Origin of the sequence: Paenibacillus sp. ISL-20 (assembly GCF_018613005.1) — a bacterium.
GTDB lineage: Bacteria > Bacillota > Bacilli > Paenibacillales > Paenibacillaceae > Paenibacillus_AQ.
Genome location: NZ_JAGGRD010000036.1, coordinates 1 through 230686, shown reverse-complemented (window position 1 = coordinate 230686; position 230686 = coordinate 1). Strand labels below are relative to the sequence as shown.

Here is a 230686-nt window from a genome sequence, read left to right as displayed (position 1 = left end):
GTATTTGCGCGCATTATCCAGCAGAATAAACAAGAGCTGCTTCAGCCTGCGGCTGTCCGTCCAGCCGAGAATCCCGCCATCGGCTTCAACCTCCACCGTGCGGTTATAGGCATCGCGAAATGCGCGCGCGGAAGACTCCGATAATGTCACCAGATCCACCTGCTCCATTTCGACCTGCCATTGATCCTGATTGCGGGCAAGCAGCAGCAGTTGCTCCGTCAGCTCCTTCATCCGGATCGCTTCCGAATGGATCGCTTCAACGGATTCCATGAATAGCTCGGGTCGGTCCAGACCTCGCCGCTTCAACAAACTGGCGTAACTCTCGATGATGGTGAGCGGTGTCTTTAACTCATGGGAAGCATTGGACACGAATTGCTCCTGCCTTGCATGATTGCTCTCCAGCAGCGTAATCATATCGTTGAATGCAGCCCCCATCTCCACCAATTCATCCTTCGACTTCTCCTTCAGCTCGATTCGCCGAAACCGCCCGCTTTGCCGGATCTCCCGCATCGTTTGGATCAAAGCCGTAATCGGCTGCACGATTAAACGCCCCAATATCCGCGTCGAGATGATGACCGGAACTAAGGCAATTGCGGTTACGGCGACCAGCACGATTCGCAGCACTTGGAGCGTCTCCATCGTAGCGGCAAGACTGCGGGCGACCTGGATATTGACCACGACCCCGTCTCTCCAGATGAGGGGCAGGGAAACCATCGTGTACCGGATATTTTCATACTCGACGACCTTTACGTGCCTCTTCGTATCGTAAGGCAGCTTGAGCTCATCCATATCCTCTCCGGAGGAAGTCACCCAAGTAGATGGATACCGTTCATTGGGTCCGAGCAATTGAATCTTCCCGTCCAGCGGCACATAGCTCCGAAGCAATTCGCCCACCGGAATCGTATCCGCAGCCTTGGCCATTTCCCTCGATATTCTGGAGTCCTCGGCTTCCGCTTGCTCCAGTTGGCTGTCCACCGTCATTTTGCTGAACACATAGTATACGGATAAGTTCATGACAATCAGAATGGCCGCCATCAGCACCGATGAATAGAGGTGGATTTTACTGCTCAGCTTCATGGGGTCTCTTTCAACACATAGCCGACGCCGCGGACGGTGTGAATGAGCTCGGATGTGCTGTCATGATCGATTTTCTTGCGGACATAACGTATATATACATCGACGACGTTGGTGTCGCCGTAATAATCGTATCCCCATACAGCAGCGAGAATCTGCTCGCGGTTCAGCACCTGCCGCTTGTTCTTCAGTAAATATACGAGCAAGTCAAATTCACGCGGCGTCAGATCGATCCTTCTGCCATCGCGAATGACTTCCCGCGTACCTTCGTTCAATTTCAAATCCGCTGCCGTAAGCCACTCTCCTGCCGCCTGCTCTTCCGGCTCCTGCTTGCCTTGGAGCCGCAGCGCAGCACGAATCCGCGCCAGCAGCTCCTCAATCTGAAACGGCTTCGTTATATAATCATTGGCTCCAAGATCAAGCCCTGATACTTTATCCTCAACGGAGCTCTTGGCTGTCAGCAGCAGTACGGCAGTGTGGGAATCATGGGCACGAATCCGCCGCAGCAGCTCAATCCCGCTCAAACCGGGGAGCATGACATCCAGCAGAATTAAATCGACGTCCTGACTGCGGTATGCCTCCAGCGCATCCAGCCCGTTATCCGCCTTGGTGACCTGATAGCCTTCACTCTCCAGCTCAATTTCAAGCAAACGGGATATTTTCGCTTCATCCTCAACAATTAGTATCTTCCCGCTCAAGCGCGTCCCTCCTACCGATCCTTTCGAAATGGCTTCTTAACCCGGAACGCGTGCAGCCCACTTGGCCGCTTGCGTAATCATTAAACGCAGCTGAGGCTGGAGAAAGGACGGCTCGTGATGGCCCGGCATCAAGAAGACCACACGTCCGATGCCATACGTATGGCACCAGGCAGCAGGCCACTGCTTGCCTTCGAATTCATAATGCAGCAGCACGGTTTTTTCCGTAAACGGACTGAATATGAACCGATAAGGCTCCTCGTCCAGCACAAAAGGCTCTACGCCTTCCGTAATATCATGATCGGTCTCCCCCGGAACGAAGTACAGCTTCTCCATGGGCGGGTGTCCGTCAAAACGAGCGCCGATCAGCTGCGCCAGCTCATAACGATTGGCCAGCGTAACGCCATTATGAATCACAAGCAAGCCGCCGCCTCCGCTTACATAGGACAGCAGACCTGCGGTCTGCCGGGGCGAAACGCGCTCGTCCCATAGGTCGCTGTAGGCGATGCAGAGCTCGTAAGGGTAGAGATTGCTTTCATGCAGCATTTTATGATTTTCCGTGCACTGCACGGTGAACATGTCGTTCAGTAGGTGTGTCATTTGTTTATCGATGCCTTGCAGCGGATGAAACTTCGGGTGGGTATAGCTGCCAAGCAGCAATGCTTTTCTTTTATCCATCGGTCGTCCTCCTATTTACTACTCAATATTTCACATGATCCTTAGGAACATGCATGAAGAAGCTGGTATGGACTGAAATCTCCCCAACTTCATTACGTTATATCATGACATTATTCTTGGTTTTGAGCAAAGTAGCGGCCAAGCGCCACCATCATGCTGCCCATTCGCTCCTCCTCGGGAACCACCATGCGTTCAATGCCTTCCTCACGAAGTCCCTGGGCCGTAACCTTGCCGACAGCCGCTGCCACGACCGGTCCACGGAACGCCTCCAGCACAGCCTCCAGCTTGCCATGGGCACGTGCATAATCCGCAAGAAAACGAAACTGAGGCGCGCTTGTAAAAGCAACCGCATGAACCTTGCCGCCCACAATTTCATCAACGAGTTGCGAAACATCCTCCTCCAGCGGCGGAATGTGCTTATAAGGCAGGATCTGCTCTACTACCGCCCCACGACTTTCCAGCCACTCCACCAGCTTCGGGGCAGACTCGCCATGCAGCTGAAGAATGACGCGCTTGCCCGACAGGTCATGCGGCGCAAGTGACCGGATCAGCCCCGACGTACTGCCGTCATCATCTCTGACGACCGGTGCCAGCCCGCGCTTTTTCAGTGCATTGGCCGTTTTGTACCCTCTTGCCGCAATCGAGGTGCTCTGCAGCGTTTCATTCAATGTATCCAAAAGGCCCATCTGTTCTGCTGTATCATAAATGGCCTCCAGGCCGATTCCCGTCGTAAATATCGCCCACGGTGCAGGCGCCTTGAGCCAAGCTTCGATCGAACGGCGCAGTACTTCATCATCCAAAAATACGGTTCCCTGAGCCGGGCGAAGCAGCGCGGTGCCGCCCATCTTTTCCACCAGCTTCGCCATGTCTGCTGCCTTGCGCGGACCAGCCAAAGCTACGATCCGATCTTTCATATGCTGTGCCATGTTATATGCCCCACTCTCATCATTTTCTAGCTTGTGCATCCGTTAGTCTTACAGCTTCTAGCAGTTGACTCCAGTATAAAGGCCCTGCTCCTAGAGATAAAGCCACTTTGGTCTTATTCTTCATAAAGCCCCCCTTTCCTGCACAAACAAAAAAGCAGCAACGGAATATAAACTCCTTTGCTGCTTCAACATGAAATATTCGGGGCATACTACACGCCCTTGAATATCTTAAATCTTAAAGCGTTTCACCATCTCCTGCAGGGCTTCAGCTAACCGGCTTAAATCCGCAGCAGAAGCGCTGACCTCTTCCATGGAAGCAAGCTGTTCCTGAGAGGCTGCCGATATCGTCTGGGTCTGGCTTGACGTTTGCTCCGACACCCCGCGGATATCTTCAACGGACTTTTTCGTGGAAGCTGTATCTTGAGCCAATTCCTTAGCCGATTTCGAAGTGGTTTTTACCTGGCCGGACACCGTATGTACTGCCTTTTTGATACGGGAGAAGGAGCGTCCGGTCAGATCCGCTGCGTCAACGCCGTCCGATACCTTCTGCCTGGCGGCTTCCGTCATCTCCATGGTTCGTTCCACTTCTGCCAGTATCCCTGTAATCAGGCCCGATATGTAATCCGCTGAGCTTTCCGACCTTTGAGCAAGCTTACGGATTTCCGCGGCTACAACCGCAAATCCTTTGCCCTGCTCCCCAGCTCTTGCAGCTTCGATTGAGGCATTCAGCGATAATAGACTTGTCTCCTTGGCAATGTCGGTAATGGCCGAGGCGATACCGCCGATCTCCTCGGTCCGCTCAGACAGCTGATGGATAACCCCATTCAGATCGTTCATCGCATGATCAATATCCTGCATGGTCGCGGCTGCGGTAATCACCGTCTGGTTCCCTTCTTGGGCCAATTCCTCCGTCTGGTTCATGGCCGCTGTAACCTTCTCCAATACATCCGCAATGTCATCAGCATGCCGGGATACTTGAAGAATACCCTTCAGAATCTCCTCCGCAGCGTTCAACTGCCGTTCACTTCCGGCGGCAACCTCCTGAATGGAAGACGTGACATGCTCGACGGCACTTGTATTTTGAAGGGCGCTTGCGGACAATTGCTCGGACGATGCGGAAACATTCTCCGTCATGGCTTTGACCCCGTGAACCATGTCCCTGAGACTATCCACCATCTGCTGAAAGTGATCAGCCAACTCTCCAATCTCGTCACGCTTGAAGCCATTCATGCGAAGCGTCAGATCCCCCTCGCTAATGACTTCCGTTGCTTGGCGCATACGGCGGATCGGTTTGATCACAGAGCTTACATTCCAAGTCACCATGATTAAGGCGGCTAGCAGCGAAACGCTCATAACCACAATCATCGTTTTGCGGATGCCATTAACAGAGTCGTCGACCTCCTTAACAAACATGGTCCCGGCAATTTTCCAGCCGGTTCGTTCATTCGTAATGTAGTTCAATTGTTTCTCGATGCCGTTATGATCAAAGTGAAAATGACCGGTTGGCTGCTCATACATCTTGGAGACCCAAGCTTCCTTAGCCAACGCGTCCGTCCCTGCGTCATAATCGGGGTGAAACAGATATTTGTGATTTTGATCCAGCACCATCGTATAGCCTTCTTTACCTACCTGCACTTCGACCAGACTCCGGATGCTATGAAGGTTGAGATCAATGCCCACAACGCCTTTGCCGTCAGGCAGCATCTGAGCTAGCGTTACTACAATCAGGGAGCCCGTGTTCGAAGTATAGGGGGCTGTAATAATCGGTTGGCCCGATGCATTCATTGCCTGCTGGAACCATTCCGTTTGTCTAGGATCATAGTCGGACGGCAGCTTTTCCCCTGATGCCTTGATAATGCCAGCCTGTGCCGTACCGATAAATACATCCACCGTCTCCGGATGAAGTCCCAAGTACTGCTTCAGTGCATTGATAGTTGAACCCGCTTTCGCTTCAAGTTCCTTGTCGATTTCCGCGGACTTCATCGCCACGCTTAAATAATTCAGGTCATCGAACTTGGATTGCAGCGTGTGATTAATGATCTTATTCGCCGTCTCGACGCTCAGCGATGCACTGCGCAGAATCTCATCCTCGACAGTTCCCTTGGCGTCACGGTAAGTGATAATACCGATGGCGCAGCTGGGCACAAGAAGCACGAGCAGAAATGTGAGAATCAGGTTTCTTCTAATACGATTAGCTCTTTTTTTCTTCATTGGTTTCTTTCCTTTCTAAACTGCAGTGAATCTCACCTGTCTTCTATAAAAAAATACTCCCTTCAACTTATCGGCATCTCTTAGACCATTCATTATGCAGTATGCATAGGTAATTATTTCCACAAAAAGAGGGGTACCCATGTTATACGGGTACCCCTCTTGGCGGCGGTCATAGACCACCTCTATATAAAGGCCCTCCATCCTGCACAGCGAAAAACAAAGATGGCTGGCTCTTATATGTTCAAACTACGTTACTTCGGCTGATTGGAAGGTATGAATGCGCTCAGGTCTACACCAATCCCGGCAGCGAGTCTTGCACCATATTCGGCGTCCGCACGGTAGAAATTGCATACGGCACGGAGCTGAATATCGGATTTGACCTGACTCAGGTCATCAACCAGATTGCGAATCAGATGATCCTTCTCCTGTTCCGTAAACGAACGGTACAGTTCTCCGGCCTGGGTGAAATCATCCGTTTTCTCGATACGCTGGCGAACGACACGCCCGGTGAGCGGTGCTTCGCTTTCACTTAGAGACGGGTCTTCCACAGGACCTGTTGTATAGCTGTTCGGCTCATAGTTTACCGGCGACGGATCTTGATTCACATTCATTAAGCCATCCCGTTGATGATTACGCACAGGAGCATATGGGCAGTTAATCGGGATCTGCAAATAATTCGCACCGAGTCGATGACGCTGCGTATCCGGGTAAGAGAATAACCGGCCTTGCAGCAGTTTATCCTCAGACGGCTCAATGCCAGGCACCAGCGCACTTGGGGAGAAGGCGGCCTGCTCAACTTCGGCAAAGAAGTTCTGCGGATTGCGATTCAAAGTCATGGTGCCGACCGTTACGAACGGGAAGCGATCCTCCGGCCAGGTCTTTGTAGCATCCAGTGGATCAAAGGACAATTCATCCATTTCTTCCGGGGACATCAGCTGTACCTGCAGGCGCCATTTCGGGAGGTTCCCGTTTGCAATGTGCTCATGAAGATCACGGGTGGCGTGATTGAAGTCCTTGCCCTGCACTTCGACCACTTCATCGGCATTCAGCGTTTTCACGCCTTGTACGGATTCCCATTTGTATTTAATGTAAGTCACTTTGCCTTCGCTATTCACCCACTTGAAGGCGTGGACACTGAAGCCATCCATCTCGCGATAGTTCGCTGGTGTGCCATGATCCGAGAACACCCAGGTCATCATTTGCGTGGATTCCGGGGACAGCGTCATAAAGTCCCAGTAACGGCCAGGCTCCTGAATGTTAGTCTCCGGCGAAGGTTTCAAGGAATGCACCATATCCGGGAATTTAATCGCGTCCCGAATAAAGAAGACTGGAATATGGTTCCCTACAATGTCATAGTTGCCTTCCTCCGTATAGAACTTCACGGCAAATCCGCGTGGGTCGCGTGCCGTTTCAGGTGACCCCGTTCCATGAATAACCGTGGAGAAGCGAACAAACACAGGAGTTTCCTGACCGATTTCCTGCAGGAATGCCGCTTTCGTATAAGGCTTCATGTCGTTCTCCACAACAAATGTGCCATGTGCACCTGCCCCGCGGGCATGAACGACACGCTCCGGAATCCGTTCACGGTCGAAGTGGGCGATTTTTTCGATCAGATGATAATCCTCAAGCAGCGTCGGTCCGCGGCGTCCTGCCGTTTTGGAGTTTTGGTTATCTCCGACTGGAGCCCCTTGATTGGTAGTCATTCTATCCATAGATGAACCCTCCATCATTCTATAATTGATTTTAGACTGAATCTAAATTTATGAATTGATTGTATCACTGGAGAATCCATCGGATCATGATTGTCGCATGAGTGTTATATGACCCTTCTATGATCGTTATATGAAGTTCGGATGAATCCATTTTTGAGTACGGCAAAATGAACAAAAAAAGGGAGGGGGATTAGTCCGCCAGGCGGTATCCCACTCCTCTAACCGTTGCAATATAGCGCGGGGCTCCCGCGTTGTCGCTCAGCTTTTTACGCAAACTTTTGATGTGGACGTCAACCACATTGCTGCCACCCATAAAATCCGTATCCCAAATTTTGCACATCAGGTCCTCACGCGTGCAGACGGCTCCTTCGCTGTCCAGCAGGAGCATCAGCAAATGATACTCTGTCTTGGTCAAATGGATCGGAGTGCTGCCCCGGTGGATGGTCATTTTATCCCGATCAATGGATAAGTCTTTATAGACGAGGCCTCGCATGACCTCTTCTCCACCCGACAATCCGGCAGCAGGAGAGAACAATCGAATGGTTCGCTGCACCTGATACATCATCGTATCTTTAGAACGGGCAGGCCATACCATAAGCTCTTCGTTTAACAGGCTTGAGCCTGCTTTGCTCATTAACTCTTCCCCTACTAGGTACAGAATCGGAATAGAGGAATGTTCGGGCAGCAGGAGTTCCTTCTCCTTGTTGAACGCCGCCATATTCCGGCAGCCCGTCATATCGGCAATAATCAGTCCCGTGTTCAGGGCCGACTGCAGACGCGGTTCCCATTTACGGAACATCATCACCTCGAAGCAGTTCTCGGTCAAGGTAATAAACATTTCATTCACCCGTCCGGGAGAACGGCTTAATAACGCGGCCCGCAGGGTTGTGGGACAAGCATCCCCTATTGCCATTGGCATCGTCGGACGAACATACAGATTGCCGGACTGGAAATCAGGAAACGAATAGACCGTTCCCAGTTCCGTCATTTCTTCCGTTTGGTTTGACATTCTGGACACACCCCCCCGAATACGACGTGAGCATGATGGATGACGTAATTGGTTTCACCGGCTACCGTAGCAGCCCAATCCTCTGGCACCTCCGTCATGACCTCGTCCACTTTACCGCATACTTCACAAATAATATGTTGATGATCGTCCATACGGGCATCGTACCGGCTCGCGCTCTCGCCGAGCTTTAATTCCCGGATCAACTGCTTATCCGTCAAATAACGCAGGGAATTATAAACCGTCCCGTACGCGAGATTATATCCTTTCTCCACCAGCCGGTTCATGATATCCGCAGCAGTCGGATGATCATGCGATTCCCGAAGGACATCGTACACCGCTTGGCGTTGTGTCGTCAGATTTAAAGATTTCAAGGTATTCACCCTTTTAATTTATTTTTAGATCAAGTATAAATCTTATTCTCCTCAAGGTCAATATCCCGTGTCGAAATTGCCGCTGGTAATCTTTAAGGTTTCTTTAGATTCAATTAAAAATTCCTTTAGCTTATCTGGTTAGAATTAGAACATATTTAAACAATGAAACGTCTAGTCCGCCAAAGGAGGCGATCGAGCGCCATGGAATCCATAGCCAAGCATCCCCGTCAAGCACCGTCATCCCCTGAATTATCCCGGCAGCAAACCGGCACGATTCGACACAAACGAATACAGCGCCGCAAGGGACGGGCACGTTTAAGTCTGCTCCTTCTGCTGTTTGTTGTCATTCTGTTGGTCGTGTTCATCGCGAGGTTATATATTCCGCCTCCCATCAAAGCCAGTTCGGCCATCCTGATTCATGCAGATACCGGTCGTGTGCTCTATGCAATGCATGCCGATCTCCCCCTTCCCCCCGCAAGCATGTCCAAAATGATGACGGAGCTGCTGGTGCTGGACGCCGTCCAATCCGGGCAGCATGCTTGGGATGAGAACGTACCGGTCAGCCGCTATGCGGCGGAGGTGCCCGGTTCAGGCATCGGTATGCATGAAGGCGAACGTTACACACTGAAGCAATTGTTCCAAGCACTCATTATTCACTCAGCTAATGATGCGGCTGTAGCGATTGCGGAGCATCTCAGCGGGTCGGAGGTTCGGTTCGTGGAGACCATGAATGGGAAAGCAGAGGAAATCGGCCTTTCGGATCGTACCGTATTCGCCAATGCATCCGGTTTGCCTGCCGCTGACCTCGCTTCCTTTACCGAAGCGGCCACCGAAGGCGACACGGTCATGACGGCCAGGGATTCGGCCATGCTGGCCCGATGGCTGCTTAACAAACATCCGGATCTGCTCGAGGTAACCAGCCAGCGCAATTTGCCTGTTCCGCAGAAGAAGATTTCCCTGCATACCACCAATCTCATGCTGCCCGGCGAGCCGCATTCTTACGAAGGTAATGACGGATTTAAGACCGGATACACCCGCTCCGCCGGTTATTGCTTTACCGGAACTGCGTCACGGGGTGGTAACCGACTGATTTCTGTCGTGATGGGAACCGGGGATGCCGATCAGCGGTTTACGGAAACCCGAAAGCTGATGGATTACGGATTCGAACGGCAAGGCATTCTTTCGAATCTCCTATCCGCCCTTTTTTAATCGTTGTCATAGAAGAACTCACGATTTTGAAGGCCAAACTGCACTTTATGGGGTCAATTTAGGGTACACTGTTCGTAAGGAATCATCGTTTCCAATGGGCGATTTACTGGAGGATATCTTAATGAGAAGTATATTAATCGTAGATGATGATAAAGAAATTTCCGGGCTGATCTCCATCTATCTGGAGAATGAGGGTTACCGCGTAATCCAAGCCCATGACGGGGAGGAAGCACTGCTGGCCATGACCGCCAATAACGAGGCGGTGGATCTCGTGATCCTGGATGTCATGATGCCTAAGCTGAACGGGATTGACACTTGCCGCAGAATCCGGGAAACCTCGTCCATCCCCATCCTAATGCTAAGCGCCAAGAGTGAGGACATGGATAAAATCCTGGGGCTGATGACCGGCGCGGATGATTATATGATTAAACCGTTCAATCCGCTGGAGCTGACGACGCGCGTCAAAACACTGCTGCGGCGCTCCACCCTGTACAATGCGGAACTGCATCGGGAGGACAGCGAGCGGATCGAGATTGATGGGCTCGACATTAACCGGACTACGCATGAAGTAACGGCCAACGGCAAAGCGATCTCTCTGACGGCGAGAGAATTCGAGATTCTGTATTTGCTTGCCCGTCAACCGGGGAGAATCTTTAGCTCCGAGGATATCTTCCAGCAGGTCTGGAAGGAGAAATATTACGTATCCAATAATACGGTCATGGTTCACATCAGCAACTTGCGGGACAAGCTCGAGAAGGAGCTGGGTTATAAGCTCATTCAAACGGTATGGGGCGTCGGGTACAAAATCCATGCGTAAACTGCAATGGAAGATCATCACGCTGTTCTTTGTCGGCGGAGCCCTGACCCTGTCCATCCTGTTCATCGCCCAGCAGATCATCCGATTGATCGGCCGGGAATACTGGAAGGAGCCTTGGGTAAACACCCTTTTCAGAGTTGATCGTACCTTGGAGGATTTCTTCGGTTTCCCCATCATCCCGACGATCATCGGCATCATGCTATTTATCTGCATGGTATTGCTGCTAAGTCAGAGCACCATTCGTCAAATCAATCACTTAATGGAGGGTACACAGCGTTTGGCGAAGGGCGAATTGGATGAAGAGATTATCGTTAGCTCGAATGACGAACTGGGCCAGATGGCAACGCACATCAATCAAATGGCCAAGCAGCTCAAGCTATCGCTGGGAGAGGAACGAATGGCTGTCCAGTCCAAGAACGAGCTGATCAGCAACGTCTCGCATGATCTGCGCACCCCTCTCACCTCCATCATCGGGTACTTGCGGCTGGTCAATGAAGACCAATACAAGGATGAAGTCGAGCTCCGGTATTATACCGATATCGCGTATGATAAGTCGCTGCGCCTGGGCGGACTCGTGAACGATTTGTTTGAATATACACGAATGGGGTACTCCCCGATGAACCGTGTTGACATTAATTTGGTGGAGCTGCTCGCACAATTGGCCGTGGACTTTTCACTAACCGGGCAGCAGGAACACGTACAGGTCAACTTCACGCCTGAAACGGAGAAAATCATGATCTCTTCGGACGGGGATAAACTGATGCGCACCTTCGAGAATCTGCTGTCCAATGCGGTACGGCACGGACGGGAAGCCGGGGTGGTGGATCTGAAGGTATCAAGTGATTCGAAGTTTGCCATCGTACAGGTTATCAATTACGGCCCCCCGATCCCTCAATATGCGATCCCCTATCTGTTCGAGCGGTTCTACCGGGCGGATGAATCGCGCACCGATCAAACCGGCGGCTCCGGACTTGGCTTGGCTATCGTAAAGACCATCGTGGATGCCCATCACGGCACGATTCAGGTAACCAGTAATACGGAACGGACGATGTTTGAAGTTCTCCTACCTTTGGAGACTTCTGAAAATTAACAAAATAAAACATTTAATATTCGACATACAATTCCATTTTCCGATAAAATAGGGGGTGAATGTCTTCATCGCCTTGCCGCCCTTGTGCAAGGTACATGAAAGGAATGACCCCCCATGACTAATATACTATTTACCAACTTTTGTATATTTGTGACTTTCTTATACTTATCCGGACTGCTATCCAAAAAATATGTAGCAGGCGTTGTGACACCGTCCATCAACGTTAAGATCAACGCTGGACTGCTCTTTGGCATTTACGGGATCATCTTGATGTACTATTCTTTCCCGATTGATCCCCGGTTTTTCGCGGATTTGCGGCATCTGGCCATTGTCGTGATCGCCAGCTACTTGGGTTGGCTTCCATCCCTGATTGCCGGCGTGCTCATTGCGCTCGGGCGACTGATTCTATTCGGCATGTCCGCTTCCTCTGCCATTGCGGGAGCCGGCATGCTACTGATCGGCATCATCTGCGGGACGGTATCCCGTATCCATTGGAATCGTTTAAGCAAAATGCTGCTCATGAGCGTATCGAGCATGCTGGTGCTCCTAGGTATTATGTGGATGAATATCCAGGACCACCATAAGGTATATACTATCTTCACGCAGCACCTCATCATATCCGTGCTCGCCACGGTGGCCATCTACATGTTGACGGAGTATATCAACACGTCTAATCAACTATTTCTGCAGATGAAGAAAAATGCGGAGACGGATTATCTGACCAGTCTTCACAATTTGCGCCAGTTCGAGCAGCTGTTGTCGGAACGTTTTCTCGAAGCCCAGCATTTCAGCGAACGGCTGGGTGTTCTTGTCGTGGACATCGATCATTTCAAAAAAATAAACGACACCTACGGCCATGCGGCCGGAGATGCCGTTTTGCAGCAGCTCAGCAAAGTGCTGAGGGAGCATTCCCGTTCTTTTGACGAAGTGTCCCGCAACGGCGGGGAAGAATTCTCGGTGCTGGTCCCGGAAGCGACCATTGACGAGACGGCCGCTATTGCGGAGCGAATCCGGGCCGCCGTAGCGGATCATATCTTTGTCCTGGAAAATGGAACCAGGATCCAGATCACCGTGTCGATTGGAGCTGCCGTACATCCCGATACGATCCGGTCCAAAAATGCCAAGGAGCTGCTTCAGCAAGCGGACCACGAACTGTACCGCGCCAAGGACAGCGGGCGCAACCGCGTATGCTCCGCTCCCGAAATCCATGATCTGATTTTTTCTTAATTCGAATCCGCCTTCAGTATTTCTTCAATGGCAGTCAGCGTATCTGAAGACAACTTTATACCGGAAGCCTTCACATTCTCTTCCACCTGCTCCGGACGGCTGGCCCCCACCAGCGCACTTGCTACGTTGTTCTGACGCAGAATCCAGGCCAAGGCCAATTGGCCGACGGTCATACCCAACTCGCTTGCAACGACTCCCAGGGCCTGCACCTTCTGAATGCGGTCTTCACTCATTTTAAGCTGGTCGGCTCCAATCTTCGATGCGCGGCTGTTCTCCGGCACGGCTTGCTTGGAGGCGTACTTGCCAGTCAGAAGCCCTTGCGCAAGAGGAGAATAGACCACTTGACCAATGCCCTTCTTCTCGCCTAACGGGATGATCTCATCCTCGATCTTGCGCTCGAACATGTTGTACAGCGGCTGATTCACCACGATGCGATCCAGTAAATAGCGGTCCGCAACGGCTAATGCCGCTTCCATCTGGGCAGCGGACCACATACTGACTCCTACATAGAGCACCTTGCCTTGCCGGACAAGCTCATCCAGCGCCCGCAGCGTTTCCTCTATCGGTGTTTCTTCATGATATCGATGGCAGTAATAGATGTCGACATAATCGGTACCCAGCCGCTTCAAACTCGCATCGCACTGCTCTCTAATATGTTTGCGGGAAAGTCCCTGATCATTGGGTCCGTCCCCCATCTTGCCGAATACCTTCGTGGCCAGGACATAGGATTCCCTCGGGAAAGTTCTCAAGGTTTCCCCGACAACCACTTCAGCCGCCCCCTGGGCATACACATTCGCTGTATCAAAAAAATTAACGCCGAGTCCATATGCGGTCTGAATTGACTTCACCGCATTCTCCCGTTCCACATATCCCCCGTACGTTAGCCAGCTCCCCAGACTGATATCGCTAACCTTCAGTCCGCTTCCGCCCAATCTTCTAAATTCCATATGTGAAACCTCCTTCATACAAGATAGATGCTTATTCTTTATTGTAACATCTTCCTGTACGATAGACAGATGTGCCCTGTCTAACGTTTATAACCGGTCGACTTTATTTTTACCTTGACCGATACATTAAACTTGGCATGGGGATACATGGCGTCCCATTCATCCATCTCCGTCTTGTTGTTCCAGTGCGTCCCTCCATACCGGAGGCCGAAACCCAGCGGGTCCAGACCCGTTTTCTGAATTTTCTCCAACAAGCTTTTCACCGCTTGGGATAGTTCCTCGCTAAATTGCGCCTCGATCTTATGCAGATCTTTTGGATTCAGTTGTGCCGGATCCTCTTTCTCCTCCAAAATCGCCGTTATCCGAATCTTGAAATCAATGCTTTCTTCCCCTGGTTTATCCGTTATAATCCTGTATCTTGCTCGGGTTTTATCCGTGTTTACTTCAAGCAATTTGCCGTCAATCTTCGTCCCGAAATTCGTGCTTACATTCCCACGATCCAACAGATTATACAATCTGGTTTCATCAGGCGTCAGAATCACCTTCACCTTGTTTTTATCCATCAAGGCTAATTTATTGATATTCAGAATCTTTTCAGTGGTAGTTTCCACAACGGGCATAACCGGATCCTCCCCCACCTCTACCATTCGGCGGGACAAATCGAAGGAGTACACCTTGGTAATGAAAGGAGATTCGGTCCCTTCCTCGCTAAGGGCCAGAAATATCGCGTTTCCGGCAATCCGCTCCGTTGGAGGGTCCGTCTTTAATACGGCTTCTGCCGAAGGAATTGCGACGGCTGGATACATTAAGAGCTGCATGTCCCGCCTCCGAACGGTCCAGTCCTGGATTTTGCTGATATTTTTCCGAGCATAGGCTTCGCCGTACAGGACTCCCTTGCAATGTCCAAAGTCAAGCTCCTTATCTACTTTGGATTTGACCTCCCTGATCGCTTCCGCAATGCTTGTCGATTCCTGCGTAATAAGCAGTGATTTCTTATCCCCAGTCTTAGGGTCTCCCGAGGGAATCGCCATTTTGAAGGTAAATCGGTTCATATCGGGGTTTTTCTCAGAGACGTCAACACCAATGGACACGACAAAAAGTCTGAGATCGATATCCCTAAAATCACATCCCGACACAAATAAAAAAGAGCAGCACATGAGCCAGACCAGCCATCGTTTCAGGTCTTTCATGCCTTCTTCCTCCTTTTCCTCCATACCGCATAGAATAATAGGGCAATGAGCAGGAATTCCCCAGCGAACCGGACGTCCAAAAAGACAACCGCCATATCATTTAATATGTATTGATTAACGATAAACGACGTGCCGAAGGTAATCAGGGAAAAGAGGAGAAGCACCCACCATTCGAATTTCCTCCTTTTAGACATCGCTCCCCCCTTATCGACCTTTAATCCGAAGCCTCCCAGAATCAACTCCTTGCCCACATGCCAATGAACGATGGAATTCACGAGGGAGAGGCACATATACACCACGTAGAAGACATAAATCATCCGTTCAATGATGAAATAACGAATCCGAAGCGAGTCCACCGTCGAGAAGGCAGGATACACGTGTCCTCCGGCGCCCGCGGCTCCCAATATGCCGATGGATGCAAAGATCGAAACCAGAAGAGTAAGAATACTAACCATCACAATCGCCCAAATATGCCGCACCCTGAATCGGTGAAATATCCGATTAAATACCACCATGTTCACGTAACCCGTAAAAATATAGGTTGCCGCGGCCACAGTCTCGTAATTGGGCATATTCCATGTATAGGTAATGATCTGCCTTACGGCATCCCAGCTGAAATACGGATTGCTGAAGATACGCCATGACATATAAGCGATGATAGGCACGGTAATGTACAGAATCATCTCCAGGGCATACAGAATGGACTCGGAATCCAGCCTGGCACTAAGTCCAACCACCACCAGAAATCCCATCAGAACGATATAGGGAGACACATCCGGACTGATGTAGCGAGAGGTAATGTCAACGAAACTGACCAAGGTAATGACGCTGGAGAAATACCACCCAAGTCCATATAAAACAAGCAGGATGCCGGATATCCACTTGGGCATGACCGAACGAAAAATCTCCGGCAGCCCCTGTCCCGGAAATTTCTGAATCAGTTTCACGAAAGTAAACAGCAGCAGGGTGCCGATTGGAATGGCCACGACAATCGACATCAGCGCACCGTCAAAGCGATCCGTAATTAAGATGCGGGGGACATAATTAATCAGGTTGATGGTTGCATTGAGCAGGAAGAGGTAATAAAAATATTTATTTCTAACCACTTCGCTGATCTCCTTTCTTGTTCCAATCCATAGCAAACATCTTCAAGAAGGGTTTGCCAAAGGACCTGAGGCTCGTAAGGTACATGATCATGGCCACCATGCCGAGAACGATGCCAACCAAGCCGAAGAAGGTGGCCAGGACAATGAACAAATACTTCGTGACACGGATGCCTGAGCTCATCATCGTTATCGGGATCACGAAATTTGTTATTGCAACCGCGGAAACCAGAATGATCATGATGTTACTAACCAATCCCGCCTCCGTAGCAGCGGTTCCCAGAATGAGGCCCCCTACCGTAGTTGCGGTTTGACCAATCGCTTTGGGCAGGCGAACACTCGCCTCCGTCAGAAATTCCATCGCCAGCAGCATGAAGATCACTTCAAAGAAGGACGGATACGGCACCGTAGCCCGGCTTCCCGCAATAAGCAGCGTAACCTGCATCCTCAATATTTCCGGATTATAGGAGGTAAAGGCCACATAAAGGCTTGGCATCAGCACGGTGACAAACAATGCGATATACCGGATTCCCTTGAGAAACCAGCCGATCGGGGGAAGCTGTATTTTGTCATCCATCGCCGTGAAGAAATCATTGAATATAGCCGGCAGTAAAATGGCATAGCCCGTGGAATCCATCAACACAGCGATCTTTCCTTGAGATATATTCAATACGGTCCGGTCAGGGCGTTCGGTCAGCATGAGCGTCGGATACAGACGGAATTTAGGATGCATTGTATGTCTCTCGATTTCAGAGGCCGATTGCACAATATCCGCCTTGATCTCGGACAATCGCTTTCTAAGCTCCTGTAATACCGGTTCTTCCACTTTGCATGCATCATACATAATGATGATTCGAGTCTGTGATATTTTGCCAAGGGTCATGAATTCCGTCTTCAAATTCACGGTTTGGTAACGGTGGCGAATCAGATTCAGGTTCACCTCGATATTTTCCGTAAACGAATCATCGGGGCCCTGAATGACGTTCTCCGTACTGGCGGGTTGGATAAAGCTTGCATTAACCAATACGGAGTCAAACAGGAGCACGCTGTCCCGAATGAATATGGCTACGCAGCCCCTTAGTATATTACGGAGCAACTCCTGTTTATCTTTCGGCTCCACACTTGAGGGAAAGGATCGGATGAATTGGTCGTATAACTCCAAGGAATTCAGCTCATAGAAACGGTTGATCAAATTATCGTTAATCATAGCGGGGTCGCACATGCTCTTAAGATAAATCAATAACGCATGCTCACCTTCATTCTTCAGCTCACGCTGCTCGATATCCCCGACATTACGGAGATGTTCTTGCAAACATTGCCTGGCTTCCTCCGCATTTAGATATTGTTCGCTGGTCATGATACCACCCCTCATTCACTAAATTCCGGTTCTCCCGCTGTTCTTTAGGTTCTGCACAAATGCCCCAAATTATTTACAATCATCCAGAAAAACTTAGGAAGACTGTGAATCGAAAACACCTAGTTTCTAATCATTCCCATGTGGTAATAATGAAGACAAGAGTCGGAGTTTAAGGGCAACGCCCATAGAAACTGAGGAGGAATCGTGAATGAACCCATCCAATTCATCGCATCAAGAACTGCCGCAATTTCCGGAGTCGCTGTGGGTAGCGACAACCGAACTGCCCACTTTCCCGCGCTTAGCCGAAGATATTGAGGCGGATGTTGCCATCGTCGGAGCCGGCATAACCGGTATCACAACCGCTTATCTGCTTGCTAAGGCAGGCAAGGATGTCGTGCTCATCGAAGCAGGGCAAATCCTGAACGGAACCACCGGTCATACCACAGCTAAGGTTACGGCACAGCATGGGCTCATTTATCATGAATTTATGAATCATTTTGGGGAGGAGAAGACAAGACTCTATTACGAAGGCAATCGGGAAGCGATTGAATTCATTAGGGATATTATTGGCGGAGACGAAGGGAAATTTGGGCTGAAGCTGGAGGATGCCCATATTTACGCTCAACAGGAGGACAAGTATCTCGCGAAGCTGGAGGACGAAATCAAAGCCTATGAGAAGCTTGGCATTCCGGGAGAATGGCAGGACAGCCTTCCTCTGCCTATGCAGATTCGGGGAGCCATTAAGATGCCCGGACAATATCGATTCCACCCTTTGCAATATCTTAAGCATCTGACCGAACAATTCCTGAAGCTTGGAGGACGGATCTACGAGAACACGACCATGGATGAAAAGGCCGGAACCGATGGACCGATCACACTGCTGACCAAACGGGGCGGTCACCGGATTACTTGCAATTACGCAGTATCCGCCTCTCATTTTCCGTTCATTGACAGGAAAGGACTGTTCTTCACGCGCCTGCATGTGGGACGCTCCTATGCTATTGCAGTCAAACCCGAAACCGCTTATCCGGGCGGGATGTATTTAAGCGTGGATCAACCGACCCGTTCCCTGCGGTCCGCTTCTTATGGCGGTGAGGATTTGGTTATCGTTGGAGGTGAGAATCATCCGACGGGCCGCAGCATCTGCACCCATCAGCATTACGAAAACCTGGAGCTTTTTGCAGGAAAGCTGCTGGGCGCTTCCGCGATTCCTTATCGCTGGTCGGCCCAGGACCTGATTACACTGGACAACATGCCTTACATCGGGCCGATCACATCCAATCAGGATCGGATCTTTGTCGCGACAGGCTTCCGGAAATGGGGCATGACAACAGGAACATTGGCCGCGAATATCATCTGTGATCAAATCTTGGAGAAGGTTAACCGTTACGCCGACGTCTTCAACCCGTCCCGCTTCATGGCAGATCCAAGCATCAAAACATTTGTTGCACAAAATGCTATGGTTGCGAAGGATTTCGTTTCCGGCAAGTTCGAAATGTCCCATGCTGATATTACCGAGCTGAAGGCAGGCGAAGGCGCCATCGTCCGCCATAACGGTCAGCGCGCCGGGGCTTACAAGGATGATGAGGGGCATCTCCATCTTGTGGATACGACCTGTACCCATCTCGGTTGCGAAGTAGAATGGAACGAGGGTGAGCGCTCATGGGATTGCCCTTGTCACGGATCACGCTACCGCTATAATGGCGAGGTGCTTGAAGGACCGGCCATTGAGCCGTTGAAGCAGTTGGACCCGGAGAGCTAAGCGGACGCTATCGCTCCCTCAAGGACTCTAACCTAAAAAAAGTGAAGCCCATGCGAGCTTCACTTCTTTTTTTATAACAGGGGACTACACCGGGGCGGCCTAAACTTAACCAAAAATAACATATTTCTGGTATAATAAGCTTACAAATCGTTACGGGAGGGACAATCATGGTTCTAGGCCCTGAGTATTTGGATCGAATTAAAGAGGACGTCTCGGAGATAAAGGCAAAGGAGAAGCTGCGCGGTATCCGGCAACAGAGCCTGCTTAGTGATTTTTTAATGACCCTTGCTGCTGCAGGTGCCTTCATTGTGGTGGCTGCCATCTTTGGTTTTATCTTGTATAACATACGATATTAGAAGCCCTTCCCCATGCTTCCAAGGTGGTAAGTCTCTGAAGTTTATACTTTCTTGCAAGTCCAAAAAGGCACCCTGACGGGTGCCTGTGTCATGTTATGACCTGGCCTGGATTAACCTAGTAAGCCAGCCTAAGCGATTTCTGGTGCCGGCTCCTCGCGGTAGGCCTCAAGCGACCGGTCCACGATGACCTGTACAAAACCCGGATCCATATCCTGAATCCATGGCATGGCGTTATTCCAAGCATTTTCCTCAATTTGAAGCGCGATCTGATTCTGCTCCCATTCATCCACCGTTCGATCCATCCGGTCACAGAGTTCTGTCAGCATCAGGTCCATCGAATGGCCCAGCTCATGTGCAAATACCACTGCATAATAGGCATGAAACGGCTCAAGTGTGCCAAACAGCTGCAAACACTGCTGGCGTATGACTTCGGTATACATCGTCACGCTGTGCGAATTCATAACATATTTCCCGCCGATTAACCGGCCCCCTGGGAAATACGCCTCCATCTCCACGGTGACACTGCTGCCCGACCGACGTAGAAGCTCTTGCGTAATTCGGTTCAGTTCGGACTTATTCAATAATGATCATGGCTCCCTTTAAAGATATAAACAACATTATAAAAGAACCATATGAAAATGCAATATCAAATATGCCTGCCTGCTTACTCTAAACCTACCAAAAACCTTTAATTATGCTAAAAAAAGAAGACCCACTCCGCACTCGAATGGGCCTTCTTATGATGGTAATCCTCGCCTCGCTATCCAGCCTCATGCTGGTCGCTGAATTGACTGTTATACAGGTCCGCATAGAAGCCGCCTTGAGACAGCAGCTCTTCATGGGTTCCTTGCTCGATAATGCTGCCCTTGTTCATGACCAGAATCAGGCCCGCATCCCGAATCGTGGACAGCCGATGCGCAATGACAAAGCTGGTTCGGTCTTTCATCAGCTCATTCATCGCTTTCTGGATATAGAGCTCTGTCCGCGTATCCACGCTGCTGGTGGCCTCGTCGAGGATTAGAATGGACGGGTTGGCCAGAATGGCACGCGCAATGGTAAGAAGCTGCTTCTGCCCTTGCGATATGTTGGAGGCCTCCTCGTTCAGAACGGTATCGTAACCGTCCGGCAGTGTCCGGATGAAGTGATCCGCGTGAGCCGCTTCCGCCGCTCGGATGATCTCTTGTTCCGTGGCGCCTTCGCGTCCATATCCGATATTGTCCCGGATTGTCCCGTTAAAGAGCCATGTATCCTGCAGCACCATTCCGAACAGGCTGCGGAGTTCACCGCGCCGAAGAGCCGTAATATCTGTGCCGTCTATCGTAATCTTGCCCTTATTCAGCTCATAGAACCGCATCAGCAGATTAATGAGCGTAGTCTTGCCTGCACCGGTCGGGCCGACGATGGCGACCGTTTGCCCGTGCCTTACGTCCACATTCATATCCTCGATCAGAAGCTGGTCTGCTTTATAGCCGAAACTCACGTTCACGAAAGACACATCGCCAAGCGGCTGCTTGAGTGCTGCCGGAGCTGTATGCTCTGACACTTCTTCTTCCTCATCCAGCACTTCAAATACGCGCTCTGCCGATGCTATGGTAGATTGAATGACGTTCGCGATATTCGCAAGCTGGGTGATCGGCTGCGTGAATTGGCGTGAATATTGGATGAATGCTTGAATATCCCCGATCTCAATCGCTCTGCGGGTAACCAACACACCGCCGACAACACTGACGATCACATAACCGATATTGCCGACAAAACCCATCAGCGGCATAATGGTACCCGATATAAACTGGGCTCTCCACCCGGCATCATAGAGCTTATCGTTGACCTCATTAAATTGCTCCATGGACTGTCGTTCCCGGCCAAAGGCCTTCACCACTTTATGACCTGTGTACATTTCTTCCACATGCCCGTTCAGCTCACCCAAATGCTTCTGCTGAGCCACAAAATGCTTCTGCGAGCGTTTGGCAACGACAATTGTAACCACCACACTAAGCGGTAGGGTCAGAATAACAACTAATGTCAACAGCGGGCTGATCGTGAGCATCATCACGATGACGCCAACCAGCGTGACTATCGAGGTAATCATCTGTGTCAAGCTCTGCTGAAGTGTACTGCTGATATTGTCCATATCGTTGGTCACCCGGCTCAGCGTTTCCCCATGTGTCCGAGCGTCAAAATATTTAAGCGGCAAACGACCGAGTTTGTTGTAAACATCCTTACGCAAATCATACACGGTCCGCTGGGCCACACCAGCCATAACATATTGCTGGATGTAAGCAAACAGTGAGCTTAAGAGATATAAGCCTGCAAGCCAGAGCATGATCGTCCGAATCGCGTCAAAATCGATCCCAGCCCCCGGCACGCCTTGCATCTTGGCCATGAAGCCTTTGAACAGGATCGTGGTTGCATCCCCCAATATTTTCGGGCTCACGATGCTGAATATCGTACTGAGAATAGCTGCGATCAAGACGATCATCAGCTTGCCGGTATGCGGTTTGAGATATCGCGTTAACCGGCGAAAAGTGCCTTTGAAATCCTTGGCTTTCTCCCCCGCCATTCCAGGTCCGTGCGGGCCGCCGCCAAAGGGACCGCCCGGTCCCCGAGGATGTCCTCCCCGTTTCTTCTCACTCATGCGATCTCCTCCTCTGACAGCTGCGAGGTGACGATTTCGCGGTACACATCGCTGGAAGCCATAAGCTCCACATGCGTGCCGATGCCGGCTATACGTCCCTCATCCAGCACAATAATCCGGTCAGCGTCCATGACGGTGCTTACCCGCTGAGCAACAATCAGAACGGTAGCTTCCGTCGTTTCCTCGCGGAGCGCTGCGCGAAGATTGGCATCCGTCTTGAAATCCAACGCCGAGAAGCTGTCGTCAAACACATAAATCTCAGGTCTCCGAACCAGCGCCCTTGCAATCGAGAGCCGCTGCTTCTGACCTCCCGATACGTTGCTGCCGCCTTGCGAAATCTCGGCATCGTATCCGCCTTCCATGGATGAGATGAAATCGGCCGCCTGAGCAACCTTCGCTGCATGCTGGATTTCCTCGTCCGTCGCATCTTCTTTACCATAACGGATATTCTCCGCGATGGTTCCGGTGAAGAGCAGCGCCTTCTGCGGCACGAATCCGATCCGGCTCCGGAGCTGCTCCTGAAGCATGTCCCGAATATCCGTACCATTAACGAGAATCCGTCCCGAGCTCACGTCATAGAAACGAGGGATTAAGCTGATCAGCGTCGATTTACCCGAACCGGTTCCGCCGATAATCGCGGTAATTTCACCCGGCCCGGCACGGAAGGAAATATCGGATATGGCGGGCTCCTCTGCACCCGGATAATAGAAGGTCACATCCTGGAATTCAATCGATCCCTGCTGCACACCGATATTGCGCGGCTGTTTTGGATCGTGGATCTCCGGCATCATGTTCAATACCTCATTGATCCGGACCGCCGATGCCTGTGCACGCGGAATCATGACAAACATGACGGATAGCATGATGAGAGAGAACATGATCATCATCGCGTATTGGAGAAATGCCATAAGGTCACCGACCTTCATATGCTCGGTATCTATGCGATGGGCTCCGAACCAAACTATAGCCAGCGTTGCAAAGTTCATGACCAGCATCATGACAGGCATCATTGCACCCATAATTTTATTCACTTTAATGGAGGTGGCTGTCAAATCCTCATTCGCATCATTAAAGCGGACGGTTTCATGATTCATCCGGTTAAATGAACGAATGACCCGGATTCCGGTCAGATTCTCCCTCAGCACGCGGCTCAGTGTATCGATCTTCACCTGGATCGCTTTGAATAGCGGAATCCCCTTTTTGGCGATGAGGAAAATAGCCAGGGCCAGAATCGGCAGGACGATGAGAAGTACCGTGGTCAATCCCGGGTCTCTCGATACGGCCATTATAATGCCCCCGATACACATCATCGGCGCAAGCGCCATCATGCGAAGGATCATGATCGTGACCTGCTGCACCTGCGTAATATCGTTCGTTGTACGGGTAATCAGGGATGCCGTACCGATCTTGTCAAATTCCTGAAGCGTGAAATTCTCGACATGGGAGAATACGCGTCCCCGAACAATCTTCCCAAATCCCGTAGCTGATTTAGATGCCAAATAACTCGCGGCAATGGAGCACACCATGCCCCCTGCTGCTACCAGGAGCATAAAGCCGCCCACACGCCAAATGTAAGGCACATCTCCCTTTACAATGCCGATGTCCACGATGTCCGCCATCAAGGTCGGCAGGTAAAGATCAGACAGACACTGGAAAAATGTGAACAGCAGGACAAAAATAACCGCTGTCCGGTACGGTTTCAAATAGTGAAACAGTTTTAGCAAATTCCCCACCCCTACTCATTGTCTGAAGTCGTTTCGTTCGTTTTGTGCTTTTGCTCGTGAAAATGATACACCTTCGTTAACAGCTCTGTCAGTTTGACGCTGTCCTCTTCTCCTAAAAATTCCACCAGCTCGTTAAAGTTGTTTCTCACCTTCTGATAGGTTTCTTGGACAACGCGATTCCCTTCCTCGGTAAGCTGCACACGCACCGCACGTCGATCCTGTACATCCATCACCCGTTCCACCAGACCTTTGCTCTCCAGAGCGTTAATAAATTGAGTGATCGTCGGTGACGTAACATTCATCATGCTGCTGATTTCGGACACTTTCATGCCAGGACCATCAGGCACGATATGATGTTTAAGTCCCATCAGAACGCGAATCTCGCCGGGCGTATAGCCGGAAATCAAGTGCTGATCCCATTCCTGCTTATGGAACATGCGAATGCTGTACAAGAGCCTGCCGGCTACGCTATCTTCTCGCCGGCCAGCCTTCATGCACAGCCCTTCCCGCGAATCCTTTTCCTCTTTCCGGTTGTTCTCTTTAGGTAAATCTGGATGTATGTTCTCTTCCATGGTCCACCTCTTTTCTGCAACTACTTAAACAAATAGATAGTCTGCCAATTTATTTGGTTCCCTAACTATATACCCGAAGAAGACCGAAGTCAAATCGACTTCGGACCTCTCGTAACATCCATTATTCGTCATCGTACATAAGCTGCTGGTAGTTCCCTCTGCGGTCTCTCTCGCTCTTCCGCGAGGACTTGCCTGAGCTCTTATTCTGGCGGCGGGTGCTGACCCTCTCTTTACTGGCAATATAGGCGAGCTCCCGCTCCGTCTTCTTGTAGTTCGCATATCGTTTCGCATCCAGCGTTCCGGCCTGCAGCGCTTCCTGAACCGCACAGCCGGCCTCCGTCTCATGGCGGCAATCCTGGAACCGGCACTGCTGCACCAGCGCGGAAACATCCGCAAAGGTTGCCTCGAACCCTTCTTCCGAATCCCACAGCTGCAGCTCCCGCATGCCTGGCGTATCTACCATAATCGCGCCTCCCGGCAGCACGAAAAGCTCTCGGTGCGTCGTGGTATGCCGTCCCCTTGCGTCCTCCTCGCGTATCCCCTGAACCCGCTGCAGCTCCTGGCCGGACAGCCAGTTCAGGAGGGTGGATTTACCGGCCCCGGAGGTACCCGTAATGGCAATCGTCTTCCCCTGCATCAGATAAGGCTGCAGTTGCTTCTTTCCTTGATCCATCAAGGAGCTCACCGCATGAACCGGCACGCCCGGTGCAACAGCCTCTACCTGTGCGACATAATCTTCCGGCGATTCACATAGATCCGCCTTGGTAAGCAGCACAACCGGTGCGGCTCCGCTCTCCCAGACCGCAATCAGGTAGCGTTCAATCCGGCGAACACTAAAATCCTTGTTGAGTGCGTTAATGATAAACACGGTATCCATGTTCGCGGCAATGATCTGCTCATCCGGCACGCTTCCTGCTTCCTTGCGCGTCACAGCAGATTGGCGGGGGAGCAGCTTATGAATGACGGCACGAGATTCCCCTTGCAGCGGTTCCACCATGACCCAATCGCCAACAGCGGGAAAGTCGCTTTTGCTGGCTGCTTCGTATTCGTATTTGCCCGTGACAATCGCGGACTGCTCTCCCTCTTGCGTAATAATGCGGTATTGCTTCGAGAATTGGGCTGTGATGCGTGCCGGTACCAGCGCTTTATCCTGCTGCGGAATCTGCTCAGCCATCAAACTCCAATGTTTATTCCATCCATATGCTTGTAGCGTAGTCATGTCTTGTTTAGTCAAATTCGTGATATCCCCTTATCGTTATTGGATTGGTTGTTATCAAACACAAAAAAACCGCAGATTTGTATCCGCGGCTGATCTGGATCTATGCAAGAAGAAGGCATCAACCCCCATACAGCCTACAATCAAGCCGTTAAAGGTCATACCAAGCCCTTAAAATAGACACAAAAAACCCGCAGGATACCAAGCACGGTCTCCTGCGGGTTCTTGAGTATGGAGTTAGAGACAAGTGTGGTTACATGCCCCATACCCCTATACTATTAGAATTTCCCGTCCAAAGAGACCAACGTCAATGCGAACCATCCACTATGCATCATAACCATTTGACATCAGCCTCCTTCAGCTAAATTAATATATCCGTATTATAGGGGTCATATTTCCAGGTGTCAACATCTCATGCAAAAATTAGATGCGCCTGTAGTGCCTCCACTCCTCCGGCAGCAGCGTACCATACTGGCGATTTAGAAAGCGGTCATCCACCAGCGTCAGTGTCCCGCTGTCCTGCTCTGAGCGGATCAAGCGTCCTCCGGCCTGCAGTACTTTGTTCATGCCCGGGTACACGTAGGCATAATCGTATCCCCGTTTGCCGGAACGATCGAAATAATCCTTGATGATATCATTCTCGAATGATAGCTGCGGCAATCCTACGCCGATGACCACGACACTCGACAGCCGTTCTCCCTTCAAATCAATGCCCTCGGAGAAAATACCGCCCATTACGGCAAAGCCGATCAGCGGATCCTCCGCATCCGCCTGGAAGGCATTCAGGAATGCCTCCCGCTCCTCCTCACTCATCCCATGCCCCTGAAGCAAGGTACTCGCTCCCGGGTTCATTCTGGCAAACGCCTCATGAATATCCTGCATGTAAGGATAGGACGGCAGGAAGATCAGGGTATTCACCGGCTTTTCCTGAACCAGTGCACTCAGCATCCGGACGATGGCTTCGCTATTGCGCTCCCGATCCTTGAAGCGCGTCGATAACGGCAAAATTCGAACATCCAATTGCTCGGAAGAGAAAGGAGAGGGAATCGAGAGGCTGTAGTCCTCTTCCTCTGCTCCCAACATGTCGCGGTAATACCCGAGCGGCATGAGGGTTGCCGAGAAAAATACGCTGGAGCGGTAGTTTTTTCCCGCTTGCTGGAGCAAATAAGAGGGGTCCAGACAAAACAGCTTGAGAAACACCTCGCTCTGACTCATCTCCGCATACGTGACAAAGCGGTCGTCATACAGCTTGGAGATGCGCAGATACCCCTGCACGGCAAAATAGCACTCCAGGAGCGCATCGGCCTCATCCCCGCTCTTGCCAGTCATCAGTTCGGCCTCTGCCTGGAGCGAAAAATCCTCCAGCAGCTCCACCATCATCTCCGGCTGCTGGGACCCGACAATCCGCTCTTCCTCCTCACTGACCTTGCGCAGCACTTTAAAGCGGTTATTCACCCGCTTCGCGGCGTTGTAAAGCGCGGGATTGCTCTCTTTGTAAGCTCGTTGCAGTTCCAGAAAAGCCGATTTATTCAGCTCGGCCGAGAACATTCCCCGCGCCCGGTCTACCAGATTGTGTGCCTCGTCAATGAGCAGCACACTGCGCTTCTTCACATCCTCCGGCATCCGCTTAAAGGATACACGCGGGTCAAACACATAGTTGTAATCGCAGATGACGGCATCAGCTGCATACGCGGCATCCAGCGAGAACTCAAACGGACACACCGTATGTTTCCGGGCGTACTCTTCAATAACGGGCCTCGTGATCAACGTTTCATTCGAGAGCAAATCCAGTATGGCGCCATTTATCCGGTCATAATAGCCCTCCGAGAACACGCAGCCCATCTGCCCGCAGCCCTCAGCTTCACGGAAACAAATCTTGTCCTTCGCCGTCAGGGTGACCGTATGCATGCAGAGTCCTTGACGCTCCATGCGCGCCATAGCTTCCTCCGCTGTCGTTCGGGTGATCGTCTTGGCTGTCAGATAAAAAATCCGCGACAACAGGCCTTCACCGATCGCTTTAACCGAGGGAAACAGCGTGGATATCGTTTTCCCTATGCCCGTTGGCGCTTTGGCAAACAATTTCCGTCCTTCCCCGATGCTTTTATAAACGGCTCCGGCCAGCTTTCGCTGCCCCTCGCGGTAGGCGGGAAACGGAAACTTCAGTTCCCGGATGCTTCGATCCCTCCGCTCGCCATGCTCCCGCAGCAGGTTGGCATAAGGCGCATAAGCCGCCACGACCTCCAATACGAAGGATTCCAGCTGTGCAAAGCTCCATTCTTGTACGAACTGCTTCCGCTCTCCACTCGGGACTTGAAAGTAGGTTAATCGCACCGCCATCTTCGGAAACTCATGCTGCTTCGCGTACATATAGGCATACATTTGGGCCTGCGCCCAATGAACCGGATACGTGTGCTCCGTAATCTCGCCTAAATCGCCGGAGGTCGACTTAATCTCGTCAATCATCATCCGCTCTTCCTCTTGAATCAGACCGTCGCAGCGGCCTTCCACCACAAACAGAAGATCCTCGTAAGGAATCTCCACTTCAAGCAGAACTTCCTTTTGATCGTTCTCACCATAGTCGCGCTGTACCTGTTGATGCGCACGGGTCCCCTCGGTAAGGGATGTCGCCGTGCGAAAACCCGAAGTAATGCTGCCGCTGCGAAAGACATATTCCACCAGCGGCCTGACGGATATTTGAATAGTATGAGGCATGATGGTCTCCTTCGTTCATGTTCTATGAAGGGTATTATACCAAACATTCGTTCCTGAAAGCGAAGCATCTACCTTCATTCGGCAACAAAAAGCGTGCAGACAGCATCCTGACAGGATAGCGTTCTGCACGCTGTATGCAAGAAGTGTTTACGGGGCTTTCTTCTGCATCTGATCCAAACTCTTGAACTCGTACCCCCGGTTCCTGGCTTCGTCAATGATCCGCCCAAGCGCCTCGGTATTGTCCTTGGAGATCGAGTGCAGCAGGATCACAGCACCCGGGTGGAGCTGCGCGGTTACCTTATCATAGGCATACTGCGCACCGCGCTGGGACTTTACGTCCCAATCCATATATGCGAGCGACCAGAAGACATTAGTGTAACCTAGCTGCTTGCTGGTCCCCAGTGACCGCTCATCGAAAATGCCGCGCGGCGTACGCAAATATTTCATATCCGGCTGGCCGGTTATGCGCATAACCTCCTTCTTCACCCGCTCCAGTTCCTCGGTCAGCTTCTCGGCCGAGATCGTGGTTACATCCGGATGATTCCAGGAATGGTTGCCGATAATGTGTCCCTCCGCCGTCATCCGCTTCAGCAGATCTTCCTGTGTCTTTACGTAGTGTCCGGTCACGAAAAAGGTGGCAGGCACCTTCTTCTCTTTGAGCGTATCCAGGATACGGGAGGTATATCCGTTCTCGTATCCGTTATCAAACGTAAGATATAGCTCTTTCTGCTCGGCATCGCCCATGAAGATCGCGCCGTATTTTTGCAGAAGCTCCTTAAAACCCTCCTCATTGATGGAAGGCAGTTGGCCATTGACGCTTTTTTTGAATCCAAAATGAAACGGACCGCTTCCTACTGCCAAAGCCGCTCCCGATATGGACAGCATCACCGCCAAGCTCATCAGAAGCGCAAAGGCCGACCGAAGGATATCACGTTTCTTCATATCCGTTCTCTCCTTCTTTGTTGTGATATGGATTGATTCCCCTCATGAAAGACGTACAAGGGTTGCATCACCTAATATCCCACAAATCGGAGCAAACTATGTGCTAGCCAAAGAGGACCCTGTCACCGCATATGGCAGGGTTTCACGTGATCTTGATCAATCGGCCTTTCTGGTGACTTTGCAGTGCATACTCAATCATACGGATGACATTACGGGCTTCTTCAGGCTGAACGGGTAACGGGCCATCCTTAAGAATCGCTTCAGCCAAACCCTGATAAAAGGCCTGATAACGTCCCGGCAGCGTCTCAATCTCGCCCTGAACCGCCAGTCCGCTCAGCTCAGTAGCAAGCTCCCCGTACTGGTCCGGCTGGTCTTCACCCCAGCCCGCATCCCCCGGGTGCATTCCCTGCTTCAGCTGGCCTTCCTGAGGGTCTGTTCCATATTTCAGGAAGCTTCCTTTATCCCCGTGCAGCTCGAATTTCGGGCCGGCTTGCCGGACCAGCGAGCCGGAATGCAGAATAACCCGAAACGTTTTGTAACCCAGCACTAGATGAAAATAATCATGAGTTTTGGACCCTTTGCGCTCCGTTCTCAAATCCGCCCACAGCGTCTCCGGCAGACCGAACAGGAACAGCGCCTGATCAAGCAGATGCGAACCCAAATCGTACAGGATGCCGGACCCGGGAATCCCCTGTTCCCTCCACCGCTCCGATTGCACTTCCGGACGGTAACGGCTGAACTGCGACTGATAAATGGATAGCTTCCCGAGCGCTCCCGTCTCCAGCAGGTTGCGGACAGTCAGAAAGTCATTGTCCCAGCGGCGGTTGTGATATACCGTCAGCAGAACTCCCTTCTGCTTGGCCAGATCAATCAGCTGGTCCGCTTCTGCGGATGTTACGGTAAACGGCTTCTCGACGACCACATGCTTACCGGCCTCGATGGCTAACCGGGTATATTCGTAATGCGTTGCATTCGGACTCGTAATGATGACAACATCAATATCCGGATTAGACAAAAGCTCATCCACACTATCGACAACCGCCGTATCAGGCAAATCCTTGTAAACCTTGTCCGGATCTGATGACACAACCGTGTGGACTATGTAATCCGGCACGCTTCTCAGGATAGGTGCATGAAACACCGACCCGGACAGGCCGTAGCCGATGATTCCCGCTTGTATTGCCATAAAGCACGCCTCCTCTTCCCATGGTTCTATGTTGATTCGATATGTATCGCTTTGATTCCTTGCAACATCTTAACATTCCGCAAATATTTTACAACCTCAAATAATACAGCCGCCTGCACATTTATCACTGTGCAGGCGGCTGCTCAATTGCCATTGCAATTAATAATCTGGAGACCTCTTCCGGCTTAGCAGATTTTAGTAAGGATCCGCCTCATGGCCCATGCGGTTAGCATCCTCAACCGCCTGCTCCCGTTCGGGCTCGTTCGAGCCCTTTCTGGCCTGCTCGAGTCCTTCCCGCACGCGGCGTCCATATTCCTCATCCGCATTCGTAAAATATTCCACCATCTTGTCTTGAATCCGGATATCACATTGGATGAGCGCCCCCACCAGATTGCTAATCAAATCGTTCCGCTCCCAATCCTCAAAGGCTCTGTACGTATCCCCAGCCTGCTTGAAGTCCAACGTACGGTCCAGCTTCTGCCGGACGAGGTTGGCATCATAATGGGGCTGATGCGGCTTCGCTGTCTGCGAGGCTTCCACCAGACCGTCGGTCATGGACGGCTCATAATCTACATGCGGGCTTTGCCCTGGTGCCTTATCCACGTAATAAGACATCTGCCCGCCGCGCTGGTTGGTAGCGACCCGCTTCTTCGGCGCATTGATCGGCAGCTGCAAATAGTTGGTGCCCACCCGATGCCGCTGGGTATCCGAGTAGGAAAACGTGCGACCTTGGAGCATCTTGTCGTCCGAGAAATCAAGCCCATCCACCAGCACGCCCGTGCCAAAGGCCGCTTGCTCCACTTCGTTATAGTAGTTCTCCGGATTGCGGTCCAGCACCATTTTGCCCACCTTCAGGAACGGAAATTGATCTGCCGGCCACAGCTTGGTTGCATCAAGCGGGTCGAATTCCAGCTCCGGATGCTCATCATCGCTCATAATCTGAACGCATAGCTCCCATTCCGGATAATCCCCGCGTTCAATGGCCTCATATAAATCCTGTGTTGCGTGGCTGTCATTCATGGCCTGGATCTTGTTTGCTTCTTCCTGCGTGAGGTTCTTAATGCCTTGCTTGAGCGGCTCCCAATGGTATTTGATCAGCACACTATGGCCATCTGCATTGACCCATTTGTATGTATTCACACCTGAGCCCTGCATTTGACGGTAGTTAGCGGGAATGCCCCAAGGAGAGAAAACAAACGTGATCATATGCGTCGCTTCCGGGGAACGGGATACAAAGTCGAACATGCCGACTGGACCCGGAACGTTGGATACCGGATCCGGCTTGAACGCATGAACCATGTCCGGAAATTTGAGCGGATCGCGGATGAAAAATATTTTCAGGTTATTGCCAACCAGATCCCAGTTGCCTTCTTCGGTGTAAAATTTCACGGCAAACCCGCGCGGATCCCGAAGCGTTTCAGGTGAGCCGGAACCGTGGATAACGGTTGAGAACCGCACAAACACCGGTGTACGCTTGCCTTCAACCTGAAACAGCTTGGCCCGGGTATACTTCGAAACAGGCTCATCGCCTACTTTCCCGTATGCTTCGAAGTAACCGTGAGCTCCAGCACCCCGTGCATGCACGACGCGCTCCGGAATGCGTTCCCGGTCAAAGTGCGTGATCTTCTCCAGATAATGATAATTCTCCAGGGTCATCGGACCCCGGTTCCCTACCGTTCTCACATTCTGATTATCCGAAATAGGATGTCCCTGACGATTAGTTAGCGTATCCTCCCGCTCCGTCTCGCCGCGGTTCTGGTCAAAGCCTTCCCGACCTGGGTTCGTTCCATTATTACCATCATGTTCCTGGCCACTCACGAATGTCATTCCTCCTTGGATATAAGGCATGTAAAATGGTTCTCTTACTATGGATATTATGTCCAAGGCGTGAAAATGTATGAAATGCCCCTTAATTTAAAACAAACTTACTCCTGCTCACCCAACAGGGCCCGGGTAAAGCTGATCCATTCTCTGACGGCAAAGGACAGGTACCGGTCCTTTCTCCAAATCATCCCGAGCTGCCAGGGAATGGACGGGTTGTCCAGCGGCAGTATCGTCACCCGCGAAGAATCAATTTCCTTACAGATCGTCTCCGGGAGCAGTGCGATGCCCAAATTGGCGGCCACCATGCCGCTGATGAGATCCCACTGCGAGCTTTCATAGACCACCCTTGGCTCGAAGCCCGCGCTGACGCATTCGCGGATGATCCGGTCATGCAGTGTAAAATCCTCTCGAAACAACACAAATGCCTCGTCGGCTAGCTCATCCAGGTGTACATGATCTCTGCCTGCCAGCCGGTGCGACGGATGGACCAGCAGATTCAGCTTCTCTTTCACAAAGGAATAATAGTGGAATACATCCTCATTAACCGGCAGCACCGCGACTCCGATATCGGTCTGACCGCTTTCCACATCCGCTTCGACCTTCTTGGCGCCATCCTCAATCAGCTGAATGGTAATCTTCGGGTATTCCCGGTGAAACTGCCCGATCACCTCAGGGAAAAAGCTTGAGCCTACCATGGGCGGAAGCCCAATCCGAAGATGGCCGCGCTTCAGGTTCATGAGGTCCTCCAGCTCGGCTGATACCCGCTGAAAAGAATCCACCATCTGCTGCGCCTGCTGATACATGATATGACCCGCATCCGTCAGCTCAATCCGCTTGCCCTGCCGGTAGAACAAAGTTACGCCCCACTCATCCTCCATGTTGCGAATCGTTTTGCTGATCGTTGGCTGCGTAATATACAGCTTCTCGGCTGCCTTGGTGAAGCTTTGGTTCCTCGCTACCTCAAGAAAATACTCCAGGTGCCGTATATCCATCCGATATTCCCTCCGGTTTCTTCTATGTATAGATAAATGGAATGCATCTCATTCGATATATGCATTTTACCTATGAAAATTATCGTTGTAAAATTTCATTAATAATGAAAATTAAGGAGTCCGGTCATGATCAACATGTTGAAAGGAACACTCCAAGTGGCCGGTTTCATGCTTCTTTCCTTAGGGATGGATCAACTGGCCGCCTGGCTGAATATAGGGATTCCGGGCAGCATTCTCGGAATCGTTGTGTTGTTTATACTTCTCGAAACCAAAGTCCTCCGCCTGGAGTGGATTGAGCTTGGCGCCAATTGGCTGCTCGCCGAATTGCTGCTGTTCTTCATCCCTGCAGCGGTCGGCATCATGAAATATTTCCCGATGCTGGAGGCCGAAGGACTCCAGATTCTGGCCGTGGTTTTGTTCAGCACCGTCATTGTGATGGTCAGCTCTGGACTGACTGCCGGCTTCATCTCATCCAGAAAGGAGCGAAAAACACCATGAACATCCTGCTGACGGTCATTCTCGGCTTATTATTGACGGTCGGGATTTATGGGGGGGCCAAAAGACTGTATCGCCGCCTGCCAAAAGTCTATTTATCGCCGCTCCTGATCACCCCGGTACTGATTGTTGTGATATTGACACAAACAGGGGTATCCTATGAATCATACAATGCAGGAGCGCAGTGGATCAGCAAGCTGCTTGGACCGGCTACAATCGCTTTTGCCGTGCCTTTGTACAAAAACTTCCAGACTCTGAAAAAGCATGCGGCCGAAATTATGCTCAGTGTGCTGACCGGATCGGTACTGGCCATGTTATCCTCTGCAGTTCTTGCTAAATGGATGCACCTGAACAGCTCGCTGGCCACCAGTCTCGTCCCGCGCTCCATAACAACACCCATTGCCATGAACGTCTCCGAGGTCATTGGGGGCGTGCCGAACATGACCGCCGTCTTCGTTATTATGACCGGGATTCTAGGCTCCATGATCGGGCCGGCGGTCATGCGGATCTTCCGGATTCGGGGCGATATCGCACGAGGTGTGCTGTTTGGGACCAGCGCCCATGGAACCGGCACCTCCAAGGCATTCGAATTCAGCTCCCTTTCGGGAACGATCTCCAGCATTTCGATGATCGTCGCTGCTCTCTTCACCCTCGGAACCGCACCGCTGATCATGTCTTTTCTTTATTAATATTTGCTAAGCCCCTGACAAAACCGGCGATGGCCGGTTTTTTCGTTGTCTTTTTCGTGTTGTTATAAGAAGCTTATGGACTTACTTTAACTCTTTGACAACCTCCTTCGAAGAGGTCATAATTAGTTCTGTTCATTCATTTTGTAAAATAAATGGTATACAGAATGTATATCAACAGTAAGAATAACGTCTATCGATTCTTAAATAACGGATGGCCGCTGGAGTTTTCGGAAATAGGGTTACGGCGGCATTGAAAGGAAGGCGATACAGGTGTTCTCCACCTCGCGGTTTCGGTTAACGATTACGAAGCCTTTTATATTTTTCTCTGTCATTATGATGCTCAAAAGCTACCTGGCCTGGATGGTCATTTTTGATGATGTTATGCCATGGAAACCGCTCATTACGGAAATCCCTTTTATTTGGCTTGTGTTCAGCTTAATCGAATGGTTTGCTTCCAAGCGAAAGCTCGCTGCCTATATGAGTGTTAACTTATTGCTAACCGCCATATTCTTTGCGGCCATTATGTATTATAAATATTATGGTGTCATTGTTACGTATCACGCGCTGGAGCAGGTCAATCAGGTAACCGCGGTAAGCAATAGCGTCTTCTCCTTGATGGACCCTTACTATCTGCTGATCTTTACAGATATCATCGGGATGTTTTTTCTATTATGGCGCAGTGATCGCGTCAAAAAATGGAAGATTCGGCATGCCAAAAAAGAAAAGCGCAAAATCATTCCCATTGTTTTTGTCGTCTCTTTAATGCTATGCCTATTCCAGATTATGCCGAACCGCGCAAGCATGAACGAAATCGTGAAGGCACAGGAGATGGGCATTCTTAATTATGAGGCCTATACGATTTTCCAACAGGAGAACAAAGAGCTCGTAGATGCCAAGGCCATCACGCAGGATAAAGTCAACGAATTGAAGGGTGTCGGGGCGACTGATCAGGAAGCTGTACTCTCGGGTGTAGCCAAAGGGAAGAATCTGATCATCATCCAGATGGAGTCCTTCCAGAATTTCCTGATCGGTTTGAACATTGATGGCAAGGAAATTACACCAAACTTGAACAAACTCGCTAAAGAGAGCTTATATTTCCCGAACTTCTACCAGAATGTCGGTCAAGGAAATACCTCGGATGCCGAGTTTGTGGTGAATACGTCCTTCTACATTCCGCCGCGGGGAGCGGCAACGCAGCATTATGCGGACAGGGTTCTACCCAGCCTGCCGAGGTTGCTGCAAGGGGAAGGTTATGATACAGCCACTTTCCACACCAATGTGGTGGAATTCTGGAACCGCGGAGAGCTGTACAAGGCCCTCGGGTTCAACCGTTATTACGATAAAGCGTTCTTCGGTGATGAAGATAAGCTGTTCTTCGGTGCCTCGGATGATGCCCTATATTCCAAAACATCGGCCGAGCTGAAAAAGATGGACGATGCCGATAAACCGTTCTATACCCAAGTCATCTCCATGTCGGCTCACCATCCGTTCACGATTCCCGAAGATAAATATCGGATGACGCTGCCGGAGCGATATGAAGGCACCTTTGTCGGCGACTACATCCGCTCGCAGAATTACGCCGATGATGCGCTTGGTAAATTCATTGAGCAGCTGAAGAAAGACGGCGTGTGGGATAACAGCCTGGTTGTTCTCTACGGCGACCACCTTGGACTTCCTATATATTCCTTGGACAACAAGGATAAAGAACTGATGCATGAAATTTACGGCCGTGATTATAACTCCGGAGATATGATCAATATCCCGCTTATGATCCATGGAGAAGGCCTTAAGCCGGAAGTGAAGGAGCAAGTCGGCGGGCAGATCGACCTCCTGCCGACGGTGGCCAACCTGCTCGGCGTAGCGATGGACAATCAGCTTCATTTCGGTCAGGATCTGTTAAACAACACTGATAATAACTTGCTGCCGGAACGGTACTACCTTCCTTCCGGTACATTTATCAACAATACGACCCTGTACATTCCGGGAATCGGCTTTGAGGATGGAACCAAGCATCCGCTTCCGAACTCGGACGAGAAGAAGACCCAAGCTACCAAGGAAGAATTCGAACGCTCGCTGCAGCTGCTCCATCTGTCGGACAGCTATATCAGACAGCTGCCATACCATAAATAGTTCGTTGCTTAATAGGACAAACTCTTTCGGATAATCGGAGGGTTGTCCTTTTTTGCTTGGCAGAGAATGCCGGAAATCCTTGATATATAAGGATTTATACAGCCGAAGGCAACGGTTATTTGACATAGTGGCTTACTTTTTCTTATTATTAATAGCAATATACCTTGTTTTGAATACCGCTTTCGTGGTGAAATTACGTACAACAACTCAAATGACTCATACTCATACGCTGACCATTAAGCCATATATTTTTCATGAACAAATCGATTATGAATTGTAGGAGTGACGATCCGACTTGGACCCCATACGAAGGACAAACAGAATTATATGTTCAACACTTGGCCTTCTTCTGATTGCTTCCGTTACGCATGTTCCCCTGGTGGACATTACTGATTCCGCTACCGCTACGCAGGGATTGGAAGCATCTGAAGGAACTCTTCCATCGCCAACGCCGGTACCCAAGAGTCCGGAACCTGTTCGGTTGATGCTGGAGTCGAAACGCCATTTGTCTCTGCTTTCCTTGCATAACGTTACATCCCGTACTACGGATACCGATATGTTTCTGCTCCTCAAGCACATGATGCTAGACCCTTTAAAATTCCGGTCGAATTATGTTGACAGCCATGCATAGTAAGTGATGGTTATTAAAAAACTAATTCGGATCAGATAAAAAAGGATGTGTTTTGTTTGGATGACAGTATAGGCTTAAATTTATTCTTAGTCGCTGTGCTTATCGCAGCTACCGCTTTTTTCGTTATGACGGAATTTGCTATCATAAGACTTCGTCCCAGCCGGGTAGACCAATTGGTAATGGAAGGGCGTAAAGGCGCGCTTGCCGTCAAAAAGGTAACTTCGAATCTGGATGGATACCTGTCTGCGTGTCAGCTGGGAATTACCATCACGGCACTCGGTCTTGGTTGGCTCGGGGAACCGACCATCGAGAAAATTCTTCACCCGGTGTTTGATAGCTTTTCCATTCCTGCTGCTATCGCATCGCTAATCTCATTTTTGCTTGCATTTATTATCGTGACTTATATTCACGTCGTTATCGGTGAACTTGCGCCGAAGACGATTGCTATTAATAAAGCGGAAGCCGTGTCGTTCATCTGTGCGACACCTATTATCTGGTTCAACCGGATCATGTACCCGTTCATCTGGTTGCTGAACGGATCCGCCAACAAGATCGTTCGTCTGTTCGGCATGCATCCCGCCAGTGAGCACGAAGAAGCTCACTCGGAAGAAGAACTCCGCATGATTCTGAGCGACAGCTATGAGAGCGGAAAGATCAACCAAGCCGAATACGGTTATGTAAGCCGAATTTTTGCTTTTGATGATATGCTTGCCAAGGAGATTATGGTACCTCGTACCGATATGATCTGCCTGTATGTGGATAAGCCGCTTGCTGCCAATCTGCAAATCATCAAGCGCGAGCAGTACACCCGTTTTCCGGTTGTACGCGGTGACAAGGACCAGATCGTCGGTATGGTAAACACCAAGCAGTTCTTCCTGGAGTTCGATGACAATTCCAACATCGACTTGACCAAACTGATTCATCCGGCCATGACGGTATCCGAAGCGATTCCGATCAAGAAGCTGCTGCGGAAAATGCAGCAGGAAGGCACGCATATGGCCATCCTGATCGATGAATATGGCGGCACTTCCGGGATGATCACCATTGAAGATATTCTGGAGGAGATCGTCGGCGAGATCCGCGACGAGTTTGACGAGGATGAAGAACGCGATCTGACCCAGCCTGAGCCGAACCGCATCATTGCCGATGGCAAGGTATCCATTAACCGGATCAACGACCTGCTTCACACCGACTTGAGCACTGATGACCTGGATACGATCGGCGGCTGGCTGTACGGACATAACTCCGAGCTTGCCAAAGGTGATACATGGATTTACGGTGACTTGACGTTTACCATCATCGAGAAGAAGACTCACCGCTACACGAAGCTGCAAATCGTTAAAGAAACGGCCGAATCAGCAGCGGAAGAAGCAGCTGCCGTCGCGGCTGCAAGCGAAAACAACGAATAGATCATAGATAGCCAAGCCGCCATGCAGCCAATACCGGGTTATGCATGGCGGCTTTTTTGTATGCGGGAATGACATTTTAGCACTTTAACAAGTTATAACTCTGCTGTAATATAGAAATAATCTGATTTCATATATATGGGGGGCAGCAAGTCATGAATCGTCAAATCGCTATCATTGGAAGCAGCGGCGGCAATCTATACAATCTCGGCGGCAAAGACCCGCTCAAGCTGCTGGATGAAATATTGATGCAGCTGGAGAGCGCAGGCCTGTCCTGTGGGGCACTGCAGTTTATTGCTGCCCAGGTCTCCATGGATGCAGCCAAGGATACAACGCCTGCCACTCTTTACAGCTGGAGCATCTCTCAAGGGGAGCCGGTCGTTATCGCCGAGGGTACGCTACAGCAGGTCAATCAAGCGGCTGAACGGCTGGACCGGGAGATTGCAGAGCAGATTGAACTCGGCGAAATCGACGGCATCATCGTTATGAGTGCCGATCCTGAGGGCAGCAACCGGCACGCCATTGAGGCTGCTGCCAAGTTCCGACTGCCAGTGACCGGTACTGGCGGAACTTCCATGGCCATCATACAAACCAAAGGCGCGCATGTCATCGCCGCCTCGGGTACAACCGGAACCACCAATCGAACCCGTGCGGTCACCTTCGTCACTTCCCTCAGCAAGCATTGGCGGCTTACGTACCGGCCGGTCATCGGAAATGCAACCGCGAACCTTCACGGGGCTTCCGGGAGCTCGTCGCCATGGCGGCGCATCAATATTCGCGGCATTATGATGGCATCCCTCCCCGGTTTCATCGGCATGGCCCTGATCCTCGCGGTCAGCAAGATCCCGGGGTTATCCTCGCTGACCGAGGTATTTGATCTATTGATCAAGGCGCTGCCGGTCATCGTCGCTGTCATTGCAGCCAAACAGGTATCCGAACTGGACGAGGTATCCATCGTGGCAGGCATCGTGGCAGGTGTCCTCTCCGTCGAAGGGGGCATTATCGGAGGCATCATTGGCGGAATTGGCGCAGGTATCATCGTCCATTACATATTCCGTCAATGCGTGGAGTGGCGTTTCCCTGCAACCACGGTCAACATTGTTGCAGGCGGTATATCGGGTCTGATTGCCGGGTTGCTGGTTTACTTCCTCATTGCACCGATTGCGCTGAGTGCAGGGCAAGGCATCCGCTTCCTGATCGAAACCCTTGTCTCCTGGAGCCCGGCCATAGCCGGGTTGATTGCAGGCCTGCTGATCTGGCCCGCGATCATTGGCGGCGTCTATCATGCGGCCATCCTGCCGATTGTACTGCTGGAGATGGAGACAACAAGCAACAGCTTCCTCGGCGCGGTCGATATGGTCGGTCTGGTGATGGTGTCCGCAGGAATCACGCTGGCCAACATTATCGCCCCACGGGATAAGGGAGAAGCGGCCGTAGCGGCTCCCGGGTTTGCCATCAATATGGGTTTTGGCACTTTCGTTGAAGCTGCCTATCCCTTCATGTTTTCGAACAAACTTGTGTTTGCTGGGGCAATTGCTTCCGCAGGTCTTGGTGGCATGCTCGTCGGTTTATTCGGCGTTCGGGGAACTGCCTACGTGCCTTCCTTTATCGGTCCCATCACATCAAATAACACCATTGGCTTCCTGATCTCCATGGCAGCAAGCATGCTCTGCTCTTTCCTTATTACGTTCTTCGTAAACAAACTATCCGGTTATCGGGATGCGAAGAACACTATGAGTATGTAGTGAGTTTGTAGTACATGGTCAATTATAATATGCAGGATTTTAGCTAACCATTTAGTCTCAAAAAGAGTTTATATAATAGATAGGTTCCTAGTTAGATGCCTATACACAATCGAAAAACGGAAGGAGGTTATCATGATCGTGAAATTCAGAAGCCTATCACTGTTCGCGCTGACAAGTGTCCTGCTAGCCGCTTCGCTAATCTGGAACAGCGAACAAGCAGCCGCTAACGATGCGGAAGACTATTCCGTGATGGCGGCAGGCACGCCCATAACGGACGTTCTTGTTCACAAAGGCAAAGCGTACGTTCCGCTCAAGTCCTTAGCCGATGCAATGGGGTATGAGATTTCCTATAAGCTGAAGGAGGAGTTGGACAACTTTCATCAATATGACTTAAAAGCTGCGAACAGTCCCGCGGTATCGATATGGGGCAACGACAAGTGGGGATATACGATCGTTCGGCGGGCAACGCAAGAGATGAGCGTGAACGATATCGACATTTACAAGCCAGCCAAGCTATGCCCTGAAGAATCGGACCATTGCAAGCTCGATGAACGTAAGTACGAAGGACCCCTCTTCATAAAGAAAACCCTCTACGTACCTGTCCGAGACATGGCCACAGCCTTGAATCTGAAGCTGACCGTGACACAAACCCAGAAAGGGCGCAGCATTCATCTGTCCAAGCGCTAAAGCTCCCATTCATCTGCTCCTCTAACGAATACTACTTAAAAAAAGCCAGGCAGAGTCACAAACTCTGCCTGGCTTTTAATCGAATAGAGGCAATCCAAGCCTTCAAATTCTTCATTCCAGTTCTCTGATCTCTATGTCATCCGCGGACGTGATTTTCGAAATATCAAACTCTCTGAAACTATGGGTGCTCTCTTTCCCATTCATATCAAAATCCTGCTCGATCTTCTTCACACGATCCGGCGTCTTCAAATCCGCCCCATAATATTCAATGTGAAGGTCCGTCTCCCCCTGTACCGTCACCGATGGCAGCCGCCGAATCAGCTCCAGCACCCGTTCCTTCTCTTGCGCCAGATTGTCTGCCGTCAAATCCGCGAACACGATTAAACTGATATTCTGACTGACATTTCCGTCGGCATTTGCGAGTTGGTTATAATCACGCTCAACCGTGTCGAAATCCGAGTTGACATAAGCATCCGCAAACGCCTGGTCCGGATAAAGCTCAGCCAGCAGAGGTTTCAGCTGGTCTCTCAGCTGTTGTCCCCAAAGCAAATTTAAATATGTATCATCCGAGATGGCAGGAGGGCTGGCATCATTGCTGCTAATCGTGAATTCCAGCTCAGGGGACTTCACCGGATGGGCTCTCAGATTGTATGTGCCGATGGCCCAGGTATAGTTCACGTCCATTACTTTAAAGGGTTCGTTGTACTTCTGTTCCAAATAAGACTCTGTCGCTTCCTGGACCTCACGTTTCTCGGCGGCCGTTTTTATGAACGGAGCAGATCCCCAAGTATACCCCGCGTGTATGGACCCGGCGAACAGGGCAAGTCCGATCACCGTCCGCACGACAATTTTCCACGGAGAGGAGAGTTGGCGCCTCCGCTTCTCATCGAACATCGGTTTCTTGGGTGATCGGTAGTTGAAGTAAATAACCGGTATAATCAGACCTATAATATGAATCCCAATGGCGAGCGGACCCAGAATCAGGCCCAAAAATCCTAATGTCATGAAAAAAATAAACAAAGCTGCTCCCTGAAGCGCTATAAGCAGCGTTCCGCCTATAATCATGCCCGGCGTCCCGATATAAAACATCCCGAGCCCGGTGCAGATCAGAGAGAGCAGCGTGGCAATCCATTGATGTTTCTTCAAGTTATCATCCGTCCTTCATGCAAATGGTTTGTGAATCATGGTCAGATCCTGACACACCCTATTATAACCGCTGTTGAGCTTGGTAAAAGAAAAATTTCGATCGATATGCTCTCACAGAAGGCCACGTAATAAGAAGAAGGTTACCTTGCGATCAACAAATATGGTTCAGTTTCGCTAAAAACCTGATCACTCTATAATCTAAAAACCAAAACCCACTTCACCGTAGTGAAATGGGCTGGGGGTTCAACCGAGGCTGTTTTCCGATCAAGCTCTAAACATTGGACCCTACTCCTTCGGATGGATCATTTCTTCCGGACGAACAATTCGGTCAAAATCCTCTCCGCGGAGCAGTCCACTTGCCAGAGCCGCTTCACGAAGTGTTGTCCCTTCTTTATGCGCTTTTTTCGCGATGGCCGCGGCATTCTCATATCCGATATGCGGGTTCAGCGCCGTCACCAGCATCAGCGACCGCTCCATGTTCGCACGGAGAACGTCAAGAGAGGCTTCGATGCCGACCGCGCAATTCTGGTCGAACGAATCCATGGCATCCGACAGCAGGCGTACGGACTGCAGGAAGTTATAGATGATGACCGGTTTGAAGACGTTTAGCTCAAAATTACCCTGGCTTGCTGCAAAACCGATCGTAGCATCGTTGCCCATCACTTGGCAGACTACCATTGTCAGTGCCTCGCTCTGGGTTGGGTTCACTTTCCCCGGCATGATGGAGCTTCCCGGTTCATTAGCAGGGATCGAGATCTCGCCAATCCCGGAACGGGGACCGCTTGCCAGCCAGCGAACGTCGTTGGCGATTTTCATCAGATCAGCAGCCAGCGCCTTTAGCGCCCCATGGGCAAATACAATCTCGTCATGGCTGGTCAGCGAATGAAACTTGTTGCTGGCGGACGTGTAGCTTTTTCCGATCTGCATGCTGATTTCAGCAGCCGTCATTTCTCCAAATTTAGGATGGGCGTTAATGCCGGTACCGACGGCAGTACCGCCAATAGCCAGCTCACGCAGCGGTTCTACGGCGGAAGCAAGCATCAATTCACACTTCTCGAGCATCCGGTGCCAGCCGCTGATTTCCTGTCCGAGGGTCAGCGGCGTTGCATCCTGAAGATGCGTGCGGCCGATTTTGATCAGATCCTTATATTCATCGCTTTTCTTCTCCAGCGTTTTCTTCAAGCGGCGCAGCGCGGGCAGCACATGATCTTCCACGGCCACAACCGCGGCCATGTGCATCGCTGTCGGAAACGTATCGTTAGAGCTTTGGGATTTGTTAACGTCGTCGTTGGGATGAACGCGCAGGGCGCTGTCTTTTTGCTCAAGCAGTTGATTCGCACGGTTCGCAATGACTTCGTTCACGTTCATATTGGACTGTGTGCCGCTGCCGGTCTGCCAAACCACCAGCGGAAAGTGCTCATCCCACTTGCCGGCCACAATCTCGTCGGCGGCGGTCTTAATCGCATCCACTTTGTCTGCATCCAGCTTACCAAGCTTGCCATTCACAATGGCCGCGCTCTTCTTCAATATCGCAAATGCCCGAATGATTTCCTTCGGCATCGTTTCGGTTCCAATCCGGAAATTCTCGGAACTGCGCTGTGTCTGCGCTGCCCATAGCTTATCCGCAGGCACTTTAACCTCACCCAGGGTATCCTTCTCAATACGATAATCCATCCCAACTTCCTCCTTTGGCTTCCTTGAATTTAAGCGCTTAATATTCCATCTCCCCTATTATGACATAGACTTGCCCAAGAAAAAAACAGACGGGATGAACGGCTTTGGCTGCCTGGCTTAAAGTGCTGGCTCGGCTGCCTTCTTGGCTCGCTTACTCACCGTCACCTCATACGAAACAGCGACAGGTACCGCACGATTCACTGTGCCTCTTTAATCACATGCTATCGGTAATATTTCCGCCTTACAACAGCCACTCAAACCAGCGCGCATGCCCATCCGTCCGTGCCACCGTAAACTGGCTCGGCACACCTCCGAGGATATAATCGGCATGGAGATGCTCATCCTCCATATTGTTGTAGACATGCACGATATCGCGGACGCTTCCGATTTCATTTAAGTGATGCAGCAGTTTTTGCTTGGACGCCTCCGGAATCTGATTAGCCACATGCGTATGAAATACACAAATGACGGCCTCCTCCGGGATGCCCCTCACGATTTCCGGAAGTAACGCGGTCCCATCCCCTTCCCGGAACTGTATCCCGGTCTGCTGCTTCAGTACCTCCGCCGCATGCTCCAGCATGGATACCCTGTCGTGATTACCCGGCCAGATTAAAGACCGCAGCCACAATAAATGCTCCGGGTTTCGCACGTCATTCACATGCAGATCGATCCCCATCCGATAGACGACCGGGGGACTGGAAGCCAGCAGGAACGGCGTGCGGCTCCCCCTGATCTCCGATGTGATATGAACCTTCGACCCCGCAAGGCCGTAACTCGCCGTGTCCCCATAGGAATAGCTGTATTGATCCCACAGCAGCTGCAATCCGGCACTGGTTCCAAGCTCCACCAAGGCAAGCGGCTTACGGACCTTGTCATAGATCGAGCAGAACACCGGATACAAATACGCACAGCGGCGGACTTCGTTCGTTTGTACCCGTTTACTCTCCAGTATCCCGATAATGGCTGACTGATGCTTCAGCACAAATGAACGAAAATGGGGATAACAGGAGCTCATTTCCTTCGGATGTTCCACAAGACCGGGGTAATACACTCTCAACTCCGGTCCCTCACCCTGGAGCAGCAAATATTGAACGGCCCCAAACAGCATATTGGGTACAGGCTGGCCTGCAGGAACAAACGTTGCAACTTGCAGCAACTCTTCATCATCAGCTATATGGCGCGACAAATACTCATAGAACACACTGGAGCCCGGACATTCCCGCTCAGCAAAATGACGAAACACGTTGACCATCCGTTTATGAGCCACCTTACATCACACCCCTAAAGTTGTAATTAACATTTATCCTGCTTAAGACTAATGTTACATCTTTCCAGGATGCGCGTGGATTTGGATCTTTTATCAGGCTCATTAAGAAAAATAAGATGGAGACAAAAAAAGAACCGATCCTAAATGAACTGCACCCCAATTGTTAGGTCATGTCTAACAATTAGGGGCATTTCAAAAGGGTGGTTCTTCTACTAAGGATACTGTTGTTGTCTAGACTGCCGGACGATCCAATAGATACAAGTTCCGATACCGCGGATACCGCTCCATCAGCTCATCGTGGGTACCCCGCATAACGATTTGGCCGTGTTCCATGAATAGGATCTCATCCATGCGCTCCACGCCCACCAGATGATGCGTCACCCAGATCAGCGTCCGGTCCTGCAGACTGGCGAACATAGTGGATAACAGTTCCCGCTCGGTTTTGGGATCCAGCCCGACCGTCGGTTCATCCAGAATGACAACAGGCGTCTTTTGCAGCAGGATCCGGGCCAAAGCCACGCGCTGGCGCTCTCCTCCGGAGAAACGCTGTCCGGCTTCCTGCATACGGGTACGGAGACCCTCCGGAAGGGAGGCCACCAACGGTTCTAGCCGTGCCAGAGCAACCGCGTCCCGTATTTCGGCCTCCGTGGCATCCGGCTGTCCGAGCCGAATGTTGTTCATTAGCGTTGTATCGAACAAGTGCGGACTCTGATTCAATACCGAAATAACAGAAGATATCTCATCGCCAAACCGCGCAGCATCCACTCCGCCCAGGGTAAGACTTCCCCCTGAAGGTGCCAGCACGCCCTGAATCAGCTGCAGCAGGGTGGATTTACCGGCACCGGAACGCCCTATAATGGCTACCTTAGCCCCAGGAGGAATATCCAAGGATACATCCGTTAATGTAGACCCTGCCTTACTCGCACCGGATCGTTCCAGCCCAGATTCGCCTACTGCTGCCTGATCATAACGGAAGCTGACGCCATCCGCCTTCACATGGACACGGCTATTTATGACAGATTCGATCTCTCCCATATTCAGCTGTTGCTCCCGGTTCCGCTCCCCTTCAGATGTTTCTGCGCTTTCTATCGCCTGAAGTCTCGCGACCGATTGGCCGTACTGCGGAATCCGCTCCACGGCTTCGGATACCGGCAGGAATGCGTCCATTAACGGGAATACAACCAGAACCAAAGCCACGATCAGCGTAACATCGATCGAGCCGTCCGCATACTGTCGTCCTGACCAATACACCATTGATACCACCGTCACGGCAACCACGCATTGACCGATAAAAGCCCGAAGACGCGACCAGCGCTTAAGGGAGCGGTCAGTCCGGTCGACCTTGGCTTCATCCGCCTCATAACCGGTCAGGAACTCCGTCTGCCGGCCGCTGACATACCATTCATGAATACCCAGTACCGCGTCGGTTAGCTTTTGGTAGAGGTTGCCGCGGGCCTGCTTAAATTCCCGATTTTTCCGTTTGGTGAACAGCAGGGAAACCAGCGGCAGCACCAGAATCAGCACCGCTACATATAACGCGAGCAGAAGGGCAAATGCCGGGTCAAACAGGCCGACGGCCAGAATAACCCCGGCGTATAACACAAGCGCCACAATCGATGGAAAAACCGTTCGAATATAGACGTCCTGCAAATACTCGATATCATCAGAGAGCACGCCCAGCAGATCCCCGGTGCGGTACCGGGAGGACAAACGAAGGGCTTGCGGTTCCAGAATGCGGTACAGCCGCAGACGCATCTGGGACAGGATGCGAAGAATCGTGTCATGTCCCACCAGGCGCTCCACGTAATGGATGACCGCACGTCCGATGCCGAAGGTCCGAACCCCTACGGTCGGCACGTATACCATCAGGATGTTTTCCGGTCGCAGGGCGGACTTGGAGATCAAATACCCGGATGTGAACATCAGCATCCCGGCGAACAGGATCGTGAGCACGCCAAGCATCACAATCAGCAAAAAGCGCCAGAAGTTTGCCGTTACGTAAGGCCGAAACCACGATTCCTGCTTCATTGTACTCCCTCCATCTGCGATGTAATTAATCCATAATAGACACCTTGCCGAGCGATAAGCTCCTCATGGGTTCCCGTCTCCACCACCCGCCCCTGATGCAGAACGAGGATGTAATCCATATCCTGCATCCAGTGCAGTCTGTGCGTCGCGAGGAATACCCACTTATCTTGAAAAAGGGACAGCATTGTCTCCTTCAGCTCGTATTCCGTCTCGATATCCAAATGAGCCGTCGGCTCATCCAGCAGCAGAACCCGCCGGCCGCCGAGCAGCGCTCTGGCTAAGGCTACACGCTGGGCCTGGCCACCGCTTAAAGTGCGTCCACCGCCGCCGATCATCTCCGCAAGTCCGCCCGGCAAGCTCTTCACCAGATCCGATAGACCCGCCGCTTCCACTGCGGCTTCGACTTGCGCTGTTGATGCCTCCGGTGCATAGAAGCGCACATTATCCGCCAAGGTAGCACCGAATAAATACGGCTGCTGCGGCATATAGGTGACCTCGGTCCGCCATGCCTGCCGGTTCCTGTCCTCCAGCTTCACGCCGTTCAGCTCCATCACGCCGGACGTTGGTGCCAAGAATCCCCCTAATAGCTCGATGAGCGTGGATTTGCCGGCCCCGCTCTCCCCGACGATGCCGATCTTGCGCTGACCCGGTATCCGGAAGCTGACATTCTCCAAGGAAGCCGGCCCCAACTCTTCGTGTCTGAGGCCGATACCGGACAGCTCCAGCACGCTGTGATTATCCCACTGGAATTGCGGCTGCGGCGAATTGGGCTCAGACAAATTATCTTTAATTTTAAATGTTATATCGCAAGAACGCCCTCTCCGGGCCTCCTGAATCATGGATTGCATCGCTTCCCCTGCCTGCTTACCGTCCAGCGTGGCATGAAAGTCCGCCCCGACCATGCGCACCGGCAGGAAATACTCCGGTGCCAGGATCAGGATAAGCAGCGCGGGCAGCAGCTCCAGGCTGCCGTTAATGAGGCGTAAGCCTAAGTTTACCGCAACAGATGCCACGGACAGCATCGTAAAGAAATCCAGCGCGAAGGACGACAGAAACGCCACGCGCAGCGTCCGCATAGTAGCTGCTCGATATCCCTCGCTGACTTGCTGTATGCTCTCGCTGTGCTTGCGGCTCTGTCCCAGAAACTTCAGGGTAGTCAGACCTCTCAGCGAATCTACAAAATGATTAGACAGCATCCGGTAAGAATCCAGCTGCCGCTCGGTCTGCTTTCTGGCGGCAAGCCCCACGAGGATGAGAAATACGATCAGGATCGGCATGGTCACCAGCAAAATAATGCCCGAAATCCGGTCCGTCATGAACACGTACAGCCATACCAGAGCCGGGGTAATGCTCGCCCCCATCATGCGCGGTATGGTCAGCTCCGCATATTTGCGGAACTTGCCGATGCCCTCCAGCACAAGCGTAACCACATTGCCTGTTCCTTCCGACCGGACAAAGGACGGCCCCTTCCGAAACAGCTCATCCAGCAGCTGCTTCCTCAGGCTCGTGCCCGTCCCCTCGGCAAAGCGCTGTGCGATTCCTTGCTGCACGGCTGAAATGCCGTGGCGTGCCAGAAATGCAAGCAGGAACAAGGCAATGGTCTCCCCCTGCTCCTGCAGCGTTGATCCGGCAAACAAGGCGGATATGGCTTCCGCCAGCCACTTGGCTTGCAGGAGGATGGCCATGCTCTGTGCCAGGGTACATACGGCGACAAGGAAGAATACCGTCTTGGCGCCTTTGTATCCCAGCAGATCTTTTCCCATCAGTACTCCAGATGCTCCTTCTCATGTACCCGTTTGTGGAAAACGAAGTAACTCCAAATTTGATAGCCCAATACGAATGGCAGCAGCGTTACCGCCACAATCGTCATAATCTTGAGAGAATACGGTCCGGAGGCCGCATTATAAATAGTCAGGTCAAATGCCGAATTGATGGAGCTGACCATCACGCGCGGGAACAAGCCCACGAACACGGACGTTACCAGCAGAGCGATAACCGCCCCGGTCATCCCGAAAGCCCAGCCGTCCCGCTTGATGTTCATGAAATATCCGCCCAGTAAGAATGCGAGCAGAGCCAGCACTAGCAGCACGGTTAACACCACGCCACGCTTCTCGAAGACATCGGTCATGAAATACGTCATCACCCCGAATGCCACGAACAGGGCTGCTACGGGAAGCAGGAGTTTCCGGGCCATACGGCGTGCCCGTTCCTGAAGATCCCCCATCGTGCGCAGTGTTGTGAACATTAAGCCATGCAGCAGGCAGAGCATCACCATCGTCAGCCCGCCAACCACAGTATAGCCATTCACAACATCAAACAATCCGGCATGCAGCTGCATCTCTTCGTTAATCGGGAGCCCCTGGATCAGGCAGGCAAAAACAACGCCAAGCAGGAATGGCGGAAGCACGCTGCCGGTGAAGATTGCACCGTCCCATACCCGTTTCCAGCGAACATCGCCCACTTTGCCGCGGAATTCAAAGGCCACCCCGCGTCCGATCAAGGCCAGCAGAAGAAAGACAAGCGGAATGTAGAACCCGCTGAACAGCGTAGCATACCAGTTCGGGAAGGCGGCGAACATCGCGCCGCCCGCCGTCAACAACCAGACCTCGTTAGCATCCCAGAACGGGCCGATCGAGTTGATCAGCACCCGGCGCTGGGTATCATTTTTGGCCAGCAGCTGCGTGGACATCCCGACCCCGAAGTCGAAGCCCTCCAAGAAGAAGAACCCGATAAACAATACGGCAACGAGCACAAACCACAGTTCGTTAAGAGACAGCATTGTAGCCCTCCTTATTAAACGGATCGCTTGCGTGGTGGTCATCTTCCTCCGCCGCATACGGTCCTTTCTTAATGACTTTGATAAATAGATACGCCATGACGGCTGCCAGCACCGCATAAATGGCGGTAAACATGATCAGCGAGAACAGGATCGAGCCTGCGCTGACGTTCGGTGAAACACTGTTCTCCGTGGTGATCAGTCCGAATACCGTCCACGGCTGCCGCCCGATCTCCGTCATAATCCACCCCGACGTGTTCGCAATGAACGGCAGCGAAATACCGAACAGCATCAGTCTGAGGAACCATTTGCCGGCCTTTTCGACCTTTTTGCGCAGCATGAGCCATGCTCCGTACAACCCCAGCAGAATCATGATGCTGCCTGCGGCCACCATAATCCGGAAGCTCCAGAACGTGGTGCGCACAGGAGGGATATAATCTCCAGGTCCATACTGCTGTTCGTATTGCGCCTGCAGCTCCTTCATCCCGATGACTTCACCGGAAAACTTGCTATAGGACAAAAAGCTGAGCAAATACGGGATTTTAAACTCCATCGTGTTCTCCTGCTTATCCGGATCGATGGCTGCAATGACCGTCCAAGGCGCAGGATCGTCACTCGTTTCCCATAGGCTCTCCGCAGCGGCCATCTTCATCGGCTGCGTATCCACCAGATACTGTGCCTGCTGATGACCGAATACCGCAACCAGAATGGAGGTGATGAGGCCAATCACGATGGCGATATGGAATGATTTCTTAAAGAAATCCAAATCTTGCTTCTTCATTAGCTTGTAGGCACTCACACCTGCTACGAGGAACGCCCCGGTTGCCAGTGCCCCGAAGATCGTGTGCGGGAACTCCACTAGCAGCTGACCGTTCGTAATCAGTGCGAAGAAATCATTCATCTCCGCCCGCCCATTGTTCATCTCGAACCCGACGGGGCGCTGCATGAACGAATTCGCTGCCAGAATCCAGAAGGCTGACATCAGGGTGCCGAAGGACACCAGCCAGATACTGAGCAGATGGACCTTCTTCGATAACCGGTCCCAACCGAATATCCACAGTCCGATAAACGTCGACTCGAGGAAAAACGCCAGCAACGCTTCAATGGCAAGTGGTGCGCCAAACACGTCCCCGACAAACCGCGAGTAATCCGACCAGTTCATGCCGAACTGGAATTCCTGCAGAATCCCTGTCACAACCCCGACCGCAAAGTTAATCAGGAACAGCTTTCCCCAGAACTTGGCCATTTTCTTGTAGACTTCCTGGCCTTTGACAACATACATCGTCTCCATAATGGCAATTAGAAACGCCAATCCGATGGACAACGGTACGAAAATAAAGTGAAAAATGGTTGTCGATGCGAATTGAATTCGCGCCAGCATAACCGGATCCATATTAAGATACCCCTTTCTTTAGCTCACGTGATCACTTCAAATTTGATTCTTTTTGTATTGTCGCAGACCACGCCCTAAAGGATTGTGATAAACATCACAATATCAGGGCTGAAACCGGGGCAAAAAGTTATAAATTTGTGACGAAAATCACTAAGTAGGCGGTGGAATATGTGAGGATTATCAATTGGGACATGGCTTGCGGCACCGCTCACAGACCAAGCCCGGTATTTACGCACCAAAAAAGCAGGTTCGCCCTCAGGTCAACCTGCTTCGGTGTATGCTGCAATCTTATTGAACCGCGCCAATCTCGGTCTCGATGAGCTTGAATTCCGTTACGTCTGCGATCCCGCGGTTGGTAATGCGGATTTCCGGAATCACCGGCAGCGCAATCAGCGAGAAGGTCATGAACGGCGCATGGATATAGCATCCGAGTTCCTTCCAAGCCTCCTCCAAGGCAGCGACTTCCTCCGCTACGATCTCAACCGGACGGTCCGCCAGCAAACCGGCAATCGGCATCGCCACCTTCGCCAGCACCTTGCCGCCTCGTACCACGATCATGCCGCCTCCGCACGCCGCCAGCTCATTCGCCGCGAGTGCCATATCCTCGGCATTCGTACCCATCACAAGCAGATTGTGACTGTCGTGCGCTACCGTGGACGCAACCGCGCCGGACTTGAGTCCGAAGCCGCTCGCAAAACCGAGCGAGATTTGTCCTGTCGTGCCATGGCGCTCAATGCATGCCAACTGAACCACGTCCTGGTCCAGGTCTGGCTGGATCACCCCTTGCTGCACGGAGAGCACCGCCGTCATTTTGGCGGTACGGGCGCTGTTCTCGATGACGCGGACCACGTTCACTTCCGTACGTGCGGCATCGAATTTGCTGCGCAGCAGAAAGTCATCCGCTGTAAGCGATCGCTGAAGCCGGACCGAGTTAAATGCCTTTTCCGGATATTGATATACCGGGAACGCCTTCACGAGTCGGCCGTTCTCTGCAACCACTTCGCCATCCGTGATCACAACGGAAGGTACCATGCTCAACAGATCATCAATCAGCAAAATATCCGCCGTTTTACCTGGCGAAATGCTGCCAAGCTCCATGTCCATGCCGAAATAACGAGCCACGTTGATCGTTCCCAGCTGGATCGCCGTAACCGGGTCCACGCCCTCTTCCATAGCGCGGCGGACTACATGGTTCATGTGTCCGAGTCTCAGCAGCGTCTGCGGATACACATCATCCGTAACCAGAGAAATATTGTCTGTTCGCACCTTATCTTCCGTTATGACCTTAACAACTTCCTTCACATCCTGCCAAGCCGAACCCTCACGGATCATCAGATGCATGCCGAGGCGAACCTTCTCCAAAGCCTGCTCTCTGGTTACCGTCTCATGGTCGGAGCTTACGCCGGTTGCCATATATGCCTGCAGCATCCGGTCATCCTCTGCCGGAAAATGTCCTGTCACCGTCTTGCCTGCACGCAGCGTGGCTTCGATCTCCCCGCTCATGGTCGGATCGCCATACACGACGCCCGGGAAATTCATCACTTCGCCAAGCCCGGCAACACCGGGCCATGTCAGCCCTTCCTCAATGTCGGCTACGCCCAGCTGCGCCCCGGCATCCTCCAGATCAAAGGTCGACGGTACACACGAAGGAACGGTGGTGAACACCTTCATCGGCAGTTGCTGCCCCTCCTCATGCATCCAGCGCACACCTTCCATGCCGAATACGTTGGCAATCTCATGGGGATCCATATAAACCCCAGTCGTTCCACTAACGATAGCCGCCTTGGCAAACTCGGTCACGGTGAGCATCGTGCTCTCCACATGCATATGACCATCGAGCAGGCCTGGCGAGATATAGCGGCCATTCGCTTCGATGACCCGAGTCCCTTCCCCGATCGTATGATCCGCGTTGCCGATATAAGCGATGCGTCCGGATGCCATGGCCACGTCCACCTGCTCCTGAAGCTCGCCTGTAAACACATTCACCAGCGTGCCGTTCTTGATGACCAGATCGGCAGGCTCCTGTCCTAACGCAACCTTTCCCAGCAGCCGGCTAACCTCGTATCGTTTCTGTCTCTTGCTTGAACTCATGATGATTGCACGCTCCCCTTTTTTTAGATATCAGAACGTATAAACTTCGAAGCTTGTAACTTCCTGATATCGCAATAAAAACTTCATCTAACTGCGGTCTGTCATCTGTGAAAGTACGTCGATAGACGTTTTTCTTATCATGAACGGTAAAAACACAAAATCGATCCGCTGTATAACACGCCAAACACCCCGGGCAGCGTATCTGCCCGGGGTGCCTGTACTATATCCATAGAGGAAGAGAATTCCCGTGCATCAGCAATGTATGCTATCTAGTCTGCACATCACCTCATCCGTTAAAACCTGCCGGATTCCAATCAAGATGATCCTCCTGCCCGGCTTCAATCATTACGAAGCTGGGCTTTGGGTGGTGGGATTCTCAACCTTCATGTAGTCAAGTCATTTACGGTAACCTGGTAGAAACGCCTGGGCCCTATTCCCCGGCATATACATCAAGATTTGATTTTGATTAAACTTATTCTTCCATTCTCTTTTCGTTTCATTTGTTGTATGAATTATAATCCTCCTGCCCGAGAAGTCAAGCCATTGGAAGGAACTGTACATCTCACGCTCTGCCAGCTCAAGCCAATTTTCGTCCCATTCTCTGTACACGCTCAAGCCATTGCTTTCTTGCCACTTCAGGCATTTTGCGAAGCTGCGTAATGTTCGTGGCACGAACCGTGCCTACGCCGCAGAACTTCAGAATGGAATGCTTCATCATTTGATGTCCCGGCTGGCCGAGATAAAAACGATAGTAGACGTACGGCGAATCCATCGTGACGATCAAACGGGCCGTTTTCCCTTTGAGCAGCTGCTCCGGCAAAGGCGAGTTCCGACGGTACTTAAACGCAAAGCCCGGCAGAAAAACCCGGTCGATGAACCCTTTGAGCAGCGCCGGCATGCCGCCCCACCAATTCGGATACACAAACACCAGGTGATCCGCCCAAGAGATCAGTTCTTGCGCTTTTTGCAGATCCGGCTCCAGCGGTTGTTTACCCTTATAGCCACCGGACAGATTCAGGTCAAACTCCATCTCCGCAAGCACCAGCTCCCGCACCTCCGCCCCGGATTCGGCCGCCCCCCTTGCATAGACCTCTGCCAGCTGACTGCCATAACTGTTCTTAATGGGATTGCCTTGAATAATTAAAACCTTTTTCATATGTTTCTTCCCCCTCATGATTTGGTTAACAAACACTAACCTGATGGTAAAAAGAAAAGGTCACTCCCGACCTTTTCCCAAACCTGTTAATGCCAATAGATGCGCCGTCACTTCAGGTGCCAGCGGCGACAACGGTTCCTTCAGCTCTCCTTGCATCGTTGAGATTGCAAGCTGGCTGAATGCACCAATGATCAACACAGCGGTTAATCGCGTGTTCTGCCGCGGAATATCCCCCTGCAACACCGCTTGCTCAAGCAGCTCATGCAAGGCGTCCAGCGGCTGACGTCCCCTGCTCTTGAGCACCTCCGTAAACAGCTCGTGATGCTGGGACAAGAGCAGCAAGCCGTATTTATCCTCGTCATACGCCGCCAATACCCGGATGACGAGCGCCGACAGTCTCTCTGCAAACAGGCCGGGCCGGGAAGCATAATCATCCACCAGACGCGTATAACTGCTGCAGTATTCCTCGAACGCTTCCGCAGCCACGGCATCCTTATTCGTAAAGTGCTTATAGATCGCTGCATCCGTTACACCCGCCGCTGCGCCGATCTCCTTCACCGATACGCCATCCACGCCTTTCTCGGCGAAGAGTTTCATGGCAGCCTGCAAAATATCCTTCTTCTTGCTATCGAAATGAGGTTTCTTTTTCATGCTCATATCATAAGTGAACACTAACCAAATTGCAATAACCAACGCAAAAAAGAGGCTCCCCTTGCCTGGAGTGCCTCTTCATTCATATTTTTACGCTTCCCATAGCTTAAAGCGCGCACTCAACCTTTTTAGCCATTGGCTCTATCTCCATACCCAAGCTAAACTCCAGCTTCAACGGGAGCTGCCTTTACCTTTTTCCCGTATAGCATCATAAGCGGGATGCTGATTACAAATGCGCCGGCAACAAGCAAGAACGGAATTCTCGGGTCGATGCCATATGCCCAGCCGCCAATGATACCGGAAGGCGAAATGACAATAAGGATGAGCACCTGGAGCAGCGCGAATATTTTGGCGCGGTTCTCATCGTCTATCGCATTGGCCACCGCCGTCTCCAGATACGGATATGTCATCATCGTACCGATGGCGGCAATGACAGTGCTCAAACTCAGCACCAGCAGATCCCCTTGCGGCGCAAACACCAGTATGACATTGGACAATACCGATATTACGAATCCCCATACCATCGTCCGGTGCACATGCTGCTCCCCGATTCGGGGCATGATCCACCGCATGAATATTAGCATAATGACAGAGGAGAATGCCGGAAAAACCGAGATCAGGCCGCTGCCCAAATGCAGATATTCCACCATGAAGATGGAGACGTAGGTTGTCTTCACCGTCATCTGAAAATTGAACAATATATAAACGCCGAAGATCATCAGCAGCAGCGGATTTCCGAGCATGCTCTTCATCACCAAGGCATAGTCGGACATCCCTTCCCGCAGGCTCATCGCCTTCGTTTCCTTCATCTTGCGGTATCCGATATCCGTCTCCCTTGTCGCATAATGGCGCCCAATGAACTGGATCGTCATCAGGATACAGGCCAGCACGAACATGATGCGCACTCCGGGCACAAGCGTGAAATGATACACCAACAGCCCGCCGATCGGTGCAAACAAGCCGCCCACGACGCTAATCAGCTGCAGCAGCGTAAAGACATAGGTTCGCTCCTTTGGCGCGGTGTCCTCCACCAACAGACAGTAAAAGGCGGTATGCGGTACCTTCTGAAAGCCGTTGATGACGGCCGCGATCACAAAAAACCAGAAGTTCTGTGAAATGGCCCAGAGCAGCGTGGCCACGGTCCAGCTTAGTACGTCGAAGTACAGCAGCGCCTTTTTTCTGCCTAAACGGTCTGTTAAATACCCGCTGAGAAACGAAGAAAGCACCTGCACAAGCAAACCGATGGAGGTAATCCAGCCGATTCCCGTCTCGGTTACCCCAAGTTGGTACATGTAGATGGAGGTGTACGTCGTGAACATGCTGTAAGGGATGAGAAACAGCGGCTCGTAGACGAGACAGCCCCGCGCATTGCCAGTCAATTGCCGAAACGAAGTTGAACCCATAATACCCTCCGGCCCTAATGTAATCGTTGCTTAGCCATTATAGCGCAACCGGGCCGGCAGCAGGATAGGAATGTTGAAGGATTTTTAGAGCTCATTCCGGACATGACAATCCAGGAAAAACGTCAGTCCTTAATCGCGTTCAACAGCTCCCTCGCCTTCTTGTACGGCAGCCTCGGGCAATAGAACGGTGATGGTGGTTCCTCGGCCCACTTCAGACCACACATTTACCCGGCCCCGATGTGCTTCGACGATCGCCTTCGCGATGCTCATCCCGAGTCCCGAGCCATCCTTACTCTCTTCGGTGTTCGTTCCCCGGTAATAACGCTCGAACAGATTGCAGCGGGTCTCTTCATCCATCCCTACGCCTTGATCCGCCACCACGATCGCCGCGCCGGCAGGGTGCCTCTCTACTCGCACTTCAATGTTGACGCCCTCCGGATTATGCTTCACGGCATTCGTGATCAGATTATCCATCAACCGCTGCAGCCATTTGGCATTACCGTAAATGAGCAGTGCTTTTTCGCCACCGATATAATTAAAATTCGCATCCAGCGTGGCATCGTTGACGTATTTCAGCACACAGCGACGCACCAGCTCGTTCAGATCAAGCCGGGTCAGCTCCTGCGGCCGGATTTCGCTTCTCAGACGGAATACGAGCGAGAAATCATCGATAAGCTCCAGCATGTACCCGCCCTTCTCCCGGATCACGGTTCCCATCTCCCGCAGCTCTTCCTGGCTCCAATCCTGGGGCGCGCTCTCGAGCATATAGCCGTAACCCTGGATGGAGGACAACGGAGTACGCAAATCATGCGATATCCCGGACATCCATTCTTCCCGATTACGATCGAGCCGCTCCCGTTCCCTCTCGGTCTCGGCAAGCTGCTCCGCCATCTTGTAAAAAGAATGAATCACTTCCTTGTACAGCTTGAAGCGCGTGCGCAGCTTTCCGTTCTTACGGAATACCCGCTTCCGGTCCTTCGGTGTCAGCACTTCCTCATACGCTCCTATGCCCATCCGCTCAAACCATCCGGTAAACAGCAGCAGCGGACGGCTGTATCGATATCCATGCCATATGGCCACCCCGAGCGACAGCAGCAGCACGCAAATCATGGTAAACAGCGCCACACGAATTAGCTCGTTCATCATTGGTCGCTTCTTCAGGGCACCGTCCCGCGGCGTATGATACACCCAGGTGTTGCCACTGGCAGCGTCGCGATAAACCGCAATATGCGTTGAATACGTGCCGGGCTGCTCTTGCATCGCGATGATCTCCAGCGGATGGTAGCTCGTCTTTTGATCCGCATGGGCTCCAATCCCCTGGACAACGCGGCCCTCCCGGTCAATGACATGCAAATACCCGCCTAGACCAGCCAATTCGCGACGGAGGGCTACTTCATCCTCCGGCCTCACCCTACCACCGTCTTGATACCGGGCATACCATGTCCGAAGATGATCCGTGCTCTCATCAATCCAGCCAATCATAAACAGCAGAGGTTCCGTATACGTCAGGTCCATCTGCCAATCCATCATATACTTTCCAAAACGGCGCTCCTCCTTAATCTCAAGCAAGTTGCTTACCGAATATTTCGAAGGAACACTTGAGGTCGTGTTGGTGGAATGAATCACATTCCCCTTCATATCCACGACTTGAAGCCACATATCATTCTCCTGCAGCAAGAGCTTCCAATGGTCCTCCAACAATACTTCGCCTTTCTCTGTCACCGTCTCCATGACGATACTGTCGAGGACACCTGTTGGAAAGTTGCGTTGGAGCTCATCTTCGCTGATATGTCTGATCAGGAAGAATAAGAGCACGATCAGGAAGCAAAACATAAACGCCGAGAACGCAATCAATTGGTACGTAAAATGAAAGGCCAGCCTTCTGCGCAGTCTCATCGGACTTTCTCCTTAACCAGCTTGTAGCCGAGCCCCCGGACCGTCAGTAGATATTGCGGGTTGCTCGGATCCTCCTCGATGCGCTCGCGGATACGGCGAATATGCACCATGACGGTGTTGTCCTCGCCCATGCCGTCGATGCCCCATACGGCTTCGTACAGCTGCGACTTGGAGAATACCACCCCCGGGTGCTTGCAAAAATAAAGCAGCAGCTGAAAGACCTGCGCCGGACAAGGCACCGGCTCTCCCAGCACCGTAAGCTCCCCGGCGGATTCATCAACCTTAAACCGGCCGAAATCCCATGCACGCTGGATCACCGGCTGCTCAGACGACACGGTCGTCCCTACGCCGCCACGGCGCAGACGCGCCTTGATCCTTGCGGCAATCTCCAGCGGATTAAAGGGCTTGGTGACATAATCGTCTCCGCCCATCGCAAAACCGGTCAACACATCCAGATCCGATGCCTTGGCCGTCAGAAACAGGATGTGCGGACTGCCATAGGAACGGATCTGCGGACAGAGATCAAATCCCGTGCCGTCCGGCAGCATGACATCCAGCAGCACGATATCCGCTCCGTGTGCAGCAATTTCACTAAGCGCTTCCTTACAGCTGGAAGCTGTGAATATGCGGTTAAAGCCTTCCTTGCGCAGCACCATCTGCAGCATTTTCACAATGGAAGGTTCGTCATCTACAATTAAAATTCGTGTTTGATCCATTTTATCCTCACCCGACATTTATGCTAGCACAACAACCTTAACAGGAGTTAAACAAATGCTGGAAGAGTTAAGAAAAAGTTAGGATGCCGTTTCCGAGTTATTTCATTTCGAGCTTTATACTTGGTGTCAGAGGTGATTAACATGAATTCAAATAAACGTTCTACAGCCGTGGATGCGATTCGCGGCTTGAGCTTGCTCGGCATCCTGATGGCCAATATGCTTATTTTTCAATACGGCATGTTCGGCAAAGACGAGCTGCATTTCTTCCAGCCATCCACACTGGATCTGATTAGCCATGACTTGCTGAAAGTATTCGTAGAGGGCAGCTTCATGCCGATCTTTACGTTCCTGTTCGGTTACAGCATGATTAAGATGCGGGAAAGCCTGATCGGCAAAGGGCTCAAATATGGCCGCAGCTTCTTCCGCAGGTCCGTGCTGCTGATCATTCTCGGCTGGCTACATTCCACATTCATCTGGGAAGGCGATATTCTGTTGTTTTACGGAGCGATCGGGCTTTTCCTGTTACTATTTGTGAAACGGAAGGCCAAAACGATCTTGATCTGGGGCATCCTCTTCCTGACGCTGTTTGCCATCTTCGGATATGGTTCCATGGAGCCTGCAACAGGTGAAACAGAGCGCATGGAGAATTATGTGAAACAATCTATTGAGGTCTACGGCAACGGCACGTTCAGCGAGATCGTAAACTTTCGTTCAACTGAGGAAATGCCCATCGACCTTCCGGACTGGTTGATGCTGCTGGTCATTCTGATTGCCCCACTGATGAGCGCGCCGATGTTCCTATTTGGTATGGTCGCAGCCAAGCGCGGGCGCTTCCTTCATCCTTCCAAGGAGATCAAGCTGTATCTAAGATGGTCTCTGCTCGTTCCGGCCGGGCTTGGTCTAAAGACCGCCGGGGTTATGCTCGGGTCAACCGACAACTGGAGCGGCGTCTTCGCGATGATTGGCGGACCTTTGCTCGCACTGGGCTATATCCATCTGTTCGCCTCCCTATACGCCTTCTCGTCTAAACAATCGGTTATCATCCGGGCGTTTGAAGCGGTTGGACGGATGTCGCTAACCAACTATCTGACGCAAAGCGTTGTATGCGTATTGATATTCTACGGATTCGGGCTGGGCATGTTCGGCAAGCTCGGTGTGCTGCAAGGAGCGCTGTTGGCTATCCTGATCTATGCTGCACTGGCAACGGGCAGCCTGCTCTGGTTGAAACGATTCCGCAGCGGCCCGATTGAACGGCTCCTGCGAATTGGCACCTACTGGTCGTGGAGCGGCAGGGTGAAACCCAAAGCCATGACGCCTGCAGCCGCAGTACCTGCGGCAGAGTTTCCGGCAGAAGGTCCTCCAGCACCCTGAGTATTCCATAGCTTTCGGCATAAAGCACGGTTCCTCCCAAGATGAAATCAGAATGCTCGTTCATGTATAATGGACATACATGCAAGGGGCTAGACATTACTGGAATGTATCCGGTCATCACCGAAGGAGGAATCAAGCATGCTGGTTGTTACAAACTCGATTAAGGTTAAACCGGGCTTCGGACAAGAAATTGCGCAGCGATTCGCTGAAGCGAAGGGCGTGCAGGACATTGAGGGATTCGTGAGGATGGAAGTATGGCACGAAGCCAAAGAAGGCGCAGAGGCTGAGGAACTGAAGATCTCTACGGTATGGGAAGACGAGGAGGCCTTCAAACGCTGGACTTCCAGCGAATCATTCCGGCAATCCCACGGTCAGGGCCGCAACGAGAATATTTTGGGCGCTTCCTTGAACAAATATGAGCTGTTGATCAGTCATAAGAAGTAATCAAACACCATAAATACCCCACCCGGGCGTTTGCCTGTGGCAGGGTATTTTTTTGCCGTGATATGACAGATACCTTCTCCATTCCGTTCACGATCCCTATGAAATTAAAAGAGATATACCTCAAGGCTCCGAAGCGTTTATCGTGTACCCCGGCAGCAATTCAGGGTTGTGGGAGCGCCCCAGCTCGACCATGTACATGTTCAGATCGTTCAACTCGGGACCCGCCAGTACATACGATTGTCCATCCACCTCAAACTCGTTCGCCACGCGAACCTCCTGCTCACCTTGGACGACGTCCATAAAGAACAGAAACCCCGGGTTCTCGTTACCTGTGATCCGCTTGGCTTGTAGACTGTCCACTCGCTCCATCACCGGTTCTATGTCCTGCTCCTGATCCAGCACCATCCTTATCCATTCCAAAGCCACCAAATATGATTACGACGAAATGGTTATATTAAGCACGATCAGGCAAAAGCCATACATTCTGAGCAAAAGGAGCTTACGTCATATGGAAAGCACGCACGATTTCGTGGAAAAAATGAACGAGAATGCGGAGAAGGCCCGTCGCAACAAAGAGAATCACGGCAAAGGAACGCCAAGCGACAAGCTGCCGACCAAGCAGCACGGCACCAAGAAGTAGAATGACGCATACCGCGATCCTCAATAGGATCGCGGCTATTATATCAGGAACGCTTCGAACACCAGTTATCCGCGCTTCCCTATTACATATGATTTACAGTTCATCGGATGCCTGCTTCAGCAGGGATCCAAGCGCATCATAATCGACCTGCTGCCCGGACGTGATTTTGATGGTCTTTCGTTCAGGCGGTCCTTCAAACAACGCTTCAGGCCAATCCAGGCCATCCGCATTGAAAATGGTAAAGCTCACGGCGCTCTTCGCGACGCTGATTACCGCCGCATATTTTCCATTCTTCAGAAAATGGGGCTTTTTATATTGAAGCCGTTCCGAAACGTCCGGGATCGTACTGTGCACGAGCTCCCGAAGCCGCTCGCTGACCTCCACCTTCCAGGTATCACTAATGGCTGCAATGTAATCCGTTACTTCTTGACATCTTACTGGCTCCTTCTTTGTCATAGTTATTTTTCAACTCAGCCCTGATGAACCATCTGCCAGGTCATGCCGTACCGGTCCACCACTTCACCGTAGTAGGCTCCCCAAGGCTGCAGGGCAAACGGATATTTCTCGGTACCTCCATAGCTAAGATGGCGATAGGCGGCCCGGGCGTCTTCCTCGTTATCAAACGTGATGGCCAGACCCATGCTCGTGCTCTTGCCGGTTTCCTGAAAAGCATCGGTGAGGATGATCTTATTGCCGCCAGCCAGCGTTAACGACAGGTGCATAATCTTATCCTGATGAGCTTCCGGTATGCCCGGCATGTCCTTGAAGGTAGTCAACAAACCGATCTCTCCGCCCAACGCTTTCATGTAAAATTCCGCCTGAGCTCTTGCATCCTCCGAAATAATAAAAGGTACCATTTGTGCTTGCATGTTCATCTTCCTCTCGGTTCATTTTTTAGTTTTATATCTAAATGACGAACGAGATTTTATGTAATCGACACATCTTCATATTTTTTCGGAAAAATTTTTGAAAAATTTCTCTCCAGCTTGTCTTAGGACTCCGCTGACAGGCATTCTGCCGCACGGACAAGCAGCAGAGCACGTTCCCTCTGGTTATCCGTTAGCGATGCGGCCAGCTTGAACTCGGCGCAGGCTTCGTCCAGGCGTCCCAGCTTAAAGAGCAGGTCTCCCCTTACGCTCGGGAGGAGATGGTATCCCTTCAAGGCGGGCTCGCAACGTAAAATGTCCACGATCTCAAGCCCGATCTCCGGACCGAAAGCCATGGAGAGGGCCACGGCCCGGTTCAATTCCACGATGGGCGAAGGAGAAACCTGGGCCAATGCCTCATACAGCGCGGAAATTCGAATCCAGTCGGTCTCTGCAGCACTGGGCGTTCCGGCATGACAAGCGGAGATGGCAGCCTGTATGGCGTAAGGTCCCGTCATTCCGCCCAACCGCTCGATCCGATCCAGAGCGGCAAAACCGCGCCGAATCAATAAATAATCCCACAAGGCCCGATTCTGATCCATGAGCAGGACAGGCTCCCCCTCCGCATTGACCCGGGACTTGAACCTAGAGGATTGAAATTCCATTAAAGCAACCAAACCATGCACCTCGGCCTCCGTCGGAGCGATCTCTGCCAGCACCCGCCCAATCCGAAGCGCTTCCTGACACAGCAGCGGGCGAATCCACTGGTTGCCCGACGACGCTGCGTACCCCTCATTAAACATGAGGTAGATGACCTCAAGAACCGATGACAATCGCGGTTTAAGCTCGGCTCCCTGAGGAATCTCGAATGCCACCCGGGTCGCTGACAGCGTCCGTTTGGCACGAACGATTCGCTGCGCGATTGTCGGTTCAGGCACAAGATAGGCGTGGGCAATCTCCGCAGTCGTTAATCCGCCGAGTAAACGCAGCGTCAGAGCTACGCGCGCCTCAGGGGATAGAACCGGATGGCAGGTCATGAAGATCAGCCGCAGAAGATCGTCGTTCACTTCCCCCGGCTCCGGTACCTGAATATCCGAATCCATCCGGGAATCCATTTCGCGTCCCAACAGCTCATACTTCTGATCGCGCACCTTATTTCGGCGCAGCAGGTCCAGCGCTTTGCGCTTCGCAGCGGTCATGAGCCATCCACCAGGATTATCCGGTATGCCGTCTATCGGCCAGCGTTCCAGCGCAGCGATAAGCGCATCCTGAGCAAGATCCTCGGCGATACCGACGTCACGAACCATGCGAGTCAGGTAGGCAATGATTTTGGAGGATTCGATTCTCCAGATGGCATCGATCATGCGATGGGTATCTGCCGCTGACATTACGGATTCTGCCTTTGGATGTGTTCACGCATTTCGTATTGTTTGGCCTGCGCTTCCGGGTCCTGCGTTAAGTCAGTCGGTTCAAACACCTGACGGAGCTCGATCTGGCCCGCACCGAAGCCGTGTGGATCCGGCATGCGTTTAGCCCACTCGATCGCCTCTTCCCTCGTCTTCACTTCGATCAAGGTATACCCCGCAATCAGTTCCTTCGCTTCCGTAAAGGGGCCGTCGGTAATTTTCGGCTTGCCCCCGGGCTCCGGATAAGAGATCCGGATAGCGCCCGAGCTTGGATGGAGCCCATCGGCGGCAAGCAGCACGCCCGCTCTGGCCAGCTCCATGTTGTACCTCATCATGGCATCCAACTGCTCTGCGCTTGGCAATACGCCTGCCTCGGAATCCTCGGTTGCCCTTACAATCATCATAAATCTCATTCTTTTTCCCTCCTGGTTATCGAGACTATCTTGAATTCTCGTTCTATGCTTAATCAACGAATAGAAAATGCTCTAATCGACAAAGACATCAACATTTTCCCAAAAAATAATAGGTTACAATCATTTCGTTACTGAATCGTTTATTCCTGTTGGAATGATTCGACTCCAAAAAAAAGACCAGCCAAGGCAACACTTGATTGGTCGATGGAGAAGGCGCTAATCCTGATCTAAACCAGTTCCTATGGCAGCAGGTTGTTCATCCCATGGACTTACTTCGCTCCCGATATGTTTTATTCTTCGCCCGATTGCCGCAGGCTTTCATCGAGCACCATTTTCCGGTTCCCGGCTTCGACCGGTCAACAAATACCCACTGACAATCTTCGGCCGTACACACTTTCAATCTGCCCCACATATTCTTTTCACGAAGCCGAAATACCATAATCAACAGCCGGGCCATGCCCCCCTTTCCCTGGGCATCCACTGGCTCGATTGCATCTGAAGTTTCACCGAAACGGTAGGAGAACCGGTACTGGCCAGCTACACGGTTTAACGCTTGGAAGCCAACTTCCTGATGATCATGTATATTATTCGGAATGGCTGCTCTTAAGCCACCCCGCAGCTCGCGAGCCAAATCCAGATCCTCTTCAGATACGTTGTCCTGTTCCAGAATAAAGCCGTTTTTTAACAGCCACATGCGCAGATCCTCCGCGGCCCGAAGCAGCTCCACACCCGGATCCCCATCATATCTCATGCGTTTATCATTGATGTTGATAAAATCCGCGATGATTTCGAGTTGATCAAATTCCTGTCCCACAACAAAACAAACCTCCTATTGATTTCTCCATAATAAACCAGTAAAGTGTATTTATCGGTTAGCTAACCGGTTATATATTTTTAATGGTCACTCACAACAATATAAAGAATGCCCTATCGCTTCATTTACCTATCTACCGCAAGTTTGTTGTTATCAGTATACCAGACTCCCATTCTTTCCAAGAGGTGAAACGAATGAAGATCCAACCGTTTTCTTTTCAAATCGAGCCCGCTGCCATCGATGATTTATATCGGCGCCTGGACATGACCCGATGGCCTGACGAAATCCCCGGCGGACAATGGGATTATGGAATTCCCCTTGATTTCATGAAGGATATGGCCGCCTACTGGAGGCATGAGTTCGATTGGGAAGCCTTCCAGCGTTCCATTCATGCCTTTCCGAATTATATCGCTGAAATCGATGGAATCGACATTCACTTCATACATATTAAAGGCAGCGGCGAGCAACCCATCCCGCTCCTCATTGCTCACGGTTGGCCCAGCTCCTTCTACGAAATGCTGGAGCTTATCCCTTACCTTACGAATCCTGAACAATTTGGCGGCCATGCGGAAACTTCCTTCGATGTTGTCATCCCATCGATCCCGGGTCATGGATTCTCAGGTATCGAACTGCGCCCGGGCTTTGAAGATCGCCAGGCGGGGGAACTGCTTATGAAACTCATGACGGAGCTCGGTTACGAACGATTCGGCGCACACGGCTATGATATCGGAGCCAGCATTCTGGGACTCATGTGTCTCGACCATCCCGACCGGTTCATCGGCTACCACACGACATCGCCAGGGAATCCCAGTCCCTATGTGGATCCGAACTCCATGCTTTCGGCCGAGGAGACCGAGTTCCTCGAATATCAGAAGCAATGGGGACGCGAGGAGGGCGCTTACGCCCATATTCTGGGCACACGGCCGCAGACCGCAGCCTATGGATTGCATGATTCACCCGTGGCGCTGGCCGCGTTCATTTTGGAAAAATGGCACTACTGGACATCTCCCGAGGATGGCGATGTATTGCAGCATTTCAACAAGGCGCAGCTCATGGCCAACGTCTCCATCTACTGGCTGACCCAGAGCATCAACGCCTCGAACCGCTATTATTATGAAGGCAAGCATACGAGGTGGCCGGGGCCCGAAGAAAGTTCACCTGTACCGCATGGTGTCACCTTAAGCGCTCAGCGGAACGAGCGTCCGCCCCGATCATATGTAGAACGGATCTTCCCGAATGTGATCCACTGGAAGGATCTGAATGCGGGCGGGCACTTCATTGCAGCAGAACAACCAGCCTGGATTGCTGAGCAAATCACGGCTTTCTTCAAGCTGCTCCGCGATTCGCCGCAGGATGTTCTGTAATTTTACGAATATTAGGACAGGAGATCGCCGCATCGGTACCGAAATGATTAGCTACCATTTCTCATGAATGCGGTGATCTCCTATGATAACTAACATTCCGAACCGGATCCATATTATCGGCTCCGTCGGAAGCGGTAAAACGACACTTGCCAGGACGCTGTCCGCCCAGTTCCACATTCCATATTACGAGCTCGACAATGTGGTTTGGGAGCGAGCCGAGCCGGATGATATTCGGAGGAGCGAAGCGGACCGGGATGCGATGTTACTAAGTATCGTCAACAAAAAATGCTGGATCATCGAGGGCGCTCACCTTAAATGGGTCAGCCCCAGCTTCCGCAGTGCAGATCTTATCATATTACTGAACCCGTCCTACTCCACAATAACCTACCGGATCATTACAAGGTTCATCAAGCAGCGACTGCGACTTGAACAGGCGCATTATACCCCCACCTGGGACATGTTCAAAAAAATGTTCGAATGGAGCTCCACTTATCAGCGGGAAGGCAGATATCAGATTCAGGGCACGCTCGAAGATTATCCCGGCAAAGTGGTCGTCGTGAAGAGTCATAGACAACTCATGCAGCAGCTTAAGCAGTGGATACCCTCCATAGAACAGCAAGGAAGGACCTCCGGTTAACTGGAGGTCCTTCTCTCTTAGAAAATATCCATGCTCAAATACCGCTCTCCCGTATCTGGCGCAATGCAGACAACCCGCTTCCCTTCCCCAAGCTGCTTCGCTACGCGAAGAGCAGCGAATACCGATGCGCCGGAGGACGGCCCCACCAGAATTCCTTCCCTGCGAGCCAAATCCCGCACCGTTTGCAACGCATCCTCGTCGGCGATCTGGATGATCTCATCATATACGCTCGTATTCAGAATCTTCGGTACAAAACCCGGGCTCGTGCCCACTAGCTTGTGCGGTCCAGGCTGTCCGCCGGAGAGCACAGGCGAGCCCTTCGGCTCGACTACCGCGATGTGCAGATTCGGCAGGGACTTCCTCAGCTCTTCCCCGGTACCGGTTACGGTGCCGCCCGTTCCCGCCGTTGCCACGAAGGCATCCAGCCGCCCTTCCATCTGCCCCAAAATTTCCGGCGCTGTCGTCAACCTGTGAATGTCTGGGTTGGCCGCATTCTCAAACTGCTGCGGAATGAAGCTGCCGGGAATCTGCTCCCTGAGCTCGAGCGCCTTGGCAATCGAACCCGGCATGCGCTCGCTGCTCGGTGTCAGCACGACCTCCGCGCCGTACGCCTTCAATATATTTATCCGTTCCTTGGACATGTTGTCCGGCATAATCAGGATAGCGCGGTAACCCTTGGCTGCTGCTATCATCGCCAGGCCAATGCCCGTGTTCCCGCTCGTTGGCTCAATAATGGTACCGCCTGGTTGGAGTAATCCTTGTTCCTCTGCGGTATGAATCAGATTGTACGCCGCACGATCCTTCACGCTGCCGGAAGGATTGAATCTCTCAAGCTTTACATAGACATCAGCAGACCCTTCAGGCACTAGCCGCTGAAGTTTCACCATTGGCGTCTGACCGATCATATCAACTACACTATTATAAATCTCCATGATGTTGATGCTCTCCTTTATATAGGAAGTGAAATCATTCTCCACTAAACCAAATTACTCACAAAGACAATAAACTTACTCGGATTATAACAAAAACGTGGATCGACGTACATTCACAGAAGACAGACCGCAGTTAGAAGAAGTTTTTCTTGCGATATCAGGAAGTCACAAGCTTCGAAGTTTATACTTTCTGATATCTTAACAAAAACGTGGATCGACGTACATTCATAGATGACATACCGCAGTTAGAAGAAGTTTTTCTTGCGATATCAAGAAGTCACAAGCTTCGAAGTTTATACTTTCTGATATCTTAACAAAAACGTGGATCGACGTACATTCACAGATGACAGACCGCAGTTAGAAGAAGTTTCTCTTGCGATATCAGGAGGTCACAAGCTTCGAAATTTATACTTTCTGATATCTAAACAAAAACGTTGAAGGTCCCCGACTCATAAGGCGAGGCTCGCCGCTTCAGTATGAATTTATGGTATGCTGTTCAAAGAAAATAACGATCGAGCTCCCCCTCGGAAGACAAAATCCTTCCATGGTCTATGCACGATCCACATATAAGAGGAGGCGCAAGAAAGCGTGAATATTCCGCTGTCACTACCTGAAGATCAACCCGTTCTGCTGCTCGACCGGACACATGATTTATCGCATCAGGACGTGCTGTACCATTTTGCGCTGGACGAGCTCCTATGCAGGCTGACCGGAGATGGCGGGCCGGCCGTCTGCCATCTGTGGCGGCATCCGCGCGCTTTTGTCATGGGCGTGCGCGACAGCCGTCTCCCCCATGCGCCGCAAGGGGAAGCCATGCTTCGCTCCCTCGGCTATGACACCGCCGTCCGCCATTCGGGCGGTGCTGCGGTTCCCTTGGACGCCGGTGTGGTGAACCTGTCCCTCATCCTCCCGTTTTCCTCTGCAGGACCGGTGCCTGACTTTCATCAGGACTTTGAAACCATGGTGGAGTTGATCCGAGAGGCCCTCCGCGGCACCGGACAGAACGTAGATACCGGCGAAATTGCTGGCGCCTTCTGTCCCGGAACGTTCGATTTAAGCATAGGCGGCCTTAAATTTTGCGGCATTGCCCAGCGGCGGCAACGTAAAGCCTTCATTATCCAGGCTTTTATCATCGCCGAAGGTTCAGGCAGCGAGCGCGCCCGGCTGGTTCGTTCCTTCTATGATATTGCCGCTGTGGGTGCAGACCCCAGGCAATATCCTCTAGTAGAGTCTAACAGCACCTCCAGTCTTGAAGAGCTTACGAACATCGGTACCGATCAGAACGCCGTGCACCCGTTTATCGTTGCTGTAAAAGAGGTCATCCGCAGCTGGCAGTCAGGCAAGAATCTGACAGAAGCCGCTTCCAGGTTTACGATGCCAGGCACTGAGGAGATTCGTGTCATGGCCGAACAGATGCGTCAGCGCTACAAGGGCAACTCCATATGATTATGCATATCCTCCGCAAGTCCAGCCATGTACAGGGGCGCCGCTAGACGCCCCCTCCAATATTACTTTATTTTTACAATTCCACCATTCACCGATGATATTCCCTTAACACTTCCCCTATAAACTTGTCCTGATGGCAATTTATACATTAGGGGTGGATAAGCTTGAGTAAAACGATGGATCGCAAAACTTTTCTGTCTTATCTGGGTACTGGTGCAACCGCATTGGCAGCCGCTTCCGCAGGGTTAGGTGTATTGGAAGGGAAGGCTTCCGCCATGTCCGGAACCGCAAATCATCTGTTCGGATTCAAAACGAATCGGGTCAGCGGTTACTTCGAACCAATTGAACCAACCAAAGCAGACCAACTCGTCCTGCCTAAAAACTTTAAATATGATGTCATTGCAGCTTTTGATGACGTGATCAATCCGGCTGGCGAAAAATTCGGCTCCGGTTGTGATTACAACGCATTTTTCCCGCTTAAGGGCTCCAATGTCCGCGGCCTTCTGGTCAACAATCATGAATACTCCACCATCTTCTCCATCGGTCCTGTGAAGGATGGGAAGATGACGGCGGATCAAATCCATAAAAACCTGTATTACCAAGGCATGTCCGTTATCGAAGTATACCGTGACGAGAAAGGTGTATGGAAAATGGACACCACCTCCACCCATGCCCGCCGCATCAACGGCTTCAGCAAATTCGATATCACCGGTCCGGCCAAAGGCATCCCTGCCCTGAAAGGCGCAACGACAGCTACCGGCACGTTTGCCAACTGCTCCGGCGGGGTGACGCTTTGGAACACAGTCTTATCTTGCGAGGAGAACTTCGAGGACACCGCGGCAGTCTCTAACCTGCCGGATACGCATTACGGCTGGGTCGTTGAGGTCGATCCGTTCGATAAATCCTTCCTGAAGAAGCACACCGCCCTCGGCAGATTTAATCATGAGAATACCGCGATGGGCCTTGCCGCAGACGGCCGGATCGTTGTCTATATGGGCGACGACAAGAAGGATGCCTGTGTCTATAAATTCATTAGCAAAAACAAATATGATAAAAGCAAAGGCCGCGCTAACTCCGCGCTTCTGGAAGATGGAACCCTGTACGTGGCCAACCTGAAGTCGGGCAAATGGCAGCCGGTCACCCTGGAGGCCGTAACCAAGGCCGCCGCAGAGGATAAAGAGGCCCAAGCCAAATTCAAGTCCCAAGGCGATGTGGTCACTTACTGCCAGGAAGCTGCGCGTCTTGTCGGCGGAACACCAACGGACCGTCCGGAGGATATCGAAATCTCGCCGTTCGATAACACCGTGTTTATCTGCCATACGAACAACGACAATCACGGCAACATTCATGGTCATATCACGCGTATTTTTGAAGCGGGCAACGATCTGGCAGCCATGGAGTTTGACTTTGAAATCTTCGCTGCCGGCGGACGCCAATCCGGATTCAGCTCGCCAGACAACCTGGCTTTCGACTCGAACGGCGATCTGTGGGTCGTGACGGATATCTCCAGCAGCAGCCAGAACAAAGGCGTTCACAAACCCTTTATGAACAACGGACTGTTTGTGATTCCAACAAGCGGGCCGGATCAAGGGGTCGCACTGCAATTCGCCTCCGGTCCGGTGGAATCCGAACTTACAGGTCCTTTCTTCACACCCGATGAGCAGACGCTCTTCCTATCCGTTCAACACCCGGGCGAGAATACGGAGGACCTCAGCAAACCAACCAGCACATGGCCTCACCGCTCTGGTGAAAACATGGCGCGCTGCGCCGTCGTGGCCATTAGCGGCTTCAAACTGGAGTAATACCAATCGAAAGGAGCGAGGATCATGCCGTTTGGCAATATCGGAATCGGTGGTTTAATTCTTATTTTGATTATCGCACTCATCATATTCGGTCCATCCAAGCTTCCTGAGCTCGGTCGCGCTTTCGGGCGGACCTTAAGCGAATTCAAGGGCGCAACCCGTGGCTTGATGAACGGAGACGACGAGAATGGAAAAAAAGACGATGCTCCGCAAACTGCTGCAGCGGTCGATAAGCAGCACAGCTAATCCGAACGACCAGAGCGCGATCGAGCATCTGGAAGAAATGCGGAAGCGCCTGATCCGCACCCTGATTGCGTTTCTCGTCGCAATGGTGGCTGCCTTCATCTACGTCGAGAAGATCTACCACTGGCTGGTACGAGGCATGGACAAGCAGCTCGTTCTGCTCGGTCCCTCCGAAGTAATGTGGGTATATATGATCATTGCGGGCGTTGTGGCCGTCACCGTCACGCTTCCCATTGCCGCCTATCAAATATGGCGGTTCGTGCAGCCGGCGCTGCCGGATGGGACTCACCGCTCGGCCGTGCTGCTCATTCCCGTGATCAGCGTGTTATTCATTGCCGGCATTTGCTTCGGATACTTCGTGCTTTTCCCGATGGTGCTGCAGTTCATGCAGCGTATGGCCGAAGGCGCATTCCAAACGATGTATACCGCGCAAAAATACTTCACGTTCATGATCCATATGACCGTTCCTTTCGGATTCCTGTTCGAAATGCCCGCCATCGTTGTTTTTCTGACGAAGCTCGGCATCGTGAATCCGCATCGGCTGGCCAAGATGCGCAAATCAGCCTACTTTCTGCTTTGCATCGTGGCTGTTACCATCACACCGCCGGATATCATGTCCGATTTGATTGTGATCGTCCCGCTGTTCCTGCTGTACGAAATCAGCGTAACGATCTCCAGATTCATCTATCGCAAGCAGCTGCAGCTCTCTCAAGCGGAGGGCAGCGCAACCTAGTAAGGAACCAATTTCAATGTGTGCACTGCTCCCTGTAAGCACGTTGCGTGGTCCGGTGTATGCTTGGTTGGCTGTCGACAGGAACCAATTTGGAGCTAATTAGGAGCCAACTAGGAGCCAACTAGGAGCTAATACGGAACCAATGAGGAGCAACCCAAAAACTCTAAGGTTTATCAGCAGGAATAACTTGATCAGTAGATCCCGTTCTCAGTCATACGAATGAGAGCAGACCAAAGGGCAGCCTAACGTAAATTGCACGAAAAATCGCACAAACTGAATGGATAAGAGCTGTCGACTGAGGAACTTGTGTGAAAAATCGCACAACAGGAAGGCTAATGCCAGCTGTTATACGAGATTTGTACGAGAAATCACACAAAATGAATGGATAAGAGCTATCGACTCAGGAATTTGTGCGAAAAATCGCACAACATGATGGCTAATGCCAGCTGTTATACGAGATTTGTACGAGAAATCGCACAAACTGAATGGATAAGAGCTTTCGACTCAGGAATTTGTACGAATAATCGTGCAAATACGAGTACGAAGGGATCCTTATAAGAAATTAGAACGAAATTTCGTTCACCCTTAGTACATGCCCGTTTCCCCCGAAATTAGACGGAACTTTATAGAACCCGTGAACTGGACAGCCTCATCATGCAGGTTGTCTGACCTACGGGTTCTTTTTTTTTGCAATCCTCCCCTTTACCGATATCTTCGCTTCAGCACGTATCCCCCGCTTTTTTCGAACCGATTGTTTCGTTATATCCCCCCCTCATCTGAGACTTTTGACGTGATTCCATTATATATTCGAAATGATCCATTGATTTATTAGTCAAGTTCTCCTAGTATTTTTAATAGGGTATCTATTGGCTCGTCATGAATGCTACTGCCTCGGCAGCATTTATGATAGCGCTATCAAATGGTGTAACGTGAAAACACAAATTGCTATTAGAAGAACCGTCTCGCGTGTGTAGAATGAATTAGTTTCGGCTAAAAACTTAATAATCTAAAATCGTAAAAAACGGAGGTTGCAGATATGAAATGGAATCACTTCAAGTCCAAGCTTCTGCTTAAATACACACTGTCCTACATCTCCATTTTTCTGATACCTCTTGTTATATTAACCATCATTATTTATCACAATGCCGTGAATACGCTCCGTTCCGAGATCGAGCAGACCAATGTCAATCAATTGACCCAGGCCAAAACTGTCATCGATGAGCGCATGAAAGAATTGCAGGACATCGCCTTTCGCATCGCCTACGATGAGCAGCTAACCCGTTATTGGACTCACCATCCTTACTACAGCCGGGAATCCATCGGGGCCTTGGTCAAATACAAAGCCACCAGCTCCATTATTGATGAACTGTTCCTGTTCTTCCGCGGAGATAACAGCATTTATTCGTCACAGGGCTTTGAGAATCTGAATGTCTTCACCGACCGCTACAAATTCAACAGCTGGAATGAAACGGAGATGGTCCGTGATTTAAACTCTGTCCCGATTCCGACCATGCGCCCGGCGGAGCAAGTGGTTCAGGGGACCAAAACCCAAAATTCCATGCTGGCATACCTTGTGCCGATCGCACCTAACAATACGCCCGCCCACGGCACCGTCATGTACCTGATCCATGAGTCCAATCTGACCGGATTGATCGAATCCATCCTCAGCGACTATCATGGAATGACATATATATTCGATAATTACGGGCAAGTGTTGGCAGCCAATCACCAAGGCGAAACCATTACCGAGCAGGAAGTTCACGCACTGTTCGCGCTTGAGCCTGGAACCCACAGCCTTTCCTTGAACCAAGAGCCGCATTCGGTTGTATCCGTCAAATCCGATGCGGGCTGGACTTATGTCACCGCGATGCCAAGCAACCAATTTTTCAGCCGTATCGTTCATATTCGTACCTTCGTGATTCTGGTATTCTCCTTCGTCGTAGTGATGGGCACCATTCTTGCCATTATGCTGGCTCGCAGGCAATACCATCCGATTTCAGACTTGATGGAGTTCATCCGCTTGAAGAATGACCCGGAAACATCCACATCCAGCAACGAGCTGGAATGGATCAAGAAAACGCTGCACGACTACAGCCAGCGCGTCGATCTTCAAGAGCCTTATGCGCGAAATCATATTCTGCTCATGCTGCTGAAGCATGGCCATACTGGTGAATTCCCTCCCGAGTTCACCGAGAAGCTGGGCATCCGCTTCAGTCAATCCCATTATTTTGTCGTGACCATGGGCTGGGAGTCGCACGCCCTGCCCATTGGCGACAATCCGGAGCGGCGGCCCGTCATGCAGTTAATGAACGATGTGGAGCTGCCGGCGTTTTCCGCCTATGCCTATGGAGTGGAGCTGCCACAGCCCGATCAGCTGGCCCTCATTGTCGGATTCGATGCCGAAACCGGGCATGAAGCGAGCCTTAACGCACGCATGGAGCCAATCGCCCTGGCCCTGCAATCGATGGCGGGAGAGCACACGGGTGTCTCTCCTGCGATCGGGGTAGGCAACCGCTACAGCTACCCGGAGCAGCTAAATCAATCCTTCATTGAAGCATCAACCGCTTTGGAGGCTTCCATGCTGCACGGACAGGGCAGCAGCACCTTCTTTAACGCTCTTTCCGGTTCCGGCGCACAGGATTCATCCTTCTGGGTCCCTAAGGATGTGCTGCTGAAGCTGGTTCAAAGCTTGAAACAGGGCAGTTATGATGTAGCGGTTCAGATGGTATCCACCGCATTGAATAACCTGAAGACGGAAATGCCATCCGTACCGCTGCTGCGCTGTATCTGCTTCGATATTCTGAATACGATGCTGAAGACCGCGTCTGAACTTGGCATCCATCATGTAGTCAATCAGCTTCCAAGGGTCACTTCTTATGACTCGCTGGAGGATTTGGAGAAGAAGCTGGCAGGCCTTGCCGCGGAAATCTGCGCCCATGTCGAGGCGAAGAGCGAGACCGAAGAGAGCTCCCTGATGGACGAAATCGTTGCCTTTATCGATGCCAATTTCACGGATTATGACCTCAGCCTGGGCACGATCTCGTCTAAATTCTCCATCTCTTCATCATATTTCAGCCGCTCCTTCAAGGAGAAGATCGGGATGAACTTTACCCAATATATCTGGCAGAAACGAATGGATGAGGTGATCCGACTGCTGCTGCACACAACCGATCCATTAAAAGATATCATCACCCAGGTAGGTTACTTGGACACGCCGAACTTCATTCGCAAATTCAAAAAAGAGACGGGGTACACGCCCGGTCAATACCGCAAAATGCACAGCAGCAACGGCGCAGCTGATTCGCCGGATGAGGATGGCGAAGAGTACAGCGGATAACAAATTCGGATGATGGCGAAGAAGAGTAAGTCGGTAGCGGTTTTGCCGCACATAGAAACCTCCCCTGAACGGTACCATTCAGGGGAGGTTTTCGTATGTTTTAAACTCATCCGAGTTATTAGATCCACCGCGACTGCCAGCTGTTCCTATTTCCCGGCCGGGATGCTTTGAAGTTCTTGATGCATAGCGTCCAGCAGGCGATGGGTCGGGTCGCAACCATATTCCCAGAACATGATTCCGGCCAAGCCTTGCTCCTTCACATAATCGCATTTGCACTGAATCGATTCCTCATCGTCATAAGAAATCAGGCTGGAGCCGTTAAAGAGGTACGGCGCGCAGGCTTCCTCGTCCCAATAACGAATGTAGCCGTTCTTGTTGATGTACTCCGCAGCCAGCTCGGCAAAGGCCGGACCATAGCCGCCTGTGCTGCCGGCCATTTGGTGAAGGCCGTGGTTTCGGTCCGGCACCTCGTTCCATACTCGGGAGTAAAATGCGGCACCGATGACTATCTTCTCCTTCGGGACGCCGGCGCGAACGAACAGGTTCACGGAAGCATCCGTGCTGATTCGGAACAGATCTCCGGTTGACGTGTACAGATTCGTATGATGTCCGGTCAGGACCTGAAACCCGCCTCGCATATCATAGGTCATCAACTGGACAAAATCCAGGTACTGCTGTACCTCGGCCATCTCAGTGCCGTCTACATAGTATTGGTCAGCCCCTGCCGCAATCGTGAGCAGGTAATGCCGGCCATCCCGGGAGCCCTTAGCATCCAGCGTCTCCCGGATCGTCTTCAGCAGCAGGGTGAAATTCCGTTTATCATCCGGACTCGACCCTATGTCGGCTTCACCGTAACATGGATACTCCCAGTCCAGATCGATACCGTCAAAAGGATATTCCTCCAGCACCCGTATGGCGGATGCGGCCATGCGGTCCCTTCCGCCCTCGGTTGAAGCGGCTTCGGAAAAACCACCAGCGCTCCAGCCGCCAACAGACAGAAGTACCGTAAGAGTCGGGTGATCCCGCTTGATGTTCCGGACCACCTCACCATTCTTCAAATGCTCGGTGGTAATCTCATCGTTCTTGACATGACCGAAGGCTACGTTCAGATGCGTTAATTTCAGCAGATCCTCATGCGTCATGTCAGGAAGAACCGAATCGACGGCGTAACCCGCTACAATATACTTCGTCATTACTCTTCACTCCGATCCCTTCTAGGGTTGTAATATCGCGTTTGCAATCTGCAGGGCTTCCTTCCCGGTGCCGATCTTGTATCCAGAAGCCGCATAACGGATTTGATCCTGACGATCCAGGACGAACAGATGAGGATAACCAGCTTCATGGGCTGCAGGATTCGAGATGAAACCCGATAAGGAAGCATAACTGGAATCCCGTACAAAAATAGTGCGGGCCGGCAGCTTCGGATAGCTTACCGGATCAAAGGAAGCTGTCCATTCCGCATCCCCGATCACCAGCACAATCGGTAAGTCCAGCTTATCCAGCGGCTCGGCCAGCTCGCTGAGCTCGCGGAGCAGATGCTTGGTCGGCTCCCGCTCCGGTTCGATCCAGGCAGCGATAGCGCCCTCGGTTCCCAGAAGATCCTTAAGATCCGCTCCCGTTCCGTCTAATCGGGTAAGCGTACTGCCCGGCGCCAGTTTGCCCAGCACCGGAATGTCGACCGCCGTCTCACGATAGGTCAGCGCCACGCGCGTGGTGTCTCCGGCACGAACGGTAAAGTACGTGAAGCGCACTCTTACTGTTCCGTCCTTCAGCCGGATGCCCGACGTTAGACGGTACGAACCCGGTTCAACCTCATACGGCTCGTCATAAACATCGGTGCTGCCATAAGGATACACCAGCGTTTTGTACACGCCGTCTTCCAGGCGGGCGAAGGTAAAGTTCTCGGCATAGGATGCGGCCGGCGTATCCTGCGAGCCTTTCGGATCCCTGAGGAGCTGCAGCATCCCCCAGCTTGAGCTCTCCTGATTCCGGGGGGAGTCCAGACGGAAGGCTGCATCTTCCCAGCTTCCATCACGTAAGTACTGCGGCTTCTGCTCGCTCGGATGCAGTCGGGCGGGAATCCCCAGACTACGGCATACAGCCACAAACAGAATGTCCAGCGACTGCTCGTCTCCCTTCATGAGACTGTACGTGCCTGCCGGATTTCCCTTACCCTTCAGGTTGGGAAGGTCCTCAGCATAGGCATAGCCCTGCTCCAAATGCCCGGCAAGCGTAGAAGGATCCTTCCTGAATGCCGCAGTCTCCGCCGCCGTAATGGCATCAACGAATACACGGCGATACGGGACCAGCATTTCATAAGAAACCCGCGGACACAGGATGTACTTCACGAAGGTATCCTCATCCCACTGTCCACGCTGCGAGAGGGCACCCATCAGATGATCATCCAGCGTAGGCCGGAAGGTATCAATCAAATCCTTTTCGTTCAGCGCCTCCAGCAGCCTCAGCGGCCACTCGCCATATTCGCCGGAACGCTCCTCCAGGAACGCGGCGATTTCCTTGCTGTTGCCTCTGGCTTTTCGAAGGACGTCCCACACCCGCTCCGGAGGCAGTCCTGATGACTGGGCTAGTGTGAACGCCTCCTCTTCGATCAGGAATGTACCCTCATATTCGGTCCGGACCTTCGTCCCTTCCTCCAGACGGTGGTTATGAGCCTGGGTCTTCTCCTCGGATAACGCCGTCGCGGCGTCCCCTTCTCCTTCCGGTGGAGGAACCATATCGAAATCCACGATCCCTGACGGCTGTTCGGATGAATCAAGCACAAGTTCGATATGTCCGCCGTCCTGGGCCTTGAACAGGACTTCACTCCACTTGCCGCCGCTGACCGCACGAACCAAGAGGTCGCCATAACCGGTCTTAAAGGAAGCCCTCCCTTGCTCATCGGTCTTGATTTCGGCAATCGGATAAAATTCAGCCATATTATACAGCTCAAATCGAATGCTTGCGCCGGATACAGCCTCTCCCTGCTTATCCTTCACGCTCACGTAAAGGGTGCGAGCCGGTGCATAGTTCTCCAGCAAATTAATCTCCGTAAACCCCTTTTCGCATAGGGTAATATCCTCCGGACCGGGGTAATCGGCAAAAATTCGCGTATTGATCAGCATCGCCCTGCGTGCCGGCGGACTGAACCAGCCTTGATTCAAGCGGGCTTCCGGTTCGCATGCCCCGATGTAATACCACTGGCCGTCCGCCCATGCTTCCACCCAGGCATGGTTGCTGTCGCAATGAGCCCAGCGCGGCGTATAGACCTGACGCGCGGGGATGCCGATGCTACGAAGCGCGGCCACCGCCAGCGTGGACTCCTCGCCACAGCGTCCGCGTGCGTTCCGTATCATCGTCAGCGGCGAAATGGTTCGCAGATCGCTGCCGATGTAGGTCGCCTTCTCATGGCACCAATAATTGGTTTCCAGAATGGCATCCGCCATCGATAACTTCGCCGTCCGTTCGGCCAATTCGTTGTAGAGAATACCGCGGTAATCCTCAATATTCTCCGTATTAACCCGGTAAGGAAGCACAAAATGCAGGAACAGATGATCCGGCACGCGCTCGCCCCAAGGCACGCGCTTACGGATGTCCAGGGCTTGGCGCACATGATTCAAGAACAATTCTCCATCATAGTCGGCCATGTCGTTCACCGGCATGTAAGCAAACAAATATTTCAGGGCCCAAATCTCTTCATCGGTCAGTTCCTGCTCAAAAACATGAAACAGCTTATCTTTGCGCGCTTCCGCAAAGATGATCTTCTCCTGAAACTTTTGCTCGATCCGCTCCCGTGTCTGCGAATCCAGCGAGAACACCGCGGTTTGGCTGGTCATCCTAGCGTTCACTCCCTCCATAGCTTTCCGTCTTCCCGAATGCAGATTAGAGCCGTGCCGTCCGATGAAGGCGCGCTAATCTGGAACAGGCTGCGAGTCGTTTCAATCACAGGCTGGATGCTCCATGCATCCTCGCCCATGAGCTGCTTCGTGTCCTGCGTAAATTCACCATGGGCTTCATAGTAATTACGCTGCCGGTAATAGAGTCTGCGCAGCTCCCATTTGATCCGTTCGTCTTCCGGAAGCGTAAACGGCTGTTGCTCCTCGCCACCCGCGAACACAACGTAACCCCACAGCTCCGGGTAATGCATATTGATGATGCCCATAGGCGACCATACCCAATTGTCCTCCGGATAAGGCTTGCCTGTCTCCGGATTCAGCACCTTACGGTACTCGCCGTCTTGTACCTCGGTCTGCCATTCCACGCGCGAGAAGTTGACGCGCCAGAACTCACCCGGCGCAGGGCGGCGGCCACCTTCGGCACATTCCTTGAGACTGGTCCAAGGAATCGCCACCTCCACGCTCCATTTCCGGTTGTCGGCGCCAGGACGGTTCAGCTCCCCATCGATAAATACCGCCGTCTTAAGACCGCTGATATCCCAGCCGTTAACCGGAGGTCCGCCATCCCGGTACGGTTTCACGAGCAGCAAGTCCCACACTGTGTTCAAGGCATTAATTTCGAATTCATAATATTGATGGCTGTCTCCGTCCGGATCAATGAATATTTCAAAGTCATTATCATAGAAAATAACCGAATCGCGTTCCGTCAACGTCGCCCATATCTGATCCTCGATCAGCTCGGCGGCAAAATAAAAATAATCGTCGTCCCACAGCATTTTGACCCGGGTCCGTTTCCCCGGCTTCGGACGAAGATCCCCTTCGATATCAACGAAATCGTCGGTCCACTCCGCCGCATCCCAGAATGCCTTATCCACGCGGCCATCCAGCACGAGCGGCTGCCCCGCACGCTTGCATAAATAATGCTTAGGAGCATACTCAATCCTCGGCTCCGGCACTCCACTTCTGTTCATGTCATTCTCTCCGCTTCATGAGGGAGGCTAAGCACTTATCTAGCGCGTCCCTCCCCGTGATGGTTAGTTATGCGTGACAACAGCTCCCGAGCCGCCGTACATCTCCAACTCCTCGTCAAACTCCAGCTTAAGAACCGTCACCTGCTCATGCACGTCTTCAGGAGTCATCTTGATCCACGTCGTCCCCGGGATGTTGAACCAAGGCACGCCCCCATGAATCTCGTGGGTAAGCTCCTTGCCCGAATGCAGCACGGTAATTTTCTTGATCGGGTTGCACAGCCCCTTAATGCACACATTCTCTTTCGGAGCGTCATAGACAAACAGGTACAGTGTCTTTCTGTCCTCGGAAACCGTGCTCCCCCCCAGATAATAGCGGGTCATAATGCCCTCACCCGTTCCGAATACAGCTTCCTCATGGGCACGGATCCACGCACCCAGCCCAAGCAGGATGTCCTCCTGCCTTTGATCGATGGTGCCGTCTTCGCGCGGACCGATATCCAGCAGCATATTGCCGCCCATCGAGATGCAGTCGCAGAACATCCGAATGATCTGGTTCAAGGATTTATATTTATGATCGGTCGGCACGTAGCCCCACGAGCTGTTGATCGTTGTGCAGAATTCCCAAGGTCCCTCCGGTCTTGTAATCGGAATGCCCTGCTCCGGCGTTTTATAATCACCGTGGCCCTGCAGCCGTGAGTTGATGATGATATCCGGATTGAAGGATTGCAGGTAATGCTTGAACTCCGGCAGATTCCACTGCTCGGCACTTCGCTCCCAATCGCCATCGAACCACAGCAGATCCACTTTCCCGTAATTCGTCAGGATCTCCCGCAGCTGGTTGTTATTAAACTCCAAAAATTCCTGCCATTTCTCCTGATCCTGAACACCGTCCACGGGACTGGTGTGCGGGTTGACGCTGCTGAGATCCTCCGGCACCTTCCCTCCTTCGAACACGCTCGGATAATCCGGATGCGACCAATCAATCAGAGAGAAGTACATGCCCAGGTGAATCCCCTTCTCCCTGATCGCTTCTGCATACTCCCGCACGATGTCTCGATTGGCCGGAGTCCGCTTGACCACGTTGAGATCGCTGTACTGCGTATCCCACAGCGCAACACCATCATGGTGCTTTGTTGTCAGCACGGCATACCGGGCACCGGATTTCTCGATCAAATCCGCCCATTTCTCCGCATTGAATTTCGATGCCGTAAAACCGTCCAGCTGCTTCATGTACTCGTCGTAAGTGATCCTCCCATTGTAGAAGGACCAGGATTCCGAGACTCCGTCCACGGCATAAATGCCATAGTGAATGAAGATGCCCAGCTTGGCTTCTTCGAACCATTTCTGCATATCTGTCCACACCTCTTTTTGAAGTCCTTGTAAGTGAAAAATACGTTTATGATGTTGTTCAAAAAGTCCGCTTTTGATAAGAAAACCTCTATCGAGGCCACTTCAAGGATGAGCGACCGCGATGTATAGGTAGGTTTTCTTGCGATATAGAATTTCATCAGTTCCACTGATAACTCATAAATTCTATATCTAACACGAAGTGAATCAGGAAGCCACTCGGCATCGAATCTTGAATTCAGCCGGGCCTTCCGGTGCTCACGTACCCAAAACGTACGCTCCACTCCTCAGTCCCTAGCTTCATCCAATCTTCTCGGTGCTGAAAACCGACCCTTTTGAACACGCACTTTATACATCCCGTCTCTTAACGAAACCGCAATACATGCGCAATCGGTGCCGATCCCTGACGTTCCTGATCCGGAAGACGGACCGCAACGCCATCCTCCGTGCGGCGATAATCGAGCGCCTCCTGACCCCCGACGAGATCAATACGGCTGAACGCCGTCTGAATCGGAATGTGCAGCTCCTCAGGAACGGCTTCTTGCTCATTTCGATACAGATAGATGGCATAGGTCGTATCGTCTTTTTGGGTAAACTGGACGGCCCCGGAGGAATACGGCTCGCAGATACGCGTGCCATAGATCGCCTCTCCATAGACTTTCAGCCATGCCCCCATGCCCTTCATTCGTAAAATAGCCGTCTCGGGCAGCCTACCGTCCGGCTGCGGACCCACATTGAGCGCCAGATTTCCGCCTTTGGCCACGATCTCGACAAGCAGGTGAATGAGCTGACGTACCGTTTTATAACGATCCTCGTAGCGGAAAGAGAAGGAAGTTCCCATCGTGATACAGCTCTCCCAAGGCACATGCAGGGCACGCTCAGGGAGGGTCTGCTCCGGCGTAATCAGATTCTCATAAGGCCCGCCGACCGTGCGGTCCGCCGAGAGGAGCCAAGGCTGAATCTCACGCGCCTTCTCTACCACTTCACCCAGTCGGATATTCTGGTCCCGGTAATCGTTCACCCAGCCGGCATCCAGCCACAGCACATCAATGCGGCCGTAACGGGTCATCAGCTCCATGATCTGCTCATGGGTAAACTGGACAAACTGTTCCCACAGCCACGGGTATTTCTTCGGGTCATAGCTAGGACCGCGTGACGTAAAGCTTCCCGCCTCCATTCCCGGCGCCCAGTAGTATGGCGTATGCCAGTCAGCCTTCGAGAAATAAGCGGAGATGCCGAGCCCTTTGGCACGAAATGCCTCGAACAGCTCCTTCGTGATATCGGCGTGTTTATGCGTATGGAACGGACAGTCCGGACCCGTGACACGGTAGTCGGTCGTATGCGTGTCCCACATGCAGAACCCGTCATGATGCTTGGTTGTAAAGTTTAAATATTTGAAGCCGTTATCGGCTGCCAGGTCAGCCCACAGATCAGGCTGAAAGCGAAGCGGGTTGAAGGTCTTGTTCAGATCAAAATACTGCCGCTTAAGCTCCTCCGCATCGATATCCCAGTCAATGCCGTCACGTGACCAATCCGCGTCTTTATCGCTCAGTGCCCATGATTCAACAAGACCCAACTGGGAATACGGTCCCCAATGCATCATCAGGCCCAGCTTCTGGTCCTTGAACCATTCCAGGCGCTCCAAGAGCAGCGGATCCTCCGGCTTGACCCATTTGTCCTCACTGCTGAAATTGTGCACGCCCTGCTCCACTACTGCTTGCTCTTCCTCTACCAGCTTGTTCTCCGACATGGTGTACCTCCAATAGTCATTTGTTGATAACGATAGGTTTGAAGACCGCTTGGAACAGGCTTGCCTGCCCCTTAAAAACAATAGCCAACCCCCGGTCATGGATCGACCGGGATACGTTGGCTCTTTGTTTTTCATCTATGCATCTGATTATTGCTCGGCGTTCCAGCGATCGTATGCCCCTTGATAAAGCTCCACGAGACGGTCGCTGCCCATTTTCTTAACTTGTGCAACGTATTTATCCCAATTTTCAAGCGGCTCTTGGCCTGTTACGAATTTCGCTTCCATCTGTTTCACATACGTTTCCAAATCGGACAACAGCGAAGTTGCCTCGCTCTGTTCTTCATTCGTCAAATAGACGTTAGGGAATGGCGACTTTCCGATCGGCACCAGCTTCTCTTGATTCTGCTGATCGATCCACTCATCAAATTCAGTGCGAAGGCCTTTGGCAACTTCCGGATCATTGACGCCAGGTGTCAAAACACCGTAGTTCGGCGTGATTTTGCCGCGATACTCCTCACGATCTCCGCCGCCTGGCACCGGGAGCCATTCTTTCACGCGGTTTGCCTCATCCTTGAATTTCCACAACGTGCCTTCAGGCCCTTGATTAAACAGTGTAGCGCCTTCATAGCCGTACAGATAATCGATCCAGCGCATGGTAGCTTCCGGAGCCGGGTTGCTGCTCGAAATGGCGAATGTGCCTCTTGTCGACATGCCTGGATGCATGCCGTATACTGGAGAATCGGCGATTTCGCTCTTCACCGGCGTCATGAGCGGATTTTCGCTGCCAGGCTCGCCGCCGAGCGTGAAGTATGCATGGTAGTCGTTAAACAGGGCCAGCTGATTGTTTTCTCCCTTGGCTTTTTTCTGATCGCCTGTTTGTGAGAAGGTTTCATGATCCAGCAGTTCTTCCTTCCACAGACGGTTCATGAACGTCAGGTAGCCTTTGTAGCCTTCTTCCTGGTAAGGATAGTGCACTTTTCCGTCCTTGTCGGAATAGATGCCTTCGTTGTACATGCCCCAGAAGCCGAAGAAGTACATACGCAGGTCATCCAGCTTGACCGAAGTCAACGGAATCTCGTCTTTCTTTCCATTTCCGTTAGGATCTTCTTCTTTAACGCGTTTCAAGAATGTATATAGTTCCTCTGTTGTCTTAGGTTCGGACACGTTGAGCGCTTTTAAGAACTTGCCGTTATACCACATCGGGCCTCTGTACCATACGGCGGCCTTGTCGACGAATGGCAAGGCATAGATATGTCCGTCCGGTGTCGTAAAGGACTTGCGAACATCCGGGTTCTCATCAAATATCTTTTTGATGTTCGGTGCATAGCCCTCGTCAATGTACTTCTCCAACGGAATGAGGATTCCTTGGGTACCATAGGTCACCTGCTCAGCCGGCTTCAGGTCGGCCGCGTAAAACATATCGGGCAAATCACCGCTGGCGAACACCAAATTCTTTTTCGTTTCAAAGCTGTCAATCGGAGAAAGCTGATATTCCAGCTTGATGCCTGACAATTTCTCCATCTCTTGTAGTACGGGCATCGTATTCCAATCGGCTACACCGGCATCCTGTGACATGACCGTCAGCGTGATCGGCTCATCCACAATCGGGAAACCTTCCTTTTTTACCCCTTCCGTACTGGCCGTCCCGGACGGTGCCGTAGCAGCGCCGTCTCCTTTGGGTGAACCACAGGCTGCAAGCATTGTTGCTGAGAGGGTGAGGCAGAGTAAAATAGATGATGCCTTGCGAAGCTTTTTCATGACAACAACTCCCCTTTTTTTGGTGTGGATTTATGGTATAAGATCAGCCCTTAACGGAACCAATCATAACACCCTGCACAAAGTAACGTTGAAGGAACGGGTAAACCGCAATAACCGGAAGTGTCGCAACGATAATGACCGCATATTTGACCAGTGCGGCAATTTCCGCTTTGGAATTCATCGCTGCTGCGGATGAGGCGTCAATCGCCCCGCCGCCCTGTGCCGCCATCTCCTGAAGGACCAGGATTTGACGAAGGAAGAGCTGCAGCGGGTACTTCGCGGCATCATTCAGATAAATCATGGCACTGAAATAGCTGTTCCAGTGGCCGACTCCGTAGAAGAGTGCCATGACGGCAATAATCGGCATCGAGAGCGGCAGTACGATTTTGATGAATAACCGGAAGTTCGTACAGCCGTCGATATGGGCAGCTTCCTGAAGCTCCTTCGGAATGGTCGATTGGAAGAACGTCCGGGACACAATAATATTCCATATGGACGCAGCTCCCGGCAGAATAAGGGCCCACATGCTGTTGACCATGCCAAGATCCTTAACGAGCAGGTAACTCGGAATCAGTCCCCCGCCGAAAAACATCGTAACCAGAAACACCGCCATAAAAAATCCTCTGCCCACAAAATCAGAACGGCTGAGCGCATAGGCTGCAGGCAGCGTGACAATCAGATTCACGATCGTACCGATCACTGTATAAATAATCGTGTTCTTGTAGCCAATCCAAATGTTGGCGTTCTCAAACACTCGGGCATATCCATCAAAAGTTATCCCTTTCGGAATCAACCACATTTCACCTGAGCTTACGTACTTCGGATCACTGATGGAGGCACTGACAATGTACAGCAGCGGGTACAGTACGATGACAAGCGCAATCGTCAGATAGATGTAGTTGCATAGCAGGAATAATTTATCCCCTTTGCTTTCCCTTACCGTGGATGACATATGTTATTCCCCCTTCTACCACAGGCTGTTTTCGCTGGTGCGACGAGCGATTTGGTTCACCGCAATCAGCAGAATCGCATTAATGACCGAATTGAACAATCCGACGGCGGTAGAGAAGCTGTACTGTGCGTCAACCAGACCGGAACGATAAACAAAAGTCGAGATGACATCGGAAGAGCTCATATTCAGCGGGTTCTGCAGCAGCAGGATTTTCTCGAATCCGACGCCCAAAATGCTGCCCATGTTCAGGATCAACAGGATGGTAATCGTAGGTATAATCGCCGGGATGTTGATGTGCAGAATCCGTTTGAAACGGCTTGCTCCATCCACGACAGCTGCTTCGTGCAGCTGAGGATCGACACCCGATAAGGCTGCGAGATATATAATGGTACCCCAGCCTGCACTCTGCCAGACGCCGGAGAGCACATACACCGTCTTGAACCATGCAGGGTCCGTCAGGAATTGAGGCGCCTGAAAGCCAAGCATTTCCACAAAGTTAACAATCATGCCGGACGAAGGCGACAAGAAGGTAATGATCATACCGGACATGACAACGACCGAAATAAAATGCGGTGCATACGTGACGGTCTGTACGGTACGTTTAAAGAACGAATCCTTCACTTCATTGAAGGCCAGCGCCAGAATGATGGGCAACGGAAAACCGATAGCCAGCTCATACAAGCTGATGCTCAAGGTATTCCAGAGCAAATCCCAGAAGTAATATGAGTTAAAGAAGCGTTCGAAGTGGTCGAATCCGACCCACGGGCTTCCCGTTATTCCCAACGTCGGGATGAAGTTTTTGAAGGCGATTTGGATCCCGTACATCGGGCCATAATGGAAAATGACAAAATACAGAAATGCCGGAGCTATAAACAAATACAACTCCCAGTTTCGAATCATCCTCCTCCATAATGTATTTTTCTTACGATTCGGCATCGTGTTAACCGATAAGCTTTGCGACAGGGCGGATTGACCATCTTGCTGCATAGGTTGCCCCCTCCTTTTCTAATGAAAATCCGGCCATTTTTTCGGAAAAGCACCCCTGTTTAATGTAAAAGAAAGAGCCTTCCTGACCACTCCTTAGCGTGCGGCTTTTCGCCAGCTCCAGAAATGTTAACGCTTACACACCAAGTGTATGGACCGCGGCACTATCCGTAAATATGTCATTTTCAATGGTCTAATGAAAACGGCTTCATGCATTGGTATGACGGGCTTTTTACGTCCTTTCCACTCTTGTCATTGTCGTTTTCGGGTAGGAAAACATGTGGTTTTTGACCCTTCCCTTCTGGTAAATTGTCATCCAGGTCAATGGGATGATCCTTGACAGATGTCATATCTGACCGTAAGTTGGAAAAATAAACCGTAAAGGCAAAACTGACATATTCTAAAAGAAATGAGGTATTACGCATGTTGCCATCCTCCTGGATTTTAGCCGGCTACGCAGGGCGCAAGGTCTTATCCACGATCACGACCGAAGATGCCAAGCGGCTCACTCACTTGAATATCGCTTTCGCCCATATCCAAGAAGACAAGATTTCGTATACCGATACGAACACCATCCACGAGATCCAACGCCTGAAAACCGTCAATCCCCAGTTAACCGTTCTGCTGTCCGTTGGCGGTTGGGGCTCCGACGGATTCTCGGAAGCTGCAGCCACGCCCGAAGGAAGACAAAGCGTGTGCGAATCGGCGATCAAGCTGCTGCAAGAGTTTCCACTCGACGGTGTTGACCTGGACTGGGAGTATCCATGCTACTCGATAGCCGGAACGACGGCATCGCCAATCGACAAGGAGAACTTCACGCTGCTGCTGAAGGAGCTCCGGGAAACACTGGATCAGTACGGGCGGGGCAAGAAGCACTATCTGCTCACGATCGCGGCCGGAGCCGATCAATATTATATCGATGGCACCGAGATCCATAACATCCACCCCTATCTCGACTTCATTCAGCTAATGACGTACGACATGCGCGGCGGATTCCAGACGATGACGGGCCATCACACCAACCTGTACACCTCCACCGGCGATCTGTTCCGAATCAGCGTCGATGCTTCCGTCCGCCTGTTCACCCTAGCCGGTGTGCCGCGCGAAAAAATCGTGATCGGCGCCGCATTCTACTCCAGGAAGTGGAAGGATGTGCCGGATGTGAACAACGGCTACCTCCAGGTCGCCCCATCCTCCGGTGGTTACGGCCCGACCTATACCCAGCTCGCAGCCGAGTATTTTAGCAATCCTTCATATAAGCGGTACTGGGACGATGAAGCCAAAGCGCCCTTTTTATTCGATGGCAGCAGCTTCATCACTTACGATGATGCCGAATCCCTGACTCATAAATGCAAATATATACAAGATCAAGGCTTGGCTGGTATTATGTTCTGGGAATACAGCTGTGATGCGACACACAGCCTGCTGGATGCGATGTACAAAGCATTCCACTCCTAAACGAAGCGGAAACTTGCCTGAGTCGTAACAGCCTCACTCCCCTTCAGCGTGTCTTTATTTCGCTATTCGTTCCGGACTCTTTCCTCAAGGTGAAGGAGTCCTTTCTCACTGCTTACGCAAAAAAAGAGGCTGACGACAGATAAAATGTAATGTTTTCTGCCATGTTGTTAACTTCCGATTGTTGCGCTGCAATGACTTGACTTTATTCTAGGAGTTCCTTCCGAACTCCGTAAATATGTCGTTTTTATCTTTAACTATAGAGCATACAAAGCCTCATAAACACTGGAAATTTCATACTGTATATGTTGATTTTGCACCTTACATGAGGTTTACAATTCACTGACAATCTTGGGATTTGCACAGAAAAAAAGCCATTCCTGAACACGGAACGGCTTTTTTCATCTAGGAGAGAATCGATATATCTCTCTATTTATGTCATTTATATGTCATTAAATGTAACTCATTTAGCTGGGTTTCGGTCGTCATTCGTAACATCGCCAAAGAAGCGGATCGAGTACAATGCACACAGACCGACAATCGTATAGATAATGCGGGACCCTGCGGAGCTCTGTCCTCCAAATAATGCAGCTACCAGGTCGTATTGAAACAGGCCGACCAAAAGCCAGTTAATGCCCCCAATAATCAATAACAGCAAAGCAATTGTATTAAATGTTCTCATCGCTTAACCCCCCTTACGCCCGATTTTCACATCATTCGTTACATGGTTTGTTATTCTAAGGATTTTAGTATCTATTTTTAACCATTTACGGCGTTTGTAATCATGCCCGAACAAAAAAAACATCCCCTGAAACCGGGATGTTCTTGCACCGAGATTCTGCTCTTCCTTTAGACTCCCTTGGGGAAACCGCGTTTATGATGCAGAAGCTCGAGAAATACCTCAACGGCCTTGGTATGATAAGGTGTCTTTTGTGTAATCCATGAGAACTGCCGGGCCACCGGCTTGCCGTTCGGTAGCAGCATATGCAGCGTTCCGAGTTGAACCTCCTTGCGTACCGCCCATCGCGACAGCAGCGTGACGCCAAGGCCTGCCTCCACGGATTCCTTGATCAGTTGGGTGCTTCCAAACTCCACGATATGCTGAGGGTGAATATGATACCGTGAGAACATCCGCTCCGTTGCCGCGCGGGTGCCTGATCCAGCTTCTCTGACAATCCAGGTCTCATCCTCAAGTTCGGAGAGCGATAGCTCCTGCAGATGGTCATACCGCCCGTCCCGGGGAACCATCACCACCATCTCATCCTCGGCAAAGGCCTCGATATGCAGCTTCTCATCCCGATAATCCCCCTCCACGATGCCGATATCCGCCTCATGGCGCAGGATCATCTCCGCCACCTCCGTGGTGTTCCCGATCATAATCGATGGGCGGATCAAGGGATAATGCTCCCTCATATAAGCGATCAAATGCGGCAGCATGTATTCCCCAAAGGTGTAGCTGGAGCCAATGGACAAATTGCCACTTGCCCGATGCATCAAATCGTCCACAAGCGTGTTCATACGGGTGTACAGACCCAGAATGTCCTTCGCATGGTGATACACGATCTCTCCGGCTTTCGTCAGCCGGACATATTTATTGGTTCTCTCCAGCAGCTTGGTGCCAACAGACCGCTCGAGCGATTGGATATATTGGCTTACCGCGGGCTGTGTCATCAGCAGTTCCTCGGCCGCACGGGTAAAATTCCCCTTCTCTACCACCGTAACGAATACCTCCAATGTTGGATCCACGCTTTTGGCCTCCTTCGTTTGCAATATCCACGAATGGTTATGAGTTATATTATCATAACTTATCACTTATGATGATCATCATAATGATTTATTTTTCTTATCCAGTGGAATGAGATACGATGTGTTCAGACCAACCGAACGAATCGGAGGTTACATCTTATGACAGAGCCAGCTTATTCCAAATCACAAGAACACGTCCATCGCCTGGTTCGATGGACACAGCATACGCTGCCCGCAGCCGCAGGCGGCATTGCCTTTACCTTTGTCATTGCCCTCATCGGTTACGCATTAGCAAGCGTGCCAGGCCTTGGCTACCTTGGCCAGCTCGCCTGGGCGATTCTCATCGCCGCGATATACCGGCAGCTGCGCGGTTACCCGGAGAGACTGCGCATTGGAATCCAATTCACGGCCAAGCGGCTGCTGCGTGTAGCGATCATCCTATATGGCTTAAAGCTGAATATCGGCATCGTGTTCCAGCAAGGCCTCGGTTTAATGATGAGGGATGTCATCAGCGTTGTATTTGCCATTGCGCTTACCCTGCTGATTGCCAAATGGCTGAAGGCCGATATGTCCCTGTCCCTCCTGCTCGGCATTGGAACCGGCGTATGCGGTGCGGCGGCCATTGCTGCCGTGTCCCCGATCCTCAAGGCGAAGGAGAAGGACACTGCGCTTGGAGCAGGGCTTATCGCCTTTCTTGGAACCATCGTTGCTATCGGATATACCCTCGTCCAGCCGCTGCTTCCTTTAACAGACACTCAATACGGCGTGTGGTCTGGCGTAAGTCTTCATGAAATCGCCCATGTGGCACTGGCAGCTGCTCCGGCAGGTGAGGACGCCCTTGCGATTAGTCTGCTTGCCAAGCTGGGACGCGTATTTTTGCTTGTACCGCTCAGTATCGCACTCATGGTCTGGATGAAGCGCACCGGGCGTTTACAGAGTCAAACACGGATGGAGTTTCCCTGGTTCCTGCTGGGCTTCATGGCAGCGAGTGTACTGGGAAGCTGGGAATTTACCGGACAACCGATCATTCCCCTGCCAATCAAGGATTGGATCTCTCAGGCAGCCTCCTTCATTCTTGCCATGGCCATGGTGGGACTTGGCCTGAATGTCCACTTAAAGGATATACGCGGTGCCTGGCGGCCGCTGCTGGCCATGTCCATCACCACCGTACTGCTGATCCTGCTTACTTATGCCATGGCATAAGTAAGCGGAAGGCAGCCAGTGTGTAAGGAACGAACACCATCCCTAGCGTTGAACTTTTGCGCAGGGGATGGTGTTTTTTTCGTACATGATCAGCCTGGGGGGCGTGTGTTTCCGCCGGTTTCGGGATCTTCCTCCCCTTGCTTCCTTATTACCGGAGCTTATCCAGGCGGCATGGAGGTATCCGATTTGATTTGCCTCTTCACACATTAGATGGATCTTCTAAGGCTATCAACCACTCCTTGGTGAACACCCTCATGCCAAAGACTCCCTATGAACAAGTCTCCCAATGTGTACAGCTTACGATCCTCCCCCAAATCAAAAACCCGCGACGCAGATTCTCCAAGTCTCCCAAGGAACCTCCGTCTTTTTCCTTCCATTTTAGGGTAAAACTAAATGTAGGCGATCCGCCCATTTCGGGTGGACGGTTTAGCTCCCCAGCTTTCTTGGGTATTTGAGTTTAGTATGCAGTAAACATGCAGAGCTATCATGATAGAGGAGATGGAAGTATGCAACGAAATCATACGATTATGCAATTCTTCGAATGGCATGTTGCAGCCGATGGCTCGCACTGGAACCGACTCAAGAATGCAGCCCCGGAGCTGAGCAAGGCAGGAATCGATGCGGTATGGGTTCCTCCGGTGACGAAAGCCACGTCCGCTGAGGACAATGGTTATGGCGTATACGACCTGTATGATCTGGGAGAGTTCGATCAGAAGGGAACGGTTCGCACGAAGTATGGAACCAAACAGGAATTGATCGATGCCATCGCGGCCTGCCACAAGAACGGGATTGCCGTCTATGTAGATCTGGTCATGAACCATAAAGCCGGCGCAGATGAAACTGAGCGGTTTCGGGTTGTGCAGGTCGACGAGATGGATCGGACCAAGGATATATCCAAACCATTCGAGATTGAAGGCTGGACCAAATTCACCTTCCCTGGCCGAGGGGATCAATACTCCTCGTTTCAATGGAATTTCACGCATTTTAACGGTACCGATTACGATGATATCAGCAAACGTTCAGGCATTTACCGGATCGTCGGCGAGAATAAGTCATGGAGCGATAACGTTGACAATGAATTCGGCAATTACGACTACCTGATGTTTGCCAACATTGATTACAGTCATCCGGATGTACGCAAGGAGATGGTGGCATGGGGCAAGTGGCTGGTGGATACGCTGCAATGCAGTGGTTTCCGGCTGGATGCGATCAAGCATATTAACCATGACTTCATTAAAGAATTTGCCACCGCCATGAAGAAAAAGCGTGGAGATGATTTTTACATCGTGGGCGAGTTCTGGAATCCCGAGCTTCAAGACTGCCGAAACTTTCTGGATACGGTGGATTACAGGATCGATCTGTTTGACGTGTCTCTTCACTATAAACTCCAAGCGGCCTCCAAAGCTGGCCGTTCCTTTGACCTGCGGACGATCTTCGACGATACGCTTGTGCAATCGCACCCGATGAATGCCGTCACGTTTGTGGACAATCACGATTCGCAGCCGCAGGAATCACTGGAATCCTGGGTGGAGGATTGGTTCAAGCAGAGCGCTTATGCGTTAATCCTGCTGCGAAAGGACGGTTATCCTTCCGTCTTCTATGGCGATTATTACGGAATCGGCGGCGAGAAGCCCATTCCCGGCAAAAGGGAAGCGATTGACCCGCTGCTCTATGCCAGAGCGAATCGGGCGTATGGCGAGCAGGATGATTATTTTGACCATCCGAATACGATAGGCTGGGTTCGCCGCGGTATCCAGGAAATCGAGTTCTCCGGCTGCGCGGTGGTCATTGCCAATGGCGAAGCCGGGGATAAGCGGATGTTTGTCGGCGAGCATCGAGCCGGAGAGGTATGGGTGGATCTGACCCGCACCCGGAAGGATCGCATAACGATCGGCAAGGATGGTTTTGCTCTTTTTCCGGTGAACGGCGGCAGTGTATCTGTCTGGGCTCATCCGGATATTCCCGTCAAAGCGTAAACAGCAGCATACTTTCTGATATTTTGAAAAGAACCGGAAGAATCCGGCTTTCGCCAAAGTCTCTCCCCTGTGAGGGATACAAGCGGCGAAGGCCTTCATTCTTCCGGTTCTTGGCGTTAACAGTTGAATACCGATCAGCCCTTAACCTGAAAACGACGGCGCAGGCCTTCGCCTAACAGGTTGAACGTGATGATTAGCAGCATCATCGCAAATGCGGGATAGACAACGAATTGGAACTTTCCTAACCATATATCCGCTCGATTCTTGGACAGAATCGTCGCCCAGTTGTACCCGGTCTCCACGAATTCCATGACATAATAATTAACTTCCTTCCACTCATGACCAAGAAAGATGTTCACGATCGCGAGTTGACCAAGCAGCAGCATGACCTTCCCCATATCCAGACAGAAGTTGACAATCACTTCGGGGAACATGACCGGGATATAGTAATTCTTCGTCAACGTCCTCGTGCGAAGACCTAACGCGGTTCCGGCCTCCATGTAAGGCTCGCTTGCCATCTTGTGGGCCTGCTGCTGAATCGTGATGGCCACCCGCCCGGCTTCAACGCTGGCCAGAATCAGTATGGCCCAGCCCATCCGTTGCTGGGAGAAGAGAAAGAACGGCAGCGCAAGCAGCAGCGCGGATGCGAAGACCGGCGGTAAATAGGAACACATCTGGTTCCAGAAGGTAATGAACTGGTGGGTGAAGCCCTTCCTCTTGCGGGCAATCAATCCCAGGGGAACCCCTATCGCATATCGGACAGCCGTAATTGCGAGCACAAGCAGAATCGTATCCTTGGCGGTCACAACCAGCTTGCTCAGGTTATCGACCCCCCTTTTATCCGATCCCAGCCAGTTCTTCGAAGAAGGTTTATAAGGCGGAAGGGTCAGCTTCTGCTTCCCGTCCTTCATGACCCATCTGGAGGGTTCCTTCTTCAAATCCTTATCAATGAAGGGCATGTACGGTCCCGCCAGCATAACAAAGACAAAGAAAGCAAGCAGAATGCCGCCAATCCATAAAGGGAAATTCTTCAAGATGACTCACCTCGTTTCTTATCTTGGATCAAAGTACTTGCGTGCCGAATGACTGATCCATTGGACGATCATGAACAGCACCATGAAGGAAAAAGCGATATAAATAATGACACCCGGCTCATAGTTGCCGCCTGTGCCGCTGAACGTATTGAAATCCAGTGCCTGAAACAATCTCCAAGCCGCTCCAGGATAGTTACGGTAATATTCCACGACGAGCAGGTTGGACAATATGAAGACGAGCAGACCCGGAAGATGGGTCAGGATAGTCGCGATGCCGTTTCGCAGCATATGTTTGTAGACGACCTTCCGGTCGCTCAGCCCTTTGGCTTTAGCCAGCAGTATGTATAACTTGCCTTCCTGTGCAAGCAGAGAAGCCGAAGTGATTCGGGCGATGAAGAAAATCGGGTAAATCGACACGAGCAGCGAAGGCAGCGCGAAGGCCTCCCAGCCGTCAACCGCAAAATAACGGATAGCAGGTACATGCTTAACGAGCACCCACTGGGCGATCAGCATCAGAAAAAAATCCGGAATGGATTGGAACAGCCATGTGGTCCAGTGTCCCAGCACATTGAATTTGGTCTTGGACAATTTGTAGTCAAGGACTCCCTTCAGAATGCCGAACACGAATCCAATGATTAAAGCGGATACAATAACGAGCAGGCTTTTACCGACGGCTCCAAAAGCGGCGGCTTCCGAAGACTGGTCGATATACCGCGATTCTCCCAGCGTTCCGTTCTGAACGGCGGCTGCAAAATAATCTCGGATATGCGTTACATACTCACCCAGATCAAAGGAATAGTTTGTCACCACTAAATAGCCGTCCAGCGACAGATTCAAATCCCTCGGAACCAGGACAATGAGGACGATGAACATAAAAGCGAGCAGGCTGGTTACCGTCGTTTTGAGCATTTGTGTTTTTAATCTCATAAAGTCCTCCCACACATAGTTTCAGCAGTACCCTCTTGTTTCATCTGCTTAAATACTTATTCTACTACTACCATATATCTCCTAAATTAGTCTAGATGAAAATACAAAATTTTACTCTCTATATTTCCGCATCATGTATTGCATTCCAGCTTTTGTCATGCATATAGCATATATCTGCCGCTGCCGTTTCTAGCAAATTGCAATCCATGGCGAAAGAATATACTCTGATTGTATATACATCTCATTGGAGGAGGTTCTACGGCGATGTCCATCTATGAATATGAAGTAAAAACGATACGCGGCGAGTCCCAAACGCTCAAATCTTATAAAGGCGACGTCATGCTCATTGTCAATACAGCGACCAAATGCGGCTTTGCCCCTCAATTTGACGGTCTGGAGAAGCTGCACCAAACTTACCGCGATCAAGGATTGGCCGTTCTCGGTTTCCCTAGCAGTCAGTTCATGAATCAAGAGCTGGAGGAGGACTCCGCGATCGAGGAGGCTTGCAAGCTCAATCATGGCGTCACCTTCCCGTTGTTCTCCAAAATTGATGTGAATGGCACGAACGCTCATCCGCTCTACCGGCATCTGACGAGCGAAGCTCCCGGCGCATTGGGCATTAAAGCGATTAAATGGAACTTCACCAAGTTTCTTGTGGACCGCAGCGGCAAGGTGGTCAAGCGCTTTGCGCCAACCGATACTCCGGGGAAAATAGAAGAGGATATCAAGAAGCTGTTATAATGCGGGCAGCCGATTCGGATAAAAAAGGGCTTGCTCGAGGTCCATCGACCTTGGGCAAGCCCTTCATGTTATGCGGTCCGGCATTGTCAATGTTTTGCCATTGCATCCTTTGTATGCTGGCTGTTCTGTCAGCTCCCTCTTCGGGAGAGCCGACTGTATGATCTTTATACCGTATGCGGCAGCTCGCGTACCCAGACGGCCATTTCATTCTCGCCGCGGTTGCCCCATAAATAGTACGGAATGGCCTTTAATGCCGCAGGAAGCCTCTTTTTCGGAGAGGAACGATACAGTTCATCACCCCAATCATCAGACTCTTCAAGCCACCCATCCCCTTCAATGACTACAGCCCCGCCGAGAAAATCCGGGTCGAATCGGGAATGAAGCTTCGGATCGCCTGCGAGCGACAGCGAGGATACCGGCGCTCCATGATCGACGCTTTCCAGGCAGTATACCAACGGTCCGCGCTGAATCGCGGCCCGGCCGGCATTCCCCCGTATGTTAGGATTGGCTCTTACTTGATGGATCTCCATGGAGAATGCCAGTTCCACTGTGTCCCCTGGTGCCCACACTCTCTTCATGTAGGCATAGCCGTCTTGCGTAATATCCTCCACGATCACCTCTTGCCCGTTCACACGGATAACGGCTCTGCCGCGCGACCAGTCCGGAATGCGGAGAGCGACGGTCCACTCGGCTGCCTGCTCAGGCTGAATCGTAAGCGTAACATTCCCGTCCCATGGCAGCGCGCTGGTCTGGATTATCTTTACCGGCACGTTCCCGAACCGGACCTCCGCTTCGCCGCCGATGTACAGGTGGGTATACAGCGTATCGTCATTCATCGTATACACGTATTCACCCAGCGACGACAGCAGTCTCGCCACGTTCGGCGGGCAGCAAGCGCAGGCGAACCATCCCGGCCGAACCGGCTTCACGTGGAACTTGCCCGGATTATGGCGGCAGGCGGTAGGCCATACCTCAAGCGGATTCACATAGAAGAAATGCCGCCCGTCCTGAGCCATGCTGCCAATGACAGTGTTGAAAAACGCACGCTCCATTACGTCCGCATACTCCGATTTGGGTGACAACTGCAGCATGCGCTGGGCAAAAAAGATCAACCCAATGGATGCGCAGGTCTCCGAGTATACGGTATCGTTCGGCAGATCATAATCCGTGGTAAACGCCTCGCCGTGATGGGTGGAACCGATTCCCCCGGTAATGTACATCTGTTTACGGACCATGTTATGCCACAGATTAACGCAAGCTTTAAGAAGGGCAGGGTCTTTCGTTCTGGCGGCTAAATCCGCCATCGCCGTACACATATAAACAGCACGGACCGAATGCCCAACCGCCTCCTTCTGTTCCCTGACCGGCAGGTGGCTCTGATGATAAGCCAAATGCGGCGTATGCAGTACTGAGGGGTAGAAGGACTTCTTCCCTCGTTGTTCCCACTCCTGAAGGAAGAAGTGGGGTTCTGTCCCGCGCTCATCTATAAAATACTGACTCAGACTCAAATATCTCGGTTCCTGAGTCACCTCGTACAATTTGACCAGTGCCAGCTCAATCTCCTGATGGCCATCGAACCCATGGATTTTGCCATCCTCGGGTCCAAAGACGGTATCGATATAATCCGCCAATCGGCACACCACATCCAGCAGCTTTCGCTTGCCCGTCGCCCGGTAATGCGCAACCCCGGCTTCAATCATATGGCCGGCGCAATACAGCTCATGGCAATCCGTCAGATTGGTCCAGCGCTTCTCCGGCTCCTTCACCGTAAAGTACGTATTCAGATAGCCATCCGGCTGCTGGGCAGCGGCTACAAGATCGATCAGCTCATCCACCTGCTCATCCAGCTTCGGATCCGGATGAATGGCAAGCGAATAAGCCGCAGCCTCAAGCCATTTGGCGACATCACTGTCCTGAAACACCATGCCGCCAAATTCACCCTTGTCCCTGCCGGCAGCAATTCGAAAATTGGACACGCCATAGCTCGGTTCCACGCCCGGAATTCGATCATGGAGGGCTTCATATTGGTATGGGATCACCACTTCCCTTACCAGCTCTATGTAATGGGACCAGAAAGGATCCGTCAGTTTCACTTGCTTAAGAGGGACGGCAGTTGAACGCGAAGTAAGAGTTATCATCTTGGATACACACTCCTTTTGGAATTCGATAGGATAAAGCCTCGACACTTCCCATTCTACGTTCTATGATAGGATGAAAACGATAACAGAATTGACCTAATTTCTTATACGATTTCACACTTCCCTGGAGGTGTTACCATGACGGAACGGAGTGTTCTTTCCTTTCCTTCGCTGCCGCTCCCCTACTTCCTTGAATCCGGGAAAACCCATTATATTCCGGGCGAGTCGCATCCCAACCGGAGAAACCTTGGCGTTTTCGATCTCATCCTGGTTCAACGCGGCTGCTTGTTCCTGGGCGAGGAAGATGTGCAGTGGGCGCTTGGCGCAGGGGATTCCGTTGTATTATTGCCGGATGCGTACCATTACGCCGTGCAGGGGTGCCAAGAGGAAACCGCCTTTTACTGGCTGCATTTTCAGTCCGCAGCATCAAGCGCAGCCGAAGATGATTCGATCTCACACAACATAAAGCTGCCGAGGCATGGCCCTATCCCTTATCCGGAGCAAGCCTATCAACTGTTCGATTCCCTGCACCTGCTGGCAACGGAACCGAGGTCCTCGGCATTTTGGCGAGAACAAACGCTGTTTATCGAGCTGCTGGAGCTACTGGACCCGTCGAGATCGGATCAGGAGAAATCGCGGGTGCGTAAAATCGCGGAGCAGGTAGAGTCCTATATCAAAATGCATTACCGTGAGCCCATCAGCAACGCACGTTTATCGTCCGCCCTGCATTTCCACTACAATTACCTGACGCGCTGCATGAAAGAATCGCACGGCGTGACGCCAACAGAATACCTGCTGCAATACCGCCTGGACCAGGCGAAGCGGCTGCTGCTGACCACCCAGTGGTCGATGGCGCGGATTGCGGAGCATGTGGGATTTCAATATCCGCCTTATTTCTCCCGCCGCTTCTCCGCACGTTTCGGCCTATCGCCACTGCAATTCCGAAAGCAGTATACGGAGTAAGAGCGGTATGCTTGGATGGCTGTCGACCATATGAAGCGCCGGGCTGCACAAAATTCTGCCGTTCAGATTAGCTGTTGGAATCCGCGGGGCCTTGATCGCGGAGCAACGAGCTGGCGATGCATTGTCAGCAGCAAAAAGAGACGGACCCCTCCAGGGCCCGTCTCTAATGAATCGCTTGCGTAACGTTACGCTTCATTCGGCAGATTAAGCTGCCAGGATACGCCGAACTTGTCCGCGATCCAACCGAATTTTTGGCTAAAGCCATAGTTGTCCAATGGCATCATGGCACCTCCGCCATCAATTAATGCCCCGTACACCTTCTCGATCTCCGCTTCCGATTCGCAAGTCAGATAGATGGAGAAGGAAGGTGTGAACGTGAAATCATGCTTTACATTGCTGTCGATGCACATGAACGTTTGCCCCTTCAACGAAAAGGCGGCATGCATAACGCTTCCCTCGGTTCCCGGCTGATTGGGGCCATAACGGGCAATGCTGGTTATTTCGGAATCCTCAATAATGGAAATGTAATGGTTCATGGCTTCTTCGGCATTACCCTGAAACATTAAAAACGGGGTTGCACTCTTCATTGACAAAACACTCTCCCTTGTTCATCTGATTAGGATGGGTAGTTCATCTTTCCTGTCTCGAGCAGCTGCTTCAAGCCCTCAAACATATAACCCCATCCATGTTCGGTTTGGGTATGATACTCCGTGAGCGCCTTCTCGATATCCTCCGCGGTCCAATCTTCCTCGTGAGGAACAACGATCTCTTGCGTGAATGTCATGTCACATCCTGCGTCCACGGCTTTGAACTCAACCGTTATTTGGACCACGGTTTCGCTGAACTGGGGCATCCTGAAGGTAAGCACCAGCTTGTGAGGCCGGTCGATTACAAGATACTCCCCAATGGCCCGGTACTCCTTGAATTCCCGAACGTCAACAATCTCCCAGGTTCCGCCCACGCGAGGATCATTACGGGCGATCTTGTTTGTCGTTTCCATCGTAAACAACCATTTACGCATCATGTCGGGGTTTAACCAGGCATCAAACACTCGATCCGGCGCTACCTCGAACAAGCGTTTCATGACCAGTGTAGTTGTAGAGGCTTTCTCCAATGTGAATCATCCTTCTCTTATTAAAAGTGGTATTCCGTCTGTTTCCCCTAGTATTCATCGTTGTCCAGGATGTTCAGCCGTATTCCTGTTAATGCTCCTCCTTCTTCGCTTTGTTCAGCTCACTTTCCAATGCATCAAATTGCCGGGTCCAGAATCGTTCGTAGAATTGCAGCCATTCCATCGCCCTGGACATGACGCCCGGATTGAGACGACAGGTATGTGTCCGCCCCTGAATGGATCGATCCAGCAGGCCGGAGCGCTCCAGCACCTTAATATGCTTGGAGGCTGCCGCAAGCGACATGTCAAACGGCTCGGCCAGTTCGGATACGGTCCGCTCCTGCGCCGCGATCATACGCACCATCTCTCTTCGGGTCGGGTCAGCCAGTGCGTGGAAGATGTGATCCAGTTGTTCTTCGTTATTTTGCTCAACCATGTGGTTAACTATAATAGATGAATCCCATAAAGTCAACCAATTGGTTGAATATAAGGCAACAAAAAAAGCCAAGCCCTCCATTTAAAGGGTCTGGCCACGATAAATCTTTTACTCGATCCTGCCCCGGCAGCACTTTACGCTGGCCACAGCATTTTTTTATCCGATAACCTCATCAAGCAGCCGTTCCAGCTCGCCATAACTCGTCACGGTATGCTGCGGTTGATGCTCCGATTCCGGCCCAACGCTCCGATGATTGAACCAAATCACATGCCAGCCCGCGGCCAGGGCGCCAACCACATCATTGCGCCACGAATCCCCAATGTAATAAGAGCCCTCCGGTACCGTTCCGGTCAGCCGATTCACATGGTGGAAGATCCGCGGATCGGGCTTGTCCCAGCCCACGGCTCCGGATACGAACAGACGCTCCTCCGGTATGAGGCCACCTAGCTGCATAGCTGCGATTTTGTTCATCTGGTGTTCCGCCGGCCCATTGGTAATCAAGCCAACGACATGCCCGGCATCCGCCAATTTCTTAAGAAGCTCCCGGGCGCCTTCAAACATCGTGATGTTATACTGCCGGTCCAGGTAGGTCTGCTGTACCGCCTCAGCCTCCTCGAGAGTCAGCTGTATGCCGAATTCGGCCAACGCAAATTGGAAACGACGCCTGCGCATATCCTCAACCGCTTCCCCATATGCTTCCGTGCCAGCCCCTCCGAGTTCTACGGACAGCTTGTCGCTGTAATAGCGCATCCGGTGATAGGCGGCTTCATAAGGAAACACGCCATCGGGCCTGGCAACCTCCTGAACGGCATGACGAAATGGCGCCAGATGGTCATACAATGTATCATCCACATCGAAGAAGATCCCCTTCGGTGATATTGGTGTTTTCATACGCATCCCTCTTCCTCATTCTATCCCTCTATTGTACCCGCATCGTCACTGCCCGGGTCAAGCCCATCTGTTAATAAGTTCCTTCCCTATGATATGATGGGATTAAAGCGACACGAAAAGGCAATTGGAGCCTTTTGTCCGTACTCGCGGCAGCCAAGAAAGCGCCAATTGTAATGCCCGATTCATGTACCCGGATAAGGAGATGAATAATGATGACCAAGGATATGACCGACGTGTGGAGTAAGGATTTCGTTCCCGAGGGGAACCGTGCCAGCAACGTGGACCGTTTTACCGGCTTTGAGGAGACCTACGACCAGCATCGCCCCGAAGCTCCCCAGGAGGTTGTCGCCCTGCTGACAGGATATTTGGAGCGCAAGCCCTCTCTTGTTGTCGACTTGGGATGCGGGACGGGGCTGTCCTCGTTTGCATGGAGGGACGCAGCGGACCAAGTCATCGGTGTCGAGCCGAATGACGATATGCGGAGCAAGGCCATGGCCAAACTGCAATCGCTGCAGCAAGAGGCTGACGCCAGCCACGATGTGCAGCTTGCCGACATCAGGTTCGTCTCCGGCTATTCGAACCAATTGGCGCTTCCGGATCAGTCCGCGGACATCATCACCTGTTCCCAATCCTTTCACTGGATGGACCCGGCCAGTACGTTGAAGGAGGTTTCCCGCGTACTGCGTGAGGAAGGGATATTCGCAGTATATGATTGCGATTGGCCGCCGAGCCTGACCTGGAAGGTCGAGCAATCCTACCATGAGCTGATCGAATGGGCAGAGGACATCATCGACCGCCATGTGGAGGCACAGGAGAAGGCCTATAAAGGGAATAAGAACGAGCATCTGAAGCATATCCGGGAGAGCGGGGTGTTCCGGTTCTCCAAAGAGATCGTATTCCATCATATGGAGCCGTTCACCGCCGAACGATATACCGGCCTTGCCGTCAGTCAAGGCGGTATCCAGACCGTGTTCAAGCTGAAACAAACCGAATTGAACGATAAAATCGCACAGTTCCATGCGCTGGTCGAGGAGCACTTCCAAGGACGGACACTTCCCGTTATGCTCAGCTACCGCATGCGGCTTGGCATTAAATAAAGCAAGAAGATCGAAAGGGATAATCCCGAAGTCCTCGCGCATCAGCGGGGGAAGGGATATGAAGTATAACCGGCGTGGCTGAGAGGTTTGAGGTTCACCGAACCACCTCAGCACGCCTTTTTCATTAGCGAATAGGTCAACGCCTCCCTCGTCTATTTCCTATATGAATGATTACTTGTATAAGGAAATCATGAGACGGACGATATTCTCCGACGTTCTCTCCACGTTCTGCTGTCCGTTGGCCAGTGCCTCCGCTAGCGTAACAGTCCCTGGCACGATGCCAAAAATAGCGTCCAACCCTTGCTCATACAGCACCTCGATTCCGTCACCGCCGTCCGTCATGGGCACATGGATACAGCTTGCCTTCGGATTTCCCTTCTTGATGCCGCGTTCCATCGCCTCACAGACTTCTTTGGCGGTCATGCTCTCCTTAAATGAATCGGGTGCGAGTACAATTACACAATCCTGCTTCACTGTTATCCCCTGCCTCTCCTTCATCATTTTTCTGTCATCCCGGCTCGCGGGTACGAATCTCATCTGGGGCCACATGGGCAATGGCCTGCATCGTCTCGAATCGGCCGCTTGAGCCAACCTTGCCGGATAGCAGGGTACCGAGAATGCCGCCCGCGAAGCCAATCGGAATGGACACAATACCCGGATGCTTGAGCGGGAAGATCGCTTCCGCCCGGATCCAACCGGCCCCGGGATCCATCACGTTAGGCCCGACGGCCATGAGCAGCAAGGAAGATATCAATCCGGCCGCAATGCTCGACATGGCCCCATACGTATTAAATCTCCGCCAAAATAACGTGAACAGCAGTACCGGCAGGTTAGCCGAGGCCGCAACCGCGAACGCAAACGAAACGAGGAATGCCACGTTCAGCTTCTGCGCGCCGAGTGCGAGCACAATCGAAGCAGTGCCAACCACGATGGCCGAAAGCTTGGCAACTCGCATCTGCTGTGCCTCGGTCGCCCGTCCTCTGCGGAAAATGCTGCTGTAGACGTCATGAGCAAATGCGGAGGATGCCGTCAGCACAAGCCCCGAGATCACGGCCAATATGGTTGCGAAGGCAACAGCCGATACAAAGGCCATCAAGAATTCACCACCCAATGCGCTTGCGAGCAGCGGCGCCGCCAGTTCAACCCGCTCCGACAAAACGGACCAATCGACGAAGGCAGCCGCCCCAAAACCAAGAAAAATGGTCATGGCATAAAAGATGCCGATCGTAAACGTTGCCGTTTTTACCGAAGAACGGACCGTACGGGGGTCTCTTACCGTGTAGAAACGCGCAATAATATGCGGAAGTCCCGCTGTCCCTAACACCAGCGCCATATTAAACGACAGCATGTCCAGCGGGTGGTCGAACATATTCCCCGCCATCAGAAACCGCTCCTGCAATGGGGTCGCCCGCTTCATGGATTCGAACAAGCCGAGCAGATCCCAATCGAACCTTGCCAGCACGATGAGACTCACGATAAATGTGCTGCTGACCAGCAATATAGACTTAACGATCTGCACCCAGGAAGTCGCGAGCATGCCGCCGAACGTGACGTAGACGGTCATTAAGCCTCCGACCAGCACGATGGCAAGCGACGTTTCCAGCCCGAACAGCAAATGGACGAGCCACCCGGCACCAACGAGCTGGGCAATCATGTAGAAGACGGTGATCATCATGTTGTTGACGGCGATACATCCGCGCAGCCGTTTCTCGCTGAACCGAACCGCCACCGCATCCGCCATCGTGTACCTGCCCAGGTTATGAAGCGGTTCGGCTATGATATACTGCACGATCACATAGGAGGCGAGGAAGCCGATCGAATAGAAAAAGCCGTCGAAGCCGTACACAGCAATGGAGCCCGCGATGCCAAGGAAGGACGCTGCGCTCATATAGTCACCGGAAATGGCCAAGCCGTTTTGCAGCCCGCTCAGGCGATTGCCCGCTGCATAGAAATCATTCGTGCTTGTTGTCCGCTTGGCGGCATAATACGTAATCATTAACGTGCCGACCACAATCGCCAGAAAAAAAACGATGCCGGATATGTTCATTTGCATGCCTCCTTCCGCTTCAGCCTGAAAGTCCTGCCCTGTTATTCCTTTATTTTACGATAAAATGACAAAAAAAGGGCGATCCCCTGTGCTGCTAAGCAGCTGGATACACCCTTTTGGGTCAATGAATTGGATCCGGATTACGCGCCCGTATTGGCCTTGACCAGCACTTCGGCATACTTTGCTTCATCCTTGGAAGAGGATAACAGCGTCCCGATATAAGCTGCCACGAAGCCAAGCGGAATGGAGATAATGCCCGGGTTGCTCATCGGGAAGATCGGATCGCCAATCAAAATCGCTTTGCCGGCCGGATCCCATATATTCGGACTAAGCGCCACAAGAATCACCGTGCTGATCAATCCTGTCAGCATCCCGGTAACCGCGCCTGTCGTATTAAACCTTTTCCAGAACACCGTAAACAGGATGACCGGCAAATTCGCGCTGGCCGCAACGGCGAAGGCGAGCGAGACAAGGAATGCCACGTTCATCTTCTGAGCGAACAATGCGAGCAGAATGGAGACAATGGATACGCCAATCGATGCGTACCGTGCCATCTTCAGCTGCTCCTTCTCCGACGATTCGCCGCGGCGAACGATTTGGCCGTAGAAATCATGGGCGAAGGCCGATGCGGCGGACAGCACAAGCCCCGTCACCACCGCGAGGATCGTCGCGAACGCAACCGCCGAGATGAGCGCGAACAGGAAGTCGCCGCCAATCGCTTTGGCCAGGAGCGGCGCAGCCATGTTGCCCGCTTTATCGACCGCGGTAATATCTGCCGCGCCTACGAAGGCGGCAGCCCCGAAACCGAGAAAGATCGTCATGACATAGAAGATGCCGATAATCCAGGTAGCGTATACCACGGAGCTCCGTGCCGTCTTGGCATCCTTAACGGTAAAGAATCGGGTCAAAATATGCGGCAGACCTGCCGTGCCGAGTACGAGGGCAAGGTTGAGCGACAGCGTCTCCAGCGGGATTTTGTATTTATTCCCCGGGTTCAGGAATGCCTCCTGCAGCGGCGTGGCCGTCTTCATATGGTGGAACATCTGGGTCAGGCTGAAATCGAATTTGGCGAATACGATCAGCGAGATGATGAACGTGCCGGCCATGAGAAGTATAGCTTTCGAGATTTGAACCCAGCTCGTGGCGTGCATGCCACCAAAGACAACATAGATGGTCATGAGCACGCCGACAATCAGCACGGACGTGACATAGTCCAGTCCCAGCAAAAGCTTAATCAGCGCACCTGCTCCAACCAGCTGCGCGATCATGTAGAAAATGGAGATGGAAATCGTGTTCAGCGCTGCGACGCCGCGCACTTTCTTGTCTGAGAAACGAGCGGCAATCATATCCGCCACCGTATACTTCCCGAGATTCCGAAGCGGCTCGGCAACAAGGTACAGCACCACCAGGTAAGCCACGAGGAAACCTATGCTATAAAAGAAGCCGTCAAAGCCGACTAACGCGATCGAACCTGCGATGCCAAGGAAGGAGGCAGCAGACATATAATCGCCGGCAATGGCTGTCCCATTCTGCCAGCCCTTGAGCCCCCCGCCTGCCGTATAGAAATCGCTGGTGTTGGTTGTTCTCTTGGCAGCGTAATACGTTATGATCAGCGTGAGAAATACAATTCCGCAAAACAACGCGATAGCCATAGTCGATTACGCCCCCATATCCTTTTTAATATCGTCTACCATACGGTCAAACTGGGCCGCCTTGCGGGAGTATAGGATGCACAAGACCCATGTCATGATGAACTGCGCGAATGCAAATACCCATGCCCACGTGATCGGGCCAATCGCCGGGTGGTTCAAAACGTCGGTGTACGAAGTGAGAATCGGCAGTGCAAAGTAAAACAGAAGAAAAAAGACGGTCATCGGTATAATGAACCGTTTCTTGCGGGAGAGCAGCGTTTTGAATTTTTCAGAATGCCATACTTCGGTATAGCTTTTTTCTTCCATTGCCTTTCCCTCCATTAACGATCAAGGATTCTATTGCGTCTCCCATACATGAAAGCGCTTTAGAATGATTATATACAGGAGGAGTGTCTGCGACCACAGCTCCTGCGCGAAACGTCCGATAGGGTGCGCGAAAGGACGGATATGCCGCCTGAACCGGAAGACAACCACCGTCCTCACGCGCTTCTCCCTAGGCCTCTCTAAGCAACCGGAACAAATCCCGGGCGGCCTCCCGCGACAAGGGAATCATCGTCCGCTGCTCATCCTTTAGCACAATATTGTAAGCGCCGTTCTGCCAAGGGGACAGCTCCACAATCCGGTTCACGTTAACCAGGTAACTGCGATGAGGACGAAAGAACGAGTAACCCGCCAGCTTCTCCTCCAGCTCCTGCAGCGTGCTCTTGCTCGTAATCCGCTGGCCTTCCGCCGTCCATATGCGGATGACCCGCTCCTCGCGCACCGCGTACAGTATCGCCTCGGGATCGACGAGCACATGTTTGTCCCCATCATCGAATAGCAGCTTGCCACGCATACTGCGGGCAGCAGCCTCAGTGGATGGATACGGAGCTGCCTGGGTGGCGACATCATAAGCTTCCTGCTTTGGGGAGACTTGCCCTTCATGAACCCTGCTGCGAATTCGATGTAGAGTTTCCTTTAATCGCATATGGCTGTAAGGCTTCAGCAGATAATCAATCGCATTCAGACCAAACGCCTCGACAGCATACTCGTCATAGGCTGTTGTAAAGACAATCAAGGGCGAGATCGGGGAGGCCTTCAGCATCCGCGCAGCCTGCAATCCTTCCAGCTCCGGCATATGAACGTCGAGAAAGACGACATCCGGCTGCCGTAAGGGAACCAGTTCGAGCAGCTCCCGACCGTTCGTGGCATAAGGAAGCAGCTCGATATCAGGCTCCTGTTCCAACAGGTAAGCCAGCTCCTCCCTTGCCAATCGTTCGTCTTCCGCTATCATCGTTTTAATTCGCTTCACGGTACCGGCTCCCTTCCGACAGACTGCAGGGGATGCTGAAGGATATGCTGCATCCGCCCTCTACAAGATTTTCTACGATGAGTCTGGCTTCCTTGCCAAACATGCTGATTAAACGCTGATTAATATTGTAAATGCCGTTTCCCGTCCCCTCGCTGCCGATGATCGGTTGTTCGCCGAGGCTGTCCAGCACCTCAGGGGAGATACCTGCCCCGTTGTCCCGCAGCTGTACAACCGCCATGTCGCCCGCCCGCTTTAGGGTCAACTGGATGATGCCCCCGCTCGCTTTATCGCGCAAGCCGTGCTTAATGCTGTTCTCCACCAGCATTTGCAGCGTTGCAGGCGGAATCATAAGCTCGCCAAGCACCGGATCCAGCTGGCATTCAAACGTGAACTGATCCTCAAACCGAATTTGAATAATGTCCAAATAGGCATTCAACAGCTCCATTTCCTCACGAATGGTCGTTCTGCGGGAGGCCATGACCTTGACGTTCAAGCGCATGAACGCCCCCAACTGCATCGTGGCATGTCTTGCCAGCAGCGGATCGCTCCGGATCAACGAATGGATCGCATTGAGTGTATTGAACAGAAAATGCGGATTGATCTGCGCCTGCAGAAGCTTAAGCTCCGCCTCTTTCATTAAATGGCTCATCTTCTCGTGGGCCGTGGCCCCGAGCTGATAGGAAATCAGCTGTCCAAGCCCTTGGGCCATCACCAGCTCAACGCGCCGAATATCCTGCGGCCGCTTGAAGTAGAAATGAATGACGCCTACGATTTCGTGACCCTCGATCATCGGGACAAGAATGGCGGCGCCGAGCGCCGGATGACGGGGCTGAATATCTTCCGCATTCTCTATGATCCGAAGCTCGCCGGTCGCAATGACATTCTTGGTCAAGTCGGATGTGATCTCTTCTCCGGGATCAATGGTACGGCTGGCGGCACCGGCATGGGCCAGGAACAGCTCCCTATCCGTAATGGCAACTGCCGTTGTTTTCAGCTCGCGCAGCAGCAAGGTGGCCACGGCCTGAGCCGTACGGTACGTCAAGCCCTGCTTCAGATGCGGCAGCGCAGCTTCCGCGATATGGAATGCCTTCTCCGTCTCGTACGCGGCTGCCCGCTCTTCCTCGGTGAGCGCAACCCGCAGCATCGTCGTGAAGATCGCAATGGAAATGCTGTTGGTCAGCACCATCGGCAGACCGATCAGGTTGACCAGCTCAACCGCGCGGTCCGGCTCATCTGCACAGATCAAAATAACCCCCATGTGCAGGATCGGGGCGAACATCCCCACAAATAACGCTTTTGCCGGCGAGATAACCCGCTCCTGCGAGAAGAATCGGGCCACACCCCCAGCCAGGGCACCCGTAAGTGGTACGGCGATAGCTCCTGCCAGCCCCGTGTAGCCCCCGATATACAGCAGATGGGCTCCCGCCAAAAGCCCGCCCCCGATGCCAACGCGGGGCCCGCCGATCAGCCCGCCAATTACAACGCCGACCAGGGCGGAATGGGCCAGGGCCTGCTCCTCCGTCAGCTGCATCAGCCAGAAGGAGGAGCTGGATTCGCCATTCTCCACGACAACACCTGCATACACCCCGAGGATGCCGAAGAGGCCAAACAGACAGGAATAGATGAACATTCGTGTGCCGGACATCTCTTTGCGGTCCAGCAATTGGCGGAACAGCGGAATTCTCGTCAGTATAAACGTCAGGATGAGCAGCATGCCCATCCGTTCGAACAGATGCAGCGTCAACTCCTGCATGGACATCCCTCTTCTTTGGTAGACTAGGAATCTTTAACTGTCGGTCAGTGGACGGTATCGATAGATAGGATAGATGTGAATGCGGTTTCATTTCACGCAGTAAAGATTATATAGTACAGCGAGGATCTGGACAATAAAAAGGAATTAAATGAAACTTATGTAAAAATATTCACGAAGGTGATATACCCTTCACTGCACTCAAAAAAACCGTATCCCCGCAGTTAAGCGAACGATACGGCCAGTAAGCAGCTGCAAGGCCAAAATATCCGAACTTGTTCCTCGTCCTTATGTGTTAGGTCTCTTTGGAATCGCGAGAGCTTACGAGCCGGTCGAATTGGGTTTTCCAGCTCTTCTCCGGGATATCGACCACTTCCGAATCACCTGATTGGTCACCTCCGATAGCAGCAACCCCAGCGCGATGGCGCCTGAAATCATGAAGGCCTGCGCTCCCAGCTGAACAGCCTGATCGAATTGATTCTGGGCCACATGCCGAAGGGCATTATACGCGACTCCGCCCGGTACGAGCGGAATAATCCCTGACACGCTGAACACGATAATGGGAGTCTTGTATTTTTTGGCGAAAAAATGGCTGATCATCGTCACGCAAAAAGCCGCAAACACGGTGGCCGTCACCGGCTCAACCATCATGTTCTGCAGCATGATGTAGAGCAGCCAGCCCACCATGCCAGCAAACCCGCACTGCAGCAGTGCTTTTTTGGGTACGTTAAATATCATCCCGAAGGCCGCCGAAGCAACAAAACTCGTGATGAGCTGCTGTATATAAAAGATTGCCACCATCTTCACCTCCACTCACTCATCTCTTAGAATGACAAAGTAAACGCAATGCCTGCACCGATGGCAAAGGACGTAACAAAAGCCTCAGCGCCTTTGGACAAGCCAGATATCAGATGCCCCGCCATTAAATCGCGGATGGCATTCGTGATCAGCAAGCCCGGTACCAGCGGCATCACGGAACTGATAATGATCGTATCCAGCTGATGGCCGAATCCGTATCTGACCATCCATACGGAGGTTATGCCGATGACCAGCGCTCCCGAGAATTCGGCGAAGAATCGCACCGGTATGACCCGATGCATGTATACAAAGCAGGAGAAGCCAAGACCGCCCGCAATGGCCGCCGGTACGAAATCCGGCCAAATGCCGCGAAACATAATGAGGAAACAGCCGCTTGCGATCGCTGACAAGAGAATCAACAGCCATGCCGGATATATCGCCTGCTCATGCTCGATTTTCTCAAGCGCCCTATGAGCCTCCTCAATCGTCAGCTCACCGAGGCTTATGCTCCGAGACACGCTGTTAACCTGATCGATCTTATCGAGATTGGTTGTCCGATCCGAAATACGAATGAGCCGCGTAATATGCTGGGGCTCCTCCACCGAGAAGATAATCCCGGTTGGCGTCATATAGCTGTGGCTGTTCTCCACGCCGAAAGCCGCGGCGATCCGCATCATCGTATCCTCGACCCGATAGGTCTCCGCACCGCTTTGCAACATGATTTTTCCTGCTAACAAACAGACCTTGATGATGTCATGCTCCCGCTTCAACAAGTCATTCAAAACGACAATCCTCCTGCTGAACACATTCCGATTCAGAATCTTTGCCTATATTATAGTATCATTACCATGATTAAGCATAGGATATGCTTTAAAGCAGCACTGCAGCAGCTGCAATCGTTCTGAACAAAGTCATCCTCCTACACAAGAAGCCCCCCGAATGATCTGGAGGCTTCTTACTATTTATCCTCGCAATGCAGCTTAATAGGCACCGCGGATGTGCTCCGCTACCCGCTCCTGATAGAAGCGGGCCAGGCGTACCTTTTCCTCCATGGTGAATGAGGGCACTTCCAGCGTGCCCAGATTATCTTCAATCTGGCGGACGCTGCGGAAGCCGGGAATGACAGCGCTGACCTCGGGGCAGTCCAGGATCCAGCGCATGGATGCACGAGCCATGTCGCCTCGGCCCTCGGCAATCCAAGCGAGCTCTCTCGCGAGCTCAACCCCTTTTTCGAACCGGAGACCGGCAAAGGTCTCGCCCACGTTAAACTGCTCCCCGTTCGCATTGAAATTCCGGTGATCCCCTTCGCTGAAGGTGGTGTTCTCCGTAAATTTCCCGGTTAACAGACCGCTGGCAAGTGGCAAGCGCACCAATATGCCGACGCCCGACGCTTTGGCTTTCGGGAGCAGCTGGGCCAGCGGTTTTTGGCGGAACAGATTGAAGATAACCTGCAGGGACTTTACGCCAGGTACCCCCAGACAAAACAGTCCTTCCTCGACCGTCTCCACGCTGACGCCATAATGCCGGATTTTCCCCTCCGCCTGCAGCTTGTCCAGCACTTCAAACACCCTTCCGTCCTTCAAGACATCGAAGGGAGGGCAGTGAACCTGATAGAGATCAATCCGCTCCCGCTGGAGCCGCTTCAAGCTATTCTCGCAATAAAGGCGGATGGAGTCCTCCGAGTAGGTCTGAAGATCGTGAATATCTCCTGCACGGCAAAACTTGGTGGCGATATGCACCGAGTCTTCCTTGCCTTTGGTTGCGCGTGCGAGCAAATCCTCCGCATGCCCATCTCCATATACGTCGGCCGTATCGAAAAAGTTCACGCCTTCGCCGATGGCGCGATCCAATCCCTTCAAAGCTTCCTCATCATTGGTCTGCCCCCATGAACCTCCGATCGCCCAAGTGCCGAAGCTGACCTCGCTAATGTGAAGCTCCGTATTTCCCAATTGTCTGTAGTTCATTGACGATATAGCCTCCTCATCCAACTGCCATACTAGTTCACACTAATAGACTAAACGTTAAATCGCTTTCATTCAATCCATATATGACATTTGCCTATTTTTCCGCAGATTGTTGACAAATCATTCCATCGTATTTATAATTACAATCATTAGATATCCAACGTTGGATATCCAGTTATGAAATTATTCTTCACCTACACATCCTAAGGAAGTGACCCAACATGACCAACCTCATCCTGCTCTCATTCCTGCGCCAGCGCCCGATGCATGGCTATGAAATTCAGCAGCTTATTCAGGCCAGCCGCATGGACCTATGGACGAATATTCTGTCCGGCTCCATCTATTATGCACTTAACAAGATGGAAAGCGACGGTCTGATTGCAGCCACCGCTGAAGAGCGGACCGGTGCGAGACTTCGCAAAATTTACAGTATTACGGACGAAGGCGAGAAGTTATTCCAGAAGATGATCCGCGAAACCTTGACGCTTCCTCCCCATACCGTCAAATCCGACTTCTCTCTTGGATTGGTCTGGATCGAGAACATTCCCAGGCAGGAAGCGGTGGAATTGCTGCAGCAAAACCTCAAGCAAGTGGAAGAATCGCTGGAACAATGGCGTTCAGGTAAAGAAATCAAGGGACAGTACGGCTTATCGAAGATCGCTCTTGCTACCTTCGACAATGCGATCTCAAGCTTGGAACAAGACGTCGCCTTTCTCAACAAGATCATAACACTCGTTCAAGAATAAGCCTCAGCATCAGCTGCGGCTTTCATTTCCGGTCAATATCCAATATTGGATATATAACATTGGTTAATAAGGAGCGTGAATACGAGATGATGTTACCTACTCTCATTCAAGCGAAAGGTTTAAGAAAAACCTATGGTCAGCGAACGGTCGTACATGATGTGGCTCTAGATATACGGGAAGGTGAAGTGCTTGCGATCATCGGGCCGAACGGCGCGGGGAAATCAACGACGCTGGATTTGGTGCTGGGGCTGCGCCGACCCGATATCGGCACGGTAACCTACTGGACTACGGATCCTGCCCCGCACATCGGGCTTCAGCTGCAGTCCACCCCCTTCTTTCCGGGATTTACCGCCCTTGAGAATCTGCGAATGTTCGCTGCTTTCTATGGCAAGCGGCTTAAGGATGCGGAGCTAATCGAGCATCTTAGAAGCTGCGGGCTTGCGGATGCTGCCAAAACTGATGCGCTTCGGCTCTCGGGAGGCCAACAGAAACGGCTCGCCATTGCCATCGCGCTAATCCATTCACCCAAGCTGCTGTTCCTTGATGAGCCTACCGCAGCACTGGATCCACGGGCACGCCGGGATATCCGGGAGCTGATCCGTGCTCTGGCAGACAAGGGCACCTCGATTGTCTTCACTTCGCATGACATGGAGGAGGTTCATAAACTCGCTTCCCGGCTGGTGCTCATCTGCGATGGGCGGGTGAAAGCTTCCGGCACGCCGGAAGAGCTCCTCGGCTATTACCGAACAGATAGCCTCGAACAACTGTATATCCAACTGACCGATGATCAGGAATAAAGACCGGTCAGAATAAAAACCTTAGGAGGGAATATATATGCAAATCATTATGACCACCATGCTGCGGAGCATGTTCCGCGACACCCATACCCTGGTCTGGAACATCGTATTTCCCATTGCCATGCTAATCGGATTGGGACTATATTTCAACGACGCAGCCTATTCTCACCAACTCCTCGCGGGCGTGCTGACAACGAACATTTTGTTCGGGGCCACGATGGTTACCGCCTTTAACGTCATGGCCCAACGCAACCGCGGCATCTATAAGCTGCTGCGGGTAACACCTTTTCGCACCGTCTCGTTCATTACCGCAATGACAGGGGCACGAACCGTGCTGGCACTGCTCGTAAGCGTGTGCGTCATCCTCATGAGTCTATTTATGCTCGAGGTGAAGCTAAGCCTGACAGGGCTTGCGCTGATGCTGCTTGTACTTCTGATCGGCACCATTTGTTTTACCGCACTCGGTTTTCTGGCAGCCAACCTGTCTCGGGACGAGAACAATGTCAACATGATCTCGAACCTGATAAGCTTTCCGATGCTGCTGACAAGTGAAGCCTTCTATTCGTTAGAACATGCACCCGCCTGGGTCGTCATCCTGGGTCAGCTGCAACCGTTCCATTACCTGGTCGATGCCATGTCCATTGCCGTTTCTCCGCAAGGTGATATCTCCGGCATCTGGATGCCCCTCATGATTCTTGCGGGCTTCACGGTCCTTATCCTCGGCGCAGCCGCATGGACCTTCCGCTGGGATGCGGAGCAGCCTGCCGGATGGAAGCAGGGAGCTGCGAAAAAAGCGGCGTCGATGTAACAGCGTACAAAATCCGAAGAGCCTCTTGTATAAAAGACATCTCATGCGGTATACTGAACAACAATATCAACATCAGGCCAATGAAGAGCTTCCAACTCCGAGGCGTTCTCGTCAAGGGGAGCCGATCCTACAACCGATCAGCCCATCCCCCTAAGTTAACCGGACCCGCCCGTTACCGCGGAATCAAAGTGGATTGAACACGGACCAACCTGTTTCGTGATTAGGTTACGGTTCAATCAATTTGGGTGGCACCGCGAGCGCATAAGCGTCCCTCGTCCCATATGGACTAGGACGCTTTTTTATATTTTTCAGAAGAAGGAGCGCGGTGATCATGCTAGATATGAAATGGATCCGAGAGAGCATAGAGAATCAGGAAGAACTGCAGCGAGTGGCTGACCAGAAAGGCATCGCCCTGTCGGTTGCTGAACTTGTCCGGCTGGATGACCAGCGCCGGACACTGCTGCTGGCCGTGGAGAGATTGCGGCAGCAGCGCAATACCATCTCGCAGGAGATCAGCACGCTCGTGCGGCAAGGTAAACAGGAAGAAGCCGAGCGGACGAAGCAGCAGGTCAAGGACATCAACGATCAGTTGGGCAAGCAGGAAGCGTTATACCGGGAGGTTGACGACGCCTACAACAAGCTGCTCATCCTTGTACCGAATATCGTTTCGCCGGATACGCCGGTCGGAGCTTCGGATGAGGACAATGTAGAGATCAGACGGGTTGGCGAGCCCACCGTGTTTGATTATGAATACAGGGATCATGTCACGCTCGGCGAACTGCACCGGATGATCGACATTCCCCGCGGCGTCAAAACCGCCGGCACGCGCAGCTACTACCTCACCGGCATCGGCGCCATGCTGCATCGGGCCGTTCAGCAGCTTGCGGTGGATATGCTGGTCGCCAAGGGTTTTACCCTTATGGACGTACCGTTAACCGTTAGGACGGAGGCCATGCAGAATACAGCCTTCTTCCCGCTTGGTCAGGATCAGGCTTTTCAAATTATGGAGCAAGATAAGTGGCTCGTCGGTACGTCGGAAGTGCCGTTGGTATCGTTCTACAGCGGTGAAGTCGTCGATGTGTCGCAGCCGGTTCGCCTGGCAGCAGCATCGCTGTGCTTCCGGAGCGAGGTCGGCTCGGGCGGCCGGGACGTCCAGGGCCTGTACCGGGTGCATCAGTTCGCGAAGGTGGAACAGGTCGTTCTCTGCGAAGCCAGCGCGGAAGCCTCGGAGCAGCTTCTGCAAGAGATCACAGCCAATGCCGAGGAGCTGCTACAGAAGCTCGAACTGCCTTACCGTGTCGTTGCCGTCTGTACCGGGGATATGTCGCAGAAAACATACAAGCAATACGACATCGAGACATGGATGCCAAGCCGCGGGGCTTATGGGGAGACTCACTCGTCGTCGAATCTGCTCGACTTTCAGGCGCGTCGCTCGAACATCCGCTATCGGGACGCAGAAGGCAAGCTGCGCTACTGCCACACCCTGAACAACACAGCCGTCGCTTCGCCGCGAATTCTCATCCCGCTGCTGGAGAACCATCAGCAGGCCGACGGTTCGATCCTCATTCCAAAGGCGCTCAGACCTTACATGAACGGGATGGAGCGGATTGAGCCTCCAAGTGAAACGAAATGAAGACAAAACCAACATAATCTGAACATTCAACAGCGCAGCCCTCAAGGCTGCGTTGTTTTGCTATTCTTACCTTCTTAACGAAAAGCTTGCCAAAGCTCCGTCATAAATGCACTGAATGGGATTCACCGATAATTTGATCAGAATAAAAGGCATATATTATATGGAGCAGCTATCCGGCCTCCATGAAGATACGTCGATGTACATTTTTCTTTAGATTATCGAAGCTGAACCATTCGATAATCGCAAGAAAAATTTCCTCTAAAATGTGGTCTGGCTTCTGTGAAGGTTCTTCGAAGTACATTTTTCTTATGGATTAAGTAGGTATATAATGTTCTTTATATAGGGATATCAACTATCGATAATAGATTTCATATTTTCAGCATCCAGACGGATATCTTCTCCCTATATAAAAACTTACCGTGCCGCGCACGAATAAGGAGGTCAACCCATATGACAGAACCCCATCTTGATCATACAGCGCCCAAAACGCTTCGCGATATCCCTATTTCCATCCTGGATCTCGCCCCGATTACAGCGGGCAGCACCGCTGCACAGTCGCTGCGGAATACACTCGATCTGGCCCAGCATGCCGAGAAGTGGGGGTATAACCGCTACTGGCTTGCCGAACACCACAATATGCCGGGGATCGCCAGCTCGGCCACTTCGGTCGTCATTGGCCATGTCGCCGGGGGCACGAGCAAGATCCGCGTCGGATCCGGCGGCATTATGCTGCCGAACCACGCTCCCCTGGTCATAGCCGAGCAGTTCGGGACCCTCGAATCGTTGTATCCCGGCCGGATTGATCTCGGTCTTGGCCGTGCGCCGGGATCGGATCAGCTCACATCCCGTGCGCTCCGCCGCGGTCCTGGCAGCGACGGCCAGGATTTCCCGGATCGTCTCGGCGAGCTGCGGAATTACTTCCAGCCCACCTCAGGCTCGTCCATGCGCATCCGGGCGATTCCCGGAGAAGGCCTGCATGTACCGATCTGGCTGCTCGGCTCCAGCGGTTTCAGTGCGCAGCTGGCAGGCCAGCTGGGGCTTCCGTTCTCTTTTGCGAGCCACTTTGCTCCGGATTATCTGATGGCCGCGCTCGATCTGTACCGTACCAGCTTCCGCCCTTCATCCGAGCTGAGCAAGCCGTATGCCATGATCGGCGTGAACGTGATCTGTGCCGACACGGATGAGGAAGCGCAGCGCTTGGCTACCTCGCCCTACCAGCAGTTCCTGAACATTATCCGCGGCCGCACCGGCCAGCTGAGTCCACCGGTGGACAGCATGGATGATCTGTGGAACCTGCAGGAGCAGGCCATCGTGAAGCGCCAGCTCAGCTTCTCCGCCATCGGCAGCCCCGCAACCGTCCGTGCGCAGCTGGAGCAGTTCCAGCAGTCAACGAACGCGGACGAGATCATTGTCGCGGCTGCCATCTACGATCATGAGGCTCGCCTGCGTTCTTATGAGCTGCTGGCGGATGTCATCGGTATCAAATAAATGCTATACCAAAAAGACCAATCAAACCCGGTATTCCGGTGCTTGACTGGTCTTTTTTTCTTTATATTTACAGCGTCAATCCGCCATCAATCGTAACCAGTGAGCCTGTCATGTAACTGGAGCCCGGGGAAGCCAGGAAGGCAACCACGTTCGCGATTTCATCCGCCTCAGCCGGACGTCCCATCCGCATGTTGCCCACTTCCTCAGGCACGTAGCCGCCTTCCATGAAGGACTTGGCCACCGCTGCCGTAAGCGGCGTCTGAACGCCGCCCGGACAAATCGCGTTCACGCGAATGCCCTGCTTCACGTATTCCAGCGCTGCTCCCTTCGTCAAGCCCACCACCGCATGCTTGCTTGCCGAATAAGCAGCCGCACTGTGCTCGCTGCGGATACCCGCCGTGGAAGCGGTATTAACGATATGTCCGCTGCCCTGCTCCTTCATGACTTTCAGTACATACTTCATACCGAGGAAAGCGCCCTTGACGTTCACGGTCATTTGACGGTCAAATTCATTCTCGTCGATGTCGTCCAGCATCGAGAACTTCTGCACGATGCCTGCATTGTTGAAGAAGAAATCGATTCTGCCGTAAGCTTCAACCGCCTTGTTCACATAGTTCTGAACATCCTCGGTTTTTGTTACATCCGCTTGCACAAAGATTCCCTCTCCGCCCTGTTCCTTGATCAAACGCAGCGTTTCTTCGCCGGCTTCCTTGTTGAAGTCAACGAGCACTACCTTTGCACCGTTCTCTGCCAATTTCAAGCTGCTGGCTCTGCCGATCCCGCTGGCTGCGCCGGTAATGACAGCGATCTGTTTGTTATCGGACATGAAACAACACTCCCCTTGATGACAAGATAAATTAGGTCTGACCGAGTAGTATCACGATCATTTCTGCCGTCTATAGCCTATAGACAAGCCAATGGAAGAATGACTTACTTCGCAAAATATCCGCCATCAATCGGCAGCTCAACGCCTGTAATATAAGAAGACTCATCCGAAGCAAGGAACAATACGCCGCGAGCGATATCTTCCGCTTTGCCCAGGCGTGGAAGCGGAGTCTGGGATTGGAACCATTGCATCATTTGCTCATCCTTGAACAAGTCCACGGTCATTGGCGTTTCGATGTAGCCAGGGTGAACTGAATTACAGCGGATGTTATGCTTCGCATAGTCAACGGCTGTGGCTTTAGTCAGCATGCGTACCGCGCCTTTGCTTGCCGTGTAGGGACCAGCGCCGCTGCCGCCTGTCAGGCCGGCAATGGAGGAGATGTTGACGATGGAACCGCCCCCGGCTTCGATCATGTGCGGAATGGCATATTTCTGACCGAGGAATATGCTCGTAACGTTAATCGACATCGTCTTCTCCCAGCCTTCCACCGTCAAATCCATGAACGGCGTTGCATTGGAGACACCGGCATTGTTGACCAGAATGTCGATCTTGCCGAATTTTTGAACGGTTTCGTCCACGACACGAACCCAGTCTTCCTCGGAAGCGACGTTGTGCTTGAATCCGATCGCTTTACCGCCAAGCGCTTCAATCTCGGCTACGACGTCTTTGATCTTGTCTTCCTGAAGGTCCGTAATCGCAACCTTGGCTCCCTCTTGGGCAAACAAAAGAGCGTCGGCTTTACCCATACCACCTGCTGCACCTGTAATGATTGCTACTTTATTGTCTAATATTCCCATGGGAATACCTCCTGATATATTAGTCATTGGTTTGATTATTCTTCATTGGACTGCCCGATCTTAAGCTGCAGATGTTCAATCATCTTCTCATATGAAGCGATCAACACATCCATCTCCTGATCCGAGAAATCCGACCATAAGCCTTCATTCAAATCACGGTACTTCGCAATCATCCGGGCTTCAACTTCACGGCCCTGCTCCGTAATCTTAAGATAGGCCTGACGTCTGTCCTCGATTGACGCCACCCGTTCAATATAACCCTTGCTGACCAGCTTGTTGCTCAAGTTGGTCACAGCCGAAAGCGTAACATTCAAGGCATTGGCAAAATACGAGCTGGTCTGCTGCCCCTCATACGCCAAAGTCTGAAGCACGTAGTACTGAGGGCCGGTCAAATCATTGTCCAGAATCTTGGCATAGTTCGCCACAAGCGTCATCATCTGACGGGCCACCATGTTAGATAATTGTTCCCTCTTATCCAGTTTCATCACCTCGATGCATAACGAAGTACTTACGAATATATCACAAATTTAAATAGTTAAAAGCTTTTAACTATTTAAATTGTATACCCTTTCACATCGCTCGTCAACCACGCCCGATCTGGTTGTTATTCCCACCGTCGCAAGTAGAGAAGACGAAATGCGCTCAGAGTCTCGCTTGATCGAACCAATCAAGGATTTTAGTGGATAGCGCGTTCTAATCTATAGAAAAAAAGAGAACCCTCAGGTGCTCCTCAGGTGCTCCTCAGGCGCTCTTGAAAGTATATCCAGCCTTGTTTAGGCGTATCCCGTTATAAGGAATAGCCGGTATATTCAAGAGAATCGAAGTCGATGCGAGCCGCACTTTCCCCAGTGACGTAGAGACCGATCACAGCTCCGGTAAATCCGCCATTCTGATCCGACGAGACGAGGGCAGCTAATTGATGAAGTCGCACGAAATAGGAGATCCCTAATAAGCGGCGTTGGTGATGCAAAAAGGCACCACCCTAAGGTGATGCCTTCTAAGCCTCTTGTTACCCTGCCGTATTCATGCGCGCATCCAGCGTCAGTTGACGCAGTTTATCGAGCGTCATGCGATCTACGAAGCGCGGGAACTTCTCTTTCTTCTTGCCGTTCTCCTGATAAATGGTGATCAGCTTCAGGATGATCGGGGCCAGCTGCTCCGGCGCTAAATCCTTATGCAGCGGCTTTGCCAGAGCAGCTTTCAACCCTTTCGGCTCTCCACCTACATAGATATCATAGGTATTTCTCATCTTAATAATGGCAATATCCTTCAGCAGCGGTTCACTGGTGCCGAGCGCGCAGCCGGCGTAACCGATCTTTAGCGGATTAGGTACAGGATGATCGGCGATCGCTTCATCCAGCACCTTCGCAACATCCAGTCCCGAATCCTCCGCCCCCCGGCAGAAGTTGCAGGTGATCAGGCTCTTGGAGACAAAACCGGCAGGATGAACCTGAAGTCCGGCGGCTTCCAGCTTAGCCTTTGCTTCTTCCACCCGCTCTGCGTCCATCTCCACGTAAAGCTGTTTAAAGGTAGTCATCTCAATGCGGGCATCCTCACCCACGATGGAGCCCAATACGGACAGCTGATCCGGGCGGAACAGCGTTCCGCCCACTCCAAAGCCGGGTGTCACTGCGAATTTTTGCGTTGCCAATGTCTACACCCCCATCAAATCGCCCTAATAATCATATCCTTGCTAGGTTGCTTCATACACTATATATGAACGGTCAGTCTGCTTTCGTTATACCTTCATTCGCTGCAGGCGAAGGGCATTCAGCACGACCGATACAGAGCTCAGTGCCATGGCGGCCCCGGCCACCCAAGGTGCCAAAAGCCCGATGGCGGCAATCGGAATGCCAAGCGAGTTATAGCCCAGCGCCCAGAACAGGTTCTGACGGATGTTGCTCATCGTCTTGCGGCTCATGTAGATGGCATCCGGAATGCTGTTCAGGTCGCCCTTCATCAGCGTCACGTCAGCAGCTTCCATCGCCACATCCGTACCTGTTCCGATAGCCATTCCAATGTCGGCAACCGCAAGTGCCGGCGCATCGTTAATGCCGTCGCCAACCATGGCGACCTTCTTACCTTGCTGCTGGAGCTTCTTCACTTCATCTGCCTTGCCTTCGGGCAGCACCTCAGCAAGCACATGGTCGATGCCAACCTGCTTCGCGATGGCCTGTGCCGTGCGTTCATTGTCACCGGTAATCATGATGACTTCGATGCCCATTTCTTTCAATCTCGCTACAGCAGCACGGGACGTCTCCTTAATGGTGTCCGCCACAGCCACAAGTCCCGCATATTGACCGTCTACCGCTGTCAGCATGGCAGTCTTGCCCTCGGTTTCAAGCTCTGACATTCTGCCGAGGATCGAATCAACCGATACGTTATGCTGTGCCATCAGCTTACGTGTACCTACCAGCACCTCGTGTCCTTCCACACTGGCACGGATGCCGTAGCCTGGAATGGCTTCAAAATGCTCGGCAGCCGGAAGCTGCGTTCCTTTTTCCTCAATCCCGGCCACAATCGCTTCAGCAAGCGGATGCTCGGAGCTCTTCTCAGCAGATCCGACCAGACGAAGAAACAGCTCTTGATCCAAGTTATTTACTTCCACATCGGTCAACTCGGGTTTACCTTTCGTGACTGTTCCTGTTTTATCCAGAATAATCGTATTGATTTTATGGGTAGACTCCAAATGCTCCCCGCCCTTGAACAGGACGCCCAGTTCTGCAGCGCGGCCCGAACCGGCCATGATCGAGGTCGGTGTAGCCAGACCCAGGGCACACGGACAAGCAATTACCAATACCGCAATGGCAATTTCTAACGATTGAGCAAAATTACCAGGCGCTATCCAGAAGTACCATACGAGGAAGGCAACAATCGCAATGCCGACCACGATCGGAACGAAAATGCCGGAGATAACATCAGCTACCCGCTGAATCGGAGCCTTGGAGCCTTGTGCTTCCTCAACCACCTTGATAATTTGGGCTAGAGCGGTCTCTTTACCCACTTTCGTCGCTTCAAGCGTCAAGCGCCCGTTCTTGTTTATGGTGGCGCCGATAACAGCATCGCCCGCTTTTTTCTCAACCGGAATACTCTCACCTGTCAGCATTGACTCATCTACAGCCGACGTGCCTTCCACGACTTTACCGTCCACCGGGATTTTCTCACCCGGCTTCACTAATACAAGATCACCCACCAGGACCTGTTCCACCGGGATGGTCATCTCCTGACCGTCACGAACGACCAGCGCCGTTTTGGCTTGAAGCCCCATCAGGGTTTTGATAGCCTCCGAGGTACGGCCTTTGGCCAGGGATTCAAACAGTTTCCCCATAATGACCAGCGTGATCAGCACCGCACTTGTTTCATAATACATTTCGGGCCCATGGTGTGCATTTGCTCCGGCAGCGGCCCAATCGATCGTTAAATACAGACTGTAGAAATAAGCTGCCGAGGTACCGAGTGCGACCAGAACGTCCATATTGGCGCTTTTGTTGCGAAGAGCCTTATAGGCTCCCACGTAGAACTGTTTTCCGATAAAAAACTGTACTGGCGTTGCCAGGATCAGCTGGAACCAAGGGTTCATGAACAGATCCGGCATCCAGATCCAGGAGGTGAAGGAGAAATGGCTCACCATGGCCCAGAGCAGCGGCAGCGACAGTATCGCCGACAGGAGCAGCTTCCGCTTTTGCTTGGTGATGGCCTCCTTGCGGTGACCTTCCTGATCAAGCGTCTCCTGTTTGGAAACCGCCTGATACCCGAGCTTCTCCACACGCTGTTGAATATCGCTAAGGCTTACCTCTGCGGGATTGAATTCCACCCGGGCCGTCTCCAGTGCAAAATTGACGTTGGCCTGATTAACACCTGGCATCTTGCTTACCACTTTCTCGATTTTCGAAGCACAAGCGGCGCAGTACATGCCAATCAGCTGCAGGTCCACTGTTTCCTTTGCTGTTCCGTAACCCAGCTTTTCAATTTTCTCTTCCATCTGCTGGACGGTAACCACATTCGGATCAAATGTAACCGACGCTTTTTCCAGCGCAAAATTCACATTCGCTTCCTGGACGCCTTCCATTTTATTTAGGCCCTTCTCAATCCGATTCGCACAGGCGGCACATGTCATACCCGTTAACTGCAGCGACGTTTTCTTCTGTTCCAATGTTGTTCCTGCTCCCATCTTCTCCTCACCCCTCTTCATCCTCGTGCCGTTTGGTTAAACTACGTTATATCCTTGTTCCTCGATAATTTCTTTGATTTTATCCAAATTGACTTTGCCTGCGTCATATTTGACGGAGACCGTGCCTGCCTTCAAATCCACATGACCCTCGATGTTCTCATTCTTTAAAGCTCCCTCAATGGAATTCACGCAATGCATGCAAGACATACCTTCTACTTTTATTGTTACCTGTTCCATGTTCAATCTCTCCTTTGGGTTATGAATTTATTTTGAGCAGCCCTTCTAAAAGCGTGCCCGGAATAAGTTTTGAACTGGTTGTTCTCGTTTCTTGATGTTAGTATACCCCCCTACCCTATATTAAGTCAATGCGTTTTCTCACTTTTTTTGAAAAAGATTGCCCGCACTATGATTTCACCGCATAACTGTGCGGTATTCTTCACCGTAAATAAACACTTACTGCCACCTTTAGAAGGTGGCAGCTTCATGAAAACTCATCATAACCAGACCGTCTCCAGCCAGGAATCTCATTATTTCATTAACTTGTTCATGGTTGTTAACAACTCGGTTATAACCTCGTCGTCACCTTCCTGCAGGCGCTCCACCACACAGCTCTTCATATGATGCTCAAGCAGCAATTTGCTGACACCGTTCAAGGCCGACTGAATCGAGGAGATCTGGTTTAATACATCGTCACAGTACGTATCCTTCTCAATTAAGCCCTTTACACCACGAATCTGTCCTTCAATCCGGTTCAACCGGCTGACGAGGTTGCTTTTCGTTTTGTCGGAATGATGGCTCTTCCGTTCACTGGTTACTGTGCATGCATCATGTACATGTTTCCCGACTGTCATACCCATTCCCCCCTTGATCACGTTATTTCATCTTATTCTAACCTATTCTTAGTATATCATATAGCCCCCCACCCTATAAAGCCCAGCTTATGGAATGAAATTTTCTACCCCAGCCGGATCTATATCTGGACCGATTCATTTACCCTTGACACCGGGAGAAGCATGAGCATGTCATCAACGGGCATGTACTCACGATAAGGCTCTGCCATTGTAAGCATCCAGCTATAAAAAAGATGCCCCATCAGATTCACAGTCTGATGGGGCACCCCCCTATATTTTGCATTCCGTTATAAAATGATCTTAATAAATCGTCCGTCCCTGCTCATCCGGCACGCCGGATTTGCGGAAGAAATACGTGTTGATCACATCCCGCCAATGCTTCGCATGGGCAGCCTGATCAGTCAGACGCTCCGTTACTTGAACGAAACGTTCCGGATCGACTTCATCCTCTAGCGAGGTCCATGCGTCGAGCAATCCAGCCGCCGCTTCCGCCCCGTCAAAATGTGCGTCATAGATATGCTGAATCACCGTTTTACCGGATTTCAACACATGGGAATACGGCACATGGTGGAAGAATAGCAGCAGCTCGTCAGGGCAATCCGCCAGCGAACCATATCGAGCCCTATTCGGCTCGTAATACTGTGCGGTATAGCCTGTGCCCGTCGCTACCGTGCGGTCGACGCCCATCCCGTCCCGATCGGCAAAATGGTACGTGCCCCACCTTGAATATTCATAGCCGTCCACATCCGGACCGTAATGCGTATGCGGCGTAATCATCCAGCCCACCCCGAGCGGGGCGGTGTAGCTTTCATAGATCGTCCACGATTGTATCAACATGTCGCATACCGTGTTGACCACCGTGTCGTCATTGCCGAAGGTTAGCCTCGTCCATTCTTCCGCGATCCCCTCGGAGGACAATTCCGGATCCCAGATCAGGCGGCCGAAGCCATACAGATTCGCCTGCGCCAAGGTGTGGCCCGTCCAGTTCTCATCATTTCCGATGTTGGAAACGGCGGCGATCCCGCTGTATTTCATACCGTGCAGGGAACCGTTCACAACCTTCTTCACCTCGGACCCCGCCCCATTCGCATAGGTATCGAAATCCAGCACCTCTTTCCACTGCGGCACCAAATAGCACACGTGACGCTGCTGCCCCGTATATTCCTGGGCGACCTGAAACTCCAGTACTTGATTGGTCTCTTTCATGCTGCCGAACAGCGGTGACACCGGTTCCCGCACTTGAAAGTCCATGGGCCCGTTCTTAATCTGCAGCAGCACATTGTCCTTAAACCTGCCGTCCAGCGGGGTAAAATGATCATAGGCCGCTCGTGCACGGTCTGTGCTGCGGTCGCGCCAATCCTGCATGCAGTTGTAGACGAAGCAGCGCCAGATGACGAGCCCGCCATGCGGCTCCAAGGCTTCAGCCAGCATATTGGCGCCATCGGCATGGTCCCTGCCATAGGCAAACGGGCCGGGGCGATGCTCCGAATCCGCCTTCACCAGGAAGCCGCCGAAGTCCCGAATATGATCGTAAATCTCATTCGCCGTGTCCTTCCACCACTGCCGAACCTCTTCGTTCATCGGATCAGAGGTGGATACGCCGCCGATATGCAGCGGAGCCGCAAAGTTAATACTCAAGTACAATGTAATGCCATATTCCCGGAAGATATCCGCGATCTTCGCAATCGTAGGCAAATATTCCGCGGTAATGAATTTCGTCTCGATCTCATGCACATTGACATTATTAATGGAGATGGCATTCATGCCCACGGAAGCCAACAGGCGGGCGTAATCTCTCACGCGATCCAGATTTTCGGCAAACCGTCCGTTTTCGTAAAAAATCGAGTTGCCCGAGTACCCGCGTTCCACCGAGCCGTCGGCATTATCCCATTGATTGATCATCCGCAGTCCGTTCGCTGGCTGCTCGGTCACGTTCAGTCCAGTTAACGGTTGGTCAGAGGCCAGCAATCTCAATAAATGAAACACCCCATATAATACGCCTTTACCAGATCCACCGATCAATACCAACTTCTCCTGCTGCCCTTGGATTGAATGCTCCAGCTGAAAACCCTCTGCGCCTAGCCGGGCTTCCATCCGGCCCCTATCTCGACCTGATCTGTCCCCGCCTGAGCCGACCGCATCCATTTCTCCCATGTCTGCTTCAGCTGCCGCAAGAATGCGTACCTCGAGATAAGATGAAGCCGGGGCCTCGACCGTGATGACCGGTACAATCCCCAGCATGGATTGGCACGCACGCTTCAGTTCCTCAATGGCAGCGTTCGCAACCCGCGACTGCTGCAGGTCCGCTACAATCGTGCCGAGCAGCCTGCTGTATCCGGAGGCAAGCTCCCGGTCCTTGATGGGTGCATACTGCAGCCACGCTTTATATAAAGTGCTGTTCAACGTAAATTCCCCCTTTTTGAGTCAAGGCCAACGTTTATCCCCAACATCTCACTGTTTTTCAACGCCTAGTATCCTTACACCTTAACCGTACGCTCCACCAACCGGTGAAACGCCGGTTTCGGCTGATGCCGCTCATCGAACAGGAAGGGCCAATTCTTCCGTCCCCGTACCGGGAAATCGTCCAGCCAAGTGTAATCGTCGGCTGCACCCCAGAAGGTAACGGACGTAATATGTTCCCTGTACTCCTTCAGAATGCCGAACATTGCCTCGTACCGCTTGGCTTGAGCCTCCAGAAGCTCTTCTGGCGCTTCGGTCAGATCCTTCCGCTTGTCGTCAAACCGGAACATCGACACATCGAGCTCCGTGAGCTGAAGCTGCAGGCCGAGCGATGCATACTTCTCGATCGCGGCGCGGATATCGTCAAGACCCGGATCGTACAGATTCCAGTGTGCCTGCAATCCTATGCCATGGATCGGCGTTCCTTGATCCAGCAGCGACTTGACCAGTGTATGCATTTTGTCCCGCTTGTTCGGATGGGACTCATTGTAATCGTTATAGAATAACAGCGCGGACGAGTCGGCTTCATGAGCATACTGGAATGCCTTGGAGATAAACTCCGGACCGGCAATGTCCAGCCACTTGGATGGACGAAGCAGCTCGACGCCTTCATCGGCAATTACCTCGTTGACGACGTCCCAGGCGTAAATATCATCCTTGTACCGCTTTACGACCGTATCGGTATGCGATTTCAACCGTTCAAAAAGCGTGGCTTTATCCACCAAGTCCCCGTTTTTGTCTACGAACAGCCAGTCGGTTGTTTGGTTATGCCACACCAGCGTATGGCCGCGCATCTTCATCCCATGCTTGCGGGCGAAGGTGACGAGCTGGTCCGCATCCTTGAACGTATATCTATCCTCCGCCGGATGCACGCTGACAAACTTCATTTCATTTTCCGCTGTGATGCTGTTGAAATGATAGGATAGCAATTCCTCTTGCGTTTCGATCGTCCGCGGGCTCACGGCCGCTCCAATGAGAAAGTCATTCGCGAACCATTCCTTAAGCCTCGGTTCATTTCGCTGCGTGTTGGACACATCCAGTCCCTCCTTAAATTATAGATAATAGCAAGATTGATGGTTATGATCGTGATGCCACAGGCATCGGTTGGTCGACAGCCATCCATTCATGCCCCGAACCACGCACCGTGCGCATAGGGAGTAGTTCGCACGATATACTTAAATTAGCGGCTCCCGGAGCTCAGCCTTTCACGCCGCCCAGAGTCATCCCTTGTACGAAGTATTTTTGCAGGAACGGATATACCAGAATGATCGGCACGCTGGCCACAATGGTCATCGTTGCCCGAATGGAGGTCGGCGTAACCTGATTCGCACCGCTCTCGGAGCTTGCAAACTGGCTTGCGTAATCGTTGCCCGAATTCAGCGATGAGTTCGAATTCTGGAGTATTTTCATCAGTTCATACTGCAGGGTGCTAAGCTCACTGTATGAAGAGTTGTACAAGAATACGTCAAACCAGGAATTCCACTGGGATACCGCCGTAAACAGCGATACCGTAGCAAGCACGGGCACGCATAGCGGAAGCACGATTTTCATGAAAGTCGTGAATTCGCCGGCGCCGTCGATCCGGGCCGATTCCAGAATTCCCTCTGGTAGTCCTTCAATAAAGGAACGGATGACGATCACATTAAACACGCCGATCAGGCCTGGAATGATGTACACCGAGAAGGTGCCCAGCATGCCCAATTCGCGAATCAACAGGAAGTTCGGAATCAAACCGCCGCTGAAATACATCGTTAAGATGAAAGCAATCGATACGAATTTACGCAGCACATATTCCGGACGGCTGATCGTATAGGCGACCATGGCACAGCAGAATACCGAGGTAATCGTTCCGATCACCGTACGCAGAACCGAGATGAAGGTAGCGTGAAATATCGTTGCTTCGTTAAATACATATTTATAATTCTCCCACGTGAAATCCCGCGGCCATAAATAAATGCCGCCTTTCACCGAATCCGTCGCATTGTTGAAGGATACCGCGAGCGTATTGATGAACGGGTATAACGTGATAATCATGAGACAGATCATAAACACCATGTTAAAGGTATCGAATAACCGGTCCGCAGGAGACTTGAACCGGGCATGAGCTCGTAGTGAATCTGACATCTTCGCCATATGAATCCTCCTGTACGTTTTCTGATAGAGAACGGTCCTCGCAAGCTTTCGCTTAGAACAATCGATCTTCGCCCAGTCTCTTCGCGATATGGTTGGCCGTGAACAAGAGTATGAAGCTGACGACCGTCTTGAACATACCGGCTGCAATCGAGAGCGAGAAGTTGCCCATCTGAATACCGTATTTCAACACGAAAATATCCAGGTTCTCGGAATAATCCACGTTCATGCCATTGCCAAGCAAATATTGCGGTTCAAAACCGGATTCGAGCAGGTTGCCGATATTCATAATCAACAGGATGATGAATACTGGTTTCAGACCCGGCAAGGTGATGTTCCAGATCCGTTGAAAGCGTCCGGCGCCATCGATTTCCGCCGCCTCGTACTGCGAGGGATCGATCATCGTCATGGCAGCCAAATATATAATGGTGTTCCAGCCGACATTCTTCCATACTTCCGAAACACCGAGTATTCCCCAGAAATATTCCCCTTCCCCAAGCCATAGGATCGGTTCCTTAATCATCCCGAACCACATGAGGAGTTCATTGATAATCCCGCCGTCTGCGGACAGGGCCGTCGAAATGATGCTCGCAGCCACAACCCAAGAGATGAAATGGGGCAAATAACTGATCGTCTGCACGACTCGTTTGAACATCAAATTACGCAGCTCATTGAGCAGAATCGCTAACACAATTGCCGTCACAAAACCTAAGACGAGGTTGATAAAACTCATGGCAAGCGTGTTGCGCATGACCCGGAGGAAGTGTTCGTCTTGAAACAGGAAGATAAAATGCTGCAAGCCTACCCATTGCTGATCGAAAATCTTCTTGGCCGGTTTAAAATCCTGAAACGCGATGGTCCAGCCCCATAAAGGCATGTACTTAAAGACAAACAACCATATCAAAAAAGGAATCGACATGAAGACCAGCGCCTTCTGTTGCAGCAGCTTCTGGAAAAAGCTTTTTTCGCCTGTTGGCGGTTTATTGTTTAATTCAGTATCGTTTTTCCGTTGTTTATTGAAGAAACCTTTCGATACCGCCGGCGTTTCGCGCAATGCCGTCGTCTCTGCAGGTCCAATCGGGTTCGCCTTATCCACGGTTTCTTCTCCTTCCTATCCAGCCCATTACAATTATGCTGTCATAGAAGAGGAAGAGGAGGGACGGATGCAACCATTTTGTGTGGTCCGCCCCTGATCACCTCTCCTTCATCTATTATTGTCCCTGGACATTTGCGATTTTCTTAGCTACTTCCTCGGTGATCAGATCCTCGTATCCCTTCACATCCAGCTTGCTGAACTCGCCCACGTATTCATTCCAGATGTCGTCAAACTGCGCAGGGTTTGCAAGAACCAGTTTCGGGAAGTATTTACGCTGCAAATCGCTTTTCTTCTGCGTGAAGATTTGAGCCGGTGAGCCCTGGTCAATCGGAATACTCCAAGCCGGGTACCATGGACGGTCGTCCGGTGCGGCAAACAATTGCGAGAAGGAATCGATGTCGTATGCCTCCAGCAGTTTCTTATCCGGTTCGGAGTAGGACATTTTGGCAACCTCAGGCTGACGTCCTGCACCCACGGAATTACCGTCTGGAAGCGTAGAACCGTTGCCGTAACGAGGCCAGTTGTATTCAAAGTACTTGAAGCCGAACGACTCGCGGAAGGCTTCCGTATTGGTCTGTGCAATCTGCTCTTCCGTACGGTAGAAGCGTCCATTCTCATCGACGGAATACGTCTCGTCCTTAATGCCCCAGTTCGACAGAATCTGGTTCTCGTCCGTAAGCAGATTGTTGAAATACTTCACAATGCGCTCCGGGTCCTTCGCGCTGACGGAGATCCCTACACCGCGGTTGTTAACAAAGGATGGTGGATCCAGATATTGATCCTTGGTATTCTCATCGTATACAATCGGCAGCGCCATATATTCGAGATCGTCGTCACCCGATTTATTGGCTGTTTCGCGCAGGTTGTTCATCGCTTGGCCTACCTGCCATCTATAATCGAAGAAGCCGAGCACCTTACCGGAAGTCAGTTTGGCAAGGTATTGATCATAATTGTCCACGAAAGAGGATTTATCGAACAGGCCTTCCGCATTCAACTTGTTCAGCTCCTGCAGGTAACGCTTCGTAATGTCATCGTCCGCGTAATCGTTCGCTACGTGGGTTTCCATGTCGATGATGATCCCGCCATCGTTCGGATAGCCGGCCAAGTGCATCGGGGCATTGGTCAGGGCAAAAAATTTATCCTGCGTCGTCAGTGCCAGGTATCCGGTCAAGCCTTCCTCCGGATGTTTCTTCACATAGTCGCGAATCAGGCCCAGGTACTCGTTGAACGTCTTGATCTTCGGATAACCCGCTTCCTTCAGGACGCGGCGTTGAATCCAGAATGCTCCTTGCTCGATATTGGGAGCCGATGTGTACTCACCTACAACCGCGCTCAGCGGCAGGAAGTAAATGTTGCCGTCCTCGGCCTTCATAAGGTTGTAATACGGCTCGTACACGCGCTTGATGTTGGGGCCGTACTTATCGATCAGGTCATTAAGCGGAATGAAGGCGCCAGCCCCGACCAGCTTGTCGATCGAGCTCCCCGGTACAATCACATCGGGATAATCGTTACTGGCAATGAAGGTTCCCACCTTGGTGTTCTCGTCTCCTACCAAATGTTCCATTTTAAAATTCACGCCGGTTTGGTCCTCGAAAATTTTACCGATGGTGGTCTCGTTCGTATTTTTGTCTTTACCTGCTGCTGAGTTAAAATAGGTGAAGGTGACCTTCTCTTCTTTCTTCTCGCCTTCTCCGCCGGCTGCCGGTGTGTTATCCGCTGCCTCTTTACCGCCGCCGCAAGCTGCCAGAAGCGATACCATCATAACCACGGTCAGACAGCTCAGCCAAAATTCCCTGTTCATGCTCTTGACCTACCCCTTTCGGTCTCGTTTATTTGTAAGCACTTTCATTATAAGAGAGCCCCTGAGCGATTTTCACCCGTCAATCTTTAGGTGATACTTAGAAAACTATAGAACCGTATCCTTTGTCGTGAAAAATGGCAGATCGGCAGCCTTCTCAACTGCACTCCTGCCGATTAACGAACAAATCCTGCTTATAGTCACTCCGAACCGGAGTGCCAAGCAGGATTTGCCGACGTTATGTTTCGATGGGGATGGACAGCCTTACCCGGGTACCCTGTCCAGACGAGCTGTCGATTTCAAACTGGAACCGGCTTCCGTAGTACAGCTTCAACCGGTAGATCACGTTCTGAATGCCGATCCGCTCACCCATCTCGTCCTCGGTATCCAGGTAGCGATAGATGTGTTCTACCTGCTCTGCGGACATGCCTGCCCCGTTATCCTGAATGTTGCAGATAAGGGCTTGTCCCTCGCGTGCAATATGAACCTCAATGCGCCCCCCGTGCTTGAGCGGCTCGATGCCATGAATGCTGGCATTCTCCACAAAAGTAACGATGGCCATCTTCGGTATTTGCAAATGTCCCTCTTCTGCGGGGGCGTGAACCGAGTAATCAATTTTGTCGCCAAACCGGTATTTCTGGATTTCAAGAAAACAGTGAATAAACTCCACTTCTTCCTTGAGCGTTACCATGTCTTTTTTCCAAACTAAGGAATTGCGGAAGATCTTGGCCATATTATGAATGATCCTTGCCGTCTCATCCTCATCCTTCATCAGGCTGCGCATGCGGATGGTCTCCAAGGCGTTAAAGAGGAAGTGCGGATTAATCTGGCTCTGAAGGGCGTTCAATTGTGCGTGCCTCCGCTGCAGCTCCAAGTTCTTCTTCTGGATATCCGCCACATACACGTCGTTAATCAAGCTCTTGAGCTGCAGGGTCATCCGGTTGAATTCACCCGTCAGCTGACCGATTTCGTCACGTGCCTCAGCCTCTTGGATCGTGTCGTAATGCTGGTTCTTGACCTTCTTCATATGTTTGAGTATCCGTACCAGACGTACGTTCAGGGAACGGCTAATCCAGACGATCACAAGGGTCGGGAGCAGGAAGTTCAAGCAGGTCAGCACAACGACAAACCGCAAGGACTGATGCACGTCACGGAGCACCACATCCTCCGGCGTCACGGCCATGACCGTCCAAGAGTTCAGATTGTTGGTCGTGAACGTATCGGTATGAAACTCCAGAAAATTGTCGCCATGCACGACGCTGCTGTACGGCACGGAGCCCTGCATGACATCGACTTTCGGATCTGTGGTGTATTCAATATTTCCGGCCCCGCTCAGCAGGTACACTTTGCCCTGCACATTCAGATTGCTCATGATCTGCCGGATCGAGGGCATCCGCATATCGATCTTGAGATACTTGGCATGGTCATTCTGGGAGCTAAAATAATTCATGCTCCGGATGATGCTGAAGCTGTCCAATTGGCCGTTCTTGCCCGTACGCATCACGATCGGCTGGGTTACGTTCTTGCCCGCGATCGCCTTGTACCAAGCCTCTTCCTTCACCTGGTCATCGATATAATTGATACCACCGGAGTACAGCAGGGTCGGATTATCCACATACACTGTAATCTCGCTCACCGAATTGTATACGGCACTGCCCGAATTCAAAATGCGGCGGAGATAGGTATCATAGGCCTCGATATAATCGGCCGGATGATCGTACACCGTCTCCACGATCTCGTTCAATTGAATGTCCGTGTAGAAGACGGAGGATATCTCCAGCGCGTCCTCGACTTCACGGCGGAACTCATTCTTCATCTGTTCAAGTGCTACCGTTATATCCTGGATCCGTTGCTCCCTCACGCTGCCGGATGTCACGTTGTAGAAGATGAGGTTGGTGACCAGGATGGGCAAAAATACGGCCAGGAAATACATCAGCAGCATCTTGTCCCGCAGACGGACATTATTGAGGCTTGGTTTCATCGATCCGTCCCTTCGGACGCGGCCTCCTTCATCAAGCGGCTCCGGTACTCGCTTGGCGTCATTCGCTCCAACTTCTCGAATTGCGTAACGAAGTAGTCCGGGTTGCCGAAGCCGACCCGTTCCGCCACCTCATAGATACGCAGATCCGTCTGGCGCAGCAATCGCTTCGCTTCGTTCACGCGGAGCTGCAGCAGGAAATCATTAAAGTACATGCCATATGCTTTTTTGAAGAGCTGTCCCAGATAAACCGGGTTCATATAGAACTTCCCTGCGATGCCCTTCAGGCTGATATTCTCATGATAATGGGCCTCGATGTAAGCCCGGATCTTCTGGATTCCGCCCTTGTGCTGCTCCTTGCGAAGACGCGCAATATAGTTTGCGCTCTCAATCGCAAAATCCGTAAACAGCCGCTTCAGCCCCTGAAGCGACAGGTTACGGTCATGCCACTCGGTCATCGGTTCCAGGCTGGATATTTGATTCTGATCCCCCTCCATGCTGCTAAGCACCCGGACCACGCCTAGCACGCATTGGTTGATTGCCGTCTTCACCGCTTCGGGAGCATACAGCTTCTCCCGGAAGGATTCGAACAGCAAACGAATCGTCACTTCCAGCTTCTCGAAGTGCAGCTCCTCAATCTGCTCCAGAAGCTGTTGGTAAAGCCCCTCTTCCAGCCCGATGTAGTGAAGGGCATGCTGGGAGGCCTCCTCATGGATCACAATACCGCTCTCATCATAAATGTACTTGTACAGGAGTGATTCTTTGGCTGTTTCGTAAGCCTCCTGAATGTGGGACAGCTGTAAAACCGGTTGACCGAAATAAACAAAGATTCGTTCGTGGCCCGAATCCGCAAGCGATTGCTGAATACGTCTGGCAAATCCCCGCTGACACCCTTGGAACGAGTGCAGGATGCTGCCCGGAACGATGATGCCGATTCGATTGCGGTGCTCATGCAGGTAGAAGGGCTGTTCTTCATTCGAGATCGCAAGGAGAGCCGCTTCCACCCTGTCCTTGAATTCTGCCCTGCCACCGTCATTGTCGTTCGCCGCCGAAGCCAGCGGGTGGTCATTCCACTCGACAAAGACGTAGAACAGATGATCCTCCGGCTGGAGCTCAAGGCGTTGCTCCCATTCCTGCAGCAACGCCTCATCGGCTTCCCCTATAATGAGTGATTCCATCAAGGCTCCGGACAGCAGCCTCTCTTCTCTCATGCGGGCCTCGCGGTCTGACTCCAGCCGTTCGCTGAGCCGAACCAGCGCATGGCTGAACTCCGTCTCGTCAATCGGTTTCAGAATTTTAAATCATGCACGCCATAGCGGACAGCCTGCTGTGCATAGTTGAAATCATCGTATCCGCTTACAATAATGAAATACGGCTTCACGATGTCCTTCATAACGACATGCCTGATCAGCTCGAGTCCATCCAGCACCGGCATGCGGATATCGGTGATGACCACATCCGGCTGTAGCCGTTCAATCAGTTCCAGCGCATCTTCCCCGTTGTCCGCCTCATCCACAATTTGGAAGCCGCAGGCTTCCCAATCAATCAGCTTCAGGAGCCCTTTGCGCGTAAACACCTCGTCATCCACTAATATCGCCCGGTTCCATTGCACGGTATGTCCCCCTCGCCTGTTCATGCACATCTGCTGTCACATATCTTCTATCCGACTAACAGCAAACGCTTTCATATAGTAAGTCCATTGTTCATGCTCCGCATGCAATTGTCAATGGATTTGAAAATAGCGCTCGGCATTGCGGTAGCAAATGTCCTGGATAATGGCACCGATATATTCATAATCGGCGGGCAATTCCCCTTCCCTGATCCAGTCCCCGAACAGGCGGCACAGCACTCTGCGGAAATATTCATGCCTCGGGAACGACATAAAGCTCCTGGAATCGGTCAGCATGCCCACAAAGGTGCTGATCAGCCCCATGGAAGACAACGCGGTGAGCTGCTTCAGCATCCCTTCCTTCTGATCGTGGAACCACCAAGCGGAACCAAGCTGAAGCTTGCCCTCAACGCCAGCCGACTGGAAATTCCCGATCGCGGTGGCAATCATTTCGTAATGAGAAGAATATAGGCTGTACACAATGGTTTTCGGCAGCTGATCGTTCCTATCGAGCCTGCTCAGAAATCCGTTCAGGCTTTCCGCCAGATGGAAATCAAGAATCGAGTCATACCCGCTGTCCTTGCCGATCTTCGCGAACATGCGCGCATTATTGTTCCGAATCGCCCCAATGTGCAGCTGCATGGTCCAGCCCTTGGAGTGATACATTTCCCCAAGCTTGAGCAGGGTGTAGGTCCGATATTTCCGTTCCTCAAGCGGTGTGATGCTGCCCCCGCTAATCGCTTTGCTGTAAATGTCCACAACCTCTTGTTCATCGACTTGTTCGCAAGGAAACGCGCCGAAGCCGTGATCCGACAGGCGGCAGCCATGATCGTGGAAATATTGAATCCGTTCTTGCAGGGCATCCAGCAACCCTTGATAAGTATCCACAGCTAAACTGGCCGTCGTTCCTATAGTCTCGACATAGGAAGTGAAGTCGGGGTGCGTGAGATCCAGGACCCGATCCGGACGGAATGCAGGGGCAACGACGGTGGACAGCTCCCCATGTTTGCGAATGGCGCGATGAAACTCCAACGAATCGACGGGATCATCCGTCGTGCAGGCCACTTTGACCTTGAATTTCTCCAGAATTCCGCCTGCCCGCAAGGCAGGGGCCTTCAACTGCTCATTGCAAGCTCCCCAGATCTCCTTGGCATTATCCGCAGTCAACCGCTCTTGAATCCCGAAATAGCGGGTCAGCTCCAAATGGGTCCAGTGATAGAGCGGATTGCCCACCAAGCGCGGAACACATTCTGCCCAAGCCATAAACTTCGCTTCGGCACTTGCGCTGCCGGTAATCAGCTCTTCGTCCACACCTAGCCAGCGCATCGCCCTCCACTTGTAGTGATCCCCCTCCAGCCATAGCTCCGTCAGGTTATCGAACTGCCGGTTGATGCCAATATCCTCCGGACTTAAATGATTGTGGTAATCGAATATCGGCATCCCTTCCGCATAATCATAAAAGAGTTTCTTCGCGCTGTTGCTGTTTAGGAGCAGATTTTCCGTGTCCAAACGGCTCATGTGATCGCCTCCGATTCTTATTTCGATTTTCAGTTCCATACTACCATACAAGTATGGTAGTATGGAATACATTAGGAGGTGATGCAGTGGTAGAATCTTTGCGATTACAGCCAGGATCGGCCGGAAATATCGTGTACTCCCGGCTTAAGCAGCAGATTGTCAGTCTGGAGCTGCCGCCGGGAACGGCTCTATCCGAGAAGGAGGTTTCCCTTTCCTTCGAGGTCAGCCGGACGCCAGTTCGGGAAAGCTTTGTCCGTTTGGCCCAGGAGGACCTTGTGGTTGTGCTTCCCCAGCGCGGCACGCGCGTCTCGCTCATCGATTCAGAGCTGGTCGAGGAAGCGCGCTTCATGCGTGAACAGCTGGAGAAAGCCGTGGTCCGGCTTGCCTGCGAAAGCTTTCCCGAGGATAAACTCGCCGAGTTGGAGCGAAATCTATCCGAGCAGCGCGAGAGCATCGAGAAGCATGACGGCAAGCACATGTTTGAGCTGGATGAGGCCTTTCACCGTATTTTGTTTGAAGGCTGCCGCAAGGTCGGCACATGGAACGTGCTGCAACAGATGAACGCTCATCTGAACCGGAGCCGAATGTTATGGCTGTCCGCCGATCCGAATTGGACCAACCTGTACGAGCAGCATCGGGAGATCGCGGACGCGATTTCACGTCATGACGCCGATCATGCCGAACAGGAAATGCAGGCGCATCTCAGCCTGATCATCTCCAATCTGGCCGTGCTGAAAGAGAAGCATCCCGATTATTTTAAATAAGCCTATGCCAGTGGATAGACTTTAACCGACTCGCAGGCTTCCATCTTGGCAGTGCACTCGTAACTTGCAAAATTCCCAGCAGCTTTGCGTTAACTCCTTAAACTTGTAAAGGCGGTGAAGAAAATGCGCATGGTATTCAGGTGGTTTGGTGAGGGCAACGATACGGTCTCACTGGATCAGATTAGACAAATCCCCGGCGTGGAGGGCATCGTATGGGCACTTCACGATATTCCTGTCGGCGAGGAATGGCCGATGGAGCGGATTGAAGAAGTCGTGGGCCAGGCGAAAGCGTACGGCCTTCATATTGACGTCGTGGAAAGCGTGAATGTGCATGAGGATATCAAGCTTGGACTTCCCTCACGGGATCAGTACATAGCCAACTACATCCGGACGATTGAGAAATTGGGCCAGGTCGGCGTCAAAGTCATCTGCTACAATTTCATGCCGGTATTTGACTGGGCTAGAACCGATCTTCATAAGCAGTCTGCCGATGGATCGACGGCCCTCTTCTTTGAGAAAGCCAAAATCCACGGCACTGATCCGATGGAGCTGGTTCAGACGATCAACCGAAACAGCACGCTTACGATGCCAGGCTGGGAGCCGGAGCGTTTGGCCCATCTGACCTCCCTGTTCGAAGCATACCGCGGCGTTACCGAGGACGATCTGTGGCGCAACCTCGAATATTTCTTAAGCGCCGTCATCCCGGCTGCCGAGAAGAACGGCATTCGAATGGCCATTCACCCGGATGATCCGCCTTGGCCAATCTTCGGTCTGCCACGGGTCATTACCAGCCAGGACAATCTGCGGAGATTCCTCAAGTTATATGATAGCCCGGCGAACAGCTTGACCCTGTGCAGCGGCTCCCTCGGCGCCAATCCGGACAATGACATCGTCTCCATGATCCATGAGTTCCACGACCGGATTCCGTTCGCGCACATCCGAAATGTACGCGTCTATGAGAATGGTGATTTCATCGAAACGTCCCACCGCACCGAGGACGGTACCGTCGATATTTCCGGCATCGTGCAGGCTTATCATGACAACGGTTTCACTGGATATGTAAGGCCCGATCACGGGCGGCATATTTGGGGTGAGCAGTGCCGTCCGGGTTACGGTCTATATGACCGCGCCTTGGGCATTATGTATCTCTGGGGGCTGTGGGACGCTTACAGCCGGGAGCGCGCAGGCAGCGCAGCTCAGCTGAAGGAGGCCGTTCAATGAGTGAGGTAAATAAGCATACAACAGGTACCTCTGAATCCGGATCAAGCGGAGCTTCCTATGCATCCACGCCGCAAGTGACGCCAGCCCTTCCTATCCATCCATCATTAAACGGGAAGACGGTTGTCATTACGGGCGGCTCCGGGGTGCTGTGCCGAGCAATGGCTCTGGAGCTGGGTCGGCAAGGCGCCAAGGTCGCCGTCTTGAATCGTACGGCCGAGAAAGGGCAGCAGGTAGCGGACGAAATTACGGCTGCCGGCGGTACAGCGATTGCCATTCCCTGCGATGTAACGGATGTGGAAAGCGTCCGGCAAGCCGAGAAGGCTGTGCGCGAGTCTTTCGGACCCTGCGATATCCTTATTAACGGAGCCGGCGGCAACCGGAAAGACGCGAATACAACCAACGAGATACTCCGTCCGGAGGATGTAGGGCAGCCGGATCTGACAACCTTCTTCGGGTTAAGTGTGCCTGGCTTCCGCAGCGTATTCGATTTGAACTTCATCGGCACGCTCATACCGACGCAAATTTTTGCGGAAGGGATGCTGGGGCGTCCCGGGGCCGTCGTGCTGAATATCTCGTCCATGAGCGCACCGAGCCCGATGACCAAGGTTCCGGCGTATAGCGCAGCCAAAGCGGCCATTAACAACTTTACGCAGTGGCTGTCCGTTCATCTCGCGGAATCCGGCATTCGCGTGAACGCGATTGCGCCAGGCTTCTTCCTGACCGAGCAGAACCGCAATCTGCTGACCCATAGCGATGGTTCGTTAACCGAACGCTCTCATAAAATCATCTCCCATACCCCCATGAGGCGGTTCGGCGTGCCGGAGGATCTGCTCGGCACCCTGCTCTGGCTTGTGGATGATCAGACCTCCGGGTTCGTCACCGGAACGGTGATTCCCGTAGACGGCGGCTTCATGGCTTATTCCGGGGTATAACGGATTATTTCCTTAACCTGATACAGCAGCAGGGCCGACTTAAGATCCTATGATCTTAAAACCGGCCCTGTTTTTTATATCACGGCAATTGTATATGTCTGAGTTTATCCGGATTTGCCACGCTATAAATCATTTCGATCCGATTGTTTTTAAAAGCAAAAGAATAAATAAATTGGACTCCGTGATCCAACTGGATCCGCATTCCCGGCAGACCATTGACGGTAAGATAAGAGTACACATATTTTCCTTCATACATTTTAAGCAGATTTTGATGCAATTTGATCACTTGATGGACTCCGACCACAGGAATTTGCGCCGCTCTGACTTTACCTCCACCATCCGAGTAGAACACGACATTTTCGCTTAGCAGCTCCAGTAGCTTATTCGTGTTCCCCTGTAAGAGGGAGTCCACAAATTCCTTGATTTGAGCCTCTGCCATCGAAATCGATGGACTTTGATCAGGATCAAAATGAATGCTGCCCTTAGCACGGCGGAAGATTTGACGACAATTGGCGCTGCTTTTTCCCAGGATTTCAGCTATTTCATCATAGGAATAGTGAAAAATCTCACGAAGAAGGAACACGGCTCTTTCCACCGCGTTGAGCTGCTGAAGGAGCAGCAGGTATGCTGTAGAAATGGACTCATGCTGCTCTACGATATGAGAAGGGTCGGTCTCTGCCGCCATATTCTCGATCAGGGGTTCCGGCAGCCAGGGACCGACGTACAGCTCACGCTTTTTGGCAGAGGAGCGCAGCAGATCCAAGCAACGATTCGTTACGATTTTGTACAGAAACGCTCTCTCATTGCGAATGTCCTCCGGATGGGGCAATTGGTTATAGCTGATGAAGGCCTCCTGCACGATATCTTCCGCATCCATCACACTTCCCAGCATCCGGTAAGCTAACGAGAAAAGAGCGGATCGATAGCTTTTATACAATGACTCTGTGCTCATCATTCGGGATCCTTGCCTCACTTTCAAGCGAGAGTATATGCTGTACAGCCCGCTTGGCGCTTGCGGTTGCAGCATCAACCAAGAGTTCGCCATGCGCTGCCCATTCTCCCGCTACATACAACCCGAAAATTTCAGGGACGGCTGGACCCGGGTTCTCCTGGCGTTTCACATGCATAAAATCATGGCAAACCGTGATGTTAGGAAGGTATTGTTTCTCAACGAGCTCGTTGCGCCAACCCGGCTGCACCAAGTCTAAGGTTTCTTCTAATTCCTGCAAATCCCTTCTTGCATCCTTCTCCTTGCCCTGATACTTCAGCAAGGTTATGACTTGTGCGCCATCTTCACTGAGGTAAGCCGCTCGAGATTGATTCGAGAGAAAGACGGTTTGATCGAGGCCGTACACAAACTGCTGCTTCGGTTCCGGAAGACGACGCAGGGCTACATCCAAGCAAGCCGCTGTCACTTCGACCGCCTGCTCCTTCCAAGTATGAAGAGCAGTTTCTTCTGCATGAGGCACCAGTTCGTGAGCAACAGTTGGCGGTGTGGTAAGAATAATATGGTTTGCTTCAATTTTCATGCCGTCCCCGCATAGGACATGCCGTACCCTTCCCTCGTGATGATCAACTGAAATCACTTTATTCTTCGTTACGATTTGAACTCCCTGCTCGAGAGCCTTTTGTTTTAATTCATCGACCATGGCTCCCCAGCCCCGATCCAGATACAGCACCCCCTTCAGCGCGTGCTTAAGCTGCTGCAGTACGGGACCGGCGGCCTGCAGGTCAGGGGCTACCACATAACTCGCTGTACGCAATAGCGAATAGAATAAATTTCGTACCATGGGATCCTGCACGTTACCTTCAATCCATTCGCGCAAACTCATGTTGTCGTACAGCTGCGTATCCAGTTTACCTAATTTCGCAAGCCAGACACCGAGCTCCATTTTGCCCTTCCAGGATAATAGAGGGGTAGTGAATAGGGATTTCACGCCCATGGGTAACGGACTTAGTTTCCCTTTCCATATCCCATACCCGTCAATCGAAGGTTGACCTCCCCGCAATTGAAGCCCTAATTCGCGAAAGGTTGAAAGGGCATCTCCATGATATAAGGCATGCCCGCCCAGATTGAAGTAAGCTCCCTTCTTCTTATGGGTCATGGCCCGGCCACCTAAACGCTCCTGCTTTTCAACGATTATCGTTTGCTTCCCGGCTCTTGCCGCATAGATTGCGGCTGTTAAACCGGCTATGCCTCCACCTACAACAGCTACGTCATATTTTAGCATCCGTCATCATCCCTTTCGGTTTTATACGGGTATGACGGGCGAGGACATCGGGATGTGACAGAAAATGAAGATCAAATCCGAAAATTCATATCATTCTTGATTTCGGAACTCCTACCATAAAGCCCCTCTTCAATACGAAGAGGGGCTTTATGGCTCTATATCATAACCGCACGTTTGATATTCATTTCGGTTTACTGCACGGTCTCCGGCTTAAAAAAAGCAGGCAAGTACTTTTTGTTCGCCTCCAGCATTTCGTCGAGCAACTGCTTCGCTACACTTACCGAAGGCACCAGCGGATGGTGAACCAGCGCTTGCAGCGCAATTCCGCGATCACCAGTAATGGCCGCTTCAATCGTCAATTGTTCATACACTTTCACCGCATGCATCAGTCCTTTTACATGGGAAGGAACGTTCTGCGGTGTAAGCGGAATCGGCCCTTGGCCCGTTACCACGCAGTTGATCTCGATGCTGGCATCCGCAGGCAGGAAGTCATAGATATTGCCGTTTGCGACATTCAATGTCTGGATATCATGGCGGTCATTGTAGATGGACGTCATCAGGTTGACTGCCGCTTCGGAGTAATAAGCGCCGCCCCGCTGCTCCAGCTGCTTCGGTTTCACGGCCAAATTCTCATCCTTGTAGAGCTCAAACAGCTCCTGCTCAACCCGGCTGACCACATCCGCTCGGGTTCCGTCCTTCTCCAGCGATGCCTTCATATCCGCAAACATCGTATCGGTCATGTAGAAATATTTAAGATAATACGTCGGGATCGCTCCAAGCGAGCGGATAAAGTCCGTATCCCAGCCGAAGGTCGGCACGTTCTTCGCCGTATACGATTTGCCGCCGTCCAGCAGCTCCGGCATCTTCTCTTCCCCGTTAACGATAGCCGACGTCACCCAGTGAAGATGGTTGATCCCGACAAACTCGGCCAGAACGTCCTTCTCCGACACGCCGTACTCGGCCGCCAGGAACTTCTGAAAGTTAATTGGCGAATTGCACAGACCAACGGATTTCACCTTACTGTGCTTTGCAACCGCCTCGGTAACAATGCCCGCCGGATTCGTGAAGTTCAGCATCCATGCATTCGGTGCCAGCTCCTCGATATCACGGCAAATGTCCAGAATCACCGGAACCGTGCGCAGCGCCTTCAGCATGCCGCCAGGACCCGTCGTCTCCTGACCGATAACGCCTTGCATAATCGGAATATGCTCATCCTGTTTACGTGCCGCAAGCAAGCCAACACGCATCTGGGTCGTCACAAAATCGGCACCTGCAATCGCTTGTCTGCGATCCAGTGTCAGGTGAACCTCTATCGGCAGGCCCGATTCTTTCACCATGCGTTTCGCTAGATTGCCTACAATCTCCAGCTTATGCTTGCCCTCTTCAATATCAACGAACCATAGTTCGCGAATCGGCATTTGCTCATAATTGCGAATGAAACCTTCAACAATTTCCGGGGTATAGGAGGAACCTCCCCCGATGACCGCTATCTTCAATCCTGCTGCCACATTAATCGCCTCCAAGGTATGATATCAATCCGTATCTATCAGGTTCTATTCAAAACGATAAACTGATCAGGCTGTGGTTACCTGCTCAAACGTAAATGCTTTTAGTTTGGCCTCCGCCTGTGCATCAATGGCATGACCGTCGGCATCCATCGCGCAGAGAAGCGCGCCGGAAACCGGATCGGATGTCAGTCTTACACAGCTCGCATGTGGTGCCCGGACTGCAACAATCCGTTCGATCGCATCCGTCAGGATCGAGCTGTTCGGTCTGTTCAGCACACTGCCTATATAAACAATGTCAAAGGCTTCATCCGTCATGTCCAGCCGCCGGATCAGCGTACATACCGCATTAGCCAGCTCTTCGCCTTCATTCTCAAGAATTCGGGTTGCCACCTCGTCACCTGCTTCAGCTGCCTGGAACAGCGTCTTCACCAGACTTGGCGGAACCTTTGTCTTACCATAGAGGACATCCTCATACATCGGTTCTACGGACGTGTATCCCATCTGCTCCAGTACGAGCGATGTCAATAAGGTTGCCGGGCCCCGCTCATCCCAGGCCCGAATGACTGCCCGGAAAGCCAGCGTGGCAAATCCGAAACCGCCCGCGTATCCATCTCCATACAAGAAGCCGAATCCGCCATACTGCAGCTCTTCTCCCGCACGGTTGCGGGCTGCGCTGTTGAAGCCTGTACCGCAGATCAGTGCGGCGCCATACGAACGGCTGGTTCCAGCCCTCATCCCGATAATGGTATCGCACGCGATATCATGCTTGGGATAACCGAGAGCCCCGATCATCGGACGCAGGATCTCGTAATCGGCCTCCCGATCCGCTCCGGCCAAGCCAAAATAAGCATAACTGATATTTTCTTTGGCAACTCCAGCCTCTTGAAGAGCCGCATTACAGGCTTCCTCAATGTTACGGGCCGCATGTTCACGGTGAATCTGGTGATTGCCGTTCCCAGACGCTCCCTTGCCAAGAATGTTCCCTTGCTCATCGCAGATCACGGCGTGTGTCTTACTACCGCCGGCATCTACACCCAGATACAAACTCATGCACTTCACTCCTACCCGCCATACAGCGGCGTCATGTGGTGGTATATATTTAAGATACCGCTTCCACTGACATCCATCTACTGTTATACGATCAAGGAGTGATACTATCTTACTGTTTCTTGGTTTTTGTAGTGGAAGGGATCACGGGACTGCCTGCATAAGCACGCTCCCGAATTTCGCTTGGCGATGCGCCAACATGCTGCTTGAACAGACGATTGAAGTTAGACAGATTCCGAAACCCGCAGGATTCAGCAATCTCGATAATCTTCTGGTCCGTCGTTTCTAGCAAGTGCACGGCATGCGTCAAGCGCAGCTGAATCAGATAATGGTGCGGTGAAGTGCCGACCGCCTGCTGGAACAGAGCACTGAACCGGGAAGGGCTCAGATGCGTTAAATCCGACAGCTCCTGCAGCGTCCAGCTGTAGTCCAGATCAAGCTCCATCGTGCGCAGGACTTCTTTTAATGCATGCATTCCCCTACCCTTGATCGGCCTGTTCGCTTGAATCGGAGTCGACAGATGGCGGTTTGCCAAACTCAGGAAACGAATGAGATCCGAACGGATCAGGCTCATATAAGCGGTACCTCGGGATTGATACTCTTCCATCATGCGCCCCAGCAGGTGAGCCAATTCATCGTGTACGGGGGACTGCCTGTCCATGTTTCCGAGCGAACGGAAAGGAGCCATCAGATCCGGATCGAACTTGAGGTCGATGGATAGCAGCGAAGGCTCGAACATAATGACATCCATCACCAAGTTCTCGGTCTCATACGCCCGGTGAAGATCATTGCTGTTGATGAAAATAATATCTCCCTGCTGAAACGGGAGTTTCATCCCGTTGATCAGAATAAATCCGGTCCCGCTCTGAATATAGTTGAACTCCAAAGCATGATGCCAATGCAGGCGCTGGGCTCCGGCAAATATGCCGTGCGTGGTCGACGCGGTAAAAGGAAAGGCCGCGTTCGTAAAATCTATGGCATCAGGAACGACACTCTGCGGACGATTCACTAAAAAAGCACCTCCATGCGTTCGTACGTCAACGTGTCAACAATTTACCCTCATCGTAACATGGCGCTTATCATAAGAAAAACGTTTATCGACGTATCTTCTCAGAAGACAACCCGATATAACGAAGAGCCCGAAGGCCAATTAAGAGTTGGATCACAGAGAGAGCAGTGATGAACAAAAAAAGGACCCTGCCTCAGTATGCCTGCGGCAGGGTCCTTATAGGTTCATTAAGATAACGTAAGCTCAACCGTCCAGCCGAACGGATCCTCAACCGTTCCGAGCTGGATGCCTGTGATGGCATCATATACGCGTTTAGAGAGTTCGCCCGTTGCTCCCTCACCAATCTTCAATTGCTCATCCTGCCATTCCAGGGATCCAATCGGTGAAATTACCGCTGCCGTACCGGTACCAAAAGCTTCGGTCAACAAGCCGCTGCGGTGGGCCTCCACGATTTCATCAATGGAGATGGCCCGTTCTTCTACCGGGATATTCCAATGCTGAAGCAGTTGGATAACCGAGTTCCGGGTAACGCCATCCAGGATGCTGCCATTCAGCGCCGGGGTTACGACCGTATCGCCCAGCTTGAAGAACACGTTCATGCTGCCGACTTCCTCGATGTATTTGCGATGTACGCCATCGAGCCACAGCACCTGCGAGTATCCCTTAAGCGTTGCTTCATCCTGCGCCTTCAAACCTGCCGCGTAGTTGCCAGCCGTCTTGGCATTGCCCACGCCGCCGGCTACGGCACGCACGTATTTCGGCTCCACATAAATGCTGACCGGATTGATGCCTTCCGCATAATACGAACCGACCACCGACAGGATAATCATGAACTTGTATTGCAGTGATGGCGCTACGCCAAGCACGGGCTCGGTTGCGATCACAAACGGACGGATATAGAGCGATGTGCCAGGCTCTGAAGGAATCCAGTTGCGGTCCACGAGCACCAGCTGCTTGAGCGCTTCCATAACAAGTTCCTCGTCCAATGCCGGAATGCTCAGGCGCTGGTTGGACAGGTTCAGCCGCTGAATATTTTTGCTCGGGCGGAACATGAGAATTCGCTCATCTTCCGTCAAGTAAGCCTTCAAGCCTTCAAACACGGTCTGCCCGTAGTGAAATACCTTGGCGGCAGGGTCCAATTCGATCGGCTGATACGGAACGACGCGCGGATCGTGCCAGCCTTGACTAGCCTCATAATCGAGAATAAACATGTGGTCCGTAAATACCGTGCCGAAAGCCTGTTTATGATGGCTCGGCTTTGTCTTCGGGGTGGTCGTTAATTCCACGGGTATCGCGTAAGTCATGTGCACACATCTCCTTATTTTGTAAACGTTATTAGTTGAATCATATCAATCGATGCCCTATATTAAAAATATCTGATTTATAGGGATACCATACCTTATAGGTATGGAGAGGGGGTATGGACATGGATATTCGGCAGCTACGATATTTCCTGACGATTGCACAGGAAGGACAGATCACGCGTGCAGCAAAACAGCTCAATATGGAGCAGCCTCCATTAAGCCGTCAGCTGAAACTGATGGAGGAAGAGCTCGGCGTTCTGCTGTTTGAACGCAGCGGCAAGCAGCTTCAGCTCACACACGCAGGCGAGCTGCTGCAGAACCGAGCCGCATCCCTGCTGAACCAGTTCAATGAAACGCTAACCGAGGTGAAGGAGATCCACGCTGGAATCCGCGGCATGCTCTCCATCGGCGCCGTTGTCTCCTGTATTTCGCTCTTGCCCCAGCGCATCCAGATCTTCCGGCAACAATATCCCGAGGTCACCTTCAAGATTCGGGAAGGCGATCACTCCCTGCTGGCGGATCAACTCGACAAGCGTAATATTGAGCTGGCAGTGACCCGGCTCCCTTTCGAATCCAGCTTCGGGCCTGAACGTTATGCCGTTCGGCCTCTGCCCTCCGACCCGTTCGTCGCGGTCCTTCCAAGCAGCTGGGAAAGTGTATCCTCCCATTCGGAAATCTCGATGCGCGAGCTGGCGGAATATCCGTTCTTGTCCTTAAAAACCGATCAGACGATCGGGATGCATGAGCGGGTCATCCAAGAATTTAAGCGCGGCGAACTTGAACCGCATGTCATTTGCGAATGCTCCAGCGTTGCCATTATCGTTGCTCTGGTAGCTGAAGGCATCGGTGCCACCATTTTACCCGAGTCGGTGATGTCCTCATTTGCGATTCCCAACATCCGGACACTGTCCATTACGAGCGCTGATTTCCAGTCCGACGTGGGCATTGTCTGGCTGAGGGATCATGTACTATCCAATCGGGCCCGGCATTTCTTAGCTACCTTTATAGAATAACATTTGTTGATGCCCCTCGTCTTCCCCGGCTTTGTCCAAGCCGTGCCACTTTATGGATTCACTATTCATTGTTAACAAACTTGAAGTCGCGAATCGTTCCGCACCGGATAAACCCGATATTTTGGTACAATCGATTGGAGTCCGGGTTGACCTGATCGGCATACAGCATGGGTACCAAACCGTCCTGCAGCAGACGAAGTCCAAGATCTGCAACCAGGGCGCTGGCATACCCTTTTTTCCGTTCAGCCCTCGGCGTGTATACTGCGTTTATGCGACCGTGCCTTGGCGAACGGTGTGCAAGATTAGCCATCGAGACCGCTTTGTCGCCAGCTATCCATAAATACAACCCGCCCTGCTGAATGAGTCGCTGCGCTGTCTCGACTTGGCTTGCCGCATTCGCGCGGACCCCATAAGCATCCTCCGAAAATCCAACCAGAAACCGGGCCACCTGCTGCGTATCTTCTTCAGCGGCCTGCCTGATCGCGCCCTCGACAAAATGAGGAGGCTCCACAGCGGGGGCATGATAAGACTCCATCGTCATATGATGACGGTAGGTCCCTTGACGCTCCTCTGCATAACAACGTGCAAACTGCTCTGCCACACCCGGCTCCCCGGTCACCCCAGGCAGGGTCACCGCTTCAAGCTCGCTTACCAGCTCTTGGAGCAGGTGCTGCCGCTTATCCCCGGAAACCTCCCGGGAAATCCATAACCACGCGTTCCCCCGGGGAGACTGCGCAAAGATCATCCGTCCATCCGGCGATTTCAGCCCCATGTTCTGCGGTGACCCAGCAAGGAGATGAATCAGATTGTATGACACCTCATCCTGAATAAAATCTTCCTGGTACAGCACCTCGTCCTGAGGCATCAATTTCGCAAGCATACGTACACTCCTCTCTTTTCCATGGTCTAAAGGAACACAAAAAAGCCCCGTCCCTTGTAGGGACGGAGCCTTGTCTCCGCGTTACCACCCTGATTCGCACCGGTCAAGCCGGTACGCACTCTCGTCATCATCCATCAATGATGCCCCATGGTAACGGCAGGGAATACCGGATACGCCTCAAGTTATAAACGATCGGCGGATCTGCTCCGAGGTGATGGCCATACATCGCCGCTGACTGCTTTGCACCACCCAGCAGTTCTCTGATTCAGCTTCCACTTGCGACCCTGGCGTCCTCATCCTAGCATTTTCGAAAAATTTAACTCAGTTTACTCCCAGCAGCATTCAGCTGTCAAGCCCGATTCCACATATGAAGAAATGCTTATTTGTTATTAAAACGGAAGACCAGCATATCCCCTTTTTCCGGATGGACGCCTTCATGCTCCGTATATCTTCCGCCCGTGTACGTGTTCAACGTCTTGCGCCAAAAAATCTGGGTACTCATATTGCGCTCGGTCGGATTCGTTTGTAGCTCCCATGCACCTTGGAACTGATCGAACACAAGCTCAGCCGCTCGTTGGGCTACACCTTGTCTTCGAAAAGTCCGAAGCACAAAAAAATCATTTAAGTAGTACTGAATATTCGGCGATGGAATGTACGGGGTGGTCGCCACCAGGGCCAACCCTGCCGCGATACCATCTACAGAGATCAGATAAGGAAAAAGAACCGATGGCTGCTCCCACCACATATCGAGCTGTTTGCTCTGTTCGCTTAAGGTCGGCACATCCTCTTTTTCAAATACACCGAACCGGTTAGGACGGACCCCCCATATCTCAGCAATGTCATGCAAGTACAGTGGATAGATGTTATGCAGAATAAATGACTGTTCCTTCGGGCATAAACGCACCTCAATATTCACGGTCAATCCCCTCCCTAAATGAATGATGTATGTAAGTTTAGTATGTCTAGGATAACATATTTACTCTTCCAAGAGGTTTACAGGTATGTAAATTGCGTTACGAATGTAGTAAAAATCCGTTAACCTTACTTCTTATTTCACCATGATTTCATTATATGTCCTACAGCTCATCCAAAATTATGTTGAATTCTGTTATTTATATCATGCAAAGAGCCAACCGAATGTATGCATCGGTTGGCTTGTAGTTTTGTAGAGAGCTGTATTCAGTGGGTTTGCAGTCTCACCAAACAGCATAAAAATTCCTTGCCGCCAATCTCCTAGTTCGAGGAAGCCTCCTCCGTCAATCCCAGGGCATTCCGCGCCATCGTCATATACTCTTCCTGACCTGTCAGGAGAGCGAACTGGGCAATCAGCACGGGATAGGCGGCATGCTGCTCAACAATATGATCGAACATGCGCGGCCACACCTTCCCTCCGGCTTGTTCATACCGCTCCAACAGGACGCGGAGATTATGCTCGCCATAAATGGCGTAGTATAACACGAAGTCTTTGGCGGGACTTGCTACCTCCGACTCCGTCCAATCCAAGAGCCCGGTAACCTGCACGCGCTCATCAATCAGGATATGCGGGGGATGAAGATCGCCATGGATGAGGGCAGAATGCGTTGGCCAATAGGAATCCTCCTCCAGCCATTTCTGCCATCTTTCCCACAGCGCATCGGAGACGCCCAGACGGCTCTTGATGTCTTCCATATTACGCGCCGTCTCTTCACGAACCTCTTGGGGACTCTTCACCCGCAGACCTGCTGCTCGCGCCGCATCATGATCGACGCCATGCAAGGCAACCAGCGTCTCAGCCAATGAGCGGACAAATCCGTCACCCGGATTCTCATGATCCATATTCCATGCATAGCCTTCCGAGCTGACGGAAGCGGTAGGCTCCCCGCTAAGCAGCGGGTAGGCGATGAGCTCCGGCGTATAAATCCGCCAATCCGGTACATCAACCGGAAGATAGGATGGGATCAGCTTCAGGACCCGGGCTTCGTTATCCGCCCTTTCCAGCACATCCAATCGTCTCGGTTTACGCAGAATCCACCGTGCTCCGGTCCCTGCTTCCTCTGCAAATCCAACAAGGAAATCCATGCCGGATTCATTCATTTCAATTCCCTCCGGATTCAAATTCACCCCGTGTTTTCCGGCAATCTCCAGCATCTCTTGTATAATTTGTGTATACTCATCATTTTGTTTTGCTATTGTCATAAGGAATCAATCCCCTTCCATATTTCATTGCATCATCGCCATCATAACAACAAAAAAAGCACAGGCATCGAGCTGCCTGTGCTGGGTAACCGGAACGGGTCATAGCTGTCCACCGTTCCTGGAATGCCTACCCGAAATACACATCCAAATAAAACAGGAAGGTGAAAACACCGTTATCCCGCAAATGAATAGACGTGTATTTCTATAGACATATCATAAAAATGGGTTACGTAAAAAAGACGGACCCATCCCGATTACCCTGCAACTGTGCAGGTCTCTTTAGCGCTATTTCATTAGCCGCGAAAAGATCTCAATCGGGAATAATCCAACATACGTAACCCTCCGTTCATTTATAAGTTGTGTTTAACTTTACCAAAACCATCAATAGTCTGCAAGACCTGCTTCGGCAATGTTTCCACTTTCCATGGAAGAAGCTGCGATTCGTAATGATTCAGTACAGCATGACCAAGTCACCCCGCAAGTGCCTGTTTCACATCTTCCGACTCTATTTACGCTTCCTGCAAATGCTCTTTGCAAAAAGCCATGAGTTCTTCCTCTTCCTCGGGCTCCATATCGAAGTCCAGGTACTGGTCCGTTGTCCGCTCATAGAAGTCGTACTTTACAATACGCGAACGCTCCTCATCTTCCAGGTAAATCACTCTCAAATAGACGCCATGCTCCGAATAAAGCTCATCGTCCTCCGGCACGTCCAAATCACATACAAACTCAAAGCGTTTGCCGGTCAGGATTCCAAAGGGATCCTTCACCAATTCAACGCTGTATTCTTTGATTGTCAGCATATTCCCATCCTTTCTATCACTTTACTCATTATACACAACAGCGCATTTTTAAGCAGGGCAGCCAATATCAATATACCCGATCTACCGTATGCAAGCCGATCTTCATTTATCGTCCTCTTGACCCGTCCGTTCTTTCCCCTTCGCGGTTGCTGCAAACGATCTGGTCATGGACTTGATCAACTCCACTTTACGGTAGCGCATGGCCGACCAATCCTCATCGATAGCGATTTGCCGAACGGGCTCATAGCCTTCGTCAGCAAGAATGCCCGTAATGCTCTCCCGGCTGCAATCGGAGTTCTTGTAGGTCTTGGACGACTTCTTGGGGTAACACAGCCACAGCAGGCCGTTGTCAGCCACGGAGCTGGCTGCGATCTTGGCTAACCGCTGCAATTCGTCATTGCTTGTCCCGAAGGCTTGCACAAAATCGTAAGGCACTTGCCTAGGCTCGGTATGAACATCCCCTTGCAGGGAGTTGATGACCTCATGATAGGCCTGTGGCGCGTTTAGCATCAGAACTGGCTGGCCGAGGTCCTTGAATTGCAGCTTTTTGACGGTTGGATGTGTCTCCAGCATGTTTAAGTTCATTCCTCTCGATTCGATTGTAATATAAAGCACTTCGGACACCTTATTAATAAGAGCATACCCATATGAGTGGGTACGCCCTTGCAACTGGCCAATCCACACGGCGGATAAACCCCCTGGGATTGCGCGTTATTCTTGTTACTGTGCCTTCTTGATCTGCTTGCTGCGCAGCTGCCCGCAGGCCGCATCGATATCGGTTCCATGCTCCAGACGAACGCTGCAGCTGATGCCCTGTTTTTTCAAGGTATCGTAAAAAGAGGTGATCGATTCTTTCGTGCTGCGCTGATACTGGCTGTGCTCATCCACCGGGTTGTACGGAATGAGGTTCACATTCGCCAAATTGCGTCGCTTGCCAACAAGCTCTGCCAGCTCGAGCGCATGCTCAGGCTGATCGTTCACATCCTTGAGCAGAATGTACTCCAACGTGATGCGGCGATTCGTTTTTTCCAGATAATAATCAATCGCTGCCATCAGCTTCTCGATCGGAATCGCTTTGTTAATCTTCATAATGCGGGTCCGAATCTCGTCATTCGGCGCATGCAGAGAGATGGCGAGATTTACGCCCAGATCGCTGTCCGCGAACTCGACAATTTTGTTAGCCAGTCCGCTGGTCGATACCGTAATATGACGGGGACCGATGGCAAGCCCCTTATGATCCTTGATGACACGAATGAAATCCGACATGTTCTCATAGTTATCAAACGGCTCCCCGATCCCCATCACCACGAGATGGCTGACCCGCTCGCTTTTTCCTTTTTGATCCAAGTGAAACTGAACCTGCATGACCTGCTCCACAATTTCCGCTGCGGACAAATCCCGGCTTTTCTTCAGCAAACCGCTGGCGCAGAAGCTGCAGCCGATATTGCAGCCGACCTGGGTAGTCACACAGACCGACAAACCGAATTTATGCCGCATCAATACGGTCTCAATCAGGTTGCCGTCCACCAGCTTGAACAGGAACTTAACCGTTCCGTCCAGTGACTCCTGCTTGGTATGCTCCTCCAAGGTCAGAATCGTATAATGCTCCGCGAGCAGCTGCAAGCATTCCGGATGCACATCCGTCATATCGGAAAAAGCGGTCACCCGCTTCCGATACAGCCACTCCCATACCTGTGTTGCCCGAAACTTTTTATGTCCACGCTCACCAAGCCAAGCCGTCAACTGATCTAATGTTAATCCATAAATGGATGGTTTATTCATTGATTGGTCCTCTTTCTATTCATAGTCCACTCCTTATTGTCCCAAAATTCCGAAGCGAACACAAGGGGAGTTATAGGCAATTCACGCTTCTAGTACGTAAATCAGGATTGAAATATCCAATAAACACCTTTATCTTATCATTGCTGATACCGCTGTTCGAAGCAGGGCAGGACGCCGGAGAGATTGCGGCTGGAGATCTGAGAGCTGGTTGCCTGTTATTTATCCGTGCTATCGGATTAATGACGCTGAAGCCCCAAGGGGATCCGAGCTATACGCCCCCTAAGGCGGAGCTGCTGCTGCGCCTGCTTCGAACGGATAAGGGCAATAACGCAAACCAAACACACCTCCCATGAAACAACCGGATCATTTCCGTAGATTTCATAAGAGGTGTGTTTTACTATTGGTGCGTGTTCAAAAAGGTCGATTTTCAGCACCGAGAAGGTTGGAACAACCTCTATTGTCGTATATCAGAGGGGCGCCCCGGGTTCATGCTTCTCCTGCTCCTGTATTTGCGAGCCGTCGCTCAGCGTAATCCAAGTGTCGAACTGCCGCTGTCCTTCATGCAGGCGAATCACCCTCGCACCACGGAGCATGCCTTCCCGGCCATATGTACCATAACCGGTAGCTCTACCGTAACAGAGACGAATGCCGTGCAATTCACCCCAGTAATCATTGATATGATCATGTCCGGCAAACGTGCCCATCACATCGCCCCGCTCCAGCATGGCCGCGAACAGACCGGTATTCACTTCGGGACAGCACACCCTCTCAAACTTGCTCCCGTAACACGTTTTCCGTTCCCAGACTTCATGATACTCCGGCAGAGGGATATGGAAAAAAGCCAATGCGGGCAGCGGATTCCCTTCATGCTTGGCGCTGTAAGCCAAGGACGCCATCTCATACCAGCGGATCTGATCGCGCCGAATCCAATCGTACCCCGGAACAGCAGGATGTTCGGACTCTCTCCCTGAATCGAAGAAATACAGAACGGCCGCCGTGTCTTTCCCATGACTGTCGTATAAAGGAATCGTATAATTACCGACGCCGTGAAGTTCCGGCGAGCCGTGCTCTGCACAATTATAGGTGTGCTGCAGGGCCGCATTCATAAGTTCTTCACGCGTGACATCCCCTTCCGTATCATGATTCCCGAATACGAAAGCCCAGCGTATTCCGCGTGACTCCACCGTCTTGACGACTTCCTTAAAGGCTTGCACCGGATCCTGGCACCTTTTCCAGCCGGGATCGGCTTCCCCAGAATAAATAAGATCGCCCGTAAATACCACCAGATCCGGCTGCTCCAGGTCCAGTACCGTTTCCATACAGCGCCGGCTCATCTGGTCCTCCGGTTCCCCATTCTTCCAATGAATATCTGTGAACTGCACAATCTTGAAGGTATGATCGTCTCCGAATCGAAGTGTTGGCTTCATCATAACCGTCTCCTTTACATGGACATGTGGTTTTTTAATGAATTGTTGTGGTTTTATGTGTATTCTAGAGGAGGAAACGCCGAAAAGTCAATGATTTTTCGTTGACAAACTCGTTTTGTCAGCCTAATATAAGATCGAATCCACATCTTCGGTCAACATCAGTCATATACAATATTGAGGTGAATGAATTTATGTCTGTAACCTATGAGGAACGCAGGGGGAAGATCTTAAATCAATTGGTGCTTGAAGGCAAGGTCAAAGTCCACGCCCTTGCGGAGCAGCTGGAGGTATCCGCGGAAACGATCCGGAGGGATTTAGACCGGTTAGAGAAAGAAGGCAGGCTGCGCAAAGTTTACGGCGGCGCCGTTAAATCGCGTTCCGGGCATATCGAGCCGTCCTTCACCAGCCGTTCCCAGACCTGCGCAGAGGAAAAGGCCGCGATCGGTAAACTCGCCGCTTCCCTAGTCAAGGAAGGGGAGACCATTTTGCTGGATAACGGAACCACCACGATTGAAGTTATGCGTTATCTTAAGGACCGGTCTGATGTCACGGTCATCACCCATTCGCTGCCTATCCTGAATCTGGCAATGGAGATTTTTCAGGGAAAGATTATTTATATCGGCGGGGATATGGACCGGACCAAACAAGCCGCAACAGGTCCTCTGACCGAAATGCTGCTGGAACAGTTCAAGGTCAATAAAGCGTTTATCTCGGCCGGCGGCATCTCATTAACCGATGGCATTACCGATTATGATCTGGATGAAGCCTACATATCACAAAAAATGCTGGAGCGTTCCGAGGAAGGCATCGTCCTGGCCGATCATACCAAGCTCGGGGTCACCACGTTCTCGAAGCTCGCCAAACTGGAGGACATCTCCATGGTTATCACGGATCCGGGCTGTTCACAGGAATGGGTGGATAATCTGTCCGCTCGTAGCATTGAAGTCCTTATCGGACATTTCTGATGGAGCTGCTATCACTGCTGTTAGTGCTGTCTTCCGGTTTAACCCATGCCCTGTGGAATCTGTTCACGAAGCGAAGCATTCATAAATCGGTGTTTCTGTGGTGCATCCATTCTGTCACCTTAATCCTCTTGATGCCTTATTTTCTCATGGAGATGTCAGGGCTGAAGCTGGAACCGCATATTTACGGACTCATGCTTCTGTCCATGACCATCCAGGGCTTCTATATTACACTGCTCTCCAAAGCCTATACTCATGGCGATATGTCCCAGGTATACCCGTTTATGCGAGGGCTTGGCGCCATGCTGACTTCGCTGTGCAGCCTCGTGTTGTTCCATGAGCATCTAAGTGCAGCAGGCTATATGGGCCTGAGCATCATTATCTTTTCGTTATTTGCTTTATCGGGTTTGAGATTCAGAGGCCCTTCCAGCCTGAACCCCAAAGCCTTAATCTATGCCTGCCTGGTCGGGCTTTGCATTTCCGGATATACGCTGACCGACAAGGCCGTTCTGGATGCAGGGGTCTCCCCTATCGCGCTAATCCAATTATCCAATATCAGTTATTTCATCGCTCTGATCGTTCCCGTGATCCTGTCCAGAGGGCTGAAACAGGAATGGTCGGTGAACTGGCGCACGATCCTGCTGGGCTCCATCCTGGCACCGGGATCTTACCTGCTGTTCCTGTTCGCCATGCGGCTCACCCCGCTTGCGCACATCGCGCCGGTCCGTGAAATGAGCACGGTATTTGGCACCATACTCGGCATCATCGTTCTGCGTGAGCAGCAAGGCTGGCGGCGAATCATTACGTCCGTGCTCATCACGCTAGGTATTGTGACCATTGCCTTATGGGGGTAGCAATCGTCATCGCATGTCAGCAAACCTGTACACATTTTGCATAATGTCTTATTCAACATCAATCAGCAGCTGCTGGAAGACACCTGGATCATCACGGTCACGGACCATGGCGGCGGAGGCGCTCATCCTAATGATCACGGCAGTGATCACCCGATGGATATGACCATCACCTGGGGGATTACGGGTCCGGGCGTAAAGCCGGCCTTCTCGATGCACCGATCAGCATCATGGACACGGCCGCCGTCATCGGTCATGTGCTGGGGCTGCACGCACCGGATTGCTGGGAAGGGAAGGTACCTGAAGGAATATTCTAATCCGGAAAATTCGAGTTATGGCGGAAGCCCGTTCCAATTGATGAATCGCTTTTCTCTTACCTATTCAATATGTAAAAAGCCGGCGATTACACGCCGGCTTCTGTCGTTAAGACGATCTCTTCTGTTGTTTTTAGGTCCGCAAACCATTTCAGGGTAGCGTTCACATGATCTATGATCTGCTGCGCGGTTAACACCGAATTGTTCCAGGTACTGTGAGCATCCGTCACCAGCGTGACACCATAGCCCAAACTGGATGCTCTCCTGCATGTGGTATCTACACATAACTCACTCTGCATACCCGCAAGAATGACATGTTCGACGCCCTTTCGTTTCAGTTCTTCCTCAAGGGTCGTGTTATAGAATGAATCCGGTCTGGTCTTCTGAATGATCGTATCCGACATCGCAGGCGCAATCTCGGGGTTAATCTTCCACGCCTCCGACCCTGCCTTCAAACCTTCGTCATTATGTTGTATGTAAAAGACAGGAATGCCGCCGCTTCTAGCTATTGCGATCAGCTGCTTGAGATTGTGGAGCAATCGATCCCCTTCAAACACCGGATCATTCACTTGAAACATCTCATTCTGCACATCAATTACCAATAGCGCACTCTTCTTCAACTATAACACCCTCCTGTACGATCCATTTACTCCTCGGCTTTATTATAGAACGAACGTTCCTGCTATGTATATGAGCATTTTGCAGTAACCTGAGTCCTTGATACACAAGGAGTTCCAAGCATAAAAAAGGGACTTCACCCTAACTTAGAATAGAGGAAGTCACCGTGAAGCAGGACGGGGCCATCGTGAATAAAGCAGCCTACATGGTCAACAGCAGTTTGAAAAATAGCAAGGCTAAAATGCTCCAGGTCCGCCCATTTTGAGAATCAAGCCTCGCATTAAGCTTTGATTGCTAGCAGATTCTGCTATCTTTAAATCGATGCAAAATGCTCATTTATTAAGTCCATGGATAGTTTCTCTCATAACAGCTGCTGATTTTTCAAGCATCTGTCTTTCGGTTTCATTCAAATCAATTTCAATAACTTCCTTAATTCCAGTACGATTTACTACAGCAGGTGTACTTAAATACAAATCGCTTTGCCCATAGTGTCCTTCCATCAAACATGACACCGGAAGAATACTATTTTCATCTGCGAATATTGCTTTAGTGATCCGTACCAAACACATACCAATGCCATAATAGGTAGCACCTTTTCGATCAATGATGTGGTACGCGGCATCTCGTGTATTTTCGAAAATACTCAGTAATGCAGCTTTATCTCCTGAGTTGTTACGTCTAGCCAATACTTTCTCTAAACCTTCAATCCCAATAGCTGCTTGAGACCAAACCGGAACTTCGCTATCTCCATGCTCCCCAATAATTGCAGCATGAACATTACGCGGATCGACTCCAAGATATTCACCCAACATGAAACGAAAGCGAGCACTATCTAAAGTCGTTCCTGATCCGATTACACGCTCTTTTGATAAACCACTCTCTTTCCAAGCAACATAAGTCATAATATCAACAGGGTTACTTGCAACTAAGATGATACCATTAAATCCGCTCGCCATAATATCTCTGGTAATACTTCGAATAATCTCCGCATTCTTACCAACCAACTCAAGACGTGTTTCATTTTTGTCCTTTTGGGGAGCACCTGCGGTAATAACCACGAGATCGGCTTTCTCGCAGGCGGCATACGTACCAGAAGTTACACGAGTAGTGGTTGAAGCAAATGCCATACCGTGTTGTAAATCCATTGCTTCACCTTCTGCTCGCTTTTCATTAATGTCAATTAGTGTTAACTCTTCAACAACACCTTGATTGATCAAGGCGTAGGCATAACTACAACCTACCGCTCCTGTACCCACTAATACCACTCGGCTAATTTTGTTCTTCATAAATCCTCCTAGTATAGTAATAGGTTTATTATCCCAATGGCAACAAGGAATATTAGACTTATTTTGATTGTAAATTTAAACAATAGATTTTCCTGTCCACTTAAACCTACTGTTGCTGCCGCTACGGCTATCGATTGTGGGCTGATCATTTTAGCCATATCGCCACCAATCACGTTGGCTGCAACCATTGACCCGGGATCAATTCCGATTTGGCTAGACGTTACGGCTTGAAGTGGTGCAAATAATGACCCACTGTTGACCACTGATCCAGTTAGGAATACACCTATCCAACCCAACACTGGAGAGAATAATGGAAATAACCCTCCAGTCGAAGCGAATGCTAACCCTAACGTAGACGACATTCCGGAATAATTACAAATATAAGCAAAGGCTAAAACACTGCATATCGTTATGATTGGGAATAGCAGTTCTTTAAAAGTATCTTTTATTGAACTTTTTACTGTTGACCATTTAATACGGTAAATCAAAATAGTCAACAATCCTGCTAGTACGATCGCGGTAACGGTTGAAGATAACAGATCCACGTTGAAAATCGCCGCATACGGACTAGGTTCGGTTGTTATTGGTGGATGCTTGATAATTTCGTTATGAACACCTTGGATTGGTATCTTTAAGATGAGATCGTCAAATGTGACTTGTGAAAACAAAATTACAAATACGGTGAGCATGATGAATGGTAGCCATGCGACTGTAACTTGTCTAAAATCACTTTTGTATTTGGTTTTTTCACGCCACAAAGTAAATATCGTGAGAGCGATCAAACTCAAACTTGCAGCCAAAATATCAACGAGAACTGCACCAATCGTATTGAGTACTGCAAATTGTACTAAGGCGAAGGCTCCTCCACAAACAACGATCGATAACCAAGTCTCACGAATGCCTTTTATTCCATCAACCAGAAATACAACTAAGAATGCAACAATGAAGCTGACAATCGGAATAATATAAGATGTATAGCTTGCCACATCTAATGGAGATAAATCGGTCAATTGGGCCGGAGTAGTTACTGGTATGCCCATTGCACCGTATGACCCTCCTGCAATATTAGCAACTAAGCATATACCGGCGGCATTGATTGTTTTGAAACCCAATCCAACGAGGATTATCGCTGTTATTGCGACCGGGGCTCCAAACCCGGCAGCACCTTCTAAAAATGCCCCAAAGCAATAGGCAATCAGTAACACTTGGATGCGTTTGTCCGGAGTTATTGAGGTTATACTTTCTTTGATGATTTCAAATTTTCCGGTTTTAACCGTTAACTTATAAAGAAATATTGCAGCTAATACAATTGCTGCCACTGGCCAAACTCCTGTTAATGCCCCGTATATTCCAGTTCCCAATACTTTAGAAAAAGGCATTCCGTAAGCAACCATTGCAGTCAACGCCGCAATAACAACACTCAAAACTCCTGCTATGTAGCCTTTAACTTTGAATACTGACAAAACGATAACAAAAAATAATACGGGTATTGTAGCAACAATTGCCGATAACCAGATATTATTTAATGGGTCATAATGTTGGTTCCATTCCACTATAAACACACCTCACCATATAAAAGCCGTACCCAAAGGTTGAGTACGGCATTAGTATGATGGAGTCATATAGTTTTTATTCATCGGATGTCTACGGTCGTAGGCCTTTTGTAAAACTCTAAAAATTTACGTCCACCCACGCAAACAAAGGAATCCCTCTCTTAGGACTCCTTTTTCCTCTGCTTCAGCTCCCCATCGTAAAGCCGATAAAAAGCAGTCAAGGCAACTTTTAGCTACTCCTCCTCGACGATAACCCCCGGGGTTGCCGACTTTTTCTTTACATTATACTGATGAAGCTTCCTCATGGTCTTGTAAAGCTGCTGCAACTCCTGTTCATCCAGAATTTCGAACATAGAAGTTTGGAAATCTGACAGCAGCGGGATAATCTCTTCTAGTAGGGCCTGTCCCTTATCCGTTAGTGAGATATACTTTACCTTCCAATCCTGCTTGCGGACAATCAGGCCCAGCTTCTCCAGTCGTTTCACCATATGCGAAACACCGCCGCCGCTAATGGAAAGATATTCGGCCAGCTCCTGCTGTGATAAAGGTTGGTGTGCAAAGACCTGAATCAAAACGTCGAATTGGGCAACCGTGATGCAAAACGGCTGTAAGAACTCATTCGAGAGGTGGTTGCCAATCTGTTGAAAACGGGTAATCCGAATCCAAGACAGCATGGCTAATCGGTTCTCCTGATGAACTTGAATATTTGATATATCAACTAGCAGTGGTATTCGTTTATTATATATACCAATTAATCCACTCCAATTTATTGGTGCTGAGAGCGCCTAATCTTGAAATATAAACGCGAAAACGATATTATGGACATAGAATCTTTGAACTACATGCACAATGAGCAGTGTATTCATTTTGTACATTCAAACATAACAACTGTAACTTTTTATCAAAAGTATCAATTAGACTTTGACATAAACGCCATAAAATGATATATCAAATTCAGGGAGGAGATCCGCTTTGGAACAAATTCCACTATACCAACATATCGTAAATGCTCTAACAGCCCAGATTGAATCCGGGGAGCTCCAGGCTGGAGATCAGCTACCGACCGAAGCTGAGATTTCGAAAGAATACAACGTCAGCCGGATCACCTCGAAGAGGGCGCTGACCGAGCTGGAGAATGCCAAGCTGATCTACCGGATCCAAGGTAAGGGAAGTTTCGTGAGCACAGACAGGGCCCCGCACAGGCCCCTTAGCAAGACGAATAAGGAGATTCTGCTGATTCTACCGTTCACTCATAACCCGGGGCTTGGAGATTATGAAAAAGGCATCAACGAATTTCTCGCAACGACCGACTATACCCTGAACATTCAGTCCAATACGATTGTCGGACAACGGAAGCTGCTGGAGGCCGCGCTACAAAGCGCCAATTCGGGATTGATTCTCTACCCGATAAGCAGCATCTCGGATCTTGGCATTCTGTATCAGTATCACCTGGCAAAGTACCCGCTTGTGACGATGGATAAATGCATTGAAGGCATTCCATTCCAGTCGGTTGTCTCCGACAACTTCGGCGGCGGATACCTGGCCTCCAAACATCTGATCGAGAATAATCATAAGAAAATCGCCTTTATCTCCTCCTTGAAGGTAGAGAACTCTTCCTCGATCCGAGAGCGGTATTTCGGTTATTTGAAGGCTCTGTATGATTACAGCCTGATCGATTACAGCGTCAGTGACTTGACCGACCGGTACTTGACCCACGACAACGACAACGGCAGAGAATACTATATTCAGTTTATCCAATCCGTTGTGGCACAGGGAATTACGGGGATTGTTGCCGAGAATGACCTGATTGCGATCGAGATCATTCAGATTGCCAAAGAGCTGGGTCTGTCCGTACCAGATGATTTCTCCATCGTGGGCTTTGACAACATTCATCTCGCAAGCTTCGTTGAACCCAAGCTGACCACCATATCCCAGGACTTTGGAAAGATGGGATATCAAGCTGCACAAAGCCTTATCACCCTGATCGAGAATTCCCTGGATCAACCGAATGAGAATGTCGTAGTTCCCGTTCGTCTCATTGAACGTCAGACCGTAAAGAAGCTGTAACACGCCTATTTCTAAAATCAAAGGAGACTTTTACATGCTAAACTATATCGATACAAGGCAAGGCACCAACAATCAGTACACTTATTCCAACGGGAATGCGCTCCCTTATACGGGTGTACCTTTCGGTATGAACCACTTTGTTGTCCAAACCAAAAATGAAGGAAGCTGGTTCTTCAACCCCAATGACCGCGTCTTCCAAGGCATACGCCTGACGCACCAGCCAAGTCCATGGATGGGCGACTTCGCCCACTTCCTGATGACGCCAATTGCGGACGACAAAATCAGAGGGTCCGTCTTCACCTGTCAAAGTTCCTACCGGCCCGAAGAAGCGATATTCAAGCCCCACTATCTCAAAGTGAAGCAGCAGCGTTATAACATCACCACGGAGCTGGTTCCCAGCACCTACGGTGCGGCAATGCGCATGAAATACAATTCCGGGCAGCAGGCAGGCTTTGTCCTAAACGTTAATAACATAAGCGAATTCCGACTGGATGCAGCCCAGCGCAGACTAACGGGCTATGTCAGCAACTTCGCAGGCTGTCACGATGACGGGTTACGTATGTACGTAGCCATGAGCTTTAGCAAGGACATAGATCTCGCAACAACAGGTTATTACAACGAGGAAGGCCAGTTCTTCCCTGAGATTGCTTTTGGCGGTGTCGACCAGCATGCCGTCATTCGTTTCAAAGACTGTGAAAGGGACGTGCTGGAGGTTAAACTGGCAACGTCGTTTATTAGCCTGGAGCAAGCAGAGCTTAACCTTGCGCGCGAGCTGAACACATCCCTGGATGAGCGGAAGGAATTGGCTGCGCAAGCTTGGAATCATTACCTGAACAAAATCCGGGTCACTCACCCGAACGAAGAATATATGCGGACCTTCTATACTTGTCTTTACCGCATGTTCCTGTTCCCGCAGAAGTTCTATGAGCTTGATGCCAACATGGAGCCGGTACATTACGATACAACGGCCCGATCCGTCAAGAAAGGGATTCTCTATACCAACAACGGCTTCTGGGATACTTACAGAACCGTATATCCGCTCTATTCCATCATCGCACCGAAAGAATATGAAGAAATGCTGGAAGGTTTCCTGAATTCCTACCGCGAAACCGGCTTCCTGCCGAAATGGCTGTCTCCGGATGAGCGCGGACTGATGCCAGGTACGCTTATTGATGCCGTCATTGCGGATGCCGCGGCTAAAGGATTGGCTCCGCACCTGATGCCGGAGCTGCTGGAAGCCATGCTGACTGCCGCTACCACGCAGAGCGGAAAGGACTGTTATGGACGTCAGGGAACGATGGACTACATACAGTACGGTTACGTGCCAAACACCTATCACGAGAGCGTGAACCACACGCTGGATTACGCATACAGCGACTACTGCATCAGCCGCGTGGCCGATGTCTTGGGCCGATCAGATGTAGCGGATCAATATAGACAGAGTGCGCTCAACTACAAGAATATCTTCGATACGGAAACCGGGTTCATGCGGGCAAAGGATCCGAACGGCCAGTTCCGACCGGATTTCAGTGATACGAGCTGGGGGCTCGATTATGCCGAAGGAAGCGCCTGGCAGACCAGCTTTGCAGTGTTCCAGGATTTCCAGGGCTTGATTGAGGAATACGGTTCGAAGGAACGATTTTTCGACAAAATAACCGAATTGTGTAACAAAGCACCGGACTTCGACGTGCGGGGCTACGGCTTTGAAATTCATGAGATGAGTGAGATGGCTGCCATCGACTATGGCCAGCTGGCCATTTCCAACCAGCCAAGCTTCCATATTCCTTATCTGTTCAACTATGTAGGGCAGCCGGCTTCTTCCCAGGTTGTCATTAAGCAACTGATGTCGAACCTGTTCAACAGCGGCTTTAACGGCTTCCCGGGTGATGAGGACAATGGAAGCATGTCCGGATGGTATGTATTCAGCTCCATGGGCTTCTACCCGGTATGTCCAGGCAGCAATGAATACGTCCTCGGTATCCCGTTATTCGACAGCGTGAGCATTGAGCTGCCAAACGGTAAGCAGATGTTGATTCATACCGACAACAATAATCCGCAGTCCAATTTCGTTGCGAACGTTCAATTAGAGGGACAAGATTATACCAAACTGTACATTACGCATGAGGATATACTGGCAGGCAAGTCCCTTGATTTCCGTCTCGGACTGGCTCCAAGCTATCGTTCTTACAGCCCTGATGAGTTGCCGTTCTCGATATCGAAGAAGTAACTGTTACAACTATGCTCATATAAGAAAGGGGCATCCCCATTTAGGTTAGCAGCCTGGGGATGCCCCTTATGTATGAGGTATACATGGAAATGACCAACTTCGGTTCCTCCATAGATGAAACGAGCGCTGACGTATACGGTCAGCGCTATTTATGTTTGCCATGGCTTACACCAGAAACATCGCCACGACGGTAGTCACGGTCAGACCTAGCAGCACCGGCTTCAAATTTCGTCTGGCAAGCTCGAACGGGCTGACTCCGCAGATGGCTGCAGCCGGGATCAACGCCCAGGGAATGAGCGTACCGCCACCTACCCAGATTGCGGCAACCTGCCCAAGCGCCGTCAGGGTAGCCGCGCCCGAGCCAATGGCCGTAGCGAACAGCTGCGCGATCGAGCCGGCAAGCGATATACCCGAGAAGCCCGAACCGTCAAGCCCTGTAATCGCGCCGGTGATCGTCAATGTTACCGAACCCACCGCACCGTTCAGCGGCACCGCATTCGCGAGGGCAACCCCCAGGTCGTTCACGATTCCATGAGATGCTTCCGGAAGCACTTTACCGAACAATTCGGTAAATGCTGCATCCCCCAGATAGAAGAACGCCGCAATAGGAATGACGGGACCGAATACTTTGAATCCAAACATGAATCCCTCGATCAAATACGAGGTGACCTTCTCTAATCCCCGGTTGCGGTGAGCCAGCAAGGCAATGACACTGAGGATAAGGACAGCTGTGCCGCCGACCAAGGCCGTTGCATCTCCGCCCTGCAGCTTTAGGATGAACATGGTGACAACGTCTGCCGCGAACAACAGCAGAATGATGATAGCCAACCATTTTTTCATAACCGGCGATATCGCCGAAACAGCATCATCCTCTTCGGTACGCGTGGTAAGCGCGTCTCCCGTGCTTTTAATGGTTACCAGTCCATCTCTCCAGCTGCCGTTCCGCAGATCTCTGCGCATCATCCAGAATGCCGTTACGGTTGTCACAAGACCCATAACGATCACGAGCGGCACACTGGCAGCCATAACGCTGGATACAGGCAATCCGGCTGCATCCGCGGTTAATTTAGGCGCACCCTGAATAATATAATCTCCCGATAGCGCAATGCCGTGACCGAACAGATTCATCGCCACCGCCGCACCGAGGGCCGGCAAACCCACACGGATGGCCACAGGCAGCAGGACCGCACCAATTAACGCAACTGCCGGTGACGGCCAGAAGAAAAAGGACGTGACCATCATAATGATTCCGATGCCCCAGTAAGCCATCGCGGGAGTACGTAGAAACCGGGTTAGCGGGGCCACCATCGTCTCGTTGATCCCCGTCTTGATCAAGACTCGGCTCATCGCCACGATGATGGATATAATCATGATGGTGCCCATCAGCTCTTTGGTCGCATAGATGAATGAATGAAACACGCCGGAGACCGAGCCGCTTAGCGTTTCCGTAGCCAGAAGGCCAAGCGCAAATATTCCGGTAATACAAATAAGCGACGTATCGCGCCGCCGAATCAACAGAGTCATGATCAAGAAGATAAACGCCAGGTACACCCAGTGAATCGCGGTTAAATGAATCCCCATATAAAGTCACGCCCTTTCCCAGGCAGCAGGTTTTATGTGACTACATCTTATGCATGGGCCTGGGCAAAGGTTAATTCGGGATCGTGCCATGATTCACAACTCGATTGGGCATCTCATATACTTGGTATGTTATGACCTATTTCATCTAGATTATGGTAAAATAATCCAAACATAAAAGAGGTGTACAGCATGCCAAATCGGGAACAACGCTTCATCGCTATAGCCGCGATCATTCAGGTGATCATCGTTGTAATCTTGGGGTATAACCGTGTTCGGGATTCTATCCGATTTATCAATGAGACATTTGATCCTTCGTTCCTGTCTCAAGGGGCCTACATTCTATTATCTCTCGTTATATTTCTCCTGTTCATTACCGCTTCGTTAGGGACATGGGCACAAAAGACATGGGGATGGTCGGCAACAGTCGGACTATATGTCACATTCATATTTTCCATCTTCATGTCAACAGGTGTTGCCATGCGAGTGTCCAACATTGATATCAACGCGCAATTCTTTTGGAAGCCCATACTCTTGATTATCATCTCCATTGCTGCGCTATGGTTTTGGTTTCGAGCGGCCATCCGCAGCAGATTCCATCTACAGCTTAAATCAGCGATACTGCTTACTTTGGTTGCCGGCATCGGGTTCATTCTCCTCGCAGTTCTCATAGATTACCTCCAATTCAGAATCATGGACCACTGGATTTCCAACGTCATCTCCAATTCGGTATAGTAGTACATGATGTAGTTTGGAGTTAAAAGGAGTTGGAAGGATCAGTGTATACCATCCTGATTGTGGAAGACGATGACCGAATCGCGGATAAATTAAGATCGGCTATTTCCAAATATGATTTTAACGTACGTATCACCGAAGACTTCAGCCGCGTCATGGACATTTTTACGGATACGAAGCCGGACCTGGTTCTGCTGGACGTCAATCTGCCGAAATTCGACGGGTATTATTGGTGTAGGCAAATCCGTACCCAATCGCACTGCCCGATCATCTTCATCTCGGCACGCGACAGCGGCATGGATCAGATCATGGCGCTGGAAAACGGGGCGGATGATTATATTACGAAGCCGTTTGACATGGAGCTTGTTCTGGCCAAAATCCGCAGCCACCTGCGCCGTGCAGTCGGTGCCTATGCCTCCGGTCAGGAGGATGAGCAAACCGTCGAAAGCGCCGGTCTCATCATCTATCCGGAGCGATTCGTCGTGACCTATGGAGACGAGTCAGCTGAGCTTACCCAGAAGGAAGCAGCCCTGCTGACGATGCTGATGGAAAAAGACGGCCGTGTGGTCAGCCGCGAGCGGCTGCTGGACCTGATGTGGGAAGATCAGCACTTCATTGATGACAATACGTTAAATGTTTATATTACAAGGGTTCGCCGCAAGCTTCGTGAGCTGGGCGCCGGAGATCTTATCGAAACCGTCCGGGGAGCAGGCTACCGGTTCATGACAGGCAGGGAGCCCCTATGAAACTTTTCTTGCGGGAGCATCTCCCGCTCATGCTGTTTTTTACCGTTCAAATGCTGCTTGTCCCCCTGCTGTATTGGCTTACCGGTGAAGGCAGACCCTTTACTGTCGTGCTATACGGGGTGCTGTTGAGCAGTGTCGTGCTGCTTCTCTATCTTGCATACCGGTATCTTTCCCATCGCACGATGTATCAAGAGCTTTCTTCCGAGGAGCTTTCGGAGAAGGAATTCTTAAGCCCTCCCCTGGGCGAAGCGCCGCTGCCGGAAGCGATCCACGAGCGGATCAGCCATTATGAACGCTTATACCGCGAGCAGCTGCATCGGCATCAAAGCGGAACCGACCAGCATTTGGCTTTCGTCAACCGCTGGGTACATCAGATGAAGACCCCGCTGTCGGTGATTCAGCTAACACTTGACGAAATCGAAGAGGCACCCGCCGAACATATACGGGAAGAGCTTGAGCGCATTCGCAAAGGCCTCGAAATGGTGCTGTATACCGCGCGCCTGGACCGGTTCGAGCAGGATTTCGCGGTAGAAGCCGTCGGACTCCGTGCTGCGGTAAGTGAATCCGTGGTCGAGAACCGCAAGCTGTTCATTCGTAAAGGCATTACGCCGGTGTTCCAAATCGATGATCAGATCTCCGTCTATACGGATGCCAAATGGTTTCGATTTATGCTGGGCCAGATTCTGACGAACGCCGTGAACTACTCGGGCAGCCCCGGCAAGAAGATTCAATTAACCGCAGAAGAAGCGGGGAAACACATCAAACTTCATATCCGTGATGAGGGTATCGGCATTGCGCCGGAGGACATCAACCGAGTGTTCCATCCCTACTTCACTGGAGAGCGTGGTCGGCAATATCATGAATCCACCGGTATGGGCCTGTATCTTGTCCGTGAAATTGCCCATAAGCTGAATCACACCGCCCAACTGGAATCCACGCTGGGTGAGGGAACCACCGTTACCTTGACGCTGCGGAAAGCAGTAAAAGAAGACACATCTCATTCTTAGGTGTGTCTTCTTTGCATTGGACAGAGGCTAATTTCATATCGATCATCTCGGAATACGAACAAAAAATACGAACATAACCTTATGGCAGTTGTAAGCTCCGTTTCACCTAAATCCATAGCAGGGTCAGGTCAGTATACGATAGAGTTAGGTTACACTAATGAGGTATACAGAAAGGAGCATCTGGTTTTATGGATATTCTTGAAGTAAAAGCATTAAACAAAGTATATGCGGGCAAAGTGGCGACACAAGCTCTTACCGATATTCATCTCACCATCCAAGAAGGGGAATTCGTCGGCATCATGGGCCCTTCAGGCAGCGGCAAAACCACCCTGCTGAACATGGTGTCCACCATCGATCGTCCAAGCTCGGGCGAGGTCAAGATCGGAGGCAAAAATCCTTATACTATGAAAAAAAGCGAGCTTGCCCACTTCCGCCGCAGACAGCTCGGCTTTGTGTTTCAAGATTTCAATCTGCTTGATACGTTAACGGTTGCCGAGAATATCGTACTTCCGCTTACGCTGGACCGCCGTCCGCTCAAGGACATGGAGTCGCTGCTGCAGCAAACCGCTTCACGGCTTGGCATCCGCGAAATTCTGAATAAACGCGTGTACGAAATTTCAGGAGGGCAACGACAGCGCACCGCGATTGCCAGGGCTATCATCGGCGCGCCTCTGTTATTGCTTGCGGATGAGCCTACAGGAGCGCTCGATTCCAACTCCTCACGCATCGTGATGGAGTCGTTAGCTGAGATTAACGAGCGGGATCGTACCACATTGATGCTGGTTACGCATGATCCTTTGGCCGCAAGCTATTGCAACCGCATCGTCTTTATTAAAGACGGCAAGCTTGCCGCCGAAATTCACCGCGGAGAGAACCGGCAGGCCTTTTTCCAAAAAATCATCGATACGCTATCGTTCTGGGGAGGGAATACAAGTGAGCTTTCCTCAATTCGCGTTTAACAACGTCCGGCGTAACGCGCGTCAATATTTCGCTTACCTGCTTAGCAGCTCGTTCATGGTCATGATCTTCTTTACGTATGCGGTATTCATCTATCATCCGGCTATCGAGAATTCGCCTATGGGTACCATGACGCGTACGGGAATGACGATTGCCACGGTCATCGTCTACGTGTTTGCGTTCTTATTCGTGCTGTATTCGATCAGCGTCTTTCTGAAGTCGAGGAACCGGGAGTTCGGTATACTTACCATCCTCGGAGCCGAAGCCAAACAGATCAATTGGCTGATCTTCCTGGAGAACATTCTGATTGGCGCCATTGCCATCGTAACAGGCATCGCCAGCGGAATGTTGTTATCCAAGGTATTCCTGCTCATCAGCACCAAAGTAATTGATATGGACGAGCTGCCGTTCTATTGGCCGATCAAAGCGATGCTGTTGACCGCCGGTGCGTTCGCCGGGCTGTTTCTCGTCATTTCACTCTTTACCTTGTTGTTTATCCGGAAGAATCAAGTTCTGGAGCTTCTCAAAGGCACCAGTAAACCGAAAACCGAACCAAAATCCAATCTGTTCCTGGCCCTCTTGGGCGTGGTGCTGCTTACCATCGGCTTTACCGTCCTTCGCGTTAAAGAGTTAGACCCTACGGGACTGATGATCGCCGCGGTAACCGGCATTATGGGCACGTATTTCTTCTACTCCCAGCTATCGGTGTGGGTTGTCCGGATGCTGCAGAGAAGCCGCACGACCACATGGAAAGGGACCAACCTGCTGTGGATTTCCGAAATGAGTTACAAGATCAAAGACAATGCCCGCATGTTATTTTTGGTCACGGTAGTGGTCGCCCTGGCTTCCATGAGTACCGGTTTCGTGCTGGCTATGCAGGAATCGATCAAATCGGTGTATTTGGATAACCCGTACGCGCTTAGCTACACCTACTATAGCGATGCCGCCGAGACTAAGGTGCAGGATGAGTTGGCCCTGATTGAAAAGCGACTCCAGTCAGAAGGGCTTGAGTATAAACGGGCGGAGGTCGAGACCATCTACTATCGCTTGTCAGCGAATGGGGAGGACTCCTTGCACATCATGCCGCAATCCCAATACGACCGTTTGGCTGCCATGATGAATACCAAGCCGGCTGGGACACTCGGCGAGAATGAAGCCTTATTGACGGAAACCCCGAATGCAGCGAAGAAGAGTAAGGGGAAACTAACGGAAGCGGATATCGATTTATCCGGTCAGCCCTACTCTTTCAGCTTGGAGAACCGCACAGACCGGATTGCGGCTGTGGTATATAGCGGCAGATTGCTGGTCGTTACGGACACCATGTTTGAAGAGCTAAGGGGAGAGAACAAAGCAGATGGAATCAGTGTGAGTCATACGTATCCGTTTATTCTTCCCGATTCCCAAGGGCTCCCTCAAAAGGATGACCCTGAAACCAAGCTCGGCCTTGAGCTGTCGGAATGGAACCGGGATGCCATTCATGAAGGGTATGTTCAATCCAGGGCGGAGAACTATTACACCAATAAACAAGGGTTTGCATTATTCAGCTTTATCGGCGTATTTGTCGCCTTGATTTTCTCAATTTCATCGGCAAGCTTCTTGTATTTCAAACTGCATACGGAGCTTTCAGCTGATCAAGCGATGTATCGTTCTCTGTCCAAGATTGGACTCAGCGCGCGGGAGATGAACATCTCCGCAACCATTCAGATTGCCGTACTATTCTTTATCCCCATCCTGGTTGCAGCCCTGCAATCCCTGGTTGTGCTCGGTCCGATTCTCGGATATCTGGATGTTCCGTACGTAAGTGGTCCTGTATTGGTTGCTTCATCAGCATTCCTGGCTGCCCAAACGATCTATTTCCTGATCGCCAGAGCCCGTTATATTAAATCTGTGAATGGCATGATGGTGTGAGTATGCATATAGAACAAAAAGACACAGCGACTCAGCATCGGCCTGCCATTGGAAAGGGGCGATTACATTTTTTAGACCAGTTCAGGGGGTTTGCCCTGCTTGGTCTGCCGTTTGTTAACGTGTTGGCACTCTGGCTCATCGCCACGCCGGAAACCGCAGCGGATTTTTGGCTGCAGCGAGGGCTTAACTTTTTCGTAGAAGCCCGATTCTACACCATCTTCACGTTCCTGTTCGGACTAGGGTTCTACATGTTTCTATCCCGAAGCGCTTCATGGGGAGGAAAGCCAAGACTTCGGCTGTATATCCGCCGATTAGTGATTTTGGTGGTGATCGGGTTCATACATCAGCTGTATCAATCGGGGGAGGCCTTGTTCCCTTATGCGATTGTCGGACTGCTTGCGGTTCCACTCTATTGGGCGCCGCGGAGGGTTAATCTTGGCATTGGATTGGTGGGGTTAGCAATTGCGGCAATCATGGGAGGTAAGCTGCTGACCATCCCGTTCCTGATCCTGTTAGGGCTGGCCGCAGGCCAATATCGATTAATGGACACCATCAGCAAGGGATTACGATTAAGCACATTAAGTTGGGTTTGGATGCTGTCATTACTCGGAACCGTCATCGTTACCGGTATCATGTGGTGGGCAGCACCTTCCGAGCCGATGTCACCGTTTCTATTCAAGGTAGAAGGCGAATCGCCATCACCGACCATGGAAGCGGCCTTCACTCTGGCACATATCGGGAGAGCGACGGGCCCTCTTGTGTCCGTATTTTATCTAAGCTCGCTCTTAATGCTTGGGCGTACCCGCATAGGTGCGAAGATGCTGTATCCGTTGCAGGCATATGGGCGAATCGCGCTTACCAACTACATTGGACAGACCGTCTTTCTGGTAGGGATTCAGCGCTTGATCCTAGACGCCTCACCCACCACGTATGTCGTATCGACGCTCGTTTCCCTAGGGATTGTGGCCTTCCAGATCATAGCCAGCAATCTGTGGATGCGTTGGTTCCAATTCGGACCTCTCGAATGGTTGTGGCGATGCGGTACCTATGGGTCCATCGTGCCGATGCGCAAAAAAACAGGAGCCCTATAGGGTTCCTGTTTTTTGGGTTATTTTTGCCGAGTGGCCAAACTCCCCATATCAGTGTCCCTCCCGCTATCTCATCCTCAGCTCCAGGCGCCTGATCTCCTGCTCGATGACCGTCAATCCCGCCTCAATCCGGGGTTTCTCCACCCCGATTATACATAACCGGATCCGGTCATTTTGCTGATTCTCCGGCAGCAGATGCAAATCCACATTCGTAACCGAAACCCCTCTTTGCATCAGGCGTTCCTGCAGTACAAATGCCTTTACGTATTTCGGCAGACATAGAGTGATGAACACGCCGGAGGAAGGGCAAGTATAGGAAATGCCGCTGCCGAAGACACGGGCACACACCTCGGTGGCATATCGCATCTTCTCCCGGTAATGTGCCCGAATTCTGGCGGCATGGCGCCTGTACATTCCACTCTTGATATAAATTTCAAGGGCGCCTTGGGAGAGAATCGGAGATGAAACGTCCGCAGCGTTCTTGTATGTTATGAACAAATCCAGCAAGAGCTCGGGAAGAATAACGGCACCCATTCGAATGCCCGGCAGAATCGTCTTCGAGAAGCTTTTGACATAGATGACATGGCGTGTCAGATCCAGCGCGTACAAGGGATCTGTCTTCGCATCCTCCTCCAGATCTGCCAGATAATCGTCTTCCACGATATAGACACCATACTGCCGGGCAAGCTCCGCGATACGCAACTTCTGCTCCAGCGAATACGAGGTGCCTAGCGGGTTAAGGAATCTCGGTATCGTATAGAAGAATTTGATCTGTCCACTACGAAAATGAGACTCCAACACCTCCATGTCGATCCCCTGCTCATCGCGCTGGATTCCGATCACCGGACAGCCAGCAACGCGCGCTGCCGCCAAGAAACCGAAATACGTCGGCTGTTCTACCAGCACCGCCTGCCCCTTACCCGGAAAAGGCATGCGCGTCAGGATCGAGAAGGCTTGCTGCGCTCCAGTGACCACAGTGATGTGATCGGGTTTCGCAAAGATCTGCTGCCCATAGAAGTACCTGCTCAGCTCGTTCCTTAAAGAGAAGATCCCCTGCGGATCGGTGTAACCGAACAGCTCCTCCTTATACACGGAAATCGCCTTACGCAGGCAATGCTCCATCTCCTGGAACGGCAAAAAATCACCCCGGGGTGTCGTTGAGGCGAAATCAATCGGCTCGCTTTCCATTCGCGCCGAGGTGCGGTTCTTCCCTTCTACAAGGTAGTATCCGCTCTTGGCTACCGGGTAGATGACATCATTGCGCTCCAAGGTCTGATATGCACGAACGACCGTGTTGGGACTGCAGGAGAACATTTTGGCCACGGCCCGGACCGATGGCAGCTTATGGCCTGACCGGATATGCCCCCCTTCCACTTCCCGGATCATATACGCAACAATTTGCTCGTGCTTCGTGTCCATCCCACTCATCCCCCTGTATTGATACAGTTGATCTAAATTGTCCTGTTCATTTTCTGCCCCATGATTAGAATTAGCTTATTGCATGACATAGCGGAAGTAAAGAGATAGGAAAGGAGCTGACGAGCAGCGATGAAAAAAGATCGGGGTTATGCGTGGATCATACTACTGTATCTATGGACACTTGGTTTTGCAGCGGCAATCAGCCGGTTTGTCATGTCTTATTACCAGCACGAAATGGCACGGGATTTGGATGTGGACCTGACCTTTATCAGCTTCACATGGTCCTTCAACATTGCCGTCGCCGCTATCTGTTCTCCCCTCGGCGGATGGTTAACCGATAAATACGGTCCAAAAAAAATGATGCTCTTGAACGCTCTGTTTGGCGTACTGTCCATGCTGACCGTGCTCACGCTTCATCATCCGGCGGGATTTTTCATAGGACTCGGACTGCTCTCCGGCCTCTCCGGCATGGCCGCGAGTACAGGATATGTCGTGGTTACAAGCTGGTTCAGCCGGCATAAGGCGAAAGCGCTCATGATCATGACCAGCGCAAGCTCCCTAGGACTGGCCATACTGACGCCTCTATTTGTCAGCAATCGGGATTGGCTTGACTGGACAATGGCATTCACCATCACCTTGTGGATTACGCTCATATCCATACCGCTCACTTTCCTTATCATGAAGGAACGCCAACCGGGTCAGCACAGAGAGAAACCCGCTGTTTCGAATTCACCCCCATCAACGGGACGGCTGCCGTTCCTCTCGATCGCCAGGGAGATGGTAACCAACCGGACGGTACTCCTGGTGGTCTTCGCCTTGTTCACTTGCGGCTTCAGCATGGGAACGGTTGAAATGCATCTGATGGCCATCCACAGGCATGATCATGTTGGCTCGGTAATGTTTACATCCTCACTGAGCATTCTCGGTCTGCTTGAGTTGGCAGGCGGGCTGCTGTTTGCCTTGCTCCTGGACCGGATGTCAAGAAGTTTAGCACTGTCCTTCCTGTATGTATTCCGAATTCTGGCCTTTACGATGCTGTTTCTGCACTTCAGCATTTCTCCGATCGTCTTTTCGGTCATCTTCGGAGCAAGCTATTTAGGGGCCATCCCCGGTGGCATGTTGGTAGCTAGCGAAGCTATGGGCAATCGCTCCGTTGGATTGCAGACAGGGACGCTGCTTATTTTCCATCAAGCGGGTGCTGTTCTCGGTTCTTTCTCCGGCGGATTCCTGTTTGACCTCACGAACAGCTACCAATGGTTGATCGGCCTCAACCTGATGTTCAGCGCTCTGTCGGCTATGGGCTACTATCAAATTCATCGTGCGTCGAATCGAAGGCGTTCCGTCCCGGGTCAGTCGGCGGCCGAGGCTTAATAAAATCCCTATGGGGCCGCTCCACTGCCCCCATTATCGAAGAAGCCAATAAGTTCTTAGCAGTGATAATCTCCATTAAGCATGAACACGCAGCCGATCATCAATTAAACCCAGCAGCCATGCTCTCTCTCCAGGGACATCCTCTCTCAGCCTGGCTGCCGCTACCGGCAGCATCCAGCGGTCGATCTCCTCCATCTTTGCATGAGATAATCGACGATATTCATTCAGATATATTTTATTCCACAGGGTTCGGGCCATCCGAAGTGGAATCACCATAAGGCTCGACTGTTCGAGCGGATGAAAAGGAGATTGAAACATCAGGGATGTCCTGGCGACGTCGCAAAGAGGGTCACCAATCGTGGCGTTATTCCAATCGATCGCCCGGCATCCGCTCTCCGTCACGATCACATTGTCCGGGTGAAAGTCGCCATGACAGATGGAGTCCCCCTCAGGCAAAGAGTCCAGTACCTTGCATATGGCCTGCGCCTTTCCTTGCAGGATGCCACTTGCATCGAGAATCGCATGCTCCAGCCTCTCTTTTTGCGACGGCAGCAAGGTTGTTGTGCAGCCATGCATCGCATGCTGGAGCCGGGCCATCTCCCGGGCGCACTTCATGAGCTTGCGCGGTGACGATTGAACCTGATGCAGCATCGACGGTCCTGTAACCCGTTCATACACCACCCCTGTTCGTCCCTCGATATCCACCATGTCAAAGACGGCAGGGGCAGGTACGCCCGCGTCCGCAACGATGCGGCCCATCTCCGCCTCATATGTCACCCATTCCGGGCGATACCCCTCATAATACAGCTTTAATGCCTGAGACTCTCCCCATTCATACACCTCTGCACTCCTGCCTTTTCCTATCCGTGTACCCTTCTTCAAAGCACATCCTCCGCTTCCTTCGTCAGCTGGATTTTGATTTCGAACGCATCATCAACCGCTGAATCCAGCCTGGCTTCTGAATCCGGCAGTTGTGAAATGCTGATATTTTCCATTCTCCGCTCTGTTTAATAAGCACGTTGGTATTAATCGAGAACCGACTGGTGGGTGTCTTCTTATGAAATCTTAGCTGAACTGCTCCTGTAGCGTGGGCTATCGCAAGCTCCGGGGTGAGGAAACGCAGTTCCGTTGGGGCGGGTCCCGCTACCAGCTTGGAATCGCGCAGCACCCCATTCCATAGCTCCTGGTGAACCTCATCTATCTCCTTACGGCCTTTCAAATGCTGTCCGCTAAATGTCACGTAATCCGCATCTTCTGTAAAGCATTCCGCGTAAGCCCGGCCGTTCCCTTCTCCCCATGCCTTGGACAGCGAAGCCAATAAGGTTTGGATCGCCTGGCGATCCTCGTGTGTACCGTTCATCAGCCTTATCTCCTTTCTTGCTCTTAAGCGGGATCACTGAATCTTCTTTGAACCCATTGTATGATAATCCGGCCGATTTTGAATTCCCGCTCCAGGATGAAAACCGACTCAGTCTTGGGACCGAGTTGTTCCTTCAGAACCGGCAAGCTAAGTTCTTTACGTACGCAGGAGCGCGAGATATGATATCTTTATCCACGCAGACCGAATCGTAAAGGAGGTTGCCATCGGCATGATGAAGATCAGCGCTTTTGCCAAGGTCAGCGGCATTTCCATCAAGACATTGCGATATTATGATGAGCTGGGCCTATTGAAGCCGGCCCATGTTGATGAACAAAGCGGATACCGTTACTATTCCGAGGAGCAGCTTCTGACCGTAAAGCGGATTGCCGCTTACAAGGAACAGGGGTTTACCTTGGAACAGCTCCAGCCTTTTTTTGAAGAGGATATAGACACCGATGTCGTAAAGAACAAACTTGCGGATAAAATGACGGAGCTTCAGCATGCGATGCGGACCCTCCAGCTGCAGCTGGATGAGGTGAACAGCAGGATGTCGCGCTTGGAACCATCCGAAGCCGGTGATCCTGCAGGCCCCATCCGTATCCGGGAAGTCCCATCCCAGCTCGCCGCTTCGATTCGCGACCAAGTCCCCCCAAGCCAGCTATGTCTCTTGCTTGATGAGATTACGAAATACGCTATCTTCTATGGAGAACCCGAGGTCAGTCAACTCATCATCCTTTGGCATGATGACGGCAGCGGGAATGCCAACGTTGCGGACATTGAAATCGCAATCCCCATAACTGGAGATATACCTGCTAATGGTCGGGTGCGTGTAGACTTCCTACCAGAGCTGCAATCTGCAGCATCTCTTGTCCATCGTTGTGATCCGTACGGCTATAGCTGTCCCGCCGTACCCGAGCTCAAGGCATGGATTTCGTCCCAAGGCCTCGTTCAATCGGACCGGGAGCCGATCCGCGAAATCTATCTCACCTCGGATAAAGATATCTACGGCAAGAAGCGCCCTGCGGAATTGCTTATCCCCTTACAAGGTAACGCGGAGTAACCCTTCCTTTGCTATAATAGGCTACCGAAAACGAACCTCGACCCAGCCTCCATCCGTACTTGCAGCAGCAGTAATCCGGCATGACTTTTATGTTCATGAAAAAACTCTAGAAAAATTCTAAACCACCCTCTTGACTCTCCCCTTAACAGGAGAGTGTAGAGTAGCGTTAAATCGAACAAGAGGAGTGGGGTTTCATGAAACGATTAGAAGACAAAATCGCATTGGTTACAGGCGGAAGCCGGGGAATCGGCAAAGGAATCGCGCTTCGGCTGGCGGAAGAAGGGGCGCTGGTCGCTGTGCATTACGGCACCCGCAGCAATGCAGCGGATGAGGTTGTTCAGACCATTCAAGATCAGGGTGGGAATGCTATCGCACTAGGTGCTGGGCTGGAATCGGTAGACGGGGCAAAAGGGCTGATTCATTCGCTGGAGGAGGAACTTCTTCGCGTAACGGGGAACAACCGTTTCGATATTCTGGTGAATAACGCAGGCATCGGTACCTCCCAGACCTTTGAAGAGACAACCGAGGAAAGCTTCGATGAGCTGCTTGCCGTAAATGTAAAAGCACCGTTCTTCCTGGTCCAACAGGCCCTGCCGCTCCTGCGTGACCACGGACGCATCGTCAACATTTCCTCCGGTGTTACGCGTATCGCCTATCCGCATATTATGGCTTACAACATAACCAAAGGAGCCATCAACACGTTCACCTTGCATCTCGCTAAGCTGCTGGGTCCACGTGGGATCACGGTGAATGCGGTTCTACCAGGTATCGTGGATACGGATGTGAATGCTGCATGGCTGCATACACCGGAAGGGCAGTTGCATGCCGCGGAGATGTCCGCGCTTGGCCGAATCGGCCAGCCGTCCGATATTGCGGATGTCGTTGCGTTTCTTGCATCCAGCGACGGGCGCTGGGTAACGGGACAAATGGTTGACGCAACCGGTGGTTCTCATCTGTAAGTATAAAAGAAGCGATCCGTGTCTGGCATCAACGCCAAGCAGGATCGCTTTTATGCTTTATCTGCTGTTAATCGGATTCGTCAATCTGCTCAATATCACTCTTTTCCTATGTCTGTCGTTTAATCAGATTTCGCCCATTCGAACAACCGACTTTCCCTCCGTGTCCCAGCGCCATGACGGATCCTTACCCCGCACAAGCAGACCTCCTACCCATTTATCGATCGTTCCGGTGTAGGCATAGTCGGTCTTCCCGGCTAATACCTCCTGCCCCAGACTCGTCACTTGCAACACCCGATCTTGGAAATGGGGTACAGCTAGTTTGAAGTCGGGAAACGGTGCTGTACCATCGATAACGAGCAAAGAATCCGGCCCCTCTGTCATCTTCGCCAGGTAATACCAGAACTCCAGATCTCCCATTCCGAGTGTATGGAGCTTATCACCTACCTTTCGGAATAACTCATGAGGCTTATGGATTCCGCCCGCTACAGCCTCTAACGTGGTCTGCTCAATGATCCCAAGTCCATTGTTCACGGAGGGCAGCCGTGCCAGATGGGCTTCGAATGCAGCCCTAGCAAAAGGCAGTGCCGAGGAATCAACCTCCAGCATTGGCTGATGTTTCTCCGGCAGATCCGAAGTATAGGCTTCCCACAACATGCTGCCCAGCATGAGCTCTTGTTCTCCAATCGTGTGCCATGTGCCCGATAACGTCTCGAGCTGCTCCGTGCTAAGCTGCCCCAGCCCGCGAAAAAGCTCGATGCCCGGGTATGCGCCAATGCAGAGCAGACTAAGCTTCGTATTTCCCAGTGACTTCTCCTTAAACCAATGCAGCAAATAGGCCAGCATGGTCTGGTCAAACAGATCATGCTCAAACCAGAGCACGATTTCATCATATTTTCGAAAATCCTGGAGCTTCCTCTCCTGCGACTCGCAGGTCTCGATATATTCCTTCTGCGGAATCCCCAGCGTTTGCTCCAGATACTGAGCTCTTGCGCTCCGATGATCCGGCTCGTCCATCTTCGTGAAGACTGGACCAAACGAATAAAGCTCCCTCCACACCAGGATATCTCCTTGAATGTTCCCTTGCTTCAGCTTATCCCCTACTGAATCCCCATTAACGATATGCAGCATACGCCTGCCTCCCTCATATAGATCGGTGAACACCGATACAAAGTCGGCTACATGAAGCGTGTTCTTCAGCTTCCGCCGGGCATCAAAGAGTCTCTTCTTCAAAGCCGGCAAGGATATATCCAAATATTGCGAGGTCTCCCGCAGGCTGTAGCCTTGAAAATAATAGAGCTGGACCGCAATCCGCATGCTCGATGGCAAATCTGCGATCGTGGCATGCAGCTGACCGATCATCTCTCTCTTTTCCACAACCGACTCCAAGCTTCGCTGATCTCCAGCCGGTAGCTCAACCTCATGAAGCGGTAACGTCTGAAATTGCTTGCGGCGCAAGTCCCTGTAACACTGCCGCTCAACAATCACTTTGAACCATCCGGGAAAACGCCGGGGATCCTGCAGCTTATGCAGATTCGCAAAGGCTTCCGTAAATGCCTCCTGCACGGCATCTTCCGCTAAATGGGGATCCTGCAATTTATCGTAGGCCACGGCCAGAGCCATGCCGGTAAAATGCCGGACCAAGCTTTCCTGGGCCTCCGCACTTCCCCGCCGGGCTTCCTCAATCCACTGGAACACGTTCACTAAAACCTCCCTTCTTGGTGTCTCTAACACTTAAGTGCCGATTCGTATAAAAAAGGTTACCTCAGATTAAAATATTTTCAGTTCTTTATGAATGAAAAGCCGATCGTGGAAACTCTTGATTGCCTGGCCCAACGCAGCGGGGTGGTAGTTTATCTGATAATGGTCCCTCTTGACATTCACCTAACACCTGTGTAATGATTCTCATCATATTCATCTTGCTTTCTCTTCTTATCCGAAAGAGCAGCGCTGATGAATTTAAGAACAACATACCACACGGCTATGAGAAGAAATAGTAGCTTATCTCTCGAGGTCCAAGCGAACCGGCGAATGGTGCGAGGCCCGGTACCCCGGAATAAAGTGAATGGATCTTCTCGCTTCAACCCGATCCTCCGGCTGCGCCGGGGCAGTAGGCCTTGACGGCTCTCCACCGTTATTTTGGGAGATATGGCAGGAATAATGGTGCATTTTCCCCATTTCCACGTCATGCTAAAGAGCGACCGTACAGTCGAATTCGGGTGGTACCGCGAAGGTTACACTTCGTCCCATAGAGGGATGAGGTGTTTTTGTGTTGTTCACAAACAATCAGGAGGTGTGTTATGCAACGATTATTGTCAGGTATCAAGCCGAGCGGAGATTTGAATATCGGCGGTTATGGTGGTGCTCTCCGTCAGTATGTGAAGCTGCAGCATGAGTATGAGTCCTATTTCTTCGTGCCGGATCTGCATGCGGTAACGGTCTATCAGGATCCCAAGGAGCTGCACCAGCGCACGCGGGACATCGCCGCTCTGTACATCGCGTCGGGGATCGACCCCGATAAAGCGACGATCTTTCTGCAATCCCAGGTCCCCGCGCATGTAGAGCTCGGATGGTTGCTGGAGACGCAAGCGCATTTCGGGGAATTAAAGCGGATGACCCAATTCAAGGAGAAATCGGACGGAAAAGATACAGTGAGCTCCGCGTTGTTCACGTATCCAGTCCTGATGGCTGCCGATGTGCTGCTCTACCAGGCAACGCATGTACCTGTCGGGGACGACCAGAAGCAGCATCTGGAACTGACCCGTGATGTGGGCGAGCGCTTCAACAACCGGTATGGACGCACATTTACGCTTCCCGAGCCGATCATTCAGGATATTGGCTCCCGCGTAATGGGTCTTGACGATCCATCCAAGAAGATGAGCAAGAGCAATCCCAACAAGAACAGCTGCGTCCACATGATGGACACGCCGGAGGATATCCGCAAGAAGTTCTCCAGGGCCGTTACCGACTCCGATGGCCAGGTCCGGCACGACTGGGAGCAGAAGCCGGCAGTCAGCAATCTGATCGAGATTTATTCCGTATTCTCCGAGGAGGCCATCTCCGTCATAGAGAAACGGTATGAGGGCCAAGGATACGGCATGTTCAAGAAGGAATTAGCCGAGGCGGTCATCGAGAAACTTCAGCCGATCCAAGAGAAGTTCTATCAAATCGTGAATTCCTCCGAGCTCGATCGCGTCTTGATGAACGGAGCGAAGCGGGCTGCCGAAACCGCCAGCACAACGCTGCATGCCGCCAAGAAAGCGATGGGATTCGTCACGTTCTGAAAGAGCCGCAGGGCGTCCCCTTGATATCTGCATCCTCCTTCAGGAATCAGGTCAAGGGGCCCCCTGCTTATTTTTTATATATAACTCTGAGTATCTCTATTTCTCCCAAACTTGTAGGTAGCAATCAGTGATAAGGCCAAGGCAAAAGCCAGCAGAATCGCCACATTCAGAATAATGTCGTTCAGCGCGCCCCCTTGCTGAAGCTTGCCGAACGTATCGAGCAGCCAGTACTGCGGCAGGAAGTCGGCGATTCGCTGAACCGCTTCCGGCATCACGGAGATCGGGAATAAACACCCTGCCAGCAGCGAAGTTGGCATAATCACCATCGTCTGGATTCCGTTCGCCATCATGGTGCTGTCCGAGAACGCGACAATGACCTGCGATAAACTGACCGCGACCAGAGCGAACAGCGACAGAATCAGGAACATCTGCCACAACGGAATGCCTGGCTCGATATGAAAGAACCGGGTCATGACCAACAAGGTGGCGGCAATCTGAATCATCATCAGGACGATGTTTACGATGGCATTCGAGAAGACGTAGCTGCGGGCCGTAATAGGTGACGATAATAGCCTATAGTACGTACGGTTCTCGCGATCCCGGATTGTCAATGTCGATAGATTCACGGCGGAGAATAACATGAACACAATCAAGTAGCCGATCGTCCGGTTGGTCATATCATGATTGGCCGATTGATCCGCAATCGTAGCCGTAGATAATTGAAACGTTGAACTGTGATAACCGCTGTATAAGTCGTTAAACGCGGCGGTATCGCCACCCGTTATAACCCCCATGGATGAAATATTCTGGACGTACGAGTTCAGATACGATTTGACATACCCCGTAACCTGAGCTCCCTTAATCGATTCGAGCCGGACCGGCTCGGGTGCCCCCTGAATTACACCTTGGGCAAACCCCTCGGGGATGATCAGCACCGCGTCCAGCTCACCCGACACAATCAAGTCATCGGCTTCCGATTCCCTAATGACCGATGTTTCGGTATGTTCCAGGTGAGCAATAAAATCAATCGTATCCTGCGTGACCTTCTGTCCGACATCGTGATTCACGATGCCAATGGTAACGGCGGTCTCTCCGGCACCCTTGTAGATTAAGGTGGATAGCAGAATACCGACAATGGGAAGCGCAATAACGAGCAGCAGATTTTTATAATCCTTCGACGAGGTCAATATGGTCTTACGAATGAGCCAGAGCATATCCTTCATCATTACAGCCCCTCCCTTCTTCGCATCGAAATCATGGCTATGGCCAACAGCAGGACGGAAAAACCGACATTCAGCATCATCGCCTGCATGGCGGCCGACCCATTACCTGAATAGATGAGCTGCAGCAGAGCTTCATTGGACCAATGCAGGGGAGAGTATGTTGCGGCCTCCCTCATGAATCCCGTTGTGCTTGCAACCGGCGTATATCCTCCCCCAAAGAACGCAGCCAGTTGAATAATGACCATGATGACAGCCCCGGCTGCATTTCCCTTCAGCACATAACTGATGCCGAGCCCGAGGCTGAGCGCAAAGAGGATCTCGGTAAACAACACCAGGAATACCATGACCGGGTTCTCACCCCAATACGCATTGAACATATACTTGCTGATCAGCACAACGATGATGACAAATACAGCATTGATCGCGAGTGTGCCCAATATTTTCCCGGCAAAAATTTCGGCTTTCGTCACCGGTGAGGCCAATAGGCGCTGCGCGGTGTTTCGCTTTCGCTCACTATCGATTAATCCGCCTGCCGTCAAGGCGCTGTACAGAATGATCATCGTGGTGACTGCAATGGAAAAATAATCGAGTGAACCCGGCTGCCTCGCTCCCTGAATGGAAGCCTCAAGCACATAGCCCCTCCCTCCATCTTCCGCAATAAGCGGCCTGCTCTCATACTCCGGATCCATCTTCGCGGCTTCGGCTGACAGCCGGTACCGGTCGGCAAATGCGGACAGCATCCCCTGCACAATCCCGTTCTCTATGCTGCTGCGGCTGTTCCCCTCGTAGTTGATACCATTACCGTCTATTTCCACGTAACCGGTGTACCGGTTGTTTCTCACTTCCTGCTGTCCGTTCATGCCTGCCTTGGCCTGCTCAAAGAGCATGCCCGATGAACGCTCCGCCTCCTGCATGAATGCCTGCCATTGCTTCGTAAGCGCGGGTTCCGTTCCGCCGTCATGGTATAACACCCGGATGTCTCCAATCGCAGTACTGCCGTTAAAAGCGCTCGAAAGTGCCGTCCCCAGGATCAGAATGAGCAGCACCGGCGTTGCCAGCATGAATACCAGCATCCGTACCTCCCGGACGATCTTCATCTCCTTCAGCGCGATTCTCAGTACGTTCATATCCTTCCACCTCCCTCTTCCCTGGTCTGTTAATCCCGGAGACTCCTGCCGGTCAGCGTCAGGAACACCGTTTCCAAATTCGGCTCGGAGGCTTGAACGGAACGAATTTCGATGCCTTGCGCCGTGAATTGTTGAATGATTTTATTCAGGTTATTGACCTCTGCATCGGAGCTGATGTGCACGATATTTTCCTTCACTTCAACCGCTTTGACGCCTGCAATCTCCTCCAACTTGCTCACTTCAAGATGGGCGGCCGATTGTACTTCAATTCCGATATCCTTCTGGTCCGTGATGATAGCCTTCAGCTGTGCCTTCGTGCCCTCCGCTATGATCTTGCCGTGGTCGATAATGGCAATCCGGGTGCAGAGCTCCTCCACTTCCTCCATATAATGGCTCGTGTACAGGATCGTGCTACCCATCTCGTTCAGCTTCTTGACCGAATTCAGGATATAATTCCTCGATTGGGGATCGATGCCGACGGTCGGCTCATCCATGATGATCAGCTTCGGTCTGTGGGCAATCGCGCAGGCGATATTCAGTCGTCTCTTCATGCCCCCGGAGAAACTCTTCGGGTATAACTTCTGTTTGTCGCTGAGTCCGACGAAGGCAAGCGCCTCTTCAGCCCTGCTCTTCAGCTCCGAGCCTCTCAATCCATACAATCCGGCAAAAAAATGAACATTCTCATAGGTGGTCAGATCCTCATAAATCGCAACCTCTTGCGGGACCATGCCGATCTGCTGCTTCGCGAACTTTCGATGCTTCACCAGATTCTTGCCCAGGATATGAACCTCTCCCTTGTTCATGGGCATAAGCGACGATATGATGTTGATGGTTGTGCTCTTGCCAGCTCCGTTCGCGCCGAGGAAGCCGAAGATCTCGCCTTCCCGTATGTTCAACGACAACTGATCTACCGCTATGAAATCCCCAAACTTTTTCGTGAGTCCTTTGATCTCCAGCACGTTCATACGCGTTTCGCCTCCATATTCCATCCACGCATCAACCGGTGGACTTGAGTCTGCATTTATCGTACGAAAAAAGGATGACCTTGCGATAGTGCACAAGTTCATCCTTGCCCATGAGAATCTTCATGTTGTTGAGGACCCAAATCCTCACCCTTTGGGGGAAAGGAAGTCCCCTATGATCCGATCTCCTTAACTCACCAAATCAAGCTTACCGGGTGTTAGCTATAAGGAATTAAAGTGGTCACCGAGAAACCGCCGGAGCCATCCACGATCACGGTTCCATTGACGACCGCGGCGCGCTCCTCCATGCCTATGATCCCAAGGCCCTTGATGACCTTCCGTATGCCCTTGCCGTTGTCACTGACCTTGGCTTTGATCATGGTGCCCAGAACCTCAATATGTAACGAGACTGAGGTTGCGTTGGCATACTTCATCGTGTTGGTTAACGCTTCCTGGGTGTTATCCTGAATGATTTTCCACTGCAGCGGCGTGATCCGGTCCACATTACCTTCATGCGTCAATACGGTCTTGATTGTATGCTGAGCGGAGAACTCCTCCAGAAATAAACGCATCCGGTTGATGCCGAGCTGTTCCGTAGGCGGCTTCACATTCTTCAGGACCAGCCTGATGCTCTCAATGCCTTCTTTGGAGATCGATATGGCATTCTGGAGCAGCTCGGCGGACTTGTCCGGATTCGTTGCCATCAAGCGCTTGGCTGCTTCCATCTGAATCAATGCCCCCGTCATGGAATGCCCGATCTTATCATGAATCTCCTGCGACAGCCGATTTCGCTCTTCCAGCTTGAACATGTATTCAAACTGCCGGATGTACTCATTATTCTCGCTCAACCGCTGGGTCAACCGATCCAGTTCAAGGTGCATATGCTCACTCTGCTCCTGGTAGGATGCGACTCGGCTTACAAAAGTTCTTAGTATCGTGAGATAGATATAGGATAGAACGGATATAAAGACATAGGTAATGACAAGTTCGTGAGGCACCATAAGCGCTGGAACCAGCAGGGGGATCAGGATCATACAGCTCCTGCGAAGGTATAAAGACAGCAGCTCATACAGGTTCGCGGGAAGCAGCATGAACAACAGCGGATGTATGTAGAATGAGGAAGCCGCGACAACAAGAATAACCAATACCATGAGGCACGGCTGTGCATTCCGGCTCTTGAAAATATAGACCGATACGTTCACGGACAGGTAGAGAAGAATGACAAGGATATACCACTGCGTTATCGCAAGATCAGAGACATAAGACTGGCCGATCACATACAGGAACAGAACTGTTTTAAAGCCGATGATCCACGATTCGGCATAATTTCGGCGTTCGCTCACTTATTCACTTCCCCCGTCAGATAAAAAATCGCGATCTGGGTTCGATGCTCAAGACCTGTCTTGCTGAGAACCGAAGTGATGTGATTGGCAATCGTACCTTCGGAAATAAACAGCTTCTTCGAGATTTCCTTGTTGGCCAGCCCTTTGGCGATGAGCGCCATAATATCCAGTTCCCGTTCGGTGAATAGACTCCGGTCGAACTTGGCACCGGTGTCTTCCTTGTCCGGCTTCAGCCCGGATTTGATTTTATCCAGCACGACGTCCTGCAGCACATGATGGCCGTGGTACACGGTTTTGATCGCATCGCGAATCCGTTCCGGGTCGTTATTCTTCAGCAGATACCCCTTGGCGCCGTTCAGGATCGCATCGGTAATATATTCATCGTCATCGAAGGTCGTCAAGATCAGTGTCTTCGTCTGGGTACGCTCCGTGAGCTGTTTCGTGGCCTCAACGCCGTTCAGATTCGGCATCCGGACGTCCATCAGCGCCACATCCACTTCATGCGCTGCGCAATAGGCGACCGCTTCCTGGCCGTCTTCAACGGTCGCCACCACGTCGAACTCATCAAACGTAGCCAGAATGATTTTCATGCCTTCCCTGATAAAAGAGTTATCGTCCGCTATGATCACTTTAATCTTCAACTTACGTTCACACTCCCTTATTCAGGATTATACAGGCTGTCATCTTGAAGAACGATAGTATTTTATTGACCTGAGTAAAAGGGCGACCGTCACGATGCTAACCTTTGCCATGTTCCCAGCCACAGCGACCAACCTGCTTAAGCAGAGCAAAAAGCAGTGCGGGTATACACCCCACACTGCCTATTCGCACAAAAAAGAGAAGCGGGGACTCCATCGCTTCTCTTCTATGCTTAATGCATATAGGTACTTTGCCTGCTTCGCTAATTGATCAATTGCTTCACTAATTCGCGATTACGCTCCTTGAACACCTCGTTATGCGAAGAGACCATCGCGTACTTTCTGGCATCCGGCTCAATGAACTGCTTCGCACTGTTCACCGCGTTCGCGGCATCCTGGAAAGCGCCGGCAATGAGGTGCAGCTTCCCGTCAAAATGCAGGATATCGCCCGCGGCATACAATCCCGGTATGGAGGAGTTGCAGCTTGCGTTGCCTGCGATATAGTAATCATCCACCCGATGAATATCGAGCTTGCTGTTCTCCAGCAGCGACATATCCCGTTCATAGCCATGGTTAATAATCACTTCGTCCACGGCCAAATAGGAAACTTCCCCCGTCTCATTGTTGGTCAATTCTACCCGTTCAATCACCTCATGATTATCTGAAGCAATGAGCTTCGTAATCGATGTATTGAGATGGCAAGTGGCCCTGCTGTTCATCAACTGCTCGACCTGCGCTTCATGGCCTGACAATTCGTCCTTGCGGTAGGCCAGGTACACCTTCTTCGCTACAGGCTCCAGCTCGTTCGCCCAATCCACGGCCGAGTTTCCTCCGCCGGACACAATCACCGTTTTGCCCTTGAAGTGCTGCAGGGACTTCACCGTATAGTTCAGATTTGACACCTCAAACCGCTCGGCTCCTTCAATCTCCAGCTTCTGCGGATTCAGGATGCCTCCTCCGACCGCCACGATAACCGTTTTGGACAAATGCACGCCGGAATTCGCCGTATGTAATTCGAACAGCCCTTCCTCATTGCGGGCGATCGATTCAACCTTCTCGTTTAACAGCACTTCGGGATTAAACGTCAAGCCTTGTTGGACCATCTGTTCGATCAGCTTCGCACCCGGAACGGGTGTCAGCCCGCCGACATCCCATATCATTTTTTCCGGATAGACGTGAACCTTCCCGCCAAGCATGGGTTGATATTCTATAATCTTGGTCTTCATGCCGCGCAGTCCACTATAAAAAGCAGAATATAATCCTGCTGGTCCTCCACCAATAACCGTTACATCAAATATCTCTTTCCCACTCATGCATTTCACTCCCGGTCTATAGATTAAAAGGCTGCTTGTGATCACCTTGTAACGTAAATGATTATCATTATCAATTAGTATACGTTGCCTTCGTTCGTTTTACAATCAAACATTTAGAAAAAATTCATATTGTCACAATTTCGCCTATATATAGGTATGTAATACCCTGCCAATCTATATATGGATACTATTCGGATGAAACATGAATATTATTTAAAATTTCCATTAAGATATTTATTGACAACGACGCGGCCCCCCATTATATTTATGAATGAAATTGAGAATCATTATCGTTTGATAGCTAACTACTCTGGAGGTGAAATGATGATTCGCCTAAGTACAGATCGAATAAGCGTCGGTTACGGCGAGAATCTGATATTGAATCGTCTTAACGTTGATATTCCCGATAAAAGAATCACAACCATTATTGGGCCTAACGGCTGCGGCAAATCCACTCTTTTGAAGGCTGTTACCCGCATTATTCCTTACCAGTCCGGTGCTGCCATTCTGGATGGAGAAGAAATCGCCAAGATGAACACCAAGCTGCTGGCGAAAAAACTGGCCATTCTGCCCCAGACTCCAGAAGGACCGGGCGGATTGACAGTAGGCGAGCTTGTCTCCTATGGCCGATATCCTCATCAGCGCGGTTTTGGCCGCTTAACCAAGCAGGATATGGAAGTGATTGATTGGGCGCTGGAGGTTACCGGAACCCAGGATTACAAATATCGCTCAGTGGATGCTCTGTCCGGCGGACAAAGACAGCGGGTGTGGATTGCAATGGCACTTGCTCAGGAGACTGAAATGATCTTCCTCGACGAACCGACCACGTATCTGGACATGGCGCATCAGCTTGAAATCCTGGAACTGCTGGAGAGGCTAAATCTCGAGCAGGAGCGTACCATTGTTATGGTTCTGCATGATTTAAACCAAGCCGCCAGATTCGCTGATTACATTATTGCGATGAAGGATGGAGATATCATTCAGGCCGGAGATCCGGAAGCCGTCATCTCACACGATGTATTAAAGAAGGTATTCCATATTGATGCCGAGATCGGCCGCGATCCGCGCACGGCAAAACCAATCTGCATCACATACAATCTATTAAAAGGGGAAAAAGAGGATGTACTCACAACGAAGCAAAACGACACCTACGAAGAAACTACTCATCCCGTTTATAGCGCTGCTGCTCATTCTTAGTGCTTGCAGCAGCAAGCCTGCAGAGACAAACAGCAATAATACAGGAACGGCCGAAACACCTAAAACAGACCAAAGCGAAACTCCATCCGGGACCATTACATATGAATCCGAGAACGGACCCATCGAAGTGCCTGCCAATCCGCAGCGCGTGGTTGTGCTGTCCTCCTACGTAGGCGACCTGCTTGCACTCGGCGTCAACGTGGTGGGCGTTGATTCCTGGTCCAAAGCCAATCCTGCATTTGCGGACAAAATCAAGGATGCTGAAGAAGTGACGGATGAAAGCCTGGAGAAAATCATCGAGCTGGATCCCGACCTCATCATCGGCCTGTCCAATATCAAGAACGTGGATAAGCTGAAAGAGATTGCCCCAACCGTTACCTTCACCTACGGAAAAGTCGATTATCTGACGCAGCATCTTGAAATCGGCAAGCTTGTGAATAAAGAGAAAGAAGCTCAAGCCTGGATCGACGATTTCAAACAACGGGCGCAAAAAGCCGGCGAGGACATCCGTGCCAAAATCGGAGAAGACGCAACCGTATCCGTTATCGAGAGCTTTGATAAGCAGCTTTATGTTTACGGCGATAATTGGGGTCGCGGCACCGAAATCCTGTACCAGGAAATGAAGCTGAAAATGCCGGAAAAAGTGAAAGAAATGGCATTGAAGGACGGCTATTATGCCCTTTCCGCGGAAGTGCTGCCGGAGTATGCCGGCGACTATGTCATTCTCAGCAAATTTGCCGATGCCGATACGTCCTTCCAGCAAACCGAGACGTATAAGCAAATCCCGGCGGTGAAGAATGACCGCGTATTCGAAGCGGACGGAAATCGTATTTATTTTAATGATGCAACCACGCTGGAGTACCAGCTCGAGTTCATTACGGAACACTTTCTGGGCAACTAGGACATAGGCTGCCATTGCTCAGATTTTTTAGATTGAATACTCCAACTTTAAGATGAAAAGATGATTCCATGACAATGCCTACGAAACGGTCCATACCTTTTTCCGTTAAATTGATTGCGGGCATCATCGTATTTATGGGCATGTTTGTCGTTGCGATGGTGTTCGGCGCAGCTGAAACCAGCATCCAGGATGTGTGGTTTGCCCTTACCACTTCGATGAAGGGCGAGAAATTATCCCTCCTTCGCGAAATCCGCCTGCCCCGTGAGGTTGCCGCCATTCTGGTCGGAGCCGCGCTCGCGGTCTCCGGTACCATCATGCAGGGCATTACCCGCAATCCGCTGGCCGATCCCGGCCTGCTCGGCCTTACCAGCGGGGCGAATGCAGCGCTTGCCTTCACGCTGGCTTTCCTGCCGGCTGCCAATTATTTTGGCATTATGGTGGCCTGCTTCATCGGAGCAGCGGTCGGTGCCGTGATGGTCTTCGGCATCGGAGCCATGCGAAAAGGCGGCTTCTCTCCCTTGCAGATGGTGCTGGCTGGATCAGCCGTATCCGCATTCCTGTACGCCATCGCTGAAGGAATCGGCATTTATTTTAAAATATCCAAGGATGTGTCCATGTGGACAGCAGGTGGCGTGATCGGCACATCATGGGGGCAGCTGCAGACGATATTTCCGTTTATTCTCATTGGAATTATGATTGCTATCGTGTTATCAAGACAGCTGACCATCCTTAGCCTGAGTGAAGAAGTCGCCGTCGGTTTGGGACAAAATATTGCTGCTATCAAAGGCGTCCTGTTTGTCGTGATTGTCCTCCTGGCAGGAACCTCTGTGGCGTTGGTAGGGAATTTGGCCTTTCTTGGCCTGATGATACCCCATATCGTCCGCGGTATCGTCGGAACCGACTACCGCCATGTCATTCCGATGTCTGCCCTGGTGGGAGCTATCTTCATGCTGTTTGCCGACACAGTCGGACGAACGCTGCATGCTCCTTACGAAACACCCGTAGCGGCTCTGATCGCCATCATGGGATTGCCCTTCTTCCTGTTTATCGTACGCAAAGGAGGGCGGGGAATGTCATGATTCATCCATCGTTATTAAGAAAACAACGCATTACGTTTCTGGTCTTGTTGATCCTTACAGTGGTTACTGTCCTCGTTGGTTTGGGTCTCGGTTATTCGTCCGTTAGCTATGACCGAATGATTCCAACCCTGCTGGGCCAAGGCAGCTTCAAAGAGAAATTCATTATCTTCGATGTACGCCTGCCGCGCATGCTCATTACTTTGCTGGCCGGAATGGCGCTGGCATTATCGGGTGCCATTCTGCAGAGTATTACCCGAAATGATCTCGCGGATCCCGGCATAATCGGAATTAACTCGGGTGCCGGGGTCGGCGTAGCCGTATTTTTCCTGTTCTTCCCGATCGAAGCCGGCTCCTTTATTTACATGCTGCCCTTGGCGGCATTTATCGGAGCTGTGTTAACGGCCGTGGGCATCTACCTGTTCTCTTTCCGAAAAGGCGAAGGCCTGCAGCCCGTTAAATTGGTGCTTACCGGTGTCGGGTTCTCCATGGCACTCTCGGGCGTCATGATTGTGCTCACATCATCTGCCGAGCGGACTAAGGTCGATTTTATCGCCAAGTGGCTGGCTGGAGGGATATGGGGAACGGATTGGCCCTTCATTGTGGCGCTTCTGCCCTGGCTGATTATCCTGATTCCATTCACCCTGTACAAAGCGCAGCGCATGAATCTGTTGGGATTAAGCGATCCAGTGGGCATCGGCGTCGGCGTATCCATTGAGAAGGAGCGCATCGTGCTGCTTCTGGCCGCCGTAGCGCTTGCAGCATCCGCGGTGTCGGTCACAGGCGGCATCACGTTCATCGGACTCATGGGCCCTCATATTGCCAAAGCATTGGTTGGCCCGCGGAATCAGATGTACATTCCGATTGCCATATTGATTGGGGGCTGGCTGCTGCTGCTCGCAGACACGATCGGACGCAACATCGTGGATCCTGACGGTATCGCCGCTGGCATTATGGTTGCTATCATCGGCGCGCCGTATTTTGTATATTTGCTGCTTAAGAAAAAATAACCGTTATTCTCTTTCAACGGAACGCCTAATAGCCCCTATTGCACTTTTTCAGGTGTAATAAGGGCTATTTTGTATGCGGCGAATCGCTTCTCTTCATACATTGCGTTCATAAATAAGGTAATATGAGGATAATTATCCCAGTAAACAAAAGGGAGGTACTATGGAAAAATCAAAGGAAGCGATCGATTCAGTTGCAAAGCGATGGATGTCAACATTTCCTCTATGGATCATCGTGACGATCAGTTCACTATGCATGTTCTGGATATTTGACCTCTTGATCGACCTCTAAACATCCTATGTTTTAATTGGATTCACGGATTATTCCGATCCCTTGGGCTGTGTTCCTGGTATGCCTATTACTTACACATGTCATTATTATGCTTGTATTGGCTTGGCTATGGTAGCCGTCATTTCCGAGCTTATCTTCTCACAAAATAAAGAGGGCCCCGAATGGATGCCCTCTTTATCGCGCAGGTAATAAAAAAACCGTTCCGCCTCGCCTTGTCTTCACTTCTTACCCCGGTTGGCCGCTTCCTCCAGACGGCGGAACCGTTTCAGATCAGCCTTCCGAATCGGAATCGGCTCGCGGCGCAGCAGCTTCACCACGGCAATGATCATCATCAACAGCAGTACTGTGAACGGCAAGGCCGCAATCAACGACGCTGTCTGTAAGGCTTCCAGTCCGCCCGCATACAGCAGGACGCCGGCAATGGCTGCCATGAGCGTGCCCCACACGATTTTTGCCATTTGAGGAGGGTTCAGGCTGCCGTAGGTGGTCATACTGGCCAATATATAGGTTGCTGAGTCGGCTGATGTCACCAGGAACGTCAGAATGAGTATAATCGCCAGCACGTTCATGATTGAAGAAAACGGTAATTGGTTGAACAATTGGAACAGTGCCGACGTGACATCCGCATTAACGGCTGCCGCAATCCCGGTGTTCTCATGAAGATCAAACCAGATGGCGGTCCCGCCAAACACAGCGATCCACAGACAAGCAATGACCGGCGGCACGACCATCACGCCCACAATGAATTCTCGAACCGTTCTTCCCTTGGATACCCGTGCCACGAAAGCTCCTACATACGGCGACCAAGCAATCGCCCAGGCCCAGTAAAAGATCGTCCATTCCCGTACCCATGTGCCTTCGGCGTAGGGTTGGAGCCTCAGGCTGTACGATACGAAGTTTGTAATGTAATCGCCCAGTGCCAATGTAAAGGTCTCCAGAATAAAAACGGAGGGGCCACTAACAAACACAAACAATAAAAAAATGAGCGCCATAGCGAGGTTCAGGTTGCTTAAGTATTTAATCCCTTTATCCAGCCCCGTTGTCGACGAGATCATATAAGCAACGAAAATAAGCCCCAGCATTATTAACTGTAACCCGACACCGTTGTTAACTCCCATAATGGTGTTCAAACCACCGCTCATCTGCAGAACACCGAGTCCAATGGAAGTCGCGATACCCATGACCGTTGCAATAACCGCCAGGATATCAATCGTATTCTTCACACTACGCTTCGAGCCGGTGACAGGCTCAAGCGCTGTAGACACCAGCCCATCCTTCTGCTTACGGAACTGAAGAAACGCGATCACAAGTCCGACAAGGGCAAACACGGACCATTGGCTAACCCCCCAATGAAAAAAAGAATAGCCCATAGCCACACGTGCCGCGTCTACACCTTGTGCTTCGACGCCGCCGAAGGGTGTCTTAAAAAAATGGCTCATGGGTTCAGCCACACCCCAAAACACCAGCCCTACACCAAACCCCGCAGAGAACAGCATTCCGATCCAGGTGAAGAACGGATACTCAGGCTTCTCCTTATCTCCGCCAAGACGAATTGTGCCGTATTTACTGGTTGCCACCCAGATCAGAAATATAATAATCACAAAGATCGAGAGCAGATAGAACCAGCCGAACGTATTCGTCGTAAATCTGTACAAATACCCTGCCACTTCCCCGAAAGCTCCGGGCATAGCAGCCCCGAGAATAGCAAAAATGGCAATGATGACGGCCGAAACCGTAAACACGATGTTCTTGAATAAACTCCCTTTCATATGCTCCACCTCAGGCTATTAAGTCATCCATTCCTATACAGTATTTGTATTTAAACCAGAATTGATGTACTTAATCGGTGAATGTGTGCAGCAAAGGATAATTCTTGGATTGAGGCTATCTTGAAATACTATTCGTTGGGGACCTCTTGAGAATCGATATACAGTTGACCCAAAATAACCATCTGCTCAAGCAACGCTTCAAATTTCCGGCCAAATTCCGTTACCGAGTACTCCACCTTGGGAGGTACCTCTTGATACACCGTCCGTTTCACGATTCCGCTCTCCTCTAACTCCCGCAATTGCACGGTAAGCACATGCCTTGATACTTCTGGTATTCTCCGATGCAGCTCACCAAAACGCAGGGTTTCCTGAAACAGCTCATACAGGACTCGGGGTTTCCACTTCCCACTAATCATGTGCAAGCCCACTTCAGCCGGGCACCCATATTTCTCATCCTGATATGGCATATGTATTACTGAACCCCCTTGGTCATTGGTCATAAATAGATGACTATGTCATAAAATTCTGCGTACTTATCACAGCTTCCATTTTCAGATAGGCTATTGCTATCATCATACAGAAAGAGGAGATTCAATGAAACCATCCATTCCCGCAATCCAAGCCTGGAAGCCCGAGGATATGAATGCTGCATTTGCTGACGCGTATAACTCAGGGGATATCGATCAGGTGCTGGCGTTGTATGAACCGAACAGTATTCATGTCCACCGCAATGGAAGCTTGGAGATCGGAATTCATTCTTTCCGCCATACGCTGGAGGAACTGCTGCTGCTTCAAGGCAAGATGGTCTCCACCAATCTATACTGCATCCCATTTGAAAATATCGCTATGCTGCGTGCCCATTTTACCTTGCGTACCTCGGACCGGGATGGCCAACCTCTTCTGCTTCAAGGTTATACCTCCGAAATCGTGAGACAGCAACCTGACGGAAGCTGGCTGTACATCGTGGACCATCCGTTTGGTTCGGATGAAGTGGAATGAATAGTAAGATCCATTATTTCAGCGATACAAAAAAAGCAATCCGCCCTTGTCGTAAATAAGCGGATTGCTTCTTAAGATTCATTACATTATTCCTTTACGAATTCCTTCGTGCTGCGCACCGTATCGATTGGACGAACCATACCCTCGATCTGCTCGCGCTTTGGCTCCAGGAATGGAGGCAGGGACAACTTCTCGCCCAGCGTTTCATATGGCTCGTCACCCATGAAGCCTGGACCGTCGGTTGCAAACTCAAACAGAATTTGCGGTGCAACACGCGCATACAGGGACTGGAAGAAATAGCGGTCTACAAAGCCCGATGTATGGAACTGGAAGTCGTCCAGACGCTTGATCCAATGTTCCAGCACCGAGCGGGCCTCGACCCGGAAGGCCGCGTGGTGTACGGTGCCGAAGCCCTGCTGGGCTCTTGGAAGCACGGCGTTGTACTCGACAACCACCTGTGCGCCATTGCCGCCTTCACCTACCTCAAACAGATGAAGCGAACCTTCCTTGCCGATTTCAGTAAATTGGAGTACTTTCTCCATCATTTCCTTGAAATTATCGAAGTTGGATACCCGTACAAACACCGGGCCGAGTCCTGTAATTGCATGCTTCAGCGGAATTGGTCCTTTCTGCCAAGGAGTTCCTGAAGCCACACCCTCGTTGTTCTCATCGGAGATGAGCTGATACTGCTGATCGTCAAAATCAACAAAGGCGAGTGTCTTTTTGCCAAATAACTCTTGTATGCCTTGATGCTTCACATCCATCCGGTCAAAACGCTTGACCCAATATTCGAGCGCTGCATCGTTAGGGACACGGAACGAGGTTTTGTAAATCTCATCTGTACCATGTCTGCCCTGCGGGATACCCGGAAAATCGAAGAAGGTGATATCTGTGCCGGCACTACCTTTGTCATCTGCAAAGAACAGGTGGTATGTCTGAATATCGTCCTGATTAACCGTCTTCTTCACAAGCCGCATGCCGAGCACATAGGTGAAAAACTCGTAGTTCTTCTCGGCACTGCTCGTAATGGCTGTTACGTGGTGAATTCCTTTTAATCCGTTCATGATTAATTCCTCCATCTCTTATATTTAGAAAGTGTTGGCGCAACCTTCATAAATTATTATTTCGATTTAATATATCTTTAATTTAAGATAATAATATCACGACAATTCTGTTCCGTCAACCTTCTACAATCAAGATCTTATTTTAGCCGTGAATGATATACAAAAAACGGCCGGACATAAGACATCCAGCCGTTCCTTCTATTTCTTTCCTCATAAGAGAGAGACTCTCCATGTCCGTTATGCGCCTGTATTGGATAACCCAATGACAGGAAACAGCTCGATGCGTTGATGGGTCTCCTCGTGATACAACCATCCATCCCGAACATGGTCCACAAACAATATGCCGTTCAGGTGATCAATCTCATGCTGCATACATCTGGCCAGATAATCTTCGCCATCCAGAATTACCGTCTCGCCTTGGCGATTCAATGTCTTTACTTTAACCTTATTGGCTCTCTTCACATATCCGTAATACCCTGGATAAGAGAGACACGCTTCGGGGCCCATCTGTTCCCCGTCCAGCTCTACGATTTCTGGATTAATCAGCTCGATCAATCCTTCTCCGCAGTCCATGACAATAAGTCTTCGTAATATACCGATTTGTGGTGCGGCAAGACCAGCGCGCCCTTCGCTGTCATACAGCGTCTCTGCCATATCATCCAGAATCTTCAATGCTCTGGCATTTACGGTATCGACTGACCGGGCGATCTTTCGCAAGATCGGATCACCGAATGGCACAATAGCTTTTACCGTCATTCACTTAAGCCCCCTTAGTTCTAGAAGGAGGTTTATGCACCCATAAGTCACCTGGAGTACACTCTAAGGTTGTGCAAAGGGCATCTAACGTCTCTGCCTTCATCTGCCTGGGCTGGTTCGTCAGCAAGGCACTAATGGAAGCCGCTGACAGGCTGTAATTCGCCTTCTCTTTCATCAGCCGCGCCAAAGCCGCTCCCGACCATATCCCTCTCTCCGCCATCACATTACGTAGCATCCATTCGAGCAAAGGGTCCCCCTCCCGTTCCATTCAAATATTAGCTCACACCTTATTTTATTAGGTACCACCTAATATCTCAAGCCTATTATTTAGGGGTCTAACGAAAGTAGTTCTCTAAAGGGTCTTGATGACCCTTAGGGACACTTAATCGGAGACGAGTTCAGCCTGGACAATCAAACGATGCGTAGCCTCGTAGAGAGGATCGCAAGTGATCAGTGTAATTTTCCGTTCCTCCGGGTCTCCTTTCAGAACAGATACATCAGTCGGCTCTACGACGGAAATCTGATCGACTCGGTAAATCAGTTCACGGCCATCCGTTTTTATGATGACCTCATCGCCGTATGTGAGCTCATTCAATCGATTGAACAGACGCCCGGTCTTATGGGCGCGATGGGCTGCAATGGCGGTATTTCCGGCTTCTCCGAGTTTTGCCGTACCCGTTACGCGAGCAGCTGCATTCTTCATATTCGATTGAATTGCTCCCTCCAGAATGGGGAGCTCTAACTCCAACTTGCTAATGGTGATAATGCCGATAGGTGAATCTTCTTCATAACCGGCCTGCTCCTCTTGTACTGAATTTGTTGCCTCTCCCTCATCCAGGATACGGGAGAGCTCCTTGTAGTGAACAGCCACGTTATCCTGCGCGGTTCTCTGTTGAGCTTCAGCCTCGATTCGCGCTGCTTCCTTCAGCAAATCCTTCTGCTGGCGGTCCGCATTCCAGTCGCGAAGGATCGGATATAAAAACATGAGAAATCCAACAAGAATCAAGACAACCGAAATTTTCCGCATGAACAGCCGTCCCTCCTTACTACGATTGAAATTCAAATCCCCCTCTCCTGATACAAGCAGGGAGAAGGGGATATCATCATTTATTAACGTTTGTTACGCAGGCGGCTTAAGAAGAGGCCTGCAAGCATGAGTGCCAGTCCTCCGAGTTAAACGGTACTGGATTGCTCTCTCCTGTTTTCGGGAGCATCGCAATCGGGCCGCTTTCCGAATTGGTTTCATTATCCGGATTACGATTCGTATCGTTCTCAGGATGGTGTAGAAGGATCTTCCGACTCTGTAATCATACATGGTGGAACTCGACAATTTCTCTACAACAAACCAGATTAAGCCGGTTTGGATTCATTCCGCCCGAGCGGTTTACGCCTAGCACTCTTGGATCTCCCTGCAAGGCTGTTCCCAATCACACCGATAATGACAAGCGCTGCTCCGATGACATGATAATAAGCCAGATCTTCATTCAAGAAGGCGACACCTCCAAAGATCGTGACCACGGTGGCTAGATTGTTAAAGATGCCCATCCGGGATGCCTCCATCTGAGATAATGCGTAATTTGACAGTAGCGATGTTCCAAGTGAGGACAAAACGCCAAGGTATAGAACGGCCCATACGAAGGACGGATGCAGAAACGGGTCAAAATAATGTACGAGCGTCCCCTGCGCAGCATGTTGAGCGGCTGACATCAGGTTAAACAGCACGAAGCCGATCATCGACATGATGAACGTTATATCTAGTACCGACTGCTTCTGCGTCAACTTGCGGGCCATCACGCTGTATATCGCATTGGAAAGCGCCGATAGCAGAATTAGTACAATCCCGAGCGTACTTGATGTCTCGAAGGAAACGCCCTTCAGCACGAATATAGAGATGATCCCTGTCACTGACAACACGGTAAATAGCTTTTGTGCCCAGCTGGAGCGTTCCTTCAAAAACAGTGACGCCAAGAGCAACGTAAAGATCGGTACGGTAGCGTGGATGATTCCGGCCTCAGCCGAAGAGGTGTAGACCAAACCGAAGGTTTGCAGCGTAAAGAACAGGAATGGATAGAATATGGCCAGCGGCACGATGGTCAGCAGCCGTTTCAGATCCAGCTTGACCTTTCTACGGGCCATGAGGAGCGCAAGCGATGCAACAATGAACGAAATGGTGAACCGGTGTGCCAACGTATCCAGCGGGTTAGCAACGATCAGCGCCAACTTCACAAACATAAACGAAAAACCAATGATGACCGTATATCCTAACGCAGCGGCATAGGCACGGCTTGTATTCGATGTATTCATAATAAGTATATCTCCTTCATCTTCTCTATTTGAGTCCAACCAGGAAGTTGGTGCATTTGCTACTTATCTTACGGCATGAAGGACTTCGTTTCGATTTGAAATAATGCCAACTGTACCGATACAGTTGGCGCGATGAAGGAAGTAATGACAAAAAGGCTGCTTCCCATCATCCCAAGATGATAGGAAACAACCCCGCTATACTTTAAATCCTATACGTTTCATAACAGGTATAGGCCTGCCCCGTTATCAATAACAATACTCGTTAATTACGTTTAACGGAAATCCAGCCGTCGCCCTCCAGATGAAGCGTTGCGCCGAGCGCTTCTGCCATAAATCGGAGTGGGACGTAGGTAGATCCGTTGCTATGAACGAATGGAGCCTCCTGCAGCGTCACACTTTTACCGCCAACGCTGGCTGTTTTGGAGCCTACGGTCAGTACGATTTCTTCTCCTGTCAGATCATTGATGACTGTAATTTTCTTCGAGCCTTTGGCCCGCTTCACTTCGGCATCCAACTGGTCTGCCAGGTAACGAAGCGGAACGAAGCTCTGATTGTTCTTCTTGATTACACCATATCCATAATCATCGCTTGAGGGGCTAAGGAACATCGATTTTTGCGTGATCTTCAGATCATCCTTCAACACGTTATAGATGAGGGAATCCTTCTCAAAGTTCCGCAGTACTTGGCCTGGCGTCACCGTCCCGTTAAGGACGTCGAGCACGCCTTTGGTCGTGTCTACCTGATTGGCTTTGACCGCGCCACCGATGTTCCATACTTCACTCTCGGAATAAACCTTGAAGGACTTCAGCGGCAGTTCCTCGGAAGCCGGAAGTGCGACGTTCAGTTCCAGCGCACTCTTGCGTGTATTCAGCTGCTCATCGAAGAAATAGTCCAGCTTGAGTGTTGTATCCTTGCCGAAGACCGTTTTGGATCCAGGAACCTCCTCTAATAACTGTTTCTTCTGTTCATCGTAATTCACCATCAGCTCGCTCAATCCGCCATGAACCATCTCGTAAAGCGAAGCGACGGCTTCTTCCTTGGACTCTTGCGGCAGAAGCTCCACATCTTCGCCGTAGGTCTCGCCGATGCTGGTCATCATCGGATAAATAGCATCGTAAGCATCGCCTATCAACTGCTTCAAACCGGCTTCGTCCTTAAGTAAACTCTCTGCGAAGGGTTTGAACATATTCAGAATTTCCTCACCCGTCAGCTCCATATGGAGATGCGTCAGGTTCAAGCTTTCTCCGTTCACCTTCTCCTGAGCGGACTTCACCGCGATTGTCGATGGATTCGGGAAATGCTTCAGCACAAGCCCTGCCGCCTTCTTCACGACATCCTGAATCGCCTGCTCATACTGACTGGTATCAGGTAATCCGGGAACAGTTGTATCCATCGATAGATAGAACGGCTGCTTGGCGCCTTCCAATTGAATCGCCATTCCTTTGGAATCCATGGATATATGAAGTGGAATCTTCTTGTCCGAATATTGGACACTGCCCTGAATGGACACCGTTTTGCTATCCTGCACAATGGCATGATCCATATTCAGGGATAACGAATTAATGAGATCAATCGCTTCTTTATCTTCAGTCGATAGGGCCTTGTCTGATGGCACCACCTCGAATCGAATACTTGCCTTGGATTCGCTGGATTTAACATCAAGACTGGTAAGCAACGCCTTGTTGATATCCAGTCCTCCGACTGCCTGACATCCTGTCATGACAACCAGCACAGCTGCAACGAGTACAGTCAACCATTTGAACTTCTTATACATAACGATATTTTTCCCCTCCCAGGTCATAGGCTCATTTCTATTATGAGAAGGGAGGAAATGTTTGTAAATAGGTATTTAAGCCTCGTCTTATGCGCACACGCGGAAGGGTGCCCACAGATAGCACATATCGACATTTTGCTATACACTGGGAATGAAATGCTGATCGTAAAGTGCAAGTTCAACAGTCAACTTTTCAGCCGGGAAGGTTTGCAAAGGGGCTTTGAACAACCTGAACAACCTGAACAACCTGAACAACCTTATAAAGCGTGGTGAATCTCTTGTTTAAAATTATGTTAATCGAAGACGACGTGACCCTATTCCATGAAGTGCAGGAGCGCCTTTTGCAATGGTCATATGATGTTTATGGCGTCCACGATTTCAGCGCCGTACTTCAGGAATTTACAGCGGTTCAGCCCGATCTGGTCATTATTGACATTCAGCTGCCGAAGTTTGACGGGTTCCATTGGTGCCGAATGATTCGCTCCCACTCGAACGTGCCTATTATCTTCTTATCTTCCCGCGATCATCCGACCGATATGGTAATGTCCATGCAGCTTGGAGCCGACGATTTCATTCAGAAGCCGTTCCACTTTGATGTCCTGATTGCCAAAATCCAGGCCACTCTGCGTCGGGTATACAATTACAACACCGAACGGACCGAACTGAGAACATGGCGCGGAGCCACCGTCGAATTCGGTAAAAATACGATTAGCAGCCCCCAGGGCACCGCTGAACTGACAAAGAATGAAATGTTCATTCTGAAAATCCTTATGGAGCGGAAGAATCAAATCGTCAGCCGGGAGGATCTGATCAAGAGCTTATGGGACAACGAGCATTTTGTCAGCGATAATACCTTAACGGTCAACGTCAATCGGCTGCGCAAGAAGCTGGAGCCCCTCGGGCTTGACCCTTACATCGAAACCAAGGTGGGACAAGGTTATATCGCCACAGAAGAGGCCCATGCATGATGATGGCCTACATCCGGGAAAGACTAAGCTGGATTCTGTTCTTCCTGTTTCTGCAGCTGCTGTTCCTGTTCATAGCCGCCGTGGACTCCCAGATCCCTTTTCTGTCCATCCTCTATATCGTTTTTTTGTCGACATTGTTCTTTATCGTGTTTCTGGTCGTAAGATACAATCGGGAAACCAAGTTCTACAAAAGCCTCCGGGCGTGGGATGACACCTACGATTTAGCCGCCATCAGCGAGCCGGAGCACCCCTTTGAAGCGATTGCAATGGATATGCTCTCCCTCCAGACCGAGCGCTTCAAGAAGGAATCCTCCATGCGTCTGACGGAGATACAAGGGGAGAGGGACGAGCTGTTATCCTGGATTCACGAAGTGAAAACGCCGCTCACCACCATGCAGCTGATGATCGAGCGCATGGAAGATGAGACGTTAAAAGCGCAGCTCCAGTATGAGTGGCTCCGCATCCACCTGCTGCTTGACCAGCAGCTGCACCAGAAGCGCATCCCCTTTATCCGGAATGATCTGTTGATCGAGGTAGCCGCGCTTGAGCCGATCATCTTCCAGGAAATACGTGCGCTCAAGTCCTGGTGCATGCAGAAGGGCATCGGATTTGACGTTTCCCTTGAGATAACGGAAGTGCTCAGCGATGCGAAATGGCTGGGCTTTATCATCCGCCAGCTGTTGACCAACGCGGTCAAGTACAGCAACGCTTCGGACATCATCATCGAGAGCGATCTCACGGATGATCATGTCAGACTCACCATTCGGGATTCCGGACGCGGCATCGATCCGAAGGACATGTCCCGGATTTTCGACAAAGGCTTCACGTCAACCACCTCGCATCAGGACAGTGCCGCAACCGGCATGGGGCTGTATTTGACGCAAAAGGTTGCCGATGCTCTGTTGATCCAAATTCAGGTGGAATCGAAACCAGGCATAGGTACAACCTTCACCTTAATCTTTCCGAGACGGAATGATTTTGTGAGCATGACCGGCATGTGACAACAATGTCACATGCTTTTGCGCTTTGTTCGGCGAATCGAAGGAAAAGGCCCCTCGACTCCTTTATGATAAGGACAGATAACAAAGGAGTGAGTGAAATTGGCAATTCTTGAAGCAAACCAAATTCATAAAAGCTACGGGAACAAATTCAATAAACAGGAAGTGTTGAAGGGCATCGATATCCGCGTGGACAAAGGCGAGTTCGTCAGCATCATGGGCGCATCGGGCTCAGGGAAAACCACGCTGCTGAACGTGCTCTCCTCAATCGATAAAGTAAGCCTCGGCAGCATCAAAATCGAGGGCAAAGAGTTTACGGGCCTCAAGGAGAAGGAGCTGGCGGAGTTCCGAAAGCACCATCTGGGTTTTATTTTTCAAGAGTACAATCTGCTGGATACATTGACCGTCAAGGAAAACGTGCTGCTGCCCCTCTCCATTAAGAAGGTATCCAAAAAGGAAGCCGATCAGAAGTTCCAAAGAATCGCGACCGAGCTTGGCATCTATGAACTCAAGGATAAATATCCGAACCAGATCTCCGGGGGACAGAAGCAGCGGACTTCCGCGGCCCGTGCATTTATCCACGATCCGAGCATTATTTTTGCGGATGAGCCGACGGGAGCGCTGGACTCGAAGTCCGCATCCGATCTGTTGAATAAGCTCAGCGAATTAAATCAGAAGATCGACTCCACGATCATCATGGTTACCCATGATGCCGTGGCCGCCAGCTATTGCACTAGGGTGGTCTTCATTAAGGACGGACAGATCTACACCCAGCTGAACAAGGGCGAGCAATCCCGGCAGGCCTTCTTCAATGACATCATCAAGACTCAAGGCGTGCTAGGCGGTGTTCAGAATGAACATTAATTATCTGATCTACCGGAATTTGAAGAAAAATATCAAGAATTATTATCTGTATGTATTTGCGCTGATCTTCAGCGTGGGTCTGTACTTCGCGTTTGTCACGCTGCAATATGATCCGGCGATGGATGAAGCGAAAGGCTCCGTTAAGGGAGCGGCTGCGCTTGGCGCAGCCTCCGTGCTGTTAGTAGCCATCGTGGCGATATTCCTGCTGTATGCCAACACGATTTTCATTAAGCGACGCAGTAAAGAGATTGGACTGTTTCAGCTCATCGGACTGACCAAAGGCAAGATATTCCGAATCCTTAGTGCAGAGAACCTGATTCTGTATTTCGGCTCGATGGTCATCGGCATCTTTGCCGGCTTCGCGGCTTCACGCTTAATCTTGATGATTCTGTTCAAGGTCACCGGTGTTGATACCAAGGCGGCTCTATCCTTCTCCAGCGAGGCGATGATCCAAACCGTCATTGTGTTTGCCGTCATCTACGTGCTGATTATGATCATGAATTATACGTTCATCAAAAGACAGAGCATTCTGTCCCTCTTCCGCGCGGTATCGACAACCGAGAACCAAATTAAGAAAATGTCCTTCGCCGAAATGTTGTTCGGATTGCTCGGCATCGGACTCATTCTGCTCGGTTATTATGTGTCGACCAAGCTGTTCAGTGGTGATTTCACCACCATGAACGAGCTGTTCATGGCTATGATCCTAATCTTGGGATCGGTTATCATCGGGACTTATCTGTTCTATAAAGGGTCGGTCAGCTTTCTATTCAACGCAATTCGAAAGAGCAAGGGCGGTTACTTGTCCCTGAATGAAGTGCTGTCCCTCTCCTCCATCATGTTCCGCATGAAATCGAATGCGCTGCTGCTGACCATCATTACGACCGTATCCGCACTCGCGATCGGACTACTGTCACTCAGCTATATCTCATACTATTCTGCGGAGAAATCAGCCGAGCAGAGCGTGCCCAATCACTTTGCGGTTGCGGACCAGAAGGATTTTTCCGCCTTTATCCAGGCACTTACGGATGAAGATATCGAATTTAAGCAGACCGAACGGGACGTAATCCAGGTGAATGCGGATCTATCCAACATTATCGGGGCCAGCCTGGAGGTATCTGGGCAAGTGGATTCCAGTTCCATGATCATCCCGGTCATCAGTGATGCCAGTGTAGAGGGCATTGATGTTTCCCCCGAGGAGACGCTGTTCACGGGATACAGTGACGCGATCCAGCAATTTATGGCGATTCAGACTACAGGAGAAATTGAATTCATAAGCCCTAAACAAAGCATTAAGCAGGAGCTAATCGGCTTGGACAAAGAATCCTACGTATCCTACTATTACGCAAGCGGCGGGCTGCCGACGGCGATTGTGGATCAGACCGTATTTGATAAGCTGGTTCAGGATCTGGATCCGAAGATCCAGAAGAAGACCAATGTCTATCACGGCATCGATATTGTGGATCCAATCGCCATTGATCAAGCCAATCAAATCTTTAAGAGCCTCGGCATTAGCGAGCGAACAGGGAACCTCTCTCAGACGGAACTGGTCTTCAACCAGAAGAGCAATATGGGCTTGATGATGTTCATCGTGGGATTCCTGGGACTTACCTTCCTGATTACTTCAGGATGCATCCTGTACTTTAAGCAGATGGATGAAGGTGAAGAGGAGAAGCCGAATTATACCATTCTCCGGAAGCTGGGCTTTACTCAAGGAAACCTGCTGAAGGGGATTCAGATCAAGCAGCTGTTCAACTTCGGCATTCCGCTGATCGTCGGGTTGTCCCACAGTTACTTTGCCGTTAAATCCGGCTGGTTCTTCTTCGGAACCGAGCTGTGGCTGCCCATGGTCATGGTTATGCTGTTGTATACGGCGCTGTATTCCATATTCGGGTTGTTATCGGTTATGTTCTATAAACGGGTAATTAAAGAAGCGTTATAAGCGAGGTGCATGGTTGGGCCCCAGGAATGATTCGGGTTCCATCCATGCATTTTTATTTTTTTAGTAGGGAGATCTCTAGAGACCCGAGAGAAAGCAACTTCGGAACATTCCAATCGTGGACACCTTAAGGTGTGAAAAAACGCGGATTACCATTCCAACGCTCTGCAGCTCTTCTGCAGCTTCCGAATATACACAATCTGGCCGATATGATAGGCATTGTGTAGGGTAGCATTGCTTATGATCTCCCACCACTTGGCCGGTTCCGGAAATCCGTTCACTTCCTGCTCAAGCTTGGTCTCGGACAGCAGTTCTTGCCACTGCAATAAGACCGCTATCAATCGGTCTCTCAACTCTGCAAAGGTTGCGTTATCCGGAATGATGAAGCTTAAATGATTGTCTCCAATAGAGGGCACGGCATCAATCCGCGATTCACGGTACCTGGACTGCCACGTTTCATTCCAATACAGCAGATGCTGTATGATCTCAACAATGCTGTGACTATCGTTGGCAGGTGTCCAGAACGCTTCATCCTCGGTCAAATGTTCCACAGATTGCTGGAACGGGATATGCCAGCTGGGATCATTCGCATTCGCCAACAGTTGATTCATTAGAACATCCTTTGCATGCGCCATGGGTCATTCACTCCTTCATGCGCCCGGTAATGAGCAGCATCACAAATCATGACTAATTTTACTATAGGATGAAGTCCTGTGATTCGCAGAAAATGATTAAAATTATTCTTTCTCGGCTAGTCCCGCACGCATAGAATCTACCTCACATGGAACATGTCCAAATCATACTGCGCCGTTGGCGTATCATTCTTGAAACGCAGCTCGATTTTCTCCCCGCTTCCCTTGCATAGGCCCACCGTAATCTCAAAATAGCTTGCCCCATGCATCGCATCAACAGGACTTGCATGATGGTCTTCCTCCGTTATCGTTGTCCGCTCGTTGATCGATAGAATCCGTTCGCAGCCAAAAGAAGGATAAGTCTCATGATATATATCCTGAAGTGATAATCGGATAACCGGGTATAGCTGCTGCAGCATGGCCTTCTCGAGCTGCTGCTCTCTAGACTTGTCTTGTGGCCGTGCGTAGGCTGCGCTTCCTACCGAGCCGAAGATGAGGAGGCCGCTTAGAAGCAGCAGACAGAAGGTTAATTTTGGCTTCACGTGCATTCACCTTTTTCGTTTTTCTGCTTAGGGTTTCCTATTGGAAGCCTATATAGTCCTCCTTGCATTTTCGTTCATGCATACCAAAAAAGACTGCCTCAGCGGCAGTCTTACATGACTTTAAATCTTTGATGAATGCACGACAGCATGCCCGTCGTTCCCGTCCCTTTCCTTTTTCCCAACCAAGAAGTGATACAGCACAATACCCGCAGCCAGCAGGACTGCCATTGCAATGTACATGCCCCGGAAGCCGACAAGCGGTGTCAGGAAACCAAGTATAAAGGGCCCGAACCCGATGCCCACGTCCACAAATATATAAAAGGTCGACGTCGCAAGTCCAATCCGGTGAGCCGGTGAACGCTTGATGGCAAGGGCCTGGGAGCTGGATTGCGTCGTACCGTAGCCCAGACCGACAAATACGGCCGAGAGCAGCAAGGTCAGACCGTGGTGGGCTTGACTGAGCAGCACCATGCCGATTGCAAATGAAAGTATCGCAGGATACATCACCACGTTGGCACCTCTTTGGTCAAACCACCGGCCCGTGAACGGTCTCGACAGAATGACCACAATAGCGTAGACAATAAAGAAATAACTGGCTATTTCGGTCAAACTGATCTGTCCGGCAAAGATCATGAGGTACGTTAAAACGCTGGAATATCCGAAACCCATGACGAAGCTGACCAGCGAAATCGGTAATGCTTTCGGTTCAATAAAGTTGGATAGTTTCAATCCTTGCAGATCCTTCTTTTGCTCAGCGGTCAGCACCAGCTTCGGTATGTTCATAAAGAATGCGGACAGCAAAGAGAGAACACCCAGTACAGCGCACAGCGTGAAGTTGGCCATCATCGTAGCATGTTCGTTAATCATCAGACCAATAAAAGGGCCAATGGCCGATGCGATAATGATACTCACGCCATAATAACCCGTACCTTCACCCCTTCTGGAGTTCGGAATCAGGCTGGCTGCAATCGTGCCTGTTGCCGTTGAAGCGAGTGCGAAGGCTATGCCGTGGAAGAACCGAACAATGAGCAGCAAGCTCAGGCTGTTCACAATGAAATATAACCCGATAAGAACGCTAAAGGCGATCAGACCGGTAAAAAGAAGTTTTTTGCGCCCGACCCTCTCAATGATGCTGCCTCCGATCAACCGTCCAATCAATGCGCCCACAACAAAAATGCTGGAAGCCAAGCCAGCCATTCCTGTTGATGCATGAAATTCATTCTTTGCATACGAGGACATAATGACCACTAATAAATAAAAACATAAAAAGAGCAGGAAATTGACGCCAAACAAAATCAAAAAATCCTTGCTCCACAATCGATCTCGCGAGTCTGCTTGCTCCAAGTTAATCACCTTTTCTAATAATGTTGTCTCTGACCGTCTCCATCACACGAATAACCGTGGCCTGTTCCTCAGCAGAGACACCTTCCATGATCTCCTGTTCATATTGGTCGAACACCTTACGGACTTGTTGGACAACGCCAACTCCCGTCTTGGATAGCTGAATGCGCTTCTCCCGTTTATCACGCACCGGAATTTGCTCCACGTAGTCCAGCTTGATCAGCGCGTTCACGGTTCGGGTTACCGTGGGCTTCTCCACGTACAGCATTTTGGATAGCTCCACCAAGGTCATCGATTCATAAACATCCAGATAGTACATAATGGACCACTGGGCATAATACAGGTTATAGTCTTCAAGCTTACGGTTCAGCTCATTGACGAAAGGGCGATGCAGCGTAAAGTATTTATGGAAAAAATGTCTGTGGGCGTCCATTTGATACCTCCATCCAAAATGGTTACCTTGGGTAACTATTTATTGATTATAAAGAAGATCCTTTGCATTGTCCATCCCAATTGATTTCCAATTACAAACGCTAGCCGCTTGCGAATCAGCATAACGACGCTTATTCTCCCTGTTTCAGAAGTGATCTATTCGTTTCTTGCCGCTTCCGGGAGCGAACATCGGGCAACAAAAAAACGCCCTTGGGCGATGGAAGATAAAACAACCATCTAAGGGCGATTTTATGTAAGTTGATTGATAAGGGTCTAGCCAATATCACTGATCGAATCGGAGATGGGCCCGGATACATCGAACAGCCTGCCCATATAATCACTCAGCAGGATGCCATCCGGGTCCAGCTCTTCCCGAACCGCACGGAATGCTTCCCACATCGGATAGAGCTCCTTCAATTGAGCAGCCCCAAGATTATGCATTTTCCCCCAATGTGGCCGTCCGCTATACCGGAGGAAGATGCGCTCCATCGCGCTGAAGTAATCTTCATACGGCATGCCTTTGTACATATGAATCGCAATATAAGCGGAATCCCGGCCAAATGCGGGGCTTAACCATATATCATCGCCCTTGGCATAGCGGCATTCCACAGGAAAATGTACTTGAAACTTGCTTCGCGATAGCTCTGTACGCATGTCTTCAATAACCGCATTCATCGACTCTACCGGAATGTTATACTCCATCTCGTTGAAACGAATGAGCCGCTGGGTCGCAAACAAACGATGGCTGTAATTCACTTTACGCCCCAGCGGAACCTGTGACGCCGAGAAACGGCTGACATACGGACTTGCCTTTGGCACCTTGCGGCACAGCTCCGAGATTAGACCGAAAAGGGTATTCTCCACCAACACTTCACTGACATAATCCCTGATCCGATGTTCTGTCACTTCTTGATCCGTCTTATTCATCAGCTTGATCTGGCACGGCTCCGCATAAGGGAACCAATAAAATTCGAAATGACGGTTCTCTTCCGCTAATTGAGCCTGCTGCTTCAAGCATTCGTCGAGTGGCACTCTCCTGCTTTCATATTCTATTTTGTAATCCGGCTCAAGCCTCAACGTCACTTGCACGATAATGCCGAGTGCACCCAAGGAAACCTGCAGCGCCTTGAACCCATCGGGGTGCGACTCCCTACTGCACTCCAGCACCTCGCCTGTGCCAGTGACCACCATAAGTCCGACAACCTGCGTTGATATATTCCCGAATTCCCGGCCCGTCCCGTGCGTCCCCGTACTAATGGCACCCGCAATGGATTGCACATCAATATCCCCTAGGTTCTCCTGTGCCAGCCCATGCTGAAAGAGCAGCTCGCCGAGCAGCTTCAGCTTCGTCCCCGCCCACACGGTAGCTGTCCTGGCTTCTGCGTCGACATGGACCAGTCCCTGCATGGCGTCCAAGCAGACCAGGCAGTCCTCGGATGCAGCAATGGGAGTAAAGGAATGTGCTGAGCCGACCACCCGCAGCCGCCTGCCCTCCTGCCGGCACATCTGAACCATTTTCACCACTTCCAGAATGGATGCAGGATACAGCACCGTTCTTGGATTCGCTCGCACCGATCCCGACCAATTGGACCATTGGACCTGCTTCATAGAAAACACTCCCCCATTCCACGGTAGGTGGCATATTCACCCACGATACGGCCTTGCGAGACCGCATACAGCACCTTAAATCGTTCGCACAGTTCTCCGGCCTTCGCATGACGGAAGAACACCGGATCTCCCAGGCCGAGCTTCACAAGGGCAGGCAAGCGTAGCGGCGTTTGGACCTCACCGGCACCCTCCAGCGGGAACAGCTCCAAACCCTCAGGCAAATAGGGCTTCGCCAGCTTATCCTTATCCGCTGTTCCCGATGCAGTGTATCCCCCGCCCATACAGGTCACGATCCCTGCCTTCGGTATCCGCACCACCTCTATGGCATAAGCTGCTGCCGGCTTATAACGGAATGACGCATAATGGTCGAACAGCCCCGGCGCATAGAAACCCGATCCGGCCGTAATCTCGGTTACCCACGCTTCCTTCCGGGAGCTGTCCAAACTTCCGGTTCCTCCTGCGTTGACGAAGCGGAGCTGGATATCCATGGCATTAAGCCGCTCCACGACTTCCTGCCTTCGCTTGGCGGCCTCAATGATGGAGCGGCTCTTCAGCCACCGGACCATCGTATTCTTTACATATTTTCCGGCTGCGTTATCCCCGACGCCTGCCACCTGCGCCTCGTATCCCATGATGCCGTCCAGTCGAAGCCAAGGGGAGCGAATGATTTGCTCCACTATCGGGTACATGCCCTCCCACGAATGGACGGGTGATCGCCATACACCGAAGTGGAGGCCGGGATAATGTACCGACATATCCAGATCGATGCATATCGGAGTAACGGTACTCTGTTGTTTGGCGAACTGTTCGATGTGCTCGACATGCTCCACACTGTCCACCATTAAGGTAATCGAACGGCCTTTGCTAACCAGATTCACGATGGATTGAATCGCTTCCGGCTGCCACTGCGGATAGCCAAGCAGCAAATCATCGAAGCCTTGTTCTGCCAGAAATACGGCTTCCGCTGCGGTATAACACATGATCCCTTGGAAAATGGAATCCGAATTCAGGATACGATGCATGACATCCACGGAGCGGATCGACTTGCTAGCCAGCCGTACCTTCTTGCCTCCTGCAGCCCGCGCAATCGCTCGTGCATTGTCATCCAGCATGTCCAGATCCACCAAGGCAAACGGCCTCGGGATTTCCGCGAATATCTCTTTATAGTATTCGTATGTCGACATCCCTTTATCAACACCTTCCCGTTTCCCCTCACACCTATGCCACATGATATTCTCGAAGGCAGCGGATTATCCTTCCGCACACCACCATCCACGTAAATAAAAAAAGCCCAGCCGGTGGTTGGCTGGACGAATTTATCGTATAGGAAATATAATGCGTCCCCGTTTCTTGAACCGTGAAGTATGTTGAAACTCTATACATCCCGAAGGAGCCTACCGGCCCTACACACTTGTCGCAGCATATTGACGACCGAGCGCCTGCATCCGTTCCGCAATCGCATGCTCGATATCGCGATCCAGCGGCAGTTGTTCCGAGGCGTAGGGTGCCAGCAGTGGATGATCACCAATCATTACCGCGTGCAGCGCATGCTGGAACATCGTGATATCATTGGCATCGTTGCCAAAGGCAACATACTCGCCCTCCTTCACGCCCAGCTGCTGAAGCCCGCTCCATTTATGTATCCCCTTAGGGCTGATATCCAGCACATTTTCCCCACCATGCACGTGAACAACGACATCCATCTGTCTCAGCCTCTCCTCTACTTCCGCCATATGGTCCGAGGTCAGCATCAATATTTTCACAACCGAAGTCAGCTCCTGGAGCGCCACGTTCTTAGCCAGCTTGTTCGGATCCAAATTTAGCAGAATCGGATGATCCGCAGGACCGGTATAGGCATAGTCCCATTCTCCATCAATCAAATAGCTTACGTTATACGTTGTTAACAGCTGAAGAAGGCTCGGAAGCACCTCGCTTTCAAAGCCCGCCGTGCAGACCACATTTCCCTCTGCCGCTACCATCGAGCCGTTGCCTCCGATCATCGGGTAGTGATGAACACGCTCATGAAGGACGGGAAGCAAGTCGCGAATCGGCCGGGCGGAAGCAAAAATAACCTCATGCCCTTGCGCCACCAGCTCCTCCAATGCCTTCAACAACTCGTTCGAAACCGGCTGCCCTTTAAAACAGATCGTTCCGTCCAGATCGAATACAAATTTCATGCCCTTGCCCTCCTGTATCTTCTCATTGCTCTTATCATAGCAGTTGATCGTATAATGAGAAGGACATTTGTCCAGAAGAGAAAGGAGCAACCCAAAGACCCATGAAAATACTTCATGATGCACCCTTGCTGAGAGCCAAGCTGGAGCAATTTCAATTCGAGAGCATGCTGGATCTGAGCAAGCCTGTGCCTTTTACATTGCAGCAATACGAGCCTGGCGAGATCATTCTGCATGAAGGCTTCGCCATGAATTCCCTTTTGTTCCTCGTACAAGGAAAGATCAAGGTGACCTCCAGCATCGAAACCGGTAAATCGCTTCTTCTGCGCTTTGGCCATCCTTTTTCCATCATCGGGGATATTGAATTGATTCGAAGCGTCCCGGTCCAATCCCAGATTGAAGCCGTTAACGAATGCCTGTTCATCGGGCTGTCCTTTGACTATATTAAGCAACATGAAATGACGAACGCCCGCTTTACATCCACCTTGCTGGATCACCTGAGCTATAAACTTCAGACCTGCACGACCGCTTCCCGCGTCAATCTGTTGGCATCCGTCGAGAACCGGTTTGCCAGCTACCTCATGTCCACCCTGTCGCCGGTGTCCAATCCTTCCTTTGGGATGGAGCTGAAGACCGACCATATCGGGGAGATTGCCAGCTTGCTTGGTACCACGCACCGACATTTGAACCGGGTGATGCATGCCTTCGCCCAAAAGGGGGTCCTGGAGCGGAACGGACAGACCATCCGTATTCTGGACTGGAACGCCATGGAGGTGGCATCGAATGGGATTCGCTATGAGTAGATCGCCCGGCCGAAACTTTTTTCTCAAGTTCTTGTAACGAATCGGCCATGGGCCGGTCATATAGGCAAGGAGGTGAATAGGTGACGGATTTGCACCAGATCTACCATCAGCACTTTCAAGACGTGTATCGGTTCCTGCTGTCGCTTAGCAGAGATGAGCATGTTGCGGAAGAACTTACACAGGAGACGTTTTTCAAAGCGCTGAAGCATATCGATTCGTTCCAAGGTACGTGCAAGCTTAGCGTTTGGCTCTGCCAAATCGCTAAACATACATACTTCTCCTACCTAGATAAGCAAAAGCGATATGAGCCGGCCCCGCAAGTCGAGCACAGCAGCGGTCTGGATATCGCATGGCAAACCGTCGATAAAGCAGAGGCTTTCCGAATCCACCAAATTCTGCACTTGATGGACGAGCCGTATAAAGAGGTGTTCACGCTGCGGGTGTTCGGGGAGTTGTCTTTTGGCGAAATCAGTCAGCTGTTCGAAAAAACTGAGAGCTGGGCAAGAGTCACATTCTTTCGAGCCAAGCAAAAAATTCAAAGCCTGTACAAGGAGGAGAACCGACCGTGAACCGAGTTTCGTGTGGTATTATTCAGGATTTGCTGCCCTTGTACTATGATAATGTGTGCAGTGCTGACACCCAGGCCCTGGTAGAAGAGCATCTGGCGGATTGCCAGGCTTGCCGGGAGGTGCTGAGCAATATGAGTTCCCCTATGTCATTGCCGCTACAAACGATCGAACATAACAAGCTGGAGGGTGCCGGATTGCAGCAGGTTGCCGCACAGTGGTCACGCACCAAATGGATCTCGTTTGCCAAAGGCTTATTGATCACTTGCATAGCTGGTGTTCTCCTAATCTTGGCTTATGTGGGTTTGTTTAAATGGAACATTATAAGCGTTCCTACCCGCGTTATCCAAGTATCCGATATCAGCCAGCTGAAGGATGGGCGAATTGCCTATCATGTGAAGATGACAGATGGCTACAACGTAAATCAAGCCAACTATGACACGGATGCCGAAGGAAACTTGTACGTGACACCCAAGCGCCCCATCTTCAAGTCCAAAAAGTTCGCGGATATGGGACTGTCCAACATGTACTACACCAACGATATCGCAGAGAGAAATGCCTATGAAAAGAGCTTTAGCGATGGCGTTCAGATCAAAGCCCTCTATCTGGGAACGCCCGATGACCGGATTCTGATCTGGGAACAAGGCATGGAGCTGCCTGCGGCAAGCGAGTCCGTCGAGATGCAGTTTAATAGCGAGGGAGATTGAAAAAAAGAGACCGCCATGGTAGCCTTTGGGGCCCCGAAGCGGTCTCTTGTTGAACCTCAAACCGTCGTAACGGGTCTATGCAATAATCTCCACTCGATCCAAGCGTAGACCAAGCCGACCACCCCGAACAGAATAATCGCGGTGCTGACATGGAGCTCATATTCTTGTATGAATCGAGCCTCATAGGATTCATAGAACAGGAAAGCCCCAGCCCCGGCCCACAGCACGGCATACAGCACGGCATACAGCAGAGCATACAGGATGAGGGAAGCTCTAACCCATCGAATCATGCCGATTAGCCACGATAACGGGAGCACGATCACCGGATATAGGATCGAGGATAAGAAGATCGGGATGATCACCAACACCAGACCCATATTACGAAGGCCGTAATATTCCGTTGTTGCAATCTTATAGCCTTCGATATACTCCAAGCCTACGATCGTACCGGTAAACATCAATATAAATACGAACCACAACACGAAATATTTAGCAACCCGCAAGATGTACCCCACCTTGTCCGTTTATGTCATAAACGGTATGGACCGAAAAAGGTTGCGTTTAATCCATTTCATCTCAATAAAAGTGCTGTCAGCTTACTCCGCAGGTTCACCAGCCGCTTCCCAGCGGTCGATTTCCTTGCGCACCCGAGGGGCGACTTCGGTTCCCAGCAGTTCAATGGCTCGCATGACTTCATCATGAGGCATCGTTCCCACCGGCACGTGCAGCATGAAGCGGGTAATGCCCACATGCTTGCGTAGGTGAATGATTTTTTGGGCGACCGTCTCCGGGTCTCCTACATAGAGCGCACCTTCGAAGCTCCGAGCAGCATCGAAGCTCCCGCGGTCATAGTATCCCCAGCCCCGCTCCCGTCCCAATACATTCATGCTGGCTTGGGTGGATGGGAAGAACTTGTCCGCTGCCATCTCCGTATCTTCCGCAATAAATCCATGGGAATGCGAGCCGATCGGCAGCTTCGATACATCATGACCCGCATGGGCGGCCGCTTCTTTATACAGCTTAACCAGCGGTGCGAACTGCAGAGGACTCCCACCGATAATCGCCAGTACCAGCGGTAGACCAAGCAGGCCTGCGCGCACAACCGATTCCGAATTGCCTCCACTTCCTATCCACACCGGCAGCGGATTCTGAACCGGGCGCGGATAGACGCCTAAGTTATGAATCGCTGGGCGATGCCCGCCCTGCCAGGTTACTTTTTCCGACTCACGGATTTTGAGCAGCAGCTCCAGCTTCTCCTCGAACAATTCATCATAATGGCTCAGATCGTAGCCGAATAACGGGAACGATTCGATGAACGAACCTCTGCCTGCCATAATCTCGGCACGCCCGTTCGAGATGGCATCCAAGGTGGCGAAATCCTGAAACACCCGCACCGGATCAGCGGAGGATAGCACCGTAACCGCACTCGTCAGCCGAATCCACTTCGTCTGCGACGCAGCCGCAGCGAGCACAACCGCAGGCGAAGATGCCGCATAATCCTTACGGTGATGCTCACCTACTCCATACACATCCAATCCCACCTGATCAGCCAGGACGATTTCCTCAACAACCTCACGCAGCCGCTGCGCATGGCTCATCACTTCGCCTGTCTTCACATCTGGCCAAGTCTCTACGAACGAGCTAACTCCAATCTCCATCATGATTTCCTCCTATTATGCTTTGCCGTGGGGCAGAACCGAAGGCAAAGATTATCGTTGCTTCCCGCCTAAGAGCAGTCAACATCGTTATCTATCATTCAATTATCTTTATATTGAACTTTTAGTTTGGATTTTTCAAGTTACAAGTTAACTGATAACGTGGATTCTGCGGGTCGATGGACATAAGGAAATCAAATACGGCCAGAATCCATACGGATCCCGGCCATTCATGATATCGTTTGACACTGATTATAGGGAGGCTTATTGCTTTGCTGCCAAGTATTCCTCTAAGCGATCCCAGGTTTGGGTAACGCCTTCTTCCATTCCCATATCCAGCACCGTTTTGAGAGCCTCCGGAGAATCGTACACTGCCCGATTGATCAGCCTGGTTTTCCCATCCTGCTCCACAAAGGTGATCGTAGAGATCGGGGCAGGCATTCCCTCAGCAATGGCGCCTTCCGCATCGGAGAAATAATCGATAAGCACAATTTTCTCCGGCTCTTCGATCTCCTGGTACACCGATTTTCCCCAGGATTCCATGCCGTAGAAATCCCCCTGATTCTTATCCAAACACTTCATGCAGTAATGCCATGAGCCGCCCGGACGGAAATCCATCTTGGATACGGTAACCTCCCATCCGCGAGGCCCCCACCACTGCTTCAGATGCTCTCCATCCGTAAACACCTTGAATACCAGTTCCCTAGGTGCGTTAAACACACGTTCCAATACAAGTACTTTCCCTTCAACCCGCGTAATCATTTGGTTTGTCATTATCAATTCCTCCTCATATTAGGTGTTAATCCTGTTTCTTACCTGTCCCTTCCGATTGCAGTTTCTCTAAGTAATTATCCAAGTTGTCGAAGCGCTCGTTCCATATTCTGCGGTAATTATTCAGCCAATGGTCCAGTTCCTCAAACGGCTCCGAACGCAGCATGTAGTTCCGCCGGTTCGCCTCCGCCCTTACCTCCACCAGCCCGGCATCCAGCAGCACCTTTAGATGCTTGGAGGCTTGTGGCTGCCGAATGTCAAGACGTTCAGCGATTTCCCCTACCGTTAAAGGCCCCTTCAGCAGGAGATCCACAATACGAAAACGATTCGGTTCGGCTAAAGCGCTAAATGTTGTTAGTTCCATTTTGTTGTGATGACGGATACAGACCCGCTGCTATCGCGTGTACGGTGATTGTCTGTTCTCTCTGTCCACGTCACCAACATCACCTCTTTTTTTGCTGATTTAATGGCGTACCGTACTTCCTGATCATAATATACCACGATAGGAATATTCTTGTAAAGGAATATTCAAACAGAATTTTTGATTTCTTTTATCACAACACAAAAAAGCAATAAACGCGGGTCACTACTCGACCACGTCTATTGCTTCTTGTCACTTTATCCTTCGTATTCCTTACTTAAAGAACACCTTGTCTATATTATATTTGGCCTTGAATTCATTAATGATATAGGTTTCATAGATCTCTCTATGAACGGCGTCTTCAATGATACAGACCTCGATTCGTGTAACCTCATCCCGATGCTCCTTGATCGGAGAAACGCTATCTTCAAAATGCTTCTTAATCCGCGGTCTTAACTTTCTTGCTTTGCCAACAAACAGGAGTTCCTCCTTGCTGTTGTAGAACATGAAAATCCCGCCCCGATCTCTTGGAATCAGGTGAAAATCTGTAAATCCGTAAATGTGGCTCAATTCCGGAGCTGCCTGCTTGGTAATGGTAACGTCTACCTTGGGAATGGTTATATTGATCACGACTAACGCTCACTTCCTCAATTCATATATTGATCTAAATCGTATCACTAATCTGCTTATTTGCCCATGCGAGAAATTCAAAAGCACCCCTCTCTAGGCATCCGCATAGGATGGAAACTAGGTATGACTAATAACGATGGGGGTCTTTTACAATATGAGCATTCAATATCCCGGACACCAGGAACAAACCTTGTATCAAGCTGAACCCAGCATGAGGCACAACATCAAATCGGTTCGCGATCATATTCACCATCTATGTAAGCAGCATGCGAATCAGCTGGTTCGCGTCGAAACGCTCGACGGTGATGTTTTTGAAGGGACGATTATGCATTGCGAGAAGGGGATTCTGTATTTAAGTCTGCCCGGATACGAAAGCCAGCGCGGCTTCGGCCCCAGTTACTATAATAATGTCATCCTGCCACTTGTCCTATTCGAATTACTTGTCATCACCCTGCTCTACACATAAACCCATATAAACCCGATTAAGGAGTGATTCCGTTATGGCATTTATGCCGCCGCAAGGACCTCAGGGACCGCAGCAAGGCCCCTCATCCCCACCTCCACAATCTATCCCCGAGCAGCCTGTGGCCAGCACCTTCGCTATTGACCCTGGGGCGATCACAGGCTGTTTGTTTCGGAACACCTATATTTGGCCGAGAAATGGGCCCGGCTTCTGGTTTTTCCCTACTTTCGTTGGCCGCACCTCGGTTGCAGGTTTTCGATGGACAGGAAGAACATGGGTATTCTCGGGTTTCGATTTAAGAAGTATCCAGTCGTTCACTTGTTTCTAAAACCCTTATATTCAAAGTATAGATCAGCAGGCTCGATAAATGGCCTCGATGATCCGCCCACTCATCAAGAGAGTGCCCCTGCGGCGCTCTCGAGTTCTTGCTTATGGATGGACAAGCTTTCCTTAGTAGAGCTTCCCTTTTCAGGGTATCCATTTTCCCCAAAAAATAAAGTTCTTGATTATCCTCCGACAACATTAAATAATATGTAACAGTCCCTCTTTAAAACCGATAATGATGATTGGGATTATATCTTTAACAAACACAGCAGAAAGGTTGACTTGAACACCATGGATATATCGCAACACGCCACTGGGAAAAAAGGCGCCAAAGAGCCATTTCCCATCTCTATACTGTCTCTCACCGTTGGTGCTTTTGCCATTGGCATGACGGAGTTCGTCATCATGGGAATACTCCCTAATGTCGCGGATGATCTGAATGTCAGCATTGCATCGGCCGGGCAGCTGATTACGATGTACGCACTCGGGGTAGCCGTAGGGGCCCCTATTCTAACCGTTCTAACCCACCAAATTCCACAAAAAAAGCTGCTCCTGCTGCTCATGGGCCTGTTTATTCTGGGTAACGGTATTTCGGTCTTCGCTCCGAGCTATGCCGTTCTGATGGGTGCCCGCATGCTGACCGCGCTGACGCACGGTACTTTCTTCGGTGTGGGAGCCGTCATCGCTTCGAACTTGGTGCGACCGGACAAGCGTGCCGGGGCGGTGTCCATCATGATGGCCGGATTAACGATAGCCAATATCATCGGGGTTCCGATTGGCACCTTCATCGGCCAGACGATGGGCTGGCGTGCTTCATTCGCCGCGATTGCCGTTATGGGGGTGTTGGCATTGATCGGCATCCTGATCTTCATTCCGAAGCTACGGCAGGAACAAGCTTCAAGCATCGTTCAGCAAATTACAGCACTCATTAGACCACAACTCCTTCTCTTCCTGGTGATCGGGGCGCTTGGCAACGCCGGCTTGTTCGCCGTCTTCACTTATATTGCGCCGCTGCTGATTGAGATCACCGGCTTTGCCGAACCAAGCGTCACCTGGATTCTGATCCTGTTCGGTATCGGCGTAACCGCCGGTAATATCGTAGGCGGAAGGCTGGCCGACTGGAAGCTGCTGCCCTCCATTCTGGGCGTTTACTTTGCGACTGCCGTCATTCTGACCATCCTCACCGTGACCATCCATAACCCGGTCACGGCCGTGCTGACCATCGTGCTGTGGGGAGCTGCCTCTTTCGCCGTCATGCCGGGCATGCAGGTGCGCGTGATGAGTCTGGCCCAATCCGCTCCAGCGTTAGCCTCCACGGCAACCCACTCTGCGGGCAATCTCGGAAATGCAGCGGGGGCCTTTATCGGAGGGTTGGTCATTACGCATCTAAGCTTAACCGCCCTGCCTTGGGTGGGCGCTGGACTGGTGGGACTCGCCTTCATTCTGGGCGCAGCCTGCTATATGTATGAGCGCAAGGCCGTAACGGTTAATGCTTAATCTGCTCCATTAGGTATGTAACTCTCGCCTGCCATACGGAGCACGAACCATGTTGAAAAGGCGTAACCGGACATCGTGCTTCCGGTTACGCCTTTTTATTTATATATTCGTTTATCCCTCTGCGATTACAAAACTTTGATCTCCAGCAGCTCGTACTTAACAATACCCATCGGCGCTTCCACGTTGACTTGATCGCCTACCGCTTTGCCCATCAGCGCTTTGCCAAGCGGACTTTCATATGAGACTTTATTGTTCAATACGTCGGCTTCTGCCGGTCCTACGACCTGATATTCAAGCTTCTCTGCAAACTCGATGTCGTTCAGGACGACATTCGTACCAACATTCACCGTTTTTGAGCTTACATGCTTGGCGTCGACAATCCGGGCGTTGTTGAGTGTTTTTTCCAGGATGATGATGCGCGTTTCCATAAACGCTTGGTCGTTCTTGGCCGAGTGGTACTCGCTGTTCTCCTTCAAGTCACCATAGCTGATCGCGAGCTTGATCCGTTCCGCTAAATCTTTGCGTTTTACATACTTGAGGTCATCAAGTTCTTCCTGGAGTTTATCATAGCCCTCCTGGGTCAAGATCAGTTCTTCTGCCATGTTCATCACATCCACTTTTTAATTTCTTACTTCTAGTGTACTCTTTATTTCGAAAATAAGCGAAAACTTTCTGAAAATCGATGGATGGAATATTTGGTATTTTTTTCTCATTTCCTTTGAGAAATGATAAACATGGATGCTATTTTTCGCCGAGAAGAAAATGTACATTGCAGCCCCGGCAACCACCCTAGAGGAAGCGAACCATCATATTCTGAAGAACACGGAAGAAAAGAGCCCGATCTCCTGCTTATGCGTATAGCCCCTGATTTCTCCGCAAGGAGAACCAGGGGCTATACGAGATAGATGGAATGCCGTGCCCTATCGGTACGTGCATCCGCCTGCTATTGGATTCACTTCCAATATCTTACGAACTCGCTTCGACATCAGCCTTCAATGCTTCGTACTGCTCCATCAGCTCGCCCATAATCGGATGCTCACCGGCAATGCCGGTATATTGGGAGGCCGTGTCGCTTGCACCGATATCTCGGACCGATGCTTGCAACTCCACGCTTTCCGGATCTTCCGGAACATCGAACAGCAGTGCCGCCGCCATGGATTTCGCCAAGCTCTTATACGCAAGCCCGCTTTCGAATGCCAGCATGGCTGGCGACACCAAGCGGTCGCCCGGGGACAGCTTCCGGATCGGGGAGCGGCCTACGCGGGACACCTTATCGGTCAGGGCCGGATTGCGGAACCGCTCCAGGATGGTATCGATATAGGCTCCATGCTCGGAAGGATTGAAGCCGTGTTTATGCACGAGCGCAGCTCCCGTCTCCTCGAGCACAGCGCGGACATGACTCGCTACCTCTTCATCCTTCATGGCGTCCTGGATGGTCTCGTAGCCTTTCAGAAAGCCTACATACGCCGCCGAGCAGTGTCCGGTATTCACCGTGAACAACTTGCGTTCAATATACGGCTCCAGGCGATCCACATAGTGAATGCCTTCCACAGGGACATAGTCCTTAAACATCTGCGAACGGTCCACCGCCCACTCATAGAACGGCTCCACCACGACCTTCAGACGGTCCTCATGCTGCTGCAGCGGCACAATCCGGTCTACGGCCGCATCCGGAAAAGCAACCCGCTGATCGGCCTTCTGCTTCGTCTCGTCATCAAGCTTCCCGTAGACATGCTCTTTCAGTTGCGTACTGCCGCCGATGGCATTCTCGCATGCAATAATATGAAGCGGTGCAGCAGATTCCGCTTGCAGCCGAAGCTTCAGCCCCTCGGCAATGGTGCCGGCGATGAACTTCAGAATGTTCACACCTACTGCTGTCGTCACGAGATCCGCTTCCGCTACTGCACGTGCGGCAGCCTCGGGCTCCGAGGCGCTATTGAGTGCCGTGATGCCTTTAACGATCGTGGTCTCCTGTCCTTCGCTGGCCAAGGTTACGGGATACTCCCCGCGTGCTTTCAGCTCCGATACCAACTCTTCGTTCACGTCAATAAAACAAACCTCATAACCAGCTTGTGACAGCAAGAGCCCTATAAAACCGCGCCCGATGTTGCCTGCTCCGAAATGGACTGCTTTCATGCGCCCATTCCTCCTTCGAAGATCGCCAGAATCTCCTCTTCGCTGGAAGCGTTCATGACCTTCTCAATGCTCTCGTCATCCGTAAAGATCATGGCCACATTCGTCAGAATCTCCATGTGGTCACCACCGGCAGCCGCGATACCAATAACAATAAACGCCGGCTCATCTCCTCCGAAATCTACGCCTTCCGGGAAGCGGACAATGGACAAGCCCGTGGAAATCACCATGCCTTTAGCCTCTTTGGTGCCGTGGGGAATCGCGAGTCCTCCGCCCATATAAGTGGACGCAATTTCTTCGCGTTCCAGCATTTTATCCACGTAATCCTCGGATACATGGCCTGCCTGCACAAGCAGATTCCCCGCCATGCGGATGGCTTCGCTCTTGCTATCAGCCTTTGCGTTCAGTACGACTTTATCTTTGGACAGTATGTTACTCATGTTGGTCTCCCTCTTTCTATGGTCTGTGATTGAAAAAATGCTGAAGCTCTTCCGCCAAATAGGAGCGGATTTCTTCCTCACTGCCCCGCTCCATCAGCTCAATCAGCTCGGAGTGAAGCAGCATGGCGCTGATTTCACTGAGCACCTCCAAGCTCTCCTTCGGAAGCTGCTTTGGTGCCAGCATCAGCAGTATGACACCCGCCTCTGCCCCGTCCTCCAGTTGCGCTGCATGCGCCAGCCGGAACAGGGTTAGAGACGGCCAGGTAATATAGCGGCTGCGCGTATGGAACAAGGCAAGCGTCGTATCTGGAATGAGCTGGGTGCCCATCCGTTCGCGCTCAAGCAAACGCTCCTTCACCTTCTCCGCATCACGGACAGCCCCGCGCTCAACCACCTTAGCCAAGGCTTCATTCAATGTGCCCTGCAAATCATCCTGCCGATTATCCAGGTGGTACACATGAAAGCCATCCAGAAGCGATACAATCTCGTTCATCAGGGCAGCCTGCATGCGCAGACGCTCGATTGATGCGACCTTACGCTCTTCCTCGATTCGCTTATCGGCAGCCATGCCTGCGGCCGGCTTCAAGGATGTGCTCTGGATGAATTGCAGCAATGCCTCTTTATCATCCGCTGTTAGCAGCGGACTTAATCTCACATACCGATCCTTCGACAGCGGAAGATCAATGGTCGATATGATGAGATCATATTGCTCCTTCGGTATCCGAGCCGCTTCATACCACGAGACGTTGCCGAGCACCTCAATCTGCGGCATCTCCTTATTCAGTCGTGTCCCGAGAAGCCTCGAGGAGCTAAGGCCGCTGGAACATACCAGAATGGCTTTCAGATGATGTCCCAGCTGGTTCAGCCGTTCGCTGGATGCACCGAAATGCATAACCAGAAACCCGATTTCTTCATCCGGGACGGTTATGTCCAGCTTCATTTCATCAACCGAACGACGGACGATTTTGAACAGCTCCTCATAATCCTTCCGAATCGGGCTCAGCAAGGGATTCCGGATCCGGGTCCCTTCCCGAATCCGTTTCATGGCTGCCCCGATGTGCTCCACCAGACCTGCCCGCAGCGTGCGGTCTTCCTGGAACGGAATGCCGATGCGCCCCTGAACCCGTTCGATCAGACGCTGGGCGATCTCCACCATCTCCACATCCGTGTGAGCCAGTTCGCTGACCTCGGACATGTCCTTCGCTGATTCGAATAATTGAGCTATATATTTCATTTCAGGATCGTGAAAATCAATCTTCAAGGTTTGACCTAGGCGACTCGCGAAATCCTTTGCCTCCTCCATTGACGCTGAGGATTTACCATATCCCGTCATATCCGTTATCTCTATGCTCCGCCCCTGCTTGATCCTGTTTACGGAAACCGATAACGCTATGAGCATCGCAGTATATGCACCTTCGCTAAGACTCTCCGTCCAATCCCAGTTCATATCCCATAAACATTTCTCTACATCCAGCAGCACCGGTTTATCAATCATGGACAGCAAACGGGCGGTCACCGGCTCGCTTTGATCACGATATCCATCCCCGACAAGATCGGAATAATCCAGATATTCCTCGACAAGCCGACAAATCGCCGATCGCCTTACGCCTTCCGAGCCTTCAATCTCGATACCATAGCCTCTGCGGCGAATTAGGTTAAGGTTAAACCGCTTCATTAATGGCTCCAGCTCATCCAGGTCATTACTGATGGTCGGTACGGTTACTTTTAAACTATGGGCCAAAGCAAACAGTTTGATGGGCTCATTCTCCTCAAGCAGGGCGCATAGCATGAGGATTTTGCGCTCTTCCACGGAGTAATCAGCCGGCTTTCCTGAAATCAGGCGCTTCCGCAGCTGAGCCATCTCCTCAGGCGTCTCCTCTTCCAGCCGGATGCCCGTTCCCGACTTTTTATGAAGCAGAACGCCCGTACCCTGCAGTTCCTTCTCAATCTCCTCCATTTCCCGGTGAACCGTCCTGACGCTGACCCCGACCTCAGCGGCTATTTCTGCAGCCGTCATGCCCTCGTTCCTGCTCATCAGGAGCAGAAGGATTTGTCGCTGGCGGGCAGTGATGTGTCCCAGACGCATGGCCCCCTTCTTCATGAAATGAAAGACAACGCCGGCGTTGCTACGCCAGCGTGTCATATGGTTTTAGGCTTATGTTAGTCTTTGAGTCGTTCCACCAGCTCATCATATCTCGGACTCTTCAGGAAGTTGTCGATGGAGATATGCTCCGCATTTGGATTCTTCGCGATGGCCCGCTCGGTGAGTGTCTTCTGGGTAATAACGATATCCGCATCATCCGGTATTTCGCTTACCGCCGAGTTCACAACGGTAATGTTGACGCCTGCTTGCTGCAGTTTCTTTCTTAATACCGAGGCGCCCATTGCACTGGAGCCCATGCCGGCATCGCAAGCGAACACAATTTTGTTCACGTTGTCTTTGTCCAGATTGGCCACAGCCGCAGAAGCTGGGGCGACTTGGTCATTCATGCCGCCGGTTTTCATTTCCTTCATTTTGGCGGATGCTTCTTCGAGATTCGGCTCTTCTTCCGTCTGTTTGCCTGTTTTCAGTAACAATGCCGCCACGACAAAGGAGACAATCGTTGCAACAAGGACACCTGCCAGCACCGAAATCAGGCCGCCCTTAGGCGCCATGGCGAAGTAAGCAATGATGCTGCCCGGCGACGCAGGACCCACCAATCCGGCTCCAAGAATCTGGAAGGTGAAGGTTCCGGCAACACCGCCTGCAATAGCAGCCAGGATCAGAACCGGTTTCATCAGAATATATGGGAAATAGATCTCATGAATACCGCCCAGGAAATGAATCACGACCGCGCCCGGTGCAGAGGATTTGGCAGAACCGCGTCCGAAGAACCAATAGGCGAGAAGTATACCCAGCCCGGGACCGGGATTCGATTCCAGCATATACAGAACGGATTGACCGATACGTGCCGCTTCCTCTGTGGCGATCGGACTGAATATCCCGTGGTTAATCGCATTGTTGAGGAACAACACCTTCGCCGGCTCAATGATAATGTTGACCAGCGGCAGCAGGTTCGCATTGACCAGTACGTCAACACCTGCTGACAGCGCTTGGGTAATGCCCTGTACAAGCGGCCCGATTCCAGTGTATGCCACCAATGTCAGCGCGCCGCCGATGATGCCGAGCGAGAAGTTGTTCACCAGCATTTCGAACCCGGATTTGATTTTGCCGTCAACCAGCTTGTCGAACTGCTTCAGTACCCAAGCAGCAATAGGACCGATAATCATGGCGCCGAGGAACATCGGAATATCTGCCCCGACAATGACACCGACCGTAGCAACCGCACCGATAACCGCACCACGCTTGCCGTGGATCATCTGTCCGCCCGTATAACCGATTAAGAGCGGGAGCAGGTACGTGATCATCGGACCAACCAGCGCTCCCAGATTCTCGTTCGGGAACCAGCCGGTCGGGATGAACAGAGCCGTAATCAGACCCCAGGCAATAAACGCGCCGATATTCGGCATCACCATGCCGCTAAGGAGACGGCCAAGCTTCTGAACCATTACGCGAATGCCTTTGGAAGCGTTTGTATTTGTCTCGTTGGACATCGTATAGAACCTCCTAGTCATATTTGAACATAAATCTGAAATTTGTTGTGTCGCTTTCATCTGACATCTCTATGTTAAGTCAGCCCGGCAAAAGGCTCAACGAAAGGAAAAGCGGGTTTCGTCAAGAATATTGTTGACAACTTTTAAATGGATCATGTCATAATTTTGAAAATGCAGTCCTGACGTGGTTTCTTTCGCAGAGCAAGCCTGCCCGCAGCGAAAAAAATAAAGCGCTCTCAATAAAGCGCGGTGTGTATCCTCGTATACAGCATCCGCTATTCCATGCTCATCCCTTTCTGATTGTCGATTCGCTATCTTAACAAAACAAGCCCTCCCGGGGTCCGGAAGTGCTTGTTCATTCATACTTATTCTTCTTGTGTCTGCAAAATATAACCTTTTCCTCGGATGCTTTCAATATCCAGAATGCCTCGGGTCTTCTTGCGAACCCGGTAGATCAGCGCATTCAGCTCCTCGGAGCTCACATCGGGCACTTCATCCGTTCCATAGCTCCGCTCGGGCCAAATGTATACCTTGAGCTGATCCTTGGACACGAACTGGCCTTGGTGGTTGACCAGCAGCTCCATGCATTTGTACTCTTTTTCCGAAAAAGCGCACACATTCTCGCCGTATACCAGCTCCTGCTTGAAAGGATTCAGCCTAAGTCCGCCTGAGGCCTCGACCGCTGCCAGCTGTTTGATGAGCGGTGTAATGTCCATCGTCTCATCCATGCTGAGGATGGAGAAGGACAACACGATTAGATCTCCAGCGAGTGCTATGGTATCTCCGTGCTGAAGGGGCATTTCATCATGGGGAGCCAGCCGTTCCTGATTGACGAAGGTACCATGCTTGCTGTTCAAATCCTTAATGCTGAACTTTCCGTTTCGATACAGCAGCGCTGCATGCTGCCGGGACACAAAAATGTTATCAAACGCGATATCCGGATCAAAATGCTGGCCCTTGCGGCCAAGCACCGTTATGGGTTTGGTCAAAGCTATAACGTCTCCACGCTCATAGGGGTTCCCCCGCTCCACCATCAAAAAGGAGGATTTGTCCATCATGCTCCCTCCCGTTCTTATTATGCTGCTCATTGTGTTTATCAGTTCGCTATTATGCAATTGTTATGGTCCAGCTATTGAGTATGCACCCAAAATCACTAAGATGTATAAAAGAAGGATTTTTAAATAGAGAACTTAGACAGAGATAGAGATAAATATAAATCTACTACTGCATATTGTATACGATTTTGGGGGATTGGATCATGCGAAAACTAAAAAGATGGAAGAAGATCATACTGTTTGTTCTCGTGTTGTTTGTGTTTCTGTTTGTAAATAATACATCCCTGTTCACCAAAGAGCGTGACGTAGAGCCGCTGCTGCTGGCGCATCGCGGGCTTGGCCAGACCTTCTCGATGGAAGGCATTCAAGCCGATACTTGCACCGCCTCCCGCATCTATGTGCCGGAGCATGCTTACCTGGAGAACACCATTCCGTCCATGAAAGCCGCATTCGAAGCAGGCGCCGATATCGTGGAACTGGATATCAAACCAACCAAGGACGGCCAGTTTGCCGTGTTCCATGACTGGACCCTGGAATGCCGTACTGACGTGGAGGGCTTGGTCAAGGATTATACCATGGAGCAGCTAAAAAACATAGACATCGGGTATGGCTATACGGCCGATCAGGGAGCGACTTATCCTTTTCGGGGCAAGGGAGTCGGACTGATTCCGTCGTTAGCCGAGGTATTAGAGGCATTCCCTGACGGCTCATTCCTGATCCATATCAAAAGCACCGACCCTGAAGAGGGGAAACTCCTGGCAGAGTACCTGGCCGGACTGCCGGTGAAGCGTCTCAGCCAGCTGACCGTTTACGGAGACGATGAGCCGATTCGGGCATTAAAATCGCAGCTTCCATCCCTGCGTGTCATGTCGATGGGTACGCTGAAGAGCTGTCTCGTATCCTATGCCGGAGCCGGCTGGAGCGGCTACCTTCCATCGGTTTGCCGCAACACCCAGCTGCATATTCCGGAAAAATACGCCCGCTACTTGTGGGGATGGCCGGATAAATTCCTGAACCGGATGGACAGCATTAATACACGCGTCATCCTCGTCGCCGGGGACGGAGGCTGGTCGGAGGGCTTTGACTCCGTAGCGGATTTGGAACGACTGCCAGACGACTACAGCGGCGGGATTTGGACGAATCGGGTTGACGTGATCGCCCCGGAGCTGACCATGAAGAAGAATGAATAATCGAAGGGTTCCTATGTAATTCAACTCATCCATACGGGCATGTTGAAAAACCGCATAAACCGGAAAATCCGCCCGCTAAAAAGCTCACGCCCCGCTGCGGGGCTTTTTTTATTTTCACGGGGTGTAGGGCAAAGTTTTTGGGACGATTTTACCGATTATTATTAATAAGGGTCTTTTAGCCTAATTTCATAACTATATAAAACGCAATTAA

211 protein-coding genes, 2 pseudogenes and 1 riboswitch (1 of these 214 cut by a window edge) are annotated in these 230686 nt (G+C 51.2%); of the genes and pseudogenes, 71 read left to right on the top strand and 142 right to left on the bottom strand.

Features of this window, described 5'->3' with window-relative positions; all coding sequences use genetic code 11:
- From J7E85_RS21900 to J7E85_RS21865, 8 genes are all read right to left on the bottom strand, one after another.
- Positions 1-1077, bottom strand: partial view of a sensor histidine kinase gene (locus tag J7E85_RS21900; RefSeq protein ID WP_215161482.1) — the 5' portion only. 276 nt of this gene lie to the left of the window's left edge; 1077 of the gene's 1353 nt are visible here — the first part of the coding sequence; its start codon is at positions 1075-1077; its stop codon lies off the left edge, out of view.
- Complete coding sequence (locus J7E85_RS21895; RefSeq protein ID WP_076323921.1) at positions 1074-1772, bottom strand: response regulator transcription factor; 699 nt, start codon at positions 1770-1772, stop codon at positions 1074-1076. The genes J7E85_RS21900 and J7E85_RS21895 overlap by 4 nt, the downstream gene beginning before the upstream one ends.
- A gap of 36 nt (positions 1773-1808) precedes the next feature.
- Positions 1809-2447, bottom strand: a complete 639-nt coding sequence (locus tag J7E85_RS21890) for a ThuA domain-containing protein (RefSeq protein WP_076323920.1) — start codon at positions 2445-2447, stop codon at positions 1809-1811.
- A gap of 110 nt (positions 2448-2557) precedes the next feature.
- Entirely contained in the window at positions 2558-3373 is an 816-nt protein-coding gene (locus tag J7E85_RS21885) for a uroporphyrinogen-III synthase (protein ID WP_215161480.1), read from the bottom strand.
- A gap of 228 nt (positions 3374-3601) precedes the next feature.
- Complete coding sequence (locus J7E85_RS21880) at positions 3602-5584, bottom strand: methyl-accepting chemotaxis protein (protein WP_215161478.1); 1983 nt, start codon at positions 5582-5584, stop codon at positions 3602-3604.
- A 251-nt stretch (positions 5585-5835) separates the two neighbouring features.
- Positions 5836-7296, bottom strand: a complete 1461-nt coding sequence (locus J7E85_RS21875) for a catalase (RefSeq protein ID WP_215161476.1) — start codon at positions 7294-7296, stop codon at positions 5836-5838.
- Positions 7297-7486: 190 nt separating this feature from the next.
- The gene (locus tag J7E85_RS21870) at positions 7487-8305 is read right to left on the bottom strand and encodes a winged helix family transcriptional regulator (RefSeq protein ID WP_215161474.1); all 819 of its coding nucleotides are present in this window, start codon (positions 8303-8305) and stop codon (positions 7487-7489) included.
- Positions 8281-8676: a Fur family transcriptional regulator gene (locus J7E85_RS21865; protein WP_076323915.1), complete on the bottom strand. Its 396-nt coding sequence runs from the start codon at positions 8674-8676 to the stop codon at positions 8281-8283. The genes J7E85_RS21870 and J7E85_RS21865 overlap by 25 nt, the downstream gene beginning before the upstream one ends.
- A gap of 201 nt (positions 8677-8877) precedes the next feature.
- On the opposite strand from J7E85_RS21865, the gene J7E85_RS21860 reads away from it, so the two are divergent.
- The 4 genes from J7E85_RS21860 (at position 8878) to J7E85_RS21845 (ending at position 13019) form a co-directional block, all read left to right on the top strand.
- Positions 8878-9885, top strand: coding sequence for a D-alanyl-D-alanine carboxypeptidase family protein (locus J7E85_RS21860; RefSeq protein ID WP_215161472.1), 1008 nt, complete (start codon positions 8878-8880; stop codon positions 9883-9885).
- Positions 9886-10006: 121 nt separating this feature from the next.
- Complete coding sequence (locus tag J7E85_RS21855) at positions 10007-10702, top strand: response regulator transcription factor (protein ID WP_215161470.1); 696 nt, start codon at positions 10007-10009, stop codon at positions 10700-10702.
- On the top strand, positions 10695-11792 hold the full coding sequence (locus J7E85_RS21850; protein ID WP_215161468.1) for a sensor histidine kinase: 1098 nt from the start codon (positions 10695-10697) through the stop codon (positions 11790-11792). The genes J7E85_RS21855 and J7E85_RS21850 overlap by 8 nt, the downstream gene beginning before the upstream one ends.
- A 114-nt stretch (positions 11793-11906) precedes the next feature.
- The gene (locus J7E85_RS21845) at positions 11907-13019 is read left to right on the top strand and encodes a GGDEF domain-containing protein (RefSeq protein ID WP_215161466.1); all 1113 of its coding nucleotides are present in this window, start codon (positions 11907-11909) and stop codon (positions 13017-13019) included.
- Here J7E85_RS21845 and J7E85_RS21840 read toward each other — a convergent pair.
- The 4 genes from J7E85_RS21840 to J7E85_RS21825 form a co-directional block, all read right to left on the bottom strand.
- Entirely contained in the window at positions 13016-13966 is a 951-nt protein-coding gene (locus tag J7E85_RS21840) for an aldo/keto reductase family protein (RefSeq protein ID WP_215161464.1), read from the bottom strand. The two genes, J7E85_RS21845 and J7E85_RS21840, sit on opposite strands and share 4 nt — an antisense overlap.
- An 80-nt stretch (positions 13967-14046) precedes the next feature.
- Positions 14047-15156, bottom strand: a complete 1110-nt coding sequence (locus tag J7E85_RS21835; RefSeq protein WP_215161462.1) for a Ger(x)C family spore germination protein — start codon at positions 15154-15156, stop codon at positions 14047-14049.
- Positions 15153-16262, bottom strand: a complete 1110-nt coding sequence (locus J7E85_RS21830) for a GerAB/ArcD/ProY family transporter (RefSeq protein WP_215161460.1) — start codon at positions 16260-16262, stop codon at positions 15153-15155. Before J7E85_RS21830 ends, J7E85_RS21835 begins: the two co-directional genes overlap by 4 nt.
- Positions 16255-17616: a spore germination protein gene (locus J7E85_RS21825; protein WP_215161458.1), complete on the bottom strand. Its 1362-nt coding sequence runs from the start codon at positions 17614-17616 to the stop codon at positions 16255-16257. The genes J7E85_RS21830 and J7E85_RS21825 overlap by 8 nt, the downstream gene beginning before the upstream one ends.
- Positions 17617-17824: 208 nt before the next feature.
- On the opposite strand from J7E85_RS21825, the gene J7E85_RS21820 reads away from it, so the two are divergent.
- Both J7E85_RS21820 and J7E85_RS21815 read left to right on the top strand, forming a co-directional pair.
- Complete coding sequence (locus J7E85_RS21820; protein WP_215161456.1) at positions 17825-19378, top strand: FAD-dependent oxidoreductase; 1554 nt, start codon at positions 17825-17827, stop codon at positions 19376-19378.
- Positions 19379-19545: 167 nt separating this feature from the next.
- Positions 19546-19734 carry a hypothetical protein gene (locus J7E85_RS21815; RefSeq protein ID WP_215161454.1) on the top strand — a complete coding sequence of 63 codons (189 nt, stop codon included), beginning with the start codon at positions 19546-19548 and terminating at the stop codon, positions 19732-19734.
- A gap of 128 nt (positions 19735-19862) precedes the next feature.
- On the opposite strand, the gene J7E85_RS21810 is transcribed toward J7E85_RS21815, so the two are convergent.
- The 10 genes from J7E85_RS21810 to cidR form a co-directional block, all read right to left on the bottom strand.
- A complete protein-coding gene (locus J7E85_RS21810) occupies positions 19863-20315 on the bottom strand; it encodes a hypothetical protein (protein WP_215161452.1) in 453 nt (150 codons plus the stop codon).
- 179 nt (positions 20316-20494) lie between these two features.
- Positions 20495-22369: an ABC transporter ATP-binding protein gene (locus J7E85_RS21805; protein WP_215161450.1), complete on the bottom strand. Its 1875-nt coding sequence runs from the start codon at positions 22367-22369 to the stop codon at positions 20495-20497.
- Positions 22366-24093 carry an ABC transporter ATP-binding protein gene (locus J7E85_RS21800; RefSeq protein WP_215161448.1) on the bottom strand — a complete coding sequence of 576 codons (1728 nt, stop codon included), beginning with the start codon at positions 24091-24093 and terminating at the stop codon, positions 22366-22368. The genes J7E85_RS21805 and J7E85_RS21800 overlap by 4 nt, the downstream gene beginning before the upstream one ends.
- Before the next feature lie 11 nt (positions 24094-24104).
- Entirely contained in the window at positions 24105-24665 is a 561-nt protein-coding gene (locus J7E85_RS21795; RefSeq protein ID WP_215161446.1) for a MarR family winged helix-turn-helix transcriptional regulator, read from the bottom strand.
- 121 nt (positions 24666-24786) lie between these two features.
- Entirely contained in the window at positions 24787-25899 is a 1113-nt protein-coding gene (rsgA, locus tag J7E85_RS21790; RefSeq protein ID WP_215161444.1) for a ribosome small subunit-dependent GTPase A, read from the bottom strand.
- Positions 25900-26304: 405 nt separating this feature from the next.
- The gene (locus J7E85_RS21785) at positions 26305-28593 is read right to left on the bottom strand and encodes an ATP-dependent DNA helicase (protein WP_215161442.1); all 2289 of its coding nucleotides are present in this window, start codon (positions 28591-28593) and stop codon (positions 26305-26307) included.
- A 147-nt stretch (positions 28594-28740) separates the two neighbouring features.
- The gene (gene pdaA / locus J7E85_RS21780) at positions 28741-29535 is read right to left on the bottom strand and encodes a delta-lactam-biosynthetic de-N-acetylase (RefSeq protein ID WP_215161440.1); all 795 of its coding nucleotides are present in this window, start codon (positions 29533-29535) and stop codon (positions 28741-28743) included.
- A 142-nt stretch (positions 29536-29677) separates the two neighbouring features.
- Positions 29678-30721, bottom strand: a complete 1044-nt coding sequence (locus tag J7E85_RS21775; protein ID WP_213647096.1) for an oxidoreductase — start codon at positions 30719-30721, stop codon at positions 29678-29680.
- Between the two features lie 195 nt (positions 30722-30916).
- Positions 30917-32539: a catalase gene (locus J7E85_RS21770; protein ID WP_215161438.1), complete on the bottom strand. Its 1623-nt coding sequence runs from the start codon at positions 32537-32539 to the stop codon at positions 30917-30919.
- Between the two features lie 107 nt (positions 32540-32646).
- A complete protein-coding gene (gene cidR / locus J7E85_RS21765) occupies positions 32647-33537 on the bottom strand; it encodes a cidABC operon transcriptional activator CidR (RefSeq protein WP_215161436.1) in 891 nt (296 codons plus the stop codon).
- Between the two features lie 126 nt (positions 33538-33663).
- Here cidR and J7E85_RS21760 point away from each other — a divergent pair, with 126 nt between their 5' ends.
- From J7E85_RS21760 to J7E85_RS21730, 7 genes are all read left to right on the top strand, one after another.
- Positions 33664-34035, top strand: a complete 372-nt coding sequence (locus J7E85_RS21760; RefSeq protein WP_076323894.1) for a CidA/LrgA family protein — start codon at positions 33664-33666, stop codon at positions 34033-34035.
- Positions 34032-34721, top strand: a complete 690-nt coding sequence (locus tag J7E85_RS21755; RefSeq protein ID WP_215161434.1) for a CidB/LrgB family autolysis modulator — start codon at positions 34032-34034, stop codon at positions 34719-34721. Before J7E85_RS21760 ends, J7E85_RS21755 begins: the two co-directional genes overlap by 4 nt.
- A 270-nt stretch (positions 34722-34991) precedes the next feature.
- A complete protein-coding gene (locus J7E85_RS21750; RefSeq protein WP_215161432.1) occupies positions 34992-36851 on the top strand; it encodes an LTA synthase family protein in 1860 nt (619 codons plus the stop codon).
- 379 nt (positions 36852-37230) lie between these two features.
- Positions 37231-37482 carry a hypothetical protein gene (locus J7E85_RS21745; RefSeq protein WP_251035924.1) on the top strand — a complete coding sequence of 84 codons (252 nt, stop codon included), beginning with the start codon at positions 37231-37233 and terminating at the stop codon, positions 37480-37482.
- 56 nt (positions 37483-37538) lie between these two features.
- A complete protein-coding gene (locus tag J7E85_RS21740) occupies positions 37539-38891 on the top strand; it encodes a hemolysin family protein (protein WP_215161428.1) in 1353 nt (450 codons plus the stop codon).
- A 152-nt stretch (positions 38892-39043) separates the two neighbouring features.
- Positions 39044-40633 (top strand): PTS sugar transporter, encoded by a 1590-nt coding sequence (locus tag J7E85_RS21735; protein WP_098749313.1) that lies wholly within the window; start codon positions 39044-39046, stop codon positions 40631-40633.
- A gap of 132 nt (positions 40634-40765) precedes the next feature.
- Positions 40766-41320 carry a hypothetical protein gene (locus J7E85_RS21730; protein ID WP_251035923.1) on the top strand — a complete coding sequence of 185 codons (555 nt, stop codon included), beginning with the start codon at positions 40766-40768 and terminating at the stop codon, positions 41318-41320.
- A 111-nt stretch (positions 41321-41431) separates the two neighbouring features.
- On the opposite strand, the gene J7E85_RS21725 is transcribed toward J7E85_RS21730, so the two are convergent.
- The 13 genes from J7E85_RS21725 to J7E85_RS21665 form a co-directional block, all read right to left on the bottom strand.
- The gene (locus J7E85_RS21725; RefSeq protein WP_215161427.1) at positions 41432-42466 is read right to left on the bottom strand and encodes a hypothetical protein; all 1035 of its coding nucleotides are present in this window, start codon (positions 42464-42466) and stop codon (positions 41432-41434) included.
- Between the two features lie 285 nt (positions 42467-42751).
- Positions 42752-44140, bottom strand: a complete 1389-nt coding sequence (gene fumC, locus J7E85_RS21720) for a class II fumarate hydratase (RefSeq protein ID WP_215161426.1) — start codon at positions 44138-44140, stop codon at positions 42752-42754.
- A 241-nt stretch (positions 44141-44381) separates the two neighbouring features.
- Positions 44382-45407, bottom strand: coding sequence for a DUF2332 domain-containing protein (locus J7E85_RS21715; RefSeq protein ID WP_353049544.1), 1026 nt, complete (start codon positions 45405-45407; stop codon positions 44382-44384).
- A gap of 231 nt (positions 45408-45638) precedes the next feature.
- Positions 45639-47435: a thiol reductant ABC exporter subunit CydC gene (cydC, locus tag J7E85_RS21710; protein WP_215161424.1), complete on the bottom strand. Its 1797-nt coding sequence runs from the start codon at positions 47433-47435 to the stop codon at positions 45639-45641.
- Positions 47432-49198: a thiol reductant ABC exporter subunit CydD gene (gene cydD, locus J7E85_RS21705; protein ID WP_215161422.1), complete on the bottom strand. Its 1767-nt coding sequence runs from the start codon at positions 49196-49198 to the stop codon at positions 47432-47434. Before cydD ends, cydC begins: the two co-directional genes overlap by 4 nt.
- Positions 49198-50214 (bottom strand): cytochrome d ubiquinol oxidase subunit II, encoded by a 1017-nt coding sequence (gene cydB / locus J7E85_RS21700; RefSeq protein ID WP_215161420.1) that lies wholly within the window; start codon positions 50212-50214, stop codon positions 49198-49200. The genes cydD and cydB overlap by 1 nt, the downstream gene beginning before the upstream one ends.
- On the bottom strand, positions 50201-51604 hold the full coding sequence (locus J7E85_RS21695; protein ID WP_076323881.1) for a cytochrome ubiquinol oxidase subunit I: 1404 nt from the start codon (positions 51602-51604) through the stop codon (positions 50201-50203). Before J7E85_RS21695 ends, cydB begins: the two co-directional genes overlap by 14 nt.
- Positions 51605-51892: 288 nt before the next feature.
- The gene (gene ade / locus J7E85_RS21690) at positions 51893-53695 is read right to left on the bottom strand and encodes an adenine deaminase (RefSeq protein ID WP_215161418.1); all 1803 of its coding nucleotides are present in this window, start codon (positions 53693-53695) and stop codon (positions 51893-51895) included.
- Between the two features lie 368 nt (positions 53696-54063).
- Positions 54064-54165, bottom strand: a riboswitch (purine riboswitch).
- Between the two features lie 107 nt (positions 54166-54272).
- Positions 54273-54851: an NAD(P)H-dependent oxidoreductase gene (locus J7E85_RS21685; protein WP_215161416.1), complete on the bottom strand. Its 579-nt coding sequence runs from the start codon at positions 54849-54851 to the stop codon at positions 54273-54275.
- Between the two features lie 60 nt (positions 54852-54911).
- Complete coding sequence (locus J7E85_RS21680; RefSeq protein ID WP_215161414.1) at positions 54912-55502, bottom strand: TetR/AcrR family transcriptional regulator; 591 nt, start codon at positions 55500-55502, stop codon at positions 54912-54914.
- A 158-nt stretch (positions 55503-55660) separates the two neighbouring features.
- Positions 55661-56905 carry an MFS transporter gene (locus J7E85_RS21675; protein WP_215161412.1) on the bottom strand — a complete coding sequence of 415 codons (1245 nt, stop codon included), beginning with the start codon at positions 56903-56905 and terminating at the stop codon, positions 55661-55663.
- Between the two features lie 129 nt (positions 56906-57034).
- Positions 57035-58801, bottom strand: coding sequence for a sensor histidine kinase (locus J7E85_RS21670; protein ID WP_215161410.1), 1767 nt, complete (start codon positions 58799-58801; stop codon positions 57035-57037).
- Positions 58798-59517 carry a response regulator transcription factor gene (locus J7E85_RS21665; RefSeq protein ID WP_215161408.1) on the bottom strand — a complete coding sequence of 240 codons (720 nt, stop codon included), beginning with the start codon at positions 59515-59517 and terminating at the stop codon, positions 58798-58800. Before J7E85_RS21665 ends, J7E85_RS21670 begins: the two co-directional genes overlap by 4 nt.
- Positions 59518-59658: 141 nt before the next feature.
- On the opposite strand from J7E85_RS21665, the gene J7E85_RS21660 reads away from it, so the two are divergent.
- Together J7E85_RS21660 and J7E85_RS21655 are read left to right on the top strand one after the other, a co-directional pair.
- The gene (locus J7E85_RS21660) at positions 59659-60888 is read left to right on the top strand and encodes a DUF418 domain-containing protein (RefSeq protein ID WP_215161405.1); all 1230 of its coding nucleotides are present in this window, start codon (positions 59659-59661) and stop codon (positions 60886-60888) included.
- 138 nt (positions 60889-61026) lie between these two features.
- Positions 61027-61332, top strand: coding sequence for an antibiotic biosynthesis monooxygenase (locus J7E85_RS21655; RefSeq protein WP_215161403.1), 306 nt, complete (start codon positions 61027-61029; stop codon positions 61330-61332).
- 120 nt (positions 61333-61452) lie between these two features.
- Here the strand turns inward: J7E85_RS21655 and J7E85_RS21650 are convergent, their stop codons facing one another.
- The gene (locus tag J7E85_RS21650) at positions 61453-61752 is read right to left on the bottom strand and encodes a hypothetical protein (RefSeq protein WP_251035922.1); all 300 of its coding nucleotides are present in this window, start codon (positions 61750-61752) and stop codon (positions 61453-61455) included.
- A gap of 88 nt (positions 61753-61840) precedes the next feature.
- On the opposite strand from J7E85_RS21650, the gene J7E85_RS21645 reads away from it, so the two are divergent.
- Positions 61841-61972 carry a DUF4023 domain-containing protein gene (locus J7E85_RS21645; RefSeq protein WP_009590359.1) on the top strand — a complete coding sequence of 44 codons (132 nt, stop codon included), beginning with the start codon at positions 61841-61843 and terminating at the stop codon, positions 61970-61972.
- Between the two features lie 93 nt (positions 61973-62065).
- On the opposite strand, the gene J7E85_RS21640 is transcribed toward J7E85_RS21645, so the two are convergent.
- The 5 genes from J7E85_RS21640 to J7E85_RS34900 all read right to left on the bottom strand — a co-directional run bounded on the left by J7E85_RS21640 (position 62066) and on the right by J7E85_RS34900 (position 65471).
- Positions 62066-62428: a DUF1801 domain-containing protein gene (locus J7E85_RS21640; RefSeq protein WP_215161401.1), complete on the bottom strand. Its 363-nt coding sequence runs from the start codon at positions 62426-62428 to the stop codon at positions 62066-62068.
- 14 nt (positions 62429-62442) lie between these two features.
- On the bottom strand, positions 62443-62841 hold the full coding sequence (locus tag J7E85_RS21635; protein ID WP_215161399.1) for a VOC family protein: 399 nt from the start codon (positions 62839-62841) through the stop codon (positions 62443-62445).
- A 122-nt stretch (positions 62842-62963) separates the two neighbouring features.
- On the bottom strand, positions 62964-64226 hold the full coding sequence (locus tag J7E85_RS21630) for an RNA polymerase sigma factor (protein ID WP_215161397.1): 1263 nt from the start codon (positions 64224-64226) through the stop codon (positions 62964-62966).
- Complete coding sequence (locus J7E85_RS21625) at positions 64226-64657, bottom strand: YciI family protein (RefSeq protein WP_076323869.1); 432 nt, start codon at positions 64655-64657, stop codon at positions 64226-64228. The genes J7E85_RS21630 and J7E85_RS21625 overlap by 1 nt, the downstream gene beginning before the upstream one ends.
- A gap of 256 nt (positions 64658-64913) precedes the next feature.
- The gene (locus J7E85_RS34900; protein ID WP_215161395.1) at positions 64914-65471 is read right to left on the bottom strand and encodes a CGNR zinc finger domain-containing protein; all 558 of its coding nucleotides are present in this window, start codon (positions 65469-65471) and stop codon (positions 64914-64916) included.
- 194 nt (positions 65472-65665) lie between these two features.
- On the opposite strand from J7E85_RS34900, the gene J7E85_RS21615 reads away from it, so the two are divergent.
- Together J7E85_RS21615 and J7E85_RS21610 are read left to right on the top strand one after the other, a co-directional pair.
- Positions 65666-66835 (top strand): epoxide hydrolase family protein, encoded by a 1170-nt coding sequence (locus J7E85_RS21615; protein WP_215161393.1) that lies wholly within the window; start codon positions 65666-65668, stop codon positions 66833-66835.
- Between the two features lie 82 nt (positions 66836-66917).
- Entirely contained in the window at positions 66918-67472 is a 555-nt protein-coding gene (locus J7E85_RS21610) for a P-loop NTPase family protein (RefSeq protein ID WP_215161390.1), read from the top strand.
- 17 nt (positions 67473-67489) lie between these two features.
- Here J7E85_RS21610 and cysK read toward each other — a convergent pair whose 3' ends face one another.
- Positions 67490-68404 carry a cysteine synthase A gene (gene cysK, locus J7E85_RS21605; protein ID WP_215161388.1) on the bottom strand — a complete coding sequence of 305 codons (915 nt, stop codon included), beginning with the start codon at positions 68402-68404 and terminating at the stop codon, positions 67490-67492.
- Between the two features lie 588 nt (positions 68405-68992).
- Between cysK and J7E85_RS21600 the strand changes: the two genes are divergently transcribed.
- The 5 genes from J7E85_RS21600 to J7E85_RS21580 all read left to right on the top strand — a co-directional run bounded on the left by J7E85_RS21600 (position 68993) and on the right by J7E85_RS21580 (position 75965).
- A complete protein-coding gene (locus J7E85_RS21600) occupies positions 68993-69850 on the top strand; it encodes a lipoate--protein ligase family protein (RefSeq protein ID WP_215161386.1) in 858 nt (285 codons plus the stop codon).
- 176 nt (positions 69851-70026) lie between these two features.
- The gene (locus tag J7E85_RS21595) at positions 70027-71652 is read left to right on the top strand and encodes a PhoX family protein (protein ID WP_215161600.1); all 1626 of its coding nucleotides are present in this window, start codon (positions 70027-70029) and stop codon (positions 71650-71652) included.
- Positions 71653-71676: 24 nt separating this feature from the next.
- Entirely contained in the window at positions 71677-71898 is a 222-nt protein-coding gene (tatA, locus tag J7E85_RS21590; protein WP_015737862.1) for a twin-arginine translocase TatA/TatE family subunit, read from the top strand.
- Positions 71855-72628, top strand: a complete 774-nt coding sequence (tatC, locus tag J7E85_RS21585) for a twin-arginine translocase subunit TatC (protein WP_215161598.1) — start codon at positions 71855-71857, stop codon at positions 72626-72628. Before tatA ends, tatC begins: the two co-directional genes overlap by 44 nt.
- A gap of 1036 nt (positions 72629-73664) precedes the next feature.
- Positions 73665-75965 (top strand): helix-turn-helix domain-containing protein, encoded by a 2301-nt coding sequence (locus J7E85_RS21580; protein WP_215161384.1) that lies wholly within the window; start codon positions 73665-73667, stop codon positions 75963-75965.
- 146 nt (positions 75966-76111) lie between these two features.
- On the opposite strand, the gene J7E85_RS21575 is transcribed toward J7E85_RS21580, so the two are convergent.
- The 9 genes from J7E85_RS21575 to J7E85_RS21535 form a co-directional block, all read right to left on the bottom strand.
- Entirely contained in the window at positions 76112-77158 is a 1047-nt protein-coding gene (locus tag J7E85_RS21575) for a glycoside hydrolase family 18 protein (protein WP_215161382.1), read from the bottom strand.
- Positions 77159-77179: 21 nt separating this feature from the next.
- A complete protein-coding gene (locus J7E85_RS21570; RefSeq protein WP_215161380.1) occupies positions 77180-79798 on the bottom strand; it encodes a transglutaminase domain-containing protein in 2619 nt (872 codons plus the stop codon).
- An 8-nt stretch (positions 79799-79806) separates the two neighbouring features.
- Entirely contained in the window at positions 79807-80829 is a 1023-nt protein-coding gene (locus tag J7E85_RS21565) for a carbohydrate-binding family 9-like protein (RefSeq protein ID WP_215161378.1), read from the bottom strand.
- Positions 80830-80892: 63 nt separating this feature from the next.
- Positions 80893-82179: an alpha-L-fucosidase gene (locus J7E85_RS21560; RefSeq protein ID WP_215161376.1), complete on the bottom strand. Its 1287-nt coding sequence runs from the start codon at positions 82177-82179 to the stop codon at positions 80893-80895.
- Between the two features lie 361 nt (positions 82180-82540).
- On the bottom strand, positions 82541-83926 hold the full coding sequence (locus J7E85_RS21555) for an alpha-L-fucosidase (RefSeq protein WP_215161374.1): 1386 nt from the start codon (positions 83924-83926) through the stop codon (positions 82541-82543).
- 147 nt (positions 83927-84073) lie between these two features.
- Positions 84074-85684 (bottom strand): extracellular solute-binding protein, encoded by a 1611-nt coding sequence (locus J7E85_RS21550; protein ID WP_215161372.1) that lies wholly within the window; start codon positions 85682-85684, stop codon positions 84074-84076.
- 43 nt (positions 85685-85727) lie between these two features.
- The gene (locus J7E85_RS21545; RefSeq protein WP_098749345.1) at positions 85728-86636 is read right to left on the bottom strand and encodes a carbohydrate ABC transporter permease; all 909 of its coding nucleotides are present in this window, start codon (positions 86634-86636) and stop codon (positions 85728-85730) included.
- Positions 86637-86651: 15 nt separating this feature from the next.
- A complete protein-coding gene (locus J7E85_RS21540; protein WP_076323853.1) occupies positions 86652-87623 on the bottom strand; it encodes an ABC transporter permease in 972 nt (323 codons plus the stop codon).
- 182 nt (positions 87624-87805) lie between these two features.
- Complete coding sequence (locus J7E85_RS21535) at positions 87806-88045, bottom strand: hypothetical protein (protein ID WP_215161370.1); 240 nt, start codon at positions 88043-88045, stop codon at positions 87806-87808.
- Here J7E85_RS21535 and J7E85_RS21530 point away from each other — a divergent pair.
- Positions 88044-89078 carry a glycoside hydrolase family 18 protein gene (locus tag J7E85_RS21530; RefSeq protein WP_215161368.1) on the top strand — a complete coding sequence of 345 codons (1035 nt, stop codon included), beginning with the start codon at positions 88044-88046 and terminating at the stop codon, positions 89076-89078. The genes J7E85_RS21535 and J7E85_RS21530 overlap by 2 nt on opposite strands.
- Before the next feature lie 460 nt (positions 89079-89538).
- On the opposite strand, the gene J7E85_RS21525 is transcribed toward J7E85_RS21530, so the two are convergent.
- A complete protein-coding gene (locus tag J7E85_RS21525) occupies positions 89539-89757 on the bottom strand; it encodes a DUF378 domain-containing protein (RefSeq protein ID WP_215161366.1) in 219 nt (72 codons plus the stop codon).
- Between the two features lie 167 nt (positions 89758-89924).
- Positions 89925-90821 (bottom strand): LysR family transcriptional regulator, encoded by an 897-nt coding sequence (locus tag J7E85_RS21520; protein WP_215161364.1) that lies wholly within the window; start codon positions 90819-90821, stop codon positions 89925-89927.
- Between the two features lie 159 nt (positions 90822-90980).
- On the opposite strand from J7E85_RS21520, the gene J7E85_RS21515 reads away from it, so the two are divergent.
- On the top strand, positions 90981-92024 hold the full coding sequence (locus tag J7E85_RS21515; protein WP_215161362.1) for a YeiH family protein: 1044 nt from the start codon (positions 90981-90983) through the stop codon (positions 92022-92024).
- 506 nt (positions 92025-92530) lie between these two features.
- Positions 92531-94000, top strand: coding sequence for an alpha-amylase (locus J7E85_RS21510; protein WP_215161360.1), 1470 nt, complete (start codon positions 92531-92533; stop codon positions 93998-94000).
- Positions 94001-94134: 134 nt separating this feature from the next.
- Here the strand turns inward: J7E85_RS21510 and J7E85_RS21505 are convergent, their stop codons facing one another.
- Complete coding sequence (locus J7E85_RS21505; RefSeq protein WP_215161358.1) at positions 94135-95034, bottom strand: ABC transporter permease subunit; 900 nt, start codon at positions 95032-95034, stop codon at positions 94135-94137.
- Between the two features lie 18 nt (positions 95035-95052).
- Positions 95053-95961, bottom strand: coding sequence for an ABC transporter permease subunit (locus tag J7E85_RS21500; RefSeq protein ID WP_215161356.1), 909 nt, complete (start codon positions 95959-95961; stop codon positions 95053-95055).
- Between the two features lie 264 nt (positions 95962-96225).
- Here J7E85_RS21500 and J7E85_RS21495 point away from each other — a divergent pair, with 264 nt between their 5' ends.
- Positions 96226-96702, top strand: a complete 477-nt coding sequence (locus J7E85_RS21495; RefSeq protein ID WP_215161354.1) for a glutathione peroxidase — start codon at positions 96226-96228, stop codon at positions 96700-96702.
- Positions 96703-96866: 164 nt separating this feature from the next.
- On the opposite strand, the gene J7E85_RS21490 is transcribed toward J7E85_RS21495, so the two are convergent.
- Positions 96867-98840, bottom strand: a complete 1974-nt coding sequence (locus tag J7E85_RS21490; RefSeq protein ID WP_215161352.1) for a glycoside hydrolase family 127 protein — start codon at positions 98838-98840, stop codon at positions 96867-96869.
- Between the two features lie 138 nt (positions 98841-98978).
- Here J7E85_RS21490 and J7E85_RS21485 point away from each other — a divergent pair, with 138 nt between their 5' ends.
- Positions 98979-99803 (top strand): helix-turn-helix transcriptional regulator, encoded by an 825-nt coding sequence (locus tag J7E85_RS21485; RefSeq protein WP_215161350.1) that lies wholly within the window; start codon positions 98979-98981, stop codon positions 99801-99803.
- A gap of 185 nt (positions 99804-99988) precedes the next feature.
- On the opposite strand, the gene J7E85_RS21480 is transcribed toward J7E85_RS21485, so the two are convergent.
- The 4 genes from J7E85_RS21480 to J7E85_RS21465 all read right to left on the bottom strand — a co-directional run bounded on the left by J7E85_RS21480 (position 99989) and on the right by J7E85_RS21465 (position 102247).
- Positions 99989-100390 (bottom strand): VOC family protein, encoded by a 402-nt coding sequence (locus J7E85_RS21480; protein ID WP_215161348.1) that lies wholly within the window; start codon positions 100388-100390, stop codon positions 99989-99991.
- A gap of 29 nt (positions 100391-100419) precedes the next feature.
- Positions 100420-100917 carry an SRPBCC family protein gene (locus J7E85_RS21475; protein WP_215161346.1) on the bottom strand — a complete coding sequence of 166 codons (498 nt, stop codon included), beginning with the start codon at positions 100915-100917 and terminating at the stop codon, positions 100420-100422.
- 88 nt (positions 100918-101005) lie between these two features.
- Positions 101006-101350 carry an ArsR/SmtB family transcription factor gene (locus J7E85_RS21470; protein ID WP_215161344.1) on the bottom strand — a complete coding sequence of 115 codons (345 nt, stop codon included), beginning with the start codon at positions 101348-101350 and terminating at the stop codon, positions 101006-101008.
- A gap of 156 nt (positions 101351-101506) precedes the next feature.
- Positions 101507-102247, bottom strand: coding sequence for an HAD family hydrolase (locus J7E85_RS21465; RefSeq protein ID WP_215161342.1), 741 nt, complete (start codon positions 102245-102247; stop codon positions 101507-101509).
- Positions 102248-102453: 206 nt separating this feature from the next.
- Between J7E85_RS21465 and J7E85_RS21460 the strand changes: the two genes are divergently transcribed.
- On the top strand, positions 102454-103338 hold the full coding sequence (locus tag J7E85_RS21460) for a class I SAM-dependent methyltransferase (protein ID WP_215161596.1): 885 nt from the start codon (positions 102454-102456) through the stop codon (positions 103336-103338).
- Between the two features lie 171 nt (positions 103339-103509).
- Here J7E85_RS21460 and J7E85_RS35170 read toward each other — a convergent pair whose 3' ends face one another.
- The 10 genes and pseudogenes from J7E85_RS35170 to J7E85_RS21415 all read right to left on the bottom strand — a co-directional run bounded on the left by J7E85_RS35170 (position 103510) and on the right by J7E85_RS21415 (position 112840).
- Complete coding sequence (locus J7E85_RS35170) at positions 103510-103680, bottom strand: glycerate kinase (RefSeq protein ID WP_483311335.1); 171 nt, start codon at positions 103678-103680, stop codon at positions 103510-103512.
- Positions 103660-103836: pseudogene (locus tag J7E85_RS21455) on the bottom strand (glycerate kinase); the annotation flags it as partial. The pseudogene J7E85_RS21455 and the gene J7E85_RS35170, both read right to left, overlap by 21 nt.
- A gap of 10 nt (positions 103837-103846) precedes the next feature.
- Positions 103847-105385, bottom strand: a complete 1539-nt coding sequence (locus tag J7E85_RS21450) for a solute symporter family protein (RefSeq protein ID WP_215161340.1) — start codon at positions 105383-105385, stop codon at positions 103847-103849.
- Positions 105386-105525: 140 nt separating this feature from the next.
- A complete protein-coding gene (locus tag J7E85_RS21445; RefSeq protein ID WP_215161338.1) occupies positions 105526-107037 on the bottom strand; it encodes a solute symporter family protein in 1512 nt (503 codons plus the stop codon).
- Between the two features lie 6 nt (positions 107038-107043).
- Entirely contained in the window at positions 107044-107343 is a 300-nt protein-coding gene (locus J7E85_RS21440) for a DUF485 domain-containing protein (protein WP_071218738.1), read from the bottom strand.
- Between the two features lie 187 nt (positions 107344-107530).
- Complete coding sequence (locus tag J7E85_RS21435; protein ID WP_215161336.1) at positions 107531-108328, bottom strand: LytR/AlgR family response regulator transcription factor; 798 nt, start codon at positions 108326-108328, stop codon at positions 107531-107533.
- On the bottom strand, positions 108315-110081 hold the full coding sequence (locus tag J7E85_RS21430) for a LytS/YhcK type 5TM receptor domain-containing protein (protein ID WP_215161334.1): 1767 nt from the start codon (positions 110079-110081) through the stop codon (positions 108315-108317). The genes J7E85_RS21435 and J7E85_RS21430 overlap by 14 nt, the downstream gene beginning before the upstream one ends.
- Before the next feature lie 318 nt (positions 110082-110399).
- The gene (locus tag J7E85_RS21425; RefSeq protein WP_215161332.1) at positions 110400-110879 is read right to left on the bottom strand and encodes a threonine/serine exporter family protein; all 480 of its coding nucleotides are present in this window, start codon (positions 110877-110879) and stop codon (positions 110400-110402) included.
- 23 nt (positions 110880-110902) lie between these two features.
- Positions 110903-111658: a threonine/serine exporter family protein gene (locus tag J7E85_RS21420; protein WP_215161330.1), complete on the bottom strand. Its 756-nt coding sequence runs from the start codon at positions 111656-111658 to the stop codon at positions 110903-110905.
- Between the two features lie 198 nt (positions 111659-111856).
- Positions 111857-112840 (bottom strand): aldo/keto reductase, encoded by a 984-nt coding sequence (locus J7E85_RS21415; RefSeq protein WP_215161328.1) that lies wholly within the window; start codon positions 112838-112840, stop codon positions 111857-111859.
- Positions 112841-113061: 221 nt separating this feature from the next.
- Between J7E85_RS21415 and J7E85_RS21410 the strand changes: the two genes are divergently transcribed.
- From J7E85_RS21410 to J7E85_RS21390, 5 genes are all read left to right on the top strand, one after another.
- Positions 113062-113586, top strand: a complete 525-nt coding sequence (locus J7E85_RS21410) for a PadR family transcriptional regulator (RefSeq protein ID WP_215161326.1) — start codon at positions 113062-113064, stop codon at positions 113584-113586.
- A gap of 86 nt (positions 113587-113672) precedes the next feature.
- Positions 113673-114383 (top strand): ABC transporter ATP-binding protein, encoded by a 711-nt coding sequence (locus J7E85_RS21405; RefSeq protein ID WP_215161324.1) that lies wholly within the window; start codon positions 113673-113675, stop codon positions 114381-114383.
- Between the two features lie 37 nt (positions 114384-114420).
- The gene (locus tag J7E85_RS21400) at positions 114421-115191 is read left to right on the top strand and encodes an ABC transporter permease (protein ID WP_215161322.1); all 771 of its coding nucleotides are present in this window, start codon (positions 114421-114423) and stop codon (positions 115189-115191) included.
- Positions 115192-115522: 331 nt separating this feature from the next.
- A complete protein-coding gene (gene serS, locus J7E85_RS21395; RefSeq protein WP_215161320.1) occupies positions 115523-116824 on the top strand; it encodes a serine--tRNA ligase in 1302 nt (433 codons plus the stop codon).
- 450 nt (positions 116825-117274) lie between these two features.
- Positions 117275-118312, top strand: a complete 1038-nt coding sequence (locus J7E85_RS21390) for an LLM class flavin-dependent oxidoreductase (protein ID WP_215161318.1) — start codon at positions 117275-117277, stop codon at positions 118310-118312.
- Between the two features lie 67 nt (positions 118313-118379).
- Here J7E85_RS21390 and J7E85_RS21385 read toward each other — a convergent pair whose 3' ends face one another.
- The 16 genes and pseudogenes from J7E85_RS21385 to uxaC all read right to left on the bottom strand — a co-directional run bounded on the left by J7E85_RS21385 (position 118380) and on the right by uxaC (position 137606).
- Complete coding sequence (locus J7E85_RS21385; protein WP_215161316.1) at positions 118380-119138, bottom strand: SDR family NAD(P)-dependent oxidoreductase; 759 nt, start codon at positions 119136-119138, stop codon at positions 118380-118382.
- A gap of 104 nt (positions 119139-119242) precedes the next feature.
- Positions 119243-119995 carry an SDR family NAD(P)-dependent oxidoreductase gene (locus J7E85_RS21380; protein WP_215161314.1) on the bottom strand — a complete coding sequence of 251 codons (753 nt, stop codon included), beginning with the start codon at positions 119993-119995 and terminating at the stop codon, positions 119243-119245.
- 35 nt (positions 119996-120030) lie between these two features.
- On the bottom strand, positions 120031-120480 hold the full coding sequence (locus J7E85_RS21375) for a MarR family winged helix-turn-helix transcriptional regulator (protein WP_251035945.1): 450 nt from the start codon (positions 120478-120480) through the stop codon (positions 120031-120033).
- A 302-nt stretch (positions 120481-120782) separates the two neighbouring features.
- Positions 120783-120926: a beta-xylosidase family glycoside hydrolase gene (locus tag J7E85_RS21370; RefSeq protein WP_215161312.1), complete on the bottom strand. Its 144-nt coding sequence runs from the start codon at positions 120924-120926 to the stop codon at positions 120783-120785.
- Between the two features lie 78 nt (positions 120927-121004).
- Entirely contained in the window at positions 121005-121646 is a 642-nt protein-coding gene (locus J7E85_RS21365) for a nitrite reductase (RefSeq protein ID WP_215161310.1), read from the bottom strand.
- 87 nt (positions 121647-121733) lie between these two features.
- Positions 121734-124166 (bottom strand): heavy metal translocating P-type ATPase, encoded by a 2433-nt coding sequence (locus J7E85_RS21360; protein ID WP_215161308.1) that lies wholly within the window; start codon positions 124164-124166, stop codon positions 121734-121736.
- Between the two features lie 36 nt (positions 124167-124202).
- Positions 124203-124403 carry a cation transporter gene (locus J7E85_RS21355; RefSeq protein WP_071218723.1) on the bottom strand — a complete coding sequence of 67 codons (201 nt, stop codon included), beginning with the start codon at positions 124401-124403 and terminating at the stop codon, positions 124203-124205.
- Positions 124404-124693: 290 nt separating this feature from the next.
- Entirely contained in the window at positions 124694-125017 is a 324-nt protein-coding gene (locus J7E85_RS21350) for a metal-sensitive transcriptional regulator (RefSeq protein ID WP_215161306.1), read from the bottom strand.
- Between the two features lie 300 nt (positions 125018-125317).
- On the bottom strand, positions 125318-127420 hold the full coding sequence (locus tag J7E85_RS21345; RefSeq protein WP_215161304.1) for an alpha-glucuronidase family glycosyl hydrolase: 2103 nt from the start codon (positions 127418-127420) through the stop codon (positions 125318-125320).
- A 74-nt stretch (positions 127421-127494) separates the two neighbouring features.
- Entirely contained in the window at positions 127495-128511 is a 1017-nt protein-coding gene (locus J7E85_RS21340) for an endo-1,4-beta-xylanase (protein ID WP_215161302.1), read from the bottom strand.
- Positions 128512-128674: 163 nt separating this feature from the next.
- Positions 128675-129610 carry a carbohydrate ABC transporter permease gene (locus J7E85_RS21335; protein ID WP_215161301.1) on the bottom strand — a complete coding sequence of 312 codons (936 nt, stop codon included), beginning with the start codon at positions 129608-129610 and terminating at the stop codon, positions 128675-128677.
- A 52-nt stretch (positions 129611-129662) separates the two neighbouring features.
- Positions 129663-130703: an ABC transporter permease gene (locus J7E85_RS21330; RefSeq protein WP_215161299.1), complete on the bottom strand. Its 1041-nt coding sequence runs from the start codon at positions 130701-130703 to the stop codon at positions 129663-129665.
- Between the two features lie 115 nt (positions 130704-130818).
- On the bottom strand, positions 130819-132504 hold the full coding sequence (locus J7E85_RS21325) for an ABC transporter substrate-binding protein (RefSeq protein ID WP_215161297.1): 1686 nt from the start codon (positions 132502-132504) through the stop codon (positions 130819-130821).
- A 235-nt stretch (positions 132505-132739) separates the two neighbouring features.
- A complete protein-coding gene (locus tag J7E85_RS21320; protein WP_215161296.1) occupies positions 132740-134482 on the bottom strand; it encodes a sensor histidine kinase in 1743 nt (580 codons plus the stop codon).
- Positions 134479-136091 (bottom strand): annotated as a pseudogene (locus J7E85_RS21315) (response regulator). The gene J7E85_RS21320 and the pseudogene J7E85_RS21315 overlap by 4 nt, the downstream one beginning before the upstream one ends.
- Positions 136092-136202: 111 nt before the next feature.
- A complete protein-coding gene (gene uxaC / locus J7E85_RS21310) occupies positions 136203-137606 on the bottom strand; it encodes a glucuronate isomerase (protein ID WP_215161294.1) in 1404 nt (467 codons plus the stop codon).
- Between the two features lie 86 nt (positions 137607-137692).
- Between uxaC and J7E85_RS21305 the strand changes: the two genes are divergently transcribed.
- From J7E85_RS21305 to J7E85_RS21295, 3 genes are all read left to right on the top strand, one after another.
- Complete coding sequence (locus J7E85_RS21305; RefSeq protein ID WP_215161292.1) at positions 137693-138370, top strand: GntR family transcriptional regulator; 678 nt, start codon at positions 137693-137695, stop codon at positions 138368-138370.
- 123 nt (positions 138371-138493) lie between these two features.
- Entirely contained in the window at positions 138494-139591 is a 1098-nt protein-coding gene (gene uxuA / locus J7E85_RS21300; protein WP_215161290.1) for a mannonate dehydratase, read from the top strand.
- Positions 139588-140523, top strand: coding sequence for an SDR family oxidoreductase (locus tag J7E85_RS21295; RefSeq protein WP_251035919.1), 936 nt, complete (start codon positions 139588-139590; stop codon positions 140521-140523). Before uxuA ends, J7E85_RS21295 begins: the two co-directional genes overlap by 4 nt.
- A 79-nt stretch (positions 140524-140602) precedes the next feature.
- On the opposite strand, the gene J7E85_RS21290 is transcribed toward J7E85_RS21295, so the two are convergent.
- From J7E85_RS21290 to J7E85_RS21265, 6 genes are all read right to left on the bottom strand, one after another.
- Positions 140603-141475 (bottom strand): RNA polymerase sigma-70 factor, encoded by an 873-nt coding sequence (locus tag J7E85_RS21290; RefSeq protein ID WP_215161288.1) that lies wholly within the window; start codon positions 141473-141475, stop codon positions 140603-140605.
- Positions 141453-142754 carry a phytoene desaturase family protein gene (locus J7E85_RS21285; RefSeq protein WP_215161286.1) on the bottom strand — a complete coding sequence of 434 codons (1302 nt, stop codon included), beginning with the start codon at positions 142752-142754 and terminating at the stop codon, positions 141453-141455. Before J7E85_RS21285 ends, J7E85_RS21290 begins: the two co-directional genes overlap by 23 nt.
- Positions 142755-142945: 191 nt before the next feature.
- Positions 142946-144262, bottom strand: coding sequence for a 6-phospho-beta-glucosidase (locus tag J7E85_RS21280; protein WP_215161284.1), 1317 nt, complete (start codon positions 144260-144262; stop codon positions 142946-142948).
- Positions 144263-144328: 66 nt separating this feature from the next.
- On the bottom strand, positions 144329-145312 hold the full coding sequence (locus J7E85_RS21275; protein WP_215161282.1) for an N-acetylglucosamine kinase: 984 nt from the start codon (positions 145310-145312) through the stop codon (positions 144329-144331).
- Between the two features lie 109 nt (positions 145313-145421).
- Positions 145422-146318 (bottom strand): AraC family transcriptional regulator, encoded by an 897-nt coding sequence (locus tag J7E85_RS21270; RefSeq protein WP_215161279.1) that lies wholly within the window; start codon positions 146316-146318, stop codon positions 145422-145424.
- A gap of 227 nt (positions 146319-146545) precedes the next feature.
- Positions 146546-147622, bottom strand: coding sequence for a branched-chain amino acid aminotransferase (locus tag J7E85_RS21265; protein ID WP_215161277.1), 1077 nt, complete (start codon positions 147620-147622; stop codon positions 146546-146548).
- A 122-nt stretch (positions 147623-147744) separates the two neighbouring features.
- Here J7E85_RS21265 and J7E85_RS21260 point away from each other — a divergent pair, with 122 nt between their 5' ends.
- Positions 147745-148635, top strand: coding sequence for a LysR family transcriptional regulator (locus tag J7E85_RS21260; RefSeq protein ID WP_076323798.1), 891 nt, complete (start codon positions 147745-147747; stop codon positions 148633-148635).
- A gap of 61 nt (positions 148636-148696) precedes the next feature.
- Here the strand turns inward: J7E85_RS21260 and J7E85_RS21255 are convergent, their stop codons facing one another.
- From J7E85_RS21255 to rlmN, 6 genes are all read right to left on the bottom strand, one after another.
- A complete protein-coding gene (locus J7E85_RS21255; RefSeq protein ID WP_215161275.1) occupies positions 148697-149515 on the bottom strand; it encodes a GNAT family N-acetyltransferase in 819 nt (272 codons plus the stop codon).
- Between the two features lie 379 nt (positions 149516-149894).
- Entirely contained in the window at positions 149895-150431 is a 537-nt protein-coding gene (locus tag J7E85_RS21250; protein ID WP_076323796.1) for a GNAT family N-acetyltransferase, read from the bottom strand.
- 317 nt (positions 150432-150748) lie between these two features.
- Entirely contained in the window at positions 150749-151690 is a 942-nt protein-coding gene (gene mphI / locus J7E85_RS21245) for a macrolide 2'-phosphotransferase MphI (protein ID WP_215161273.1), read from the bottom strand.
- A 509-nt stretch (positions 151691-152199) separates the two neighbouring features.
- Positions 152200-152490 (bottom strand): DUF6509 family protein, encoded by a 291-nt coding sequence (locus tag J7E85_RS21240; RefSeq protein WP_215161271.1) that lies wholly within the window; start codon positions 152488-152490, stop codon positions 152200-152202.
- A gap of 102 nt (positions 152491-152592) precedes the next feature.
- Positions 152593-153063, bottom strand: a complete 471-nt coding sequence (locus J7E85_RS21235; RefSeq protein WP_215161269.1) for a DUF3052 domain-containing protein — start codon at positions 153061-153063, stop codon at positions 152593-152595.
- 147 nt (positions 153064-153210) lie between these two features.
- Entirely contained in the window at positions 153211-154272 is a 1062-nt protein-coding gene (rlmN, locus tag J7E85_RS21230) for a dual-specificity RNA methyltransferase RlmN (RefSeq protein ID WP_215161267.1), read from the bottom strand.
- Between the two features lie 140 nt (positions 154273-154412).
- Between rlmN and J7E85_RS21225 the strand changes: the two genes are divergently transcribed.
- Complete coding sequence (locus J7E85_RS21225) at positions 154413-154625, top strand: hypothetical protein (protein WP_251035916.1); 213 nt, start codon at positions 154413-154415, stop codon at positions 154623-154625.
- Between the two features lie 114 nt (positions 154626-154739).
- Here the strand turns inward: J7E85_RS21225 and J7E85_RS21220 are convergent, their stop codons facing one another.
- A complete protein-coding gene (locus J7E85_RS21220; protein WP_215161265.1) occupies positions 154740-155699 on the bottom strand; it encodes a metallophosphoesterase family protein in 960 nt (319 codons plus the stop codon).
- A 191-nt stretch (positions 155700-155890) separates the two neighbouring features.
- Here J7E85_RS21220 and J7E85_RS21215 point away from each other — a divergent pair, with 191 nt between their 5' ends.
- Genes J7E85_RS21215 through J7E85_RS34180 form a run of 3 tightly spaced genes read left to right on the top strand, consistent with a single transcriptional unit; the run spans position 155891 to position 157986 of the window.
- Positions 155891-156664 (top strand): DeoR/GlpR family DNA-binding transcription regulator, encoded by a 774-nt coding sequence (locus tag J7E85_RS21215; RefSeq protein WP_215161263.1) that lies wholly within the window; start codon positions 155891-155893, stop codon positions 156662-156664.
- Positions 156664-157515 carry an SMR family transporter gene (locus J7E85_RS21210; RefSeq protein ID WP_215161261.1) on the top strand — a complete coding sequence of 284 codons (852 nt, stop codon included), beginning with the start codon at positions 156664-156666 and terminating at the stop codon, positions 157513-157515. The genes J7E85_RS21215 and J7E85_RS21210 overlap by 1 nt, the downstream gene beginning before the upstream one ends.
- A gap of 36 nt (positions 157516-157551) precedes the next feature.
- Positions 157552-157986, top strand: coding sequence for a hypothetical protein (locus J7E85_RS34180; RefSeq protein ID WP_251035915.1), 435 nt, complete (start codon positions 157552-157554; stop codon positions 157984-157986).
- On the opposite strand, the gene J7E85_RS21200 is transcribed toward J7E85_RS34180, so the two are convergent.
- The 4 genes from J7E85_RS21200 to J7E85_RS21185 form a co-directional block, all read right to left on the bottom strand.
- Positions 157916-158446, bottom strand: coding sequence for a cysteine hydrolase family protein (locus J7E85_RS21200; RefSeq protein WP_215161259.1), 531 nt, complete (start codon positions 158444-158446; stop codon positions 157916-157918). The two genes, J7E85_RS34180 and J7E85_RS21200, sit on opposite strands and share 71 nt — an antisense overlap.
- Before the next feature lie 330 nt (positions 158447-158776).
- Positions 158777-159730 (bottom strand): L-lactate dehydrogenase, encoded by a 954-nt coding sequence (locus J7E85_RS21195; protein ID WP_215161257.1) that lies wholly within the window; start codon positions 159728-159730, stop codon positions 158777-158779.
- A gap of 8 nt (positions 159731-159738) precedes the next feature.
- Positions 159739-161286, bottom strand: coding sequence for an L-lactate permease (locus J7E85_RS21190; RefSeq protein ID WP_215161591.1), 1548 nt, complete (start codon positions 161284-161286; stop codon positions 159739-159741).
- Between the two features lie 230 nt (positions 161287-161516).
- The gene (locus J7E85_RS21185) at positions 161517-161957 is read right to left on the bottom strand and encodes a MarR family winged helix-turn-helix transcriptional regulator (RefSeq protein ID WP_215161255.1); all 441 of its coding nucleotides are present in this window, start codon (positions 161955-161957) and stop codon (positions 161517-161519) included.
- A gap of 298 nt (positions 161958-162255) precedes the next feature.
- Here J7E85_RS21185 and J7E85_RS21180 point away from each other — a divergent pair, with 298 nt between their 5' ends.
- Together J7E85_RS21180 and J7E85_RS21175 are read left to right on the top strand one after the other, a co-directional pair.
- Complete coding sequence (locus J7E85_RS21180; RefSeq protein ID WP_215161253.1) at positions 162256-163350, top strand: GntR family transcriptional regulator; 1095 nt, start codon at positions 162256-162258, stop codon at positions 163348-163350.
- A 34-nt stretch (positions 163351-163384) separates the two neighbouring features.
- Positions 163385-165577, top strand: a complete 2193-nt coding sequence (locus J7E85_RS21175; protein WP_215161251.1) for a GH92 family glycosyl hydrolase — start codon at positions 163385-163387, stop codon at positions 165575-165577.
- A 165-nt stretch (positions 165578-165742) separates the two neighbouring features.
- Here J7E85_RS21175 and J7E85_RS21170 read toward each other — a convergent pair whose 3' ends face one another.
- The gene (locus tag J7E85_RS21170) at positions 165743-167158 is read right to left on the bottom strand and encodes a hypothetical protein (RefSeq protein ID WP_215161249.1); all 1416 of its coding nucleotides are present in this window, start codon (positions 167156-167158) and stop codon (positions 165743-165745) included.
- Between the two features lie 189 nt (positions 167159-167347).
- On the opposite strand from J7E85_RS21170, the gene J7E85_RS21165 reads away from it, so the two are divergent.
- The 6 genes from J7E85_RS21165 (at position 167348) to J7E85_RS21140 (ending at position 173599) form a co-directional block, all read left to right on the top strand.
- Positions 167348-167890, top strand: coding sequence for a hypothetical protein (locus J7E85_RS21165; RefSeq protein WP_215161246.1), 543 nt, complete (start codon positions 167348-167350; stop codon positions 167888-167890).
- Between the two features lie 44 nt (positions 167891-167934).
- Positions 167935-168636 (top strand): response regulator transcription factor, encoded by a 702-nt coding sequence (locus tag J7E85_RS21160; protein ID WP_215161589.1) that lies wholly within the window; start codon positions 167935-167937, stop codon positions 168634-168636.
- A complete protein-coding gene (locus J7E85_RS21155; RefSeq protein ID WP_215161244.1) occupies positions 168633-169643 on the top strand; it encodes a sensor histidine kinase in 1011 nt (336 codons plus the stop codon). Before J7E85_RS21160 ends, J7E85_RS21155 begins: the two co-directional genes overlap by 4 nt.
- Positions 169644-169831: 188 nt before the next feature.
- Positions 169832-170602 (top strand): ABC transporter ATP-binding protein, encoded by a 771-nt coding sequence (locus J7E85_RS21150; protein ID WP_076323776.1) that lies wholly within the window; start codon positions 169832-169834, stop codon positions 170600-170602.
- Positions 170577-172508 (top strand): FtsX-like permease family protein, encoded by a 1932-nt coding sequence (locus tag J7E85_RS21145; RefSeq protein ID WP_215161243.1) that lies wholly within the window; start codon positions 170577-170579, stop codon positions 172506-172508. Before J7E85_RS21150 ends, J7E85_RS21145 begins: the two co-directional genes overlap by 26 nt.
- A 2-nt stretch (positions 172509-172510) precedes the next feature.
- Positions 172511-173599 carry a DUF418 domain-containing protein gene (locus J7E85_RS21140; RefSeq protein WP_215161241.1) on the top strand — a complete coding sequence of 363 codons (1089 nt, stop codon included), beginning with the start codon at positions 172511-172513 and terminating at the stop codon, positions 173597-173599.
- 63 nt (positions 173600-173662) lie between these two features.
- Here the strand turns inward: J7E85_RS21140 and J7E85_RS21135 are convergent, their stop codons facing one another.
- Entirely contained in the window at positions 173663-175015 is a 1353-nt protein-coding gene (locus J7E85_RS21135) for an aminotransferase-like domain-containing protein (RefSeq protein ID WP_215161239.1), read from the bottom strand.
- A gap of 129 nt (positions 175016-175144) precedes the next feature.
- Between J7E85_RS21135 and J7E85_RS21130 the strand changes: the two genes are divergently transcribed.
- Complete coding sequence (locus J7E85_RS21130) at positions 175145-176386, top strand: MFS transporter (RefSeq protein WP_215161237.1); 1242 nt, start codon at positions 175145-175147, stop codon at positions 176384-176386.
- A gap of 75 nt (positions 176387-176461) precedes the next feature.
- Here the strand turns inward: J7E85_RS21130 and J7E85_RS21125 are convergent, their stop codons facing one another.
- Together J7E85_RS21125 and J7E85_RS21120 are read right to left on the bottom strand one after the other, a co-directional pair.
- Complete coding sequence (locus J7E85_RS21125) at positions 176462-177268, bottom strand: phosphotransferase family protein (RefSeq protein ID WP_215161235.1); 807 nt, start codon at positions 177266-177268, stop codon at positions 176462-176464.
- Between the two features lie 22 nt (positions 177269-177290).
- Positions 177291-177746: an SgcJ/EcaC family oxidoreductase gene (locus J7E85_RS21120; RefSeq protein ID WP_215161233.1), complete on the bottom strand. Its 456-nt coding sequence runs from the start codon at positions 177744-177746 to the stop codon at positions 177291-177293.
- A gap of 47 nt (positions 177747-177793) precedes the next feature.
- Here J7E85_RS21120 and J7E85_RS21115 point away from each other — a divergent pair, with 47 nt between their 5' ends.
- From J7E85_RS21115 to J7E85_RS21105, 3 genes are all read left to right on the top strand, one after another.
- Positions 177794-177958, top strand: coding sequence for a hypothetical protein (locus J7E85_RS21115; protein WP_215161225.1), 165 nt, complete (start codon positions 177794-177796; stop codon positions 177956-177958).
- A gap of 17 nt (positions 177959-177975) precedes the next feature.
- Entirely contained in the window at positions 177976-178806 is an 831-nt protein-coding gene (locus J7E85_RS21110) for a MerR family transcriptional regulator (protein ID WP_215161223.1), read from the top strand.
- A 194-nt stretch (positions 178807-179000) separates the two neighbouring features.
- Positions 179001-179765 carry an SDR family oxidoreductase gene (locus J7E85_RS21105; RefSeq protein ID WP_215161221.1) on the top strand — a complete coding sequence of 255 codons (765 nt, stop codon included), beginning with the start codon at positions 179001-179003 and terminating at the stop codon, positions 179763-179765.
- Between the two features lie 123 nt (positions 179766-179888).
- On the opposite strand, the gene J7E85_RS21100 is transcribed toward J7E85_RS21105, so the two are convergent.
- Positions 179889-181466, bottom strand: coding sequence for a sigma-70 family RNA polymerase sigma factor (locus J7E85_RS21100; RefSeq protein WP_483311334.1), 1578 nt, complete (start codon positions 181464-181466; stop codon positions 179889-179891).
- Positions 181467-181642: 176 nt separating this feature from the next.
- Entirely contained in the window at positions 181643-181951 is a 309-nt protein-coding gene (locus tag J7E85_RS21095; RefSeq protein ID WP_215161219.1) for a hypothetical protein, read from the bottom strand.
- Between the two features lie 111 nt (positions 181952-182062).
- Here J7E85_RS21095 and trpS point away from each other — a divergent pair, with 111 nt between their 5' ends.
- A complete protein-coding gene (gene trpS, locus J7E85_RS21090) occupies positions 182063-183046 on the top strand; it encodes a tryptophan--tRNA ligase (RefSeq protein ID WP_215161217.1) in 984 nt (327 codons plus the stop codon).
- A 74-nt stretch (positions 183047-183120) separates the two neighbouring features.
- On the opposite strand, the gene J7E85_RS21085 is transcribed toward trpS, so the two are convergent.
- From J7E85_RS21085 to J7E85_RS21060, 6 genes are all read right to left on the bottom strand, one after another.
- Positions 183121-184272 (bottom strand): ABC transporter permease, encoded by a 1152-nt coding sequence (locus J7E85_RS21085; protein ID WP_215161215.1) that lies wholly within the window; start codon positions 184270-184272, stop codon positions 183121-183123.
- Positions 184272-185396, bottom strand: a complete 1125-nt coding sequence (locus tag J7E85_RS21080; RefSeq protein ID WP_215161213.1) for an ABC transporter permease — start codon at positions 185394-185396, stop codon at positions 184272-184274. The genes J7E85_RS21085 and J7E85_RS21080 overlap by 1 nt, the downstream gene beginning before the upstream one ends.
- Positions 185397-185425: 29 nt before the next feature.
- Positions 185426-186361, bottom strand: a complete 936-nt coding sequence (locus J7E85_RS21075; RefSeq protein WP_215161211.1) for an ABC transporter ATP-binding protein — start codon at positions 186359-186361, stop codon at positions 185426-185428.
- 215 nt (positions 186362-186576) lie between these two features.
- On the bottom strand, positions 186577-187701 hold the full coding sequence (locus J7E85_RS21070) for a sensor histidine kinase (RefSeq protein ID WP_215161209.1): 1125 nt from the start codon (positions 187699-187701) through the stop codon (positions 186577-186579).
- Entirely contained in the window at positions 187698-188342 is a 645-nt protein-coding gene (locus J7E85_RS21065) for a response regulator (RefSeq protein WP_215161207.1), read from the bottom strand. Before J7E85_RS21065 ends, J7E85_RS21070 begins: the two co-directional genes overlap by 4 nt.
- 260 nt (positions 188343-188602) lie before the next feature.
- A complete protein-coding gene (locus J7E85_RS21060) occupies positions 188603-189652 on the bottom strand; it encodes an NAD(P)/FAD-dependent oxidoreductase (RefSeq protein ID WP_215161205.1) in 1050 nt (349 codons plus the stop codon).
- A gap of 324 nt (positions 189653-189976) precedes the next feature.
- On the opposite strand from J7E85_RS21060, the gene J7E85_RS21055 reads away from it, so the two are divergent.
- The 5 genes from J7E85_RS21055 to J7E85_RS34630 all read left to right on the top strand — a co-directional run bounded on the left by J7E85_RS21055 (position 189977) and on the right by J7E85_RS34630 (position 194125).
- Positions 189977-190849 (top strand): ABC transporter ATP-binding protein, encoded by an 873-nt coding sequence (locus tag J7E85_RS21055; protein WP_215161203.1) that lies wholly within the window; start codon positions 189977-189979, stop codon positions 190847-190849.
- A complete protein-coding gene (locus J7E85_RS21050; RefSeq protein WP_215161201.1) occupies positions 190773-191750 on the top strand; it encodes an iron-hydroxamate ABC transporter substrate-binding protein in 978 nt (325 codons plus the stop codon). The genes J7E85_RS21055 and J7E85_RS21050 overlap by 77 nt, the downstream gene beginning before the upstream one ends.
- A 68-nt stretch (positions 191751-191818) precedes the next feature.
- Entirely contained in the window at positions 191819-192829 is a 1011-nt protein-coding gene (locus J7E85_RS21045; protein ID WP_215161199.1) for a FecCD family ABC transporter permease, read from the top strand.
- On the top strand, positions 192826-193836 hold the full coding sequence (locus J7E85_RS21040) for a FecCD family ABC transporter permease (protein ID WP_215161197.1): 1011 nt from the start codon (positions 192826-192828) through the stop codon (positions 193834-193836). Before J7E85_RS21045 ends, J7E85_RS21040 begins: the two co-directional genes overlap by 4 nt.
- A gap of 160 nt (positions 193837-193996) precedes the next feature.
- On the top strand, positions 193997-194125 hold the full coding sequence (locus J7E85_RS34630) for a hypothetical protein (RefSeq protein ID WP_285228837.1): 129 nt from the start codon (positions 193997-193999) through the stop codon (positions 194123-194125).
- 218 nt (positions 194126-194343) lie between these two features.
- Here the strand turns inward: J7E85_RS34630 and J7E85_RS21035 are convergent, their stop codons facing one another.
- Positions 194344-195894, bottom strand: coding sequence for a BCCT family transporter (locus J7E85_RS21035; protein ID WP_215161196.1), 1551 nt, complete (start codon positions 195892-195894; stop codon positions 194344-194346).
- A gap of 128 nt (positions 195895-196022) precedes the next feature.
- On the bottom strand, positions 196023-196361 hold the full coding sequence (locus tag J7E85_RS21030; protein ID WP_215161194.1) for a winged helix-turn-helix transcriptional regulator: 339 nt from the start codon (positions 196359-196361) through the stop codon (positions 196023-196025).
- 127 nt (positions 196362-196488) lie between these two features.
- Here J7E85_RS21030 and J7E85_RS21025 point away from each other — a divergent pair, with 127 nt between their 5' ends.
- The gene (locus J7E85_RS21025) at positions 196489-196893 is read left to right on the top strand and encodes a YybH family protein (protein ID WP_215161192.1); all 405 of its coding nucleotides are present in this window, start codon (positions 196489-196491) and stop codon (positions 196891-196893) included.
- Between the two features lie 86 nt (positions 196894-196979).
- Here J7E85_RS21025 and J7E85_RS21020 read toward each other — a convergent pair whose 3' ends face one another.
- The 6 genes from J7E85_RS21020 to J7E85_RS20995 all read right to left on the bottom strand — a co-directional run bounded on the left by J7E85_RS21020 (position 196980) and on the right by J7E85_RS20995 (position 202791).
- The gene (locus J7E85_RS21020) at positions 196980-197957 is read right to left on the bottom strand and encodes a ring-cleaving dioxygenase (protein WP_483311333.1); all 978 of its coding nucleotides are present in this window, start codon (positions 197955-197957) and stop codon (positions 196980-196982) included.
- A 237-nt stretch (positions 197958-198194) separates the two neighbouring features.
- A complete protein-coding gene (gene def, locus J7E85_RS21015) occupies positions 198195-198713 on the bottom strand; it encodes a peptide deformylase (protein ID WP_215161188.1) in 519 nt (172 codons plus the stop codon).
- Between the two features lie 4 nt (positions 198714-198717).
- The gene (locus tag J7E85_RS21010) at positions 198718-198960 is read right to left on the bottom strand and encodes a helix-turn-helix domain-containing protein (RefSeq protein ID WP_215161186.1); all 243 of its coding nucleotides are present in this window, start codon (positions 198958-198960) and stop codon (positions 198718-198720) included.
- Between the two features lie 135 nt (positions 198961-199095).
- Complete coding sequence (locus J7E85_RS21005) at positions 199096-199740, bottom strand: class D sortase (RefSeq protein WP_215161183.1); 645 nt, start codon at positions 199738-199740, stop codon at positions 199096-199098.
- Between the two features lie 323 nt (positions 199741-200063).
- On the bottom strand, positions 200064-201017 hold the full coding sequence (locus J7E85_RS21000; protein WP_215161181.1) for a DMT family transporter: 954 nt from the start codon (positions 201015-201017) through the stop codon (positions 200064-200066).
- A gap of 262 nt (positions 201018-201279) precedes the next feature.
- Positions 201280-202791, bottom strand: coding sequence for a copper amine oxidase N-terminal domain-containing protein (locus J7E85_RS20995; protein ID WP_251035913.1), 1512 nt, complete (start codon positions 202789-202791; stop codon positions 201280-201282).
- Between the two features lie 278 nt (positions 202792-203069).
- On the opposite strand from J7E85_RS20995, the gene J7E85_RS20990 reads away from it, so the two are divergent.
- The 4 genes from J7E85_RS20990 (at position 203070) to J7E85_RS20975 (ending at position 207560) form a co-directional block, all read left to right on the top strand.
- Positions 203070-203759: a winged helix-turn-helix domain-containing protein gene (locus J7E85_RS20990; RefSeq protein ID WP_215161177.1), complete on the top strand. Its 690-nt coding sequence runs from the start codon at positions 203070-203072 to the stop codon at positions 203757-203759.
- Positions 203756-204760, top strand: coding sequence for a sensor histidine kinase (locus J7E85_RS20985; RefSeq protein WP_215161175.1), 1005 nt, complete (start codon positions 203756-203758; stop codon positions 204758-204760). The genes J7E85_RS20990 and J7E85_RS20985 overlap by 4 nt, the downstream gene beginning before the upstream one ends.
- A 99-nt stretch (positions 204761-204859) precedes the next feature.
- Complete coding sequence (locus J7E85_RS20980) at positions 204860-205621, top strand: ABC transporter ATP-binding protein (RefSeq protein WP_215161173.1); 762 nt, start codon at positions 204860-204862, stop codon at positions 205619-205621.
- Complete coding sequence (locus J7E85_RS20975; protein ID WP_215161171.1) at positions 205611-207560, top strand: FtsX-like permease family protein; 1950 nt, start codon at positions 205611-205613, stop codon at positions 207558-207560. Before J7E85_RS20980 ends, J7E85_RS20975 begins: the two co-directional genes overlap by 11 nt.
- Before the next feature lie 146 nt (positions 207561-207706).
- Here J7E85_RS20975 and J7E85_RS20970 read toward each other — a convergent pair whose 3' ends face one another.
- The 7 genes from J7E85_RS20970 to J7E85_RS20940 form a co-directional block, all read right to left on the bottom strand.
- Complete coding sequence (locus J7E85_RS20970) at positions 207707-208192, bottom strand: DinB family protein (RefSeq protein ID WP_215161169.1); 486 nt, start codon at positions 208190-208192, stop codon at positions 207707-207709.
- 137 nt (positions 208193-208329) lie between these two features.
- Complete coding sequence (locus tag J7E85_RS20965) at positions 208330-208731, bottom strand: hypothetical protein (protein WP_353049543.1); 402 nt, start codon at positions 208729-208731, stop codon at positions 208330-208332.
- A gap of 120 nt (positions 208732-208851) precedes the next feature.
- Positions 208852-210084, bottom strand: a complete 1233-nt coding sequence (locus J7E85_RS20960) for an MFS transporter (protein WP_215161165.1) — start codon at positions 210082-210084, stop codon at positions 208852-208854.
- On the bottom strand, positions 210077-210505 hold the full coding sequence (locus J7E85_RS20955) for a MarR family winged helix-turn-helix transcriptional regulator (protein ID WP_076323737.1): 429 nt from the start codon (positions 210503-210505) through the stop codon (positions 210077-210079). The genes J7E85_RS20960 and J7E85_RS20955 overlap by 8 nt, the downstream gene beginning before the upstream one ends.
- 272 nt (positions 210506-210777) lie before the next feature.
- Entirely contained in the window at positions 210778-212112 is a 1335-nt protein-coding gene (locus J7E85_RS20950) for a D-arabinono-1,4-lactone oxidase (protein ID WP_215161162.1), read from the bottom strand.
- Positions 212109-213296 carry an amino acid deaminase/aldolase gene (locus tag J7E85_RS20945; protein ID WP_215161159.1) on the bottom strand — a complete coding sequence of 396 codons (1188 nt, stop codon included), beginning with the start codon at positions 213294-213296 and terminating at the stop codon, positions 212109-212111. Before J7E85_RS20945 ends, J7E85_RS20950 begins: the two co-directional genes overlap by 4 nt.
- A 219-nt stretch (positions 213297-213515) precedes the next feature.
- On the bottom strand, positions 213516-214289 hold the full coding sequence (locus J7E85_RS20940; protein WP_215161157.1) for an HAD-IIB family hydrolase: 774 nt from the start codon (positions 214287-214289) through the stop codon (positions 213516-213518).
- Positions 214290-214390: 101 nt separating this feature from the next.
- Here J7E85_RS20940 and J7E85_RS20935 point away from each other — a divergent pair, with 101 nt between their 5' ends.
- The 3 genes from J7E85_RS20935 to J7E85_RS20925 all read left to right on the top strand — a co-directional run bounded on the left by J7E85_RS20935 (position 214391) and on the right by J7E85_RS20925 (position 216362).
- A complete protein-coding gene (locus tag J7E85_RS20935; protein ID WP_215161155.1) occupies positions 214391-215089 on the top strand; it encodes a Crp/Fnr family transcriptional regulator in 699 nt (232 codons plus the stop codon).
- A gap of 80 nt (positions 215090-215169) precedes the next feature.
- Positions 215170-215658, top strand: a complete 489-nt coding sequence (locus J7E85_RS20930; protein WP_098749456.1) for an RNA polymerase sigma factor — start codon at positions 215170-215172, stop codon at positions 215656-215658.
- Positions 215655-216362, top strand: coding sequence for a zf-HC2 domain-containing protein (locus tag J7E85_RS20925; RefSeq protein ID WP_215161153.1), 708 nt, complete (start codon positions 215655-215657; stop codon positions 216360-216362). Before J7E85_RS20930 ends, J7E85_RS20925 begins: the two co-directional genes overlap by 4 nt.
- 56 nt (positions 216363-216418) lie before the next feature.
- On the opposite strand, the gene J7E85_RS20920 is transcribed toward J7E85_RS20925, so the two are convergent.
- The 5 genes from J7E85_RS20920 to J7E85_RS20900 all read right to left on the bottom strand — a co-directional run bounded on the left by J7E85_RS20920 (position 216419) and on the right by J7E85_RS20900 (position 219779).
- A complete protein-coding gene (locus J7E85_RS20920; protein ID WP_251035911.1) occupies positions 216419-216865 on the bottom strand; it encodes a hypothetical protein in 447 nt (148 codons plus the stop codon).
- Between the two features lie 93 nt (positions 216866-216958).
- A complete protein-coding gene (locus tag J7E85_RS20915) occupies positions 216959-218020 on the bottom strand; it encodes an LLM class flavin-dependent oxidoreductase (protein ID WP_215161151.1) in 1062 nt (353 codons plus the stop codon).
- A 261-nt stretch (positions 218021-218281) separates the two neighbouring features.
- Positions 218282-218791, bottom strand: coding sequence for an SRPBCC domain-containing protein (locus tag J7E85_RS20910; RefSeq protein WP_215161149.1), 510 nt, complete (start codon positions 218789-218791; stop codon positions 218282-218284).
- Between the two features lie 25 nt (positions 218792-218816).
- Positions 218817-219152, bottom strand: coding sequence for an ArsR/SmtB family transcription factor (locus tag J7E85_RS20905; protein ID WP_215161147.1), 336 nt, complete (start codon positions 219150-219152; stop codon positions 218817-218819).
- Between the two features lie 270 nt (positions 219153-219422).
- The gene (locus tag J7E85_RS20900; RefSeq protein WP_098749461.1) at positions 219423-219779 is read right to left on the bottom strand and encodes a nucleotide excision repair endonuclease; all 357 of its coding nucleotides are present in this window, start codon (positions 219777-219779) and stop codon (positions 219423-219425) included.
- Positions 219780-219933: 154 nt separating this feature from the next.
- Between J7E85_RS20900 and J7E85_RS20895 the strand changes: the two genes are divergently transcribed.
- Positions 219934-220245, top strand: a complete 312-nt coding sequence (locus J7E85_RS20895; protein ID WP_215161145.1) for a hypothetical protein — start codon at positions 219934-219936, stop codon at positions 220243-220245.
- A gap of 612 nt (positions 220246-220857) precedes the next feature.
- The gene (locus tag J7E85_RS20890) at positions 220858-222063 is read left to right on the top strand and encodes an MFS transporter (RefSeq protein ID WP_215161143.1); all 1206 of its coding nucleotides are present in this window, start codon (positions 220858-220860) and stop codon (positions 222061-222063) included.
- A gap of 125 nt (positions 222064-222188) precedes the next feature.
- Here the strand turns inward: J7E85_RS20890 and greA are convergent, their stop codons facing one another.
- The 7 genes from greA to J7E85_RS20855 all read right to left on the bottom strand — a co-directional run bounded on the left by greA (position 222189) and on the right by J7E85_RS20855 (position 229285).
- A complete protein-coding gene (gene greA, locus J7E85_RS20885) occupies positions 222189-222665 on the bottom strand; it encodes a transcription elongation factor GreA (protein ID WP_215161126.1) in 477 nt (158 codons plus the stop codon).
- A 364-nt stretch (positions 222666-223029) separates the two neighbouring features.
- Entirely contained in the window at positions 223030-224199 is a 1170-nt protein-coding gene (locus J7E85_RS20880; protein WP_215161124.1) for a mannitol-1-phosphate 5-dehydrogenase, read from the bottom strand.
- A complete protein-coding gene (locus tag J7E85_RS20875) occupies positions 224196-224636 on the bottom strand; it encodes a PTS mannitol transporter subunit IIA (RefSeq protein ID WP_071220559.1) in 441 nt (146 codons plus the stop codon). The genes J7E85_RS20880 and J7E85_RS20875 overlap by 4 nt, the downstream gene beginning before the upstream one ends.
- Before the next feature lie 16 nt (positions 224637-224652).
- Positions 224653-226722 carry a BglG family transcription antiterminator gene (locus tag J7E85_RS20870; RefSeq protein ID WP_215161583.1) on the bottom strand — a complete coding sequence of 690 codons (2070 nt, stop codon included), beginning with the start codon at positions 226720-226722 and terminating at the stop codon, positions 224653-224655.
- Between the two features lie 74 nt (positions 226723-226796).
- Positions 226797-228230, bottom strand: a complete 1434-nt coding sequence (locus J7E85_RS20865) for a PTS mannitol transporter subunit IIBC (RefSeq protein ID WP_215161122.1) — start codon at positions 228228-228230, stop codon at positions 226797-226799.
- Positions 228231-228326: 96 nt separating this feature from the next.
- Entirely contained in the window at positions 228327-228593 is a 267-nt protein-coding gene (locus J7E85_RS20860; protein ID WP_215161120.1) for a hypothetical protein, read from the bottom strand.
- A gap of 2 nt (positions 228594-228595) precedes the next feature.
- Positions 228596-229285 carry an FHA domain-containing protein gene (locus J7E85_RS20855; RefSeq protein ID WP_215161118.1) on the bottom strand — a complete coding sequence of 230 codons (690 nt, stop codon included), beginning with the start codon at positions 229283-229285 and terminating at the stop codon, positions 228596-228598.
- Positions 229286-229488: 203 nt separating this feature from the next.
- On the opposite strand from J7E85_RS20855, the gene J7E85_RS20850 reads away from it, so the two are divergent.
- Positions 229489-230475 (top strand): glycerophosphodiester phosphodiesterase family protein, encoded by a 987-nt coding sequence (locus J7E85_RS20850; RefSeq protein ID WP_215161116.1) that lies wholly within the window; start codon positions 229489-229491, stop codon positions 230473-230475.
- Positions 230476-230686: the final 211 nt, after the last annotated feature.

Coding starts and splice junctions, on each gene's coding strand:
- J7E85_RS21890 (WP_076323920.1), bottom strand. CDS start 2,447: ATGGATAAAAGAAAAGCATTGCTGCTTGGCAGCTATACCCACCCGAAG.
- J7E85_RS21885 (WP_215161480.1), bottom strand. CDS start 3,373: ATGGCACAGCATATGAAAGATCGGATCGTAGCTTTGGCTGGTCCGCGC.
- J7E85_RS21880 (WP_215161478.1), bottom strand. CDS start 5,584: ATGAAGAAAAAAAGAGCTAATCGTATTAGAAGAAACCTGATTCTCACA.
- J7E85_RS21875 (WP_215161476.1), bottom strand. CDS start 7,296: ATGGATAGAATGACTACCAATCAAGGGGCTCCAGTCGGAGATAACCAA.
- J7E85_RS21870 (WP_215161474.1), bottom strand. CDS start 8,305: ATGTCAAACCAAACGGAAGAAATGACGGAACTGGGAACGGTCTATTCG.
- J7E85_RS21860 (WP_215161472.1), top strand. CDS start 8,878: ATGGAATCCATAGCCAAGCATCCCCGTCAAGCACCGTCATCCCCTGAA.
- J7E85_RS21855 (WP_215161470.1), top strand. CDS start 10,007: ATGAGAAGTATATTAATCGTAGATGATGATAAAGAAATTTCCGGGCTG.
- J7E85_RS21850 (WP_215161468.1), top strand. CDS start 10,695: ATGCGTAAACTGCAATGGAAGATCATCACGCTGTTCTTTGTCGGCGGA.
- J7E85_RS21845 (WP_215161466.1), top strand. CDS start 11,907: ATGACTAATATACTATTTACCAACTTTTGTATATTTGTGACTTTCTTA.
- J7E85_RS21840 (WP_215161464.1), bottom strand. CDS start 13,966: ATGGAATTTAGAAGATTGGGCGGAAGCGGACTGAAGGTTAGCGATATC.
- J7E85_RS21835 (WP_215161462.1), bottom strand. CDS start 15,156: ATGAAAGACCTGAAACGATGGCTGGTCTGGCTCATGTGCTGCTCTTTT.
- J7E85_RS21825 (WP_215161458.1), bottom strand. CDS start 17,616: ATGACCAGCGAACAATATCTAAATGCGGAGGAAGCCAGGCAATGTTTG.
- J7E85_RS21820 (WP_215161456.1), top strand. CDS start 17,825: ATGAACCCATCCAATTCATCGCATCAAGAACTGCCGCAATTTCCGGAG.
- J7E85_RS21815 (WP_215161454.1), top strand. CDS start 19,546: ATGGTTCTAGGCCCTGAGTATTTGGATCGAATTAAAGAGGACGTCTCG.
- J7E85_RS21805 (WP_215161450.1), bottom strand. CDS start 22,369: ATGAGTGAGAAGAAACGGGGAGGACATCCTCGGGGACCGGGCGGTCCC.
- J7E85_RS21795 (WP_215161446.1), bottom strand. CDS start 24,665: ATGGAAGAGAACATACATCCAGATTTACCTAAAGAGAACAACCGGAAA.
- J7E85_RS21785 (WP_215161442.1), bottom strand. CDS start 28,593: ATGCCTCATACTATTCAAATATCCGTCAGGCCGCTGGTGGAATATGTC.
- pdaA (WP_215161440.1), bottom strand. CDS start 29,535: ATGAAGAAACGTGATATCCTTCGGTCGGCCTTTGCGCTTCTGATGAGC.
- J7E85_RS21775 (WP_213647096.1), bottom strand. CDS start 30,721: ATGGCAATACAAGCGGGAATCATCGGCTACGGCCTGTCCGGGTCGGTG.
- cidR (WP_215161436.1), bottom strand. CDS start 33,537: ATGGATATACGGCACCTGGAGTATTTTCTTGAGGTAGCGAGGAACCAA.
- J7E85_RS21760 (WP_076323894.1), top strand. CDS start 33,664: ATGATCAACATGTTGAAAGGAACACTCCAAGTGGCCGGTTTCATGCTT.
- J7E85_RS21755 (WP_215161434.1), top strand. CDS start 34,032: ATGAACATCCTGCTGACGGTCATTCTCGGCTTATTATTGACGGTCGGG.
- J7E85_RS21735 (WP_098749313.1), top strand. CDS start 39,044: ATGAATCGTCAAATCGCTATCATTGGAAGCAGCGGCGGCAATCTATAC.
- J7E85_RS21730 (WP_251035923.1), top strand. CDS start 40,766: ATGATCGTGAAATTCAGAAGCCTATCACTGTTCGCGCTGACAAGTGTC.
- fumC (WP_215161426.1), bottom strand. CDS start 44,140: ATGGATTATCGTATTGAGAAGGATACCCTGGGTGAGGTTAAAGTGCCT.
- cydC (WP_215161424.1), bottom strand. CDS start 47,435: ATGAAGCAGGAATCGTGGTTTCGGCCTTACGTAACGGCAAACTTCTGG.
- cydD (WP_215161422.1), bottom strand. CDS start 49,198: ATGGGAAAAGATCTGCTGGGATACAAAGGCGCCAAGACGGTATTCTTC.
- cydB (WP_215161420.1), bottom strand. CDS start 50,214: ATGCTGTCTCTTAACGAACTGTGGTTTGTGCTCGTTGCCGTATTGTTT.
- J7E85_RS21695 (WP_076323881.1), bottom strand. CDS start 51,604: ATGGATCCGGTTATGCTGGCGCGAATTCAATTCGCATCGACAACCATT.
- ade (WP_215161418.1), bottom strand. CDS start 53,695: ATGAGTTCAAGCAAGAGACAGAAACGATACGAGGTTAGCCGGCTGCTG.
- J7E85_RS21685 (WP_215161416.1), bottom strand. CDS start 54,851: ATGAAAAAGGTTTTAATTATTCAAGGCAATCCCATTAAGAACAGTTAT.
- J7E85_RS21680 (WP_215161414.1), bottom strand. CDS start 55,502: ATGAAAAAGAAACCTCATTTCGATAGCAAGAAGAAGGATATTTTGCAG.
- J7E85_RS21675 (WP_215161412.1), bottom strand. CDS start 56,905: ATGGGTTCAACTTCGTTTCGGCAATTGACTGGCAATGCGCGGGGCTGT.
- J7E85_RS21670 (WP_215161410.1), bottom strand. CDS start 58,801: ATGAGACTGCGCAGAAGGCTGGCCTTTCATTTTACGTACCAATTGATT.
- J7E85_RS21665 (WP_215161408.1), bottom strand. CDS start 59,517: ATGGATCAAACACGAATTTTAATTGTAGATGACGAACCTTCCATTGTG.
- J7E85_RS21660 (WP_215161405.1), top strand. CDS start 59,659: ATGAATTCAAATAAACGTTCTACAGCCGTGGATGCGATTCGCGGCTTG.
- J7E85_RS21655 (WP_215161403.1), top strand. CDS start 61,027: ATGCTGGTTGTTACAAACTCGATTAAGGTTAAACCGGGCTTCGGACAA.
- J7E85_RS21645 (WP_009590359.1), top strand. CDS start 61,841: ATGGAAAGCACGCACGATTTCGTGGAAAAAATGAACGAGAATGCGGAG.
- J7E85_RS21640 (WP_215161401.1), bottom strand. CDS start 62,428: ATGACAAAGAAGGAGCCAGTAAGATGTCAAGAAGTAACGGATTACATT.
- J7E85_RS21635 (WP_215161399.1), bottom strand. CDS start 62,841: ATGCAAGCACAAATGGTACCTTTTATTATTTCGGAGGATGCAAGAGCT.
- J7E85_RS21630 (WP_215161397.1), bottom strand. CDS start 64,226: ATGTCAGCGGCAGATACCCATCGCATGATCGATGCCATCTGGAGAATC.
- J7E85_RS21625 (WP_076323869.1), bottom strand. CDS start 64,657: ATGAGATTTATGATGATTGTAAGGGCAACCGAGGATTCCGAGGCAGGC.
- J7E85_RS21615 (WP_215161393.1), top strand. CDS start 65,666: ATGAAGATCCAACCGTTTTCTTTTCAAATCGAGCCCGCTGCCATCGAT.
- J7E85_RS21610 (WP_215161390.1), top strand. CDS start 66,918: ATGATAACTAACATTCCGAACCGGATCCATATTATCGGCTCCGTCGGA.
- cysK (WP_215161388.1), bottom strand. CDS start 68,404: ATGGAGATTTATAATAGTGTAGTTGATATGATCGGTCAGACGCCAATG.
- J7E85_RS21595 (WP_215161600.1), top strand. CDS start 70,027: ATGGATCGCAAAACTTTTCTGTCTTATCTGGGTACTGGTGCAACCGCA.
- tatA (WP_015737862.1), top strand. CDS start 71,677: ATGCCGTTTGGCAATATCGGAATCGGTGGTTTAATTCTTATTTTGATT.
- tatC (WP_215161598.1), top strand. CDS start 71,855: ATGCTCCGCAAACTGCTGCAGCGGTCGATAAGCAGCACAGCTAATCCG.
- J7E85_RS21580 (WP_215161384.1), top strand. CDS start 73,665: ATGAAATGGAATCACTTCAAGTCCAAGCTTCTGCTTAAATACACACTG.
- J7E85_RS21575 (WP_215161382.1), bottom strand. CDS start 77,158: ATGACGAAGTATATTGTAGCGGGTTACGCCGTCGATTCGGTTCTTCCT.
- J7E85_RS21570 (WP_215161380.1), bottom strand. CDS start 79,798: ATGACCAGCCAAACCGCGGTGTTCTCGCTGGATTCGCAGACACGGGAG.
- J7E85_RS21565 (WP_215161378.1), bottom strand. CDS start 80,829: ATGAACAGAAGTGGAGTGCCGGAGCCGAGGATTGAGTATGCTCCTAAG.
- J7E85_RS21560 (WP_215161376.1), bottom strand. CDS start 82,179: ATGCAGAAATGGTTCGAAGAAGCCAAGCTGGGCATCTTCATTCACTAT.
- J7E85_RS21555 (WP_215161374.1), bottom strand. CDS start 83,926: ATGTCGGAGAACAAGCTGGTAGAGGAAGAGCAAGCAGTAGTGGAGCAG.
- J7E85_RS21550 (WP_215161372.1), bottom strand. CDS start 85,684: ATGAAAAAGCTTCGCAAGGCATCATCTATTTTACTCTGCCTCACCCTC.
- J7E85_RS21545 (WP_098749345.1), bottom strand. CDS start 86,636: ATGTCATCCACGGTAAGGGAAAGCAAAGGGGATAAATTATTCCTGCTA.
- J7E85_RS21540 (WP_076323853.1), bottom strand. CDS start 87,623: ATGCAGCAAGATGGTCAATCCGCCCTGTCGCAAAGCTTATCGGTTAAC.
- J7E85_RS21530 (WP_215161368.1), top strand. CDS start 88,044: ATGTTGCCATCCTCCTGGATTTTAGCCGGCTACGCAGGGCGCAAGGTC.
- J7E85_RS21535 (WP_215161370.1), bottom strand. CDS start 88,045: ATGCGTAATACCTCATTTCTTTTAGAATATGTCAGTTTTGCCTTTACG.
- J7E85_RS21525 (WP_215161366.1), bottom strand. CDS start 89,757: ATGAGAACATTTAATACAATTGCTTTGCTGTTATTGATTATTGGGGGC.
- J7E85_RS21515 (WP_215161362.1), top strand. CDS start 90,981: ATGACAGAGCCAGCTTATTCCAAATCACAAGAACACGTCCATCGCCTG.
- J7E85_RS21510 (WP_215161360.1), top strand. CDS start 92,531: ATGCAACGAAATCATACGATTATGCAATTCTTCGAATGGCATGTTGCA.
- J7E85_RS21500 (WP_215161356.1), bottom strand. CDS start 95,961: ATGAGATTAAAAACACAAATGCTCAAAACGACGGTAACCAGCCTGCTC.
- J7E85_RS21495 (WP_215161354.1), top strand. CDS start 96,226: ATGTCCATCTATGAATATGAAGTAAAAACGATACGCGGCGAGTCCCAA.
- J7E85_RS21490 (WP_215161352.1), bottom strand. CDS start 98,840: ATGATAACTCTTACTTCGCGTTCAACTGCCGTCCCTCTTAAGCAAGTG.
- J7E85_RS21485 (WP_215161350.1), top strand. CDS start 98,979: ATGACGGAACGGAGTGTTCTTTCCTTTCCTTCGCTGCCGCTCCCCTAC.
- J7E85_RS21480 (WP_215161348.1), bottom strand. CDS start 100,390: ATGAAGAGTGCAACCCCGTTTTTAATGTTTCAGGGTAATGCCGAAGAA.
- J7E85_RS21470 (WP_215161344.1), bottom strand. CDS start 101,350: ATGGTTGAGCAAAATAACGAAGAACAACTGGATCACATCTTCCACGCA.
- J7E85_RS21465 (WP_215161342.1), bottom strand. CDS start 102,247: ATGCGTATGAAAACACCAATATCACCGAAGGGGATCTTCTTCGATGTG.
- J7E85_RS21460 (WP_215161596.1), top strand. CDS start 102,454: ATGACCAAGGATATGACCGACGTGTGGAGTAAGGATTTCGTTCCCGAG.
- J7E85_RS35170 (WP_483311335.1), bottom strand. CDS start 103,680: ATGACGGACGGCGGTGACGGAATCGAGGTGCTGTATGAGCAAGGGTTG.
- J7E85_RS21450 (WP_215161340.1), bottom strand. CDS start 105,385: ATGAACATATCCGGCATCGTTTTTTTTCTGGCGATTGTGGTCGGCACG.
- J7E85_RS21445 (WP_215161338.1), bottom strand. CDS start 107,037: ATGGCTATCGCGTTGTTTTGCGGAATTGTATTTCTCACGCTGATCATA.
- J7E85_RS21440 (WP_071218738.1), bottom strand. CDS start 107,343: ATGGAAGAAAAAAGCTATACCGAAGTATGGCATTCTGAAAAATTCAAA.
- J7E85_RS21430 (WP_215161334.1), bottom strand. CDS start 110,081: ATGCAGGAGTTGACGCTGCATCTGTTCGAACGGATGGGCATGCTGCTC.
- J7E85_RS21425 (WP_215161332.1), bottom strand. CDS start 110,879: ATGGTGGCAATCTTTTATATACAGCAGCTCATCACGAGTTTTGTTGCT.
- J7E85_RS21415 (WP_215161328.1), bottom strand. CDS start 112,840: ATGAACTACAGACAATTGGGAAATACGGAGCTTCACATTAGCGAGGTC.
- J7E85_RS21410 (WP_215161326.1), top strand. CDS start 113,062: ATGACCAACCTCATCCTGCTCTCATTCCTGCGCCAGCGCCCGATGCAT.
- J7E85_RS21405 (WP_215161324.1), top strand. CDS start 113,673: ATGATGTTACCTACTCTCATTCAAGCGAAAGGTTTAAGAAAAACCTAT.
- J7E85_RS21400 (WP_215161322.1), top strand. CDS start 114,421: ATGCAAATCATTATGACCACCATGCTGCGGAGCATGTTCCGCGACACC.
- serS (WP_215161320.1), top strand. CDS start 115,523: ATGCTAGATATGAAATGGATCCGAGAGAGCATAGAGAATCAGGAAGAA.
- J7E85_RS21390 (WP_215161318.1), top strand. CDS start 117,275: ATGACAGAACCCCATCTTGATCATACAGCGCCCAAAACGCTTCGCGAT.
- J7E85_RS21385 (WP_215161316.1), bottom strand. CDS start 119,138: ATGTCCGATAACAAACAGATCGCTGTCATTACCGGCGCAGCCAGCGGG.
- J7E85_RS21380 (WP_215161314.1), bottom strand. CDS start 119,995: ATGGGAATATTAGACAATAAAGTAGCAATCATTACAGGTGCAGCAGGT.
- J7E85_RS21375 (WP_251035945.1), bottom strand. CDS start 120,480: ATGAAACTGGATAAGAGGGAACAATTATCTAACATGGTGGCCCGTCAG.
- J7E85_RS21360 (WP_215161308.1), bottom strand. CDS start 124,166: ATGGGAGCAGGAACAACATTGGAACAGAAGAAAACGTCGCTGCAGTTA.
- J7E85_RS21355 (WP_071218723.1), bottom strand. CDS start 124,403: ATGGAACAGGTAACAATAAAAGTAGAAGGTATGTCTTGCATGCATTGC.
- J7E85_RS21350 (WP_215161306.1), bottom strand. CDS start 125,017: ATGACAGTCGGGAAACATGTACATGATGCATGCACAGTAACCAGTGAA.
- J7E85_RS21335 (WP_215161301.1), bottom strand. CDS start 129,610: ATGGCGAAGATGTCAGATTCACTACGAGCTCATGCCCGGTTCAAGTCT.
- J7E85_RS21325 (WP_215161297.1), bottom strand. CDS start 132,504: ATGAACAGGGAATTTTGGCTGAGCTGTCTGACCGTGGTTATGATGGTA.
- J7E85_RS21320 (WP_215161296.1), bottom strand. CDS start 134,482: ATGAAACCAAGCCTCAATAATGTCCGTCTGCGGGACAAGATGCTGCTG.
- uxaC (WP_215161294.1), bottom strand. CDS start 137,606: ATGAGCCGTTTGGACACGGAAAATCTGCTCCTAAACAGCAACAGCGCG.
- uxuA (WP_215161290.1), top strand. CDS start 138,494: ATGCGCATGGTATTCAGGTGGTTTGGTGAGGGCAACGATACGGTCTCA.
- J7E85_RS21295 (WP_251035919.1), top strand. CDS start 139,588: ATGAGTGAGGTAAATAAGCATACAACAGGTACCTCTGAATCCGGATCA.
- J7E85_RS21290 (WP_215161288.1), bottom strand. CDS start 141,475: ATGAGCACAGAGTCATTGTATAAAAGCTATCGATCCGCTCTTTTCTCG.
- J7E85_RS21285 (WP_215161286.1), bottom strand. CDS start 142,754: ATGCTAAAATATGACGTAGCTGTTGTAGGTGGAGGCATAGCCGGTTTA.
- J7E85_RS21275 (WP_215161282.1), bottom strand. CDS start 145,312: ATGAGTTTGTATCTGGGTGTAGATGCCGGCGGTAGTAAGACACACGCC.
- J7E85_RS21265 (WP_215161277.1), bottom strand. CDS start 147,622: ATGACTTACGCGATACCCGTGGAATTAACGACCACCCCGAAGACAAAG.
- J7E85_RS21260 (WP_076323798.1), top strand. CDS start 147,745: ATGGATATTCGGCAGCTACGATATTTCCTGACGATTGCACAGGAAGGA.
- J7E85_RS21255 (WP_215161275.1), bottom strand. CDS start 149,515: ATGCTTGCGAAATTGATGCCTCAGGACGAGGTGCTGTACCAGGAAGAT.
- mphI (WP_215161273.1), bottom strand. CDS start 151,690: ATGACAATAGCAAAACAAAATGATGAGTATACACAAATTATACAAGAG.
- J7E85_RS21240 (WP_215161271.1), bottom strand. CDS start 152,490: ATGCTGACAATCAAAGAATACAGCGTTGAATTGGTGAAGGATCCCTTT.
- J7E85_RS21235 (WP_215161269.1), bottom strand. CDS start 153,063: ATGCTGGAGACACATCCAACCGTCAAAAAGCTGCAATTCAAGGACCTC.
- rlmN (WP_215161267.1), bottom strand. CDS start 154,272: ATGAATAAACCATCCATTTATGGATTAACATTAGATCAGTTGACGGCT.
- J7E85_RS21220 (WP_215161265.1), bottom strand. CDS start 155,699: ATGAAGCCAACACTTCGATTCGGAGACGATCATACCTTCAAGATTGTG.
- J7E85_RS21215 (WP_215161263.1), top strand. CDS start 155,891: ATGTCTGTAACCTATGAGGAACGCAGGGGGAAGATCTTAAATCAATTG.
- J7E85_RS21210 (WP_215161261.1), top strand. CDS start 156,664: ATGGAGCTGCTATCACTGCTGTTAGTGCTGTCTTCCGGTTTAACCCAT.
- J7E85_RS21195 (WP_215161257.1), bottom strand. CDS start 159,730: ATGAAGAACAAAATTAGCCGAGTGGTATTAGTGGGTACAGGAGCGGTA.
- J7E85_RS21185 (WP_215161255.1), bottom strand. CDS start 161,957: ATGCTGTCTTGGATTCGGATTACCCGTTTTCAACAGATTGGCAACCAC.
- J7E85_RS21175 (WP_215161251.1), top strand. CDS start 163,385: ATGCTAAACTATATCGATACAAGGCAAGGCACCAACAATCAGTACACT.
- J7E85_RS21170 (WP_215161249.1), bottom strand. CDS start 167,158: ATGGGGATTCATTTAACCGCGATTCACTGGGTGTACCTGGCGTTTATC.
- J7E85_RS21165 (WP_215161246.1), top strand. CDS start 167,348: ATGCCAAATCGGGAACAACGCTTCATCGCTATAGCCGCGATCATTCAG.
- J7E85_RS21155 (WP_215161244.1), top strand. CDS start 168,633: ATGAAACTTTTCTTGCGGGAGCATCTCCCGCTCATGCTGTTTTTTACC.
- J7E85_RS21150 (WP_076323776.1), top strand. CDS start 169,832: ATGGATATTCTTGAAGTAAAAGCATTAAACAAAGTATATGCGGGCAAA.
- J7E85_RS21140 (WP_215161241.1), top strand. CDS start 172,511: ATGCATATAGAACAAAAAGACACAGCGACTCAGCATCGGCCTGCCATT.
- J7E85_RS21135 (WP_215161239.1), bottom strand. CDS start 175,015: ATGGACACGAAGCACGAGCAAATTGTTGCGTATATGATCCGGGAAGTG.
- J7E85_RS21130 (WP_215161237.1), top strand. CDS start 175,145: ATGAAAAAAGATCGGGGTTATGCGTGGATCATACTACTGTATCTATGG.
- J7E85_RS21120 (WP_215161233.1), bottom strand. CDS start 177,746: ATGAACGGTACACACGAGGATCGCCAGGCGATCCAAACCTTATTGGCT.
- J7E85_RS21110 (WP_215161223.1), top strand. CDS start 177,976: ATGATGAAGATCAGCGCTTTTGCCAAGGTCAGCGGCATTTCCATCAAG.
- J7E85_RS21105 (WP_215161221.1), top strand. CDS start 179,001: ATGAAACGATTAGAAGACAAAATCGCATTGGTTACAGGCGGAAGCCGG.
- J7E85_RS21095 (WP_215161219.1), bottom strand. CDS start 181,951: ATGACGTGGAAATGGGGAAAATGCACCATTATTCCTGCCATATCTCCC.
- trpS (WP_215161217.1), top strand. CDS start 182,063: ATGCAACGATTATTGTCAGGTATCAAGCCGAGCGGAGATTTGAATATC.
- J7E85_RS21085 (WP_215161215.1), bottom strand. CDS start 184,272: ATGATGAAGGATATGCTCTGGCTCATTCGTAAGACCATATTGACCTCG.
- J7E85_RS21080 (WP_215161213.1), bottom strand. CDS start 185,396: ATGAACGTACTGAGAATCGCGCTGAAGGAGATGAAGATCGTCCGGGAG.
- J7E85_RS21075 (WP_215161211.1), bottom strand. CDS start 186,361: ATGAACGTGCTGGAGATCAAAGGACTCACGAAAAAGTTTGGGGATTTC.
- J7E85_RS21060 (WP_215161205.1), bottom strand. CDS start 189,652: ATGAGTGGGAAAGAGATATTTGATGTAACGGTTATTGGTGGAGGACCA.
- J7E85_RS21055 (WP_215161203.1), top strand. CDS start 189,977: ATGATTCGCCTAAGTACAGATCGAATAAGCGTCGGTTACGGCGAGAAT.
- J7E85_RS21050 (WP_215161201.1), top strand. CDS start 190,773: ATGTACTCACAACGAAGCAAAACGACACCTACGAAGAAACTACTCATC.
- J7E85_RS21045 (WP_215161199.1), top strand. CDS start 191,819: ATGACAATGCCTACGAAACGGTCCATACCTTTTTCCGTTAAATTGATT.
- J7E85_RS21040 (WP_215161197.1), top strand. CDS start 192,826: ATGATTCATCCATCGTTATTAAGAAAACAACGCATTACGTTTCTGGTC.
- J7E85_RS34630 (WP_285228837.1), top strand. CDS start 193,997: ATGGAAAAATCAAAGGAAGCGATCGATTCAGTTGCAAAGCGATGGATG.
- J7E85_RS21035 (WP_215161196.1), bottom strand. CDS start 195,894: ATGAAAGGGAGTTTATTCAAGAACATCGTGTTTACGGTTTCGGCCGTC.
- J7E85_RS21030 (WP_215161194.1), bottom strand. CDS start 196,361: ATGCCATATCAGGATGAGAAATATGGGTGCCCGGCTGAAGTGGGCTTG.
- J7E85_RS21025 (WP_215161192.1), top strand. CDS start 196,489: ATGAAACCATCCATTCCCGCAATCCAAGCCTGGAAGCCCGAGGATATG.
- J7E85_RS21020 (WP_483311333.1), bottom strand. CDS start 197,957: ATGAACGGATTAAAAGGAATTCACCACGTAACAGCCATTACGAGCAGT.
- def (WP_215161188.1), bottom strand. CDS start 198,713: ATGACGGTAAAAGCTATTGTGCCATTCGGTGATCCGATCTTGCGAAAG.
- J7E85_RS21005 (WP_215161183.1), bottom strand. CDS start 199,740: ATGCGGAAAATTTCGGTTGTCTTGATTCTTGTTGGATTTCTCATGTTT.
- J7E85_RS21000 (WP_215161181.1), bottom strand. CDS start 201,017: ATGAATACATCGAATACAAGCCGTGCCTATGCCGCTGCGTTAGGATAT.
- J7E85_RS20995 (WP_251035913.1), bottom strand. CDS start 202,791: ATGTATAAGAAGTTCAAATGGTTGACTGTACTCGTTGCAGCTGTGCTG.
- J7E85_RS20985 (WP_215161175.1), top strand. CDS start 203,756: ATGATGATGGCCTACATCCGGGAAAGACTAAGCTGGATTCTGTTCTTC.
- J7E85_RS20975 (WP_215161171.1), top strand. CDS start 205,611: ATGAACATTAATTATCTGATCTACCGGAATTTGAAGAAAAATATCAAG.
- J7E85_RS20970 (WP_215161169.1), bottom strand. CDS start 208,192: ATGGCGCATGCAAAGGATGTTCTAATGAATCAACTGTTGGCGAATGCG.
- J7E85_RS20955 (WP_076323737.1), bottom strand. CDS start 210,505: ATGGACGCCCACAGACATTTTTTCCATAAATACTTTACGCTGCATCGC.
- J7E85_RS20950 (WP_215161162.1), bottom strand. CDS start 212,112: ATGAAGCAGGTCCAATGGTCCAATTGGTCGGGATCGGTGCGAGCGAAT.
- J7E85_RS20945 (WP_215161159.1), bottom strand. CDS start 213,296: ATGTCGACATACGAATACTATAAAGAGATATTCGCGGAAATCCCGAGG.
- J7E85_RS20940 (WP_215161157.1), bottom strand. CDS start 214,289: ATGAAATTTGTATTCGATCTGGACGGAACGATCTGTTTTAAAGGGCAG.
- J7E85_RS20935 (WP_215161155.1), top strand. CDS start 214,391: ATGAAAATACTTCATGATGCACCCTTGCTGAGAGCCAAGCTGGAGCAA.
- J7E85_RS20915 (WP_215161151.1), bottom strand. CDS start 218,020: ATGGAGATTGGAGTTAGCTCGTTCGTAGAGACTTGGCCAGATGTGAAG.
- J7E85_RS20910 (WP_215161149.1), bottom strand. CDS start 218,791: ATGACAAACCAAATGATTACGCGGGTTGAAGGGAAAGTACTTGTATTG.
- J7E85_RS20905 (WP_215161147.1), bottom strand. CDS start 219,152: ATGGAACTAACAACATTTAGCGCTTTAGCCGAACCGAATCGTTTTCGT.
- J7E85_RS20895 (WP_215161145.1), top strand. CDS start 219,934: ATGAGCATTCAATATCCCGGACACCAGGAACAAACCTTGTATCAAGCT.
- J7E85_RS20890 (WP_215161143.1), top strand. CDS start 220,858: ATGGATATATCGCAACACGCCACTGGGAAAAAAGGCGCCAAAGAGCCA.
- greA (WP_215161126.1), bottom strand. CDS start 222,665: ATGGCAGAAGAACTGATCTTGACCCAGGAGGGCTATGATAAACTCCAG.
- J7E85_RS20880 (WP_215161124.1), bottom strand. CDS start 224,199: ATGAAAGCAGTCCATTTCGGAGCAGGCAACATCGGGCGCGGTTTTATA.
- J7E85_RS20875 (WP_071220559.1), bottom strand. CDS start 224,636: ATGAGTAACATACTGTCCAAAGATAAAGTCGTACTGAACGCAAAGGCT.
- J7E85_RS20870 (WP_215161583.1), bottom strand. CDS start 226,722: ATGCGTCTGGGACACATCACTGCCCGCCAGCGACAAATCCTTCTGCTC.
- J7E85_RS20865 (WP_215161122.1), bottom strand. CDS start 228,230: ATGTCCAACGAGACAAATACAAACGCTTCCAAAGGCATTCGCGTAATG.
- J7E85_RS20860 (WP_215161120.1), bottom strand. CDS start 228,593: ATGAATGAACAAGCACTTCCGGACCCCGGGAGGGCTTGTTTTGTTAAG.
- J7E85_RS20855 (WP_215161118.1), bottom strand. CDS start 229,285: ATGGACAAATCCTCCTTTTTGATGGTGGAGCGGGGGAACCCCTATGAG.
- J7E85_RS20850 (WP_215161116.1), top strand. CDS start 229,489: ATGCGAAAACTAAAAAGATGGAAGAAGATCATACTGTTTGTTCTCGTG.